General features: G+C 43.3%; 168 protein-coding genes and 1 pseudogene (2 of these 169 only partly in view). 46 read left to right on the forward strand and 123 right to left on the reverse strand.

Annotated elements, in window-relative coordinates:
• Positions 1-419 carry the final stretch of a hypothetical protein gene (locus MTO98_RS21925; RefSeq protein WP_243481117.1) on the forward strand. 511 nt of this gene lie to the left of the window's left edge, so only the last 419 of its 930 coding nucleotides appear in the window; its start codon lies beyond the left edge, outside the window; its stop codon occupies positions 417-419.
• A gap of 127 nt (positions 420-546) precedes the next feature.
• Here MTO98_RS21925 and MTO98_RS21930 read toward each other — a convergent pair whose 3' ends face one another.
• Positions 547-981, reverse strand: coding sequence for a CBS domain-containing protein (locus MTO98_RS21930; RefSeq protein ID WP_243481118.1), 435 nt, complete (start codon positions 979-981; stop codon positions 547-549).
• 216 nt (positions 982-1,197) lie between these two features.
• On the opposite strand from MTO98_RS21930, the gene MTO98_RS21935 reads away from it, so the two are divergent.
• On the forward strand, positions 1,198-2,295 hold the full coding sequence (locus MTO98_RS21935; protein WP_243481119.1) for a TlpA disulfide reductase family protein: 1,098 nt from the start codon (positions 1,198-1,200) through the stop codon (positions 2,293-2,295).
• Between the two features lie 67 nt (positions 2,296-2,362).
• On the opposite strand, the gene MTO98_RS21940 is transcribed toward MTO98_RS21935, so the two are convergent.
• The 5 genes from MTO98_RS21940 to MTO98_RS21960 form a co-directional block, all read right to left on the reverse strand.
• On the reverse strand, positions 2,363-3,844 hold the full coding sequence (locus MTO98_RS21940; protein WP_243481120.1) for an arabinan endo-1,5-alpha-L-arabinosidase: 1,482 nt from the start codon (positions 3,842-3,844) through the stop codon (positions 2,363-2,365).
• 171 nt (positions 3,845-4,015) lie between these two features.
• Positions 4,016-5,572, reverse strand: a complete 1,557-nt coding sequence (locus tag MTO98_RS21945; RefSeq protein WP_243481121.1) for a RagB/SusD family nutrient uptake outer membrane protein — start codon at positions 5,570-5,572, stop codon at positions 4,016-4,018.
• A gap of 30 nt (positions 5,573-5,602) precedes the next feature.
• The gene (locus MTO98_RS21950) at positions 5,603-8,947 is read right to left on the reverse strand and encodes a TonB-dependent receptor (protein WP_243481122.1); all 3,345 of its coding nucleotides are present in this window, start codon (positions 8,945-8,947) and stop codon (positions 5,603-5,605) included.
• 159 nt (positions 8,948-9,106) lie between these two features.
• Positions 9,107-10,189, reverse strand: a complete 1,083-nt coding sequence (locus MTO98_RS21955; RefSeq protein WP_243481123.1) for a FecR family protein — start codon at positions 10,187-10,189, stop codon at positions 9,107-9,109.
• A 55-nt stretch (positions 10,190-10,244) separates the two neighbouring features.
• Positions 10,245-10,838, reverse strand: a complete 594-nt coding sequence (locus MTO98_RS21960; protein ID WP_243481124.1) for an RNA polymerase sigma-70 factor — start codon at positions 10,836-10,838, stop codon at positions 10,245-10,247.
• Between the two features lie 500 nt (positions 10,839-11,338).
• Here MTO98_RS21960 and MTO98_RS21965 point away from each other — a divergent pair, with 500 nt between their 5' ends.
• Positions 11,339-13,852, forward strand: coding sequence for a phosphocholine-specific phospholipase C (locus MTO98_RS21965; protein ID WP_243481125.1), 2,514 nt, complete (start codon positions 11,339-11,341; stop codon positions 13,850-13,852).
• Between the two features lie 79 nt (positions 13,853-13,931).
• Here the strand turns inward: MTO98_RS21965 and mgrA are convergent, their stop codons facing one another.
• Entirely contained in the window at positions 13,932-14,927 is a 996-nt protein-coding gene (gene mgrA, locus MTO98_RS21970; RefSeq protein WP_243481126.1) for an L-glyceraldehyde 3-phosphate reductase, read from the reverse strand.
• Positions 14,928-15,060: 133 nt separating this feature from the next.
• Between mgrA and MTO98_RS21975 the strand changes: the two genes are divergently transcribed.
• Positions 15,061-15,639 carry a Crp/Fnr family transcriptional regulator gene (locus MTO98_RS21975; protein ID WP_243481127.1) on the forward strand — a complete coding sequence of 193 codons (579 nt, stop codon included), beginning with the start codon at positions 15,061-15,063 and terminating at the stop codon, positions 15,637-15,639.
• Between the two features lie 171 nt (positions 15,640-15,810).
• Here MTO98_RS21975 and MTO98_RS21980 read toward each other — a convergent pair whose 3' ends face one another.
• The 5 genes from MTO98_RS21980 to MTO98_RS22000 all read right to left on the reverse strand — a co-directional run bounded on the left by MTO98_RS21980 (position 15,811) and on the right by MTO98_RS22000 (position 21,380).
• Positions 15,811-16,659, reverse strand: coding sequence for a hypothetical protein (locus tag MTO98_RS21980; RefSeq protein WP_243481128.1), 849 nt, complete (start codon positions 16,657-16,659; stop codon positions 15,811-15,813).
• A 57-nt stretch (positions 16,660-16,716) separates the two neighbouring features.
• Entirely contained in the window at positions 16,717-18,249 is a 1,533-nt protein-coding gene (locus tag MTO98_RS21985) for a serine hydrolase domain-containing protein (RefSeq protein ID WP_243481129.1), read from the reverse strand.
• A 155-nt stretch (positions 18,250-18,404) separates the two neighbouring features.
• The gene (locus MTO98_RS21990; protein WP_243481130.1) at positions 18,405-20,024 is read right to left on the reverse strand and encodes a M56 family metallopeptidase; all 1,620 of its coding nucleotides are present in this window, start codon (positions 20,022-20,024) and stop codon (positions 18,405-18,407) included.
• 15 nt (positions 20,025-20,039) lie between these two features.
• Complete coding sequence (locus MTO98_RS21995) at positions 20,040-20,441, reverse strand: BlaI/MecI/CopY family transcriptional regulator (RefSeq protein ID WP_243481131.1); 402 nt, start codon at positions 20,439-20,441, stop codon at positions 20,040-20,042.
• A gap of 132 nt (positions 20,442-20,573) precedes the next feature.
• On the reverse strand, positions 20,574-21,380 hold the full coding sequence (locus tag MTO98_RS22000; RefSeq protein ID WP_243481132.1) for a phosphatase PAP2 family protein: 807 nt from the start codon (positions 21,378-21,380) through the stop codon (positions 20,574-20,576).
• A 262-nt stretch (positions 21,381-21,642) separates the two neighbouring features.
• Between MTO98_RS22000 and MTO98_RS22005 the strand changes: the two genes are divergently transcribed.
• Positions 21,643-23,319, forward strand: a complete 1,677-nt coding sequence (locus MTO98_RS22005) for a beta-xylosidase (protein WP_243481133.1) — start codon at positions 21,643-21,645, stop codon at positions 23,317-23,319.
• A gap of 6 nt (positions 23,320-23,325) precedes the next feature.
• On the opposite strand, the gene MTO98_RS22010 is transcribed toward MTO98_RS22005, so the two are convergent.
• The 8 genes from MTO98_RS22010 to MTO98_RS22045 all read right to left on the reverse strand — a co-directional run bounded on the left by MTO98_RS22010 (position 23,326) and on the right by MTO98_RS22045 (position 32,936).
• Positions 23,326-23,595 carry a hypothetical protein gene (locus MTO98_RS22010; RefSeq protein WP_243481134.1) on the reverse strand — a complete coding sequence of 90 codons (270 nt, stop codon included), beginning with the start codon at positions 23,593-23,595 and terminating at the stop codon, positions 23,326-23,328.
• Between the two features lie 151 nt (positions 23,596-23,746).
• A complete protein-coding gene (locus MTO98_RS22015) occupies positions 23,747-24,889 on the reverse strand; it encodes a VWA domain-containing protein (protein WP_243481135.1) in 1,143 nt (380 codons plus the stop codon).
• On the reverse strand, positions 24,879-27,143 hold the full coding sequence (locus MTO98_RS22020; protein ID WP_243481136.1) for a DUF5682 family protein: 2,265 nt from the start codon (positions 27,141-27,143) through the stop codon (positions 24,879-24,881). Before MTO98_RS22020 ends, MTO98_RS22015 begins: the two co-directional genes overlap by 11 nt.
• A gap of 18 nt (positions 27,144-27,161) precedes the next feature.
• Positions 27,162-28,238, reverse strand: coding sequence for an AAA family ATPase (locus MTO98_RS22025; protein WP_243481137.1), 1,077 nt, complete (start codon positions 28,236-28,238; stop codon positions 27,162-27,164).
• 10 nt (positions 28,239-28,248) lie between these two features.
• On the reverse strand, positions 28,249-29,730 hold the full coding sequence (locus MTO98_RS22030; RefSeq protein WP_243481138.1) for a DUF5691 domain-containing protein: 1,482 nt from the start codon (positions 29,728-29,730) through the stop codon (positions 28,249-28,251).
• Entirely contained in the window at positions 29,730-31,052 is a 1,323-nt protein-coding gene (locus MTO98_RS22035) for an SWIM zinc finger domain-containing protein (RefSeq protein ID WP_243481139.1), read from the reverse strand. The genes MTO98_RS22030 and MTO98_RS22035 overlap by 1 nt, the downstream gene beginning before the upstream one ends.
• 161 nt (positions 31,053-31,213) lie before the next feature.
• Positions 31,214-31,750 (reverse strand): hypothetical protein, encoded by a 537-nt coding sequence (locus MTO98_RS22040; RefSeq protein ID WP_243481140.1) that lies wholly within the window; start codon positions 31,748-31,750, stop codon positions 31,214-31,216.
• Between the two features lie 142 nt (positions 31,751-31,892).
• Positions 31,893-32,936 (reverse strand): NAD(P)-dependent alcohol dehydrogenase, encoded by a 1,044-nt coding sequence (locus tag MTO98_RS22045; RefSeq protein ID WP_243481141.1) that lies wholly within the window; start codon positions 32,934-32,936, stop codon positions 31,893-31,895.
• A 187-nt stretch (positions 32,937-33,123) separates the two neighbouring features.
• Here MTO98_RS22045 and MTO98_RS22050 point away from each other — a divergent pair, with 187 nt between their 5' ends.
• Both MTO98_RS22050 and MTO98_RS22055 read left to right on the forward strand, forming a co-directional pair.
• A complete protein-coding gene (locus MTO98_RS22050) occupies positions 33,124-33,915 on the forward strand; it encodes a carbon-nitrogen hydrolase family protein (RefSeq protein ID WP_243481142.1) in 792 nt (263 codons plus the stop codon).
• A 106-nt stretch (positions 33,916-34,021) separates the two neighbouring features.
• Positions 34,022-34,786: an SDR family NAD(P)-dependent oxidoreductase gene (locus tag MTO98_RS22055; RefSeq protein ID WP_243481143.1), complete on the forward strand. Its 765-nt coding sequence runs from the start codon at positions 34,022-34,024 to the stop codon at positions 34,784-34,786.
• A 101-nt stretch (positions 34,787-34,887) separates the two neighbouring features.
• Here the strand turns inward: MTO98_RS22055 and MTO98_RS22060 are convergent, their stop codons facing one another.
• From MTO98_RS22060 to MTO98_RS22070, 3 genes are read right to left on the reverse strand one after another with little or no spacing between them, the layout of a single operon-like run.
• Positions 34,888-35,589, reverse strand: a complete 702-nt coding sequence (locus MTO98_RS22060) for a hypothetical protein (RefSeq protein ID WP_243481144.1) — start codon at positions 35,587-35,589, stop codon at positions 34,888-34,890.
• 1 nt (position 35,590) lies between these two features.
• A complete protein-coding gene (locus tag MTO98_RS22065) occupies positions 35,591-36,115 on the reverse strand; it encodes a hypothetical protein (RefSeq protein ID WP_243481145.1) in 525 nt (174 codons plus the stop codon).
• A gap of 1 nt (position 36,116) precedes the next feature.
• Positions 36,117-36,857, reverse strand: a complete 741-nt coding sequence (locus MTO98_RS22070; RefSeq protein WP_243481146.1) for an intradiol ring-cleavage dioxygenase — start codon at positions 36,855-36,857, stop codon at positions 36,117-36,119.
• A gap of 221 nt (positions 36,858-37,078) precedes the next feature.
• Here MTO98_RS22070 and MTO98_RS22075 point away from each other — a divergent pair, with 221 nt between their 5' ends.
• Both MTO98_RS22075 and MTO98_RS22080 read left to right on the forward strand, forming a co-directional pair.
• Positions 37,079-38,077 carry a beta-ketoacyl-ACP synthase III gene (locus MTO98_RS22075; protein WP_243481147.1) on the forward strand — a complete coding sequence of 333 codons (999 nt, stop codon included), beginning with the start codon at positions 37,079-37,081 and terminating at the stop codon, positions 38,075-38,077.
• Positions 38,078-38,158: 81 nt separating this feature from the next.
• Positions 38,159-38,542 carry an acyl-CoA thioesterase gene (locus MTO98_RS22080; protein WP_243481148.1) on the forward strand — a complete coding sequence of 128 codons (384 nt, stop codon included), beginning with the start codon at positions 38,159-38,161 and terminating at the stop codon, positions 38,540-38,542.
• 68 nt (positions 38,543-38,610) lie between these two features.
• On the opposite strand, the gene MTO98_RS22085 is transcribed toward MTO98_RS22080, so the two are convergent.
• The 6 genes from MTO98_RS22085 to MTO98_RS22110 form a co-directional block, all read right to left on the reverse strand.
• On the reverse strand, positions 38,611-39,471 hold the full coding sequence (locus MTO98_RS22085) for a YitT family protein (protein ID WP_243481149.1): 861 nt from the start codon (positions 39,469-39,471) through the stop codon (positions 38,611-38,613).
• Between the two features lie 108 nt (positions 39,472-39,579).
• The gene (locus MTO98_RS22090) at positions 39,580-40,032 is read right to left on the reverse strand and encodes a DUF6756 family protein (RefSeq protein WP_243481150.1); all 453 of its coding nucleotides are present in this window, start codon (positions 40,030-40,032) and stop codon (positions 39,580-39,582) included.
• Positions 40,033-40,043: 11 nt separating this feature from the next.
• Complete coding sequence (locus MTO98_RS22095) at positions 40,044-41,300, reverse strand: aspartate kinase (RefSeq protein ID WP_243481151.1); 1,257 nt, start codon at positions 41,298-41,300, stop codon at positions 40,044-40,046.
• Positions 41,301-42,098 (reverse strand): DUF3298 and DUF4163 domain-containing protein, encoded by a 798-nt coding sequence (locus MTO98_RS22100; RefSeq protein ID WP_243481152.1) that lies wholly within the window; start codon positions 42,096-42,098, stop codon positions 41,301-41,303.
• A gap of 11 nt (positions 42,099-42,109) precedes the next feature.
• Positions 42,110-42,613, reverse strand: a complete 504-nt coding sequence (locus MTO98_RS22105) for a GNAT family N-acetyltransferase (protein WP_243481153.1) — start codon at positions 42,611-42,613, stop codon at positions 42,110-42,112.
• A gap of 691 nt (positions 42,614-43,304) precedes the next feature.
• Complete coding sequence (locus tag MTO98_RS22110; protein WP_243481154.1) at positions 43,305-43,994, reverse strand: YggS family pyridoxal phosphate-dependent enzyme; 690 nt, start codon at positions 43,992-43,994, stop codon at positions 43,305-43,307.
• Between the two features lie 43 nt (positions 43,995-44,037).
• Between MTO98_RS22110 and MTO98_RS22115 the strand changes: the two genes are divergently transcribed.
• From MTO98_RS22115 to MTO98_RS22130, 4 genes are all read left to right on the forward strand, one after another.
• Positions 44,038-44,607 (forward strand): DUF4296 domain-containing protein, encoded by a 570-nt coding sequence (locus MTO98_RS22115; protein WP_243481155.1) that lies wholly within the window; start codon positions 44,038-44,040, stop codon positions 44,605-44,607.
• A gap of 4 nt (positions 44,608-44,611) precedes the next feature.
• Positions 44,612-46,975, forward strand: a complete 2,364-nt coding sequence (locus tag MTO98_RS22120) for an endonuclease MutS2 (RefSeq protein WP_243481156.1) — start codon at positions 44,612-44,614, stop codon at positions 46,973-46,975.
• A gap of 175 nt (positions 46,976-47,150) precedes the next feature.
• Positions 47,151-47,513 (forward strand): VOC family protein, encoded by a 363-nt coding sequence (locus tag MTO98_RS22125; protein ID WP_208864777.1) that lies wholly within the window; start codon positions 47,151-47,153, stop codon positions 47,511-47,513.
• A gap of 203 nt (positions 47,514-47,716) precedes the next feature.
• Positions 47,717-48,802 (forward strand): SGNH/GDSL hydrolase family protein, encoded by a 1,086-nt coding sequence (locus tag MTO98_RS22130; RefSeq protein WP_243481157.1) that lies wholly within the window; start codon positions 47,717-47,719, stop codon positions 48,800-48,802.
• A 240-nt stretch (positions 48,803-49,042) separates the two neighbouring features.
• Here MTO98_RS22130 and MTO98_RS22135 read toward each other — a convergent pair whose 3' ends face one another.
• Positions 49,043-49,600, reverse strand: coding sequence for a hypothetical protein (locus MTO98_RS22135; protein WP_243481158.1), 558 nt, complete (start codon positions 49,598-49,600; stop codon positions 49,043-49,045).
• A 283-nt stretch (positions 49,601-49,883) separates the two neighbouring features.
• On the opposite strand from MTO98_RS22135, the gene MTO98_RS22140 reads away from it, so the two are divergent.
• From MTO98_RS22140 to MTO98_RS22150, 3 genes are read left to right on the forward strand one after another with little or no spacing between them, the layout of a single operon-like run.
• Entirely contained in the window at positions 49,884-50,573 is a 690-nt protein-coding gene (locus tag MTO98_RS22140; protein WP_243481159.1) for a CoA transferase subunit A, read from the forward strand.
• 44 nt (positions 50,574-50,617) lie between these two features.
• On the forward strand, positions 50,618-50,965 hold the full coding sequence (locus MTO98_RS22145) for a four helix bundle protein (protein WP_243481160.1): 348 nt from the start codon (positions 50,618-50,620) through the stop codon (positions 50,963-50,965).
• 59 nt (positions 50,966-51,024) lie between these two features.
• Positions 51,025-51,681, forward strand: coding sequence for a 3-oxoacid CoA-transferase subunit B (locus MTO98_RS22150; RefSeq protein WP_243481161.1), 657 nt, complete (start codon positions 51,025-51,027; stop codon positions 51,679-51,681).
• 523 nt (positions 51,682-52,204) lie between these two features.
• On the opposite strand, the gene MTO98_RS22155 is transcribed toward MTO98_RS22150, so the two are convergent.
• Genes MTO98_RS22155 through MTO98_RS22165 form a run of 3 tightly spaced genes read right to left on the reverse strand, consistent with a single transcriptional unit; the run spans position 52,205 to position 54,656 of the window.
• The gene (locus tag MTO98_RS22155) at positions 52,205-52,837 is read right to left on the reverse strand and encodes a uridine kinase (protein ID WP_243481162.1); all 633 of its coding nucleotides are present in this window, start codon (positions 52,835-52,837) and stop codon (positions 52,205-52,207) included.
• The gene (locus MTO98_RS22160) at positions 52,830-53,849 is read right to left on the reverse strand and encodes a LysM peptidoglycan-binding domain-containing protein (protein ID WP_243481163.1); all 1,020 of its coding nucleotides are present in this window, start codon (positions 53,847-53,849) and stop codon (positions 52,830-52,832) included. Before MTO98_RS22160 ends, MTO98_RS22155 begins: the two co-directional genes overlap by 8 nt.
• Before the next feature lie 21 nt (positions 53,850-53,870).
• Entirely contained in the window at positions 53,871-54,656 is a 786-nt protein-coding gene (locus MTO98_RS22165; protein ID WP_243481164.1) for a DUF4905 domain-containing protein, read from the reverse strand.
• A gap of 75 nt (positions 54,657-54,731) precedes the next feature.
• Between MTO98_RS22165 and MTO98_RS22170 the strand changes: the two genes are divergently transcribed.
• The gene (locus MTO98_RS22170) at positions 54,732-55,211 is read left to right on the forward strand and encodes a Dps family protein (RefSeq protein ID WP_243481165.1); all 480 of its coding nucleotides are present in this window, start codon (positions 54,732-54,734) and stop codon (positions 55,209-55,211) included.
• Positions 55,212-55,495: 284 nt separating this feature from the next.
• On the opposite strand, the gene MTO98_RS22175 is transcribed toward MTO98_RS22170, so the two are convergent.
• The 10 genes and pseudogenes from MTO98_RS22175 to MTO98_RS22220 form a co-directional block, all read right to left on the reverse strand.
• Positions 55,496-56,407, reverse strand: a complete 912-nt coding sequence (locus MTO98_RS22175) for an SDR family oxidoreductase (RefSeq protein WP_371825433.1) — start codon at positions 56,405-56,407, stop codon at positions 55,496-55,498.
• A gap of 6 nt (positions 56,408-56,413) precedes the next feature.
• Positions 56,414-57,190, reverse strand: coding sequence for an enoyl-CoA hydratase/isomerase family protein (locus MTO98_RS22180; protein ID WP_243481166.1), 777 nt, complete (start codon positions 57,188-57,190; stop codon positions 56,414-56,416).
• An 8-nt stretch (positions 57,191-57,198) separates the two neighbouring features.
• Positions 57,199-59,013: a long-chain fatty acid--CoA ligase gene (locus MTO98_RS22185; RefSeq protein WP_243481167.1), complete on the reverse strand. Its 1,815-nt coding sequence runs from the start codon at positions 59,011-59,013 to the stop codon at positions 57,199-57,201.
• A gap of 33 nt (positions 59,014-59,046) precedes the next feature.
• Complete coding sequence (locus tag MTO98_RS22190; protein ID WP_091214681.1) at positions 59,047-60,222, reverse strand: acetyl-CoA C-acyltransferase; 1,176 nt, start codon at positions 60,220-60,222, stop codon at positions 59,047-59,049.
• Positions 60,223-60,250: 28 nt separating this feature from the next.
• Positions 60,251-62,632 (reverse strand): 3-hydroxyacyl-CoA dehydrogenase/enoyl-CoA hydratase family protein, encoded by a 2,382-nt coding sequence (locus tag MTO98_RS22195; RefSeq protein WP_243481168.1) that lies wholly within the window; start codon positions 62,630-62,632, stop codon positions 60,251-60,253.
• Positions 62,633-62,663: 31 nt separating this feature from the next.
• Positions 62,664-63,115, reverse strand: a pseudogene (locus MTO98_RS22200) (DUF2147 domain-containing protein).
• A gap of 252 nt (positions 63,116-63,367) precedes the next feature.
• The gene (locus MTO98_RS22205; protein ID WP_243481169.1) at positions 63,368-63,511 is read right to left on the reverse strand and encodes a hypothetical protein; all 144 of its coding nucleotides are present in this window, start codon (positions 63,509-63,511) and stop codon (positions 63,368-63,370) included.
• Between the two features lie 253 nt (positions 63,512-63,764).
• Positions 63,765-64,244, reverse strand: coding sequence for a thioesterase family protein (locus MTO98_RS22210; protein ID WP_243481170.1), 480 nt, complete (start codon positions 64,242-64,244; stop codon positions 63,765-63,767).
• 208 nt (positions 64,245-64,452) lie between these two features.
• Positions 64,453-66,246, reverse strand: coding sequence for an acyl-CoA dehydrogenase family protein (locus MTO98_RS22215; protein WP_243481171.1), 1,794 nt, complete (start codon positions 66,244-66,246; stop codon positions 64,453-64,455).
• Positions 66,247-66,887: 641 nt separating this feature from the next.
• Positions 66,888-67,775, reverse strand: a complete 888-nt coding sequence (locus MTO98_RS22220; RefSeq protein ID WP_243481172.1) for an AraC family transcriptional regulator — start codon at positions 67,773-67,775, stop codon at positions 66,888-66,890.
• 219 nt (positions 67,776-67,994) lie between these two features.
• Between MTO98_RS22220 and MTO98_RS22225 the strand changes: the two genes are divergently transcribed.
• A complete protein-coding gene (locus MTO98_RS22225; RefSeq protein ID WP_243481173.1) occupies positions 67,995-69,218 on the forward strand; it encodes an OmpP1/FadL family transporter in 1,224 nt (407 codons plus the stop codon).
• Between the two features lie 19 nt (positions 69,219-69,237).
• Positions 69,238-70,557 carry an SGNH/GDSL hydrolase family protein gene (locus tag MTO98_RS22230; protein WP_243481174.1) on the forward strand — a complete coding sequence of 440 codons (1,320 nt, stop codon included), beginning with the start codon at positions 69,238-69,240 and terminating at the stop codon, positions 70,555-70,557.
• 77 nt (positions 70,558-70,634) lie between these two features.
• Here MTO98_RS22230 and MTO98_RS22235 read toward each other — a convergent pair whose 3' ends face one another.
• Positions 70,635-71,045: a VOC family protein gene (locus MTO98_RS22235; RefSeq protein WP_243481175.1), complete on the reverse strand. Its 411-nt coding sequence runs from the start codon at positions 71,043-71,045 to the stop codon at positions 70,635-70,637.
• A gap of 83 nt (positions 71,046-71,128) precedes the next feature.
• Positions 71,129-71,938: a patatin-like phospholipase family protein gene (locus MTO98_RS22240; RefSeq protein WP_243481176.1), complete on the reverse strand. Its 810-nt coding sequence runs from the start codon at positions 71,936-71,938 to the stop codon at positions 71,129-71,131.
• A gap of 335 nt (positions 71,939-72,273) precedes the next feature.
• Here MTO98_RS22240 and MTO98_RS22245 point away from each other — a divergent pair, with 335 nt between their 5' ends.
• Positions 72,274-73,683 carry a hypothetical protein gene (locus MTO98_RS22245; RefSeq protein WP_243481177.1) on the forward strand — a complete coding sequence of 470 codons (1,410 nt, stop codon included), beginning with the start codon at positions 72,274-72,276 and terminating at the stop codon, positions 73,681-73,683.
• Between the two features lie 2 nt (positions 73,684-73,685).
• Here MTO98_RS22245 and MTO98_RS22250 read toward each other — a convergent pair whose 3' ends face one another.
• The 5 genes from MTO98_RS22250 to MTO98_RS22270 all read right to left on the reverse strand — a co-directional run bounded on the left by MTO98_RS22250 (position 73,686) and on the right by MTO98_RS22270 (position 78,235).
• Entirely contained in the window at positions 73,686-74,342 is a 657-nt protein-coding gene (locus tag MTO98_RS22250; RefSeq protein ID WP_243481178.1) for a phosphatase PAP2 family protein, read from the reverse strand.
• 128 nt (positions 74,343-74,470) lie between these two features.
• Complete coding sequence (locus tag MTO98_RS22255; RefSeq protein WP_243481179.1) at positions 74,471-75,796, reverse strand: IPT/TIG domain-containing protein; 1,326 nt, start codon at positions 75,794-75,796, stop codon at positions 74,471-74,473.
• A 135-nt stretch (positions 75,797-75,931) separates the two neighbouring features.
• Positions 75,932-76,492 (reverse strand): isochorismatase family protein, encoded by a 561-nt coding sequence (locus tag MTO98_RS22260; protein ID WP_243481180.1) that lies wholly within the window; start codon positions 76,490-76,492, stop codon positions 75,932-75,934.
• A 21-nt stretch (positions 76,493-76,513) separates the two neighbouring features.
• Positions 76,514-77,776 carry an MFS transporter gene (locus tag MTO98_RS22265; protein ID WP_243481181.1) on the reverse strand — a complete coding sequence of 421 codons (1,263 nt, stop codon included), beginning with the start codon at positions 77,774-77,776 and terminating at the stop codon, positions 76,514-76,516.
• A 21-nt stretch (positions 77,777-77,797) separates the two neighbouring features.
• Complete coding sequence (locus MTO98_RS22270; RefSeq protein ID WP_243481182.1) at positions 77,798-78,235, reverse strand: MarR family winged helix-turn-helix transcriptional regulator; 438 nt, start codon at positions 78,233-78,235, stop codon at positions 77,798-77,800.
• 256 nt (positions 78,236-78,491) lie between these two features.
• On the opposite strand from MTO98_RS22270, the gene MTO98_RS22275 reads away from it, so the two are divergent.
• Together MTO98_RS22275 and MTO98_RS22280 are read left to right on the forward strand one after the other, a co-directional pair.
• A complete protein-coding gene (locus MTO98_RS22275) occupies positions 78,492-79,367 on the forward strand; it encodes a glycoside hydrolase family 25 protein (RefSeq protein WP_243481183.1) in 876 nt (291 codons plus the stop codon).
• A gap of 363 nt (positions 79,368-79,730) precedes the next feature.
• The gene (locus MTO98_RS22280) at positions 79,731-79,940 is read left to right on the forward strand and encodes a hypothetical protein (RefSeq protein ID WP_243481184.1); all 210 of its coding nucleotides are present in this window, start codon (positions 79,731-79,733) and stop codon (positions 79,938-79,940) included.
• A gap of 26 nt (positions 79,941-79,966) precedes the next feature.
• Here MTO98_RS22280 and MTO98_RS22285 read toward each other — a convergent pair whose 3' ends face one another.
• On the reverse strand, positions 79,967-80,335 hold the full coding sequence (locus MTO98_RS22285) for a DoxX family protein (RefSeq protein WP_243481185.1): 369 nt from the start codon (positions 80,333-80,335) through the stop codon (positions 79,967-79,969).
• A gap of 95 nt (positions 80,336-80,430) precedes the next feature.
• On the opposite strand from MTO98_RS22285, the gene MTO98_RS22290 reads away from it, so the two are divergent.
• Positions 80,431-80,826: a helix-turn-helix domain-containing protein gene (locus MTO98_RS22290; protein WP_243481186.1), complete on the forward strand. Its 396-nt coding sequence runs from the start codon at positions 80,431-80,433 to the stop codon at positions 80,824-80,826.
• Positions 80,827-80,904: 78 nt separating this feature from the next.
• Here the strand turns inward: MTO98_RS22290 and MTO98_RS22295 are convergent, their stop codons facing one another.
• The 3 genes from MTO98_RS22295 to MTO98_RS22305 all read right to left on the reverse strand — a co-directional run bounded on the left by MTO98_RS22295 (position 80,905) and on the right by MTO98_RS22305 (position 82,468).
• A complete protein-coding gene (locus MTO98_RS22295; protein WP_176623380.1) occupies positions 80,905-81,087 on the reverse strand; it encodes a hypothetical protein in 183 nt (60 codons plus the stop codon).
• 79 nt (positions 81,088-81,166) lie between these two features.
• Positions 81,167-81,670, reverse strand: a complete 504-nt coding sequence (locus MTO98_RS22300; RefSeq protein WP_243481187.1) for an inorganic diphosphatase — start codon at positions 81,668-81,670, stop codon at positions 81,167-81,169.
• A 12-nt stretch (positions 81,671-81,682) separates the two neighbouring features.
• A complete protein-coding gene (locus tag MTO98_RS22305; RefSeq protein ID WP_243481188.1) occupies positions 81,683-82,468 on the reverse strand; it encodes a mechanosensitive ion channel family protein in 786 nt (261 codons plus the stop codon).
• 172 nt (positions 82,469-82,640) lie between these two features.
• Between MTO98_RS22305 and MTO98_RS22310 the strand changes: the two genes are divergently transcribed.
• Positions 82,641-85,700 carry a DUF2723 domain-containing protein gene (locus tag MTO98_RS22310; RefSeq protein WP_243481189.1) on the forward strand — a complete coding sequence of 1,020 codons (3,060 nt, stop codon included), beginning with the start codon at positions 82,641-82,643 and terminating at the stop codon, positions 85,698-85,700.
• A gap of 60 nt (positions 85,701-85,760) precedes the next feature.
• On the opposite strand, the gene MTO98_RS22315 is transcribed toward MTO98_RS22310, so the two are convergent.
• The 3 genes from MTO98_RS22315 to MTO98_RS22325 form a co-directional block, all read right to left on the reverse strand.
• Complete coding sequence (locus MTO98_RS22315) at positions 85,761-86,663, reverse strand: metallophosphoesterase (protein ID WP_243481190.1); 903 nt, start codon at positions 86,661-86,663, stop codon at positions 85,761-85,763.
• 226 nt (positions 86,664-86,889) lie between these two features.
• Positions 86,890-89,976 (reverse strand): lantibiotic dehydratase, encoded by a 3,087-nt coding sequence (locus MTO98_RS22320; RefSeq protein ID WP_243481191.1) that lies wholly within the window; start codon positions 89,974-89,976, stop codon positions 86,890-86,892.
• 61 nt (positions 89,977-90,037) lie between these two features.
• The gene (locus MTO98_RS22325; RefSeq protein ID WP_243481192.1) at positions 90,038-90,184 is read right to left on the reverse strand and encodes a hypothetical protein; all 147 of its coding nucleotides are present in this window, start codon (positions 90,182-90,184) and stop codon (positions 90,038-90,040) included.
• 147 nt (positions 90,185-90,331) lie between these two features.
• Here MTO98_RS22325 and MTO98_RS22330 point away from each other — a divergent pair, with 147 nt between their 5' ends.
• Together MTO98_RS22330 and MTO98_RS22335 are read left to right on the forward strand one after the other, a co-directional pair.
• Entirely contained in the window at positions 90,332-91,402 is a 1,071-nt protein-coding gene (locus tag MTO98_RS22330) for a sensor histidine kinase (protein WP_243481193.1), read from the forward strand.
• Positions 91,389-92,126, forward strand: a complete 738-nt coding sequence (locus tag MTO98_RS22335; RefSeq protein ID WP_243481194.1) for a LytTR family DNA-binding domain-containing protein — start codon at positions 91,389-91,391, stop codon at positions 92,124-92,126. Before MTO98_RS22330 ends, MTO98_RS22335 begins: the two co-directional genes overlap by 14 nt.
• Before the next feature lies 1 nt (position 92,127).
• On the opposite strand, the gene MTO98_RS22340 is transcribed toward MTO98_RS22335, so the two are convergent.
• The 6 genes from MTO98_RS22340 to MTO98_RS22365 form a co-directional block, all read right to left on the reverse strand.
• A complete protein-coding gene (locus MTO98_RS22340; protein ID WP_243481195.1) occupies positions 92,128-95,112 on the reverse strand; it encodes a lantibiotic dehydratase in 2,985 nt (994 codons plus the stop codon).
• Positions 95,113-95,327: 215 nt separating this feature from the next.
• A complete protein-coding gene (locus MTO98_RS22345) occupies positions 95,328-96,623 on the reverse strand; it encodes an NAD(P)/FAD-dependent oxidoreductase (protein WP_243481196.1) in 1,296 nt (431 codons plus the stop codon).
• 399 nt (positions 96,624-97,022) lie between these two features.
• Complete coding sequence (locus MTO98_RS22350; protein ID WP_243481197.1) at positions 97,023-98,162, reverse strand: XdhC family protein; 1,140 nt, start codon at positions 98,160-98,162, stop codon at positions 97,023-97,025.
• Positions 98,163-98,177: 15 nt separating this feature from the next.
• Positions 98,178-100,310 carry a xanthine dehydrogenase family protein molybdopterin-binding subunit gene (locus tag MTO98_RS22355; RefSeq protein WP_243481198.1) on the reverse strand — a complete coding sequence of 711 codons (2,133 nt, stop codon included), beginning with the start codon at positions 100,308-100,310 and terminating at the stop codon, positions 98,178-98,180.
• A 41-nt stretch (positions 100,311-100,351) separates the two neighbouring features.
• The gene (locus MTO98_RS22360) at positions 100,352-101,344 is read right to left on the reverse strand and encodes a xanthine dehydrogenase family protein subunit M (protein ID WP_243481199.1); all 993 of its coding nucleotides are present in this window, start codon (positions 101,342-101,344) and stop codon (positions 100,352-100,354) included.
• Positions 101,341-101,979, reverse strand: a complete 639-nt coding sequence (locus tag MTO98_RS22365; RefSeq protein WP_243481200.1) for a (2Fe-2S)-binding protein — start codon at positions 101,977-101,979, stop codon at positions 101,341-101,343. Before MTO98_RS22365 ends, MTO98_RS22360 begins: the two co-directional genes overlap by 4 nt.
• A gap of 155 nt (positions 101,980-102,134) precedes the next feature.
• On the opposite strand from MTO98_RS22365, the gene MTO98_RS22370 reads away from it, so the two are divergent.
• Positions 102,135-102,509, forward strand: a complete 375-nt coding sequence (locus MTO98_RS22370) for a VOC family protein (protein ID WP_243481201.1) — start codon at positions 102,135-102,137, stop codon at positions 102,507-102,509.
• 3 nt (positions 102,510-102,512) lie between these two features.
• Here MTO98_RS22370 and MTO98_RS22375 read toward each other — a convergent pair whose 3' ends face one another.
• Positions 102,513-104,273 carry an alpha-L-rhamnosidase C-terminal domain-containing protein gene (locus tag MTO98_RS22375; RefSeq protein WP_243481202.1) on the reverse strand — a complete coding sequence of 587 codons (1,761 nt, stop codon included), beginning with the start codon at positions 104,271-104,273 and terminating at the stop codon, positions 102,513-102,515.
• Between the two features lie 283 nt (positions 104,274-104,556).
• The gene (locus tag MTO98_RS22380; RefSeq protein WP_243481203.1) at positions 104,557-107,802 is read right to left on the reverse strand and encodes a glycosyl hydrolase; all 3,246 of its coding nucleotides are present in this window, start codon (positions 107,800-107,802) and stop codon (positions 104,557-104,559) included.
• A gap of 264 nt (positions 107,803-108,066) precedes the next feature.
• Here MTO98_RS22380 and MTO98_RS22385 point away from each other — a divergent pair, with 264 nt between their 5' ends.
• Positions 108,067-109,326 carry a Na+/H+ antiporter gene (locus MTO98_RS22385; RefSeq protein WP_243481204.1) on the forward strand — a complete coding sequence of 420 codons (1,260 nt, stop codon included), beginning with the start codon at positions 108,067-108,069 and terminating at the stop codon, positions 109,324-109,326.
• A 14-nt stretch (positions 109,327-109,340) separates the two neighbouring features.
• Here MTO98_RS22385 and MTO98_RS22390 read toward each other — a convergent pair whose 3' ends face one another.
• From MTO98_RS22390 to MTO98_RS22420, 7 genes are all read right to left on the reverse strand, one after another.
• Positions 109,341-110,534 carry a cell wall metabolism sensor histidine kinase WalK gene (locus MTO98_RS22390; RefSeq protein WP_243481205.1) on the reverse strand — a complete coding sequence of 398 codons (1,194 nt, stop codon included), beginning with the start codon at positions 110,532-110,534 and terminating at the stop codon, positions 109,341-109,343.
• A 653-nt stretch (positions 110,535-111,187) separates the two neighbouring features.
• Positions 111,188-113,395 (reverse strand): ATP-binding protein, encoded by a 2,208-nt coding sequence (locus MTO98_RS22395; protein ID WP_243481206.1) that lies wholly within the window; start codon positions 113,393-113,395, stop codon positions 111,188-111,190.
• 97 nt (positions 113,396-113,492) lie between these two features.
• Positions 113,493-114,188 (reverse strand): LytTR family DNA-binding domain-containing protein, encoded by a 696-nt coding sequence (locus MTO98_RS22400; protein ID WP_243481207.1) that lies wholly within the window; start codon positions 114,186-114,188, stop codon positions 113,493-113,495.
• A gap of 110 nt (positions 114,189-114,298) precedes the next feature.
• Positions 114,299-114,772 carry a Dps family protein gene (locus MTO98_RS22405; RefSeq protein ID WP_243481208.1) on the reverse strand — a complete coding sequence of 158 codons (474 nt, stop codon included), beginning with the start codon at positions 114,770-114,772 and terminating at the stop codon, positions 114,299-114,301.
• 43 nt (positions 114,773-114,815) lie between these two features.
• Positions 114,816-115,184 carry a DUF2892 domain-containing protein gene (locus tag MTO98_RS22410; protein WP_243481209.1) on the reverse strand — a complete coding sequence of 123 codons (369 nt, stop codon included), beginning with the start codon at positions 115,182-115,184 and terminating at the stop codon, positions 114,816-114,818.
• Positions 115,185-115,310: 126 nt separating this feature from the next.
• The gene (locus tag MTO98_RS22415; RefSeq protein ID WP_243481210.1) at positions 115,311-115,760 is read right to left on the reverse strand and encodes a GNAT family N-acetyltransferase; all 450 of its coding nucleotides are present in this window, start codon (positions 115,758-115,760) and stop codon (positions 115,311-115,313) included.
• A gap of 9 nt (positions 115,761-115,769) precedes the next feature.
• Positions 115,770-115,922 carry a hypothetical protein gene (locus MTO98_RS22420; RefSeq protein WP_243481211.1) on the reverse strand — a complete coding sequence of 51 codons (153 nt, stop codon included), beginning with the start codon at positions 115,920-115,922 and terminating at the stop codon, positions 115,770-115,772.
• A gap of 332 nt (positions 115,923-116,254) precedes the next feature.
• Between MTO98_RS22420 and MTO98_RS22425 the strand changes: the two genes are divergently transcribed.
• Positions 116,255-116,521, forward strand: a complete 267-nt coding sequence (locus MTO98_RS22425; RefSeq protein ID WP_243481212.1) for a CHC2 zinc finger domain-containing protein — start codon at positions 116,255-116,257, stop codon at positions 116,519-116,521.
• Between the two features lie 60 nt (positions 116,522-116,581).
• On the opposite strand, the gene MTO98_RS22430 is transcribed toward MTO98_RS22425, so the two are convergent.
• Positions 116,582-118,987, reverse strand: coding sequence for a TonB-dependent receptor (locus MTO98_RS22430; RefSeq protein ID WP_243481213.1), 2,406 nt, complete (start codon positions 118,985-118,987; stop codon positions 116,582-116,584).
• 94 nt (positions 118,988-119,081) lie between these two features.
• Between MTO98_RS22430 and MTO98_RS34315 the strand changes: the two genes are divergently transcribed.
• Complete coding sequence (locus MTO98_RS34315) at positions 119,082-119,207, forward strand: hypothetical protein (RefSeq protein ID WP_256464312.1); 126 nt, start codon at positions 119,082-119,084, stop codon at positions 119,205-119,207.
• Positions 119,208-119,219: 12 nt separating this feature from the next.
• Here the strand turns inward: MTO98_RS34315 and MTO98_RS22435 are convergent, their stop codons facing one another.
• From MTO98_RS22435 to MTO98_RS22535, 21 genes are all read right to left on the reverse strand, one after another.
• Positions 119,220-120,386 (reverse strand): PepSY domain-containing protein, encoded by a 1,167-nt coding sequence (locus MTO98_RS22435; RefSeq protein WP_243481214.1) that lies wholly within the window; start codon positions 120,384-120,386, stop codon positions 119,220-119,222.
• A 336-nt stretch (positions 120,387-120,722) separates the two neighbouring features.
• Positions 120,723-121,478: an SGNH/GDSL hydrolase family protein gene (locus MTO98_RS22440; protein WP_243481215.1), complete on the reverse strand. Its 756-nt coding sequence runs from the start codon at positions 121,476-121,478 to the stop codon at positions 120,723-120,725.
• Positions 121,475-123,949 carry a glycoside hydrolase N-terminal domain-containing protein gene (locus tag MTO98_RS22445; RefSeq protein ID WP_243481216.1) on the reverse strand — a complete coding sequence of 825 codons (2,475 nt, stop codon included), beginning with the start codon at positions 123,947-123,949 and terminating at the stop codon, positions 121,475-121,477. The genes MTO98_RS22440 and MTO98_RS22445 overlap by 4 nt, the downstream gene beginning before the upstream one ends.
• Positions 123,950-124,101: 152 nt before the next feature.
• Positions 124,102-125,502, reverse strand: a complete 1,401-nt coding sequence (locus MTO98_RS22450; RefSeq protein WP_243481217.1) for an alpha-L-fucosidase — start codon at positions 125,500-125,502, stop codon at positions 124,102-124,104.
• Between the two features lie 269 nt (positions 125,503-125,771).
• A complete protein-coding gene (locus tag MTO98_RS22455; protein ID WP_243481218.1) occupies positions 125,772-126,605 on the reverse strand; it encodes a glycerophosphodiester phosphodiesterase in 834 nt (277 codons plus the stop codon).
• Positions 126,606-126,666: 61 nt separating this feature from the next.
• Entirely contained in the window at positions 126,667-128,082 is a 1,416-nt protein-coding gene (locus MTO98_RS22460) for a calcineurin-like phosphoesterase family protein (RefSeq protein WP_243481219.1), read from the reverse strand.
• A gap of 189 nt (positions 128,083-128,271) precedes the next feature.
• Positions 128,272-129,774: a DUF5689 domain-containing protein gene (locus tag MTO98_RS22465; RefSeq protein WP_243481220.1), complete on the reverse strand. Its 1,503-nt coding sequence runs from the start codon at positions 129,772-129,774 to the stop codon at positions 128,272-128,274.
• A gap of 31 nt (positions 129,775-129,805) precedes the next feature.
• On the reverse strand, positions 129,806-131,296 hold the full coding sequence (locus tag MTO98_RS22470) for a SusD/RagB family nutrient-binding outer membrane lipoprotein (RefSeq protein WP_243481221.1): 1,491 nt from the start codon (positions 131,294-131,296) through the stop codon (positions 129,806-129,808).
• Between the two features lie 11 nt (positions 131,297-131,307).
• A complete protein-coding gene (locus MTO98_RS22475; RefSeq protein WP_243481222.1) occupies positions 131,308-134,760 on the reverse strand; it encodes a SusC/RagA family TonB-linked outer membrane protein in 3,453 nt (1,150 codons plus the stop codon).
• A gap of 109 nt (positions 134,761-134,869) precedes the next feature.
• The gene (locus MTO98_RS22480; protein ID WP_243481223.1) at positions 134,870-135,886 is read right to left on the reverse strand and encodes a FecR family protein; all 1,017 of its coding nucleotides are present in this window, start codon (positions 135,884-135,886) and stop codon (positions 134,870-134,872) included.
• An 80-nt stretch (positions 135,887-135,966) separates the two neighbouring features.
• Entirely contained in the window at positions 135,967-136,533 is a 567-nt protein-coding gene (locus tag MTO98_RS22485) for an RNA polymerase sigma factor (RefSeq protein WP_243481224.1), read from the reverse strand.
• A 103-nt stretch (positions 136,534-136,636) separates the two neighbouring features.
• Positions 136,637-138,076, reverse strand: coding sequence for an alpha/beta fold hydrolase (locus MTO98_RS22490; RefSeq protein WP_243481225.1), 1,440 nt, complete (start codon positions 138,074-138,076; stop codon positions 136,637-136,639).
• A 64-nt stretch (positions 138,077-138,140) separates the two neighbouring features.
• Complete coding sequence (locus MTO98_RS22495; RefSeq protein WP_243481226.1) at positions 138,141-138,950, reverse strand: AraC family transcriptional regulator; 810 nt, start codon at positions 138,948-138,950, stop codon at positions 138,141-138,143.
• A 301-nt stretch (positions 138,951-139,251) separates the two neighbouring features.
• Positions 139,252-139,566: an L-rhamnose mutarotase gene (gene rhaM / locus MTO98_RS22500; protein ID WP_243481227.1), complete on the reverse strand. Its 315-nt coding sequence runs from the start codon at positions 139,564-139,566 to the stop codon at positions 139,252-139,254.
• Positions 139,567-139,831: 265 nt separating this feature from the next.
• Positions 139,832-141,664, reverse strand: a complete 1,833-nt coding sequence (locus tag MTO98_RS22505) for a beta-galactosidase family protein (RefSeq protein WP_243481228.1) — start codon at positions 141,662-141,664, stop codon at positions 139,832-139,834.
• Between the two features lie 50 nt (positions 141,665-141,714).
• Positions 141,715-142,821 carry a glycoside hydrolase family 43 protein gene (locus tag MTO98_RS22510; RefSeq protein ID WP_243481229.1) on the reverse strand — a complete coding sequence of 369 codons (1,107 nt, stop codon included), beginning with the start codon at positions 142,819-142,821 and terminating at the stop codon, positions 141,715-141,717.
• Between the two features lie 15 nt (positions 142,822-142,836).
• Positions 142,837-144,072 (reverse strand): DUF2264 domain-containing protein, encoded by a 1,236-nt coding sequence (locus MTO98_RS22515; protein ID WP_243481230.1) that lies wholly within the window; start codon positions 144,070-144,072, stop codon positions 142,837-142,839.
• A 258-nt stretch (positions 144,073-144,330) separates the two neighbouring features.
• Positions 144,331-145,665: a BNR repeat-containing protein gene (locus MTO98_RS22520; RefSeq protein WP_243481231.1), complete on the reverse strand. Its 1,335-nt coding sequence runs from the start codon at positions 145,663-145,665 to the stop codon at positions 144,331-144,333.
• Between the two features lie 55 nt (positions 145,666-145,720).
• On the reverse strand, positions 145,721-147,343 hold the full coding sequence (locus MTO98_RS22525) for a RagB/SusD family nutrient uptake outer membrane protein (protein ID WP_243481232.1): 1,623 nt from the start codon (positions 147,341-147,343) through the stop codon (positions 145,721-145,723).
• Positions 147,344-147,359: 16 nt separating this feature from the next.
• On the reverse strand, positions 147,360-150,377 hold the full coding sequence (locus tag MTO98_RS22530; protein WP_243481233.1) for a TonB-dependent receptor: 3,018 nt from the start codon (positions 150,375-150,377) through the stop codon (positions 147,360-147,362).
• 376 nt (positions 150,378-150,753) lie between these two features.
• Positions 150,754-154,773 (reverse strand): two-component regulator propeller domain-containing protein, encoded by a 4,020-nt coding sequence (locus tag MTO98_RS22535; RefSeq protein WP_243481234.1) that lies wholly within the window; start codon positions 154,771-154,773, stop codon positions 150,754-150,756.
• Between the two features lie 378 nt (positions 154,774-155,151).
• Here MTO98_RS22535 and MTO98_RS22540 point away from each other — a divergent pair, with 378 nt between their 5' ends.
• The 11 genes from MTO98_RS22540 (at position 155,152) to MTO98_RS22590 (ending at position 170,681) form a co-directional block, all read left to right on the forward strand.
• Positions 155,152-157,044 carry a 7TM diverse intracellular signaling domain-containing protein gene (locus MTO98_RS22540; protein ID WP_243481235.1) on the forward strand — a complete coding sequence of 631 codons (1,893 nt, stop codon included), beginning with the start codon at positions 155,152-155,154 and terminating at the stop codon, positions 157,042-157,044.
• 946 nt (positions 157,045-157,990) lie between these two features.
• The gene (locus MTO98_RS22545; protein ID WP_243481236.1) at positions 157,991-161,158 is read left to right on the forward strand and encodes a SusC/RagA family TonB-linked outer membrane protein; all 3,168 of its coding nucleotides are present in this window, start codon (positions 157,991-157,993) and stop codon (positions 161,156-161,158) included.
• A 17-nt stretch (positions 161,159-161,175) separates the two neighbouring features.
• Positions 161,176-163,050, forward strand: coding sequence for a RagB/SusD family nutrient uptake outer membrane protein (locus tag MTO98_RS22550; RefSeq protein WP_243481237.1), 1,875 nt, complete (start codon positions 161,176-161,178; stop codon positions 163,048-163,050).
• A 162-nt stretch (positions 163,051-163,212) separates the two neighbouring features.
• The gene (locus MTO98_RS22555) at positions 163,213-164,328 is read left to right on the forward strand and encodes an SPFH domain-containing protein (RefSeq protein WP_243481238.1); all 1,116 of its coding nucleotides are present in this window, start codon (positions 163,213-163,215) and stop codon (positions 164,326-164,328) included.
• A gap of 32 nt (positions 164,329-164,360) precedes the next feature.
• On the forward strand, positions 164,361-165,491 hold the full coding sequence (locus MTO98_RS22560; RefSeq protein ID WP_243481239.1) for a hypothetical protein: 1,131 nt from the start codon (positions 164,361-164,363) through the stop codon (positions 165,489-165,491).
• A gap of 204 nt (positions 165,492-165,695) precedes the next feature.
• Entirely contained in the window at positions 165,696-166,145 is a 450-nt protein-coding gene (locus MTO98_RS22565) for an SRPBCC domain-containing protein (protein WP_243481240.1), read from the forward strand.
• A complete protein-coding gene (locus MTO98_RS22570; protein ID WP_243481241.1) occupies positions 166,126-166,452 on the forward strand; it encodes a helix-turn-helix transcriptional regulator in 327 nt (108 codons plus the stop codon). The genes MTO98_RS22565 and MTO98_RS22570 overlap by 20 nt, the downstream gene beginning before the upstream one ends.
• On the forward strand, positions 166,449-166,898 hold the full coding sequence (locus tag MTO98_RS22575; protein ID WP_243481242.1) for an SRPBCC domain-containing protein: 450 nt from the start codon (positions 166,449-166,451) through the stop codon (positions 166,896-166,898). Before MTO98_RS22570 ends, MTO98_RS22575 begins: the two co-directional genes overlap by 4 nt.
• A 156-nt stretch (positions 166,899-167,054) precedes the next feature.
• Positions 167,055-167,831 carry an SDR family oxidoreductase gene (locus MTO98_RS22580; protein WP_243481243.1) on the forward strand — a complete coding sequence of 259 codons (777 nt, stop codon included), beginning with the start codon at positions 167,055-167,057 and terminating at the stop codon, positions 167,829-167,831.
• A 264-nt stretch (positions 167,832-168,095) separates the two neighbouring features.
• Positions 168,096-169,451 carry a Gfo/Idh/MocA family protein gene (locus MTO98_RS22585; protein WP_243481244.1) on the forward strand — a complete coding sequence of 452 codons (1,356 nt, stop codon included), beginning with the start codon at positions 168,096-168,098 and terminating at the stop codon, positions 169,449-169,451.
• A gap of 183 nt (positions 169,452-169,634) precedes the next feature.
• The gene (locus MTO98_RS22590; protein WP_243481245.1) at positions 169,635-170,681 is read left to right on the forward strand and encodes a PmoA family protein; all 1,047 of its coding nucleotides are present in this window, start codon (positions 169,635-169,637) and stop codon (positions 170,679-170,681) included.
• 41 nt (positions 170,682-170,722) lie between these two features.
• On the opposite strand, the gene MTO98_RS22595 is transcribed toward MTO98_RS22590, so the two are convergent.
• The 3 genes from MTO98_RS22595 to MTO98_RS22605 form a co-directional block, all read right to left on the reverse strand.
• Positions 170,723-171,754: a hypothetical protein gene (locus MTO98_RS22595; protein WP_243481246.1), complete on the reverse strand. Its 1,032-nt coding sequence runs from the start codon at positions 171,752-171,754 to the stop codon at positions 170,723-170,725.
• Positions 171,755-172,036: 282 nt separating this feature from the next.
• On the reverse strand, positions 172,037-172,729 hold the full coding sequence (locus tag MTO98_RS22600; protein ID WP_243481247.1) for a type 1 glutamine amidotransferase domain-containing protein: 693 nt from the start codon (positions 172,727-172,729) through the stop codon (positions 172,037-172,039).
• Between the two features lie 94 nt (positions 172,730-172,823).
• Positions 172,824-174,107 (reverse strand): epoxide hydrolase family protein, encoded by a 1,284-nt coding sequence (locus tag MTO98_RS22605; RefSeq protein ID WP_243481248.1) that lies wholly within the window; start codon positions 174,105-174,107, stop codon positions 172,824-172,826.
• Positions 174,108-174,490: 383 nt separating this feature from the next.
• Between MTO98_RS22605 and MTO98_RS22610 the strand changes: the two genes are divergently transcribed.
• Positions 174,491-176,923 carry an alpha-L-arabinofuranosidase C-terminal domain-containing protein gene (locus MTO98_RS22610; RefSeq protein ID WP_243481249.1) on the forward strand — a complete coding sequence of 811 codons (2,433 nt, stop codon included), beginning with the start codon at positions 174,491-174,493 and terminating at the stop codon, positions 176,921-176,923.
• A 116-nt stretch (positions 176,924-177,039) separates the two neighbouring features.
• Here the strand turns inward: MTO98_RS22610 and MTO98_RS22615 are convergent, their stop codons facing one another.
• The 11 genes from MTO98_RS22615 to MTO98_RS22665 form a co-directional block, all read right to left on the reverse strand.
• Positions 177,040-181,161 carry a two-component regulator propeller domain-containing protein gene (locus tag MTO98_RS22615; RefSeq protein ID WP_243481250.1) on the reverse strand — a complete coding sequence of 1,374 codons (4,122 nt, stop codon included), beginning with the start codon at positions 181,159-181,161 and terminating at the stop codon, positions 177,040-177,042.
• 201 nt (positions 181,162-181,362) lie between these two features.
• Complete coding sequence (locus tag MTO98_RS22620; protein ID WP_243481251.1) at positions 181,363-182,256, reverse strand: AraC family transcriptional regulator; 894 nt, start codon at positions 182,254-182,256, stop codon at positions 181,363-181,365.
• Complete coding sequence (locus tag MTO98_RS22625; RefSeq protein WP_243481252.1) at positions 182,240-183,919, reverse strand: DUF5060 domain-containing protein; 1,680 nt, start codon at positions 183,917-183,919, stop codon at positions 182,240-182,242. The genes MTO98_RS22620 and MTO98_RS22625 overlap by 17 nt, the downstream gene beginning before the upstream one ends.
• 13 nt (positions 183,920-183,932) lie before the next feature.
• Complete coding sequence (locus MTO98_RS22630; protein WP_243481253.1) at positions 183,933-184,994, reverse strand: glycoside hydrolase family 26 protein; 1,062 nt, start codon at positions 184,992-184,994, stop codon at positions 183,933-183,935.
• 250 nt (positions 184,995-185,244) lie between these two features.
• Positions 185,245-186,165 carry a hypothetical protein gene (locus MTO98_RS22635; RefSeq protein ID WP_243481254.1) on the reverse strand — a complete coding sequence of 307 codons (921 nt, stop codon included), beginning with the start codon at positions 186,163-186,165 and terminating at the stop codon, positions 185,245-185,247.
• Positions 186,166-186,182: 17 nt separating this feature from the next.
• The gene (locus tag MTO98_RS22640; protein ID WP_243481255.1) at positions 186,183-187,691 is read right to left on the reverse strand and encodes a RagB/SusD family nutrient uptake outer membrane protein; all 1,509 of its coding nucleotides are present in this window, start codon (positions 187,689-187,691) and stop codon (positions 186,183-186,185) included.
• Positions 187,692-187,710: 19 nt separating this feature from the next.
• Entirely contained in the window at positions 187,711-190,737 is a 3,027-nt protein-coding gene (locus tag MTO98_RS22645; protein ID WP_243481256.1) for a TonB-dependent receptor, read from the reverse strand.
• A gap of 227 nt (positions 190,738-190,964) precedes the next feature.
• Positions 190,965-191,462 (reverse strand): hypothetical protein, encoded by a 498-nt coding sequence (locus tag MTO98_RS22650; RefSeq protein WP_243481257.1) that lies wholly within the window; start codon positions 191,460-191,462, stop codon positions 190,965-190,967.
• An 852-nt stretch (positions 191,463-192,314) separates the two neighbouring features.
• Positions 192,315-193,835: a RagB/SusD family nutrient uptake outer membrane protein gene (locus MTO98_RS22655; RefSeq protein WP_243481258.1), complete on the reverse strand. Its 1,521-nt coding sequence runs from the start codon at positions 193,833-193,835 to the stop codon at positions 192,315-192,317.
• An 8-nt stretch (positions 193,836-193,843) separates the two neighbouring features.
• Complete coding sequence (locus MTO98_RS22660; RefSeq protein ID WP_243481259.1) at positions 193,844-197,266, reverse strand: TonB-dependent receptor; 3,423 nt, start codon at positions 197,264-197,266, stop codon at positions 193,844-193,846.
• A 138-nt stretch (positions 197,267-197,404) separates the two neighbouring features.
• Entirely contained in the window at positions 197,405-198,568 is a 1,164-nt protein-coding gene (locus tag MTO98_RS22665; RefSeq protein WP_243481260.1) for a FecR family protein, read from the reverse strand.
• Between the two features lie 139 nt (positions 198,569-198,707).
• On the opposite strand from MTO98_RS22665, the gene MTO98_RS22670 reads away from it, so the two are divergent.
• The 3 genes from MTO98_RS22670 (at position 198,708) to MTO98_RS22680 (ending at position 202,009) form a co-directional block, all read left to right on the forward strand.
• Positions 198,708-199,298 carry an RNA polymerase sigma factor gene (locus MTO98_RS22670; RefSeq protein ID WP_243481261.1) on the forward strand — a complete coding sequence of 197 codons (591 nt, stop codon included), beginning with the start codon at positions 198,708-198,710 and terminating at the stop codon, positions 199,296-199,298.
• A gap of 164 nt (positions 199,299-199,462) precedes the next feature.
• On the forward strand, positions 199,463-200,170 hold the full coding sequence (locus tag MTO98_RS22675; protein WP_243481262.1) for a hypothetical protein: 708 nt from the start codon (positions 199,463-199,465) through the stop codon (positions 200,168-200,170).
• Positions 200,171-200,179: 9 nt separating this feature from the next.
• The gene (locus MTO98_RS22680; RefSeq protein ID WP_243481263.1) at positions 200,180-202,009 is read left to right on the forward strand and encodes a hypothetical protein; all 1,830 of its coding nucleotides are present in this window, start codon (positions 200,180-200,182) and stop codon (positions 202,007-202,009) included.
• A 256-nt stretch (positions 202,010-202,265) separates the two neighbouring features.
• On the opposite strand, the gene MTO98_RS22685 is transcribed toward MTO98_RS22680, so the two are convergent.
• The 5 genes from MTO98_RS22685 to MTO98_RS22705 all read right to left on the reverse strand — a co-directional run bounded on the left by MTO98_RS22685 (position 202,266) and on the right by MTO98_RS22705 (position 212,700).
• A complete protein-coding gene (locus tag MTO98_RS22685; protein WP_243481264.1) occupies positions 202,266-203,186 on the reverse strand; it encodes an AraC family transcriptional regulator in 921 nt (306 codons plus the stop codon).
• Positions 203,187-203,210: 24 nt separating this feature from the next.
• Positions 203,211-206,156: a discoidin domain-containing protein gene (locus MTO98_RS22690; protein ID WP_243481265.1), complete on the reverse strand. Its 2,946-nt coding sequence runs from the start codon at positions 206,154-206,156 to the stop codon at positions 203,211-203,213.
• A gap of 396 nt (positions 206,157-206,552) precedes the next feature.
• On the reverse strand, positions 206,553-208,016 hold the full coding sequence (locus tag MTO98_RS22695; protein ID WP_243481266.1) for a RagB/SusD family nutrient uptake outer membrane protein: 1,464 nt from the start codon (positions 208,014-208,016) through the stop codon (positions 206,553-206,555).
• Between the two features lie 27 nt (positions 208,017-208,043).
• Positions 208,044-211,403: a TonB-dependent receptor gene (locus MTO98_RS22700; protein WP_243481267.1), complete on the reverse strand. Its 3,360-nt coding sequence runs from the start codon at positions 211,401-211,403 to the stop codon at positions 208,044-208,046.
• 139 nt (positions 211,404-211,542) lie between these two features.
• Positions 211,543-212,700 carry a FecR family protein gene (locus tag MTO98_RS22705; RefSeq protein ID WP_243481268.1) on the reverse strand — a complete coding sequence of 386 codons (1,158 nt, stop codon included), beginning with the start codon at positions 212,698-212,700 and terminating at the stop codon, positions 211,543-211,545.
• Between the two features lie 150 nt (positions 212,701-212,850).
• Here MTO98_RS22705 and MTO98_RS22710 point away from each other — a divergent pair, with 150 nt between their 5' ends.
• A complete protein-coding gene (locus tag MTO98_RS22710; RefSeq protein ID WP_243481269.1) occupies positions 212,851-213,438 on the forward strand; it encodes an RNA polymerase sigma-70 factor in 588 nt (195 codons plus the stop codon).
• Positions 213,439-213,542: 104 nt separating this feature from the next.
• Here the strand turns inward: MTO98_RS22710 and MTO98_RS22715 are convergent, their stop codons facing one another.
• The 10 genes from MTO98_RS22715 to MTO98_RS22760 form a co-directional block, all read right to left on the reverse strand.
• Positions 213,543-214,772 carry a DUF4998 domain-containing protein gene (locus tag MTO98_RS22715; RefSeq protein ID WP_243481270.1) on the reverse strand — a complete coding sequence of 410 codons (1,230 nt, stop codon included), beginning with the start codon at positions 214,770-214,772 and terminating at the stop codon, positions 213,543-213,545.
• Positions 214,773-214,790: 18 nt separating this feature from the next.
• The gene (locus MTO98_RS22720) at positions 214,791-216,023 is read right to left on the reverse strand and encodes a DUF4959 domain-containing protein (protein WP_243481271.1); all 1,233 of its coding nucleotides are present in this window, start codon (positions 216,021-216,023) and stop codon (positions 214,791-214,793) included.
• 47 nt (positions 216,024-216,070) lie between these two features.
• Positions 216,071-217,984, reverse strand: coding sequence for a RagB/SusD family nutrient uptake outer membrane protein (locus tag MTO98_RS22725; protein WP_243481272.1), 1,914 nt, complete (start codon positions 217,982-217,984; stop codon positions 216,071-216,073).
• A 16-nt stretch (positions 217,985-218,000) separates the two neighbouring features.
• Entirely contained in the window at positions 218,001-221,519 is a 3,519-nt protein-coding gene (locus MTO98_RS22730) for a TonB-dependent receptor (RefSeq protein WP_243481273.1), read from the reverse strand.
• A 188-nt stretch (positions 221,520-221,707) separates the two neighbouring features.
• On the reverse strand, positions 221,708-222,856 hold the full coding sequence (locus MTO98_RS22735; RefSeq protein ID WP_243481274.1) for a FecR family protein: 1,149 nt from the start codon (positions 222,854-222,856) through the stop codon (positions 221,708-221,710).
• A 285-nt stretch (positions 222,857-223,141) separates the two neighbouring features.
• A complete protein-coding gene (locus MTO98_RS22740; protein ID WP_243481275.1) occupies positions 223,142-223,732 on the reverse strand; it encodes an RNA polymerase sigma-70 factor in 591 nt (196 codons plus the stop codon).
• Between the two features lie 384 nt (positions 223,733-224,116).
• Positions 224,117-225,763 (reverse strand): hypothetical protein, encoded by a 1,647-nt coding sequence (locus tag MTO98_RS22745; RefSeq protein WP_243481276.1) that lies wholly within the window; start codon positions 225,761-225,763, stop codon positions 224,117-224,119.
• Between the two features lie 105 nt (positions 225,764-225,868).
• The gene (locus MTO98_RS22750) at positions 225,869-227,215 is read right to left on the reverse strand and encodes a DUF3863 domain-containing protein (RefSeq protein ID WP_243481277.1); all 1,347 of its coding nucleotides are present in this window, start codon (positions 227,213-227,215) and stop codon (positions 225,869-225,871) included.
• 141 nt (positions 227,216-227,356) lie between these two features.
• The gene (locus tag MTO98_RS22755) at positions 227,357-229,054 is read right to left on the reverse strand and encodes a RagB/SusD family nutrient uptake outer membrane protein (protein ID WP_243481278.1); all 1,698 of its coding nucleotides are present in this window, start codon (positions 229,052-229,054) and stop codon (positions 227,357-227,359) included.
• An 11-nt stretch (positions 229,055-229,065) separates the two neighbouring features.
• On the reverse strand, positions 229,066-230,686 hold the 3' portion of the coding sequence (locus tag MTO98_RS22760) for a TonB-dependent receptor (protein ID WP_243481279.1). It continues 1,766 nt past the right edge of the window; 1,621 of the gene's 3,387 nt are visible here — the last part of the coding sequence; its start codon lies off the right edge, out of view — the gene reads right to left on this strand; the stop codon is at positions 229,066-229,068.

Genomic DNA, 230,686 nt, shown 5'->3' on the forward strand with positions numbered 1-230,686 from the left:
TTGTAGTTTGTAAACCAACGGCAGCAGGCTACAGCAAACCCGAAAGCCTGCCCGAAGATGTTAACACAAAATACGATGAGTTTAATGCATTTATTGATCCCGACGAGCAATTCATTATATTCAGCTGTTATGGCCGCGCAGATGACCTGGGGCATGGCGATCTTTATCTAAGCCGTAAAGATAAATCGGGCAAATGGCTGCCAGCCAAACATCTGCCTGTACCCATTAACAGCACGGCCCTTGATTACTGCCCTTTTGTAAGTGCCGACAAAAATTACCTGATCTTTACCAGTAACCGCATCAACAACCAGCTAAACAATGGCCAAACCAAAACATACCGGCAATTACAAACGCTGCTTAACAGCCCCGGCAATGGCTGGGATGATATTTATTGGGTAAAGTTTAACGAAAACTGGTAAGTAAAGCTCAATAGTATCCAGACTTACGAAGTTTTAAAAACTTCGTAAGTCTTCGCCTTGCTATTCCCTTTCAAAGCCCGCGATAGCTTTTTTATATACTATTTTTCAAGCGGTTTTAAAATAGCTTCTATGTTGATTGAATATAGCTGTGCAGCTGCTCAATGGTTTCCCTTTGCGAATGGATGGTTTCATAAACCACATCGCTCATAGAAATGATACCACACAACTGATCGGTCACATCAAACACCGGTAAATACCTGATATTATTTTCGCTCATGATCAGCATACATTCATCAACAGATGACTCGGGGGTGATCCTCGGGAAATTGGTACTTATGATCTCGCCTGCGGTGGTTTCATCGGAGTGCTTGCCCACCAGGATGATTTTACGGGAGTAATCCCTCTCGGTCATCAGGCCCATATATTTCCCATTGTCTGTCACCACTACCGAACCGATATTTTTATCGGCCATTAATTTCAACACATTAAACACGGTAGTTTCGGCAGGTACGGCAGTAACGTTGCTCCCCTTGCGGGCCAGGATATGCTTTACACTTTTCATAAGTACTCAGGTTAATTTGGTAATTTCAAGTTACGAATAAGTAGCAGAAAAACAATGGATTATTTTTTAAAACTACAACTTCGGGCATAATTCAATAACCGGGTGCGCAACATGATCATATTATCCATCTAATTAATTGTTGGCTCCATTGTTTGATTAAAGCATCACCTTAACTTAGCTATTACTTAACCTGTAATTTTTACCTGAACCTTAATTATGAAAAACCTCCTGCTACTCCTGCTTAGCTTATTTACCGTAATTGATTTAAATGCCCAACAGAAAAAACAAGCTTCCATCACCATATCTGTTGAGATAAAAGGCTTAAAAGAAAATGATAAATATTATTTAAATGGCCCCAGTATAGTGGGACTGGACTCATGTATAGTTCAAAATGGCCGGCTTCATTTTAAATATACAGGTGAACCCGACCAGGTATCAATAGGTAAAACTAAAGACTCAGGTGGTATTGGTGATGATCTTTTAGTTGGATTTTGGACTGATAAACAGGATATCAAAATTACCGGAGACAAGACAAATCGCAAAGGTATGACCATTTCAGGTTCAAATTTGTGGGATAGCTTTACAAAGCTACATGAAATAACCGGCCCAATTGAAGATAAACGGGATGAGATAGTTATCAGTTCTCCTTATCACAATCAGGATAGTGTTAAACGCCGCCTGGATAGTATTGCTGAGGTGAAGAAAACTGCGATGACAGATTATATTCAATCGAACCTGCATTCATACGCAGGTATTATCCTGCTTTACTATAACAAAATTGATAAAACCTTTACCGTTGAAGAAACCAACGGGTTACTAAAAAAATTTGACCCCGAAATTCAAAACTCAAAATACGGTTACCTTATACAACAATTGAATAAAAGTTACAATCAAGTAAAAATCGGGGAAATAGCACCTGATTTTGAACAGGTAAACCAGCACGGAAAACCTATCAGGCTATCTGCCTTTAGAGGTAAATATATTTTGTTGGAGTTTTCATCATCATGGTGTGGGCCCTGCCGCACCATGAACCCACAATTGGTGAAACTCTATGATAAATTTAAAGGTAAAGACTTTGAGATCATCAGCGTATCCACTGATGTTAACAGGCAAACCTGGCTAAAAACCATTAAAGACGATGGGCTGAGCTGGCCGCAACTATCTGATTTAAAAGGCCAGCAAAACGAGGTTGCTATACTGTACAATATCAATTCTATACCTCACAATTTTCTGATAGACAAGCAAGGCAAGATCATTGAAGACAATATTTATCCCGATCAGCTCACCGAAAAACTGAACACACTTTTAAAGTAAAATATGCAACAAAAAAGCCCTTCAGTAATTAAACCAAAGGGCTACCAACCTATATAAAACAAACCTATTATTTTCTCTTTCCCCAAACGGCAGTGCCATGGTTATCTAACCCGGTAAATATCAGGGTTGATGTTATTTTATTCTCCCAGTCGCGCTCACGCTCAACCTTTAGTTTGTAGGTATCGCCGTTATTGTATTTAAGCTCAAGCCATGGAGCAGTAAATGTCCATTTATCAGTCGCATTGCCATCAATGATACCTGTGGCATCCAGCTTAAAGGTTGTTGACACCTGGAAATCCGGATTGGTTTGTTCTGTACCATAGCCCGGTACAACATGATAATTCAGCGTGATCTTTTCGTATGTTCCTGCAACATCAGTTGATGCTATAGTTGTTTGGGCAACGTTGGCATAACGCTCCGGCGATACTATTGGCCAGCCATCAGGTGTCCATGATATTTTGCGAACATGCAGGTCCATAAAGTAGGAGTTGATCCCCGGCCTGCCCTGGTGCGCCATAAAATACTGCCCGCTGCCATTGTCAAACACCGCGCAATGGCCCGTACCCTGCCAGCCGCTGTGATTGGTAAACTGGTACGGTGCAAGGATCATCGGCCCATGATCTTCATCAGTATTAACATCGTGACCATTGTAATCATAAAACGGCCCGGTTGGGCTATCAGCCCTCCCTACCCTTACGTTGTATTTAGTTTGCAGCCAATCATAACTGATAAACAGGAAATACTTTTTAAGATCGGGGTTATAGATCACCTCTGCTCCCTCAATGTTACCGTTGTATTTACCACCGGTAAAACCACGGTTGGCTATGCGTTTGCCTTTATCGCCCGAACTGGCCGCCAATCCTGTCGAAGGATCAAGCTTCAGAATATAGATCCCATCCCAGGCCGAACCATAGTACATATACTGTTCGCCGGCCGTTGTGGTAATTACTGTTGGGTCGATGGCGTTGGTTTGGATACTGGCATCATTAGCCGATGTAACTACCAAGCCTTTCTCCGTCCAGGGTCCATCAGGCGATGAAGCTGTTGCCATACCAACCACACTTAAACGGGCTACTGCAGATGAAAGTGAATAATACAACCTGTATTCCGAACCTACCTTCATTACATAGGGTGCCCATAAGGCATTGTATGGCGTACCACCCTTACCTGTAATATAGGCAGAGCCCTGCGCAGGCAACGATGAAAACACCCAACCCACATACTCCCACTGCACCAAATCCTTCGACCGGCGAATTTGCAGGCCCGACCTCACATCGGTACCAAAAGCTACATCGGTACTATAGCAATAATAATAATCTCCAAACTTTTTGATGGATGGATCATGCACATTATACACCGTCCATTTAGGATAGTAGGCAAAGGCAGCGATATCGGCATAAGTATCACTGATACTATTGATATCAAATGCGGTTGTTACCGGTGTAGTGGTAGTATCCGTTTTGGCTGGCGCAGGTGTTTCCTTTTTTGAACAGGAAAACATTGCTGTTGCCAGTGCCGCTATTAAGTATAGATTTTTCGTCTTCGTCATCGTCTTGGTCATCTCTTTCACTTGATTTCTTAGTTCCCTCCCCTGGGAGGGGTGTGATGGACAGTGAAGTGGCAGGGAGGGGTATCTTAAAGCGATCAGTGTGTCTGGCTTCATAAACCCCTTCCTCCTCCTTCCCCAGGGAAGGAATCGCACCTCCCCCCGCTCTCTTATTTAATATCCCGCGTTCTGCACCAAACCAACGTTGGTTTGTACCTCTGTAAGTGGTATTGGCAGGTACTCTTTACCTGCAGTGTAAGTGTTAAACTCCGGATCGCGGGCTTTTAGCCAGGCCAGTTTGGTTGGGTCCTGTAACCAGCCCCAGCGACGGATATCATCAAAACGGTGACCTTCCAGCGAAAACTCCAGGAAACGCTCGTGACCTATTTGCTCACGCATATCGGCCTGGCTCATGCCTGGCTTTACAGTGGCCAGGTTTGGCAAACCAACACGGCTACGTACCATCTGTATGTATTGATAAGCATCATTCGTCTGCCCCTGTTCATTCAAACATTCGGCGTACATCAGCAGTACATCGGCATAACGCATCAACCTTTCATTGATCCCCGATCTCCAGTCGTACTCATCGGCCTGGCCGCTATCGCCATTTTCATACTTATGGCAAAACAGCGCATTTAATGAGGAACTGCCTGCATAACGGGTGGCAAAATCCTGGTTATATAATTTTTCGCCGGGTTTGTTGTAGTACATGGTTACGTCCAAACGAGGGTCAACACCGCCGCTGGTTGTTTTTTCCTGCAGATATTCGTTATACAATACCGGGGTTGGCTGCACATCGGTAAAGCCGAAACTTGCCGCACCGAAAGTAACGGCGCGGGCAGATGTACGCCCCCATCCTGACGATGGATCACCGCCCCAGCCCAGATCGGTACCTCCGGCTTCCCTTGAAAACTGAACCTCAAAAATTGATTCGGAATTATTCTCGTTGTTTGCAAAAAAGTTATCGTAATAATTAGGGGTCAAACTGTAAGTCCCCATATCTATTACTGCCTTAAACTCAGCTGCAGCCTCAGCATATTTTTTAGTGAACAGGTAAGTTTTACCCAGATAAGCGGCTGCAGCACCTTTTGTAGCCCGGCCAATTTGTCCATCGGGCGATAGGTTGGTGTAAGTTACCGGCAGCATACTTTCGGCTGCTTTAAAATCGCTGATAACCTGTGCCCAAACTACATCCTGCGGTTGCTGTTTTTGGAAATAATCGGCACTTGAAGCAGCAGGCACCAGTGGCATAGGCACGTTTTTGTAAAAATCAGCCAGGTGAAAGTAGTACAGGCCGCGCAGGAAGTAAGCTTGCCCTAATACACGTTTCTTTAATTCGGCATCCATATTGATATCAGGTACATATTTCAGCACCTCATTGGCACGTAAAATGCCCTGGTAGTAGGCAGTCCATGAAAACAGTACGCCATCGCCGGTGCTTTGCATGTTAAACTTACCCATATTATAGATCTGGTCCCAAGGGCTATAGCTTGTAGCATCATCGCCCCTTGTATTTTCAACTATCGGCGAAAAACGCATGTATGAGCCGTCAATAATTAAGCTGCCGTACACTGCGTTTATTCCCTTTACAGCGTCGCTGGCATTTTGCCAAAATGTTTGGGTGGTTTGTGCATTAGGGTTTACCGTTGTTAAATCGCCTTTTTTGCACCCCATGGCAAATACAGCTACCAACAATAGCGTAAATACTGCCTTTGTATATATCGTTTTCATTATAAATAATGTTAAATCGTTAATCAATTTTTAAAGCCCTACCTGTAAGCCAACTAATAAAGTGCGCGGGTTAGGGAACGAACCATAATCAAAACCGCGGTTAATAGTACCATCATTAATAAAATCCGGGTCGAAGCCTTTGTATTTAGTAATGGTGTACAGATTTTGGCCCGACAGGTAGATCCTTACGCTCCTGAACACATGAGTACGGTTTAATAAACCTGTTGGCAAAGTGTAACCCAGCTGTGCAGTTTGCAAGCGGGCATATGAGCCGCTTTGAATAAACCTGTCGGAGTTGCGGTTATTGGCATTAGGATCGCCGATGATTGGGCGTGGTACATTTGTATTAGTATTATTTGGTGTCCAGTAGTTCAGCTCATCGGTGCTGGCATTGGTATACTGGCCGGTCATTAACGATTGATAAACACCATTGGCTATTTTACTGCCATAATTGCCCTGAATAAATATTGAAGCATCAAGATTTTTGTAGCTGGCGCTGAAGTTAAAACCATAGTATAATTTAGGAATAGCAGAACCCAAGTAAACACGGTCGTTATCATTGATAATGCCGTTATGATCGGTATCAACAAATTTAACATCGCCGGGGGCGGCACCAGTTTGAGTAGCATGGGCAGCTACATCGGCCGCATCCTTAAAAATACCTTCAGTTTTGAAAGCGAACAATTCACCCACTTCGCCGCCTACGGCTGTTTTACTGTAAGCGCCATAAATTGGGTTGCCGCCGTTACCTAATGATAACACCTTGTTTTTAACTGTTGAAGCGTTTGCGCTAATGGTGTAGTTAAATGGCCCGGTATCCCTGCTGCGATAAGTAACCGTAAACTCAATACCTTTATTGGTAAACGAGGCAGCATTCACCAGCGGCGTATTAATAGCGCCTACCGAAACCGGGATTGGCACCGGCAGCAGGATGCCTATGATCTTATTCACATAATACTCTGACGAAAAGCTCAGCTGATCGTGGAACAGGCTTAAATCCAAACCGATATTGGTAGTACGTTTTTGCTCCCATTTGTTGGTTTGGTCAAAAACCTGGGTTTGCGTAGCACCCGATGCCAGTGTACTACCAAATACATAACTGGCATTGGCATTTACCACAGCCTGGTACGGATAAAATGCAAGCGCGTTCACGTTACCTAATGTACCATAGCCCGCTTTTAATTTTAATTGACTAATAGTTTCGGGGAGATGCAGGAATTTCTCTTTGTTGATATTCCAGCCTACAGATACACCGGCAAAATTACCAAAACGGTTATAAGCAGGCAGCTGCGATGTGCCATCACGCCTGTAATTTGCAGTTAACAGGTAACGGTCATCATAATTGTAGTTTACACGGCCGAATATCGGCGAGTAAAATTTACGCTCATTACTGTTGCCGAATACGGTTTTATCGGTAGTGTTGCTTACATTATCAAACGCAAACAGGTATGGCTGGGGCAAATTATAGGCTATGCCGGTAAGATTATCATTTTTATCTTTTTGATAAGCCGTACCAGCTAATAATTCTACATGATGCTTGCTGATATCAAACTTATAGCTTAAAGTATTTTCAACAAGGGCGGTGTAATAGTTGCCACGTGCGTCGCTGTAATAGGCGGTTGTGTTTGGATAAAACCAGCCAAGGTCATAAATCGGATCGAAATAGGTGTTCTTAAAATCGTTACGATCGTAGCTTGCACTAAGACGATATTTCAGGTTTTTGATAATTTCTACCTCCATCCAGGCCGATGCCACCATGCGGTTACGCTGCCCGGTGCTGTTCAATAAATTATTTACACCAATGATATTAAGGGAGATAGCCCTTTGCGTGTTCTGATCAACGCCACCATAGCCTCCAACACGGTTGGGATCATAAATAGGCATAGTTGGGATAGCAGTAATCAGGTCGACTATCTGGTTGCCTGTTCCGTGTAAATGCGGATAAGCAAGGTTATTATAATCGCCTTCGGTATAGGCAAACTTGGTACCGAACGATACGACACCTTTTTTACCCTGGATATTGCCGCTCAGGTTATAACGGGTATATGAGGGCCCGGATACGGTTGTACCGGTTTGGTTAAAATAATCTAAAGCAACATTGTAGCTCATGTTTTCATTGCCGCCCGATAAACCAAGATCATGGCTTTGGGTGTGTCCTGTCTGAAAACCTGATTTTTGCCAGTCGGTATTTACATTGCTGATAAATTTACTTGACGAAGGATCATTACCCGGTGCCAGTGATAAACCGGCATTGGTTTCGGCAGCGTTTGCAATTTGCTGATAGCCTACTCTATCTGTAACTGATAAGGTTTTTGGATTTTTCTGGAAGCCGGCGTAACCATTATAGTTAATTTTCATGGCCCCGCTTTTGCCTTTTTTAGTAGTGATGATGATCACACCATTAGCACCGCGAAAACCATAAATAGCACCTGCCGAAGCATCTTTGATCACCTGCAGGCTTTCAATATCCGAAGGTGGGAAATCAAAAGGCTCCATAGTTGGCACACCGTCAATGATATAAAGCGGGTTGTTATTAATTAAGGAGCTTACACCACGGATACGGATAGAAACGCCTTCGCCCGGCACACCTGATCCGTTTACCTGAACACCTGCTACCTGGCCCTGCAATGCCCTTGCAACATCAGGCGTAGTACGTTTGGTAGCATCCTTAAGGTTTACCACAGTAACCGAGCCGGTTAAGTTTTCCTTTTTCTGCGTGCCGTAACCTACAACAATAACCTCGTTTAATGAGTTAGAGGCAGCCTTTAATTGGATATTCAGCGATGTGCTGCCGCTTACAGGAATTTCCTGGGCATTGTAGCCTATAAAAGTAAATACAAGTACCGCGTTAGCAGCATTGGCATCCGGCACGTTGATCATATAGCGGCCCTGAACATCAGTCTGCGTGCTTACCTCTGTACCTTTTAACTTTACAGTTACTCCGGGCATGGGCAGGCCTGTTTCATCAGTTACTTTACCGGTTACCGCATTGGCAGCAAATTCTTTTCCTTTTTCGGTAAGGATAACCAGGTTATTATCGCTCAGCGAATAACTCAGGTTGGTATTGCTAAGTACGGTTTTCATCACCTCTTCAAGGGATGCATCTTTTGTATTTAAACTGGCCTGCACGTCGTTTTTAAGCAACATGTCGTCATTGTACAAAAAGCGATAGTCAGATTTTTTTTCAATCTCCTTAAGCGCCTTCTTCAGGGGCACGTTCTGGAAGTTTACGTTGATCTTTGTCTGACCATATCCTTTTGAAAACGCCTGCAACGAGGAGACGAGGACCAGGATAAGGATAAATTTACACATAAGAAGTACTTTCAAAAATTGGTTCAGCCGCAATGGGTTAATGCGGTGTGCATTTTTTTTCATAATTTAGCATTAAGGTTATTTAACTATTGGGTTTATAGAAGGACTGGTAGTTAACTTGTACCACATTATAATGGGGGGATGCGGGAACATCTTCCCATTTTTTTATGGCAAGGTTTGATACTTATTTACGCATAGGCTTTTTTAATAAAGGTTTAATAATTAATAAATTACAACTTGGTTAGTGTCAATTTTATAACGGAATGCTACCGTTTTCTGCAAGCTTAATAAAGCCTTGTTAATCGATTCTTTTTCAAACTTGCCTGTGAAGCGCAGCTTTTTTACATCCTCATTTTCAAAAACGATATTCACATTATAACGGCGCTCCATTTTTTGAGCGATGTTTTCAAAGTCCTCGGCGTCAAAGGCCAGTTTATTTTCAAGCCACAAAGCTTCGGATGGCAAAGTATCCTTTTTGGCCTGGTGGATACGGCTCAATGCAATAAGCGGCGTTTCTTCGGCCACCCTATTGGTTGGAATATTGCTTTTAAGCTGCGGTTCCTGGTTGTTGATCACTGTAAGCTTTTCCGACGGATTGAGAATGATCTTTTTTTCGGGGTTTTTTAAAACGGTAAGCTCAATTTTACCGCGAATAAGTGCAGCTTCGGATGTTTTATCATTATTATATGAGCGCACATTGAATTTAGTACCTAATACCCTGATACTGATGGTTGGTGTAGTAACTACAAAAGGACGCCGCGAATCCTTAACAACATCAAAAAAAGCCTCACCAACAAGATTTACTTTTCTTTGATCAGCCCCAAAATCATTGCTGTAGGTAAGCTTACTACCCATATTGAGCCAAACACGGCTGCCATCGGGCAATTGAATTTTGCTGATCCCGTTTTTAGGGGCAGTTATTTCATTGGGCTTTCCCGGAGCAATAGTTTCTTTGCGGGTGAACCAAAAAACGCCCAGCAATAAACAGGCAGCAGCTAATAATGACCCCAGTTTAATGATCCTGATCCTTTTTCGTTTGGCTTGAATGGCAATGACCTGCGCGGTTTCTTCAGCTTCCTTCTCTTCGATGGCTTCAAGCCCGGCTTCAAAAGCATCCCATTTGCTCAGCAGTTTTTCATCCTGCGCAGTTTGCTGATCATTTTTCCAGATCTCCTCCAGCTCATCCATTGTGTACATACCGGCATTGCCCTGTTGCTGCAACAGTTGCTCAAGTTCAAGTAACTCCTCAGGCGAGGCTTCACCATTTAACTTTTTACCAATAAGTATCCAAATGTTGTTGATCATTATTTACGACTCTATATATAAAGACTGTAAATAATCAGGATACCCCAGTGAAGAATTAATTATTTTTTGAAATATTTTCCGGATTAGCCATGGCAGGCATTTTTTGAGCGTCTTTTAGCCCCTGCGCAAGGGTTTTCAGCGCGTTGCCCATGTGGTATTCAACAGTTTTAATGGAAATATCGAGCAGATCGGCTACTTCACGATATTTTAAGCCATCCTCTTTTACCAATTTAAAAACAAGGCGGCATTGATCGGATAGTTTGCTTAAAGTAATGTTGATGAGTTTGGCAAGATCCTCGCAAACCAATTTATCTTCGCCTGTTGCGCTTGAATCGGCAACTTCTGCGTTCACATCATCAATATTTACGCTTTTGAGCTGATTTTTGGATAAACAGGTAAGCGACTTATTTTTAACCGATGTATAACAGTAATAAGTAAAGTTATTGATCTCGGCCAGCGAAGCCCGGCGGGCCCAAAGATTCATGAAAACATCGTTGGTGATCTCTTCGGCCAGTTCATCCTGTTTCACCAATGATTTTGCCAGGCTAAACAATTTGCCATAATAAAATAAGTACAACCTCTTAAAGGAAGCCCTGCTGCTATTTAAAGCAATGTCATTAAGCAAATACTTAATTTCGGTATCCAACATTCCTCTATCGGTTATAATTACTTTTATCAAAAACCGGAGAGCGGTTCTTGAATGGTTCAAATTAATATAATTGGTAATTGGCCTCCATCAAAGCGAAGCAGTCGCTCTAACAAAAATCTAAGGTATAATATTTTATTTTAATTGTTCAAAAAACAATTAAAATATTTTTTCGGTACAAACACATCTATTGCCGATACATTCTGCTAAATTGTTTTAATAGCATTTAAACACAAAAAATAGATAAATCTGCCCATTACAATCAATGAGCTTTTAGATTAAGCCATCGGCCCGATTTTCACCAAACTTCAATAATTGAATTTAATTGTCATTTAAACAATAATTAAAATAGACCTGAATCTAATTCCCTACATATTTGTTACATGTAAAAAAGCCGCCAATAGCATCAGTTAAAATAAATTTAACATTGACGGTTTAGCTTTGCCTTTACCACATTACGTGCTTTTTCATTAAAGCATCTACACTTGTTAACTTTTAAAAAAATGGATTCACGCAGGGATTTTCTAAAAAAAGCGGCTTTACTATCGGGCAGCGCGGCTATGTTTAATATGTTGCCGCCGGTTATTCAAAAAGCATTAGCCATTAACCCAGAACCTGGCAGTACTTTTTATGATGCCGAACATATCGTTTTCCTGATGCAGGAAAACCGCTCTTTCGATCACCAGTTGGGTACCCTAAAAGGAGTACGGGGCTTCAACGATCCCCGCGCCATTAACCTGCCAAATAAAAACAAAGTATGGCTGCAAACCGATAAAAATGGCGATACCTACAGTCCTTTCCATTTAAATGTGAAAGACACTAAAGTTGCCTGGATGGGCTCGTTACCGCACGGCTGGAGCGACCAAACCGACGCCATGAACGGCGGAAAATATGACCGCTGGCTGGAAGTGAAGCAAACCCGCAATAAAAACTTTGCCGGTATGCCCTTAACCATGGGTTACTGCAACCGTGCCGATTTCCCTTTTTACTATTCGCTTGCTGATGCCTTTACGGTGTGCGACCAGAATTTTTGTTCGAGTATAACCGGTACCCACTCCAATCGCCATTACTGGATGACCGGCACTGTGCGTGAAAAGAACCAACCCGAAGGTATAGCACATTTATGGAACGTTAGCAACTATGATTATCCTGAACTTGACTGGACCACCTACCCCGAACGACTGGAAGAAAACGGTATATCATGGAAAGTTTATCAAAACGAACTTACTATGGGTTACGGCCTTAAAAGTGAAGAAAGCAACTGGTTAAGCAATTTTGGAACCAACGTGCTCGAGTACTTTAAACAATACAATGTGAGGCTGCACGCCGGTGGCATTGCCAACCTGCAAACCAAAAAAGAAAACATTACAAAACAAATTGCAGATCTTGAACAACAACCTGCAGATGATAAACGCAATTTAAAGCTGGCCGCTGCCAAAAAAGTACTTGCCAGCATTGAAACCGCTTTAAATAAATATACCAACGAAAATTTCGACAAGCTTTCGAAACAAGACCAAGCCCTTAACACCAAAGCATTCAGCATCAATAGCAATGACCCGTTTTTCCATGAAATAACCCCGCTAAAGTATAATGATAACGGTACCGAACGGGAACTGAATGTACCTAAAGGCGACGTATTTCATCAATTTAGGGAGGATGTAAACAATGGCACATTACCTACAGTATCATGGATCATGCCGCCTGCGCATTTTTCAGATCATCCCGGCGAGCCATGGTTTGGCCCATGGTACGTAAGTGAGGCCATGGAGATCCTGCTTAAAAACCCCGAGGTTTGGAAAAAGACCATCTTCATTATCACCTATGATGAAAACGATGGTTATTTTGACCATATTCCACCTTATACAGTTCCAAATCCTTATAAAACAGGTACCGGTAAAGTTTCAAATGGAATAGACCCCAAACTTGACTTTGTTACCCGTGATCAGCAAACCAATCCATCAGCTACAGATAGTAATATCCGCGAAGCTTCTGTCGGACTCGGTTATCGTGTGCCTATGATCATCGCATCGCCGTGGTCGCGCGGGGGGTATGTAAATTCTGAGCTTTTTGATCATACTTCTTCATTGCAATTTTTGGAGACCTTTCTGCAAAAGAAAACCGGTAAAAAAGTGATCGGCGAAAACATCACCCAATGGCGTCGTACCATTTGCGGTGACCTGACATCGGTATTTCGCCCATATAACGGCGAAAAAATAGAAGGCCCGGTATTTTTGGATAAGAATCAGTTTATTGAAGATATTCACCAGGCAAAATTTAAAGATGTCCCGGCAAACTTCAAAAAGCTCTCGGCCGATGACATTGCACAAATCAATACAGATCATAACACATCACCCTACTTCCCTCAACAGGAAAAAGGCATTAAACCTGCATGTGCCCTCCCCTATGAGTTATATACGGAGAGCCACTTAAATAAAACCACCGGCAAGTTAGAGCTGAGCTTTAAAGCAGGCAATACCGTATTTGGCAGCAAAGCAGCAGGCTCACCTTTCAGGGTATATGCGATGAACCCATACCAAAATGAAACCCTGCGTTCATGGGATTACAGCGCAGCAGCAGGCGATACATTAAAAGACGAATGGCAATTAGGCGATTTTGAAAATGGCCTGTACCATTTGCGCGTATATGCCCCTAACGGCTTCTACCGCGAGTTTACAGGCGATAACAACAATCCCCTGCTGCAGGTAAAATGCGATTATGAAAAAAGCAGGCTTAACCCAGCTAAACTAACCGGTAACATAGTATTGCATATTGCTAATAACGATCATAAGCCCCATACCCTTATAATTGCGGATAAGGTATACAAAACAGGCAACGTTACCAAAACCTTAGCAGCAGGCACCAGCACGAGCGTAGTACTGGATCTGTCCAAATCACATAACTGGTACGATTTCGGAATTAAAGTTAGCGGCAACGCCACTTTTGAAGAGCGCTTCGCAGGCCGTGTTGAAACCGGTGCAACTACGCAAACCGATCCGTTGATGGGTGGCTTGGTATAATTTACATTTTTTAAAGAGGCCACAATTATTTCGTATAATGTGGCCTCTTTATTTTTTAATGGTAATCGCTTTACAGATGTTATGCTAATATACTATTGATCAGCTTCAGCTCTTCATCTGTAAACGAAGTATTGGCCAAACAACCGATGGAATCGGTAACCTGTTCCGGTTTACTTGCACCGATCAGTACCGAAGTAATCCGCTTGTCCTTCAAAATCCATGATAATGCCATCTGGGCCAGGTTTTGACCTCGCTGTAAGGCAAGTTCATTCAACTTTGCAGCTTTGGCTATGTTTTGTTCAGTTATCGCGTCTTCGTCAATAGCGCCATTACCACGATGGGCGGCGGCCCTTGAACCTTCGGGGATACCTTTCAGGTATTTATTGGTTAATAAGCCTTGCGCTAATGGAGAGAACGGGATACAGCCAACGCCCTTATCTTCCAGCACATCAAGCAAACCACCTTCAACCCACCTGTCGAACATGGAGTATTTAGGCTGATGGATCAGGCATGGAGAACCAAGTTCTTTCAATACAGCAACCGCTTTTTCGGTTTCAGAGGCGCTGTAACTTGAGATACCAACATACAAAGCTTTACCCTGGCGTACTATCAGGTCTAATGCGCCCATGGTTTCCTCTATAGGGGTTTCCGGATCCGGGCGGTGATGATAGAAAATATCCACATAATCAAGTCCCATACGTTTCAGGCTTTGATCCAGGCTGGCTACCAGGTATTTTTTTGAACCCCAGTCACCATAAGGGCCTGGCCACATACCCCAACCGGCTTTGCTTGAAATGATCAGTTCATCGCGATAGCTTTTGAAATCATCTTTAAAAATGTGGCCAAAAGTTTCTTCTGCTGATCCCGCCGGTGGACCGTAGTTATTGGCAAGGTCAAAATGGGTAATGCCTTTGTCAAAGGCCAAACGTAAAATATTACGGGCATTCTCCAGGCTGTCGATACCACCGAAGTTATGCCACAGGCCAAGCGATACCGCAGGCAGCTTTAAACCGCTGTTACCGCAACGGCGGTATTCCATATCCTGGTAACGGTTTTGATTGGGTAGATAGGTCATATTTGATCAATAAAATTATGTGCTGTAAAATTGCCTTATCTATCCTGAAAATCCATTGAACTGGAACAAGAAATGAAATTATTTACAGACCGATATTTGCTGGTATGGCTATAGCCTGACTTATATTTGAACCATGTTTCAAAATATCAATAATTACGCAGCACGATCAGTTAGTTTAACTGCTGAGGAAACGGCGTTGTTTAATAAGATTTTGGAATACCGTAAAGTACCCAAAAAGACCCGTTTACTTGCAGCAGGCGATATCTGCAACTTTGAAGCTTACGTAAACAAAGGCTGTATCCGCGAATATATTATTGATGAGAACGGCGTGGAAGTAACCCTTCAATTTGCCGTTGAAGACTGGTGGGTAAGCGACCTGGCCAGTTTCCAGGACCAAAGCCCCTGCACCATGTACATTGAAACCCTGGAAGATTGCGAACTGCTCATCCTCACCCGCGATTCAAAAGAGCGCTTGCTAACCGAAGTACCCAAACTGGAGCGTATGTTCAGGCTTATGCTGCAAAGGCATTTAACTGTGGTTCAAAAACGTTTATTCAAAACCATCTCCACCACAGCCATGGAAAAATACCTGGAGTTTATTAATCGTTATCCCAGTATTCCGCAAAGGGTGCCGCAGCATTATATAGCCTCTTATCTGGGCATCTCGCCTGAGTTTTTGAGTAAGCTAAGGGCCAGGAATTTCAAGAAGTAAGGAAGTCGGTGCACTCTTCGTAAATACTTTAATAAAGCATGTAATAAAAAGCGTCATTGCGAGGTACGAAGCAATCCCAAACTATACAGAGCGAACCTGCTAATCGGAGATTGCTTCGTACCTACAGCAATGACGGCGTAGTTCACGGCATTGGCTATAACCTATACAATTTTAATTCCGATGAATATGCAACCCATTAAACTGCCTTTTGCCGTTTTCATAGGATGTGTTGCCTTTAGCAAAGCGGGGATATTTTTCGCTGTATTTTTTAAATACGTTATCGGGCTGTTTTTTGCCGTTTACGATTAACTCTTCGCCGTTAAATGAAAGTTCATGCAATGCATCTTCATTGGGAATAATATGATCTGCAACCAAATCGTTGGTCATCTGTTTTAATACCCGCTGATCTTCGGCAGCACGTTCCTGATCTTTTTTAGCCTGGATCTGATCTAAACGGGCTTGTTCCTGATCACGTTTGGCTTGTTCCTGATCGCGTGAAGCCTGCTCCTGGTCGCGTTTGGCTTGCTGCTGATCTTTGGCAGCCTGTTCCTGATCTCTCTTAGCCTGTTGCTGGTCGCGTTCGGCTTCATCCTGTTCAACTTTTGCATGCTGCTGATCACGGGCTGCCTGTTCCTGATCGCGTTTGGCTTGCTGCTGATCTCTGCCGGCCTGCTCCTGATCACGTTTGGCTTGTGCCTGATCTTTTTTTGCCTGGATCCTGTCTTTCCTGATCTGCTCACGGATAGCTGCTATAGCCGCGCTGTATTCGTTCCATTTGGTTGACGGGATAATTTCACCGTCAACTGCCAGGGCCACAAGCTTGTTGTTCATCAGCTCCATTTGGTAAGTTTTACCTTTCCAGTTAGTTTGGATACGCTCGCGCCCCTTACCATCAAAAGTATCGTAATTGTTATAAGAGTTGAAGGCCGTTTTTTTTCCCGGTTTCTGCGCATTTGCCACAGTTGTTAATGCCGTTGCTGCTATCAGCAACAGGGCGCTTCTTAAATAATTGGTTTTCATTTTTCTGTTGGTTTAAAAGTTGTCAAAGGCTTTAGGCCTTATATCTGTTGATCTCTGTTATTTTTCTTTTAGTTTTTCCAATGCCTTTATTCCACCCTCGTTTTGCGGATTAAGAGCAATTGACTTTTGGTACATTTTTATGGCATCTTCCTTTTTACCTGCACCGGCAAGTGCTTCGGCATAGCTATCATAAGTATTAAAACTTGCCGGAAATAAGAGTGTATTGAGTTTAAAGACCTCCAAAGCCTGGCTGAGCAAGCCATCACTCATCATGTCGTAACCGAGCCGATTTAATTCCCTTTCGTCCATGAAATAATGAGCGGTATCTGTTTTAGTCTCGTTGAAAAGCACAGTTGCGGCGTCGGCACCTTTCTGATACAGGGTTATTACATAATCTTTAGCCAGCGAACGCTTGCCCCGGTAGATATTGTTCCCGTTATTTAAAATATAAAAGGCATTGAGTCCTTCGGGATGAAGGCCGCGATGCGTTACATTATCAAGTAAAACAACAGTTTGCTTCCGGGTTATATTGCGAAGAAATACTGTAACCACACCCGATGAACCGCCCGAATGCCATACAACTTTGCCATAAGTTGTATCCCGTAGTATCTCCCAGCCAAGACCATAATATGATTTCGTATTTGCCCAGCCAGCACTTGCTTTACTTCCGTCATTAAGTAAGGTTGGAACAAAGGCTTCTTCAAGCACTTTCTGTTGCAGTAATTTGCCGCCGTATAAAGCTTCATCAAACTTTAGCAGATCGCCGGTGGTACTCACAACTGCAGTCGGCCCAATTATAGCGCCTAATATTACCGACTCGATATGATCGCCTTTTACCGAATCGACACGTTTCAACTGCCCCGGCGAATAGCTGACAAATTCATAACGCTGAGCCCGGTTTTTGTCGGCTACAGGTAGCAGAGGTGTTTCAATGTACGTATGGGCCATCCCGGCAGGCTTAAAAACATACTTAGTCAAATAGTTCTGGAATTTCATCCCGCTCAGCTTTTCAACTAACAGCGCAAGCAATCCGAAACCTGTATTTGAATAGCTGTACCTTTCGCCCGTTTTGAATAATAAACCTCGACTGTCTTTTTTCAACGCCGGGATCAGGTCATCCAATGCGTAGATCTTTTCGGGGTTTTCGCCGTAAGGCTTTTCAAAAATCTGGTAATCGGGCAAGCCGGAAGTATGTGATAAGAGATGCCGTAAGGTGATCTGCTTCCAGGGAAACTCAGGAAAATACTTGATGAAGGGATCATCCAGTTTAAGCTTGCCATTTTGCTTAAGCTGTAAAATAGCTACCGCCGTAAATGTTTTTGAAACCGAAGCCAGGTTAAAAGCAGTTTGGTCGGCATTCAACAGTTTCGACGCAACATCGGCATAACCAAACGAACGCTGATAAACAACTTTTCCTTTTTCGGCAACCAGCACGTTGCCGTTAAACTCGTGCTGATGATACAATGTTGTAAACAAGCTATCCAGGCGCTGTTGCTTGTCCTGTGCCAGTAAAACGCTTGTTGCCCCGTTAAAAAGTATAAGCAACAGGCATGCAATCACCATACCTTTCGGTAAATAATGTTCTTTCATTTCCAATTAAATTTTTGTTAGTAAAAGGGCAATAGAATGCCACCCAGTTCAAAGCTGGTTCTTAAAATCCCGGTTTTCCTGAATTAAAAATATAAAAGCTCTGCTTACAGGCGGCGCTGCCCGCAATAAAAAAGCCCGTTGTGTTGTTATTTGATTTACTCTACGCTTACGGTGTTTTTTGGTTTAGCTGGTTTTGGTGCTATTGGTTGTTTTACTTGCAATTGATCACGCTGCGCCTGCTCCTGATCGCGCTTAGCTTGTACCAAGTCTCTTTCGGCCTGTTCCTGGTCAATTTTAGCCTGCGCCTGATCACGCATGGCTTGCTCTTGGTCGCGGCGGGCCTGCTCCTGGTCGCGACGTGCCTGATCCTGATCTGCTTTGGCATGTTGCTGATCACGTGTAGCCTGTTCCTGGTCACGGCGGGCTTGTTCCTGTTCGGGGTTGGGCTTTGTGTTATTGGCTACTGTCTGCTGATTTTCCTGTTCGGCCCACCGCTTTGCGGCTAATGCGTAGCGCTCCAGTTGCTCCCGTGGAGACAAAGGTTCGGCGTTAGCCATAACCACATTTTCAATAGGACGAACGGGCTTCTGTACATCAGCAATGTATCTGCGTTTTGAACGTTTGGGCCTGTCAGTTTGCTTAGCAATTACTACTACTTGCGTACCCTCAGGTTGCACAACCCGTTGTTCCTGCTTATATACATGAGCACTGCCACTTTCCGGGTAATTAACTTTCCTGATCTGGGCAATAGCGGCAGTAGCTATAATTACCGAAAGGACAATAACCCCACCTATTAAAAATGCCCGCTCGCCCGAAGTTACCGTTTTGTTTTTATTGCCGAGGATACGGCTTACCCTTTGCAGCAATTGGTTCTTTTTACCGGGAAAAGCAACAGCATAATTTGCGCCATAAAGTGAATATTCTTTAAAACTGATGAGGGCATCTATAAACTCCCGCTTATTTTTTGTTTGGGCGAGGGCGATATCATCACAGCAGTTTTCCCGCTCATCGCGCAGCAGGGCCGAGATCCATAATAAACCGGGATTAAAGAAAAACACCGTTTCTGCAATGGTTTGTAAAAAGTTAACCATGTAATCGTGCCTGCGGATATGGGCAAGTTCATGCAGCAATACAGCCTCAACCTGCTCAGGCGGCAACCCGGCCAACAGACCTATCGGGATCAGGATAACCGGTTTAAGATGACCAATAACCATAGGCATTTTTACATAACCCGATTCCAACAGCCTCACAGCCCGCTTTAATTGCAGCTTTTTGCAAAGCAGTTCAACCCTGTTTTTCCAATAATCACTCGGCTCCGATACCTGCCTGTATTTAGCAGTGTGGATAAACATGAGCCCGCGCATCATCCGCACCGAGCGGAACAGGAAAAACACAAGCCACAACAATACAACCATAGGAGCATTGGCAGTAAAATATCCAACACAAGTATTGGCGAAAGCCCGGACCCCATCGGCATTAAAGCTGAATAAAGCCGATGCCCTTCCACCAATGGCGTTACCAAACTGTACCATACTTTGCTGCGGCGGTTTGTTCCACTCCCAGGCGAAAGTGAGCGCGCAGACCCCAATAAATAATAAAAACTGTACAAGTACCAGGTTGTACCTTACTGCCGCACTTGTTTTTTTGGTAAGGAGCATTACCATTGCGCTGATAACTGCCAGCAACATCCCCTGCCATAATGAATGGATCAGCATCCAGCTAAAAGCCTGTATCAGGCTATGGGAAATGGTGTTGGTGTTAAGGAGCAGGTACATATCTGTAAGGTTTAATTATTTATCATCCATGTTTTTGAGCAGCTCTTTTATTTTTTTGAGTTCTTCGGCCGATGTTTTATCGTTACCCAACAGGGCCACCATTAAATCACTCGGCGAACCATTGTACATCGAATCAACAAAGCGCCCGAGCATATTCCCCTTCACCTTGCTTTCTTCAACCACAGCGCTGTAAATGTGCTTCATATTGGTTTCGTCGCGTTCAAGCATCCCCTTCTCCTTCATTACCTGCATCAGCTTAAGGGTACTGGTATAAATTACCGCCTCCTTTTGCTCGTTAAGCTTATCGTGCACAAATCTCACCGTCGACGGCCCGTACTGCCACAGCACCTGCAAAACATCCATTTCGGTTTTGGTGGGCGTTAAATCAGCAGTAGTATCCTTTTTAAACAAACTCATAAACCAAAGGTATGTATTAAAAACGTACGTTGCAATAGCTAAGTTATTTTTATTGAAAAAATTTTCGCCTGTAACAAAGCAACCACCCTAATATTAAGGTGGTTGCACATTATAAATAATAAGATCAGTGTTTTAAAAACTCTTCGCAAAAGTCAATCCTACCCTTCCATCCTGGTAGGTGGGCAGCAATAAGGAGTTATTGTTTTTGCCATTTTCGTTGCCTCCGCGAAACAGACTGTTGCGGATAAGCGGGTACAAATAGTATGCAGCCTTGGTAGACAGGATACCAAAACCTGCTCCTGCTATGATATCGCTAAACCAGTGTTTGTTGTTGTATACACGAAGTATAGCCGTAGTAGTTGCGAAAGCATATCCCACGCCTCCATACACAGGCGAACGGTCACCGTATTCCTGGGCCATAAATTCGGCAGAAACAAAGGCGTTACCGGTATGCCCTGACGGAAACGACATGTTATTTGACCCATCGGGACGCATACGGTGGGTGATTCGTTTCAAGCCAAAAGTAGTCCCGCTGAATATGGCTTCGGATAAAGCAAGCAACAGCGTACGGTCAATAAACGTGTTTTTACCGTGTACGCCTACTGCATTCAAGCCGTAAACCGAAATGATTGGCGCGTATTGCAGGTAATTATCAATACTGGTATGAAAACCGGGATGATCTTTCATCATATCATTCCTCACGTCATAATCAATATTACGGATAAACTTTACCTTAAGCGATAATAAACCGTAAGTAATAAAAGCCGCCGGCGGTATGTACGACGGGATTTTACTTTGCAAATGCTTAACAGTATCCGGTAAAGTCAGGATATTCCTGGCAGAATCTTTTTGCAAAGAATCTTTCTTTACCGCATCTTTTTGTAATGTATCCTTAACCTGGGCATGAACAGGCAGCCAGAACGAGACTGCCAATAGCATCGAAATAAAATAAAACCTGAAATTTTGCAAAGAATCCCCCTTATTAAGCGCTGATAAACACAATTATACAATTCAATTCTGTAGAATTCCTGAAGCGCGTAAACAATAAATTAACACGGTGTTAACGTAAATTATATCCTTTATGTTGTATTGGCTTTCAAATTGATATAAGTTGCTAATTTTCATTTTAATTGTCCTTTTAACAATAAATAAAATTACTTATGTTTGATTTTCCATTCCAATAAACCACCAAACTACCTGAATGAAGATCCTCAAACTTATTCCCTGTTTATTACTGTTTGTCAGTGCCCGTATTTTTGCCCAGGAACAGGCTCATATCAATATTAACCTGAATGACAAAGTTGGCGATATGTACCCCTTTTGGGCATGGTTTGGGCATGATGAACCCAACTACACCTATATGAAGGATGGCCGCAAACTTCTTTCAGAACTGGCTGCTTTAAGCCCCGTACCTGTTAGGATGCGGGTTCATAACCTGCTTACCAGCGGCGATGGTACCGCGGCCCTTAAATGGGGTTCAACCAATGCTTACACCGAAGATGCCAATGGCAATCCTGTTTACGACTGGCATTTAGTTGATAGTATTTTTGATTCTTATATTAAACGGGGAATGAAACCTTATCCTCAAATAGGTTTCATGCCCGAAGCTTTATCAACTCATCCCAAACCTTACCGCCATTATTGGAAACCCGGCGATAATTATGATGATGTTTATACCGGCTGGGCATATCCCCCTAAGGATTATAACAAATGGGAAGAACTTGTTTACCAGTGGGTGAAACATTGTGTGCAGCGTTACGGCCAGCCAGAAGTTGAAAGCTGGTATTGGGAAGTTTGGAACGAACCCAACATTGGCTATTGGAAAGGCACCAGGCAGGAGTTTTTTAAATTATATGACTACGCTGCCCAGGGCGTAAAACGGGCTTTACCTACGGCGCATGTAGGCGGACCGGAAGTTGCGGGCGGCTCAAGCCCGGGCGGAATGAAATTTTTAAATGCCTTTATCAAACATTGCATTGCTGATACCAACTACGCTACAGGCAAAATAGGTTCGCCGGTTGATGTGATCTCGTTTCATGCCAAAGGGCAGCCTACGCTGGTTAATGGTAAGGTACGTATGAATATGGCCCCGCAGATCCGTGATATCAGGGAAGGTTTTAAAATTGTGGCCTCATATCCCGAAACTAAAAATACGCCGATAGTTATAGGCGAGTCTGACCCGGAAGGTTGCGCGGCCTGCGGCATGGCTACCAACCCATCAAACGCTTACCGTAACGGCACCATGTATTCAAGTTATACTGCGGCTTCCATAGCACGCGAATACCAATTGGCCGATTCATTGGGCGTAAACTTTATGGGCTCGGTATCATGGTCGTTTGAGTTTGAAAACCAGCCCTGGTTTTATGGCTTCCGCGATTTAGCAACCAACGGCGTTGATAAACCGGTTCTTAATGTTTTCAGAATGCTGGGAATGATGAAAGGCAAACGCCTGAAAGTAAATGGCGACCAAATGTACCCGCTTAAAACCGTAGCCGATTCAAGCATCAGGGGTAATACAGATATCGGTGCGCTGGCTTCTGTTGATAAAAAGGAAATGACCGTACTGCTATGGAACTACCATGACGATGATCTGCATGACGCCGGAAAGACTGTAAACATCAGGATAGAACACCTGCCGCCTACTTTCATCAAACTAACCCAATATCGTATTGATGACGAGCATAGCAATGCATACGAGGTATGGAAAAAGATGGGATCGCCGCAAAATCCTACGGCTGCTCAAATTAAGACACTTGAAAAAGCCGGCCAATTGCAACAATTTGGAAAACCTGTTACGCTGATGGCAAAGTCAGGTTTATCCGGAGCTGTAGTATCATTGCCACGACAGGGGGTAGCTCTTTTAAAATTCAGCTGGTAACTTAAGTTACCAGCCACTTGTTAAATAAAAGTCGTTCCATCCTGCATAGCCACAATAAATGGCCAAAACATTGAGTGTGTAAGCAGATGGGTTGAATTTGCCCGGGATTATATCGAAAGCCCGATTAAGGGCGTAGGTACTAATTTCATGTCCTGTTTTTTTAACAATTATTTTTTTTAGCGTATCTGCATCAAACAACTCCTTGTTCAGGTTTGCATAGTTAAGCACACTGCTTTTGAGCATTTCAAAGCAGGCATCAGAAAATGGTTTAATCAATTTTAGTTAAAACTATATGTTAAATAAGGCGAAGAGAAATAAGTATCGGCACAAAACAATTTTAAGGTGTAAAAATCACAATTAATTTTCAAACCGGCAATATCGTGTGTCGATGAATCGGTAATTTGTATCGATAAGCTGGCCTTCTTACTTACTTTTTCAAAACAAGATCTTCCTTAGCCGCCCAAAGGCCCACGTCTTGCTTAGTAAGCGCCGCAGCCATAAGATCAGGAAACTTATCTGGGGTACAGGCAAAAACCGGCACGCCCATATCTGCCAAAAACTGGGCATTCCGATGATCATACGATGGCGAACCATCATCGTTCAGAGCCAACAGTACTATCAATTGCACACCTGCCGCAACCAGTTCAACAGCACGGCGGCGCATTTCGGTTACGTTACCACCTTCGTAAAGATCGGTGATGAGCACCAATACAGTATCAGTAGGCCGTGTAGCTATTTGCTGGCAATAGGTTAATGCCGCATTGATATCGGTGCCACCACCCAACTGCACGCCAAACAATAATTCAACCGGGTCGGTTAGTTCTTCAGTCAGATCCGCAACGGCTGTATCAAATACCACCATTTTAGTTTTGATGGCAGGGATAGATGCCATAACACTCCCAAAAATACCCGAATAAACCACCGACGAGCCCATGGAGCCGCTTTGATCCAAACACAGGATAACATCTTTTAACGAAGATCGTTTACGCCCATAGCCGATCCTTGTTTCGGGGATAATAGTTTGGTATTCGGGTTGATAATGTTTAAGGTTTTTGAGGATAGTTGCCCCCCAGTTTATTTCGTTATGGCGTGGCCTTGTGTTACGGATGCTACGGCTTAAGCTACCGGTAATGGCTTGCCGGGTAGGCTCTGCGAGTTTTTTGATCAGCTGATCAACCACCTTGCGTACTACCTGCCTGGCCGTATCCTTTGTTTTATCAGGAATAACGCGGCTCAGGGTCATTAACGTTGCCACCAGGTGAACATCGGGCTCAACGTTTTCCAGCATCTCCTTTTCAAACAACATCTGGGTTAGGTTAAGCCTTTTTAAGGCATCCTGCTGCATTACCTGCACCACGCTTGAAGGAAAAAACGTTCGGATATCGCCCAGCCAGCGGCTTACATTTGGCGATGAAGCACCAAGGCTGCCGGTGCGATCATTATCATACAATGCTTCAAGTGTACGGTCAACTTTCAGGTCTGCTTCATCAAGGCTAAATTCGGTGCCTTCATTTTGGTTGCCGCCCAGTATTAACCGCCATTTTCGCAGGTGTTCCGGTTCAATTTCCATTTGTTTCGATTGTATTTATGGTTAAACCCAATAATTGCATGATAACCGGTAGTCCTTGTTTGGCCCGCTCAGGGTCAAAATTTGCGCTGATGTTGGTATGCTGATGCCCCGTTCCTCCGCCCGAACGGGCCTTTTCGCCAAGCTTTCGTCTTTCGGGATTGGTAAAGTTGGCAAACGTACGGCGCAGTAAGGGTAACACCTGCATAAAAATATCATCGGCGAGGCCGGCTACCCAGTTGTCTATCACCTGCCAAAGGTCCTGATCAAGCAGCAGCAAGGTACCACTACCCTTCAAAAAGCCTTCGAGCCAGGCCGCGGCAATAACCGGTGCAGTAGCCGACGACATAGCGAAACTGAAATATTGCATCAGTTGATCGCCCTCCAGTTGCCTGGCATCGTGCAGCAAGCGGGTGCTGTACCCGCCAATCACCGGTGAGGTGCTTTTATTGGCTGCTATGGTTATTAATGTTTGCTGCCACATGGTAGTGATCTCCGCATCCTGCAAAAGATTAATACCGTCGTTCAATTTAAAAAACAGCTCCAGCAGTTTTTGTGAGGCATCTTCATCAATGGCTATGCAGGCATTTGGTAAACTGATACAAACCCGGGTAATAATGCTGTTGATAATGCTGAGCACCAGCTCGGCATCTGTTTTACGCACGTTACCATACCTCGCCACGGTTATCAAACCCGGTATCACCTCCATCAGTTCAATAACATCGGCAGATGCAGCAGCTAAATTATTAAGCCGGCTGATCAATGTCTCAATAGCGCCGGGCAGTTCGGCGGGGATAGTTTTTTCAAGCAGATCGCCTATCGCTTTCAGTTCTTTGGCTTCCGTTGCCTGGCTAATTACGCTGCTGGCGGCCGCCTCGGCTACTGTATTGCCTAAATTGCCGCGCTCAACAATCTCAACCGAATAACCGGGATCCCATTGCAACCGCCATTGTTCTTTAAACGTTCCCTTACCTGTAGTATATTGCTGCCTGCCCCAGTTGATGCCCAGCAATTGCAGGCGGTGCAGGAAAATGCTCCTGTCCAGGTCAGTATCTTTCCTAAGATCGAGCGTGTAATCTTTATAATCGGCCGTGGCGGGCAGTCTTAGCTTTTTTTGTTGTTTTTCAATATCGAGCTGTAGCGGCGGTTTGGGAATTTCAACAGGCACCTCCCCTATCTGGTGACCAACTATCAGTTCATCCTGTACCAGCTTCAGCAAAATACTTTCGCCATTACAAAGCACACTCAGCGTTGCCTCGTTTAGCTCTTCCAAACCTACTTTGGGCAATCCGCGTAATGATGCCAGTGCACCAGCCAGCCTTACCGCTTCAATGATATGGGCAACAGAAGTATCCACCTGCTGCTTGCGGAACAATTGCGCTACATTGGCCATCCATAAAGTACCATCATCATGCGGGTGGTGCCAAATATGGTTGTACCAGCCCGGCGAGTTGATCCCCGCACCATACCCGCTATAAAAACTCAACCGGCTAAATGTCCAGGGGATCCAGGTGCATTCCGTTTTTACTTTGGGTAGGCCTTTTAACAACTCGTTATCATCCTTTTGCGATGATTTGCCTTGCAACGCAGGTGCATGCCACGCACCGCAGATCACCGCTATGGTGTGAAACATTTCCTTTTCGGCCTGGCGGATGGTGCGGCGCATATAGGCCTCGCGCATCTGTTCAAGCTTTTTATCTTTTTGGGGAAGGCTCTCGCGTAGCGCCTGCATAGCTTCGGCTACGGCATCGAAAACCTCATCGTTATTGTTGCGGTATTCAAAAGTATGCTCCCACCATTTTTCATCATCGGCAAAACCGGCAGCATCAGAGAGATAACTTATCGGGCTTTTGTATAGTTGCTCAAGGCTTTGCCCCTCGTTATTGATATGATCGTTATCTGGTTCATCTTCCTGCTTAATAACCTTATGCTCCCTTTCAACCTGCATTTGGTTACCGGCAGGCAGATCCATAAAACGCACATGGATGTTTTGCCTGCGGGCATAAAGGATGGCCTGCCATTCGGGCGAGAAATCAGCAAAAGGATAAAACACCGAGCGTTGCGGATCATCGGGCTGATAGCAAAGCAAAGCTACAGGCGGCTTCAACCCTTCGTTGCTTACCCACTGTAGCATGGCATCAGCCTCCGGCGGACCTTCAACCAAAACAATATCGGGCTTAACCGTTTCCAGGAAAGCTTTCACATTACGCGCCGAACCCGGCCCGTGATGCCTTATGCCTAAAATATGTACTGCCATTGGCTTAAGGTTGTTTGATTATAGATCGCGGCAGGCGCGGTAAATGTCGGCCCAATCGGTACGGGTTTTTACTACAGTTTCCAGATATTCCTGCCAAACCAATTTATCCTGTACCGGATCCTTAATTACCGAACCAATGATCCCCGCAGCAAGGTCAGCCGCTTTTAACTGTCCGTCTCCAAAATAGGCAGCCATGGATAAACCACTGTTCACAACCGAAATAGCTTCAGCAGTACTTAAGGTACCCGATGGAACTTTGATCTTTGTTTTGCCATCCAATGTAACACCTGCACGGAGCTCGCGGAAAATAGTCACTATCCTGCGGATCTCCTGCAATGCGGGTGGCTCGGCAGGCAGTTCCATTACTTTTTCAAAGCTCTCCACGCGACGGCGAACGATATCGATCTCTTCTTCAACCGAGTCGGGCAGGGGTAGTATCACTGTATTGAAACGACGTTTTAGCGCGCTTGATAATTCATTTACGCCTTTATCGCGGTTATTAGCCGTAGCTATGATATTAAAACCTTTAACCGCTTGTACTTCGATATTCAGTTCCGGCACAGGCAGCATTTTTTCGGAAAGGATGGTGATCAGCGTATCCTGCACATCCGCACCGATCCGGGTAAGTTCCTCCAGCCTTACAATCTTACCATCTTTCATGCCGCGCATTACCGGTGTTTCCACCAGTGCATCGGGCGATGGGCCTTGTGCTATTAAACGGGCATAGTTCCAACCATAACGAATTGCTTCTTCGCTGGTACCTGCCGTACCCTGGATGATCATGGTTGAATCGCCGCTTACAGCCGCTGCCAAATGTTCACTTACCCAGCTTTTTGCAGTGCCCGGTAAACCGTATAAAAGCAAGGCCCTATCTGTAGTAAGTGTAGCTACTGCTATTTCCATTAGCCTGCGGTTACCTATATATTTTGGCGAAACCTCAAAACCGTTTTTCAGCTTACCGCCCATCAGGTAGGTTACTACCGATTGAGGGGAAAGCACCCAGTTGGCAGGGCGCTTATCGCCGTCCTGCTTTTTTAGTTCTTCCAGTTCGTGTGCAAATAATTGCTCTGCATGTTGCCGTAATATCTGTGACATGTTAAAGTTTTTATGCGTTAAAGGCTTTAAGCGTTTGCTGTTTTAAGCTGAGTAAATTGATCAGGTGATTTCGGGTTTTATCCCATGTTGGCTGAAGATTAACCTGCTGCGATGTTATATTTTCGATATGGTTTAAAGCCCCAACGGGGATCAGGCCGATATATCTTGTAAAAAAACCCCGATTGTATTCGTAAGGCCAGTTAGCCATTTTGAGCAACGCTGCAATGGCAAACTCTGTACCCCATTCAGCATTGATGCGAATAGCATGAGCAATTGTATTTTGAGGATCGTTGCTCAGTGCTTTTAGCAAGTATTTTTCCTGCTCACGGCCGCTCAACATCTCTACAAAATCGGGATAGAACATACTTTGGCCCAGGAAAAATGGCACCCAGTTTTTTTGCCCGAACTTTGCGACCGCGTTTGCCAAAGCCGGTACCATAGCAGGTGCATACTTTTCAAAATACTCAACTACCTGCACAGGCGTTGCCTCAAACCGCTTTTCCCAAAACGCGGGCGGTACGCTGCTGATAAGCTGATAGATAACATAATTTTCGTCTGTAACCGTACTTTTTGGCCCTGATAGTTTTTCGATACCTGATTTGTAGATACTTTCATCAACAACCGGAGGCAGTTTTAGCTGGATGGAAGTTTTGGTAGTTAAACCAAGCAAGGCTTTTTCTTTTTTTAGTGATACCGACTGCTGCAACAGCTCTTCATATTGTTTAATAACCGATGAACCAGGAATGCTTTTAAGCAGCGCTAAAGCTTCGTCTTTAATCTTTTGTCCTTTTTCATTTAATAAGCCCTCCAACCATGGCAAATCATCGGGATTACTATTAACCTTCATCGCCTTAAGCAGTTCTAATTTACCTGCTGCATTTTCCTGCTCCCAGGTTTGCTGTAACCATTTCAATGCCTCGGCTGACTCATTCAGTCTTAAACGCTTCAATATTTCTGTACGCTGGGCAGGAGTTCCTGTTTGCCACAACTCCTCATCAGGCACAGTGGTAAACCAGTTCCATACCGGGTTCATTTTACTGAGCCAAACTCCCCTGTTACCACCGCAGTCAATAACAATATTGCGTAATGAAACATCTTTCTGAGCTTTTTCAAGTACTGCAGGCAAGGCTTCTGGTAACAATAAATACCCGGCCTTGCTGCATTGGTTTAACCAAAGCTGTAATAACTGATCGCTCTCCTCATCCAATATGGTGTTCAAAACCCCCGCTGCTTCTGCTGAGCAATAAGGCTTTGTTTCTTCGGCAGCCTTATTATCCGGCAAATCATTTTTCTGAAAGGGAACGAAGCCCGACTGCCTGTAATTGTAGATCACGGTTGCTTTTTGCAAATACCGTTCTTCCTTATCTAATGTAGCTAAGGCATCTATCGCGTTAGCAATTACTGCTACCTCTTCCGGCAGATCAGCAATAGCCGGAGTAGGTTTATCGGTGCCCAGCATGGCGGTATTTATGATACTTTCCCAGGCCCTCATCAGATACTTTTATAATTATTTTGACGCCACACACCAAGCGGGCGATATTCATTTTCTTTACCAATTACGGTCAGGGTTACCGGGTTGCCGCCGCTTACAGCTACGAGCTGCCAGATGTTGGCGTAAGCAGCTGATATTTTGCAGAGATAACCTTCACTATCCTGCAGCCACCATTGTTTTTGATAGTAAACAGGTTTTAACGATGCAACCACAACCGGCATTTCATTCCGGAAAGGTAAACGGCTATTTAATACGGTTTCATATCCGGCTACTTGTTGCCAGCCTGTAAATGTTTTTACAGTAGCAGTATCTGTTTGCTTTATTATGTTGTAATCTTTCACTATGGCGCGATACGGCAATGCCGATGGAAAATACACCAGCGTTGCATCCAGATACATCCCCGGCGAAAAATTAAGCAGCGGGAATTGTCCTTTAACGGTAAACTGAAGCACCAGGGCATAACTATTGGTCTTTAAACCGTAAAGCCAATTTTGCTCAATGGTTAACTGCTGCTCGTCCCGGGCTTCCTTACCAATTACCATCCAGGTATCCCTTACTCCTGTTTGTGCCCTCAGTTCATCCTGATTGGTGGTAAAACCTATTGTAGTACGCAAGTCATGCTGTAAATCGGGACCTACATTTTGGATGTTATTGTATCCCTCTGCAACCAAATATAACTGGAGTAGCTTATCCATAAAACCACTTTGCCAGCCCTCATTCCAGAAATTGGTGGCAGCAAGATTCCTGACCATACCTGCCAACCCTGATGCCTGCGCATCAACCATGCGGCGGGCCATGTTATCCCAGTAAGCAGGCGTTTTTTCGGGAATGGTTAAGATACCACCGCGTACAATATCCTTGATCCAAACCACCAGTTCGGTTATCCCGGCACTTACTTTTTGTTCACGCGCCTGCTGACGTTTAGCCTGTGCATTTTCGTCTACAGGTTTTTCAGCTGTTTTTTCAACCTTCTTTTCTTCTTTTTCGGCACGCTTATTTATCCAGTCGCTAACCCAGGCCGGCATAGCCGATGTGGAAAATAAACCGGGCTGCCGGGCACATAAAAGCATGAGCCCTAAACCATGTTTACAAGGAAACTTACGACTGGGGCATGAACATTTAAAAGCGATAGCACTAAGATCAACCTGCGTTTGGTAAGGTTTGCTGCCGCTGCCCTGGCATTCGCCCCAAAGGGCCTGCTCATTGATACCCTTACTTACCCATTTGGCCGGATTAGCCAAATCACGACCTGCTTTTTTTGAAGCTTCATCGGGGGCGAGGGCGTATATCTGATCTTCCGTTAGCTGCAAAACTTGTGACATGTAATATAAAAACGGATTAGGTTTCTCAACCCTAAAATCAGGATAAAATAATTACGCGTCAAGCCGGAAAGCAAATAAAAACCCTCCTCCGGCAAAAGCCGAAAGAGGGTCAGTCAACCTAACATAACCTGGTGAGCTGGGCCTGTTAGTTAATAGTTAAATTATAAAGCAAATCCGTAAGCTAAACGCAGGCCAAGCATACCGAAATGGTCTTGATTAGCCCCGGAAAAATTTTCGTAACGGAAACTTACGTCCCAGTTCTTGTTAGCCCAACCTATACCAGGCGAAAGATCAAGCCTGTGCGGCCCCCAGCCTTCTTCCAGTTTTTCGTAGGCTATACCAACCTCGCCGGCAACGTATACACTTGGTATAAAAAATTCCTTAAAACCAAACTTGATAGGAATTTCGCCGAAGCTACCATAGCGTTTATCTGTTCCGGGGATTTTTTTAGGGAAGAAATGGTAACCGCCCATAGTATAGGTAAGCGCAAAACTATCGCTTATACCATATTGCAAACGGGCTGTACCACCTAATGTAAAGGTACTGCCTAAACGTGCAGGGCCGGTGGGTACGCCTGTTTCAATTCCTAAACCTAAACGGAACGCATTTGCAGGAGTGGTTTGCGCTTTTACCGTATTTGTAAAAAACAGGGCTCCTATCACAAGGGCTGCTGCTGTTAACTTTGATAGTAATTTCATGTAGTGATATTTTGTGTACATAATGATTACTATCATTTTAAGACAGGCGTTGCCTCCAACTGAAGATTTTTTATAGCAGCAATGATTATAATTAAAAAGGCCATGCTTTCGCACGGCCTTTTCTTAACAAATAATACCTTACCTACAAAGTAGCCATATCAATTACAAACCGGTAACGCACATCGCCTTTTTCCATCCGGTCATAAGCGGTGTGGATATCCTTGATATCAATCATTTCAATGTCCGAAACAATATTATTTTCGGCACAGAAATCAAGCATTTCCTGGGTTTCTTTAATACCGCCAATTCCTGATCCGGCTAAGCTTTTACGGCCGCCCAGCAAACTAAAAGCAGCAATCTCGGCTGGTTTTGGTGGTACGCCAACGCAAATATGAACACCATCGGTACGTAATAAAGACAGGTACATGTTAAAATCATGCTCGGCCGATACCGTATCTAAAATAAAGTCGAACGAATTTTTAGCCGCTTCAACCTGTTTAGGATCTGTAGTAACCACAAAATGGTGAGCACCTAATTTTTTGGCGTCTTCTTCTTTTTTGGGTGATGTACTTAATACGGTAACATCGGCACCAAAGGCTACCCCAAATTTAACCGCCATGTGTCCTAAACCGCCTAAGCCAAGCACAGCCAGTTTATGGCCTTTGCCTACTTTCCAATGCCTTAACGGCGAGTACGTGGTGATACCGGCGCACAACAATGGCGCAACTGCTGCCAAATCAACACCTTCTTTAAGCTGCAGTACAAAATCCTTATTAACAACAATGGTGTTTGAATAACCGCCGTAAGTAGGGGTTTTATGATCCTGCTCAAGACCATTATAGGTTTGTGAGCTGCCATTGAGGCAATATTGTTCCAGGTCGCGTTTACAATTTTCACATACACGGCATGAATCAACCATACAACCGGTAGCAGCTAAATCGCCAACTTTAAAGCTTGTTACATTTTCGCCAACTTTAACTACACGGCCAACAATTTCGTGGCCCGGAACCATTGGGAAAATACCCGGGAACCAGTCGTTTTTTATCTGGTGCAAATCTGAGTGGCAAACGCCGCAATACAATATATCAAACTGCACATCATTTGGGCCAACTTCGCGCCTTTCAAAAGTCCATGGTGCAAGCGGCGTGTTTTCATCTTGCGCGGCATACGCTTTTGTTTCAATCATAGTAGTAAATGTTAAGTAGTGTGAATGATGATTTATGAATCAAGGAGAGGATCTCCATAACAAATGTACAAGGATATTTTTATAAATATTAGCCCGCTGTGGCGTTGAAATAAAAAAGTGACACTTGAGCGGAATGTTAACCACAGGTAAATGCAAATATTTATTTTAGCATATAGATTAACACCGCATGAAAATAGCGATAGCCACTCCCCCTTTTCCAAAATCAATTAACGATGGTTTACTGCAGGCCCGGAAATTCATTAAGGATGCTGCAGCGCAACAGGCAGCTATTATTTGCTTCCCCGAATCATATATACCAGGATATCCGGGCATGGTTACCGCCCCGGAGCCCATATCAAACGTGACACTGCAATCGGCTTTGGATGAAGTAAGCAAGATGGCTGCCGAAAACAACATTGCGGTGATCATGCCTATGGATTGGTATGGGGAAGACGGTCTGTTAAACCTCGCGCACGTAATATCCAATACCGGCGAGGTGCTTGGATACCAAACTAAAAACCAATTGGACCCATCAGAAGATGCGATGTGGGTGGCGGGTACGCAAAGAAGTATCTTTGAGGTTAATGGTTTAAAATTTGGCATTAGTATCTGCCATGAAGGTTTCCGCTATCCAGAATCGGTAAGATGGGCAGCGCGTAACGGTGCTCACATTGTTTTTCACCCGCATTTCTCGGGCAGCAATACAGACGGTGTGCTACTTACCGAATGGGGCAGTATGGCAAACCCTTATTATGAAAAGGCCATGATGATGCGCGCTTTGGAAAACACTATCTATTTTGCCAGTTCAAATTACGGCTCACTTTACCCCGAATCGGCGAGTTCTGTTATTGCGCCCGACGGCACGTGCTTGGCATACCAGGCTTATGGAACAACGGGCATAATTATAGCTGATATTGATTTAGAAAAAGCTACCGGCTATCTGGCCAAAAGGTTTAAACCGCAATTGTACGATTATTAAATTCACCCGTTTTTTAACCATTATTTGAATTTTGTAAATAATGGATTGATTTATTCAAACACTTCGATTCCAATCCGTTTTACTTTTGTATCATAAACAAAAGAAAATGGAAGACAGAAATAAAATTGCGGTAATAACCGGCGGCAGCCGTGGTTTAGGCAGAGACATGGCCTTGAGGCTTGCCGAAAAAGGAATAGACGTTATCATAACTTACAATACCAATGCAGAAGAAGCAGCAAAGGTTGTTAATCAGGTAGAACAAAATGGTGTAAAGGCAGCAGCACTACAATTAAATACTGGGATAATTAAAAGCTTTGATGCGTTTACTGAAAAACTTGGAGAAGTTTTGACAGATAAATTCGATACCGATCATATTGATTTTTTAGTTAACAATGCAGGACAGGGCGGCTACAGTGCCATAAGCGATGTTACTGAGGAGTTTTTTGATGACCTGCTGAATGTACACTTTAAAGGGGTTTACTTTTTAAGCCAAAAGCTTATACCACTCATGGCCGACGGCGGCGGTATTGTGAATATATCATCGGGATTGACACGCGTATCAGTTCCACGTTCTTCGGCCTATGCTTCAATGAAAGGCGCAGTTGAAATTTTTACCCGCTACCTGGCTAAAGAACTTGGAGTACGAGGTATTCGTGCAAACGTGGTTGCCCCTGGTGCTATCATGACCGATTTTGGCGGTGGTCATTTGCGCAACAGCGAAGAAACGCAAAAGATGGTTAGCAGCGTAACGGCATTAGGCCGGCCAGGTGTTGCCGAGGATATCGGCGGTGTTGTAGCCTTTCTTTGCACTGAGGATGCCCGCTGGGTTAATGGTCAGCGGATAGAAGCCTCGGGCGGAATGGCCATTTAATCAAAATCAGCCTGATAAAGAGAGTATCCCATCAATTACCGGGAGATACTCTCTTTACAAATCCCCCATAATTACAGGCCTTTAAATCAGGTATTCCTAAATCACCATAACATTTCCAATATCACAATCACCGCATTATTACTTAGCGCTTCCAAATCCGCTTCATCCAATTGCCATAGCGCCAAGCCATCACGCTCATGCATTAACCGGCCCTGCAGTTCAAAAGCTCCTGCGAGCACAAATGCATAAAATAACGAGTTTTTATTTTGAACCCGATAAAGAGCATCTGCCCTTCCGCCAAATAGCCCAAAGTGCAGTCGAAAGGGATATCTGCCGCTGTATGGAACCAGATCAATCAATTCATTTTGCCTGCCCGTAAAATCAAACTTAAAAATCTCATCGTACGGTACACTGACGTCGCCATTTTCTTTTAGCTGTATATAAACGTAATTGATCCAGTCGCTTTTATAAAGATTAATCAGTTTAAGCGCCTCACCGGCAACTGCATAACCTACAAATACTTCTCCGGCATCAATCAGTCTCGTATCTCCGTTTGGTCGTTTTAGCAATACTTCTCCGGTTACCGGCATTAAAACAAACCAGCATGAGCTTTTAATAATAACACTGGTTGAACTGCCGCCTGCCAGCATTTCATCATTCCAAACCTCCAGCCTGCCAAAGGGCTTACGATGTTCATTAAAATAGTCGCCGTAGTTAAAACTGCTGAAACGCCGCAGGACTTGCGTTTTCGTAAAACCCCGTTGGTCGGCCAAATGTATTTGCCCCTGCAAAATCTTTTCCATTTTAATTGAAATATTGTAATGAACTAATATTTACGTAAGGCTGTAACTGCATAAGATTGACAGGTATACTGTTATTTTCGGCATGTAATTGATTTTCGGTAAAATGAGCAGAAATCAGCAAATAATTGTCTATCGTATCATGCCAAATCAACGGATTGGAATAAAAGTTAATGGCAACCTGGTGTTTACCCCTATCATTAATATCTGAATTGATAAGCTCAAATTGAAACTTACAAAATGTAAGAAACCTCCGGCCAACATTATTTAAAATATCGGGCATAACGTTGTCAAGCTGCTGAATATATCCTGTAACCGATGGCGTAATCATGCCGGTTAAACGGTGGGCATTGGGCACATTCCTTGTTAATTCGGCATAAGAGGTAAATACTGTTCCCTGGTTTAAATTCTGGGCCTGAATTTTAAACTCCAGGTAAGTACTTTCAAACACCAGCTTATCCCACTGTTTAACCGATCTGTTATCGATGATCTTACGGTAACACAAAACTATCACACGCTTTTGCATCATGTTAAGCAGGCACACTGAAATTGATACTTAATACAAAACCCTCAGTAGTGCTGCCGGTAACCGTTGCCAGTTCTAACGAATAACCATCACTAAATACATTATCGGCAGCATTATAAGTATATCCACTCATACCTTTATCATATCCGTTCACTGCTGCCAGCGCTGTACCTGTACCTTCGGGGAATGCGATCTGTGTTACCTTTAATGATGTACCCGACGAGTTATATACATGCACATGGATATGCGTGGCCCTACCGGTATACCAGCCAGGAAATATAGAAGTAAAGGTTACCAGACCGTTTGAATCAGTAGTTTGCCTGCCGCGTAAAAAATGTACCGATGTATAATTTGTTGATTGCGAACCGCTCCCACCATACTCAGAGTAATTACCCCCGGCATCGCAGTGCCAGATATCAACCAACGCCGATGAAAGTGCAGCGCAGCTATTGTTACTGTTATTGATTGTAATTTTCACCGTAAGTTTATATCCGGTACGGCCGTCAGTAATATCGCTTCGTACATAAGATGCCGGCGAATGTGTTGGATAAGGTCCTTCTGTTTCTGTAGGCACAACACTGCATGCTCCTGAATCTGTTGATCCGGAAGTACTGCCCGAAGATGAGCTTCCTGAGGCAGCGGTGTTGGTTGTACCGGTATCGGTATCTTTTTTACACGCTTCAACCAATGCCGAGGAAGACACTGCGCCAATTACCAGGCTTTTTAAAAAATTCTTTCGTTCCATTGCTTGCTCTCCTTTTAAGTTTAATCTAATCTGTTGATTCAAAAGTAGAAGCAGCACTGCCGATATCAGAAAATCTGTCGCTTAGTTGCCTTTTTGTGTCGACAAACAGTAAATTATTATTGCAAAAAGCGGTCTGATTGCATAAACATACAGTTGCATGACAAGCGTAAACCGGCAAATTTCCGTATCTTTGCATGTTTTTTCGAGAATATATAATACTTATGGCATTAAAAAGTAGCGCAGTTATTACCGGTGTAGGCGGCTATGTTCCTGACAACATTTTAACTAACAGCGATTTAGAAAAAATGGTTGAAACTAACAGCGATTGGATAGTTTCACGTACAGGGATAAAAGAAAGAAGGATTCTTGCCGACAGGTCAATGGCTACTTCGGATATGGCGGCCTTTGCGGTAAAAAATTTACTTGAAAATGCCAAAGTTGAACCGTCAGAAATTGATTGTGTAATCGTAGCTACTTCTACCCCTGATTACCTCCTTATTTCTACAGCCAGTATTGTTTGTGACAAATGTGGATTAAGCAATGCATGGGCATCTGACGTTAACGCAGCCTGCAGTGGTTTCTTATACGCATTTACACTTGGCTCAAGCCTGGTTGAAAGCAACCGTTATAAAAAAGTGATAGTTATAGGGGCCGATCAAAACAGCGCCATTGTGAACTACGCCGACCGTAACACCTGTATCCTTTTTGGTGATGGCGCCGGTGCGGTATTGCTTGAACCTTCTACCGATGATATTGGCGTTATCGACAGCGTATTTAAAACCGATGGACATGGCAGAGAGCATTTATATGTACCCGGCGGCGGTTCTATGAACCCAGCCTCTGAAGAAACACTCGACGGTAAACTGCACTACATACGCCAGGACGGCCGCGTGGTTTTTAAAGCTGCTATCAAAGGCATGACCGAGAGCTGTACATCTATATTGCAACGCAACAACCTTACTATAGATGATATTAACTGGCTGATCCCTCACCAGGCTAACTATCGCATTATCCACGCTGTAGGTGATGCCTTGGGTTTGCCCGAAAGCCGTGTTAAGATCAACATCGACCGCTATGGCAATACAACCGCTGCCACCATTCCATTGGCACTGTGGGATTATAAAGAAGATTTTAAAGAGAACGACAACGTGCTCCTGACAGCATTTGGTGCAGGTTTTTCATGGGGTGCCACTTATTTAAAGTGGGGTAAATTGAGATAATTACTTCCTGATAAAAGATACAAAGGCTTTCCTTTATTACAGGAAAGCCTTATTTGTTAATATACAAACCACTATATGGTTATGACAACCGAAGAACGAATTAAAGAAGCAGAATCGCGAATATTCAAAACCGTGTTCCCAAGCGACACCAATCATTACGATACGCTTTTTGGAGGTTCGGCAATGGCCATGATGGATGAAGTAGCTTTTATTACGGCAACCCGTTTTACCCGTAAAAGAATGGTCACCGTATCTTCAGACAGGATCGACTTTAAACGCCCTATTCCCGCAGGTACCATTATTGAATTAGTTGGCAGCATAGCCCACATTGGCAATACCAGCCTCAAAGTTTCTGTTGAGATTTATATCGAAGAAATGTATTCCTTTGTACGCGAAAAAGCCATCACCGGCACTTTTACTTTTGTTGCCATCGATGAGCATAAGCACCCGGTAAGCGTTTTGTAGAGCCTAAAGCTGAAAGCTTAAGGCCGAAAGCTTATCCTTATCTCACTTTAAAAAAAGCTTTCAGCTTATTAATGTAGTTTCTTCCGTTTTAACAAGCCACCGGTAGTATCATCAATGCTTTGCTGTACAATAAAAGCTTTGGGATCAATACGAAGAATAGTTTGCTTTAGCGATGGGATTTCCAAACGAGTGGCCACAGTAAAAACAATATCGCGGGGATCGTTCACATGCCCATCTTTACCATAACCGCTTTTGCCCTGGTAAATGGTAACCCCGCGACCAAGGGTAACCGTTATTGCACGCCTTATAGCATCGCTTTTGGTTGAGATGACAGTAACGCCAGAGTATTGTTCAATACCATTCAATAAGAAATCGATCATTTTGGCGGCGGCCATATAAGTCAATATCGAATACATGGCAGGTTCAACACCCAATACCGATGCTGCTACCCCAAATATCAAAACGTTGAGTAGTAAAATAAAATCACTCACTTTAAGTAATTGGGTCTTTTTACTTACCAATACTGCGGCTATTTCTGTTCCATCAAGCACCGCCCCACCGCGCATGGCCAGACCACTTCCGGTGCCTATAAACACACCGCCAAATACAGCTGTGAGCAATTTATCATGAGTAACATCAGGAAAGCTAACAAACGCTAGGCAAAGAGCTAATAAAGCTATAGCAATTGTACTTTTTATCGCAAACCAAAGACCAAGCTTCCGGTAACCGATCCACAGGAAAGGAACATTGATCACGAAAATTAATATGGAGATAGGTATGGAGGTGATATCAAATATCAGCATGGATACCCCGGTGGCACCGCCATCAATAAAATGGCTTGATAACAGAAAACCTTTAAGGCCAAAAGCTGCTGATAAAATTCCAAGTCCGATATTTGCTGAATCCTTGATGGTGTTAATTGCCTTCATGCCCAAATATAACTTTTTGAGGCTAAAGGCGGGCATGAAAGGGCTAAATAGCGTAGATAGATCTACTTAATAAGATATTAAATTAAGGCTGACAATTGTAGTTGTGATTTAAACTAACAAAGATAAATTGTGCTCCTTTAAAATATCCCCTACACCAAAAAGACTGTCATGGTGGTTTTCACACAATAGCCACTTGTAGTCTTTGTCAATGATATAATATTCAAAGCCAAAGCATTCGTTTAATATATCACGAATGTAATTAGGGTCAACATCATAAATGGGATAAAAATCATCCTGAACATCTTCAATCATTAACCACACCTTTCGAGTGAGATCGGGAATAATCTCACTGAAGTGATCGGGAGGATAATCAAACATTTTAAACTCAAACGAAGATTTAAATGCTTCCCACCACCATCGACGATCTTCACCATTTACAAAAAAGGCAAGGAGTTCGTAATAGAGTATACCATTGTATTGAGCATCGATTTTCGAGATGATGCTTTTATCCAATTTTAAAGTAGCTATTGCTTCCTCTACCTCCTTTGTAACTTCGCCCATATTAAATTTGATTACCTCACCACCACCTGTATCGTATTCCTGCTGATCTGTTCCAATAAAATAGTTTTGCCTTCGGTTAATTCTTTGATTGTGTTCACCCCATCATGTCGTACAGTGATAAGTGTCAAGCCCTCATTATACTTCACCTTAAAATCCTGCTTAAGACCGTTTAGCAGCTTTTCAAAACGTTCCTCATTCAAATCAAAGCAAACTGAAAAACTTAATGCGGAGGTTTGCATTACGTTGATCTTAACATTATTCTGGGCAAACAGGCGAAACACATCGCTCAAGTGGTCTTCGGTGATAAATGAATAATCCTTGCCTGATACCGACAGCAATACCTGGTTTTGCTTCAAAATGATCACGGGTTTAACAAACTTGTTATGACCATCCTCTTTAATTACAGTACCGGAAGCCGATGGATCTGTAAAAGGCTTTACCAGCAATGGGATCCGGGCATTCTGTAGGGGTTTAATGGTTTTGGGGTGGATGACACTGGCTCCGTAATAGGTCATTTCGATAGCTTCGGTATAGGAAAGTTCGTCAAATTTAACGGTATCCGTAAAGTATCGCGGATCAGCATTCAGGATGCCGGGTACATCCTTCCAGGCAGTTACCGATTCTGCACCCAAACAGGCTGCAAATATGGAAGCAGTATAATCCGATCCCTCACGACCAAGTGTGGTGGTAAAATTTTCGGATGTGCCGCCGAGGAATCCCTGGGTTACAACGATGCCCTTATCAAGTAAAGCCGGAAGGTCCTTGCTGATGCTTGCCCTGGTTTTATCCCACTCAACAACACCTTCACGGTAAGTATTATCAGTATGCACATACCCGCGCACATCAAGCCATTTACTCTTAAGGCCTTCCTTGTTCAGGTAAGCGCTGACAATGCGCGTTGATACCAGTTCGCCTATGGAAACGATCTGATCGTACACAAAATCGTAACTATCGTGCGGCTCATCTTCAATAGCCCAATCAATTTCGACAAAGGTATTGGCCACTTCATCAAATACCGGGTGCCCTGTTTCAAACAATCCGCTCAGGATATTATAATGATACTCCTTGATCTCGTTAAAGATGTCATGTATATCATCGGCTTGGTCCATGTAGGCTTTGGTAAGCTTTTCAAGCGCGTTGGTGGTTTTACCCATGGCCGATACCACTATGAGCAGTTGATGATCTGTATATTGTTTTACGACATTAGCAAGGTTGGCTACCCCCGCAGCATCCTTAACCGATGCCCCTCCAAATTTAAAAACAAGCATTTATTTGATGAATTGACTTACAACCGAACCCGGTTGTACTAATGATTTGATTTGTGTGTAAGGAATGAACAAACCGGTAATACCGGCTGCATAAGGCTTGATCTCGTATTGATTATACAGGAACTTAATGCCAAGCGGCGTAATGGAAAAGTTTTCATTAAGCGCAAATTTATCATCCTTAAAAAAGTAGTTATCTTTCAGCGATGCTGTATCACTCAGCTTTTCATTCTTCCTGAAGATCTTTTCGGCAACGGCAGTTAGTTTGTCGTGATAACCGCTGATAAAAACATCATCAAGCTTGAGGTTTTTACCGACTTTTGTGTCCCAGTTAATAAACCCGGTAAAAGATCCTCCGTGAGCCCCACCCTGGTAACTATAACCGCTAACCTGTAGTGTGGTAAGGCTCGAATCCTGGTGGATCACCTTAACGGAATCATCCAGCGTAAAAAACATTCCCGACCGCGAATCATCCTTTTTGAAATCGTCATATGATTTCAGGAACTTTTTGGTCATCAGTTCCAGGCTACTGTCTGCTTTCCCATCCATAGCAAACATCAGGGTAAGCTTTTGAACTATACTATCATTTAAAGCTTTAGCACCATCGAAAACCGGGTAGTTGATTTTCACCACAGTACAGGCGCTATCAGCTTTAGTACCACAATCTGCCGCCCGCGCTTTTATTACTTTATAAGTATAGTGCAAGGTATCAATTGATTTTTCGGCAACCTTGTTAGGAACACCCCATTGACAGGATGACAGCCCTAACGCAATAAAACACAACAGCGACAGATTTTTCATAGGTATGGTATTTAGTATTTTAACAACTGCTCCCTCGAAAGTGAAGCATTTAGCCAGCCTGCCTCAATATTCGCGCCGTACTTGTTGTAAAAGTTAATAGCGGGCTCATTCCAGTCGAGCACCTGCCAAACCATCCCGCTAAAATCACGCTCCTTAGCTTCCCGGATCAACCTGTCGAACAGTAGTTTGCCGATCTTTTTGCCGCGCATATCTTCGGTCACTATAAGGTCTTCCAGATACATTCGGCTGCCTTTCCAGGTTGAGTAACGGATGTAGTATACTGCAAAGCCTACAACCAGGCCGCCTACTTCGGCAACAAAGGCTTTCCAAACGGGATTGGGACCAAAACCGGTCTCTTCAAAATGCTGTAAGGTAACGGTAACCTCCTCGGGTGCTTTTTCATATATGGCCAGCTCGTGCACCAGTTCCATCAAACGCGGGCAATCAGTTTGAATAGCTTCCCTGATAACTACTTTTGATGCTTCCTGTTCAGTTTTATTTTCTGTATTATTCATTTTATTGTTTCGCAATTACCAAAAAACTCGGGGATAGTGCGATTCCCTCCTTTGGGAGGGTGTAGAGAGGGGTTTCTCCGCCAAACTAATTTACTTTAATGCCGCAAAACCCCTCCCTGCCAATACACATCCCAACGCCCCCCTCCCAAGGGAGGGAATTAAAAAAATATTCCGAACAGCTGTGGTGTTGTCACCAACAACTTCCTATCTATTTAACAGGTGTTCAACTTTTTAAAGTGTAAACACTTGTAGTTTTTTCAAAAATAAAACTAACTGATAATCAGCTATTTAGCTTTACAGTTCATTACCCTTTCAAACAAACTGAACACACATCTACTGACAATCAACCACCTAAGTTTTCTCCATTTTAAAAGCTGAACACCCGTTTTTAAAAAACTGAACACTTAAATTTCGATTCAAAAAACATGTTGCTGGTGACAATACCAACAACGGGCGAAGTATGTCATCGCGAGCGTAGCGCGGCAATCTCGTAGCCAATACATGTCCGCCCTGTATAACTATGGGATTGCCGCGTCGCCCAAGTTCTTTTGCCCATACCGCTCCTCGCAATGACATGGCTTTTCAACCAGCATTTCAACCTAACTTCATCTTCCGAACACCTATGGCAACAACACCAACAACGGGTGGGCAACCGCGCGATTGCCGCGCTGCGCTCGCAATGACATATTTTTTAATTATTTTTCCAATGCTTGATCACCCTGCCGCCAAATATGGTGCTGCCCAGCCTCACCATATTACTGCCCTGCTCAATAGCCAGCTTATAATCTGACGACATACCCATCGACAGGATATCAAAGCTTTCTTCCTTTCTGAAATAGCTAACTTTTATGCCTTCAAAAAAAGTATTCAGTTCGTAGTATTCTTCTTTTATTTGTTTCTCGTTATCAGTGTTTGTAGCAATCCCCATCAATCCGCGGATGCGAACGTTTTTCATAGTAGCAAACTCTTCCGATCGGAGCAGCTCTATCGCTTCATCAAAGCCCAGTCCGTATTTAGTTTCTTCGTCGGCAATGTAGATCTGCAGCAGGCAGTCAATTACCCTTTCTGCTTTTTCAGCATGCTTATTAATTTCCTGCAAAAGCTTCAGGCTATCAACAGACTGGATCATACTTACAAAAGGTGCAATATATTTAACCTTATTGGTTTGCAAATGCCCGATCAGATGCCATTCAATATCTTTAGGCAGTTGTTCATACTTTTCAACCATTTCCTGCACTATATTTTCGCCAAAAAGTCGCTGCCCTGCATCGTAAGCTTCCTGCACATCGCTGGCAGGTTTTGTTTTTGATACCGCCAATAATATTACCTTATCTGCTTCCGTTTCCTTTTTTAAGCTTTTGATGTTATCTGCAATGCTCATTTATCCGTAAATTTGCTTAATTAATCAGCCGCTAAATTACTGAATGCATAAATATATAACCTTGTTTTTTTCAGCAGCACTTATTTTATGTGCCTGCAACAGCAAAAGTATTCCCGGCGATGTACTTAAGCCCGATGCTATGGCCGGCGTTTTAACCGAAATGCACATCATTGACGGCAGCCTGTACAATGTTATGCAGGCTCCGGATAGTTTGTATAAATATGGTGCCGGCAAATATGTTGCTATGTTTCAGCGCCTTCATACCGATACCGCCCATTTCAATAAAAGTATGCGATATTACGCTACGCAGCCTGATAAATTGCTGGCCATTTATGACCAGGTGGATATCAGCATAAAAAACAAAACCGATTCGGTGAATAAAGTGCAGCTTGAACAAAGCAAAGCTGCCCACAAAGCCGATTCGTTAAAAAACCTGAATATTAAAACTAAAGCAGATTCGGCCAAGAAGGTTGTTCCTCATGAAAATGCAGCAGCCCGCAAAGCCGACTCATTAGACAATTTAAAAACTAAAGCGTATTTGGAAAAGAAACTCCATCGTCATAAAAACAAGAAGAGTAAGAAAGCCAAACCGTTAACTAATCCCAATATATAACCTGATGCTTTACCCCCAAAATAGTGTTGATAAGCTGGGTTTTACCGAGATAAAAGAACTGATAAAAGCGCATTGCCTGAGTGAAATGGGTCAACAAATGGTTGACAAGATCCAGGTAATGAGCAATTACGACCAGATACATAAGTTCCTGAACCAGGCAAATGAGTTTAAGAATATCCTGGTTAATGATGAGGCACTGCCCATCCAGCATTTTTTCGATATAAAGTCCCTTGCCAATAAAGCCCGTATAGAGGGCGTTTTTTTAAGCGAAGAAGAATTTTACCAGGTACAGGCTTCACTCAATACCGTGTTTGCCGTTATCGCATACTTTAACGAACGTGAAGGCTTGTACCCAAACCTTGAAGCCCTTTTTGAGCACTTGCCTATTGAAAAGGCTATCCTTAAAAAGATAGATGCCGTAATTGATCAAAAAGGAAAGATCAGACCCAATGCCTCGCGCGAGCTCATGGACATTACCAGTGGCATTGCCAAAGCCGAGCAGGAAGCCCGAAAAAAAATTGACATGGTATTTAAAAATGCCACATCAAACGGTTGGGCTGCCGATGGTTCCTTAACTGTACGCGATGGCAGGCTGGTGATCCCCCTGCTGGCCGAAAATAAACGTAAGCTCAAAGGCTTTGTGCATGATGAATCAGCATCGGGCCAAACGGTATACATTGAGCCCGAAGAGGTTTTTGTGCTTAATAACCGCATCCGCGATCTGGAGTTTGAACGCCGTCGCGAGATAGTAAAGATCCTGACCGCTTTAACTAACGAATTAAGGCCTTACGTACCTTTACTGCTCTCCTATCATGGTTTATTAACCAAGCTTGATTTTGTTCGCGCTAAAGCCTTATTTGCTATTGATATTGAGGCCGAAATGCCGCAGGTAATAAACGAAGCCAGGGTTAAGCTGTATAATGCACGTCACCCGCTGTTGTTCCTGAATTTTAAGGCCGAGAAAAAAACGGTTGTTCCGCTTAATATGCAGATAGATGAGGGTACCCGCATTATCGTGGTATCCGGGCCCAACGCAGGCGGTAAATCTGTTTGTATGAAAACCGTTGGCCTGTTGCAAATGATGGTACAGGCCGGTTTGCTGATCCCTGCAGATGAGGCCAGTGTTGTGGGTGTATTTAAACAGCTTTTTGTTGACATAGGCGATGACCAATCGATAGAGAGCGATTTGAGTACGTATAGCGCCCACCTGTCTAAAATGAAAAATTTTGTGGAGCAGGCCAATGGTAAAACCCTTATCCTGATAGATGAGTTTGGTACCGGTACCGACCCCCAATTTGGCGGGCCGATTGCCGAAGCAGTACTGGAATCACTCAATCAAAAAAAGGTTAAGGGCATGGTAACCACCCACTACTCCAACCTTAAAATATTTGCCAGCAATACCGAAGGTATTGAAAATGCATCGATGCTGTTCAATAACGTTGAAATGCGGCCGCTTTACCAGTTAGAGATCGGCAAGCCCGGCAGCTCGTATGCTTTTGAAATAGCTCAAAAAATCGGTTTGCCAGCCAACGTACTTAACCTCGCCAAAAACAAAATAAGCGAAGGGCAAAAAAAGGTTGATACGCTGTTGGTTGATCTGGAGCGCGAAAAACGTTCGATTTTTGAAACCAAACAAAAGCTGGACAAGCAGCAACGAAAAGTAAATGAACTGCTGGCCGAAAACGAGAAACTGAAAAGCTATCTCGAAGAAAATCAACGCTCTCTTATCAGGGAAGCAAAGGATCAGGCCAAGAACATTATCCTGAACGCCAACAAACTGGTAGAAAACACCATTTCTGAAATCAAAAGCAGCAATGCTGATAAGGAGAAAACTAAACAGCTGCGCGAAAACCTGAACGTTGAACTTAAAAAGAACACAGTTAAGGTTGAAACACCGAAAGCAACCGCGGCTGCCGATGAGGAATTAAAACCGGGCGACTGGGTAAAGCTCACCGATTCGGAAACAACGGGCCAGGTGATAGAGATCATTAAAGAAAACGTAGTGATTGCCATTGGCGATCTGCGTACCGTTGCCAAAAAGAAGCGGGTGATCAAAGTTTCCAAATCATCGGTACCTAAAGAGATCAGGCGGAGTTTCAGCTCGCAAACCAATGACATGGCAAGTTTTAGTCCGGAAATTGATGTGCGCGGTCAGCGTACTGAAGACGCGCTGCACGCCATTGAAAAACTGTTTGACCGTGCGCTGATGATGGGCTTCAACAACCTCAAGATCATTCATGGCAAAGGCGACGGCATTTTGCGCAAAATGATCAGGCAATACCTCAAAAAATACGAACAGGTTGACCGTATGGAAGACGAACATGCCGACCGTGGCGGAGATGGAATAACTTATGTATATTTGAAGTAAACGGAAGGTTAAAATAAACAATTAACAACCAACCAAACGTCATTGCGAGGAACGAAGCAATCCCAAACTTTACAGGGTGGATTTGCATATTCGCTCTGCCATTCGGGGATTGCTTCGTTCCTCGCAATGACGTAATTTTTTGATCCCATTTCAACCCTAACTTATTTCAACATATATGTCCTTAAAATCCATTGCCCCCATGTTATACACCCGGCAGGTACGGGAAAGTGTCGATTTTTATATAAACAATCTCGGGTTTACCTGTGTAGGTTATGACGAGGATTGGGGATGGGCAACGGTAAGCCGCGATGATATTGAGATCATGCTGGCCTTGCCTGTTGATAATACATCATTCACGGTACCTAAATTTACCGGCTCTTTCTATATCCGTACCGATAAAGTTGATTTTTTATGGAGCGAACTGAAGGATAGGGCTGTAATTTGTTATCCCATTGAAGATTTCAATTACGGTATGCGCGAGTTTGGCGTTTTTGATTACAACGGTTATTTGTTGCAATTCGGGATGCCGATTGAATAATTACCAGATAAAAAAGGCGGGACTGGAGCGATTCCCCTCTTGAGAGGGGCGGAGGGGTGTGTTTCTACGCTTTGCTTATCGATTACAGAAACACACCCCTGCTACTGCTCTTTCCTACGCGCCCCCTCTCAAGAGGGGATTTTTTTTGCTGCATTAATTTTAGTTTAAGTTTCCTATTTTTAGGGCAGCCAAACCCTGAAAAAATGCGCAAACTATATTTACTTGTACTTTTCATTGCATTTACCGGCTCCATAAATAGCTGTACTGCTCAAAGCGTTATACTTAAAAGCAAAGATCAGCGCATCCGTTACACTGGCAGGATCAATCAAACCGATGAAGCAGCTGAATTATATTGGACGGGTTCGTCATTAAAGATCGACTTTAACGGAACCGGTGTTTCGGCCCTGATGCAGGATGAGCGCGGCGAAAATTACTACACCATTATAGTTGATGATAAGGTGCTTAATACCATTCACCTGGACAATACCAAACAAGCTTATACCCTTGCAGAAAACCTACCTCCCGGGAAACATACTCTTGAGTTATTTAAACGTACAGAGTGGGACAAAGGCAAAACTTTTTTTTACCAGTTTACCTTAGCTAAAGAAGCCACCGCCCTCCCTATACCAGAGGCTAAAAAACGTAAGATCGAATTTTTCGGCAATTCCATCACTTGCGGTTATGCCGATGAAGACACCACCGGACAGGACCGCGGCAGCGCCCCTTACGAAAACGGGTATCTGAGCTATGCCGCCCTAACGGCCCGTCATTTTGATGCTCAATATGTTTGTACCTCAAAAAGCGGTATTGGCATTACCGTAAGCTGGTTCCCGCTCATCATGCCCGAAATGTATAACCGCCTTGATCCAACAGACCCTACAAGTATTTCGGATTTCAAAAAGTACACGCCGGATGTAGTGGTGATCAACCTGTTTCAGAATGATTCGTGGATAGTAAACCAACCCAATAATCCGCAGTTTAAAGAACGTTTCGGTAGCAAAGCACCGGAGCCCGACCAGATCATTAAAGCCTACAAAGATTTTGTAAAAAGCATCCGCAAGGTTTATCCCAAGGCACAGATCGTTTGCGCATTGGGCAGTATGGATGCAACCAAAGCAGGCTCGCCATGGCCGGGCTATATCGAAAAAGCAGTTGCTGCGCTTAACGACAAGCAGATTTATACCCATTTTATTCCATATAAAAACACTCCCGGGCACCCAAGTATAAAAGAGCAGCAGGCTATGGCCGATGACCTGATCTCTTTTTTGGAAAAGACGGTTAAGTGGTAGGTAAAATCATTTCATTATAACTTGCGCTCGTTTGTAACGAGCGCTTAATTTGGTTAGGCGATTGCATCGCCAGTCGCGTTATAAACGCTAACCCATGTTAAGCACTCGTTGCAAACGAGCGCAAGAAAAAAGAAAAACCATGTCATTGAGCGTAGCGTGGCAATCGCACGGAAGCAAAGCCGCTCTGTATAGCGTGCGATTGCTTCGTCGTCCCTCCTCGCAATGACATAAAGTTTAAGCTTATTCCCCTACCTTCTGTTGATCAGGCACTTCATTGGGGCCCGGAATATTGGTTTGTTGTTTACTTTCGCTATCTCCGTCATCATCCGCAGTTCCTTCCTCGTATTGCTGCTGGGCATTGGGTTTCTTATCATTGGTTTCCGTTTGCCCTTCACTTTCATCCGAGCGGCCGTTTTGTGATACATTGATCACATTACCGTAATTGGCATTGCCTGCCTGGTTGGGATCTTTGAAATTGCTGTTTTCAGGATGTTCTTCGGCAGGTTGGGTACGGTTAAAGTACTCGTTATTATTGCCCGCCATTTGCGACGGGTTATCTTTGTCATTACCTGCCGGGGTAATGTTATTTTGGCCAAAATTATGGCCGCCCATGCCTTTTCCTTCCATCCCCTCATCATCTGGACTTTTCATTTCCGAATTACCAAACAGAAAGCTCCTTTTCAGGTCTTTTTCTTCCTCGTTATTGTCATCGTCCACCCGGTATGCATTGGGTTTGTTTTCTTCATTTTCGGGGCGGTTAAGCTCATCGCTCCTTAACTCATCATCTCTTAATTCCATAGGTTTTGATATTTGATGTATTAATTATTAATAAAATAATTTTCCAATTGTTTTATATAATCATAAATCATCATTTTTATCGCTCTTCCTGGCGCAAGTATTGTGTTTGGGGTTGTGCGGAGCTGACTTGTGCCTGCAATTACCCTTTGCCACAACGCAAACATGGAACTAAATCAAATAATATCCCCTACATTCATAAAACACAAATCCATCCTAATAAGTTATCTACATAGCAAAGCTTCAGGCTTATTTTACTTATTTTTATAGCAACCAATTATAATATATGAATAAAGTAGTTAGTGGTGCCGATGAGGCCATCCGCGACATTACCGACGGCATGACCCTCATGTTAGGCGGCTTTGGGTTATGCGGATTGCCCGAAAATTGTATTGCCGCACTGGTAAAAAAGGGGGTTAAACAACTCACCTGTATCTCCAACAATGCCGGGGTTGATGACTTTGGCATCGGCCTGATGCTGAAACAGCGCCAGGTAAAAAAAATGATCTCATCGTACGTTGGTGAAAACGCCGAGTTTGAACGCCAGTTGCTAAGCGGCGAACTTGAAGTTGAGCTTATCCCTCAGGGCACTTTAGCCACACGCTGCATGGCAGCCGGTTATGGTATGCCCGCCATATTCACTCCCGCAGGTATTGGTACAGAAGTGGCCGAGGGCAAGGAAGTACGCAATTTTAATGGTAAGGATTATTTAATGGAAATGGCCTTTGATGCCGATTTTGCCATTGTAAAAGCCTGGAAAGGTGATACCATGGGTAACTTGGTTTATCGCTCAACTGCACGCAATTTCAACCCGGTTATGGCCATGGCTGGTAAAATAACCATTGCCGAAGTAGAAGAGCTTGTTCAACCCGGCGAACTTGACCCGGATCATATTCATACTCCCGGTATTTATGTGCACCGGATTTTTAAGGGGACCGATTATGAAAAAAGGATAGAGCACAGAACAGTAAGATAATTTGAAAATGTGTTGATTTGAAAATTTGAAAATGAATTAAAATAATGAGAAACGACAAAGAAAACCTAATAGTAAAACTAACCTTTGAATTTGCGCTTGATATAATTGCATTTTCTGAAGAATTAGAAGAAAAAAGAAAATTTGTAATCGCACGACAAATCCTCAAATCAGGAACCTCGATAGGCGCAAATGTTCGGGAAGCCCAAAACGCAGAAAGCAAAAATGATTTTATTCACAAACTTAAAATCGCTGCCAAAGAGGCTGATGAAACAGAATATTTTTTACTGCTTTGTAAGTTTTCAAAGACCTATCCGTTCAACGAAACTCTTCTTGAAAAATCAAGTGTAATTATTAAGATACTTTCGAAAATCATCGCAAGTTCCAAATCTTAACGTTCTTGCAATAAGCACATTTTCAAATTTTCAAATCAACACATTTTCAAATTGAATGTATGTTAGATAAACAAGGCATCGCAAAGCGAATTGCAAAAGAAATAAAAGACGGTTACTATGTTAACCTCGGCATAGGCATCCCTACGCTGGTAGCCAACTACATCCCGGATACCATGGATGTAGTGCTACAATCAGAAAATGGATTATTAGGCATGGGCCCTTTTCCGTTTGAAGGCGAGGAGGACGCCGACATCATTAATGCCGGTAAACAAACTATCACCATGCTGCCCGGCTCGGCCATATTTGATTCGGCTATGAGCTTTGGGATGATCAGGGCTAAAAAGGTAAACCTTACCATTTTAGGTGCCATGGAAGTATCCGAAAACGGCGACATTGCCAACTGGAAAATCCCCGGTAAAATGGTAAAAGGTATGGGTGGCGCTATGGACCTGGTAGCATCGGCCGAAAATATCATCGTAGCTATGCAGCAGGTGAACAAAGCGGGAGAATCAAAGTTGCTCCCCCAATGTACCCTACCCCTAACCGGTGTACATTGCGTTAAAAAAATTGTGACCGAACTGGGTGTATATGATGTTTTGCCCAACGGCGGTTTCAGGCTCATAGAGCGTGCGCCAGGTGTAAGTGTTGAGGAGATAAAACAGGCTACCGCTGGTAAGCTTATTGTGGAGGGGGAAATTCCGGAGATAGCTGTTTAATACTTAAATCCCATGTCATTGCGAGGAGCGGCATGGGCAAAAGCACCGGTGCGACACGGCAATCTCTTAGCTATGCATATCACATATGTATTGGCTACGAGATTGCCACGCTATCGCTCGCAATGACGTGATTGTAAATTATTGACATCAATGTTATTTTTTATACGTCATCACAATTTTTTAGCCTGTGGTCGGTGTTTTCACCGCACCACTTTTGCCTTACAACCCGGCCGTAAACTTCCGATATTCGCAGTCATTAGATTGAACAATCGACCAGTAAATCATATGGTGCGGTGAAAACACCGACCACAAGCTAAATCTCGTAGCAAATGCAGATCCGCCCTGTATAGCTAAGAGATTGCCGCATCGCTCCTTAACTGAGGCCTACGCCGCTCCTTATAATGACGTGAATTTAAGTTATTGATTATCAATGGTAACTTTTTTACACGTCATCGCGATTTTTTCCAGGGATTCCCTGGTGGTTACTCGCAATGACATGGTTTTTTATCAAAAACCCATCAAATCAAAAAAGCTTCTTCCTCAAATCGGCCGAGATCTCTTCAGTTATTACCATAATATCTTCGGCAACATGGGTGTTGTTGGTGATCACGCGATCGCATTCGTCTTTGTAAGGAAGCAGGTATTCTTTGTAGGCCGGCACCACGTGGTTGATCCACTTGTACATCACGTCATCGTGCGAATAGCCGCGCTCCATCAAATCCCGTTTCAGGCGGCGCTGCAGGGCTATATCTTCATCAGCATCAATAAAAACCTTCAGGTCGAGCAGTTCGGAAATATCTTTAAAATGCAGAATAAACAAGCCCTCCACTATTAAAATAGGTGCGGGTTTGATCTCTATCATTTTAGGGATAGCGTCGGGATTGTTAAAAGTATATTCCTGTTTCAGGATAGCTTCCTTATTTAAAAGTTTGCTGATATCCTGCTGAAAATGCTCGTGATCAATAGTTGCGGGGAGATCAAAGTTGTATTCTTTGTTCTCCTCTTTGGTCATGTTATGCGCTACAGGGATGTAATAATCATCCTGCGATACGAGGCTTACCTCGTCGGCAGTAAAATGTTCTAAAAAGCACTTTAAGAAAAAGGTTTTGCCTGAGCCGCTTCCGCCGGCAATTCCAATAATATAAGGTTTATTCATTCGGGCTACCGTAGCTGATATTTACCTGGAAACGTTTGTCTAAAGCACCTAAAGCATCGGCTGTATTTTTGGTCATGATGATCAGCACATTTTTGTTGGTTTCGTTATCAGTAAAACGGCCAACAACCTTTGCAAAGGTGGTATGATTGTTCATTGGGTTAGTAATTTTAATAATGGTACCAATCGGCGCTGTGCGGTGCAGTACCAGTTCTTTTTTAGGGTCCAGGCTGGCGTCATCCATCCAGGTGGCTACACCTTTTTCAATTTTTTCGTACAAGCCAAAACGATTGGCTTTGCCGTGGTCGCCGCCAGTTGTATCCTGCTGTGCAGCAACCGAAGTTGAATCGCGCTGCATTACAGGTTCTTTAGCCTCTTCAGGTGGCAAACCAGTGCGCACATTTATTACCTGGTTAGGTGCCAAAGAATCAGAACTTAATTTATTAAGCGATTTAATGTCATCTACCGAAGTATTGAAACGCTTTGCGATAGAAAACAAAGTTTCACCTGCTGATACTTTATACTGCTGCACGTTAAGCATGCTCACTTTTTTAACAGTATCGGCGGGCGCTTGCTGTGGCCTGGCTACAGCCGTTTGCGCTACAGGGGCAGGTGAGCTAACTGGCGACTGAACCTGCTGCTTATTTTGCTGAACAGCTGCCTGAGTAACTATTTTATTTTGTGGTTGTTGTACTGCCGGTGTAGTAGCTACCTGTTTTGCAGATTGTACTGCCGGGGCAGTAGCTGTTTCGCCCGAAAAAGGAAGCTCTGTAGGTACTTTTACTATACCGCCAATTTTAAGAGGTGCGTTATTATTAAACTGTATAATGGCTTTAGGGCTAATGTTATAACGGCGGCCTATAGAGTAGTAATTATCTTTGGGATCGAGCTTGTGAACGATCACTTTTTTGCCGTTTAAGTTTTCGACACCAATTGAATCAACAACAGGATTTGCAAAAAGTGATATGGAGAATGAGAGTAAAGGAGTGACCAATAATAAAATCTTAAATTTCATGATATTTATAAATACAGTAAATTACAAGTTCAACACTATTAAGCCCGATCTGTTTTTTAAATAGATAAGCTGATTATTATGTAGTACAAACGCCTCGGGCTGCATTTTTTGTATAGCGTTGTGTAACAAATCGTGATACAAAAGGGTACCCTCCTCGTTAAATACAAACAAGTGCTGTTCAAGATGCTCCTGCAAAAGCGTGTGCAAAGATACAATTCTGAAATTATTGTAGCTGATATAATGAACCGCATTTGCATGTACAGCAAACGGTAAATGTAAATTATTTATCGCGGTTGCAGGTATCAGTTCCGGGCTGATGATCTGATTATCCAGGGGCTGATCAATCACCGGTTCGTACGCCCTGACTGCACCGCCTGTTTTAGCATCAATCAAAAATAATTTCTTGGGCTGCAACTGGGCATTATATACTACGGGGCCATTAGCCGAAATATGATCAAACGCCAGGGTAAAATTGCTCCACAGTTCTTTACCTGATACTGCTTCAATAGCAGTAATACCTTTATGCACAGGGCCATTGGCCGATTGATAATTATGCAGCAGCAACACGCCGTTATACGCTGCTTCAATACCGGTAAGCCAGCGCTCGGGGGTAGTTAAACCCTCAAAATAAACATCACCGTTTTGCAGGCTCAGGGCCGAAAAACTAACCTGTTTATCGGCATGGTCCCTGATCTCGAGGAACAGTGTTTGGCTGCTTTCGTCAATTTCCATACGCCAAACCGGGGCCTGGTAAATTTTGCTGATGAAGGGTAAAAGCGAGGTCATAAAGTTTGCAAATATGCTCATTAAAATCAAAACTGTTTATCTTTACCAAACATTGCCCGCAAAGGCATGTTACACTTAAAACATCACTATTTATTTATGAACGCTAAAGAAATAAGCCTCGAAGAAGTTAAAGTAAAACCGGTAGTTGACCACCTGAACGACCTGCTTGCCAACTACCATATCCACTATCAAAAACTGCGCGGCTGCCATTGGAATGTTAAAGGCACAAGCTTTTTTACCCTGCACCTTAAATTTGAAGAATTATATACCGCAGCGCTTGTAACTATTGATGAGCTTGCCGAAAGGATCCTGAGCCTTGGCAAACCTCCTATCAGCACGTTTAAAGATTATATCGAAACATCAAGCATTAAAGAGATCCAAACTATTGGCTTAAAAGATACCCTGATGGTGAAAGCCGTTATTGAAGACCTGGCTGCACTGATAAAAATGGAACGTGAAATATTGAATATCACTGCCGATGCCGGTGACGACGGTACCAACGACATGATCAACCGTTTCATGCAGTTCAACGAAAAAAACACCTGGATGCTGCGCTCCTTCGTGAACGAGGACTAATCCGCAGATAATCCTACTGTAAAAAAGCCGTAATCAGTTCATCTGGTTACGGCTTTTTTAAAAACAGGCTTTACATCAATTTGCATATTTAGTATATTTGCAGCGAATAAAGCACCGCATTTTTTCGGCGCAGATGTTCTGTTATTTTCCTATGGTGTAATGGTATCACGTCAGATTCTGGTTCTGAAGATTGAGGTTCGAGCCCTTGTGGGAAAACATATTTTGGAAAGCCTTCCGTTATCGGGAGGCTTTTTTTATTTAGCTGTCATGATATTAATTTTCCCCTACGCCGACCGTGTAGCCTTCTCAATACTATCCCACATTTCATCCGGTATCATTTCAAGCCCGCTGAACTGACCGGCACCTTGCAGCCACTCTCCCCCATCAATGGTGATCACTTCGCCATTGATATACCCTGAAAAATCAGACACTAAAAAGGCGGCCAGGTTGGCAAGCTCCTGGTGTTCTCCTACCCGCTTAAGCGGCACCCTGTTTTTGAAGTCAAACTTCTGGGCCATATCTCCCGGCAACAACCTTTCCCAGGCACCTTTAGTGGGAAACGGTCCCGGCGCAATGGCATTGGCACGTATACCATGCCTGCCCCACTCCACTGCTAAAGACCTGGTCATGGCCAGCACACCGCCCTTCGCGCAGGCCGAGGGCACGACGTAAGCCGAACCTGTAAAGGCATAGGTGGTAATGATATTCAATATGTTACCGGGCATTTTTTCTTTGATCCAATATTTACCCAAAGCCAGTGAACAATTGGCCGAACCTTTTAAAACGATATCAATGATAGCCGAGAACGCATTTGCCGATAAGCGCTCAGTAGGTGAAATAAAATTCCCCGCCGCGTTATTTAACAATACATCAACCTGTCCAAATGCTTCTATGACTTCTTGTAGCATCGCTTCAACTTCATCATATTTCCGAACGTCGCAGGCTATTGGCAATACCTTTCCTCCGGTCATGGATTGCATTTCGGCAGCAGTTTGCTGTAGCACATCAAGTTTACGGCTGGTGATCACCAGGTTAGCGCCTAATTGTAAAAAGTAAGTGCCCATTGCCTTGCCCAAACCTGTCCCGCCACCGGTTACAATGATGGTTTTTCCCTTCAAAGCATCATCTCTTAACATTCCACCGGCAGTTGCGGCGTTTGGGGTTACAGAACTATTTGGAATTTCAGGGTCTGTCATCATCAGTTAATTTACAGGGGTATTTTTTGATTTTAAATTTTGGATCATCATTTGCAGACCTTGCCTGGTTTCGGGTGCCCACCATTGTTTCAGCATTTTATTCAGGGTCTCTTTTTGATCGGCCTTCAGTTTACCTGTCAGTTCCTTACGCAGGTTTAATTTACTCTCGCTCCAGGTAACCGGGTTTAGTTTCATGTAAGCTGTTACTTTTTCTGTGGCGGCGTTCATTAACTTATCAGGAGAGGTAATTTCATCGATCAGTCCGGCTTCCAGTGCTTCATCCACTTTAAGGAGCTTTCCCTCCATTAAATATTGATAAGCCTTACGCTGACCAAGCCAAAATGAATACAGATTAAAAACACTATCAGGAACAATAATACCTACCGGCACTTCATTTAACCCGATGATAAATGTCCCCGCTGCCATTACCCGGTAATCGCAGCAGATAGCTAATATGCAGCCGCCGGCGGGGCTATGACCACTTATGGCCGCTATCAATGGTTTCCTGAAAGCTGCCAAGGTATTCTGCAGAGCTAAAAAGTCGATCCAAAACTGGCGGCTTTGCTCTTCGTTATAATCATAAGCCTCAATCAGGTCGATCCCCGACGAGAAAAAACCTTCTTTCCCGGTTAAAATAACCCCACCTACACTATCATCATTCTCCAGTGTTTTTATACAGGCGTCCAACTCTTTAACCATTTCGTGATTGATGGCGTTTGACCGGCCCCGGTTTAACGAAATTGTAACCAGCCTGCCTTGTATTGTTGTTTGAAATGTATTCATCCGGTTAATCAGTTTACAAGCGTGGGATCCTCGCTCACCTCGCAGGGATACATTTTATCTATTTCGGCCTTGTATTTCCCAGCAATTACCTTCCGTTTCATTTTCCCGGTTGGTGTAAGCTCACCACTATCAATCGACCATTCGTCGGGAAGCAGGGTAATTTTCTTCACCTGTTCAACGTGGTTAAATTCGGGATTATAGGTATTGATAATTGATTGATAAAGCTCAATCACCCTCCCATCTTTAACCAATTCACTGTTGGATGAAAAAGTGATGCCATTTTCCTTACACCAGGGTTTTAAATGCGTGTAAGATGGTACAATCAGCGCCGCAACAAATTTCTTTTCTGACCCGACAACCATCATCTGCTCAATAAAATAATTTTCCTTCATCTTATTTTCTATAGGCAGCGGAGCCACATATTTACCGCCCGAGGTTTTGAAGATCTCTTTTTTACGGTCGGTAATTTTCAGGAAGCCATCCAGATCAAGTTCACCTATATCCCCGGTGTGGAACCATCCGTCTTCCAGTACCTCTGCCGTAAGCTCAGGATTTTTATAATATCCCAGCATAACATTAGGACCTTTGCAAAGGATCTCTCCATCGGGCGCAATCTTAACCTGCACACCGCTCAACAAGCGACCTACAGTTCCAAATTTCCGGTCGCTTTTCTGATAACAGTTAACAGCTATTACTGGCGACGTTTCGGTAAGCCCGTAACCTTCCATAATAACAATATTGGCAGCGGTGAAAATTCTTTCCAATTTAAGGGGACAGGCCGAACTGCCTACTACTATAGCCGTTATATTTCCGCCTATGGCATCACGCCATTTGCTGTAAACCAGTTTATCGGCAATAGCCAGTTTGATCTTATACCACAGGCTGGTGTTATGGATTTCATACGCTTCGGCCACTTTTACCGACCAGAAAAAAATCTTCCTTTTAATACCGGTTAATTTCTGCCCCTGCACCATAATTTTCTCAAACACTTTTTCGAGCAAACGGGGCACTGCTGTAAAAAGAGAAGGTTTTACCTCTTTCATATTTGCCCCTATGGTATCCATACTTTCGGCATAGTAAATAGAAAAACCGTAGTAGAGATAAACGTATGTACACATCTTTTCAAAAATGTGGTTCATGGGCAAAAAGCTCAAAACACGCTTCTCTTTGAGAGGGATCCGGTTAAGGATATCGCCGGATGCCATTGCATTGGTCATGATGTTTTTATGCGTAAGCATTACGCCTTTAGGCCGGCCGGTAGTACCCGAGGTATAAATGATAGTCGCCACATCATTTTCGGTGATCTGACCAGTTATTTGCTGTATTTTTTGCAGATCGCCTTCCTTTAAAGGCTTAAGCAATGTTAACCAATGATTACATCCGTCGATACTATCAAAAGTAAAAATGGCTTTTAATGAGGGGATATTTATCTGTACCTCTTTAACCTTATCGCATAAGTCATTAGTGCTTACAAATACGTATTTAACTTCAGCTTCATTTAAGATCTGCTCAATTTCTTTAGTGCCCGTGTTGGGATATAGCGGAACCAGTATGGCGCCCGTTTGCTGCACCGCCAGGTCGGTTATTACCCATTCGGGGCGGCCGTTGCTTATCAGGCCTATTTTATCGCGGCCTTCGGTAGTGCCATCACCACCCGAAACTCCAAGGTCCAACAAGGCCGCAGATAGCTGGTTGATCATGGTATGCACTTGTTCGGTGCTGTATGATCTCCAGGAACCATTCTCCTTTGCATTCAAAAAATCTGCCCTCGGCGCTTTGGCCTGGGTAGCTATGCAATCAAACAATCTTGTCGCTTTTTCCATGTTTGCAGCAATTAGTTAGATAATGGTAATTTCCTATAACAGTTCAAATACACCCGCCGCACCTTGCCCGGTGCCCACGCACATGGTAACCATGCCGTACTTTTTTTCCCGCCGCTTCAATTCGTTAAAAAGCTGAACGGAAAGTTTAGCCCCCGTGCAGCCAAGCGGATGTCCAAGCGAGATAGCGCCGCCGTTAACATTTACAATGTCGGGATTAAGCTCCAGCCCTTTTATTATGGCCAGTGATTGCGAAGCAAAGGCCTCGTTCAACTCTATCAGCTCAATATCCTGCTGCTTCATCCCTGCCATTTTCAACACTTTGGGGATTGCTACCAGCGGACCAATCCCCATAATGCGGGGAGGCACACCTGCAACGGCATAATTAACCAGCCGGGCAATGGGCTTAAGGTTATTCTCTTTCAGAAAGCGTTCGCTAACCACCATCACAAAGGCCGCCCCATCACTGGTTTGCGACGAGTTACCTGCAGTCACCACACCCTTTGCATCAAATACAGGCTTAAGTTTAGCTAATGCATCGATTGAGGTATCACTGCGCGGACCTTCATCTGTATCTACCTTAAACTCTCTTTTCTTTTTCTTGCCGCTTTCATCTACATAGGTCTCCACAATGTTTACCGGTGCTATTTCATCTTTAAACTTGCCCTCCTTGATAGCGCTGATAGCTTTTTGATGCGAGTTATAAGCAAACTGATCCTGCTCTTCACGGCTGATATGATACTCCCTGGCAACAGCTTCGGCAGTGAGGCCCATTCCCCAATAATAATCGGGGTGTGCAAGGGCAATATCGGCGTTGGGAACAATGCGCCAGCCCCCCATCGGGATCAGGCTCATACTTTCCACACCGCCTGCAATAATACAATCGGCAATGCCACTATGTATTTTTGCTGATGCTATGGCAATTGTTTCCAGGCCCGATGAACAATAGCGGTTTACCGTCATGCCGGGGACCTTATCGGTATCAAGCGCCATTAACGAAATCAGCCTCGCGACATTCAATCCCTGTTCGGCTTCCGGTGTGGCATTGCCTACAATCACATCGTCTATCTGCTCTTTATCAACGTTGGGCACTGATGCCAGCAGATGCCTGATAACATCCGCTGCAAGCGTATCCGGACGGGTAAACCTGAACCCGCCCCGGGTAGCTTTTCCAACAGCGCTGCGGCTGGCTGCCACTATATATGCGTTCATTTTATTGAGATTTTATACTTATTAAAATTTAGTTCCTTAACACTTTTCCGCCTGTTAAAATAGACTGGATCCGCTCAAGCGTTTTCTTCTCGGTGCAAAGCGAAACAAAGGCTTCACGCTCAAGCCCCAGCAAATATTCTTCGCTCACCATCGAAGGCTGGGACAAGTCACCACCCGAAAGCACATAAGCCAGTTTTTGTGAGATCTTCACATCGTGCTCGCTGATGTAATTGCCGCTGTACATGGTATTGGCACCCACGTAGCCTAAACCAAGGGCCTGTTTGCCTAACACCCTGATATCACCGCGCGGAATAGGCTGTATGTACCCTTCATTTGCCATCTGCAGGCATTGCCGCTTTGCTTCGGCAAGCAGCCTGTCACGCGATACCACGACTACGTCCCTTCCTTTTTTAAGATAACCAAACTCAAAAGCCTCATATGCCGACGTGGAAACTTTTGCCTGTCCAATAGTTAAAAAACGATCGCGGAAATTATTGAGTTCGACATCACCATCCTGGAGTTCGTCTGAAAGGCGAAGAGCAAATTCCTTTGTGCCGCCACCGCCCGGTATCAAACCAACACCAAACTCAACCAAACCCATATACAGTTCGGCATGCGCTACAACCTTATCGGCATGCAGGCACATTTCGCAGCCACCACCCAGGGCCATTTGATGAGGTGCTATTACCACCGGAATGGATGAATAGCGGATCCGCATCATCGTATTCTGGAAAGCCTTTATTACCATATTCAACTCATCAAACTCCTGCTCAACGGCCATCATGAATATCATACCTACGTTGGCCCCGGCGCTGAAATTGGCACCCTCATTTGATATAACCAGCCCCCGGTAGCCTGTTTCAGCAAGGGTAATGGCTTTATTAATACCTTCAATTACCTCGCCGCCTATCGTATTCATTTTAGTATGAAATTCAAGGTTCAGGATGCCATCGCCAATATCGGTAATGGTAGTACCGCTGTTTTTCCAAACGGTGTTGGTTTCGCGGAGATTATTAAGCAAAATAAGCCCTTCCGTACCCGGAATTATCTTGTAGCTTTTTGATGGAATATCATAGAACAGGCGTTTGCCATCCTCTACTTTATAAAAGCTTTTTGCTCCCGCCGCAAGCATATCGTAAACCCATTGAGCGGGTTTGTTCCCCGCAGCTTCCATAGCTTTTACCGTATCTTCAACACCAAGCGCATCCCATTTTTCAAAAGGGCCCAGTTCCCAGCCAAAACCGGCATTAGTGGCAGCATCTATTTTATAAAGCTCGTCGGCTATTTCGGGGATGCGGTTACTGGCATAAGCAAATAACTGGTAAAAGGTGCTCCGGTAAAAATCACCAGCTTTGTCTTTTGCGGCAACCAGGATTTTAAGTCTGTCCCGCAGATTATCAACCGCTTTTGTAGTTTCAAGCGAGCCAAATTTTACTTTTTGGGAAGGCTTGTACTCCAACGTTTTCAGGTCGAGCGCGTAAAACTGGTTTGCACCGTCACCTTTTTCTTTTTTATAGAACCCCTGACCTGTTTTACTGCCCAGCCAGTTGTTTTTCACCATTCCATCCACAAATGCGGGGACCTTGAATAATTCCCTGGCCTCATCGTCCGGCGCGTTTTGGTAAAGGCCATTGGCAACGTGCACCATCGTATCCAAACCCACCACATCATTAGTACGGAAAGTGGCCGATTTAGGGTGACCTATTACCGGCCCGGTCAGCTTATCAACCTCTTCAACGGTCATACCGGTTTGCTCCACGTAGTGCAACACGCTCATGATGCTGAAAACCCCGATACGGTTGCCGATAAATGCAGGGGTATCTTTGGCCAATACCGTTGTTTTCCCGAGATATTTTGCGCCATACTCCATCAAAAAGTCAACAATGTTTGCCAGCGTGTCTTTTGTTGGGATGATCTCCAATAGTTTTAAATACCGTGGCGGGTTAAAGAAATGGCTGCCGCAAAAATGTTTTTTAAAATCATCGCTCCTGCCTTCGGCCATTAAATGGATCGGGATGCCCGATGTGTTTGAAGTGATCAGCGTTCCGGGTCTCCGGTACTTTTCTACCGTTTCAAACACCTGCTGTTTAATGTCCAGCCGTTCCACTACTACTTCTATCACCCAGTCGCAATCAGCAATTTTGGGCATATCATCCTCGAAATTGCCGGTTGTAATACGTTTTGCGAATGATTTGAGGTAAATGGGCGAAGGGTTTGATTTTAAAGCAAAATCCAGCGCGTCGTTCACAATTTTGTTCCGCGCTTTCTTATCTCCCGGTGGGGCATCCTTAGGTACAATATCAAGTAACAGTACCTGTACGCCGACATTTGCAAAATGACAGGCTATACGACTGCCCATTACTCCCGACCCCAATACTGCAACTTTTTTTATAATTCGTTTAGCATCCATTAGTATCTGCTTGTTTTATTAATACTTTAATTTATTCAGCGCGCGACCAGGTTGTTGTACGCCCGAAAAGTGAAATACCGATGTATCCGCGGATATCCAGGGTTTCACCTTTGCAGGTCATTTTGCAGGAATATGTTTACCATTATTAGGATCATAAATTGTTCCGCCTGTATATTTGTTATCACCATCTTTTACAAAATCGGCCAATACAGGTAAGCCTAACCTCGGTCTTGAGCGCAGCTTTTCATCGGTATTCATTTCGTCAACCTTGGGCTTCCCGTTTTTTAAGGGCTCCTTAAGCCATACCACCTTACCATAAAACTTGCCGTTGCTTTCTTTAGTGATCTGGATTTTGGCACTTTTTACATCATTGTACCATAAGCCTTCAATTTTATCGGCTTGCGCTTTTGCGTTGATGCTTACAGCTACAACCGTTAGCAGGATCATTGCAAAACGGATAATATGTTTTTTTGATGCTGACATTGCCTTAAGTGTTTTTAGTAATTAAAAGCAGTTCCGTTTAAGAGTATAGTATGCGCTTTTCAGATCTCACCAAATAGTAATATAGCCGGCATCAGAAGCCATTTAAAAAAGAGACTGGGCAGAATTATAAAATGGTTTAATAATGTTAGTCCCGGTAATTACAGGGTTGGTTTATAATAACAAATATCTATTTCTGCGGCGCTTTACATAGGTCTAAACGACGGAAACATTTGTCAATATTTCGGAATTAAGCTAATTGGTTTTATATGATAATTGCGCTGCAGATTCAACACTATATAAACGGTACAGGCACAATAATATTTCGTTACCAGGCTTTGAAGGCAATTCTTTACTCTCTTTAACTGCCTTTTCAAAAGCATCATTCAGGTCGGTCATAGATAAACTATATAAGAGCTTAAAGCGGAAGGCATAAAGTTTAAAGCTGATTATTAGTTTCGGTTAATTGTTATATTAAATCATTTCAGGCTGGATTTCACCTCTTCAACATAGCTTAGCCGTTAACTTAAGCAATTAATTGTATAAAGATTTTAAATTCCCCTCTTGAGAGGGGGCGCGGAGACACGAGTGATGGCAGGGGTGTGTTTCTGCTACAGGTATATCAAAGCAGAAACACACCCCTCCACCCCTCTCAAGAGGGGAATCGCGCAATCCCGCGCTTTTTTCCCCTTAAGTTAACGGCCTCTTCAACATAATCGCTGCTCCGGGGTGCCTTCATAAACATCTCACTAAGTTGTGCCGGTAATATGGCGAGTTTACGTTTTTCCATATCAATCCATGAGCCTTCGGCATTTATTATCGCAGCTTTAACGCCATCGCCCCGGTACAGCTCGTGCCTGATTGCCCAGCGCGAACCATCAGGTCTCGATTTGATAAGTTCGCAGGTTACCCTGATCTGTTCATTGATCCCTATTTCACGCAGGTAGATCAGCTCTTCCCTGAATAATACAGGTCCTATTTTGTATTCATAAAGTGTGGGTAGTTTTAAACCAAGGCTTTCCAGCATAATTATGCGTGCCTGTGCAGCAAAATCGGCATAAGCAGAGTGCCGCATGTGCTGGTTCGAATCTATCTGTGACCATAGCACCTGTCCTTCATAAAAAAACTCCATAGCCCGGGTTATCTATTGATGATCTTCTTAAAAGTTGTTAATGCAGTTACCGCGATAATCCTTTCTCAAATTATCGGCGACCTCACAATTAATTATTAAAAAAGGTGTTATGCTAAAAGGTGTCTAAATTTGATTGCTTTTAATGCACGCGGCATACGCATGTGATGCGTATGCTACAACAAACTTTCCATTCGTTTTTAAACAGCTTCTAAAAGCAATATTTATTTTCAGAAATCAATTTTGCAGCAATATTTCTGCGTGCCTGGGTGGTATTGATATCCTCGGTTTTGGTGAAGCGCTTAAGTCCCATCAGCATCATTCGTCTTTCATCGCCTTCGGCAAATGAGTTCAGTGCTTCTTTGCCAGATTTGGCTATATGCTCAGCGGCATCATTGATGTATACCCGCATCATATCCAACTGCTCTTTGCAGGCGTCCTCTCCCCTTAAACCAACCAGTTTTTCAACTCTTAATTGCAGCGACTCGCTCACATAAAGCTCAATAAGCATATCTGCCAGGTTCATTAATACTTCCTGCTCTTTTGCCAACTGTGTCATTAATTTTTGCACTGCAGCACCCGCTACCAGTAATACGGCCTTTTTAAAATTGGCTATGTATTTTTTTTCTTTGATAAACAAACCATCCTCTTCGGTGCCAAAATCGGGGATACTCATCAGTTCACCGGCCACTTTCTGAGCAGGCCCCATCAGGTCGAGCTCACCCTTCATGGCGCGTTTAAGCATCATATCAACAGTTAACAGCCGGTTTATTTCATTGGTACCCTCAAAGATCCTGTTAATCCTCGAGTCTCGGTATGACCTATCCATTGGCGCATCGGCGCTGTAGCCCATGCCGCCATAAATTTGTACGCCTTCATCGGTCACATAGTCTAACACTTCAGATGCATGAACTTTAAGGATTGCTGCTTCAATGGCAAATTGTTCTGTCCCTTTCAATTTGGCTTTGGTTTCATCAAGTCCGGATGCAATTAACATTTCCGTAGCCTCTTCCATATTTTGGCTGGCCCTGTACACTGCAGATTCGGCAGCGTAAGTGCGGATTACCTGTTCGGCCAGTTTATATTTTATCGCCCCGTATTTGGAAATGGCACGCCCAAATTGCTCCCTTTCATTAGCATAACGTACCGACGTGGTGATCACATCCTTACTTGCCCCCACAGTGCCACCCCCTAATTTTATACGCCCGAGGTTCAAGATATTAACTGCAATCTTAAAACCATTCTGCCGTTCGGAAAGGAGGTTTTCAACAGGCACTTTGCAATCATTAAAAAACACCTGGCGGGTTGAGCTCCCTTTGATACCCATTTTATGTTCTTCGGTATTGAGCGAAAGGCCCTCAAAATCTTTTTCGACTATAAATGCACTCAGGTTTTCATCGTCATCTATCTTGGCAAAAACGGTAAACACATCTGCGAACCCGGCATTGGTGATCCACATTTTTTGCCCGGTGATGAGATAATACTTACCATCAGCAGAAAGTTTTGCCTTTGTTTTCCCCGAATTTGCATCAGAACCCGCGGCAGGTTCAGTAAGACAATAGGCCCCTTTCCATTCTCCGCTTGCCAGCCTGGGGATATATTTTTGTTTTTGATTGTCGTTACCATAATACAAAATAGGCATGGTGCCTATCCCTGTATGTGCAGAAAAAGCTACAGAAAATGAATGCCCGGCCCCTAATTTTTCGGTAACCAGCATGGCTGTTTTAAAATCCTTACCGAAACCGCCGTATTCTTCGGGTACGGATATACCTAACAATCCCAATGCACCGGCCTCGTCCATTAAGTGACGCATTAACCCTTCCTCTTGCTCATCAATGCGCTGCAGGTTGGGTGTAACCTGTTGTGCAAGGAAATTGGTACACGTTTCGGCAATCATCAACTGCTCTTCATTCCATTCTTCGGGAATAAAAATGCTATCCGCGGAAGTTTCCCTGATCAAAAACTCGCCCCCTTTTATGGCTTTCATAGGTTCTGTGGCATTCATAAAGCTTTTCTGGTTTATAATCAGGAGTAAAATTAGAAGCATTATAAAGCCAAAGAAAGGGCAGCAATGCGGAGATATTAGTCAAAAAGTCGGAAATGATGAGGTGAAGGATGGGGAATAATGGCAGAGGTGTTTTGGGGAAATTAAAAAGAGCGGGGGAAAATATGCAATTCCCTCCTTTGGGAGGGTGTAAGGAGGGGTTGTTCGCTTGAAACATTGCATAAACCCCTCCCCGCTACTACACAATCCCAACGCGCCCCTCCCCAAGGTTTAAGTTTACCCACAAATTCACCAACCTAAATTTCAACACGAGGCACCTACGGAGCCAGGAATATACCCCTTTAGCGCTATAAACACGTGGCCTCTCTGAGGCCGGTAATATTTATAACATAATGAATATTTGCTGACTTGCCAAGCGGCCTCAGAGAGGCCACGTGTTTATAGACAAAACTTAAACAGATATTGGACTCCAGCGGAGTCTCGTGATCGTAAACGTGCTTTCAAACAACTGTTTAGCACACATTTAGATTCTGCGGGTAAACTTAAACCCCAAGGAGGGAATTAATATTCTTTTGTACGCTTATAGTGATTAAACAGACCACGGGATGAACTTCTTAACGATCAACTCAATAACTACCAGATCAATGCGCAGATTCTGCCCTGTAATCAGATGGCGACATACCGGTGTGCTTTTTAAAATACTTGCCAAATGACGATTGGTCGGGGAAGTGAATATTCTCGGCTGCCCTTGCAATACTTATTTCATGGTTCCTTAGCAATACTTTGGCTTCAAGGATCACGGCATCGTCTATCCATTCGCCAGCTGTGCGTCCGGTTACTTCCTTGATAGTTTCGGTTAAGTGTTTTGGAGATACATAAAGCGCATCGGCATAATATTGCACATTGCGATGTTCTTTATAATGGCGAAAAACAAGGGCCTGAAAAAGTACATTAAGTTCTTGTTTCCTGGTTTGCTTTCCTTTTATTATGGTGTGTTGTTTTTCATAGATAGCCTGGATCTCATAAAGCAGTGTCATCAAAATGCTCCTGGATATTTCAATATGATAAGGATGCCCTTCGCGGGTTAACTTTTGCCGGATCAACAGGTAGATTTCCAGTATCATTTTTGCATCTGTATTATCCGGATATATCACAGGGATAGACGCACTGTTGAAATAACTGAATGATTCAAGAAAATGGCTGTTAACACTATTTTCGACCAGAAAAGCTTTACTAAAAACAACAAACCGGCATAAAAAATCGGCACTGCTATTGTAAATTCTCAAAACATGAAAGGGGGTGGCCAGTAGCATAGCGTCCGGCCGGGCATCATAAACCTGCAGGTTTACCTCTACCTTGGCGGTGCCCCGTGTGCAGATCCCTATAATATAACCATCCGAACGATAGGGATATTCGCTCAAACTCAATAACTGTTTTTCGTCAACAACAAAAAAATCGGCACCGGCCAGCTTATCTGCGTAAAGATCTGCAAATTTCGACAGGCTTAATTGTCCAACCTTATTACTCATATAGTGTTATCTATTATTATTCAGCTACTGCATTTTCAAAAAAATCGCATGTAAAGCAGTTTTTCTTATCTGGTACTAAAAATAAGCTTTATCCGACTTTTTGACTAATATCTCCGCATTATAGCCCTTTTTTTCTTTTCAATCCAAACTAATTTTATCCCTTATAGTTACAAGCTGTAACCTAAAGGCAATTTTTTGTCGCGAACCAATTATATTCTTATGAAAACAATTCTATTATTGGTGCTCGCCATGGCACCGCTATTAGCTTTTTCCCAAGGTTTTCAGGTTAACCTGGAAGGGCAAAAGCAAATAGGTATGGGTCATACGGGTACCGGGATCGTGCAGGATGGTGCTTCCGTATTTTTTAATCCAGGCGCAGTTGCCATGCTGCCCGAAAATTATATACAGGGGGGAATAAGCCCTTTATTATTCAAATCTGTTTTCAACCCAACCGGAACATCGATACAGAACCACACTTCCAATAAAGTAGCGACACCGTTCCAGGCTTATGCTGTATGGGGCCCTAAATCATCCTTTTGGAAGCTGGGGATTGGCGTTTATACCCCTTTTGGCGGTTTAACCGACTGGGGCAATAACTGGCAGGGCAAATATGTATTGGAAAGCCTGAATCTCAAAGCCATTTACATTCAGCCTACCCTTAGTGTAAAGCTGGCCGATTGGGTAAGCATTGGCGGAGGATTTGTTTACAACCATGGCAGTGTTGATTTGACCCGGGCTATTCCCCTGGTAAACAGCAATGGCGAACCGGGGCAAGCCCGGTTAAAAGGCGGCGGCAAAGGCTATGGTTGGAATGCAGGCGTATATTTTAAAACAGAGGCAGGTATAACCATTGGTATCAGCCACCGTTCGCAGGTAAACACTACAATTCCGGCAGGCGACGCAATTTTCAGTGTGCCCGCATCATTGCAAACCAGTTTCCCCCAACCCAATACTTTTAGGTCGACCATACCGCTACCGGCCACCAATTCCATCGGCTTAGGCTTTTATCCCGGTGATAAATGGATCCTGGCGCTGGATGTTAACCTGGTAAGCTGGGATAGTTACAAAACGCTATCATTTGACTATAAAACCAATACCGCGGCATTACAGGATACCTATTCTGCCCGCAATTACCAGCAGGCGTTTAGCTTGCGCGGAGGTGCCCAATACAAGGCAAGCGATAACCTTGCCCTGCGCTTTGGCGGCGGCTACGCCAGCACCGCTGTTTTGGATGGTTATGTAACTCCCGAGGCCCCCGATGCCAACCGGGTTTATGGTACACTGGGTTTAGGCTATACTGTGGCCAAACATCTCGATATAGATATCTCTTTTGAATACGAATACCTGATGAAGCGCACTCAAACCAACATCGAATCGCAACTGTCAGGAACATTTAAGACCAATGTTTACATACCCGGCATCTCGTTAGCTTATCATTGGTAATTTTTAAAGAAACTGATATATGAAAACAATTAAACAACATATTTATATCATTGCAGGGTTACTGTTATTAGTTGCCTGCAAGCCCGAGGTCCATACGCCAAAACCGTCTGCCGGCTCCGTCGATTTTTCAAGATATATTGCATTGGGCAATTCGCTTACAGCAGGATATGCCGATGGCGGCTTATACCTTGCAGGGCAGCAGGTATCGTATCCAGGCATCATAGGTAAACAAATGCAATCCGTTGGCGGAGGTACATTTTCACAGCCGTTATTCAGTACAGAACAGGCAAACGGATCGGGGTATTTATCCCTCACCGGGTTTAATGCCGATGGAACCCCAATTACCACCCCGGTAACTACCAACCTTGCAATACGCGGAAAACTAACTGTACCCGGCTTTGGAGATGTTACCCTATTTACCAAATACACCGGCGATATTAATAACTACGGCGTACCCGGCATTAAACTAATGCACATCACCTATGCGCCTTATGGTAACCTAAACGGCTATTTTGAGCGTTTACTACCCGGCAATGCACCAACAAACTCTACCTCTTATCTTGATTTTGTTATGGCTAAGCCATTCACCTTTTTCTCAAACTGGCTTGGTAACAACGATGCTTTGAGCTACGCCACATCAGGAGGGACAGGCGACGTGCTTACCGATAAAAATACTTTTGCTGCCCTGTATAATTTATTGATAAACACCCTTACCGCCAAAGGACAGAAAGGTGTGGTTGCCACATTGCCTGATGTAACTTCGATACCCTATTTTAATACGGTTACCGTTGCTGCGATATTGGCCGGTGTGCAAAAAGCCAATCCGGCTGCAAAAGCGCTCTTTGTAAATGCACTGGTTTCGGGCAATACCTATGCGCCACGTGCGGCCACAACTAAGGATCTCATCATATTGACCTTCCCTACAAGTAAAATAGGCCAGCCGGTTTCAACGCCTGTTGGCAACCTGCCTTATGGTTTAACGCCATATACGCCTATCGACAATCAGTATGTGCTTGACGAAAAAGAGGCCACCCTTGCCGAAGATTACGTTAACTCTTACAACAACACCATAAAATCTGTAGCGGCAGCAAAAGGTTTGGCGATATTTGACGCCTACACTTTTTTGCAAAATATAAAACTAAACGGGTTGGTAGTAAACGGGGTAAATATCAATTCTAACTACATCAGCGGAGGCCTGTTTTCGCTGGATGGGGTACACCTCACTCCTCGCGGGTACGCTATTGTGGCCAATGAATTTATCAAGGCCATCAATGATAAATATGGTTCATCAATACCTCAGGTAAATATATCAGATTATAACGGGATCAAGTTTCCTTGATTTGTTAAGTCTTAAGTTCTAAGTCAAAAAGAACGGATCCAACTTATGACTGAAAACTTAAGACTTTCTACTTATGACTAAAGCTCCCCCGCTGCCTTATCCGGCTCTGATTCATCAGCTGGTTCCCAAAGCTCAATAACATTCCCTTCCGGATCCAGCACATGCACAAATTTGCCATAGTCGTATTCGGCAATCTCATCGATAATGGTTACGTTTTCTTTTTTCAGCTCATCAACCAGTGCAGCAAGGTTTTCAACCCGGTAGTTAATCATAAATGGTTTATCCGACGGATTAAAATATTTAGTATCCTGCGGAAATGTGCACCAGGACGTAGACCCAATTTTTGAGGGATCATCGACATGCCGCCATTCAAACGTTGTTCCGTATTCGCCGGCAGGTAATCCAAGGTTTTTGGTATACCATTCGTTCATACCCTTCGGGTTTTCGCATTTAAAAAACACGCCTCCAAGGCCCGTTACTTTTTTCATAATTAACTGTATTGAATGATTAAAAGGTGATATAAATATGGAAGAAATAGCTGTATATCAATTGCAATATTACCGTCCGGCTTTTATTTTTTTTGTACCGCGATAACTTCCTTCAATTTTTCGTTGTTTTTGATGGCTTTTAAACCTTCCTCATAACCTATCATGTAAATCTCTTCGGCGGCATCGGTATCAAAAATACCATAGCCACCTAAACCATGCGGTTCGATAACTATATCGCACAGCATTTTATGTGAGTTAAGGCCCGAATTGATTGCTATCATGGCAGCCCTGTCAACCAGGTTGCCAAAAGATTTTATTGTTGTAACTACCGGTAAGTGATTACAGCACGAGCCTATGATCAGGTCGCAATTGCCTACCAGTGGTTCAACCGGAAAATTATTGAGGATACCGCCATCAACAAACATATGATTGTTAATTATTATAGGCCTGAAAATGCCGGGCAAACAGCAAGAGGCTAAAATTGCAATATCCAGTTCGCCATCGGTAAAATAAACCAGCCTGGCTTCGCCAAGGTTAACAGCCGGAATGGTAACACGCGTTTTGAGGTTTTGAAAAGAGTTGTGCGGAATATACTTATTAATTAAAGTCCTGGTGTGCATTATAGAGAGCAAACCGTTGCTGCCAAATGCCGGACGCAATAATTTAAGCAGGCTATTGTCTTTGATGATCTGCAAAATTTCTTTAGGCGCATAACCTTCAGCAAAAAAGGCCGCTGCAATTGCCCCCGCACTTGTGCCTGATATATGTGAAAACTTAATACCATGATCGGTCAGGGCCTGCATGATCCCCAGGTGAGATACTCCCCTTACGCCGCCCCCCGACAGTACCAATCCTATCTTTTTAGAGCCATTTCCGTCAATACTTGTATTCATTTTATATATGTTATCATCACCGCTAAGTTTGCCAGGCCATCTTAACGTTGAGGTCAATATATTATTTTTTTAACTCAATTAAGGTTAATTTTTTTTAACCATTCATACTTATTCCGGTCTTTTTTTCTTCCGGCACCTTTGACATTATTTCTATACACCTGTTGTAGCAAACCTGGCGATCAGCCTGCTTAAATGATGAATTTGATGATGATCATGACAGAAATAAACATGTACATATTTTATATCCCGAAGCAAAACCCTGTTTGTTAAAGATTTAACGGAAAATTAATGTCCAAAACAACTTTTTTGGTACAGTTTTTTCGGTTCATGATGCAATGAAAAAAAACCTTTTCCTCTTCCTGTGCCTGTTTATCTTAAAAACGTTTTCCGTAAACGCACAATCACCAACACTTAACGGCGTATATGTTGGTGCCGAACTATATAACACGCCTTTTAACGGCATGCAGATCAACAATATCGTGATTAGTTTCCGGCCCGATGGTACATTCAATAACCAATTGAACCAGGCAGATTGGAAAACAAAATCAAGTGGCTCCTACACTTTAAAAAACAGTGTTGTACAGCTTGTATTTAAAAACGGAGATGAAAGCAAAAAATATAAGCTGGCCGCCAATGGTAACCTCGAAAGTACGGCAGGTATAAAACATACCCTGCATAAGGTAAAAAAAGTGAGCACCATACCTGAGGGTGTATATGAAAAAAGAAGCGCTTCCACCAGTGGGGGAACGGGTACGGGGATGCCGGCGGTGGGCGCTTTTTCTTCCGACCTGATATACTTTGATGGCAAAGGAAATTTTTCAACAGACCGATCAAGTGTTGTTGGCGTTAGCGGGGACGCGGCCGGCGGCACTGTAGGCGGCAAATTTGAAAAAAACGGTAAAACCAGCGGCTCCTATAAACTGGGCGACGGGGAAATAACATTAACATTTGGCAACGGTAATATAACGAGGCAAAGCTTTTTTTATAGTCCGCCAAGTGAAGAAGATCTTGTTTTAATAAACGGCGAATTCTATTTCAGAAAAGAAGATGAAAAGGAAAAGCCCGTCGCAACGCAAAGACCCGCTAACAATGCTAAGTCAAATTCCAACAATTCTCCTGCAACGGGTTTACCTGCGCCATCCGGTTTGCTTGCCAGGCTCAGGGCACAATACGGTGGCGAAAATATAGATAAATTAACCACAGTAAGAGAAACTGCTACATTAACAGGTAACATGCAGATGATTGCTTTAACCGACATAGCAAGAAGCAGGTTCCGCGCAGAAGTGAGACAGAACGGAAAGCTGCTATTGGTAAAACAACTTGACGGAAACGAAGGCTGGCAATGGTTAAACGGAACGAAGAAACCGCTAACACAAGATGAAAAAGACGAACTGAGCTTAAGCCAGTACCAGGGTATATTAGGTTTGCATAAAAAGCTAAGCAGCTATTTTCTTACCGGCACGGTATCGGCATCGGGCGACGATTACATAATCACTTTTTATAAGGGTAAAAACAAATTAGTTTACCTGATAGGAAATGATTACAGCATCAAGGGAAATGCCTGTTCTATCAATCCAGCATCTCCTAATATTTCTGTTTACAAGGATTTTACTAAAACCAGCGGTATTACCTATCCGTGCACAACCGAATCATCCGACGGAAAAAATAAACTGGTGTCGAACACAACCTCTATAGAGTTCAATCCTGTTTTTACAGATGATAACTGGAAAACGCCTGGAAGTTAATCCTACTTCTTCAAAAACGACATGGCGGCCGCACTGCCAACACCTAAAGTTAACCCGGCTGCCACGTCGGTTGGGTAATGAACACCGAGGTACATTCTTGAATAACTGGTTGCCCCCGCCCAGAAAAACGATGGCGCAATCACGTACCATTTAGGATAGGCTGCTGATAGCGCTGTAGCCGTGGCAAAACTTGATGACGTATGCCCTGATGGGAACGATGTACCGCTTGCCCTGTAAACAGGCGTAATATTGATATTTTGAATAAATGGCCGCGGACGTTTAACCAAATGTTTGATCAGCAACATAAAACCATATGATATTGCTGTACTGCTGGCCACATAACCCGCATTTTGACGCATTTCTTTATTATTACTCACAATACCTCCTACCAACAAGCCTGCCGGGATGCCAATATCGCCATATAAAACATTTTCACTCAGGAACATGAAAAAACCGGTTTGACCAGGCGTACGCTGATTTTGCAGATTGATCATAACACGATCATCCCAACGCTGAACAGCAGGTGGAATAAATGCCGGGCTATTCACGGTGACTTTCGCTGAATCGGCCTGGGCAAAAACTTTACCTGTAAAGCCTATGGCTAAAACCTGCAAATGAATTAAAACTACCAAGAATTTTAGCGGGGAGATTTTTTTCATAGGCAATTGATAAGCTTTGATTGAAGCATGGCTACAAAGCACGCTACTATTGTAATCTTGAATAGCCTTTTTTGTTTTTAAACAGTTACTTAAATTTACAAAATAACCAAACTCACCAATAAAACTGATTATTGAAATGCAATCTTCCGAATTTGATTATTTTTAGTATCAGCAACATAAACGCTTCCTTCTTGATCTGTTACAATTCCTATCAAATAATTAAAACTCGATATATTAGCGGGGCCGTTAACCACCCCGGACGCCTGCAATCCTGCAAAAACCGTTACATTAATATCTTTGTCTATTTTTCTGACTTGATTACCATCAGTGACATAAAAATTATTGTTTTTATCAATTGTTAACATATATGGTGCGTAAAACCCTGCCTTATCTCCCTTTCCGTTAACGATACCTTGCAAACCATTGCCAGCAAAGATTGATATTACGCCTGAGGGCGTTATTTTTTTTATGTTATAATTAACAACTACATAAATATTATTACTTTGATCAATAGTTAGGCCCGCAGGAAAGTAAAAACCGTGTGAATGATCTTCAACTCCAGGGATCAAACTTTTTGAGAATGTGCTAACTACTCCGCCCTTAGAAATTTTCCTGATGGCTTCATTAACATAATCAGCTACAAATACATCTCCTGTACTGCTAAGCACTAAATCCGTCGGTCCAGTAAATGTAGCATGCAAAGCACTTCCATTATCAAAACCTATTTCTCCTGTACCCGCCAGAGTTGTTACATTTCCAGATGCGTCAATTTTGCGGATAAGGTTATTTGCATAATCCGCTATATACAAGTTACCATCATTGTCAGCCCTTATACCAGCCGGGTGATAAAAAGTAGCAGCCGATCCTTTACCATTTGCCGCACCTGTATTTCCGTTACCAGCAATAGTTGTTACTTTACCATCGGGTGTTATTTTCCGTACAGCGTTATTACCCTCCTCTGTTACATATAAATTGCTTTTTCCATCAATGGTAACACCCACAGGTTGATTCAAAGTCGCGCCGGTGCCATCGCCGTCGGTAAATCCGGCTACACCGCTTCCGGCAAAAGTGCTAACAATCCATGATTGTTTATAGTTAAACACAGGGCCATTTACCTCAGTTTCGTCATTTACTTTCACACTTACTTTCCCTATGCCTGCGGCCAAAGGCACCAACACCGTTAATTGCGTTGCAGTGGCCGCTGTTATAGTTGCCACTTTGCCATTAAAAAATACTTTATCGTTCGCTACAGTTTTGTCAAAACCCGTACCTGTTATGGTGACAGAAGCATTATAAACACCAGAATCTGCATTGAGAGATGTTATAGCAATCTTAGGCGCTGTATCAACTTTGGGTGGTGGTGGACTATCTTTTTTCGAGCATGCGTAAAAAGATAAAATTGCAGAAAGAAAGAAAAAACAAATAATAATGTGCTTTGTCGGTGTAGCGTTCATTTTGTGAAAAGGTTAAGTTTATTGGTTAACAAGTTTAGTAAAAATAATACTTATAACTTTCTTTTCACAAAAACCAACTGTCTTTTATCAGTTTAATTACAGAATGCCCTTCATCCAGGCACTCTGTAATTGGCACTATCCCAGTTTCTCAATAATTTCGGCAGTGGTGCCTACCTCACCTATCCTCGGGAAGATATGCTTTAAACTGTGTTCGTGCGCTTCGGCAAACATATCGGTCATGGCGTCGCTGGCAAAAGCAATATTATAAGCATAGTCATTAGCCGAACGGGCGGTACCTTCAACACCTATACTTGTAGCAACCCCTGCCAGTACAATTTGCGTAACACCTCTTTTTTGCAGTTCTTCGTGCAAGCCTGTGTTATAAAAAGCGCCCCAGGTTGTTTTGGTGGTAAAAATATCTGTCGGTTCAGTTTTTATCTCAGGTGTTATTTCGCTCCAGTCGGCAGGCAGCTCGGTCATGCTGTTGCCTTTACTGTCGCGCCTTGTTTTAAAGGCACCACCGGTTGGCTCTACATGAACAATAACTATAGGTTTACCGGCTTTGCGGAAAGCTTCAACCAGCTGGGCCGATTTTTCAAGGATGCCGGCCATAGGGTGGGCACATTGTAACTGTACAATATATTTTTGCAAGTCTATCAGTACAAGTGCTGTGTTTTGATCAATTGTAGTTATCATGGTAATTTGATTTGTTTAATATTAAGAAATAACGCCGGCGGGTTGCTGCTGCATGGCTGCCATAGCTTTCTTTTTAAGTTTGCTGCGCCTTAAAAAACTAAAATGTATGATACCTAAAAGCAGCGCTACCATACCTTCGGCCATAACAGTATCGGGCACGCCTATTTTTTGTGAAACCGCACCAATCAGCAAACCACCAAGCGGCTGCATCCCAAAAAAGGACATTGCGTAATAGCTTATAACCCGGCCGCGCATTTCGGGACTGGCGGTGGTTTGAATAATGGTGTTGCCTATGGTTACCTGCGACATCATGCCAAAACCAATAATGGCCGAAAACACCAGTGCAACGGGATAATTGTGCATATGCGAAAACGCTATCAACCCTATGCCAAATACCAGGGTATTGATAGCAAGGATTTTTTTCAGATCGGTACCGGCATTTAATGAAGCCAGGAAAATTCCACCGCCAAAAGCGCCGAGACCAATCACGCTGTCTATTACCCCAAAGGTTGACGCCGTTCCTTTAAATATATCCTTGGCGTAAACCGGTATCAATGTGCTAAAAGGCAGTACAAGCAAACTGATAGAGGCAAGCATCAGCAGCATAAATTTTATAGCAGGCGTATTTTGAATGTATACAAAGCCATCTTTCAGATCGGCAAATACATTTTTACCGTGGGGCTTGGGAGCAAATTCAGGTAACCGCATCATGAGCAATGAGCCAATTACGGCGATAAAACTCACAGCATTAGCGCCAAAACAAACCGAATCGCCAAATTTTTCAATAATCAATCCGGCTATCCCGGGGCCTATTAACCGCGACAGGTTTACCATTGATGAGTTAAGTGCAAGCGCATTAGGCAAATCGGATTTATCATTAACCATTTCATAAACCAGCGATTGCCTTGCGGGTACATCAAAAGCATTGATCAGGCCTAAAACGGCTGTCAAGGCCATAATTGCCCACACAGAATAATTACCAAAAAACACCAGCGTAGTAAGCAAAATAGCCTGTACCATTGATGCCACCTGGGTAAATAACAACACTTTGAAACGATTGTACCTATCAGAAACCACGCCGCCCAAAAACGAAAATAAGAATGAGGGAAACAGGCTCGCAAACAAAGTTAACCCAAGCATAAACTTGGAGTGTGTTTGCGAATAGATCACCCAGCTTACGGCAGTTTTCTGCATCCAGGTACCCAACAAGGAAACAGACTGCCCGGCAAAATACAACCGGTAGTTGCGGCTTTTAAAAGCGTTGAATGTACTTATTTTACTCATCTGTTTCTGCTGTCAGTTTTATCAATCAAAATTCACCAATTTAGCCAGCGGAACCAACCCTTTTTTTAATATCTCCTGCTCTTCGGCAGTGCAGGTAGCTTCAAGGGCCCGGTTAAGCCATTCATCTTTTTCGCTTCTTGATTTATGAATGAGATCTGTACCCTCTTCTGAAAGGGAAATGATCACTTTGCGTTTATCCAGTTCAGAAATGCGCCGTTTTATGAGTCCGAGATTAAGCAGGTTACTCAGTATTTGCGACATGGATTGTGTAGTGATCTTTTCCATGGCAGCCAACTCGTTAGGCAATATCTCATCATGCTGAAATATCAGGGCCATGGTTGACCGTTCAGTCAGGGAAAGTCTTTCGGCAGTAGCCGAAGTCCTCCTGATCTTTTTACCAAGCCGGCCTATAATAAACCGTAATTCGGAAGCCAGCTGAACCTCTTTTTCGTCGCTCATATAATTAATCAGTTAAACTTATAAGTTTACCTTACAAATATAGAAATTGTTTTGTTAAGGGAATGTAAAACCTGACCGCTGATTTTTTTGATTTCGCTGATTACGTTGATTTTGATTGGCTTACTTACTATATATCCTCCAAGGTTATTGACAATAACGTTAACCACGACATTGGCGTTAGCCATGATCATCAAAAAAATCAGCGCAATCAACGTAATCATCCCTAATCAACGGTTCGTTTTCGTAATTTTACCCCGTGCCTGCTCCTGAAAAGAAAACACCTGTAAAAAAGAAAGCGCCTGTTCGTAAAAAGCCGGTGGTAAAAGCAAAACAACAGGGGGGCTTTTCCACACAGTGGATAGTGGTCATAGGCGCATTACTGCTTATCCTGCTCTCGCCTTTTTATTACGGCTACATCTTAAAATTCGGCAGTGCCACCTGGCGATGGATAGCTGATGCCGGCGAGGATACCCGTTATCGTAAATATAAAGACTTTGCAATCCATATTCCTGATGGTTATTCGGTATATGGCATAGATGTGTCCTCATACCAGGGGCGGATCAACTGGAAACAGGTAAAAGCCATGCGCGAGGGAGATGTTCATGTAAGCTTTGCGTTTATTAAAGCTACAGAAGGCGTATTAAGCGTGGACCCATATTTTCAGCGTAACTGGCGCGAAGCTCCTAAAGCGGGGATCATGTGCGGTGCTTATCACTTTTTTCTTCCGCAAAAAAGCGGCGTATGGCAGGCTAAATTTTTCCTGCAAACGGTAAAGACAGAGAAGGGTGATTTGCCCATGGTGGTTGACATAGAGAGGTTATATCGTACCAGCCCCGAAAAAATGCGGGAACAATTAGAAAGTTTTATCAAAACTATTGAAACACGTACGGGAATCAAACCCATCATCTATACCAACCTTAAATTTTACCAGGATTACCTGGAGGGTTATTTTGACGGGTACACTCTTTGGATTGCGCATTACTATCAACCCAAGCTGCTGGTATCAAATAAAACTAACTGGAAATTCTGGCAGCACTCGGATAAAGCCCACGTTAACGGCATTAACCATGTTGTGGATTTTAATGTTTTTAAAGGAGATAGCACGGAGTTTGAGAAATTGCTGGTGCCGTAAGAAAATAAACTTATTTAGTTGATTACCGCTTATCGATTTTGGCTAAAGCCGATTGTCTGTTTGTACTTTAACAGTCGGTTAAAACCGACGGCAATGAAATTTGCAAATCTTCAAAAAACATTTACCTGGATAAGTATTACTTTACCTTAAGATGTAAATACGGACCATTTTAATAATTAGATATATAGTAAAATTGCTACAAAATAAAGGCTTCATTGCCGTCGGTTTTAACCAACGGATGTATTTAGAAACCAGAGGGGGCTTTAGCCAAAATCGCCCCGGCTTAAGCAGCAAATCAATCGGTAAAGGTCCTTTTCTAACTCAATAAACCTTTATATTGAGTTTCCTCATAAAGAAACATTAATGACGCATAAAAGAAAAATAGCTTTATCATTTCGCCATGTTCTTAAAGAAGATGAAGATCATCCTGATGTAGAATTTTGGCTAAGTAAAAGTCCTTCGGAACGACTGGCGGAAGTAGTCCGTTTGAGGTGGTTATATTTCACTTCATCTGGTAAAACCTTTCCGTGCAAAATTGAAAAAGTTATTTTTAGAAGAAAGCTATTCTCTTAAAATCGCTTCTATCCAGTCCAATGATGCTATTTACCCGACCCTGTTCTTTTATAGTATAAAAAATACGATCCTCCCAAAACAGCCAAAAACACCAACGGCATAACACGGTTAGCTATCGGGTCGCCGGATACGGTATGCGCTATGAAAGCCGATACAAAAACTATGGCAAATCCCGCATAGGCCCATTCTTTTAGTCTCGCGCCTGCAGGTGCCAACAATACTATGGCTCCAATAAGTTTGGCTATTGCCAGTTCAATCCTGAAGTAATCGGGAAAGCCCAAATGATGAAAGGCAGCAGCCATTTCGGGTTTTGTTAAGTATGAATAGCATGAAAAAGCCATCATTAATGCTACAATGGCTGTCAATACCCAGTAAAAAATCTTAGTAGTTTTCATTTGTTATTATTTGTTTTGCCCCAAACTTAGCTACCTTTGCTATCAAAAAGATACTACTATCCTAAAGGATACCGGTATCGTTAAGGATAGCGAGTATGAACAACGGACAAATCATCCACAATAAAGAGGCCTGCAATGCAGCGGTAAACGCAGTACGCGATACGCTTTATGTAGTAAACGGTAAATGGAAATTATTGATGCTGGTAAGCCTGATGACCGGCCCTAAAAGATTTAAAGAACTCCAGCGCGATATGGAGAGCATTACTCCCAAAGTACTCTCCAAAGAGTTAAGGGATTTGGAATTAAATGGTTTTATTAAAAGGACTGTTTACGATACCACCCCGGTAACTGTCATTTACGAACGCACCGAATACGCCAATTCTTTAAGTAATGTTATTAACGAGATGCGCGAATGGGGTATAAAACACAGGGAACATATTAAACAAATGAGCCGGGATGAGGCGGAAGCCAGAAAGGCCTTGGTGGTTTAAGTTATTTAGCCCGCAAGGCTGTTCAATACAAAGCGCCTTTACCTGGTAAGTAAAGGCGCTTTGTATTGAATACCAATATTACGCTTTTTTCCTTTCGGGATGATGAGCACTGTCCCGGCTTGATGTTTGATCAGAACGTTGCCCGCCCGCATTACTGATGCCCTTTTGTTTTTGAGCATCATTGTGGTTAGTAAAGGCACGGTCGGCAGTTGGTTTACCTTGCGCGTTAGCGTTATTCTTAAAATCCTGTTGACCTTTCATAATGGTATGTTTAAATTCAACAATGGTTATTTAATAAATACAAGCAACAGGCAATTGAGTTTTATAAAATCCTTTTAAACTACCCGGCTTCTGTGGTAGCGTTAACAACAAGCTCCATAGCCCCCTCGGCACCAAGGCGTTCTATCAGCTTAAACTCTTTAGATTCGAGGCGGCTGTAATTGGTGAAAAATGCCTCTATCTGATCTACCAAACTGGGCGGCAACTGCGCGGCATCATGCAAACCGGTAAAAATTTTTGACACCTCCGGCACCGCCAAAAATCTGTCGTTCCGGTAAGGATGCCCGTCATGATCATCTTGTTCTACCTTAAACGTCCCTATTAACCGGCAGTCTATCACGCATCCCGGAAAAGTACCTATCTCAGATATTACAAGCACATCCAGCGGGTCGCCGTCACCACCAAGAGTATTGGGTATAAAACCAAAATCAAACGGGAAAACCATTCCCGCCGGCAGCAGTTTTTTAAGCCTGAACTGGTTTGTAGCAGCATCGTAATTATACTTATGCCCGCTGCCCCTTGGCGTTTCAACAATTACCGTGACCCTGTTTTCTAAACCTTCCATATTGTATATGTTTTATAAGCCGGGAATTTTTATTCCTGCCGTTTTTATATCCTGCAAAATATTTTCCTGAACAGCCAGCTTTGTATCCTGAAAACCATGTGCATGAACCCAAACGTTTACCCCTACCCGGTAGCCGTCCGGATCTAACCCGGCAACGCCTATCCTGCGGTTCGGTGATTCTAATATATTTTTTGATTTATCAATAGCTGCATTAATAACCGATTTCACCTGATTAAAATCAATATTATTGGCAAACTTCAATTCAATGTCCAGCCGGCGGGTACCCTCCCTGCTAATGTTAATGATCACTTCGTTTGATAGTTTACTGTTTGGTATAATAACTATCCTGTTATCAAATGTTTTAACAACGGTATAAAAGATCTGGATGGCGGTAACCGTTCCTTCAAGGCCCTGCGCTATAATGTTATCGCCAACAACAAAGGGTTTGAGCAAAAGAATGAGCACACCGCTGGCAAAGTTTTGCAATGTACCCGAAAGTGCCAGACCGGCCGCCACACCAAAAGCACCTACAAGCGCTGTAAATAAGGTAATAGGCACGCCCATGATCTGCACAACCCCTAATATCAGCAGCACACGTAGTACAACTCCTACAAGGCTTTGCAAAAATGGCTTTATTGTAGGATCTATTTCTTTTTTTTGCATATGGCCCTGCCACCATTTCAGCAGCAAATTAATAAGCCATAAACCAATAAATAAAACCACCAGGCCTATTAAAAAACTGGGAGCATAGCGTATTACCCATATATAAACCTGGTCATAAAACTTCTCTATCTTCATAACATAAACGTTAAGCTTCCGAATAAAAAACAACTAAAGCTTAACGTATATTTAAGGGAAGGGTTTGTTTTAACATCCATTTAACACTTCGCCTCTCCAAGTGTTAACAAATGTTAAAAGTGTTAAATTTCAACACGTTACCACTTTCAAGCCTTAATTTAGTGTTAACTATTTGAAAAAACTTTTACACTTTATCATGAGCTACAACAAGATCAACAACCTTTTAGGCTGGCTTTGTTTTACCCTTGCATCCTTAACTTACATACTTACTTTAGAGCCATCTGTAAGTTTTTGGGATTGCGGCGAATTTATTTCCTGCGCCTATAAACTCCAGGTATCTCATCAACCCGGCTATCCGCTTTTTGCCATGATAGGCAAAGCTTTCTCCCTGCTTTCTATGGGCGATAGCACAAAAGTTGCCTACTTCACTAACCTTGGCTCGGCATTGGCCAGCGGTGCTACAATCATGTTTTTATTTTGGAGCATAACCGCCCTTGCCAAAAAATTGCTTGCTATAAAACATACCCCTGTTAACAAAACCCAAACCTTACAAATAATGGGTGCCGGTTTAACCGGCGCCCTCGCATTTACCTTTACCGATACGTTTTGGTTTTCGGCAGTTGAAACTATCGTTTTTGCATGGTCATCATTGTGTACCGCTTTGGTATTCTGGGCCATTTTAAAATGGGATGCCGTTGCCGATGAACCTCGCGCCGACAGGTGGCTGGTTTTTATAGCTTATGTAATAGGCCTCTCTATTGGTATTCACCTGCTTAATTTATTAACCATACCGGCTTTGGTAATGGTTTATTATTTCCGCAGGCACAAAAACATCAATGTTAAAAGCGGCCTTTTAGCATTCGCCATCAGCATTTTGATTTTGGCTTTTGTACAGTTTGGAATCAGGGGGTACACTATAGGGCTCGCCGCCCGGTTTGATCTGTATTTTGTGAACAGCCTCGGCCTTGGCTTTGGCAGCGGCGCGTTGTTCTTTTTCTTGCTGATCATCGGCTTACTTATTGCCGGTATCCGCTACAGCATCCGCAAGCAGAAACACTTTTTAAATGTAAGCTTGCTTTGCATTGTATTTGTTTACTTTGGTTACAGTTCCTTTGTTTATATCCCTATCAGGGCATCGGCAGGCACCAACCTCAACAACTCGCACCCAAGCGATGCCTTTACCATGTATGAATATCTTAACCGCACCCAGTACGGCGAAACACCTTTGCTTAAAGGCCCCTTATTTGATGCCAAAATAACCGACGTTACCGACGGCACACCACTTTACCGCAAAGGCAAAAAGCAGTATGAGGTAGCCTACAACAAGCCTAATTATATTTATGACCACACCAGCATTTTACCCCGCATGTGGTCGACAGAAGAGAATACTACCTATGCCCAGGACGCTCAGTTTTACCGCGATTGGCTTCAAATGAGCGACAATGCAGCCCCTACCTTTTCGGATAATTTAAGGTGGATGTTCAGCTGGCAAATGTACCAGATGTACTGGCGCTATTTTATGTGGAACTTTGTTGGCCGCTACAGCGACGACGATATGGAAGGGCAAACCAACATGAACGGTATTGGCGGCAACTGGACATCGGGTTTGTTCAACAATACTGCTAATACACCAAAATTCATATTAAACAACGTTACTTATACGCCGCTTTACGCCCTGCCTTTAGTTGTTGGTTTACTGGGAATGCTTTACCATTTCAAGAAAAGGAAAAAGGACGCTTTAGTGATCACACTGCTATTCTTTTTTACCGGCCTGGCAATTGTTTTATATGTTAATCAGCCATCAGTGCAACCGCGCGAACGTGATTATTCCTATGTCGGTTCGTTTTATGCCTTCGCCATTTGGATTGGGTTGGGGTTAATCGCACTGATTGACCTGATACCCAAAAAGATCAACCCGCGGTTTGCAACAATTGGTGCCTTTGTTATCTGCACCATTATTGGCCCTGTTTTGCTGGCCAGTAAAGAGTGGAAAAACCACGACCGCTCAACCAAAATGGCGGCGCATGATATGGCTTACAACTACCTGATGTCCTGCCCTAAAAATGCCATTTTATTTGATTTGGGAGATAATGACACGTACTCGCTATGGTATGATCAGGAAGTTGAAAACATTCGCCCCGATGTGCGCATTGTGAACCTGAGCCTGCTAAGTGCCGACTGGTCGGTAAGGCAAATGCAGCGCAAAATAAACCAGGCCGATGCCCTGCCCATAACCATGAACTTTGATAAATACAAATTGGGTACCCGCGACGTGATCAGGTATAATGATGCTAAAATACCCGGCTATACAGATGTGAAGGATATATTTGATTTTATTACCTCAGATGATAAACGCACACACGTTGAATACACCAACGGAACTACCGAAAACTATTTACCAACTAAAAACTTCAAACTGGCAGTTAATGCAAACGATGTGATGAAAAACAAGGTCATCACGCCCGAACAAAAAGGCTTGCTTACGGATACCATAAAATGGAAGTTTCCACCGGCGTATATCACCAAAGAAAACCTTGCAATGATCGATATATTAGCCCACAACGATTGGAAACGCCCTATTTGCTTTACAACCTCTATCAGTCCGTCAAGCATGATAGGTTTGCAGCCTTATTTGTACCAGGAAGGTTTTGCCTACCGTTTACTGCCTTTCAAAACTGATTCATCCCTGGCCGACCAGCTTTCAAAAACAAACAGCCTGGTGATGTACAGCAACGTAATGAACAAATTTAAGTTCGGCAATTTTAAAACAGCCAGATATCTCGATCAGCAGTCAACCCAGGTATTTTATCCGCAGTTGGTATCAACTTTTTCCGATCTGTCGGCAGGGTTGTTAAAAGATGGCCATCCAAAGCTTGCCCTTAACGCGCTGCATAAATATGAAGAGGTGATGCCCGATATTAACCCTAACTTCATGGCAGTACAAAGCAAAATAACCATGGCTGATACTTCCTATAAGCTTGATTATCCTAAACTGGGCGATAAGCTCATCAAAAGTGTTAACGGCTATCTGACCGATAAGCTTGATTACAATTATCACCAATTGCAAAAGGATACAGGCAGATTAAGCCCGCGCGACGTACAGATCAGCATGTCGTTGTTGAATAACATGGTTGCCGTTACACATAACAGTAATCAAAAGGAGTTAAGCGGCAGGTTACTTGCACAGCTTAACGATTACGCCGATAAGTTTAAAAGTATTCTCCAGCTCTAAACAACCAACATATATATGCTATGGGGCGGGCTACTTGATTTAGTCCGCCCCTTTTTTATTTTAATAGTTTACGTATTTCTCTTCGAAGGTACCATCGGCATACAGATCAATTAAACCATAGCCTGGTGCTGTTTCGCGGCGGTTGCCCTCCCACCATGCTCCGGAAACAGCGCCATTGCACAAATAGGTAACATTGTTATAAACTACCTTATCGCGCATGTGCAAGTGCCCGCTCAGGCATAGTTTTACGTTGGGGTGTTGGTAAAACAGGTTGATGATCTTAGCGGTATCGGTATGCATATCGCCGCCAAGCATTGTCCACTTGTTTACAATATCATCCTCTATCATCAATAAAGCAGTAAGTATTGGTATGTGCGACATAACCATTACCGGCATATTGGCATCAGTAGCTTTTAACTCGTCACTAAGCCAGTTAAGTTGCTCATCGCCAAGCTTACCTATGTACCAGGTATTATCAATATCTAAATGCACGCTGTCAAGCGCTATGATCTTCCAGCCATTTTTAACCATGCTGTAATAGGGCTTTACAAGCTGCAGCTTATCAAGGGCGTATTTTTTTCCGTAGATGGCCTGTCCCTTGTCATCTTCATACCACCAGATATCATGGTTACCTAAACAATAATGCACAGGCAGGCTGCATTCATTTTTCATAATGTTTTGCACCAGCTTCCATTGGTCATTAATGGTGCCAATGTTTTCCTTGTTCATGTCAAAAACAATATCCCCCCCGTTTAACACCATATCAACTTTGGGTGACTGCTGCTGCAGGTGGTGCAGGCACCGGGTAAACCTGGCCGGCGCATCAAACTTATCTTTTAGGTGTACATCGGTAATATGGGCTATCCGCAGCGATGGCTTTGCTGGTACAGTTGTTTTGCCAAGGGCCAGTGAGGGTGCCAATAGCAGGCCGCCTATATTTTTTAATGCTGATCTTCTTTCCATATTATAAAATTTGCCAGTAAAATCCGGGGCAATTGCAGCATCAAAAATACATTTATAATATTGTCGGGATAACCGAATTTCTGTTAAACTTTTATTAAGAATAACTAATGCAAATCTTCAGAAAAACAAAAAGCTTTCTATTAAAAGAAAGCTTAATGCGATTTGTGTAGGGAAGGTTAAGTATTGTTAAGTTATTTATTATTTGCAGCTATGGCCTGCTTGCTATTTATTCACCTGCAGCTCCGGCAACATATTTGGTTGCATAGTCCGCTTCCTTATTTTGCAATACAGATTTATAATAAAGCAGCAGAAAATCATATACACCTAATTCGTGAACCTGCTGCCTGATCTTAAACAGGCGGTTCATACTCATTTGCACAAGGCTTACCAAAAGCAGGTACAGATCCAGCGGTACAGTGCCTGATGAAACAAGTTCAGCAATCAGTAAGGTTGCCGGCCTGTTATTTAAACTCCGGTACCGCAGCAAATCGTCGCCTATGATTACAGCGCCTTCGGCAAAAAGCCCTTCAACTTTGTTACGGTAATGCCTGTACTTAAATGTGAGTTGTTTAGAAAACAGGTTTTCATCATTAATATCTGTATGTGACGATGCCGCAAGCAATTCCATAAACTCCACTTTTTGCGTAAGATGGAAGTCAAAATCATTCAAAAGCCTGTCAATTGACAATAGGCCCCAAAGCCACCTTGCCTCTTCAAAATTTTCGGTCATATCGGCTCTTGATATGAGGCTGGCTATAGCAAGGCTATCGTTAAAAAACAATTGCTCAACAAGCTCAATTGATGCTTCTCCATACCGCTCCAGCTCGCGCTCGTAGGTATCAAACTGTACTTTCCAAATCTGTTTAGATTTAATGAGAGCCGAAAATGTATTATTAATACTTTGAATTACCCTGCCCAGTGCAAATACCGAAGCCAGGTGCACCCTAAAACGTACATGAGGCTCAGGGTCGGCATACCGTATATAAAACCACTGGTCTATCAGGTCTTCATGATAAAGCTTTTTGCTTAGCTGTATCAGCTCATTTCCAATTATTTGCTCGGCAGTATTAACGCCGCAATATAGTTTCACATACAGCCATTCATCGCCCGGAAAAAACTGGCGTTTGGCCGCATTTGTACTAAGCGGCACCATGCCCGCATATGTACCGGGGGCTTTTTCACCCCGCTTTAAAACAGCAACAAACTGGTTACCGATAAGCTTTTCATCCTTCTTTTTAAGAACAATATTATTGCGTTCGCCTATATATTCCTTTAAAATAATCTCCTTCTTTTTTTTGCAGGATGATAGCCAGGCAGCAACCTCAAGCCTGCTGGCGGTGTGTACTACCAATTCATTGTCGGTATCTGTAAAAACAAATGCTTCGGGTAAATCCCAATATTTAACAAAACGGCCCCATGCCTCATCATAATCAACAGCCAGCTCTTTTAACAGTTGTTGTAAATTGGCATTGGTCATGTACCATGTTTTTAAAGCTAATATTACGCCTTCGTACACAACCCTCGGGGTTTTAGTCACTCCAAGTTCGGGTAAAATATCCAGGTTAAAACCAAGTTGATATTTTGAATCCTGGCATTGCAAATCGGCCAGAAACTGGTATGCAGTTAAGGCTGTCATGCCATAATTATATGCAGTATTTAAACGGGGGATGATCCGTTTGCCCAGTTTGGCAGAGCGCAGTATAACGTTGTTCCCTTTAACAGACACCAGTAAATCTGTTAAATTAACTTCCTGGCCGGCCCCATTTGCCAGTGTTTGCAACTGGTGGTTTCTGTAGGGACCAGAAGTAAAGTTCCCCAGGCAATCATCCGGAGTGTGTACAATTTCGGCAACTATTGCCGGTTCATACACACGTGCTTCAGTTTCTGAAATCTCATTCAGGATTTGGCCAAAATTACTTTCATTACTGGCCAACCGGCCAAGCATCACAGTACCCGCAGGCCAACCGCAATGTTCAAGATAAAGTAAAGGGTCATTATGGCCCGAAACGCGGAAAACTACCGAAAAACTCGGCGGCAATTCGTCGTCATTGATCTTAATATTGTCAAACTGCGACTTTTCTATATTAATGATATCCTGTCCCGGATTATTGACAATCTGCCCGATAAGCCATTTTACAGCACTGGTATATTGCGGATCCTTATCATCTGTTTTAGAACCAGCCGGCTCCGAATAACGCTTTACCGGGTAGCCAATGCCTTTTTCAGGATCAAGCACATCCTTTAGCGGGATTTCCTGCTCATGATAGCGGTCGCTGAAACGCTTTATAAAGGTTTTTAAATTTTCGCTTTGATACCTGGGGCTGATCCGGTTAAGCATATCAATTGCATCAAGCAATTTATCAGCATATGCTTTATCAAGCGTAGCTGAAGCTCCCTGTCTAAAATAATCAACCTGCAACAGCGTCCCCTGTGAGGCCTCACCTGTCAAATCTTTCAAAATCATAGCAACCTTGTTATTTTTTATAATTACACTATCAGTGCTGCTCAGCACCTGCTTAATGGCATTTAGTTTTGATAAATAGCTTTGCGCTGTTATGCTCTTATTTGCTAACCGGGCAAAAATCCCAATGGTATGGTCAAGGTATTCTTCGCCATCGGCACGGGGTTCAAGCTCGCTCCACAAAATCCTGTCTTCAATAAGTTTGTTCAAAAAAATGGCAGCATCTTCCTCTTTTTTTCCAAGGGCTTGCACTATAAATGAACTTATTGAACTATATGGCCTGCTACTTTCGCAAAACCTGATAACCTCCCGCAGCTCGTCAGATGTCCTTACCGGCGATGCTTTATATTTACCATGATTTAAAGCCTGATGATCAATTTTGCGATAGGCCCCGTTAAAAGCATACAGCGTTTTACTAACACTAAAGCTTAACATGTTGCGTATAGCCCCATCATTTGTTAAATGACGGTTTATATTAATTGCTGCCGCCACATTGAGCCTTACATACAGGTATTCAATACCAAGCTGCAAATCTGTAGTATCGCCCCAGCTAACGGGAGCGCAACCGGCAAATAACCCCAATGGGCTTGTGCCGGTTGCGCTTCTGTTGATAAATTTGGCAAGGGTTATTTCAAGCTTCTCCCTTTTCTTTGCTTCGCTAATGTCATCTATATGCAAAACCGCATCGTATAAATCCTTAGACGTGAGCCAAAGTGCCTGCATAAACAGTTCATCTTTAGCAAACTGCTTAATAACTTCCTTATCAATTGGCTTTACACAATTAAAAGAAGGAAACCTGAGCACCAGGCCCGACGAAAATTTATACTGCCCGGAAAGCTTTGCTGTTTTCATTATAATTGCTGTTAGCTATAACTATTAATGCACATACATTACATTCCCGCAACTAAACAGATTAAAAGCCCGTTGTAGTGGCCATTGTATCTGTAGTTGGATATGTAGGAGTAACATTTTTAACAGATTGGTTATTTACTGCCCTGTTTAAAACCTGTACTTGTTTAATTTGAATTTTTGGTAGCGAGGCTTTGTTATGATTTTTCATAATTTTAATTTTTATTGGTTACTAAATGGATGTTGATTAGCCGTTAATTGAAATAAATGTGGCTAATGCACGTCTGGAGAGGAAAATTTTAGTACCAATGCCCCGTTCTGAATGACCAAAACCGCTATACGCAGGGACAAAAAAATTATGAGTTTAAGTTTTACGTTAAATAATACCCGGTTAAAAACAGTAAGCTGGCATGTGCTTTTCTGGCTTATTTATATACTTTATGAAGAGGCGTTGGTTCTTTACGCCAGGCAGCCCCCAGAAATTTTGGGCACCGTCTACTCGTTCATCATCAACGCGCTGGTATTTTATAACTTTTGGCGGTGTATCAGGTATTTAACAAAAAGGATAAAGAACATCTTTGTGATGGTATTGGCAATATTAGTTGCCGCCTCAGTTATTGTTGCGATAACTGTTTTTGTTAAGATCCTGGGCGATGCTATCATTTTAAATGTCAGTTTTAAGGCGCATGCAACCCCTTATCGCAGGATGGCCCTGGTTGTACGGACATTTTATTTTGGGGGGATGGGCGCAGCTTATGGTTTTGCCAAAGAAGTGATTCAAAAAGAACGGGAAGCGGCCCATATGGTTGAGCAGCAACAAATACTTGAGAAAAAAGCGCTTCAGGCCGAATTGAATGTTATTAAATCGCAAATCAACCCTCATTTCGTGTTTAATACCCTCGGGTTTTTATATGCCGAAACCTATAAAAAACTCCCCGAAGTTGGACAGTCGATCATTACGCTGTCGAACATTATGAGGTATGCCTTAACAAAAAATGAGGATGGTTTCAGCAGTCTTGAAAATGAACTGGCCTACATTAAAGATTTTATAAAAATTCATGAAAGCCGCAGCAAGGCTTTTTTTATGACGATAAGTATCGAAACCGGTAACATTTCGTATAAGGTTGTGTCGTTGGTTTTAATTACCCTCATCGAAAACATGTTTAAGCATGGTATTTTTAATCAAAGCACAAAAGAAGCAACTTTGAGTATTGCTGTTAAAGACGGGAAACTGCACTTTTATTCGCTTAATTATAAAAACAATAACAGCGTTAACAAAGTACAATCCAACGGGATAGGGTTAAATTACATTCGCGAAAGGTTAACAGATGAGTATGGCGCGGATGGGTATGAACTATTAATAGATGAAACGCATAACAGTTATGAATGTAAACTTACTATGCCTTTAAAATATCATGAAAGTAATTAATTGTATTATAGTTGAGGATGAGCCTTATGCCATTGATATTCTAAGCGATTTTATATCAAAAGTGCCCTTTATTAATCTTACCGAAACGTTTACAAATCCTATTGAGGCTTTATTATATTTAAAAGAATCGGCAACCGATCTTATTTTTCTTGATATAAATATGCCCGAACTTTCTGGTATCGATCTGATAAAAATGCTCCCCAAAAGTACTGAGATCATCATAACCTCTGCCTTTAGTGAATTTGCGCTGGCTGGGTTTGAGAACAACGTGCTTGACTATCTGCTTAAACCCTTCGCCTTCGACAGGTTTTTACAGGCTTCACAAAAAGCCCTTGATAAACTCATACTGCTTTCGGTAAACAAGCCTGCGCCGGTAATTGACCTGCAGCCTAAGCCCGACTCATTTTATTTAAAAACCGACCACGGCAAAATTGTACGCATTAATTTTGAGGATATCATTTATATAGAAGGACTTAAAAACTACTGTTCGGTTTTTACAGAAACTGAAAGGCATATCTCGCTGGTAAGCATGAAAACCCTGGTTGATACCCTGCCCCAGGAAAATTTTGCACGAACCCATAAATCATATATTATTGCTTTAAAACGCATTAAAGCCATTGATGGCAATATGGTGATCTTTGATAAGATCAAAGAAAAAATACCCATAGGGGTTACTTACCGCGACAGTTTTTTTGCCTTGCTTAATAATAAAATGTTTAAATAAGTTATGCTTTGCCTTTGCGGGCTTTTTCTGATTTAAGGAATTTTAGCAGCAAACCGTACAGGATATATTCATGCAGGCGCTGCCGGTTACTGAAATAGCGGTTAACTGCCATGTGGATCACACTGCTCAAAAACTTCGCATTCCAGTTGATACTGTATCTTTGCAATAGCAGTTGTACCTGTTTTCTTTTTTGCTGAAGCAAATCATCATATGCCAAAAGCAGGCTATTTAAACTGCCATGATATTTTCGGTATAATTGATCAATCTGTATTTTAACTGCCTTATCATCAAATTCGGCAAAAAAGTAAGCTTGCTGTCTTTCAACAAATTGCAGCTGATCATTTATATCTGTACTCATCATGTTTAAGTAATCTTTGATCAGCCAAAATATCAGGAGCCAGTCTTCAGTATCGTAGCGGTTACTTTCAAGCAACCTGAATACATTACAGCAAAACGAGGTTTCAATACAGAAAAGGCCTTCGGCCTGTTCAATCTGTTGGCCATAGCGTTCAAGCTCCCTCACATAGGTATCAAGTTGTACCACATGAACCTGCCCGCTTATCAAAAATGGCGACAATACTTCGCGTACAGCCATGTAAACGTCCTGAAAATCAATCTCACTAAGCAAGTTAATCCTAACCCGGATATGATTATCGGGATCATTGTACCTGATAAAAAACCATTGCTTTATTTTAACAGCTCCCGAATAGTTTAACAGCTCATCAAGCTTTAACAGTACTTCATTAGCAATATTACTGCTTAAGTATAGCTTTATAAACAACCATTCACTGCCCGGGAAAAAATTACGCTGAAGAGTATTCTCAATATATTGAAAATACTGGGGCCTCAAAGGCCGGTCGAAATGAAAGGGTGCAACAAACTGGTGCATGTAAGGAGCGCCGTCCGCATCCTTTACAATGGCCTCATGCTCAAAGTGAATACATTCAGACAAGGTCAAAACTGGCAGCTGCCTTGCAATTTCCTTTGCAAGCACCTGTATACTAATTTCATTTGCTGTATCTATCAGTAATTCGTTATCGCCTTTTATAATATAAAACTTATCCGGCAGCAACCACTCAATCCTGAAACTGCTAAACAAATCGCCAAATTTATCGATAGATTTTTCGGCTTTACAAAGCTCGGCTAATATAGCAGGCGTAAATTTCCATGTTGCCCTGTGCAGGATAACGCCAAAGCTGGTTTCAACACGCGGAAAAAATACAAAATCGGTTGATAAGGCCCCCCAGTTAAAACTTAAACCGCCATTGCCCCGCTGGTGCTGGATATCGCACAAAAAAGTGTAAATAGGATGTTGTGACCTGTTATAGTTATAAGCACTGCTTAACCGCGGAATCACCTCCCGCTGGTGTTTTTTTGAAAACAATTTAAACACACCTTGCTCAAGCTTTATATAAATATCATCAAGCTTCAAAACCGAACTGCCCTTGGCATCATCAATATAAGCCAGTTCATGAGGCCAGAACGTTGGATGCATCATAACATTCAGCATCCTTTCTTCGGGCATGTGAATTACTTCGGCAAACATGGCTTCGGGGCAATTGGCCGTTTCCTTTGCAGCTATCGCCAAACCTGTTTCATATATTTCGGTATCACCCGCTGCAAACCGCGCAATCATGGTTAATGCACCCGGGCCTGTTACCTTTTCAAGATATAACACATCATTTTCAAAAAGCTGAAAAAGCGCGCACATGGAAAACGGCAAATTATCGGTACTGCGCTCCTTTATGAAATTATCGGGCAAAACCACCTTGTATTGCTTTTCAATTTTAGCATGGTTTAACAGGTTGAGCATCTTAAAATCTATCTCAGTGTAATCTACCAGTGAAGGCGCGGCTTCGCTGGTGCTATACAGGCCTTCCGTAAAAAGGGTTTCATGCTCAAACCATTGCCCATACTCAATGCCTGTATCAGTATCAAATGCCTCCAGCAGCGGCACGCTTTGTTCTTCATACCTTTTTCTGAACCTGCCTTTAAACTGCTCAATCCTTTTATTAGATATTGGGGTACAAAGGTTATTAAGTAAAATAATACTTTTAGTTATTTTTAATTGTAAGGCCTGGTTAAGTTGCCGGTCTTCCAGTTGGTTAAACCTGGTTATGTGTACCTGATCTTTTAGTTCCCTGCCGGTTATATAATTGGCAATTTGCTCAATAGCAGCATAAAAGGAAAACCAATTTGAATTTTCGGCACCATCAGCATTAATTTCAGTAAGCAAACCAATTAATTGGTTTACAGTATCGCTTAAATCTGCATCATCTGTTTTTTGCAAAAACAGCGGAAAGTCATATCCTATTGCCGGTTCAAATGCAGGTTTAAATAACTGCCCCTCAATAAGGTCATCAATAAAAGAAAGAAAATCATCTGTTTCAAAATCCGGAAATTCTTCAAGTAACTGAAGTTTATTCCAAACTTTTTCGCCGGCAACAGCAATCACATCATCAAGCACTTCATTACAGGCAATAGCACTAACCTGATAAACCCGCTGATCATCAACTGTTTGATAGGTAATAAAACGCCAATCGCCGCCAACTTTATAAAGCGTATTATTAAGCTTATATCCTGCCGATAATTGATTGGCATTTTCAATTTGCCGGGCAAGCGAAAAACTCACCACAGCATCGGGCACCGCATATTTCCTGAATTTTGCCGATAGCTTTACTTTGTTAGCCTGGCCCCAGTAAACTGATGAACAACCTGCAAACAAACCAAACGGTGTAGCCCGGTTTGTCATACGGGCCATATATTTATAAAAGCTTGAAATTAATTGGGTTTCTTTAGCATGCGCTTGCTGATCATTTGAAAACAGCGCGTCGAGCTCATTATAAAGCGACTTGCTTGCTATATAAATACTTTCCTTTATTAACCTGTTATTCCATAATATAAGCAAGTTATTTTTACTGAGCTTTTGTTTGTATGACAAAGCAGCCGAGCGTAAAATCAAACCGTTAATAAAAACAACTTTCATGTATATAAAAGGCAAGGTTCCGTATATAAACAGCAAACTTAAGTTACTGCTATTTTAGTTAGCAGGCAAACAACTATAATTTAGTATCACACATAATTTCGCCCAACAAAAAGGGCAGTAACCTGTACAAGGCCCTGCCCCCTTTCCGGAAACAAATGTAATAAGCAAACCGGGTTTTAATACCTAACAATAAATATTATTATTAAATAAAATAATTAATAATCCATCCGGTTTTCTCCACCTCTGAATATCATCCTTAGCGCCTGATCTCTTGTTAAAAAGGCCACGGCCCAGTTATACAACGTTTTAACTTTATTATTATAATTCACCAATGATATCAGGTGAATAAATAACCATACAAATAAAGCAGCAAAGCCGCTCAAATGTACCTTATGTTTAAACAGGTCAACAACAGCATTGTGCCTGCCAACAATAGCCATATCGCCCCTGTCAAAGTATTTAAATGGCTTTATAGCCTTGCCTTTGGCCATGGCCATGAAGTTTTTAGCGGTATTGCGCCCCATTTGTATAGCAACCTGCGCCAATTGCGGGTGGCCCTGAGGGTATACCGGATCGGTTATTTGAACACTAATATCGCCTATGGCATATATATCTTCAAGGTCTTTAACCCGGTTGTACTCATCGGTTATCATACGGCGGCCAATGCCTAAACTACTTGCAGGGATACCTTCAAAGGTGTTTGCTATGATACCGGCAGCCCAAATGAGGGTTTTGGCTTCAAGTGTTTCGCCATTGGCAAAAGTTACCACGCCATTGCTGAAATCACTTACACGCGCGTTTAATTTCACTTCAACCCCTAACTCAATCAGTGCCTGGCGGGTTTCCTTATGGGTTTTATCACTCATTGGAGCAAGCAAATTGGGGCCGCCGTCAACTATATAAATTTTGCCTCTGGCATTCATTAGCTCAGGGTAATCTCTTTTCAGGATATAGTTCTTCATTTCGGCAAGCATGCCTGCTACTTCAACGCCGGTTGGCCCGCCACCAGCAACTACTATGGTTAAAAGTTTTTGACGTTCAACCGAATCGGTAGTAATTGCAGCCTTTTCAATTGTTTTGATCAGGCTGTTACGCATATAAAGCGCATCATCAATTTCTTTAAGGGAAATTGCATTTTGTTTGATGCTTTCAATACCGTAAAAGTTTGTACTGGCACCGGCGGCAAAAATGAGGTAATCATAGGATAGTTCACCGTCATTTAAGTAAACGATCTTTGCAACAGGATCAACCTTGGTAACGGCCGCCATACGAAAACTCAACCCTTTGTTTCTGAAAAGCTTACGGAACGGGTAGCTGATACTTGATGGCTCAAGGAAACTGGTTGCTACCTGGTAAAGCAGCGGTGTAAAATAATTATAGTTATTTTTATCAACCAGGGTCACTTCATAATACTTATTTTTATAGAGCTGCTGTGCAATGTTGAGCCCGGCAAAACCGCCACCAACTATTACTATCTTTTTTTTGCCGCTGCTGGGTGTTATACTTGTCATGATGTTTAATGTTTATAACCATTTTTCGGCAGTTAAAGCAGGGTCAGGCTCGATCTGAAAGAAATTACTCCGGCTTTATTTGCCTCTCTTTCTACCATAAATATAGCGGTATTTATGTAAAATACGCTCATCTTAGTGTAATTAATACACACTTAAAAAAAGAGCAATTTAAAGATACTTTACCGCGCTTTTGCAACACAAAACTGCAAAGTATAACCGGTTAAAAAGGATTAAAAAACCTGATGTTTGAGTTGATTTTTACGGTGGGGATAATTAATGATTTCGGTATGACAAATACCAAATTTAAATGACGGTTTCAGCTAAATACCTAAAGCAAATGCAAGCACCTTGCAAAAAAAAGCAAATTATGCAGCTAACAAATGTTGCTAAACCAAATTGCTATTTAGCCAGATACTTAAGATGAGATGTATGAATAGGTACCGGCTTATATTTCAACGAATAACCCTGACGTGCTGATAACACAGCTTTAACTTCAGATACTATAGATAAAGCTATCTCTTCGGCTCCTTCAGCGCCTATATCTAACCCCACAGGGCCATAAATGTTGTTCAGTAGCTCTTCGTTTATTGCTATACCTGTATCTTCAATTTCTGCCAGCATACGCTCCAGCTTCTTTTTAGGGCCGAGTACGCCTATATAAGGCAATGAAATTGGCAATAATTCTTTAAGCAGGGCTATTTCATAATTATAATTATGGGTCATCATAACAATGGCCGTGCGGTCATCAAACTGGATATGCGTTAATACCTCGGCAGCTTTGGCGGTTATAACATTTTGAGCAAATGGAAAACGCTGTTTAACGGCATAGTTAGGCCTGCCATCTATTACCGTAATATTCCAGCCTAAAACCGCCGCTAACCGCGTTAACGGAATGGCATCATTCCCGGCACCTACAATTACCAGTGAAATTACAGGTTTAATATATTCTACAAATACAGTGTATTGAACATTGGCCTGATAAACCATTATTTCTGATCGCTGCTGCTCCAGTACCCTTTCGGCGTCGGTTATTAAAGCAGTTTGGTGTTGCAGGTACTCAGGACAATTTACTGTAAGTTTATCCTCAGTCAGGCACAGGCAAGTACCAGGCTGGGGTGCTTTTTTGTCATTAAGAGAAAAAACGGTAGCAAGTACAGCATGCCGGCCGCTGTCGATGATATTTTTTAACAGGCTAACGGGATTATTAGCATCGTTGGTTATGGGTTCAATAAGGATATGGATAATGCCGTTACAGCCCAGCCCTACCCCAAGTTTCGCATCGTCATCATCGGTGGTATCATAGGTAACCAGCGTGGGCTGTTGCTGCAGGATCACCAAACGTGCTTTGCGCAGGGCATCGCCTTCCAAACATCCGCCGCTGATGGCACCGGTTAGTTGCCCGTCTTCAGTAATGAGCATCCGCGCACCAGCCCGGCGATAGGCAGAGCCCTCTACCAGCACAACGGTAGCCAAGGCTGTTTTTTTACCCAACGCATTTGCCTCGTCAAAAGCGGCAACTATATCTATAATCTCTTTCATCAGCAACAGTACAGTTTATATCAGTTTATCCGGCGTTATAGGCAGCTCCCTTATCCTTTTACCTGTGGCGTTATAAATAGCATTTGCAAGGGCAGGGGCTACTCCTATTAACGAGATCTCACCGATACCCTTAGTGCCTACAGGATTTAAAACCGGGTCGGGCTTATCGATAAATATAGCTTCGATCTGCTGGATATCGGCATTAACAGGTACGTGATAATCAGCAAAGTTACCATTAATGTACCGGCCATACCGATCATCGAAAATAGCTTCTTCGGTCATGGCCATGCCCACGCCGCCAACTGCACCGCCAATCATCTGGCTGCTGGCGGTTTTATGGTTCACTATTTTACCGGCATCAACACAGGCTACGATCTTTTTAATCCTTACCTGACCGGTAAGCGGGTGTACATGAACCTTAGCAAAATGAGCCGAAAAGGAATACATGGAATATTTTTGCGCTTCGGGATTACCTTTTGATTCCTGGGTAAGCTCAACCGAGGGAACATTGCTTTGTTTCAATACGGCCACATAGTCGATAGGATCGGTGCTATCAGCAGCTTTACCGGCCATGGTGTACAACTTTTGCTTTAATGCCACGCACACATCATGTACCGCCGAACCAACAGATGATACCGTTGCCGAGCCTCCCTGTGTTGGCGCATTAGGAAATGCCGAATTGCCCAGCTCAAAAGTAACTTTATCAGCAGGGATACCCAATGTATCGGCAGCTATCAGCACCATTGACGTTCCGGTACCCGGACCAATATCGCTGGTAGCGCTTTGAATGTTCACGTTGCCATCGGCAGTTAACTTTATTTTGGCCATAGCATTACCGCGGTATGCACCAAAAGCGCCGCAGCCTATCCCATAGCCAACCAGCCATTCGCCGTCTTTATTTGTGCCCGGCTGTGCTTTTCTATCAAACCAGCCAATTGCCTCCGCCCCTTTCTGGTAACATTCTTTCAGGTATTTGCTGGACCATGGCTTGTTGCGTTCAGGATCGGTTTCGGTATAATTTCTCAGTCTTAATTCAATCGGATCGAGATTAAGTTTATAAGATAACTCATCCAACGCCGATTCAAGCGCAAAAGAACCGGTAGCCTCTCCCGGACCGCGCATAGGTGCAGGCACGCCCACATTTAAAGGCACAACCTTGTAAAGCGTATTAACGTTAGGGCTATTGTATAAAAACTGCGATACATTTACTGCACCTTCGGTAAACTCTTCATAAACGGCAGTTTGCGAGTGCGATTCATGGGTAATACCAATCAGTTTACCATCGGCAGTGGCACCTAAACCTATTTTTTGGATAGTTAAAGGGCGATAACCTACCTGTGTGAACATTTGTTCGCGGGTAAGTGTAAGTTTAACCGGGCGCTTTACCAGTTTAGCAGCCTGTGCAGCTGCAATCTCATGCGGCCAGGTGCGCAACGACGAGCCAAAAGCACCTCCAACAAACCTTGAGTTGATCTGCACATTATCGGGGTTAAGCCCGAATGCCGCAGCAACAGACCGCTGTGAGCCTTTTACCCCCTGCGATTTGGTGTACAGTGTAACCTTATCATCACCTTCCCAATAGGCAGTGGTAACATGAAGTTCCATAGGATTATGCATTTCGGAAGGAAGCATATACTCCTCCTCAACCATTACCGGGGCATTCTTGTAAGCATTGACTTCGCCACGCACATAATCTTTATAATTTCCTTTTTGCGGGGTTACCCCCTTATCTATATTTTTATGAAAATCAGTTTCAAAAGGCTCTGCATTGTAAGTTGCTTTAACCAAACTGGCTGCATAGGTGGCCCGTTCAAAGGTATCGGCAACTACAAGCGCTATCGGTTGTGCATTAAAGTAGATCTTATTATCATTAAATAACTTCAGCCCCCGCACGGGCCGCTCGGCATTTGCCTGGTAACCGGGGACCGGGGGTGCATTAAATGGCGTAATCACTGCCAGTACACCCGGCGCGCGCTCGGCAGCCCTGGTATCAAGCGCAGTTACTGTACCGGATGCTATGGTTGCAGAAACCAATACCCCGTAAGTAAGATTAGGCACTTTATATTCGCCGCTGTATTTAGCCTTGCCGGTTACTTTTAACCGGCCATCTACACGGCTTAACGGATCGCCAATTGCGTCTTTTTTCATGAAGATCAGTGTTTAATATCTATCAGCTAAATAATTGTTAATTATGATACCAGGCCTGTAGCCATTTTTAACGACTGCACAATGGCATTAGGTGCAAGCTTTAATTTAAACTTATTATATTCATAGGCTTTAGCCCCCTGCATGGCAATTTGTGCGGCTTGTTTAAAATTATCCTCATTAACAGCCTTACCTTTCAAAAATGCTTCGGCAGTTGCTAAACGCCACGGCTTATGGGCAACACCACCCATGGCCATTCGTGCGCCAACTATGGTATTATTTTCGATATGCAAGGCAGCAGCCACCGAAACCAGGGCAAACGCATATGATGTGCGGTCGCGGATTTTTAAATAGTAAACATGCTTGTTATAAGCAGATGACGCAACAGGCAGCTCAACCGAAGTTATCAGTTCACCTTTATGCAGCGTATTGTCACGTTCGGGATGATCGCCTGGTAAGCGATGAAAATCAGCGATCTTAATAGTGCGCATGCCTTTTGCTCCGGTTACATGGATGGTGGCATCCAAAGCAGCCAGCCCTACGTTCATATCGCTGGGGTTAACTGCTATACATTTATCGCTTGCGCCAAAAAGGGCGTGCATCCGGTTAATACCATCCATGGCACCACAACCACTTCCGGGCGTGCGTTTGTTACAGGGCATTGCCGTATCAAAAAAGTAAGGGCAACGCGTGCGTTGCATCAGGTTGCCGCCAACAGTGGCCATATTGCGCAATTGCGGCGAAGCACCTGCGTTAATAGCCAGCGCCAGCAGCGGGTACTGCGTTTTGATATAATCATGTTCGGCAACTTCGCTATTGGTTGCTAATGCACCTATATGTATGCCTGCAGCAGCTTTTTCTATCTTTTTAAGCGGGAGCCGGTTTATATCGATCAGCTTATCAGGCACCACCAACCCCATCTTCATCATATCGATCAAATTGGTTCCCCCCGCCAAAAAATGACTATTGGGCTCTTTACTTAATAACTTAACGGCCGCAGTTGTTTCGGCTGGCCTGGTATATTGAAACTGGTTCATACTGTACCTCCCTTAACTTCCTGAATAGCTTTAACAATATTAGGATAAGCCCCGCAACGGCAAATGTTACCGCTCATAAACTCCCTGATCTCCGTTTCAGAACCAGCATGCCCCTCCTTCAGTAAAGCTACCGCCGACATGATCTGTCCGGATGTGCAATACCCGCATTGAAAACCATCATGGTTAATAAAAGCTTCCTGCATGGGATGCAGCTCGTCGCCTTTGGCGAGGCCTTCAATGGTGGTTATCTTTTTACCATCATTGGTTAAAGCCAGGCTCAGGCATGAATTGATCCTTACACCGTTTACATGCACCGTACAGGCACCGCACTGGCCACGGTCGCACCCTTTTTTGGTACCTGTCAAATCCAGGTTTTCGCGCAATACATCCAGTAGTGTTACCCGCGGCTCAACGGCAAGTTCATGTTTTACTCCATTTACCTCCAGGTGCAGTGTTTGTTTTTCAAAAACACCGGCAAGTTTCTCGTCCCATTGCTGTTCTGCAGCTTTAACTACTGTGCCCGGCGCTAAAGCAATAGCCGTTAACAACGATGTCTGCTTAAGGAAATCACGTCGTGTTCCGTTAGTAATATCTTCGCCCTCGCCGGTGGGAGTGCATGGCTTTTTTACTGACATAGATATAGCAGTTTATAATTACACCAAGATAGTGCTTTAATAATAATAGCGGGGTAACAAATTTGTTTGGCAACAATGAAAAATCCAATCGTGTTAAGGATCAGCATTCAATATTTCAGCTGATTAAATTTACAGCTACCTTTAAAAAAATATCAATGATGAAAATGATCCCGCTTTTTAAATGCCGGAACTTGCTGCAGGCCGTTGGTTTTTACACCAACGTACTTGATTTCAAGCTTAAATACCCCGAGGCCACGGCTGATGACGGCGTAGTTGACCTGGTAAGTGAATTTGGCGAGTTACAACTCACCATGTTTGAAAACGACCGCCTGTTCGGATCTGTGGTAAATGTTTGGGTTGATGATGTGGACAGCCGGTTTAAATATTATGTTTCACGCGGATTAGATGTGTCCGGAAAAGAAAATTCACCCGTTCACCAGGGGCCTACCGACCAAAGCTGGGGAACGCGCGAATTTTATATAACCGATACAGATGGTAACACTTTACGGTTTTGCCAGCCACAACGGTAAAGCTTACTGAATCACTTTAACTCCGGCAGGCGCATTAATTGTCGATTTAATTTTTCCGTTAGCCTGTTTAATATGTTTGATTTTCACAATACCATACGGGGTTGGATACGTGCCCTCAACAAAACTAAGGTCACCCAAATGAGGCTCAATCTTAATTACTTTGCAGCCTGGAACAATCACTTTCACGCCTAATACATACTCGGTAAGCCATGGCGTTGGCCCCGATGCCCAGCCATGCGACAGGCTATGCCTGAAACCTTTATAACAGTAAGCACCATAATCGCCATGGATATCTTTTTTCCCACCGGGTACTAACTCATCTATCCGCGAAGCGTTGGGTAACCAGTCAATATTAAAATCTTCCCAAAAAGTAGTGGCACCCAGGTTTAGCATCGGCCCCCAAAAGTTCCGGATAGCGTCAATGCTTCCCTGGTAATCGCCGGCCTTAGCTTTGGCCAGCAGCATATAGTACCCAAAAAAAGTGGAGTAATCATGTACCCCTCCTGCCGAAAGGATGTCATTTGCCTTTTGAGCAGGTAACAAGCCCGATAAGCCCAATAAAGCGGCGGCTTGTTTTGAACCGTTAGCGTCCGGTACATTGGTTTTAAGTTTGGCAATGGCGGCTTCACATTTCCGGGCTGTTACAGGATCGCCAAGTATTTTGCTAAGTTCGGCACCTGCATTCAGGGTCATTACCAGCATGGCTTGCAAGCCAGCATGAATTGCAGGCTTATTTTCGCTTGATGGCCAGTCTAAAAACCTGCCCGCACCATCCAGCTTTTCGCTGCCGTTTGCATCAACCTGTACAGCATACTGATTTAACAGTTTTATTAAATAAGGCTTTTGCTGCTGCAGATATTCTAAGTTACCGGTGTGCATATACCAATCGCGCTGAATCAGGATCCACCACATGGAATAAGATACCATACCGTTCATATATCCGGGCAGCGGCGTAATGTTGCGGGCCAGGTCAAGGCTTTTTGTTACCACCGGGTTATCGCCAAATACAGCAGCTATTGTTGATGTTTCGGGATGCATATCCCCTACCCAAACCAGCCTGTCGCGTTTGATGCCATCCCAAAGGTAATCCTGCATGTTGAGGTGCACCGTATAAGCTCCTGTAAGCCAGATTTTATTGAGCAGGGTATCGCTGCATTTAAATGAGCCCAGATACGGAATATCGCGGTAAATGAAAATGGCGCGTGCTTCTTTCAGTTTTAACTGGCTATTATCGTCCACCAGGTCTATCCGCACGAAACGAAAACCTGTATTGCCAATTTCCAGCTTGCCCAACCATGGCAGGGAAACTATCATATCACGCATGGCGTGGTCATTTGTTGCGCCTTTTATAGTATCTATGTTCGACATGGCCTCGCTGGCCGATTCACCAAAACGGATACGCACCCTAACCGGTTTCCCCCCTCTTGACTGATCGGTTACCAATTGCAAACCGCCATGAAGCTCTTTGCCAAAATCAAGCAGTAAACCAGGTTTGCCTTTCTCATTACTTTGCATAATGCACAAATCATTCCCAGAAAGATCTGCTTGTCCTGTACCTTGCTTCAGCAATTTTTCGGCGTTGATAATATTCGTTGCTGCATCAGGCGATTTCCAAAGTACGCGCACCGGTGACAGATATTTACGTACTGTTTCCGTTGATTGCGCTTCGGCAGATCGTTTGGCATCAAAAACAGGCGGAAGTTTCTGAGCACGGCTTACAAAACCGATGGCGGTTAGGATGATTAAGGGTAATATTTTCTTCATGAGCAAATTCCTTTTTCAATATTTTAAAGTTCCTCTCCAAAAAGAGGGCCGTTGCATTCTAATGTATAGTGGCAAGTTCAGGCGTCTTTCGCCATAGCCGTTAACTTAAAGTAAAAAGCTCCTCAAAAGCGTGGGATTGTGCGATTCCCCTCTTGAGAGGGGGTAGAGGGGTGTGTTATTCTACGTGCGGCTTATCGCTTGTATAACACACCCCTGCTCCCGCTTCTTCCTCCGCGCCCCCTCTCGAGAGGGGATTTTAAAAGACTTGCGCCAAACTATTTTTTTAATAAACCACCGATTTAATAGTCACTGGCCCTGTAAGCCCCGAAGCTTCAAGTGCGCTGTTTGGCTTGTAGGGGTTAACAGTAGTCGATGTATGGCGTTCGCCGGGCTGCAGCCTGCTGTCGCCAATTAAACGGTTAACCCAGGTATTTACAACTTCAACGTCTACAGTGTTACGGCCTTGCTTAATCGCTTTGGTTATGTCAAGCTGATATGGTGCTGTCCATACGCCACCCACCGCCACGCCGTTAACCTTTACTTTGGCCATAGCTTTTACCTGGCCGAGATCAAGTAAAAGGTGTTTCCCTTTTTCAATCCGGGTTATATTAAATGTATTGTGATAAATTGCAGGGCCTGAATAGTATTTGATATCATCTTCGGGCCGCAGCGTCCAATCAATAAGTTTATCAAAAATAACCGGATTTGCAGGCCCCCATTTTTTAGCATCAAAGGTAACCTGCCATGGGGTATTTAAATCTGCCAAAACTTGCTGATCCGGGAAGTTTTCGCCCTTAGCCGGGCTGGCAGCAGCTGATTTTCTGAAAACCACAAAAGCACTTTGATAAGCGGCAAGTTTCAACGGCACTGTTGTAATGCCACCTTCCTGCTTATAATCGGGCAAATCGCGACTACTGCCGGTTGTTCCATCCCACAGTTCAGGTGTTTTTCCCTGAACCCTGAAAGCGGCGTTAATATCTATGTCCTGCCCTGTTTGATTGGATACAAAATACATATCACCATCGCTCAATCTACGATGAATAAATAATGCCTGGCCAACAGTATTAAACTTGCAATCGGGGGCAACTTTAAGCAGATCAAGCGCCTGCTGTGTATCCATTCCGTTAATTACCACCCCCCTACCATACCGATGCGTTTTTACCGAAACACTATCAATATCACCCCAAAGTGCAGAAGCCATTTTTTTAATCTCGGTATCGGCAGTACCATAGTTTTGCAAACTTGGAGAGCGCTCCGGTTTAGGACCTAACACGGCTAAACCATCATTTACCAATTTTGTAATGGTTTTCAACAATGCAGGCCTCATGGTAGCCAGTTTAGGCAGTACCAACAGCTTGTAACTCATACCGCCCGGCAGTACCAGTTTGCCATTAACAACTTTTGCCCGGCCATTAAGCACTTCGGCATTAATATAATCAAATGAATAACCCTGCGGCAACTCCGGATCACGTACTCCGGTCATTTTGGGGGCATCTTCACCAATAAAATAAGCAACATCGGCTACATAGTTACCCTGCCTGAGCATGTAATTACAACGCTTAATGTAGTTAATGAATAGGTCCATATCGTAAAACCAGGTATTGTTGCGGTTAAACTCGTTTCCGAACCAGGCATTTGCCCCTGGCAGCCTGCTGTCTGCGGGCTGCGTTACGTAAACGTGCAGCAGCGTGTTATTAATACCCTCGGTAAAGAAGCGGTCGCCCCGCTGTTTCATCATAGCGGGATAGCGCGAAAACGGACCTCCGGCACAGGTAAATGATTCGGCAGAAACCCTGGTTTTACCGTAAATATGCGCGGATGACGAAGCTGCGCGGTTTTCGATATTGCCCAAATCACCTTCGCTCCAAAACTCTCCTCCAATTTCGTCCGACTGCCCGCCATATTGCAAAAACTCGCCCGGGAAGCCCCAGTGCCCGTAGTTTTCGAGCCACGTGGTAAGCCCGTGTTTGTGGCTTGCATCGCGCAGCCCGCCAACATACTCGTAAGCAACTTTATCGGCAATAAAACGGCGTAAGTCCCACAAAAACCGGTCGCTTTGATCCTGGCTGCCTACTACGGCACCGCTTAACACGGGCAGGTACGGCAAGGCATCATAGCCATATTTTGCATTAAAGTTTTTGAGCATGTCATCTGTCCAGTTTTGGCTGCCCGTTTCATAGCTATCTTCAACAGCTACTTTAAAGCTTTTGCGGTCGGCTTCAGGAATACGTTTCAGGATCTGGCCAAGGAAAGCATCAAAATGTTCGCCAATATGCTTTTTGCTCATTTTATCAATCTCAAGCCCGCGGCCTTCGGGTGGTGCGGGGGCGTTGGTGACCTGAGTAGGTGTCATCCCTGTACGCATAATTATCCAGTTACCTGCAGGTACATCCCATTTCAGGGTACCATCTGCCTGCATATATTTTGAGATATCGATAACCTTTTGAGGGTTGATCACATATTGCTGATCATCAACCACAGGTTGCGGCCGCCATTGGTATTCTTTCCAGTACGGCAGTGGTGTCTGGAACATTTTTGCCAGCGTTTTTTCGGCATAGCTCTCCACATTAGGCGATGCCGAAATTTTAAGCTCTGCTATATCACTGCCCTGCGACCCATTGGTAAATACGATCCTGAAGCTTTGACTTGTAGTTGTGGGGATAGATACTGCCGCAGGTGAATAAGGGTTAAACCCAACGTTTAAATTGGTATTGCTCCTATCTACCACAAAGTGTTTAATAGTTTGGTAATCACCGGAAGCATCGCGGGCCTGGATATCGCCCTCAAACCGTAGCTCCTTGTGCGCGGGGTAAAAAACAAAGCTGCGCGCGGTGTATGGCGAAGCAGCATCAATAGTAACCGTGGGCTTAGGATCATTGGGGATGGTGTATACTGTATTTTCGTCGCCATCTGTCAAATTGCTCACGTGTGGGTTGGCAGGCAAAGAACTAATGACAGAACTTGACATTCTTTCTTCATAACCTACGGGCGCAGGAAAAGCGATCACCCTTACATCCTGAAATTGCTTTTGCGGCTGATCTAATTTTTTATTAAGGCTGACAGGGCCTTTTATCGTTAACGACGAAGAGGTAAGATACCTCATAGACTGTTCGGGTTTTACCCAGGGGCCACCAGACTGGCTCCATCCGGGACCATTGAAAATACCAATATCTATCTTAAGACGGGTTGCAGTTTTGAGTGCGGTGTGCATAATATCCCACCATTCATCCGTAAACATTTTTACTTTGCCATAAGGGATCTCATCTAAACCAACGTTACCGATAAATGCACGGTTAATGCCAACCTTCTTCATTGATTCAAGATCTTTAACCACACCTTCTTTAGATACGTTACCGGAGATCCAATACCAATAAACACTGGTTTGAACAGAATCAGGCGTGGTTTTAAAGCCACTATAAAGCGCATCCTTTTTTTGAGGTGGCCTTACCTGGCCAAAACTTTTTGTTCCTAAACCAATTGTATTTATCGCCAGTAGTGTTACGAAGGCTTTTTTGTAGATATTTTGCATCAGGACAGATATTTTGTTTTATAAGCTTTATAACTCCAACCTGCTGTGGTTAGATCAATACGTTTGTACCCGAAAAAGCTCTTAAGTTTATAATAAAACAATACTAAAACTTTCGATATGATTTGGCATCCTGTACAATCTTGTCTTAAAAATATATGATGTTATCGAACCAAAATAACATCTTTACAAACAAACAGCCACTTTGTATGATTCAAAAGAGTGTATCCTGTTAACCCTGCCAATTTTACTACGGCGTAGCTGCATATGGAAAACTATACTATAGTGATATTTATACTTGCTGTGATGATCGGTCTATCGGCTTTGGCCGATAAAATAAAACTGCCTTATCCTATTTTGCTGATCGTAGCGGGCATAGCGGTTGGTTTTGTTCCGGCAATCCCTGATATCGAGCTCAATCCTGAAATTGTTTTTCTGATATTTTTACCACCATTGCTGTATGATGCAGCTTTTAATATCTCGTTCCAAACGTTTAAAACCAACATTAACACTATAGGTACGCTGGCTATTTCGCTGGTATTTATTACGGCTTCGGGCATAGCAGTACTTGCTCATTATATTATACCGGGCATGACCTGGCCACTGGCCTTTGTATTGGGCGCTATTCTTTCGGCTACCGATGCAGTGGCGGCCATGAGCATTACCAAAGGCCTTGGATTATCACATAATACTAATACCATTTTAGAGGGCGAAAGTCTTGTTAATGATGCATCGGCACTGGTAGCCTATCGTTTTGCAGTAGCATCTGTTACAGGTGCCGCCTTTATATTCTGGAAAGCAACACTGGATTTTTTTGTGCTGATGGCTGGTGGCTTCCTGGTGGGTTTGATAATGGGGAAAATACTGGCATTTATTATCAAACGCGTACATCAAAACAACCTGGTAACTATAAGTTTTATGCTGCTGATGCCTTTTGTAACCTATCTCGTAGCCGAGCACTTTCATGTATCGGGCGTAATAGCAGTAGTTATATTAGGCCTGAGCATAGCCCGGTTTAGCGCAAAGGTTTTTCCCGAAAAGCTGAAACAGCAATCTAAATCCATCTGGGATATCATTATTTTCTTGCTTAACGGGCTGATCTTTATTTTTATTGGCCTACAGTTTCCTTTCGTGATCAAAAACATTCCGCAGGCACAGGTATGGCCTTATGTTGGATATTCCTTCCTGATCACTGTTGTTGCGCTGGCTTTACGGATGTTGCGCGTGTTTCTTCAAAAAGTAAACCTGCAGGAAGCGTTTAAGAAAGGCAAACATAAAATAACTGAAGATGCCCTGCTCGATTTCAAGAACAGCCTGATCATCAGCTGGTCGGGCATGAGGGGCATTGTATCACTGGCTATTGCTATCGGTTTGCCGGCTACCTTAGCCGATGGCAGCCCTTTTCCGCAACGTAACGCCATTATATTTATTTCGGTAGTAGTAGTGCTGTTTACACTGATTGGTCAGGGGCTAACTTTGCCATGGTTGGTAAAACGGCTCACTGATGAGCAGCCGGTACAGCAATAACAGACCAATTGCTATTATAAAGGAAGCTTAAAATAAAACACCGAACCTTTGCCATATTCGCTGTTTACGCCTACTTCTCCGCCGTGGCTTTCAACTATCTCGCGAGAAAGGTACAAACCCAAACCATAGCCTTTTGTGCCTGCAGCCCTTTCGTGGTAAATACGGGAATAACGACAAAACAGCAATTTTTGATCGGCTGGCTTAATACCACGCCCCTTATCCTGCACGGATATAATGGCTTTATTGCCGGCAACTTCGCAGGTTAGTGTAATTATACTTTTTACAGATGAAAATTTCACCGCGTTGTTAACGTAATTCACAAGCACCTGCATCAGCTTATCATAATCGGCGGTAATCCAGGCTGCTTTCAACACCTTCAACTTAAACTTCCGGTCGGGATAAAGTACCATCATGTCTGCAGTTACGTGTTCTACCAGTTCGGCAAGATCAAAGCGGCTTTGCTGTAAGGTGAGTTTAGCATCCTGAACCTGCGATAGCGTCAAAAAGTTATTGATCAGTTGGGCCATGCTTACGGTTTGCTGATCGGCTTTGAGCATTTTGTCTTCCAATAGTTTATTATTCTCTATGCGGGCAACGCGGGCAGTGTTTTGAATATAGAGTTTAATAGTACTTAAGGGGGTGCGCAATTCATGGTTCAAAAAAGCCATCATATCGTTTTTACGAAGCTCTTCCTGCTTGGCAGCGGTTATATCAGTTAGGGTGCCCATCATTTTCATGGCCAAACCATCGCTGCAGTAAAGTTTTCCGGTTATTTTAAGCCAGCGGCCATAGCAGCCATCTGCAGTATTGATATGTAATTCTGTTTCAAATTCCTGCTGACTGCTGCAAGCAGATTTAGCGGTTTCCAAAACGTGCCTCTGGTTCCATTGCAACAACTTTTGCATCAATACAACCAAACTAAAAGAACTACTGCCCTTCATGCCTAAAAAACTGCTGGCAACAGGGCATAAATGAAACTTTTTACTGTACACGCCATAACTCCACATTCCTATCCCTGCGGTAGCCAATACATTGGTTATAGCCATTTCGCGGGTATGCGCCCGTTCAGATATATCAACTAAAAAGGCATAAGGGTTTAGTACCTTACCCGGAAATGCTGGCTCAATAAAATTATCAGAATTGCCAAACGCTGCGATTTGCCCGTTAGCATTAATTAATTGTTGTGGGGTTGCGGTTAATGTTGCCATGAGCTTGGGGTGATAATTTTTGTTATCATAAAACTAAGGCTACTTTAAAGGCTTTGGCTTTGGGATTCGTTGAATGGGCAAAAACTATCGGTGAAGGGCTGATGGCTTTAGGCACATGCGTTTCCTGCCATAACAGTTACACAAGGAATAAAAATCAGGGATCGTGCGATTCCCTTCTTGAGAGCAGGACTGTTACATTCTAATGTATAGCCGCAAGTTCAAGCGTCTTTCGCCATAGCCGTTAACTAAGAGAGTAATTTGGAGTAGGCCATTTAAAATCCCCTCTCGAGAGGGGGGAGCGATGGAAGAAGCGGGTGGAGGGGTGTGTTATACAAGCGATAAACCGCGCGCAGACTAACACACCCCTCCACCCCTCTCGAGAGGGGAATCGCACATTCCCACGCTTTTGAATAGTCTTAACCCCTTCAGTTAACGGCTATGGCGTCTTTCGCTTGAATTATTGCTCAGGTAAGCAAACACTGGTCGAAGTTTAGCGTAACTTCGTCCTAAAATAGCTGAAGCATCCTGCTTCAGCATTAAATGAATAGCAAATAAAACCAAAGCAATTGTATCAACTCAAGCTGAAAGCTCGCCTTGTTTTGGGTCAAAGTTACGCTGTCGCACACCTACGACCAGTGTATGGTATAGAAAACCTACACTAACGTACCGTAAAAATGCTTGGCATCATCAATGGCATTAAGGCATACCCCGGTAATATCATTGATAAGCCGCAAAGTTTCAGTGTCGGCAGTTGTGGCTTGTTCCAGCTCATCCAGATCGGCTTCCAAAGCGGGCAATAATCCCATGATGGCAACCGTAGTTTTCATGTTATGGGCTGTGCTTTTCAAACCTGCAAAATCTTCGGCACTAAACATATTTTTCAACGTATTTACATCAGCTAATGTAAGCTCGATAAACTGCGAGGTTACCAACTTTTCATAAGCCGCATTTCCCTTGCTGATATCCTTCATATAGTTCAGATCAATATACTGGTACGTATATTCATTGATTGCAGCAGGCTGTTCCGGTCGTGATGCGCCGGGTACAAACTTCAGGATCAGCTTAAACAGGTCATCATCATTAACAGGTTTTGCTATATATTCATTCATGCCGTGGCTCAAACATTTTTCACGTTCGCCGGCCATGGCGTGGGCGGTCATGGCAATAACCGGTATATCCAGCTCCAGATCATTACGAATGTGGTATGTTGCCGTATAGCCATCCATTTTAGGCATCTGGATGTCCATCAACACAACATTATACACTTCGGATTGTAGTTTATTGATAGCCTCTTCGCCATTTGATACCACATCAAACCCAACATCCCATTGTGTGAGCATATGTTTCATCAAACTTTGGTTCATGATATTATCATCAACTACCAAAATATTTAAATCGTGACTTACCTTTGGTTTTAAATCAATAACATCATCATTAACGTGCCCGGTAAGCTGTTCATCAGCAATAGTATAAGGGATATAGAAATTAAACTCGGTACCTTTTCCCGGCTCACTGGAAACTTCTATTTCGCCAAGCTGCAAAACCACCAGGTCTTTAACTATCGAAAGCCCCAGCCCTGTGCCGCCATAACTGCGGGTAATGGAATCTTCGGCCTGGTTAAATCGCTCAAATATAGAAGCCAGCTTATCCTTCTGAATACCTATGCCATCGTCGGCCACGCGGATACCCAGCTTTATGGTTTTATCTGTTACTTGTTTATTATAAACCTCAACCCTGATACAGCCATACTCGCTAAATTTCATGGCGTTACCAATCAGGTTTACCAGGATTTGTGTTAAACGTGTGGCATCACCAATAAGTGTATCAGGCACATCAGAAGCTATATTACTGTTAAAAGCAAGGCCCTTTTCCTTTATCCGTTCGTTAAACAAAGTTTCGATCGAATCTATCAATCCCCGTACACTGAAAGGTGAATGTACGATCCGCATCATACCGGCTTCAATTTTTGAAAGATCAAGAATATCATTAATAATAGCCATCAGGTTTTCCCCTGCCTTTTGAATAGAACCAACAAACTCATCGGCATCGACATCAATTTTACGGCGTTTGAGCAAATTGGTAAAACCGAGTATAGCATTAAGCGGCGTACGGATCTCATGGCTCATATTGGCCAAAAAGTTTTCTTTGATAAGTAATGCCTCACGTGCTGTTTTTTCCGACTCGTTAAGCCTGTTGATGAGCCTGTTTTGCTGCCTGAACTGGTTAACAATAAACCAGCATAAAGTGCCACCGCTTAAAAACATAAATACCATGAGGATATTGCCATACATCCGCGCTTTGCTACTATTATCAATAACGGCCACGCTCAATTCATCCATCATTTTTTGACGGTTATCATAAATTTTATGGGTAACGTCTGTAATTTCGTTAGAGATGCGGCGGGCACGGGGATTAGCAATAAAACTGGTATCATTCATATTGCCGGTTTTATGATAATGGTTCAGCAATTCGTTTTTGATCCGCACCTTTTCATCGGCCAAAATATTAAGCCGTTCAAGGTATTGTTTAACTTTTGCATTATGGTTTCTTCCGCGAAGCGAATCAAGATAATCTTTAACAGCTTTAATTTTGGCATCAACACCTTCCAGGTGTGAAGTATCATCGGTGGCAATGGCGGCCCGTATGCGGGCTTCAACACCCAGCAGGTCGCGGTCAATTTCGCGGAGGTGGTTACTGGTATGTAGTTCGCGCAGCAGGCTTTCATTCCCTTTGCGCATTGACTGCATGTTTTGTGAAAAATTATATTGGATAACCAGCAACAAAATTGTACCTGCAACAAATGATGCCAGAATTAGGTAAGCAAACTTTTTATTAGCCATTACTGATGACGCTGAACGCATTGGTGATAAGTAAATATGCAGGTGTTAAATTTATTTTAATTGCAAAAATCGTTCAACAAGGCAAAACTATCGTTAAACCGCCCGGCGCTGTCGATGGCTAAAAAACGTTCATACGGCTATTTAATGTTTTACGGTAAGCATCGGCTACAGGTAAAAATTTACCCGCAATTACCAAACCGCCATCCTGAAGGGTATCAATTTTGTCAAGGGCAATAATGTATGAACGGTGCACCCTGATAAACTTAGACGAAGGCAGTTTTTCTTCGGCCGATTTTAAAGTGCCATGTATGGCGTATTCTTTTTTGAGGGTATAAAACTTAACGTAATCGCCCATGGCTTCGGCATACAAAATATCATCAAGCATCAGTTTGCGGGTGATATTTGAATCGCGTACAAAAATGAACTCATCGCTTTTTTGAGGCATTTCTTCTTTTCGGCCACTCAATACCTCACGGGCTTTGCCCACAGCCTGTAAAAACCTGCCGGGTGTAACTGGCTTAACCAGATAATCAGCTACGCTTAGTTCAAACGCTTCAACGGCGTATTCTTTTTTTGAAGTAGTAAAAATCACTACTATATCCTTGTTTTTAAGGTTACGGGTAAGCTCCAGGCCGTCCATACCGGGCATTTCAATATCAAGAAAAAGGAGATCGACGTTTTGGTTTTGGAGATGATTATAAGCCTCCATTGCGGTACAGTATTCGCAAATAACATCCAGGTCATTAACCTGGCTGGCCAGGTGGCTCAACGTAGCGCGGGCTATTGGATTATCATCAACAATTAAACTGGTCATGAGCTGGCTTGAATAATATTGCTAAGATAATCATTTTACTTTTTGCTCATGGCCTTCCGTTTGCATCCGGAAGACCAATTGAGCCAAAAGCGGTTATTTAACAGGGGATATTATCTGAAATGTGACCTCAGCATCCATGCCATGCCTTCGTGGGTTTCCATCAAGCCAGTAATAAAATCGCTGGTACCGGCATCTTTGTATTTACTAACAAAAGGGTCGATATTGCCACGGATAAACTCAATGATACTTTCATGGTCTTCAAGCAGTTCTTTCAAAAAGCCAAGGCTATCGTTTTTATGATCAAGCTTTTCGGTTAAATGGGTAAGTTGTAATAGCTGGGTTAAAGTAGCAGGCGCGTAATGACCTATTTTACGGATGCGCTCGGCTACGCTATCCATTATTTCGTCAAGTTCGTTGTACTGCTGTTCAAAAAATACGTGCATAGAGTGAAAGTCAGGGCCTTCAATGTTCCAGTGTGCATTACGTGTTTTGGTGTACAATACAAATTCGTCAGCAAGTAATTTAGCTAACTGGTCTGAAACAGCCTGACGGTCTGCTTCATTAATTCCGATGTTTGCTTTCATGATATTCTGTTTTTGTGTGGTTGATATATTTTTATCTCGTAACTCACTCATATTTTGAAGGATGGGTGTAATTACTAAACATTTTTTTCACAGGACAATATAGCGTAAATGCTGTTACCTCAAGGTAAAAAATCACGGGTGCAATGATAATCATGGCATGGGTATGATAATTCCAGTCAATAGATGACAGTATGGGCATGGTAAACACCATCGCTCCTCGTATCACAGCCTCGGTAGTGCTTAAATTTTCGGGAGAATCGTCTGGAAAATAACGCTTCAGAAAATTATCTAAAACCGGTTTCGGCTGTTTAACCTCCTGCCGTACGGGTGCTTTATCTAACTCAATATCTACTTTCTGCCTCCTGCTTTTAGCAAGATCTCTTGGATCGGGTGGTAACTGCAATATCTTCATGGCATAGCTTTTAAGGTTATGACATAAAATTAACGCCCCGGCACTTAACACATTTACCAAATTCGTTGAACGGGCAAAAACCATCGTTAAAAACCCATTTTTAAACAAGTGGTGTTTAAATTTCTATCAGGCCCTGATCATCTCAATATGGTCGATACCATCTTCGTCATAAATCACGCCTTCCATTTTAAAGCCCAATTGCTCGTAGAATTTAACAGCGTAATACTGCGCACCTATGCGGATAGGCACATCGCCATAGAGCTTTTTAGCAGTATCAATAGCCGCCTGTGTTAATATTTTACCAACGCCCGTGCCCCGTACTTTTTTGCTGCTTACAATACGCCCTATTGATGCTTCGGTATATGATTTACCTGCCGGAACTATGCGGGCATAAGCCACCAACTCGTGCTCATTATCAAATAAAAGCAGGTGATGACAGGCGTAGTCCTTATCATCGGCATCTAAAAACACGCAATTTTGCTCAACCACAAATACCTCGCTCCGGAGCTTTAACAGCTGATAAAGTTCTGTAACCGTTAAATCGTTGAAGGCTTTGCAAACTTGCGTGTAATTCATGGTGCTTATTTAATTGCGTTTATCTGTTAACTGTTTGGCGACCGGGCCCGCCCCATCTTTGCTGCCCTGGTTAGGGTAAAATGATTCTTCGCTTTGTAAAATAAATACTTCGGATGAATAAAAACAAAAAGCCCAACCTGCTTTAAACAGTTTTGGCATCATTACAAGCGTTTTATCTGTTTATTTTTTATAAACGGTCTTATAAACAGAGCCCGTCACATCATCACTTATATAAAGTGAACCATCGGGGCGTTTTGTCAATATACCGGAACGTGTGCGGCTTTTTCAAGCTAAGTTTCTGAGCCTGCACCGGCAAATAGCTGCTTCGTAATTTCAGGTTTTCAATTAATTACGAAAGCTTGCGATTTAACGCTACAAAACCATGAAATAGCCCTGAATGTAGTTTCTGAAGCCTTTTTTTCCACAAAAGTTATTTCAATTTCCGGCAATAATTTATTTTCGCAACCTGATAATTAATTACGCTATAACCCAACATGTCTGCATCTCATTCCCTGTCGCCGGTACAGGCCGATCTTGTACGAATTGTTTCAAAATATGTGCTGCTTGAAGAAAGCCGGAGAAATTTAAAAGGCCGCTGTCCTTTTCATAAAGACCAGGCCACATCTCTGATGGTATCGCCCGAAAAAAATATATTTCAATGCTTTGGCTGCGGTAAGGGCGGCGGCCCAATTGATTTTGTGATGGCCATTGAACACAAAACCCGCGAAGAAGCTATTCAGATGATTGCAGGAAGCCATTAAATAATAAAGGCGGACCAGTTTTACCCGGTCCGCCTGTTATGTGATAATGGTTTATATTTATTAAAACTTGAATGCAAAGCTTGTGGTAAAGTTTACCGGACGCTGCGGATTAACTGACCAATAGCCTATATAATATTTTTTATTAGTGATATTATTGGCGTTAAACGTGAAGCGAAAACGATCTGAATTGTAAAACACGCTTGCGTTAACTAACGTGTAGCTTGGCAATTCAAACACGCCCACCACACTGTTATCAATAACTTTATAAACACCTGCGTAGTTACCGCCAACACCGAAGCCAAAATCCTTTAAATTCCCTTTTGTAAATTTGTAGGTAGCCCAAAGGTTGGCCTGATCCTGCGGGCCCTGGCCTCCCGGTGCACGGCCTGCTTCATTGTAAAAGTCAGTTCCGTCGCCTTCGGCAACTTTGGTACTGTTGTGGCTATAGCCGGCTATCAGGTTAAAACCAGGTGCAGGGTTAGCATTCACATCAATCTCAAACCCTTTACTGTGTACCTTTCCACGCTGATCATAATCATTTATATTACCAACTACCGGCGTTACACGATTAGCTACTTTGATATCATAGTATGAAACAGTGGCGTTTAATTTATCAGAAAAAAGGTTTGTTTTTACACCGAACTCATACTGGTTGGCATGCTCCGGCTTGAATGATTTTACACGTGGGTTATTACCCTCGGCATCAGTTACCTGCATAGGTGAAACATTAAGGAAGCCGTTCATGTAATTACCAAAAACAGATACTTTATTAAGCACAGGCTGATAAACCAAGCCAAACTTTGGCGACAGCGCAGTCTGGTTAAAATCATCCGAAGGATCGGCTTTTTCACCTTTTGACACAAAATGGTCAACCCTTAAGCTCGCCATAGCAGATAAAGCTTCGGTAATGTTCAGCACATCCGATGCGTAAGCGCTGTATGTACTGTTGCTGATATTGCTTTTGCTGGCACCACTGCCCGCCAAAAGGCTATCTACAGAGTTTTGAGTAGCATAAACCGGGTGCGCAGGGTCGGCGTAGCTAATAGCGCCCTGCGGTGTTACATAACGCATAAAGGCATAGCCTGTACCGTTATCAACTACATTCTGGTTAAAATAATCAAGCCCTACCAGCAAACGGTTCCTGAGGTTACCAATTTTAAAATCGCCGTTAAAATTTTGCTGGATATCGGTGGTATTCATGGTTTGGTTTTCCTTGTGAATGTATTGCTCAAACTCGTTGCTACCCTCGGCATTGCCAAAAATATAACCGTAATAGCCCAACGATTTTGCCGTTCCGCGAGAAATAGCCGTTTGCGACGACCATTGATCAGAGATCTTATAGGTCATCTGGCCCTGCATATTAAACCTTGGATTTTTAATAGGCAGATCATTGCTGGTGAACGACTGGTTATTATCAAGGTTAAGCTCTTTAATATTTTTGAAAGTAAGCGGATCGGTACGGTTAGAGTGAAAAAATACTGGCGCAACAGCGCGTTCTTCCTGGAAAATCTCGGCCAAAAAGTTAAAGCTAAGTTTATCGTTTACGTGGTAAGTAAGTGCAGGGGCAACAAAAAATGTTTTCTTGTAACCGGCATCCTGAAAACTGTTTTCGGTATGGTAAGATGTGTTAACCCTTAACGCTACCTGTTCGGTTTTACTTAAAGGCGTGTTTACGTCGGCAGTAATCCTGTTTAAGCCAAAGCTACCTGCTGTATAAGTAACCTCACCACCTGTAGTAAAGTAAGGTTTTTTAGTAATAGTGTTGATGATACCGCCATAACCCACAAAGTTTGCGCCGAACAAGGTAGCTGAAGGGCCCTTTAAAACTTGTATCTCCTCTATGTCGGCAGGGTCAAGATCGCCGTTGGTAAAGCCTGGTAAGCCATTATATAATGAAGGTTGCGCTTCAAAACCACGTAGGGCAAAATAAGAAGCACCATCCCCGGCCCTTCCGGTTGACTCCCAGGTACGGGAAATACCGGGAACATTGCGCAGGATGTCATCAAAATTAGTAATACCCTGCAGTTTAATGGTTTCGAGCGAAACGACATTATACACCTGCGGATTTTCAAGGTTCTTCAGCGGCATTTTTGCTACTGAGTTATTTAACTTATTACCGTTACGGGCAGATATCGTAACCTCATTTAATTTAGCGGAGTTTTCTCTGAGAATGAAGTTGAGTACCAGTTTATCGCCGGGCTTAAGGGTAATGGTTTGCTCTTGTTTTTCAAGCCCAATCAGCGAAGCTGTTATTTCATAAGTACCGGGTTTGATATTTTTGATGTGATAGCTTCCGCCTTCATCTGTCGATGCACCTTTATTTGTGCCTTTTAAGCTCACGCTTACAGCTTCGGCTGCATTTCCATCGCTTGTTTTAACGGTACCGGTTATAGAGGCATTTTGCGCAAATGCCAGACTTGTGAAAAATAAGAACAGGAGTGTAAGTTGGGTTATTTTTTTACTCATAGTACGAATTGTTGGGGTTAGCAGAATATGTTATTTGTGTTTGGGCGAAGGAGTTTTTTGCCACCATATTTTAAGGCAAATAATAAAAATGGGAATGATCATCGAAATCCAGGACAGTCCGTACCAAATCCCGGTACCTAAAAGTGCCGCGAGTAAACCAAACAACGTAATGAGCGCAAGCACCAGCGGTGCAGCCCATACTTTTTTAAAGGATTGGTGATTCATAGTGTAGTTATGCAGTTACAGCCCCGGCTGTTTCTTCTGTTTCGATGCGTTTAAAGTAATCTTCATAAAACTTGCGGCGTACTACCCACAGGTAAACCCCGCTTATCAGCACCACTATGGCTATGATATCAAACACCGCCCAGATAACTTTAAGCGGAGTACCACCGTAATCGCCAAAATGTAGTGGACGCGATACTTCAAGTGCTCTTAAATAAAATGGCATTTTTACCACAGCTTCGAGTTTTCCGGTACGCGCATCAACCAATACCGGGCTAAACAACCTTGAAGTGAATGGTTCATTGCCTTTTGCCCACAGCAAATAATGGTAAGGACTGCCAAAGGCATTACCCGGGTAAACAACGCTAACTACCGTCATTCCCGGCACGGCCTTTTTGGCTGTATCAAAAGCATCCTGTGCAGAGCTCAGGTATTGCTGTTCGGGCACTTTATGCCCTTTAAATTTATCAAGCATGGCCTTAACGTCGGTAATTTGCCAAATGCCAAAAAGCGGAGTGGAAAGCTCATTCATTACACCTGTAAGGCCTACAACAAACAGCCATATAGCAGTGGCTATGCCAAGCAGGTTATGCAGGTCAAGCCATTTAAGGCGTTTTGACCGTTCGGTACGGACGGTGCCAAAATCAAGCTTTTTCATGAAGGGGCCATAAAGTACCACACCCGAAATAATAGAGATCACAAAGAGCAGCCCCATAAAGCCGAGAAACAATTCGCCCGGCAGGTCCATAAACAGATCGATATGAAGAGAAAGCATCAACCCGATAAATGTTTGCTGCTGCTGGTCAAACGGCGGATCATCACGAAGCAACTTACCTGTACGGCTGTCAAACTGCATGGAATGGGCCAGTTTATCAGTTGGGGCCATGGTTGGTGCCATGCTTACCACTACCTGAGGCTCATCATCGTCAATAAAAAAAGAAGTAAGCAGTTGTTTAGGATAGCGTTGTTTGGCTTGCGTGATCATGCCATCGAGATTTGCCATCGGAGTGTTGGCCGGCATTTCGGCATAATGGGTTGGGTTTAGCCAGCCATCAATTTCGTCGGCAAAAATGAGTGGTAAGCCTGTGATGCAAAGCAGCAATAAAAACAGGGTACAGATAAGGCTTGTCCACCGGTGCCACCAAAACCATCTTTTGATACTTTTTAATTGTGCCATAGTTTAGCTGAATGCAGGCAAGGAAACCTGTAGATTGAACAATGGCACAAAGAAAAGCTTTATTTAAATTAAATCCAAATAAGAATAACAAACATATAAAATTGTCAATCAACAGATTACCGATGAAAAAATAAATTTAAGTAGACGAAACAGAGCTGATTAGGAAAAATAAAATACAGATGCCTACGATTCTACAAATAGCATAATATAATAAAACGTCATTGCGAAGTATGAAGCAATACCAAACTATACAGAGCCCTTCTGCTAATCGGGGATTGCTTCATACTTCGCAATGACGCTTTTTAAACGAGTTTTATGTGTTGAAAATAACGAATTCTAATACAACTTTTTAACTGCCTTCATCCACTCCCGGGCAATAAGCTCATGGCCCGCAGGCATCGGATGAACGCCATCCCAGATCCAGTGATCGGCTTTGGCTTTTTGCAGCGCCTTATTAAAAACATCCTGCAAAGGCACATAAATTGCATTAAACTTTAGGGCAAGCGTCCTGACCACTACCTGCCGTTTTTTTACTTCAGCTGCCCATAATTCGGCGTTTTTGTTCACCATACCTACGGGTAAGATGAATGGCTCTAATAAAATCAGTTTAACGTTAGGCAGGGCAGCAGTAGTTTCAACTAACAGCTGATCATAGACTTTACCAAAATCTTCATCTGTTGATTTGTCTCCTTGCATTACAACCCTGTGCACATCGTTTATACCTATCAATATGCTCAGCACATCAGGTTTAATGTCAAGCGTATCTTTTTGCCAGCGTGCAGCCAGATCATTGATCGTGTTACCGCTTATGCCCCGGTTAAAAAACCGGTAATCCCTGCCGGGATAATCAAAATTGATACGGGCGGTTATCAGGTAAGCATAACCCTGCCCGTAAACATGGTTCCAGTCTTTATCAAAGCTGCGGCCACCATCGGTTATCGAATCGCCCTGAAACAGGAATGTTTTTCCCGCGCCATCATCAGGCAAATAGGGATCATCTTTTGTTGATGCCAATACTAATCCCGGCGCAGCCATTGCCGCTGCGCCAGCCAATGAGGCTTTCTTTAAAAAATCCCTTCTGCTGTTACTCATAAGCTGCTCACTAATTGGTATGACTTGCCCTCTTGAGTATTTATTGTCAACTCGTACCCGTCTTTTACTTTAACCGGTGCGGTAGTTAAACCTTTAACAGTAAGTTTTGATTTGGAGATGATACGGCACGTACCGCCTGTTTTTGATAGCACATTGGCCGTTATAACTTTTCCTGCAGCCCATTTCATGTTCACTACAAAAGCCCCTCTTGCAACAAGGCCTTTTACTTCGCCATTGGCCCAGGCATCAGGCAGCGCAGGCAGTAAACGCACGTTGCCGTCCTGACTTTGCAGCAGCATTTCGGCCAAACCGGACGTACCCCCAAAATTCCCGTCTATCTGAAACGGTGGGTGTGCGTCAAACATATTTGGATAAAGCCCACCACCCTCGCTGTAGTTGTAGCCACTTTCGCCGGTTAAGCGCAGCAGGTCGCGATATAACTTATAGGCGTGGTTGCCGTCCCTAAGCCGTGCCCAAAGGTTTACTTTCCAGGCCAGGCTCCAGCCGGTGCTTTCATCACCACGTAATTCTAAGGTACGTTTTGCCGCTGCCGCCAGTTCAGGGTTTGCAGCTACAGAAATTTCGTTGGCCGGATATACAGAATACAAGTGCGATACGTGACGATGATGCGGATCTGGCGATTCCTGGTCTTTATACCATTCCTGCAACTGACCTTTACTTCCTATCTGGTACGGGATCAGTTTTGCCTTTTTAGCAATAAGTGAATCCCTGAAGGCGGCGTCCACATCCAACACCTTAGTTGCGGCTATCAGGTTGTCAAACAAATCGCGGATGATACCCATATCCATAGTAGTAGAAACGGAAACATCCGACTTTTTACCTTCGGCATAAATAAACTCATTTTCGGGCGACATTGAAGGTGCAGTCACCAAATGCCCCTTACCATCGGGCACGAGCCAATCAAATGTAAATTCGGCAGCACCTTTCATTAAGGGGTAGGCTGTATTTTTCAAAAATTCTTTATCCCCGGTATACAGATAGTGCTCCCACAGGTGGCGTGTAAGCCAGTCGCCTCCCATTGGCCAGTTGGCCCAGGCCGGATCACCGTGACCAAGATCGCCAACAGGGTTGGCCAATGCCCAGATATCAGTGTTATGATGTGTTACCCAACCTTTGGCATGGTAAAAATCTTTGGCAACTTCGGTCCCGGTTTCAGATAGCCCCTTGATCAAATCAAATAATGGCTGATGCATTTCGGACAGGTTACAATCCTCTGCCATCCAGTAATTCATTTGCACATTGATGTTGCTGGTATAATTGGAACTCCACGGTGCGCGTAACTCCTTGTTCCAGATGCCCTGCAGGTTTGCAGGTACAGCCGGTGTGCGTGAACTGCTTATCAACAGGTAACGGCCGTACTGAAAATACAAAGCTTCAATGCCGGGATCGGCACCCTGGTTTTTATTGTAAAGCGCAAGTCGCTTGTCGGTAGGCAGCTCTGCATGGCTGCCTTTGTTATCATTAAATTTAAGGCTTACCCGGTTAAAGTAATGATGATAATCGGCAAGGTGAGCAGCAAGCAGCTGGGCATAAGGTTTTGCAGCAGCTTTATCGAGATTTTTCTCAGCCACTTTCTCGTCTCCATCCGGGCATTGGTTATATGCTTTAAAACTGGTGGCAGCGGTAACATATAGCGTTAAACTTGATGCACCTTTCACCGTGATACCGCTTGTATCGGCTGTTACTTTGCCATCATCACTTACAGCCTTTGCCAGCACCTCGTAACGCATGCCCCGGCATTTGTCATCATCGGCGTAAACTATCGGATTATTTGAGTCTACATAACTTGGCTCAACATGGGCCGGCGCTTTGCCGCTTAGCTGCAATACATTTTTATTGAGTACATCTTTCTGAAAACGGAGCTGGCTGTTTGTATTTATTTTAAGGTTTAACTGTTTGGCCTTATCAGCTGTAAACCGGATCACGATCACCTTGTCAGGTGCCGAAGCAAAGATCTCACGTTTATAGTTTACACCATTAACAGCATACTTGGTTGTAGCTACCGCATTACCGATATTAAGATCACGATAATAGCTGCCGGTTTTGCCACCATTGTAAGATTGTTTAATATGCAGATCGGCCATGGGCAGGAAGCTTTCAGAATATATACCCTGCATTTTTTTGGTAAGGTCGCGCGCGGTTTGGTAATCGCCTTTAAATAGCGCCTCCCTTACCTGAGCCAGGTATTGGAATGCTTCGGGATTTACATTTTGCTTTACCGGCCCACCCGACCATAAAGTAGATTCATTAAGCTGGAGTAACTCATCATTAACGCCCCCAAAAATCATGGCACCCAAACGGCCATTGCCTATTGGCAAAGCTTCCGTCCATGTTTTGGCGGGTTGCTTATACCATAGCGTATTATTTTGTGCGCTCGCGTTAAACGCAATCAATTGCGTACATAGCGGTAAAACTACAGACAGGAGTGTTGCTTTCAGACCTTGGTTCATAAAGGAGGTTACAATTGTTTTTACAAGTATAATAATGTGCCGGCTATAAAAAATAATGCTTATTGGCATTTTTATATCCAAAACAGTTAATAGAAAATAAAAAACCCGCCTTTCGGGCGGGCCTTCCTTAGTAAGTAGTCAGTTATAGTGTATTATCTTCTTTCGTTATAAACCTGAAACTCGGCTATCGATGCCTGATGATCAGCTTTATCTATCGAGATACGAACTTTACCGGCCCATACCCTGTCGAAACGGTGTACTTTGATTTTATTGGCATTTTCACCATCAAACAATGGTTTCCAGCTTCCGTTAAGGTAATACTCCAGGCGGTAATGTGAAATATTCGGTTTTTCTTCGGCAATAACAATGGTATTCAATGCCTGATCTTTCTTAAAGTCGATCTCGTACCATGGGTTTTTAACCGTTGGGTTTGATACCCATGAACTATGAAAATCGTCATCATTGGCAAAATCCATAATGGCCGAATCATCGCTCCAGCTGGCACTTGCAGGTTGATTTTTAGCAATGTTTGATGAAATGACCGGCGCATCCAGTTTAGAAAGTTTAGCAACAGGGCCTTCGTTTTTCCAAAGCTTGCCGATCTCTTTAAGCGCGGCAAGGGCGTTATCATCAAATAAACCATCACGATTTGGCGCTACATTCAGGATAAAGTTACAGTCAACATTATTCAATGGTTTCAGGATGTCGTTAACCAGTTTAGCAGGTTCTTTAACCGGGGTTGTGGGGTGGCTTGTTTCCCAAAACCAGTTAGCCTGCAGTGGTAAACAGGCAATGGCCGGCATACGGTTATCTTTGGTTGATACACGCTGGCCTGCACCCATTTCGTAAGTTTTGATATCTGTATAGTACATACCTTCGGCGGGATATTTGGCACCGTTAAGGTCCATCACCAAACAGTTTGGCTGTAATGATTTTACCAATGTGTAGATCTCTTCAAAGGGTACATCATCATATGAGATCCTTGACCATGGTGCATCCCAACCGTCAATGATCAGGGCCGAGATCTCACCGTATTTGGTCATCAGCTCGGTGATCTGCGCTTTAACCATATCAATATGTTTAGGCGTGATCATGTTTGGCCTTAACCTGTGGTGGGTATCCAATATAGAATAATACAGGAAAACCTTTAAGCCATTAGCCCGGAAAGCATCGGCATATTCTTTAACAACGTCCTTTTTCAGCGGACTGTTCATCACATTATAATCGGTGGTTTTGGTATCCCAGATACAAAAACCGCTGTGGTGTTTGGTGGTGATACAGCCATAGGTCATATTAGCCGATTTTGCCGCCTTTGCCCACTGGTCGCAATTCAGTTTTTTGGGATTGAAAATGGTTGGCAAGGCATCAGGATCTGCCCAGTCCTGATCCATGTAGGTTGGGATGTTAAAGTGGATGAACATACCAAAGCGCAGATCCACAAATTCCTGCTGAAGCTGGGCAAGCGGTTTTACAGGCTGCTGGGCATTTTGTGCTTTTAGTGAGAGTGAAGCCGCACAAAGGGCTATAAAGCATATAGCTTTTAATTTAAACATGATTGGGTTGTTGGTTAAATTGATAAAACGTTTTAACAACGGCAATATCACATTTAAATTTAATGTTTAGATTATCGTAAATTGACATTACATTCAGCTTATTTGGCGTGGGGAAGGCTCGGCACAACAATAAAAACATGTCATTGCGAGGAGCGAAACGGGAATGAGCACAGGTGCGACGTGGCAATCGCATACAATACAGGGCGGATTTGCTTCCGTGCGATTGCCGCGCTGCGCTCGCAATGACATATTTTTATGTATATCGGCCACTAAAACAAATCCGGGTAATCCGTAATTACACCATCAACACCTAAACTTTTCAGCTGCTCAATCTCGGCTTTGGTATTTACTGTCCATGGCAATACTTTGATCTTTGCATCGTGGCATTTCTTTACCAGGTCGGCGTTAACCAGTTTATAGTCAGGACTGTAGATAAAGGGGATAAAACCCAAATCGGCCATATTATCTTCAAATGTTTTTTTGTTTTCTATAAGATAAGAGGTACGCACATCGGGGTATTTTTTGTGGATGATCTGTAGCGTACGTCTATCAAACGATTGGATCACTACATAGGGCAGGATCTTCTTTTTTATCAGGACAGCCATCAGTTTCTCCACAAACTCGTCCGGAGCCGGATTATAAATACCATCCCCGTCGGGCGAGCATTTGGTTTCGATGTTATAGAATACCGGCTTTTTGTGATTTACCTTGATGTAATTCTGTACCGAATCAATCAATTCGGACAATAGCGGCATATAGGTTTTGATCTTTTGCTGACGCGGAAATTTGCTGTATGGTTTTGAGCCTACATCATATTTCTTCAAGTCCTCATATGTCATTTTGTAGAGGATCAGGTTTTTCGCTTCTTCCTTGCTGATCTCCTTACCATCAGGCGTGAGCGAGAACAACGGATTGATGTACTCATCGTGCGATAATACCACCTGCCCGTCGGCGGTAATGTGGGTATCCATCTCCAATGTTGTAACAACGCCAAGGTCGATGGCATTTTTCATAGCCGGAATGGTATTTTCAGGCCTCAACCCCCTGCCGCCGCGGTGTGCTTCGGCACTGAATGAAGGAAAATCTGCATTTTTGAATTCCATGTTTTTAACAACCGTAAAGCCTGATAACAAGATAAGGCTTATTCCGGCAACAATGTTTAATTTATTTTGCATCTAATTCGCTTGAATATTTATTTCCGAAACGATCTGTAGCTTCAACTCTTACTTTCTTTACAGATGGTTCAAAATGGGCTACAAACAGGTGACCGGTTTCATGGGGCTCTACAAAATGACGGCCCGCCGGTAACTGATCGCCTTTATACAAACTTACCGATAAGGGATCATATCCCTTCTCTTTTGATAAAGCTCCCATTGGTTTGTCATCTAAATAATACACTACCTTCCATTGCGGATCATAATTCCAAACATTGGCAATCAGGCGCATTTGGTCAGTTAATTTCTCGGCATAAACGCTGATCTGATTTTCGGCCGGTAAGCCGGTAGATTTATAATACCATTTTAGTTCGGTACCGTTAACGGAGTACACGCCGTAACCGCGCGGGGTACCGTCAACACAGATTGGGCCCGTCCACCAACCGCCGCACACGGTGCCGTGGTTGTGCTCAAAGACACCGTTGGTAATATTGTTATCATGATAATGCGTATGGCCCGACATGATGTGTACATTACTGAATCCCTCCAGCACTTTATAAAAATCCTGGTTGTTTTTTACCTGGCTATATACGGGGATATGCAGGTTGATAACAAGCAATTGATCTTTTTTAACATATTTCAGATCCTTTGCCAGCCAGTTTAACTGATCTTCGGTGATATAGCCATCGTATTCACGTTCAACACCGAGGTAACGAACGTTGTCCAATACCACGTAATGCGCTTTACCACGATTAAATGAATAATACGTTGGCCCATAAATTTGTTTAAAAGTAACATCCGATGTTTCGTCACCACCTTGGCGATAATCCATATCATGGTTGCCTATCGCCTGGAAAAACGGAATGCCCATTTGAGCAACCGCCTCATTATAATCCGGAAAAAGCTCGTGATTGTCCCAAACGATGTCACCTACGCAAATGCCGTGTACCAACGCATTCTTCCCCAATGATTTTATGGTATTAATAGTATCAGGGACCGAGGTATCCATCATTTGTTTAACGTCCTTTTTATTTTTCACCTGCGGATCGGCCCAGATGATAAAGTGATGATTGTTGTCATCAACTTTTAACGGCTCCAGCTTGAAATCAAAATGTGAGCCGCCGCCTATGTTTTCATAGTGTTTAGCAACATTATAGTCTGTTTTAAACTCGTAGCCCGATGGGGTGCTCATGAAAATACTCTTAGCCTTTTCATTAGGTTTTAGCTCGTAGTTGCCCTTGTCATCGGTAAGCACTACCGAAAAACCATCGGATATCACAACATCTTTAATCCCTTTTTTGCCCGCTGTAACACGGCCTTTTACGGTATCGGCTGTTAGTAGTTGGGTAAGCCCATTTGCACGGAGCGAGATGAATGCGCCGCCGGTTATAAGGCCTACACCTTGTAAAAATGATCTTCTGTTCATTGGGTTATGTTTTCAAAGCTCAACATCTGTTGAGCTTTGGTAAATGTGGATGGGAAATTTTAAATTCCCCTCTTGAGAGGGGGCGCGAAAGAAATGCGTGATGGAAGGGGTGTGTTTTGCGATATGCCTATCAAAGCAGAAACACACCCCTCCCCCTCTCAAGAGGGGAATCGCGCAACCCGACGCTTTCTAATTTTGAATTGTTGTAAAACCGGTAGCTGTTTCTATCGCAGTTATCGGAGATGTAAGCGTAAGCGGAACACTGGTCACTGTTCGGCCGGTTATCCACCTTCCGGTAAGGGCATCATAAACACCACCCAACTGGCTGAATAAGCCGTCAGTTGGCAGCGGGAGCTTTGAGGTATTTGAGCCGCCGCCATAAAAACCCTGCTCTAAACGGGTTACCGGGTTAATAGTGCTATAATAATCGGTATTGGTAATGCGATAACCAATTTCAGGAGGGCCGGGCGAGTAAACAGTGCCACTACCACCATACATGATCACATCAAGCGGAACAGTTGAAGCATTAACAGTAGTACCGGCAAAAACCGCAATACCTGCAACGTTACCGCTGTTAGCCAGCAGATTTGCAGTTACGTTACCAAAATCGGCACCCGGAACTTCTGCGTACATGGTGCTGTTGATCCAGTTTGATGAACTGATATCGGTAGAACCCTTGCCCCAGATATTTTTATTACCGCCCACATAAAAGAACTCGCCTTTTTTTACCGAACCCGATGTTAAGTTAAATTTATAGGTTTTTGCCAGTCCCTGCGCCCAGCCGTTTGCTGGAGCCGGGTTAGTACCCGCGTTATTACAGGTTACTACAGCATAATTGGTTACCGAAAAGTCAATATCCTTAGTTGCTTTAAACTGGATATATTCATAATCACCATCACCGCCCGAAGGGTTTGTAAGATAACCGGTTATAATAATTGGCGACGGCTTGGTTGCCGCAAGGGTAAACACATCATCGATAGTACGAGGCCAAAGCTGCATTTTGGTATCGGTACCCGATGTTACAGCGAACGGAATGCCGGTAAAATTGGCACTGAATGGCAATTCGGTAGTTGCAAAAGCTGCATTGGCTTCCGTATGCATGGTTATTTTGCCAAAGCCGTCATTGATGGTTTTATCACCTGCGTAAGTTTCTCCCTGCTGTGGTTCCGGATCGGCAACAGCTTTGGCTATGGTAACCAATGTACCTTCGTAAACATCGGGCGAAGCCAGTAATGTGGCCGATGGGACCGACTGTACTTTGATAGGCCTGTTATCGGCAACTTTACTTACCGATGCCTCTGTTAAACCTTTAACACGCAGGCTGCCGTTCACTTTGGTGAGTGTAGCACCATCCACCTGCACCACTACCGAATCGCCGGGAACATAATTTGCTGCTGCGTTGCCTATTTCAAGAGCAATACCCCTTACTGCGCTGCGACGGTTGTTTTGAACAACAAGTACCCCAGCCGGGCAATTGCCTGCCGCCGCGTTTGAAATTACTACACCTACAATTTCCTTAGCCCCGCCCATATTGTTACTGTTCAGCGCTACATCTGTGCCTTTGTAAATTCCGCGAAGGTCAACAACAGCTATGATGGGGCTTAATGTCCCTTCGGCATAGTTATTCTTTTTACATGAATTAATACTGACAGCAGCCGTGGCAAGCACCAGTAATAAATATATCTTTTTCATTTTATGGATATCTTAGTTTAAAACCGGTTTATTATTGTTTTTGCCACCATACCTGTGTGTTGATCTCATCAGCCCCCTGTGCTGCAACTGCGGCCTTATAGCTATCAGGATTGGCCGATTGCACATAAACCGGATACTGCAGCCTGGCAGGCATAATACCGTTATTTCTTAAGCCATTACCTTTTGGCAATACAGGGTGACCGGTACGGCGATACTCAAACCACTGCTCAAAATCGGTATAAAACATCGAGTAGTATTTTTGCACATGGATCATCTCCATCTTTTCATCAAGCGGGCCGGCATTATCCCAGTTGATATCGGCAGCTGCCAAATAAGCATCAATCGAATCAGTATAAGTTGGGATCCAGAAAGTGATACCTGCTTGCACACCATTTTTATAATAAGTTGCAGCATCGCCTGCTATCCAGCCTTTGGCAGCAGCTTCCGCAAGGATAAACTGCAGTTCCGAGTAGTTCATGATATTACCCATCAGCGGGTCATTCATTAAAGTTGTAGTCGATGTGGTTGACAGAAAATAGGATTTGATACCGATGTTTTCTCCAGGTGCATAACCGCTCGGGATGCCCTGGATACCACCCTGGTAGCTTGAAATTGACCAGCGGTTGTTAGTAAGCCTCGGGTCGGCCCATTTAGCCAGATTGTTAACAAAAAACTCGCAAACGCCGGGTTGCCGCCAGTCCTGCTCACGTACGCCCCCTATAAACGGTGATGTTAAGGAGCCGGAGCCCGTCCAGCGTAACACCGCCGAATCATCGTTACTACCCATAATAGGATAAGCATCGGGATTAGTGTCAACTATCTGTTTGATCTTAGCTATTACATCAGCCGAAACATCGGCCTTTCCCGACACCCTTAATAACAACCTTAAATAAAGCGAGTTACCAAACTTGCGCCATTTTAAAGCATTGCCGTTAAATACAGGGTCGCTGCCGGCCACTACGTTTGGAGAGGCATTTAACAAGGTATCTGCCGCTTCCAGGTTCTTGAAAATATCCAGGTAAATATCTTTTTGCTTATCAAACTTAGGCGTGAAGTTTCCGTCTTTGCCTTTATTGGAGTCAAAGTAAGGCACATCGCCATAAGTATCGGTAAGCAGGGAATACAACCATGCCTGGCATATCAGCGAAATACCCATATATGTTTTGTTATAGGTAACCTCTTTGCTGGCGATGGTGTAAATATCCTTAAAGTTGGTTAACTGGGTATACCAGCCGTTCCAGGTAACATCGGCCCAGGTACGTTTTATATCATATCTGAACACCCTGCCCTCCGAGTCGCCTGCATCTACCGTAACCTGCATCAGCTCGTTATTAAAATTACGGGCGCGAAGCATATTGGTGCCCAAGGTATTTACAAGCGCAGGGGCCAGCAATTGCTGCGGCAATGCATTAGGCGTACCGTTTGGATCGGTATTAAGCCCAATAAAATCTTTTTTACATGATGACATTATGCTAACGAACAACATCATCATTGATATAAGTATATATCCGTTCTTTTTCATATTGTTAATTATTAAATGCCAATAACTATGTTAAAACCAAATGTGCGTGTTGATGGAAACTGCGCTACCTCAAACCCCTGCACTATATCGGTGCCCGAAAGGGTACCAAATTCAGGATCGAAGATTGGCCACTTGGTCCAGATGTAAAGGTCGCGGCCATATACACCTACCGTGGCGCGCTGCAAGCCAAGGCGTTTAACCAGGCGGGGGCTCAATGAATAATCGAACCTTGCTTCACGGAATTTCAGAAAGTTGGTTGAAAACGTATTGCCTTCGGCATTGTCAATACCGTAATGCGAGCGGTAATAACCGTCAATATCAGTAGCAATAACATCGTTTGGCTTGTAGCTGCCATCCGGGTTTTGAATAACACCTTTGCCAATGATACCATTGTACCTTCCCGGTAAAGTAAGCGTTGTTTTACCCTGCTCGGCCAGTTTATAGTTTGAAAGCGAGTACGATACACCGCCAACCTGTGCATCAAACAACAGGTGTAGGTTAAATTGTTTATACCTGAAATCGTGCCCCATACTTGCCTTCCATTTAGGTATGGTGTTGCCTAAGTAAACCAGGTCATCTGATAGTTTGGCAAAACCCGTAGCCGCATCATATACGATCTGCCCATCAGGTGAGCGCAAGTAACCGCGGCCATACATATCACCCATGCTGCCACCCACGCGTGCCACGATCTGACCGCCGCCGGTTGGGCCGTTGCGCAACACAACCGCGCTATCTGCAAGTTGCTCTATGGTATTTTTATTGGCGCTAAATGTTGCAGTAACATTCCAGCTAAAAACATTGGCCTTGCGGATGGGCGTACCATTCAATGAAATTTCAATGCCTTTATTGTTTACTTTACCTACGTTAATCACAGCCTGATTGTAGCCGGATGACTGATCGACAGTACGGCTCAGGATCTGGTTTTTTGTATTGCCTGTGTATAAAGCTATATCGAAACCAAACCGGTTATTGAACATCCTCGTTTCGGCACCTACCTCAAGCGTTGTAGTGCGTAAAGGTTTCAAATCTGGATTTGACAGCGTACGCGGGTTTTGCAAACCTCCTGCGTAGGTGCTGCCTGCCGATACATAGTTAAATGAGGTTTGGTAAGGGTTTGTTGTACCACTGCCCACACCTGCAAGCGATGCCCTTACTTTTACATAGTCAATAAATTTAGGCAGCTTAAACGCTTCAGAGGGCAAGAAGCTCATGCTTGCCGATGGATAAAAGAAACCAACCTGATCGGTACGGTTTGCGGTAGCCAGTGTGCTGATCCAGTCCTGACGGGCTGTTAAATCAACATACAGATAATCTTTAAACGATGTTGATAACAAGCCATAAAAGCTATTGATAGCATATTTTGATTTATATGGCAGCGTAACCAGCGGACCGGCATTGTTGGCCATTGAATACACACCAGGATATACCAGCGAGTCGGCACGTACCTCATCCCGATTATAATTATTGCGCAGCATACTACCGCCAGCAGTGGCCGAGATGTTAACATCATGTGTTATTTTCTTGTTGTATCTCAACAGGAAATCGGCACCTTGTTCTTCTGAATAAATATTTTGCGTACGGTATGAGCCTTTAGGGTATTTGGTACCAGCGTCATAAGGGCGCTGCTGCGCACGTTGCTCATAACCCATATCTAAAGTAGCACGGACCTGTATGCTAAACTCCTTTGTAACACTGTAAAGCGCTTCAACGTTGCCGGTAACCGAGTTACGGTTTGACCTGTTGATAAACTCGTACGATACCGCATAAGGGTTTTCCGGAAACGAGCTGAAAGGATAAAAAATGGCCTTACCCTCCTGTCCGTTTTTCCAGTAATTTTTTAACCAGTTTAAATCGGCGTTGGGCTGCCAGAAAATAAACCAGTACATCAGCGACTGGTTACCATAACCTGCGCCGGGCAGGTTATCACTATTCTTATTATTGTAATTTACTTTTGCGTTGATGGTTAACTTATCATTGATTTTGGAGTTAACCGATAAAGCTATACTGTTACGGGTATAACCTGTGTTAGGTGTTATCCAGTGATTGGTAACATTAGTTGCCGAAAAACGCGCAGTTGTTTTGTCGCTGCCGCCGTCAACACTTACCGAGTTGGTAAACGTTTGGCCTACATCAAAAAAATCGCGGATCTGGTTTTTGTATGGCACCCATGGTGTACGCACGGTGCTTTGCTTTTGGGTAACCGGATCAAGCTGGTAAAAAAGCTGACCGTCAAACTTTGGCCCGTGGGCCGAGCTTGTTGCGCTGGTGCTTGCGCCATCAGGCCCTGCTCCAAATGAGTAATAACGTGAGCCAGCCGTACCCTGCCCGTATTCATACTGCAGATCGGGCCAGCGGTTCACGCTTTCAAGACTGGCGTTTGAGTTAAATGTAATGCCTAAGCCACTATGCTTTTTACCCGATTTGGTGGTAATGATAATGGCACCGTTGGCACCGCGCTGCCCGTAAAGTGCTGCTGCACCCGGGCCTTTCAACACGGTTACCGTCTCAATATCTTCCGGATTGATATCATTCAGGTTGCTGCCATAATCGGCAGGCATGTTATCGCTGCTGGTACCGTAGGCAGATTCGCCGGCATTGCTTGTACGCCTGCCGCTACCCTGGTTAATTACCACACCATCAACAACTATTAAAGCTTCATTATCGCCGGTAAGGTTATTTTCACCACGGAGGATAATTTTGTTTGATCCGGCCGGGCCACTGTTTGAACGGATCAGGTTCAAACCCGCTACCTTGCCCGATAATGCATCGGTCCAGTTACCCGAAAGGGCGTTAGTTAATTGATCACCTTTAATAACCGGTGCCGAATAACCCAAACTTTTATCTTCCCTTTTGATACCAAGCGCTGTTACCACAACCTCATTTAATTTATTATCGGCAGGACTAAGCGTAATGTTTAAAACGGTATTTGCATTTGAGCTAACGCTTACATTCTGGATCCGCTTAGTTTCGTAGGATATAAAGCTTGCTTCAACTGTGTAATTACCGGGTACCACACTTAATGTGTATGAGCCATCAATGCCACTTATAGTGGTTGCACCTGCTCCCGGAATTTTCACAGTAGCACGGGGAAGCGGCTCTGATTTTTCGTCAACCACTTTGCCTTTAATGCTTCCCCTATCCTGCGTTTTTGCAATGATGAGTATATTTCGTTCGCCTGCTGCTTTGTAGGTGCAGGTAGTTCCTTTTAAAAGCAAGTCAAGCGTTTCACCTAAGGAGCGCTCTGCTTTTGCTATGTTTACTTTGCGTTTATCATCAAGCAGGCTATTGTTATAGCTGATTGATATGTCGCCTAATTTTTCAATTTGCTGAAAGGCGTCCTTTAGTGTAGTACCTTCGGTACCAAACGTGATCCTTTTGTTTATTACTGTTTGAGCCTTAGCGTTTATGCCGCCAAAAGGCAATTGTAAAAAGAACAGCATGGTTAATAACCATAACTTTTTCATATATTTACTTTAATTTATACTTGTCTAACCGTGAGTTTAAATTGTCAAAACTTGAAGCCTGGGGTTGTTACCAGCAACGTCCAGGCTTTTACCAATAGCCGGGTAAATACTATTTCATGATGCTTCCTCCTTTTTGATTATTGTTTGAAATAAATAGCTGATCGCCTTTTTGCGTGTAGCCCAATCCTGATAGCGCACTAAGGGTTTCCATGGCATCAGTCAATGTCATCCCCCTTAATTTTGCCGTAAGCCTCACATTGCCAAGGTCTGGTTCTGTAAACCTGATCTTAACGCCGTAATGATGCTCAAGCGAAGCGGCTATTTCACTGTATGTTGTATTGTAGAAAACAAATTCATTATTGATCCATGAGCTAACTGCTGATGCATCGGTATTATTGAATGTATAGATGCCGTTTTGGGTATTGATGCTGATCTCTTCGTTCTTTACCAGGTATTTAACCATTTGAGGCTGTCCGTGCACATTGGCCATTACGCCAACCTTACCGCTTTGCACGGTTACTGCCACCTTATGTTCGGCCAGGTAGGCTTTGATGTTAAATGAGGTACCCAGCACTACGGTGGTGATATCGCCGCTTTTTACTACAAATGGTTTGGCTTTATGCACTACGTCAAAAAAAGCTTCGCCATCAAGCACAACATCACGTTTTTCGCCGCCGAAGTTTTTAACGTATTTGAGTTTACTGCCACCGCCGAGATAAACTACCGAACTATCGGGGAGCATTATTTTGGAATGCTTACCATCGGCATTGCTGATCTCCTCATAAACCAAAGTTGATGACTGTTTAAAATACCTGTATCCAAACCAACCCGAGGTACAGATAAGCAGGCAGGCCGCAGCGTAGGCTATCCAGTTTAATTTAGGAGCGTGTTTCTTTGCAGATATTTGAGGTTGGGTTATATGCGCGTTGATCTTAGCCCAGCTATTTTCAACATGTTCAGGCTGTTTAAAGTAAGCTTTGGATGCCTCCAGGATCTGGATGGTTTCACTGAACTGGGCAAGGTTTTCAGGGCTTTCCTCAATCCACTCCTGTAATTGCGTTAAGCCATCATCACTGATGGTTTTCTCAAAATATTCAACTATTAAGCGGTAGCTATTATCTTCCATTAAATCTGTCTCTAAACTTAAAGACCGATTTTACGTAGCCGATACGTAGCGAAATGAGTTAAGTTTACATTAAGAAATCATTAACCCTCAGAGGTGAAATTGTGCTGCCCTTTTAGCAACTGACGAAGTTTTTTGATAGACTGATAAAGTGTGGTTTCAACCGTGCGCACCGAAATCCCCAACACCTTGGCTATTTCATTTTTATCAAGGTTATCAATGCGGCTCATGAGCAGCACCTGCCTTTGACTGGTGGGCAGGCTATCGATAAGGCTCAGTATTTTATTGTACGATTCGCGGCCCGAAAGGATTTTGAAGGGTGTATCCCTGTCTTTCAATACATATCCTTTCAGGTCGATATCTTCGATAGAATGTACCGGATCTTTCTTTTTTTGGATGTGATTTAAGGAAAGGTTTTTGGCAGCGACAAACAGGTAACTCTTTACGTTAAGAATGGCAGTATCGCGGTTATCCCACAATTTAATGAAAAGGTTTGCAGTGATCTCTTCGGCAACGGTATAATCTTTAGTGTACACTGTGCACAGCTGGCATAAAGTTTTGTAATAACGGTTAAAAAGTGTTTCAAGGGCAACGGGATCGCTTTGTTGCAAAAGCCCCATCAACGCTTCATCAGTAAGTGCAGGATACATGCCAAAGAGTTGTTTTGGCTCAAATGTAAGGTTGCTATATTAGGCTAATGTTAAGAAACCAGAAAACCTTTATTCATCGTAAAACCAATCGAAAAGTTTTCGCCTATTCTATGATCAGATTTTTTGATTGAGATGTGAGTTTCCTATACGGATTTTCAAAAAAAAGTTTCACATAATCAGTCCCGTCTACACTAAAACCCGGTGCATGTCCCCTGTTATGGATGATCAGCAATTGACTATTGGGCATATATCTCTTGATTAACTTGTTATAAAACGGCCTGCAATCAGGGTCTACGTCGCCCGCCGAGATCATCGCAGGCACTGTTGAGTAAACCGGTTGTTTTGCAACTACGGGTTCAGCCTTTACCTGCCAGCAACTGCATATAACATGGTTTACGTTATTAAACGGATATCCGGCCAGCCATGGAAGCACCGGGTGCTGCTGCGCTTCTAAAGCAGGATCGGAATAGGCTATCTGTTCTGAGCAATAAACAGAATACCTCATGCCAAGAGAAACATTTGAATCGCCATTAAAATAGCCATCAAACACTTCCTTTACGTACTTGTCCTGGCGGCCTTCAATTAAATCGATCATAACACCCGGCACAGTGCTCACCTGCCGCGAGTTCATCCTATCCACTATGGCGTCAAGCAACTCATTTTTTGTATAAATGAGGTTGGCAGTTTTATCACTTCCTTTTTCCTGGTAAGCTATGTTAAACTTCTTCCCGGTGATAGCGCTGAAGTATTGATGGAACCTCGCTCTGAGATCTTTATATTTCGTGGCCGAGGAATCCGCTTCGCAGTTATGAAAAACCTGCTCAAGCGCTTCATTGATATTAAACAAAGCGTGTTCCTCAAAATTAACGTAACCGGGGAGGGGTGAATTCAAAAGCAACGCGCGAACGCTTTCCGGATGGTTTCGCACCACAGTGAGCATCAAACCACCACTATAGGATATACCAACCAGGTTAAGCGAATCAATATTTAAGGCTAACCTTAAGTCATTTATATCTTCAGCGCTTTCGATGGTATTATAGGCTGATAAGTCGACACCCTGTTTTGTAAACCGGTTTCGGCATTGTGTAACGGCTTGTGACACCAGACTATCTTTATTTTTTCCCTCCCTGTAGCTGCGTTTAATAGCTTCTGCTACTTCCATACAATCAAGGCATGGCTGCGCCCGCTTTGTTCCGCGTTGATCAAAAGCAATAAAACCGCCATAGGCCAGCCAGCCAGAGTTATAGCTTATGCTATCGATATTAAGCGTGGTGCTATAGCCCGGTCCGCCGGTAGTGTAAAGCGTGATATTTTTGCGCGGGTCCTGATCCGGCCGGCGTACAAATAAAAACGGGACCTTCACTTTGCGGCCTGCCGGTTTATTTCTATTTTCCGGTACAACGAGGTAACCTGTTTTTAAAATAAGCCTTGGGTCTGCCTTAACCAGCCCCGGGTAAGGTTCTAATACCGGTTTATATTTCTGGCTGTATAGTTTTTGAATAAAAATAGTGACACAAAGTAAGATGACAAGGAGCTTTTTCATAACCGTTATTTAGCCTACAAAGAAAAGGATTGGCTTTACCCGCTAAAAGTAAAAAACGGACAAATTAAAATTGATGCTTCGTTATCCTTTGGCCTGTAAGGTTCATAACATCTTTATGAAAATGGCTCAAATCATAATATCCATAATCGATAGGAACAAAGTTTTCCCTGTCATTTACAAATGCCGTTAACGCATTTCTGCCCCGCATAATTGAAAAATAATTTTTAGGCGGAGTGCCAATCACCCTGTTGAAATAACGATTGATGGTTTTAGAAGTAATGAACAGCCTCTCAGCAACTTTTGATGTGTTTAATTGCATGCCGGTAGCCTGATATTCGCCAATGCTGTCGTTTACAATTTTAACATAGTGATCCTGGCTTGTCTGTTTAATGAGTTTATCTAACAGAAATGATTCAACAATGATCACACGCTCCTCAAAACTAACGGGCTGCTTTACTTTTTGAAGCAGTTCCCAGGGCAAAATCTCATTAAGGTCAATGATCTTATCAATAACCGGGACTTGATTTAAACCTAAAATGGCTTCTAAACCACCCGGATTGAATTTAACCGTGAATATATTATCGGCAGGTAGTTTGTGCCGGGTAACATCCTCATTTCTCAATATCAAAACATCTTGCTGCTCCCGTATATGATACCTCGTATTCTTCAAATCAATATAATAAGGCGAACCAAGGTTGATATAAAAAGTAGGTGTCCAGCTGGGGAACATCTTCACCGTCGAAAATTCATTCTTTATCTGCTGGATCGCTGGATCTAAAACCGACTGCGAGTAAAATTCGATATAGTTAGCTAATTCTTCGCAAGGTGCGCTGAACCTGTATATTTTACGGATATTCTGAAATATCTCAACCATACTTACTGAGGTGAACTATATCTGTAAAAATAAATTTTTTAATTAAAATATGGCACATTCAGCAAGGTAAAAGCCGGCAGATGCTATTACTGTAGAAAACAAAAATTGCTGTTATAAAGATGCTTACTTGAGTATGCTCTTTGTAACAGCAATTTCAGAAGCTGTTTAAATTTGCAAAAGCTTCATTGCCGTTGGTTTTGGTGACTGTTGCACAACATTAAAGTCAACAGCAATGAAATTCGATCTACCTGTAAACGATTTTATCATTTTAAACAGCCTCTAAGAAGCGCCATTGCCATATCTATGGCAAAAAAAACACCTCTTTTAAGGGCATGCTCACCGGCGATTGATCGGCATTAGTATCCATAATATCAGCCATGTATGCCCACCATTTTTTCATAATTGGAGCGTCTGGCAAATGATCAAGGGCTTCCTGATCTTCAACCTCCATTACACCAAAAAGCCAGTTCGTATCCTCATCTAAGAAAATAGAATAATTACTGATCCCAACATCCTTAAGCAAACTGCTCAATTCGGGCCAGATGGCATCATGCCGGGCCTTGTATTCGGCTGTCTTGCCTTCATAAAGCTTCATCTTAAATGCTACTCTTGCCATTATAAATGATATTTAAAGTCTGTTATCAAAGAGCTCAAGGCAAAAAGTTCAAAGTTATCAGAAGCTGTTTAAAAACCAATCGAAAGTTTTTTGTAGAGACGCATCACATGCGTCTCCCGGCGGACAAGCCGATTCAAAAGGCTTCTAATCCCGTCGGAAATTGCACGCGGGAGACGCATGTGATGCGTCTCTACATTTAAAAACAATCGTTTTTAAACAGCCTCTTAGTAGATTATTTACCCAATATACATAAAAAGCTTTAAGCTTATTTAACGTTTACTACATCTAATATAGGTTTATCCAATCCTGATAACTGGTCTTGTTCAGGTTTTAACAGTTCAAGTACCTCAACATCATTATAGCCTTTCTTTAACCATTCAACCGGCAAGTATAAGGTTTGCTGCGGACCAATTCCCCAGTATCTGCCCAGGTTATGCCCGTTTACCCATACCACACCTTTTCCCCAATTGCTCATATCAAGATAGGTATCTCCTACTTTATCCAGGTTAAAACCACCTTTCCTGATCACTGGCGACTCCCCATTTGGCTTTGCTGCAGAGAATTTAACTGCGTTTAAATCATGAAACGGCAATGAATACATTTTCCAGTGTTGTAATTCTGTCCCGTTTAAAAGCACCTTTTCGGTGATCCCTTTTTTATTCTGCAAAAGATATTTGCCAAAATTGATGCGGCCAAGGTTTTCAACCAAAATATCAAGCGTTACTTTTCCGGCAGGCAATTTCAAGTACAAACTATCCTGGTTAAGCCTGCGGTCAATCGTTCCCGCTTTTTTACCATTGATCATGATCACTGCGTAGTCCCTCAGTTCTTTAAGCTTTAGCTGTCCGCTTTTGCTTCCGTTTAAAACGGTGCGGTACAACACGAAACCGTAATCCTGGTGCAGATCTTCAAAAGTGAGCGGGGTGATATTTTCCTTAGCCTCAGGTAAAGTATTTAATAAGCTTACCGATTGCGTTAGTTTAAAAGCAGGTATGGTAATAGCCGGTTTGGCCGCCGGTACATCAGGCAATTGTACACCGGCAGGTAAATGCTTTTGGATCACCTGTCTGAACTGCATAAACTTTGGTGTAGCATTCCCGGCCTCATCTAAAGGCGCATCATAATCATAGCTGCTTGTTTGCGGCTCATAAGGTGAGGTATCTTTAAAGTTAGCACCATTCATGAATGCACGGGTTGTACCGCCGTGAAACATATACATATTAATAGAGATTCCGGCGGCTAATACAGAATCAAGCCTTTTGGTATAGCGTCCGGCCGGAACGGTGTGATGAGCTGTGCCCCACCAGTCAAACCAGGCCGGGTACCACTCGGCTATATAATAAGGGCCTTTCCCATCATGATTTTCATTGATGATCTTTTTCACTTTTGCAGGATCATCAATGCCATTAACAGCAGGCAGCAATCCGGGCAAATGACCGTTTACCAAATCAGGGGCAGGGTCGCAGGTATACAGTAATCCGTCAAAACCGGCTTCTTTAAATAGTTTCTGATTAATGCCCAAATACTCCTTATCACTGCCATATGAGCCGTATTCGTTCTCGATCTGCACCATCAGGATATTGCCGCCATGATTGATCTGCAACGGGGCTAATTGCCTGCCCACCTCTTTGATGTAGGTTTGGTACTCTTTAAGATATTGCGCTTCTTTACTGCGTACCTCCAGCCCTTTTTCGTTTTGCAGCCAGTAAGGGTATCCGCCAAACTCCCATTCGGCACACACATACGGGCTTGGGCGAAGGATTACCCAAAGGCCCTCCTGCTGTGCTATACGCACAAATTCGGCCACATCGTTATTCCCGGTAAAATCAAACTTGCCTTTTTGGGGTTCGTGCAGGTTCCAGAACACATAAGTGCCTATGGTATTTAAACCCATGGCCTTAGCCATTTTCATTCGCGCCCGCCAGGCTTCGCGCGGCACCCGCGGATAATGCATCTCGCCCGAGATCATCTGGAAAGGTTTCCCATCAAGCAGGAAAGCTTCATCGCCCAGTGCAAAAGTATGTTTGGGCGCTTGGCAAAAGGCCGTGACACCCATAGCCACAAATAATGTTAAAAAAGATATAATATTTTTTTTCATGGTCTTCCTATCGCTTCCGCGTTTTTGCTGTTGTAATAGTTTTGATGAGCTTATTTTTTAAATACATCCAGGTTCCATTTGTCTACCCAGTTTATTTCAATATCATCACCTTTAAAATTGATAGGAAGCCACAGATAACGACCATCGATAGCATCTTTGGGCGTCCATTTATCAGCTATAAATATAAAAGCATCCTTTTTACCGGCTACCGGCAGCACGTGCGTACTTTGACCGCCATAAGTTATCTTGCTATCCGGTCCCTGGCAAGGATTACCGTGGTAGGTCCACGGCCCCCAGATTGATTTGGCACTAAACCAACGGGCAGCATTAGGCGCCCAGCCTGTACAACCCGAACCGATCATGTAATAAATTCCATTGCGTTTAAATAAAGCGGGTGCCTCGGTTTGATGGCCTATATATATGCGGATAAATTTTCCTGTATGACCTGTATAGTCGGGCGTTAGCTCAGCGAGGTCAAGCGTGAAGTTTTCTTCGGATGAAAAAACATGGTAAGCCTTGCCGTCATCGTCAACAAACACGGTCATATCGCGGGCCATTTGGCCTCCCGGTAAATCGCGGCAAAAAAAGCCATCGCTTTTATTAGCAGGCGCAGCACAGTTTACTTTATCGCCTTCGGGAGTGAGTGCCGGATAAAACGGCATCTGCCCCGGATTTGGGCGATAGCTTTTAATGAATTTATACGGGCCCGTTACCTTGTCGCTTACAGCAACCCCGGCGCGGGCCGCGCTGTAGCCTTTGCCCAATAGCTCAAGGTGAAACCACATTACATACTTTTTTGTCTTTTTATTATAAATAACCTTTGGCCGCTCCAAAATGCAACCTTTTGCAATGTCGTTTGCCGTATCGGGCGAAACACTCAGGGAAATCCCTTCATCCTTCCAGTTATACAGGTCTTTTGACGAATAACAATGAACCCCCACCATTGCCCTGTTACCCGCATCGCCGGCAATTTTGTGTTCACCAAACCAGTAATAAACTCCGTTATTATAAAGGATGCCACCCCCATGGGCGTTGATATGTACCCCTTTATCATCGGGCCAGATAGCACCGGGGGTAAAACTGGTTAATTTAGTTTGTGCCTTGCCAATGATGCTGAAAAGCAAAAATGCCGGCAATAAAAATCGATAGTATTTCATATAAAGATGTTTATGTTATTTCCTGATATCAAGTGCATGATCGGCCGGCGCATCTTGTCCGTTCCAGATTTTTACGGCCGTCCATGGTTCGGCAGCGTCTGACCAAAACGGATCTGTTTCGGGTAAGCCTAATGGTACAAAGACATTGGCACAGAAATAAAGACTGCCTGTTGTAATATAAAAATCGGCCAGCCCCGGTTGCTTGCCATATAACCCCATATTAAGCCAGCCATCCGCAGTAAAAGTTTGCGGTGCACCAAGCGTTTTTTTGATCATGGCTGTTAACGCACACCTTACCTGCGCAGGTTTCAGGCTTGCAGGCAATTGTTTTTTGTAGGCGATATTGGCCAGGTGATGAAAAGCACCGCCACGATAAACTATTGAGCGGCCAATAACCGGATAGCTTCCATCGGCATTAATGAGACGCTCGAGCACTTCGGCGTAACGCTGGCCAACGGCAAGCTCCCGCTGTTCTTCACGTGCATAAGTTTTCTTTTTAGCATTAACCTCCTCCAATATGGTGCTTAGGTTAGGGTGGATCACGATACTATTGTAATAGTCAAGATGAAAGCTCATCCCATCCGAATACATGCCATCGCCAACATACCAGTGTTCGGTAAATTCGCGGATGCCGTATTCAACTCTTACCGGGTCATAACCCAGATCATATTTGCAAAAAAACGCTTCAATCATTCCCGAAAACAGGATCCAGTTGGAGTAAACCGGAACAGTTGCGCGAGTTGTCTTCATTACTTCAACCACTTGTTTTTTGGTAGTTTCATCAAGATGCTCCCATAACCAGGGGCTTCTTACCAATGCAAAAGCCACAAACGATGCATCAACCAATGGCTGCCCCCCGTTCCATTGCAGGTAATCTTTGGCCTGCGGATTAACTGCATTAGCGATAGCCTTTAAAGACCAAGCCCTGTATTGCTCACGAAGTTTTACTTCAACAGGATCACCGCCCTCCAATTGCAGCCATGGCGCTATGCCGCTTAATGTGCGGCCAAAAGCTTCCAGATACCCCACCTTGGCCCGACTTTCCTTATTGTCGGCCCTGTCAGATAACTCCATGGGCATTTTTTCCTTAAGCTGATCGGCTGCGAGGTTGCTGATAACCGGGCGGGCTACCTTATCCATGTAGGTTAACCACAATTTTCTGTCGGGCACTTGCGCAGTATTTTTTTTGCTTTGGGCCGATGCGCAAAATGGCGTACTTATTAATATAAAGTAAAATATGAGCTTTTTCATCCTGGCTATTTGTTTATCTGTTACGTTTTAATGAGGTATAACTTAGTAATCAGGAAAATCTCTTTTAAAATCAATAATAGACACGAGGCACCTAACGGAGCCTCAAAGCTTCCATTTTTGTTTCCTATAAACACGATACTCCTCCGGAGTGTCTTATCAATTGCTTTAAACTCCGTAGGAGTATCGTGTTTATAGCCATTTTAATCCAATATATTGGCTCCGTCAGGTGCCCCGTGTTTTAAAAGTGATTTCCTTTACTCAGTAATTAATTATTAAGGGTGTCCACTCCAACACCTGTACATCAGTAGGCGGAATACTGGCTTTCCCTTCACCATCAACCTGGGTTACTTTTTGTACAAATAGGCTCAGCACCTTTTTATCTTTCCATAACTCGGTGTCATAAGTCGGTTCCCACTCTCCTACTGATTCAGAACTTAAATCACTAACATGCCAGCTTCCATGCTGCAAATTGCTATTTACAGCTACTGAAACTTTATCGCCTCGTTCTGCGTCTCTGAAAATAATTGCAGCTGATTGTTTGCCATCCTTACTCCAGGCTATAATTTGCGGGCGTGATATCGGGATACGTTTAGTACCGGTTCCGCCAAGACTGAATGCCGTTTTTCTGAAACCAAGATCAACTGACTGCCAATTATTCCCGGTTTTAAATACAATATGATATTGCGGTACTGCCGTACTGCTGTCGCGCCAATAAGTTGCGATAAACGGATTACCTTTATCATTGGCAAACATGGATGTTTGATTGATCAGTTCGCTGTTCTGCGGTATTTTACAAGCATACTCAGCATTAGCTGCATTAATTGGAAGCATATATTTTTCGCCTGTAGATTTTTCCCAGGTTAAACCGCCATCGTTTGAGCGGGCATAACACATATCGTGATTACTTGCCACATCCGGCGTTTCGCGCCATACCCACGAAATATGGATAGTTCCTTTTTGATCAATACACATTTGCCAGTAAGCATTGCGTTTACCCTCCCCATCTATAAGATTTTGTTGGATATTAATCCATTTTTGAGAGGCAATACTATATCTGTTCATTACCAGGTTACCGTTCCCCGAGCCACCATCGCGATATACAAATAGCAGATCGCCGCCAGGTAAACGATAAAACTCAGGGTAACTTACCTTGTTTTCATGAATCCCGGTCATGCTTTTTGGCTCCGACAAAATAAGACTACCAGGCTTAATGCTTTTAGCATAATTCAATGCCTGGTTATGATGCCCCCAGGCAACGTGCAAATACCCGGCACCATCAACCATTATGCTGATATCCTTATGGGCGTCGGCGGCATCAGCTTTGTATTGTGTAGTAACAGTATCCCATTTAACCGCCCCGCTTTTTCTTTTCGCTAATACCAATACCTGGTAGTTATTATAAAAAGCGGCATATTGTTCGCCCTTAAAAGTAACAAGCGAATTTTTCCGGAATACAACCGTATTAACCGAGTTATTTGCCCAACCCGCACCTATAGTACTGGCGGTTACTTTACCAGATTGTGCTGCTGCCCGCACGGCGCTGCAAAGCACAATACATAATAAAAGTTGATATTTTAAACGGTATAGCTTCATAAAAAGTAAAAGTAAGGGCAATAAATATTGCCCTTACTTTTTATTTGTGTTTTAATTAATAACCTGGATTTTGCTCTAACACTGCATCCTTGTTCAACTGTATTTCAGATAGCGGGATAGGCAGTAACAGATTTTTTGCCGAGATACCCGTTGTGGGGTGAACGGCATCATTACTGTTTAACCTTGTAGCCCTGTCAACCAGCGTGCCTGTACGCATCAGCGTTTGCCGACGGTTTTCCTCGCCTACCAGTTCCCTGGCGCGCTCATCAAGCACAAAATCAAGCGTTATTTGTGCAGCTGTTACCTGTGGTGCATTGGCCCTTGTTCTTAAAACATTAATGGAAGCTGCTGCCTCAGCAGTTTTACCCTGTTTAAACTGTGCTTCGGCAAGGAGCAGATAGGTTTCACCAAGGCGCATCATAATAAAATCCTTGATCATAGCGTAACCAAATGTATCGTTGGGATCAAAAGCCCCCCATTTAGTTGTACTTGGACAAATCCTGAAAGCGGTATCTGCGCCTGCAAAAGGCACTTTTTTACCCAGTAATGCAGGGAAGGCCGGATCATTATAATAGTACTGTCTTTTAATACTGTTTTCTGAATTACGAAGATCACCCTGCGGATACAGGCCGTAAAGCACCCAGTTGCTCAATCTCAACCTGGCAATACCACGACCGCCCAGCGAGTCGCACGGTAACATGCCCGGGATAGCATAATAAGCCGCACCCCACACCCGGCGTTGCTGGGCGTTATCTACGTTGCCGCCAACTACTACCGATGGGTTTTCCTGCTCAAGTACCCAGATAGCTTCTGTATTTCCCTGCGCGCGGCGCTCGTTACCATACACAAACATGTCTGAATAGTAATCGCCTGCACCGGCTGCCCTTACACCATAGCGGGCTTTGATCAGGCTAAATTTGCCGCTGTTAATAACAGCCTGGGCCTGTTGCTCGGCAAGGTCGTTTTTACCCATACGCAGGTAAGCTTCGGCCAATAACTGCATGGCCATATATTTATTGGCCCTGCCCACAGGCTTACCCTGGGAGTTGGTTTTAGAGGTACCTGCAGTCAGATCAGACAGGTTAGTACTTGCATAGTTAAGGTCGCTTAAAATAAGCGCATTTAAATCATCAAGCGATGCGCGGGTAAAATTCGTTTTTGGAACAGTTAAAGCATGATCGGTAAGCGGAACCCGCCCAAATAACGTAACCAGGTTATTGTAGGCATAAGCCCTGAAAAACTTAGCCTCGGCCTCAACCTGCTTTTTACCTACTGGCCCTAATAATGTATTTGATGGGTTTTCGGCATTATCAATTATAATATTAGCGTTATTGATAAGGGCGTAGTATTTGCCCCAGATATAATTGGCGGCAGCATCCTGTGATGTTAATACACTATAATTGTAGTAAGGCACCTCAATACCTTCTTGCTGTATTGTAGCATTCGCCACATCGGTACCTACCTGCCAAACACTTGGCCAGCCCTGCCGGCTTGAATAGGTTAGGATACCGGTTTCAAGATTGTATAAACCTATTGCTGATGCCTCCATACCCAACGAATCGGTAACAGTAAGGGGGGTATATGACGAATATGGCTTTTCGTCGAGATATGATTTTTTGCAAGATGCAAACGCTGTTAACACCCCTGCAAAGAGTAATATTGCTGAATAATTTTTCATGTCTTTTACGGGTTCTTTATTTTAAAGAAATATTAGCACCTAAAATGATTGTACGGGTTTGAGGATAATTATTTGTCCAGTCGCCCGATCCTCTGGTTGAGTAACTGGCCTCAGGGTCCCATCCTATCCAGTTGGTAAAAGTTTTCAGGTTACGGCCGCTCAAATAAAAGGTTAAACCGCTTATGCCTGCTTTATCAAGCAGTCTTTGAGGAACTACGTAGCTAAAGGTCACATCTTTAATGCGGGTATAGCTGGCATTACGCGGATAACCATAACCACGTGTATTGGTATAAGTTAATGACTGAAATTCGTTACTGTTGTTGGTTGGCGTCCAGTAACCAACCTCTGCAGGTGTATTTCTTCTGCCCGATTCGTCGGCATAATTTAAATCGGCATTGTTTTTTAGCATGCCCTGTGCCGTTTGAACAAAAATGCTCAGGTTAAAATTCTTATAATGAAAAGTATTGGTTAAACCACCGGTCCATTTAGGATCTTGCTGGCCCAATACAACCCTGTCACCATCGGCAGTAATTTTACCATCGCCGTTGATATCGGCAAATTTCAAATCGCCGGGCTTAGCAACCGGATCCTGTTTAGAAGGATCTTCGCCCGTTTGCCAAACACCTGTCATTTTGTAATCATATATCACATTGATGGGTTTGCCGATAAACCATTTGTTACCGATATCATCTTTGCCATCGCCATAAAGTGCAACAATTTTATTTTTGTTTGATGCAAACACGATAGTACTTTCCCATCTAAAATCCCTGCCGTCGATATTGCGGGTATTTAAGGTTACCTCAATACCTTTATTAGCCACTTTACCAATGTTATCAACTACCACATTATAACCGGTTATCAATGGTAACGCGCGGTTAAGCAACAACCCGGTTGTTCTTGAATCATAATACTCAACGGTACCGTTAATGCGGCTTTTCAACACAGAAAAATCTGCTGCGATATTGGCCTGGTTAGTACTTTCCCAATGCAGGTTACCATTACCAAGGTTACTGGCCTGTATACCTACCGAACTTACCCCATTAAACGGAAACCTTACGGTACCATCAGAGGTGATGGTTCTGTATACACTAACAGCTTCGTTACCGGTTTTACCGTATGATGCCCTAAGCTTTAAGTTGTTGATCAACTTTGAGTTTTTTAGAAAATCTTCATTAGATGCATTCCAGCCGAGTGCTGCTACAGGGAACCAGCCATATTTTGATGTATTAGCACCAAACACAGATGATCCATCGCGCCGTACAGTGATAGTTGCTAAATAACGGCTGTCATACGAGTAATTTAACCGCGCCATTTGCGAATTAAGCGCATACCTGTCTGAATAGGTACCCGAAAATGAATTATTTACCGTTGCACCTGATACCGTTGCACCAATACCAACCTGGTTAAATGACAGCTCATCATTGATATAACCTGTACCGGCTATACCCGAGGTGAAGTATTTACGCTGCTGGGCACTGTACAATCCGGTAAAATCAATCCGGTGCTTGCCAAAATCGCGGGTGTAAAGCAAAAGGTTATCAAGCGTGTAGCTATTAGTTTCTGAACTTAATGCAGCGGCCGAGCCTAAAGGCGTATTTGCCAAACGACCGCTGTAACTGTCAACGCGGGTAGGTAAATATGTGTAGCCGGCATTCAGGCGATATTTTAAACCTTTAAGCACACCACCAAACTTCACTTCGGCATAACCGTTGCCACTGATGTTTACGCTTCGGTTTATCTGATCGGTAGTTAAGCCGAGCAGTGGGTTGGTGTATAATTGCTCCGGTGCCATTGGGTAAATAGTGTAAGTACCATCGGCATTGTACACGTTACCATAAGGGCTCATGGCTGTGGCATTAAGTAAGTTTGCCCTGCCGCCGTCATAGTTGTTATTAGCAAAATACAAATTGGCACCTACGCTCAGGAAACTGGTTACGTTTACATCTAAGTTTGAACGTACGCTTGCACGGTTATATTGGTAGCCTTTTATTACACCTTTTTGTTTCAGGTAATCACCTGATAAAAAGTATTTAACATCTGGTGAGCCACCTGTTACACTCAGGTTATGATCTTGCATAAAACCTTGCTGGGTAACTTCCTTCACCCAATCAATGGTGCGCCCTGCCGCGTAATTTGCCCTTTCAGTGTTATTATATACCGGCTCCGGAAATTGCTGGGTAAGGTGATTTTGCGACTCGTAATCAAGAAACTTTTGTGTAAACGAAGCCGGGTCGCGCGGTTCAAGAATATGACTAAGGTTTTCATAACCCGCGTAACCATTGTAGCGGATAACCGGCTTACCGGTAGTACCACGTTTTGTAGTGATCAGGATAACACCCTGCGAACCGTTAGCACCATAAATAGCCACGGCCGATGCATCCTTCAGGATCTCCATAGATGCTATATCGTTTGGATTAATATCATTAAGTGAACCGCCGCTTTTGGTGAGCGGTATTCCATCAACCACCACAAAAGGGCCCGAAGCAGCGGAGATTGAATTTTGCCCCCTTACAGTAACAGATGGCTGGCGGCCTGGTATAGAAGACGAAGTTGTTACAGTAACACCCGCAACTGCTCCTTCAACGGCCTGCAGCACATTGGTAACAGGTAATTGCGATAAGCGGGTTTTAGGTACCGTTGTAACAGAACCTGTAACATCCGATCTTTTCTGAGTACCGTAACCTACTACCACTACTTCATTAAGCTGCTTGTTGTTATCTTCAAGTACTATGTTTAATGTGGCGGTGTTTTTAGTAACTACTATGGTTTTGGGAACCATGCTTACAAACGAGATCCTTAATGTTGAGCCTTCGGCTACTTCAATTTTAAAAGCACCGTTAGTATCAGTTGTAGTTGCCTGGGTGGTACCCTGAATGTTTACAGTTGCCCCCGGCAGTACACTACCTGTGGCATCTTTTACAACGCCTTTTACATTGATTTTTGTTTGTGCGCTGGCCACCTGCGTAATGCCTGTCAGCATTATCATCAAAAGCCATACGGAAAAACTGTTTAAGAGAGTAAATCTATATTTCATAATTTAATTGGGTTTATTGGGTTCATTTGATTTAGGAATTCGGGTAATAAGCCGAGCTTATCCCGGGCGGTTTAACACCACAACAGGAGTTATCCAATTGTGCATTTTTGAAATTCTCATAGCATTTGTTTTCGTTTATAATTTGCCGGCAATAAAAAACAGGTGCTGATCATTGCCTGTCGGTTGAAACGAAATAAGCGGAATTTGGCATTACGAGAGAGGGGTAAAACTATAAATTGCCGGGGTCAAAATATACAAAAACACGCCTGTTTGATAGTTTTTGTAGAATACGCGAGAAAATAAGTGTCAAATTCACTCTTATTTTTTTTCAAACATACTTTTCCCATAATGATTCATCTGCCAGATGAAGGCAGGATTATTTAGAAGAGTTTTTTTCAAACTCGTTCATCCGGTACGAAATTTGAAAACTGGCGCGGTGTTTTTTGATAAAATCAGAAGGGTTGCTGCCGTATTGCTTAAAGAATTGCTCGCGAAAATATTTCACATCGCTGAAGCCAACCTGAAACGCGGCCTCGTTAACATTACAATTGGTTTGGATCAATAATTCGGCAGCTTTACGCAGGCGCACAAACCGGATAAAATTATTGACCGATTGCCCCGTGATACTTTTAAGCCGCTTAAATAACGTAGCATAGCTTATGCCTATCTCTTTTGCCAGCACATCTACATCAAACTGATCATCAGTAAAACGGTGCTCAATCACCGAAATACAATTATTCAGAAAATCTTTGTTTTGCTGAGATATACTCCGACCGCTACTTCTTTTGGTTACCTCTTTATAAAAATAGTTTTGAAGTTCGGTTTTATTGCGCAGCACACTTTTTACGCGTGCAATAAGCAATTCTTTATCAAAAGGCTTCCGTAAAAAATCAATAGCGCCTTCTTCCATACTTTTCAGCATGATATCGGGCGTTGTATCACCTGTTAAAAGAATAACAGGGATGTGGTTAATGGCCTGATCTTCCTTTACAATCCGGCACAGATCAAGCCCGCTGATACCATCCATTACAATATCGCTTATAATTACATCAGGGATGTGCTTTTTAATAAGTTCAAGGCCCGTTGCTCCATTTTGAGCCTCAATTACATTGTACCCGGGGGTAAAAATCTTTTTGATATATGCACGGATCTGATCATTGTCATCAATTACGATAAGGGTATGCCTGGCCGAACTAAATAATTCTGATGCTATCAAACCTTCTTCTTCGGGGATGACATCTTTGTTGTTGTCATCAATAAGCTCATTTACGTAGGTATAATCCGGCACAAGGTCTTCAGTTATGATATCGCCGGAAAAATGGGCCTTCCCCTTTGGCAAAGCAAGCACAAATGTGGTACCACCATCCGGATTGTTAAAGTAACTGATGTTGCCTTTATGACTTTCAATAAAAACCTTAACCAGGTATAAGCCAATACCAAAACCCTTGCGGAAATAGTTTTTATCCTTGCCCTGGTAAAATTTATCGAATAGCCTGTCCCCGGCCTCTGCATTTATGCCTACGCCATTATCAATCACCCTAAAATACACGTGAACATCGTCCTGCTCAATTATAATACGGATAGAACCATGGTCGGGAGTAAATTTTACAGCGTTCGAAATAAGGTTAAACAGCGCTATTTCTATCTTTTCCAGATCACAGTATACCTCAATGTTTTCAGCCCCGCGCTCAAGAGTATAAGTAAGGTGCTTAATTTTAGCCTGCTGAATAAAGCATGAATAAACCTCGTTACACAGGCTCACAAAGTTTAGTTTGCTCACTTTCAGCTGCGCGTTTTCACTTTCCGTTTTTCTGAAAAGGAGTAAATGATCAACCAAACCAAGCAGGCGGCGCGCATTGCGGTAAATTGTGCTCAGCTCTTCAGTATTACCTTTACTTTGATTAAGGAGGTCTTTTATCGGGTTAATAATAAGCGTTAACGGCGTCCTGAACTCGTGCGACACATTGGTAAAGAAAGTCAGTTTCTTTTCATTAAGTTCCTTTTCCTTTTCAACCTGCAGGTTGGCCAGCTTTACTTTAAACCTGAGGCGGGCCTGATTTAACCTGTACCTGTAAAATGCGTAACCTATAGCTATTATTAATGACAGATACACCAAAAAGGCCCACCATGTGCGGTACCAGGGAGGTAAAACAATTATCTTAATAGCAATAGGCGCAGCTGTCCACTGTCCTTCTGTATTTGTAGCCCTTATCTTAAGGATATAAGTACCCTCGTTAAGGCGGGAAAAATAAGCCGACTTTAGTTTACCCACGTAATTCCAGTCATGATCCCAGCCTTCGAGATAGTAAGCGTAAGATATTTTTTCAGGAAAAGAGTATTCAAGTGCCGTATAGCTAACGTTTAGTGTAGCCTGGCTAAACGGGATGGTCACTTTTTTTAATTCATTTAACGGCTGCCCCTGCTCATACGCACTGTCGAGCTCAATTGATACGTTGTTTATTTTAAAATCAGAGAGCATGAGCCTGGGCTGGTGTGCATATGGGGCAATGCTATCGGGCGAGAAAAGGTTAAACCCTTTTATACCGCCGAAAAGCATTTTACCGGATGCCAGTTTCAGCGCCGCATTATAATTAAACTGGTTGCTTTGCAATCCGTCGGATGCATTGTAATTGGTGATCTTTTTTGTTGTTACGTTAAAATTAGAAAGACCGTTATAAGTACTGCACCATAAATTGCCTTTGTTATCCACCAATATGTTCAGGATAGTATTGCTGGGTAATCCTGCCGATTCGGTGTATCTTTTATATTGATGGCTGTTGATATCATATTGCAGTAAGCCCCCGCCTTCGGTACCAACCCAAAAATTGTGTTTATTATCTTCGGTAATGGCCCTGATAGCTTGCCCAATAAAATAAACCTGGTGTTTTTTATGCTGAACATCAATTTTAACGAGACTGGTATAATTTCCGGCCCATAAATTACCAGCATGATCCTCAAAAAGCGCATGGATATTTACAAGGCTGTTATCAAAAAGTTCAAACTGATCTTTAGCGCGATTGTATAAAAACAAAGCGCCACCCCAGGTACTCCCGGCCCACAACCGGTGACTGGAATCTTCGTACAGTTTCCAAAAATTCCGTTCCTCTTTTTTATCTACCGGGTTATAGCAGTTATAATGTTTAAACTGCCCGGTTGCATTATCAAATGCATCAATGCCCCCGTTAAAGGTTGCTACCCATATTTTGCTGGTATAATCGTTTAAAATACTTACAACAAAATTGCTGCTTATGGTTCCCGGAGTATTTTGATGTGTATAAGCTTTAAATGTATTGGTGTGGGTGTTCCAGTAATTTAATCCGCCGCCATCGGTACCAACCCAAACATTGTGTTGCTTATCTTCACAAAACGACAGGATAAAATTATTGATGACGCTATTTTTATTAAAGGCATCATGTGCAAATAAATGAAATGATGCCGGCTTGCGGTCAATAATGTTTACTCCGCCCCTTAAGGTAGCTACCCAAATGCGGGATTCATCGTCCTCATAAACAGCGTCGACCGCACCGCTGCGTAAACTATTGGGCGTTTCGCCGGCAGTGATATAAGTAATGTTGTTAGTAGCAGGATTCCAAACCTTAATGCCCCCGCCATTTGTGGTAACCCAGATATCGCCGTTTTTTGTGGTAGCCAGGTTAAAAATGCTATTACCTGATAAATTATTAATTCCTATATCAAGCTTCGTTGTTTTCAGGGTGATGGGATCATACATAAACAATTCGTTGCCCAGGCCGGCAATTACCTTCCCTTTTCCATCAATAGTTATACAACCAGCATTTGCCAGTTCGGGCGCTACTATTTTTATCTTGTCGGTAGCCGCATCGTACCTGCCAAGTCCGGCTCCGCTAACCAGCACCCAAACCGTACCCCGGCTATCCATCCGGGTGGCAAGCGTGTTAAACCGCGGTTTACTAACATCATAAAATATCTCTTTGCCAATAGTATCAGTTTTACCAAATTTCAGGAATCCGTATGTACCGTTAGTAGCGAAGATATTCCCTGCCCGGTCGGCAACTATTTCGTTGATGTTAAACTTAATTTTAACCGTCTGATGTTTTTCATTGTAACAATAAAGTGCGTGAAAGCGGGAATCAGCATAATCAAAATACATCAGTCCTTTTTCAGTCCCTACATATATTCTTCCGCCGCAGGCGTTGATGGATTTGATGTGATTATTGACAAGAGAATTTTTATCATCCCAGATGTTCCGGAAAACTTTAAAAGCGTAGCCGTCATAACGGTTAAGCCCGTCATAAGTCCCCATCCATATAAAGCCATATTTATCCTGCGTTATGCAGGTTACAGCATTATTTGAAAGGCCATCTTCAATACCTAAATATTTAACCGGAAACTCAGGGCCTTTTGCAAAGGTTGCCAAACACAAGCACAAAAAAGAAATAAGCAAAAAGGCCTTTAATCGCTGAAACATTAGCCGTATAATCAATAACTGGTTGCTTTCAAAGGTATCAAAATGTAACAGGCTTTCATTCGCAAATTTTATCTTGTTTTTGTGCGGCGGCTATAACTACGTAGCAAAAGCCAATTAAAAGCACGAAGAAATAACGCAGCCATTAACGACATATAATTAACAATTAATTATATTTGGGAGATTATAAACCGGTTCTTAATAAACATTTGTTGTACGCACCCATCACCCAAAAAGTGGACACGCAATTATCATTCATAATTAAATGATTGCATAACTACGGCGGGTGATGCTATTTATTAAAAACATTTGATTAAACATTTACCTGCATTGACTAAGTATTTATTTGTTTTTTATTTGTGCCTGTGGGGCCTCACTTCACGTGCGCAAAATGTACTCAGGATTGATAAAAATATTCAGCAACACAAGTTTACCCTCAACGAGGTAAAATACCTGCAGGATAGTACCGGGCAGCTCACATTTCAGGATATACAGAAAATGAGTTCGGCCTTTACCGAAAACAGCTCATATTATCCCAGTAATCATCATAAAAACTCTACATACTGGTTCCAGGTGCGGATGTATTTCAGCGAGCCGCTAAACAACAACAGCATCATTGAGCTATTTGATCAAACCACCGACGAGGTAACGGCTTACATGCCCAACACAGCGGGTGATTACATCAAAAGTGAATCGGGTGCTAATCTTGACTTTAGCAGCAGGCTTTTTCATCATAAAAACTTTGAATTTTTAATTGGCGATACCCAACCCGGCTATCATACCTATTATTTCAAGATAAAATCACACAATGCGGTTAACGTTATTATAGTTTATCGTACCATTAATTACTTCATCCATTATGCACTTAATGAGTATTTAACTTACGGCCTGTTTTATGGCATGATCCTTATTTTTTGTTTCCATAACCTGCTCATGTTCCTGGCGGTTAAAAAGAAACAATACCTGTACTACGTATTTTACATATTAAGTGTGGGCCTTTATGAAATGAGTGCCGATGGCATTGCATTTCAGTATTTATGGCCGGGAACCCCGGGCTTAAACCACTACGGAAACGGCATTTCCCTATATTTTATAAGCATTTGCGCACTGGTATTCAGCAAGGAGCTACTACAGGTTAAAGACAAAGCTGCGCAATTTAACAGGGCGATCAATTATGTGATATTGCTGCGCACTGTTTACTTTTTATATTGCCTTATCTTCAACAAATCGTTGTTTGTATACAAGTTTGTTGAGGTAATTCCGTTGTCGCTGGCCTTTGCTACCGGTCTTTATATTTATAAAAATGGCTATAAAGCAGCCCGTTTCTTTGTTTTGGCTTATTCGGTGCTGTTTGTAGGTTTTATAGTTAAAGCGCTTACCGCCCTTGGCTATACCTATTTTTTACCGGCTCCAATAAGTTACTACAGCCTCAGTTTTTGCTTTATTATTGAGATGGTACTATTATCCTTTGCCATTGGCGACCAGGTAAGGGTTTTACGAAAAGAAAAGGATGCGGCCCATGAGGAAACCATACGACAGATGCAGCTGAACAGTCAGCTACAGGATTCGATCAATGAAGAGCTGGAACGGCAGGTGCGGGTTCGCACGCGTGAATTGGTCGAAAAATCGAACGAGGTAAGGCAACAAAGCCAGATCATCGAAAACCAAAACACGGAGCTATTGAAGGCCAACCTGCAATTGGAAAAACAAGCCGGCGAAATATTAAGGATGAATGTTTTACTTGAAAAAGACAACGTTCAGCTAAAAACTAATATTGAAAAAGTTACCGAATCGCGCGCGTTATCTACCGAGCTGGGCTATGAGGAATTCAGTGCCAAATACCCCGACCAGGAAACCTGCTTTAAATTCCTGTCGGCTTTAAAATGGAAGGATGGCTTTATTTGCACCCGGTGTTCAAATACAACCCATTGTGCCGGACGACTGCCTCACAGCCGTCGGTGTACCAAATGCAGTTATGAAGAATCGGCACTGCATAATACCATATTTCAAAATAGCCGAATTCCCATCAACAAGGCATTTTATCTTACATATCTGATTTACAGCACCAACGGTACTATCTCATCGCACCAGCTTTCCGAAAAGCTCGATATCAGGCAAAGCACCTGCTGGACCTATGCCATCCGCATAAAAAAGGTACTGCAGGAAAAGAAAAAATCGCGCAAGAAGAATGATCAGCAGGGCTGGACAGTGCTGGTGATGTGATTATTGTGCATTACAAAGACTTTCAACAGACACATTTGGCGTGTTTCGACACTAATATTTATGTCCCCTCAGGGTTTTTCATGGATTTAGGTTAACCCACGAAATTGTTTTTTTGTGTAATCAGCAAAGCGACTTGTTTTGCCCCTCTGGGGCAAAGGATATTACCATAATTTTACACGCTACAAACCTTTTATACCTCTGGTGCACCTGTCCTTAAGCATATCTCAATTAATACATGTTTATCAAACTATAAAAATCCCCCAGAGGGGGAAAAGGTTTGTAGAAAAAAACATCCATCCCTTACCCGAGCCCCAGAGGGGCTCAACTCACGCTTTTTACCCAATTTGACTATCGATTTTGTAGGTTAACTTAAATCGGCAAGAGACCCTGAGCTGACAGCTCCCTTTGCATTATCAATAATTTCATTGACTAATTCCCTTGTAAGGAACGTATTGGCTTTTCAGTAGCGATTTCCATCCTTTAACAAGACAGTCGCTCCCCCATTTCTATCCCCAAAACCTTATTTCTGTTGCAACAGGGCTGGTTTTATCCTCCTCACAATCCCCTCAATTGTCATTTTTCAAATTATTTTCACTTTTTTTTCTTGTTCATAAAGCGTATCAGCTGCAAAAATCAACAGGGTGTAACCTGCTGTAAATACGCCACTTCAACGTTTGAGTTTCTCGTTATCAAAACGTATCAAAATTGATTTAAATATCTTAAAATCAATAACTTACAAATCTTCACCTATTGTTTTTTTAGTTTATTCCACGTTAACTTTACCCCACCAATTACCAATTAGTAATACGCTTAACCAACAAATCGCTTAATGATGAAGTAAAGATCGCGCCGCAGCACTTACCTGTACCGCTATTGTGTAAACCAGGTTTGCCAATAGCCCTTTCCGGCAGCCACGGCTGCTTAACCAACTAAACAGCAATTAATTATGAAGAAAAAAATTACGCTAATTTTTGTTTTACTTATCACAATACTAACGAGGTCCTTTGCGCAGGATATTACGGTAAAAGGTATTGTTAAAGACAGCCAGGGTCTGCCAATACCTGGTGCCACTGTAAAAAATAAATCAACAAATGCCGTAACCGTTACGGATATTAAAGGCAGCTATTCAATTACCGCAAATAGTAATGCTACCCTGGTATTCAGCTTTGTAGGCTCAGCCACGCAGGAGCAACAAGTTAAAGGCCGTACTACAATTGATGTAACACTGGCCGATGCCAATAAACAACTGGAAGAAGTTGTTGTAATAGGCTACGGTACACGTGCAGTAAAAGATGTTACGGGTGCCATTAGCAGTATTAAAGCCGAAAAGTTGGAGAACGAACACCCTGCAAGCGCTACTGATATTATCAGGGGTAATATCCCCGGTATTTCGGTTGCCCTGAACACCTCAGCTAAAGGCGGCGGTACAGGCGATTTGCAGATCAGGGGCAAAGCCTCTCTTTCGGGCAACGTTCAGCCTGTTATCGTGTTAGACGGTGTTATTTATCCCGGTCAGTTAGCTGATATCAACCCTAACGATATTGACCGTGTTGACGTACTCCGCGACCCAAGCGCGCTTGCAGTATACGGTGCGCAATCAGCAGGTGGTGTAGTGGCCATCACTACCAAAAAAGGCAAAAAAGGCGGCACACAGATCACCTTAAATGCCAACTTTGGTATCGCTCAATTATTACAAAATCAAAAATATTACACAGGCGACGGCTTTCTTAACTGGCGTGCCGACGGAGCCCGCAGTTCCAATACTTCAAACCCCTATTATTACTACAGCAACCCCAGCAATTTGCCGGATGGCGTTACGCTTGCCCAGTTTCTTAACGGAGCTACAGGCGATCCTGCCACCATCTGGCTGCAGCGTTTAGGATTATTCCCTAACGAAATTGCTAACTACCAGGCCGGTAAAATGACCGACTGGTCGAAACTGATATTCCGTAATGGTTTCCGCCAGGATTATACCGGCAGCTTTTCAGGAAGTTCAGAAACTGTTAAATACTACGTATCAGGCAACTATACTAAAAACCAGAACCTGATACAGGGCGGCCAGTATACCGACGGGCGTTTCCGCGTAAACCTGGAGGGCAAAGCAGCTAAATTTTTAACATTGGGCGTAAATGCGCAGTTTGCAAGCCGCGATGAAGGTGCAGCCAGCACATCGCTAAGCGGTCAGGCTATTGACAATACAGAAGCCGACTGGACCCAGATCATTAATTCATCTCCTTACGGCGACATGTACAACGCCGACGGCTCATTGCGCCGTATCGATACCGACGACAGTGGTTTAAATCAGCGTAACCCTTTCCTGGGTAATCGCTATAATCAAAACGTGGCTATTCAAAACACTTTGTTCTCAGTGCTTTTTGCACGACTGGATCTTCCGTTCGGCATTAAGTATACTGTGAATTATGCGCCAACTATCGAATCGTACAGAAACGCCTTTTTCCGTCCGGTAGCCAACCCTAATGAGCTTTCGGGTGGTACCGCTATCCGCACACAGGAAAACCGTTACAGGTACAACCTTGATAATATATTGAGCTGGAACAAAAGCTTCGGTATCCACAGCTTTGACGCTACCTTCCTGCTTAACAAAGAAAAATACTCAACATGGTATACCAATGCATCAAATACGCAATTAACCCCAACCGACATTTTGGGTTACCACAACATTGGTGCAGGTACTTTGCCTGTTGAAAGCAGTGACGACCGCATTTATAACGCCGACGCTATCATGGGCCGTATCAATTATACCCTTTTAGGTCGCTATACTTTAACTGCAACTGTACGCCGGGACGGCTTTTCGGCCTTTGGTTTACAGCACCCCCGCCAGGTATACCCATCTGCTGCTGTGGCATGGACGTTTACCGACGAAAGCTTCATGAAAGGCGACGCATTTAAATGGCTTGACTATGGTAAATTACGTTTCAGCTATGGTGCCAACGGTAACCGTACTTCAACAACCACTGCCGATCCATCAATTTCATTAGCTGTTTTAGGCGGTATTAAATATCCAACTGCAAACAATTCGGGCACCGTTACCAATAACAGCGGTATTTATGTAAGCACTTTACAAAATGCCCAGTTAAAATGGGAACGTACTGTGGGCCCGAACATCGGTCTTGATTTCACCATATTGCACAACAGGCTCAGCGGTTCGATAGATGTTTACGACCGTAAAACTACCGACCTGCTGGTAAAACGCAGTATTCTTGACGTTCAGGGCTATAATTCATCTGGCGATCTGGTTGGTGGTGCTAACAATTCCAACCCGTATACCAACATAGGCCAGGTTAACAATAAAGGCTTTGAAATTTCATTGGATGGCAAGATCCTGAAAAGTGAAAACTTTAACTGGAATGCCAGTGGTACTTTCTTCCTTAACCGCAATAAGATCGTTCACCTGTACGGCGCATTCCCGGTTACTGATGCCAATGGCGTTACCACCAATGTCGAAAAAGATGATATAGGTAACGGCTGGTTTATTGGTCATGATATCAACGCCGTTTGGGACTACAAAATTCAGGGCGTATGGAAAACTACCGAAGCCGACGAGGCTGCCAAATACGGAGCCAAGCCCGGCGACTTTAAACTACAGGATGTAAATGGCGACTTTAAGTTCACTAACGATGATAAGCAATTTCTGGGTTCGCAAAACCCAAGCTTCAGCTGGTCGTTACGTAACGATTTCAATTTCCTCAAACACTTTGATTTATCGTTCCTGCTGGTATCAAGCATTGGCCAGTTAAGGCAATATAACCAGGCTTTGAATAATCCGGGCAGCGTAGGCTTTGCACGTATGAACTCATATGTGTTACCTTACTGGACACCCGATAACCAGATTGATGATTACGCCCGCTTAAACTCAGGTTCATCAGGCACTACTATCAACGTTTGGCGCAAAGCTTCGTTTGTAAGGTTACAAACCGCTTCTATCGGCTATACTTTCAGCCCGCAACTAATCAAACGTGTAGGCATATCAAGCGCCAAAATTTTCGTGAACGCAAGCAATGCCGCTGTGTTTTCAAGCTGGCCGCTTTGGGACCCCCAAAATGGCGGCCCTACTCCAAGATATTTATCAGCCGGGTTTAACGTAGTTTTTTAAAGAAGGGATTTTAATACATGAATAAGATAAACAAAAACATCATGGCTGCGGCTTTAACAGCGGCAACTATATTTATAACCGGAGGATGTACCAAGCGGGCTGACCTATATCCGCAGGCACCTTCAAAATTTACACCCGACGTAACTTACACCTCGCCCGCTGCATTTAAAGCTGCTTTGGCAACGCTAAACGTAAGCGTTAGGTTTGAATACTTCGGCGATTCGGCACCATTGCTTACCGAATCAATTTTTACAGATGCCGCCGTTGAGGGCACTACGGATAAAACGACACCAGCGCAAGACCTTAACGCGCGTATCACCCCTACCGCCAACCTAAACAGCGACGACTATAATAAAATAGGCCGCTACTGGAGCGCGTGGTACCAGGGCATCCACGACTGTAACGTTATTTTATCGAGGATAGATAACATCAAGTGGCCGTCAGATGCAGATAAAAACCTGGTGAAGGCTACGGCATTATTTCACCGGGCTTACCGTTACTATCGTTTGGTACATGAGTTTGGCGATGTGCCCCTGCTGCTTAAAGAAGAAACCGCTGTAAATACAGGTTACTTTAGTACGCAACGTATTGTTATCCTCAAGCAAATGAAAACCGACCTGGAGTTTGCGGTAGCTAACCTTACCGATGCAAACGCCAAAGGCGACATTTCAAAAGGTGGTGCTGCCCACCTTTTAGCCAAGGTTGATCTTGCGCTTGGTTTATTTGACGATGCTATAGCAGCATGTAACGTTGCTATTAACGGCCCATACCACCTCATGACCAATCGCTTTGGTATCGTAGCAGGCGATGCTTCAAAAAACATCATCTGGGACCTTCACCGTCCTGAAAACAAAGCGTTAGGAACCAATGCCGAAGCTTTGTATGTAGTACTTGACCGCGAAACACTTGACGGTGCTACACCAAACGGATCGCAGGTGATGAGAAACTGCGTACCGATGTGGCATAATGGTACTATCCTTACTCCCGGCGCGCTTAAACCGGGTATTTCAGATAAGGTTACCGAAGAGTTTCCGCTTACGCTTTGGTATGGTCGTGGCATCGGCCGTTTACGCGGCACCCCATATGCCACCAAATACATCTGGACAGATAATACCGATTTGAGGCACGCTCCCGGAAACTGGATGAACATGACCGATTTGGTTTACAACAGTCCGGCTATTAAAACATCTGATCCTGCGTGGTATGGTAAGCACCTTGAACAATATACTGATGCTAACGTAAACCAGCGTTTCCTGAATGGGGCCAAAGATACCATCCGCGCATGGTTTGGCTGGCCGCACTACAAGGTATTCATTGGTTCGGGCCCTATTGCGCTTGATAAATGGTGGAGCCCGCCGCGCGGTACCAATACCGACTGGTATGTATTCCGTTTAGCCGAAACCTATTTGCTGCGAGCCGAAGCCTATGTATGGAAAGGTCAAACCGGCCTTGCTATGGATGACATCAACAAAGTAAGGGCACGCGCTAATGCACAATTATTAACCGATGCAGGCAGTGTGAACATAGGCACCATTCTTGACGAACGCCAAAGGGAACTGTACTGGGAAGAGCCCCGTAAAACCGAGCTTACCCGTATTGCTTACATCTTTGCACAAACAGGGATTCCTGCATACAACGGAAAAAGCTACAACGTGGCCAATTTTTCAACAAACAACTTTTTTTATGACAGGATCATGGAGAAGAACGATTTTTACAAAAACCCTAACGTTGTAACCAACTCGGGTAATCACTTCACCATTTCGCCATACCACGTGTTATGGCCTATCCCGCAAAGCGAGATCGACCTGAATGTAAATGGGCATATTAACCAAAGCAAAGGTTATTCTGGTTCTGAAACCAATATACCTGCACTTGATAAGATAGTACCATAATTTAGTTGAATTTGTAACATTTGAGCCGGGCATTAGTCAATTGATTAGTGCCCGTTTTTTGTTTTATGCAAAATTGAAAGGATAAAATAATTAACCGGAACCACATTTAACTATCTGTTTTTTTTACATATTTAATCATTATTTAAAACCTTATATCAAAATATGGGCCTGTTCAATATCCTTCGTAATGAATTTATAGATGTAATAGAGTGGGTTGATACCACACAAAATACACTTGTATGGAAATTTCCACGCCATGATAATGCCATTAAAATGGGAGCTAAACTCATTGTACGCGAATCGCAGGCAGCAGTTTTCATGAACGAGGGGCGCATTGCCGACGTGTATGCTCCCGGTACCTATGAGCTTCAAACTCAAAACATGCCACTGCTAACAACTTTAATGAGCTGGAAATACGGCTTTGAAAGCCCGTTTAAGGTTGATGTGTTTTTTGTGAGCCTGCGCCAGTTCACCAATCAAAAATGGGGTACCAAAAATCCGGTCATGATCCGCGACGCCGAGTTTGGCCCTGTGAGGCTGAGGGCATTCGGCTCGTTCAATTTTAAGGTTCAGGAGCCAAAAAAATTCATTGCCGAAATATCCGCTACCAACCCCGACTTTGTTATTGAAGATATCAATGAACAGTTGCGCAACACCGTTGTATCCCGAGGGATGGATGCCGTAGCCGAATCAAAAATTAACGTGCTTGACCTGGCGGCCAACTACAATGAAATGGGGAAATTCATAACTGAATCTATCCAGCCCGATTTTGCCGAACTTGGCCTGAACCTTACCAAATTACTGGTTGAAAACATCTCCCTTCCACCCGAAGTTGAGCAGGTGCTTGACAAACGCAGCGAAATGGGCATACTGGGCAACCTGGGTGCTTATGCGCAATTCCAGGCGGCCAATGCCATTGAAAAATCTGCCGAAAACACTATCGGAGGGAATTTAGGGGCAGCAGGTATGGGCCTGGGTGTTGGCGCCGCTATGATGGGGCAGGTTGGCAATATCTTTCAGCAAAACCAGGTTACACCTAATAATACTGGTGCTGATACACCGCCGCCGCCACCCGCTGCCGGCGTTCAATACCATATTGTAAAAGACGGAAAATCTGACGGGCCACACTCAATCAACGATATCAATGCCATGGTTAGCAGCGGAGCATTAAGCAGGGAGAGCATGATCTGGAAAAAAGGTATGGCTGCATGGGCCGCTGCCTCATCAGTTGAAGAAGTAGCTGAACTGTTCAATAACGTTCCGCCACCGATAGCCTGACCTGTAACTATTCCTAAATCTATATTTCTGAAATGAACAACCCGGTTAATCCATCGGCCATAAACAATTCATTAAACTGTTCGGGCTGCGGAGCGCTACTGCACTTTAATCCCGGCACTCATAATTTACTGTGTGATTATTGCGGAGTAAGCAATGTTATTGAAAGCGCCCCCGATAGTCGCGACATTTCACCTTATGATTATGAGGAGTTTGTTGCCGGTATCGATAACACCAAGCAAAGCGCCGATCTGAAGGTAGTAAATTGCAAAAACTGTGGCTCACAAACTATTCTCGATCAGTTTGTAACCTCTGATAAATGCCCGTTCTGTACGGCTCCCTTAGTGTTGGATCTGGAAAGCGGTCAGCAATATGTACCGCCCCATTATATTTTGCCCTTTGCCGTCACCCAGCAGCAGGGTGTTGAGTTTTTCAAAAAATGGCTTAAAAGCTTGTGGTGGGCTCCAAATGATCTGGCTAAAAAAGTAAGCGATAGTTCATCAGCGTTAAAAGGTGTTTATCTGCCTCACTGGACCTACGACACTTACACTGTAACCGATTACAGCGGCGAGCGCGGAGACTACTATTACACTACCGAAACCTATACTGAAACGGTAGACGGTAAAACACAAACCAGGACCAGGGAAGTACGCCACACCAGTTGGTCGTATGCGTCGGGAACGGTAGAATGTTATTTCCGCGACCTGATGGTACCCGCCAGTAACTCGCTGCCCGAGAAAACACTTAATAAACTTGGCCCCTGGAATTTTGATATGCTGGTTAAGTTTGATGAACGATACATGAGCGGTTTCCGTTCCGAAACCTATCAGTTAGATCCTGAACAGGGCTTTGTTAAAGCAGCAGAACAAACCGTTGGAGAAATAAATTCGGCCATAAGAGATGATATTGGTGGCGATGAGCAAAGGATAGACAGCACAGATACCCAATACCTTGACAAAGCGATCAAGTACCTGATGCTCCCTGTTTGGGTAAGTGCCTATAACTACAACAACAAGATATATCAGTTTACAGTGAACGCAAGCACTGGTGAGGTTATTGGCCAGCGCCCGGTAAGTGTTATTAAAATAATCCTTGCTGTACTATTGATAATTGCATTGGTAATAGCAGGAGTAATCCTGTATCAAAATGCCCACCCTAACGCGTAACAGCGGTAATGCTATTTATAGATATTAAATAAAAAGGCAAAGCGCTGAGAACACGATCTCAGCGCTTTGCCTTTTATAAAACGCTTCCGAAGGGCTAAACAAATACTTTATATAACATCCCGCCGTCCGGTTAAAAAAAATGAAAATAAATTTGCGTAACTCACAAGTTACATATAAATTTGAGTAACCTTAAAGTTACCTATTATGGCAAAAATCATTCAACACCAATTATTTTATCCTCACCCACCAGAGGTGGTTTGGGAGTATTTAACCGATCAGGAACTCGTATCTCAATGGTTGATGCCCGGTGATCTGAAACCTATACCGGGCCACGAATTCCAGCTGAAGGCCAAACCCATGCCTGAAATGGATTTCGACGGGATTTTTTATTGTAAGATCCTGGAGGTTATCCCATTTAAAAAGCTTTCCTATTCATGGAAGTTCGGACCGGGCAACGGCGAATTGAGCGACTCGACAGTGAACTGGCTGCTAACAGAGAAAGATAATGGTACCGAGCTGCTGCTGGAACACCGCGATTTTACGGGCCCGGAAAACTTGTTGATGTTTGCTTCAATGAAAGAAGGCTGGTTGGTACTTATCAATAAAATGCTGCAGGTTATAAACGCAGGAAAACATGGAACAAAACAGGCTTGACGTATTCCAGGTGATTGCCGACCCAAGCAGGAGGCAGATCCTGCACCTGCTTTCAAAAGACAGCCGGACAATTAATTCGCTCGCCGAAAATTTCGATATGAGCAGGCCGGCCGTTTCCAAGCATATTAAAGTGCTTTACAACGCAGGCTTCATCGCTATACAGGATATTGGCCGGGAAAGGCATTGTATATTAAAACAGGACGGCTTTAAAGAGTTAAAAGCATGGTTAGCCTACTATGATAAGTTCTGGGGCGACAAGCTGGACAAACTGGGGGCCTTAATGAACGATAAAGTAAATAAAAAATGAAAGATCAGGATTTAACTATCACCATTTCAGTAAATCAAACGCCGAAAGAGGCCTTTGATGCCATCAACAATGTTCGTGGATGGTGGTCGGAAGAAGTTAAGGGCGGCACAGAAAAACTAAACGATGAGTTTACTTATAAAGCCCGCCACCTTCACCGCTGTACCATGAAACTAACGGAAGTTATCCCCTACCAAAAAGTGGTTTGGCTTGTACTGGATAACTATTTCAGTTTTACCCAGGATCAAACCGAATGGCAAAACACCAAAATTGTATTTGAAATTTCTGAAAAAGATGGCAAAACGCAGGTACGTTTTACGCACCAGGGCCTGGTTCCGCAGCATGAATGTTATGAAGTTTGTTCAAACGCGTGGACAGGTTACATCACCGGCAGTTTATACAACCTAATAACAACGGGCAAGGGAGAGCCTAATCCCAAAGAAAGTTAGCTATTCGTTTTTACCCAGGATCTTGTGCGGCAGCCGGACTATGCTTCAGAAACTTAAGTCTGGCTGCCGCCTTGCTATTCCTTTACCTGTTTATCGAATTTTATCACTGCTTGATATCCAAAAATTCAGGAGATTTACATTTAAGAAAATTTACTTATGAATTTAGGATTAGAACAAAAAGTAGCCGTTGTACTGGCGGCAAGTAAAGGATTGGGGAAGGCTTCTGCCCTCGCCTTATCTGCAGAAGGTGCAAAAGTCATTATTGGCTCACGCAATATAACCGAATTGAATGCCACAGCAGATGAAATCCGCTCTAAAACCGGAAATGAGGTAACCTGCTTTCCGGTGGATGTTACTGACAGCGAACAATTGGCTTCCTTTATTAACCAGGCAGGCGGCGTTTACGGCCAGATAGATATATTAGTTAATAACGCCGGCGGGCCTCCGTTTGGAAAATTTGAAAGTTTTGATGATACGCAATGGCAACAAGCCTATGAGCAAAACATGCTTAGTTTTGTCCGGACATCCAGGTTGGTTTTACCTTTTATGAAACCAGTCGGCAGCGGCCGCATTATCAATATCATCAGTGGTTCGGTAAAGTCTGTACTGGCCAATTCGGTGCTCTCTACTGCAATGCGCATGGGGGTGGTTGGTATGGCAAAAATGCTGGCTGATGAACTGGGACCTTTTGCTATTACGGTAAATAATATTGCTCCAGGCCTTATTTTAACCGACCGCATTAAACACACCCTACCCCAGCACATAGATCCAGAAGAAGCAATTAAAGAAAAGACAAAAAACATCCCGCTCGGGCGCATTGGCAAGCCCGAAGAATTTGCAGCCATGGTGGCATTTCTTTCATCAGCCCAGGCCTCCTATATCAGCGGAACAACCATCCAGGTAGACGGCGGGGCAAACCGCGCTATTATGTAAACATGACGCTGTTAAACATCAATTTAATAGCTTTTGGATTTGCGCGTACCGCTTTTAGTTTCCCTCAACGCAGTATTATTGTTACATTAACAGTTAAAAACACTATTGCTTTTTAATTCAATTCGTCGATATTTGGTTTAGCCGTGCATAAGTACAGGCATTTAACCAGTTTACCTTTTAATTAACAAAAAGCACGGATGGCTGCCTTTTGGCAGCACCCTAACTTTTGAAGAAAAATAACCTGCAAACCAAATTATCTACCATATGGAAAAATCACGCCGTACCTTTATCAGGCAGGCCGCGTTGGCCGGCGCCGGGATCATGCTTGCCCCAAAAAGCTGGAGCGCCCAAAGTTATAAACGTATCATTGGAGCTAACGACAGGGTTAGGGTTGGCGTAATAGGCTTTTCAGACAGGCATAAAAGCTCGCACGTGCCCAGCTTCATGAACCATTATAAAGAACTCAACTTTGAGGTGGTTGCTGTATCTGATATCTGGAATAAACGGCGTGAAGAAGGTGCGGCCCTCTGGAAAGAAAAAATGCAGCACGACGTAAAGGCTTACCGCAATAACGAAGAATTGTATGACAGCAAAACGGTTGATGCCGTTTTCGTGAGCACGGCAGATTTTCAGCACGCGCGGCATACCATTGAAGCGGTAAAGGCTGGCTGCGATGCTTATGTAGAAAAACCTTTTGCCGAAACCATGGAAGATAACCGGGCTGCTTTAAAAGCGGTAAAGGAATCGGGTAAAATTGTGCAAATTGGTTCGCAACGCAGAAGCGGCGCTAATTATCATGCCGCCAATGAATTTATAAGTTCAGGCAAATTTGGCCCTATCACTATGGTTGAACTAACCTGGAATGTAAACCAACCGGGCCGCTGGCGCAGACCGGAACTATTAGGCCAGTTGAAAGAGCAGGATACCGATTGGAAACGCTTTATCATGAACCGGCCATATGAAGATTTTGACCCTCGTAAATACCTCGAATTCCGCTTATTCTGGCCCTATTCCTCTGGTTTGGCCGGCCAATGGATGAGCCATCAGATTGATACCGTACACTGGTTTACCGGTTTGAAACATCCGCGCAGTGTAGTTGCCAATGGCGGTATTTATATGTGGAAGGATGGACGCCGCAACTGGGATACCATACTGGCTGCATTTGATTACGGCCCGCTTGATGATCCGTCTACCGGATTCCAGGTTACTTTTGGGTCAAGGATGCACAATGGAGATGAGCATCCGGCCGAGATCTACTACTCAAACGGCGGCGAACTTAACCTTATCACCAACACAGTATCGCCAACTGGGGGGCTTACCCAAAAAATGGCCGATGCCATGCATATGAAAGCAAACCTGCTGCCCGAGCTTAGCCTGGCCAATACCGAAAAGGTAGTGGCTTCAGCCAATACCGGCGGTGATATACTGACGTCAAACCATGTACGCAACTGGATGGAATGCGTACGGAGCCGTAAGCAGCCAAACGCGCCGGTTGAGGCCGGTTACAGCCATTCGATAGCCAATATCATGACCAACGCCGCCGTACACACCGGCTACAAAGCCACTTTTAATGAGGCTACCCAGGAAGTAATGGCTAATGGAAAGGTGTTTAAATATTAAGGTATAACATATAAAATCCCCTCTTGAGAGGGGGCGCGGGGGAATGAGTGGTAGCAGGGGTGTGTTATGCAAGCGGTAGGCAAACAGCAAAAACACACCCCTCCCCCCTCTCAACAGGGGAATCGCACATTCCCCCACTCTATGAAGTATAATTTTATACACTAATTACGAACCCCACTATCTATGAAAATATTAAAAAACTGGGCCCTTATTTTTGCCACAAACACCCTATTTGCAATGACAGTACAAGCTCAAAAAGCAGAGCCGGTAAAATTGGTAAAAGCAACAAATAATAAAATAGATATCCTGATAGGTGGCAAACCCTTTACAAGTTTCCTGTATCCGGATACTTTAGAAAAACCAGTACTTTATCCCCTGTACTCGGCAAACGGCCTGCTGGTGACCCGGGGGTTTCCATTAGCTCCGCGCCCGGGCGACCCTACCGATCACCCGCATCACATCGGTTTGTGGTTTAATTTTGAAAATCTGAACGGGCTCGATTTCTGGAATAACTCATATGCCATACCTGCCGACAAAAAAAGCGGTTACGGCTGGATCCATACCGACAAGATCCTGGAAACAAAAGACGGGGCAAAAGGCATACTGGCCTACCACGCAAACTGGACCAATCAACAAAAGCAGGTGATACTGGAAGAGCAAACCCGTTTTGAATTTAGCGGCAACGAACAGGAACGGACCATTGATCGTGTAACTACGTTAACTGCCGATATGGACGCATTTTTCAAGGATGCCAAAGATGGGATGCTTGGCCTGCGCCTGGCCCATGAGCTACAGATCCCGGATCCTGCCGACCAGAAATTCACCGATGATAAAGGCAATGTAACCATAGTTAAAGGCGGTACCGACAAGGTAGCCAACGGCACCTACCTTACCAGCGAAGGTAAAACAGGCAACGATGCATGGAGCACCCGTGGTGTATGGTGCAAGGTATATGGCAAAATAGGAGCCGATTCTGTTAGTGTTGCTATTATTGATCATCCTCAAAACCCCAATTACCCTACTTTTTGGCATGCCCGTGGTTATGGTCTGTTTGCAGCTAATCCGCTGGGCGAAAAGATTTTCACCAACGGTAAATCTGAGAAGAACCTTACCTTAAAGAAAGGCGAATCGGTAACATTCAGGTATCGGATCATTATACACAATGGTCAGCAAACCAATAGCACAGCCCAGCTAAACCAGGCAGCAGCAGCTTTTAAGTCATTTAAATAATATCAAATACCAAACAAACCGGTCCGGGATATTTATCAGGATTACTTTTTATCCTTTTTAAATATCCCGGCAGGCATGTCGTTTCCAGCCGAACCGGGGGCAAGGTTCAGATAATTATGAGGCTGCTGCTTTTCTGTCTTAATCTCCACTAAAAGCACCTTTCCTGTCTTTTGAATATTTTTCTCGGTCAGCTTACTTTCTGTTGCCGGGATCAGATCGTTAGCGATATAGCCCATATAACCATCATTTTCTGTAATAAGCGAATTGCTGAATGTATAAGCCGGTTGTGATTTATCGGGCCTTACCCAAAAAAAGTTGCAATGGGTAATGATATTATGGTCAAACACAAAAGGGGCATCAGAAAGTCCATACCAAATAGCCGATTCATAAGCGCCGTAAATAATGGAATTGGTAAGTGCAAAATCCTTTATCCCCTTGATCAGCACCATCGCATTGCGGCAATTATAAAATATACAATGGTCAACATGGATCCCGGCGCCATGTGCCCAAAGCCCGCTTTGCAAACGTGTGGAATTTTTTTCGCCGATAAAATAGCATTGAGAAACCTCAAGCCCGTTCAGGTTTTCATCTTCCCGGGTTATAGGATAATAATAAGCCACATCCGGATGCGGATTACCAACAAACTTTAACCCTTTAAAGCTCACATTATTTTTAGCTACCAGGAAACTTACGCTATGGGTAAACTGTACGTTTGAATTGTTTGAGGACACCGATTGAATAACCGGCATTTTCTCGGGCTGCCAATCAGGATCATCGGGCATGGTCATGGCCTCAATGGTAAACCTCGACTGGTCATTAGCAGTCTTTGCAGTTTTGATGATCATCTCATGAGCCACTATATATAAGCCAGGGGCAAGTTTGATATTAACGGGCTCGTCACCGGTAAACGAGCCAGCCAGCGTCACTGCTTTTTCAATACTTAACAGCGGATCGGCTGCTGTTCCGGCAGCTTCCTCTCTGCCTTTAACAGCATCTACATATACAGTTTGGGCATGCAGGTGCAAAACCGCGATAACAGGATACAACAAGAATAAAAATCTTAGCTTTTTCATTGGTCATAATTTAATTGATACAGGTTGGAACAGGTAAAACCGCTTTGTTCAATTAAATTTACAGGAGATGCCTTTTGTATCAAATTCATTTCCAGTTCAAATTCATTCAAGTTTATTCAAATCAAATAATGCCAATTGTCACTCCATAAAAAACCCTGTTTGCAATATCGCATCCTCTATTGAGCGGGTTTGGTATATACTAAACAGGGATTTTTTGGTTTGTATAGCTAAATTATCCTGAGCTAAGCAGTAATTTTCATTAATACCGAACAGGGTAAATAGCTACATCCTTTCTGCATAATCAAGTAAGGTATCTACAGCCAAAACAGATGAGGCCGGATTTTGCCCGGTAATCAAATGATCTTCGCGGGTTACAAATGGCTTCCAGTCTTCGCCTTTTTGGAAATTGGCACCACGTTCTTTAAGCATATCCTCTAAAAGAAAAGGCACTACCGTTGTTAACTGTGCAGCCTCCTCTTCGGTATTGGTAAATGCTGCCACCCTTTTTCCTTTAATAAGGTATTCGCCTTCAGGGGTCTTAACTTCTTTTAAGGCTACCGGCGCATGGCATACAAGGGTTACGATTTTGCCATTTTGGTAAAAAGACTCGATAAGCTTTGCCGAATCCTTGTCGTTGGCCAGGTCCCACATTGGCCCATGACCGCCCGGATAAAAAATGGTATCAAAGTCCTTTTCAGAAACACTGTTTAACATTACGGTATTGCTCAGCTTATCCTGCGTTTCTTTATCGTTATAATACCTGATAGTAGCTGGAGTCCTGTTTTCGGGCAAATCACTTTTAGGGTCGATGGGGGCTTGCCCGCCTTTTGGTGAGGCAATTACAATTTGCTTGCCCATGTCATGAAACTTATAATAAGGCGCTGCAAATTCTTCAATCCATAAACCGGTTTTCTTGCCTGTGTTGCCCAATTCATCATGTGATGTAACAACGAACAGAATTTTATTGATTTCCATAGTTTTACTTTTTAAAAACTTGATTCTTAAATTAGATTTATAAGAGGTTCATTCAAGATAATTGCAAACATCAGGGGCTCTCCCTTTGATATAATTATCGCAGTGATTTAAATGAGGCGCGAAGTTCTTCGGTTAGCGCCTTAGGTTGCTCCCATGCCGCGAAGTGCCCACCTTTTTCGAGCTTATTAAAATGGATCAGATTGGCATATGCCTTTTTTGTCCAGCTTTCCGGCGCAGCGTAGATCTCATCAGGAAATACACTTACTGCTACAGGGATTTTGATACCCTTAGGGTCAAAGAAAACAAGCTTATTTTCCCAATAAAGCCTGGCCGACGAAATTGCAGTTTTAGTTAACCAGTAAAGAGTGATATTATCAACAATATCCTCTTTTGTAAGCCCTTCGGTCTGGCCGTTGAAAACACGGGCAATTAAGGCCTGGCTTGCGGCATCATGGTCAAGCATCCACGCGGCAAGCCCAACCGGCGAATCTTCCAATGCATAAAGGGTTTGCGGACGGTTAGCCATTTCAATAGCGTAGCCTAAACCGTGCGCGTAGAAAAAGCTCAATTGATCATAAGCACGTGATTCATCTGCCGAAAGATCTGCAGGCTTCGGATCACCGAACTTAAGTGCTTTTGCAATATCAGCCGGAACCGTAGCAGGCATGTTAACATGGATACCGAGTAATTCGGGCGGGGCTATCAATGCCATTTGCTCCGAAACAGCGTCGCCCCAGTCACCGCCCTGGGCTACATATTTGGTATATCCCAGCCTTTTCATCAAAGTAATCCAGGCATGCGCTACCCGAACCGGGTCCCAACCTGTGCCTGTGGGCTTTCCTGAAAAACCGTGACCTGGTAATGAAGGTATAACCACATCAAAAGCATCCTCCGCCTTGCCGCCAAAGGAAGTAGGATCGGTAAGCGGGCCTATTATTTTTAATTGTTCAATAACTGATCCTGGCCAGCCGTGTGTGACAATAATGGGCAAGGCATTTTTCTGTTTTGAACGCACGTGAATAAAGTGTATATCTACCCCATCAATATTAGTGACAAACATGGGCAAGGCATTTAGCTTTGCTTCTACCTTACGCCAATCATAATCTTTTGCCCAATAATCGGCAAGTTTATGCATGGTTAATAATTGCACACCCTGCGTTTCGTCGGTTACTGTTTCCTTATCGGGCCACCTTGTAGCTTTGATACGCTGCTTAAGGTCTGCCAGGTCCGCATCAGGAAAGTTCACATGAAACGGGCGAATTGCCTCGGAACCCTGCGCAGCTGCCGTGGCAGCGCTTTGAGCAGAAACAGGTGCGGCAAATAATACCATTGCTGCAATAATGATGGTACCGGCGGTTAGTTCTTTTTTCTTTTCCATGGTGTGTTTTTTTAATTATTTGATTACTGGTGCGTTACGCAGAGGAGATATTCAATTAGTGCCCAGCATTTTACTACAGCAACATGCTGAACTGCAGACAAGTGGGGTAATTACCATGCCACGAAATCAAATAACTGATTATCAAATAATTAAAAACAACCTACAGGAGTAAAATCACGAAATATCGTATTTTTATAAAAAGTCACGACCAATTATTCCGCCTAAATGCAAGGTTCAGCGATATATTGAAAAATTTCCGGGGAGGGCGTATGAATTTATCAATACGGTGCTATAACCCGGTAATGCAGTGTAAGATAATTGTCGCATTATGCTCCATTTTTACGCTATATTATCAATAAACATAACCATTATCTACGTCCCGTATGTTTTTGAAAACTTCAACTGCAAGGTTTTGCTTCTGTGTTTTGTTTGCCCTGCCTATTGTTGCGTTTGCCCAGCAGGCCCAAATAACTATCAACGCTTCACAAACACTTAACCGGATCCCTTCCAATCTTTATGGTGCCTGTATCGAAGACGTTAATCATGAGATTTACGGCGGCCTTTACGATCAGCGCATTTTTGGTGAAAGTTTTGAAGAACCTTCTGCTTCACCGGTTATTGCCGGTTGGAAAAATTATGGAGGCTATTGGCAACCCGGTAAAAACAGCATAAGCGTAAACGCGGGCGAAGGCTTTAAACTGGTAAAACAACAGTCGCCGGGCGCTTCCTATACTGCGGAAGTTTTGATGAAGTTTGGCCGACAAAATGATAATGCAGGTATACTGGTTAACGTGAGTAATGCCAGTAGGGGAGCCGACAGTTTTAATGGTTATGAAATCAGTCTCGATCCGAATAAAAAGGTGCTGGTATTTGGCAAACACCGTAACAACTGGACCCCGCTAAGCGAAACTAAACTTTCTGTTGATTTTAAAAACTGGATAAAGCTTAAGATAGAGAATAGTGGCAATTCATTTAAGGTTTATCTCAACGATGATAAATCAGCAGTTGCTACCTTAACAGACAATAAAGCCCCCCTGCCCCCGGGAAACTTTGGGCTCAGAACATATAACGCCGATGTGGCATACAAAGATCTTACCATCACAGTTAACGGAAAAACAACGACAGAAAGTTTTCATGCCGAACCTGCCCTGAAAGTAAGTGGTGCCTGGGATGCAATAAACGTTAATAGCACCGGCTCTTTTTTAATAGATACAAACAATGCTTATAATGGCAGGCAATCGCAGGTGATTATGCATAACGGCAATAAAGGAATAGCCGGGGTTGCCAACAGCGGCTTAAACCGCTGGGGGATAGCGTTGCGCAAAGGAAACTTTTACTCGGGCTCGTTATTTATGAAAGGCCAGGGTTTAAAAGGCGATGTAACCATATCACTGCAAAGCGCCGATGGCAAAAAACTTTACGGAACCCAGGTAATTAAAAATATCACACCGGAATGGAAACCATACACATTTGCTATAAAAGCGTTGCAAAGTGATGTAAAAGCCCGGTTTGTTATCAGTATAAACAACAAGGGAAAGCTGTGGGCCGACCAGGTAACGCTGCTATGTAAACAGGAGCAGTTTAAAGGCCTGCCGCTCCGTTCGGATATCGCAACCGCTATGCAGCATGAAGGCCTTAACTTTTTGCGATATGGGGGCACCATGGTTAACGCCCCTGGTTACCGTTTTAAAAATATGATAGGCCCCCGCGATAAGCGTCCGCCATATACGGGTCACTGGTACCCTCACACTACCAACGGCTTCGGAATTGAAGAATTTATTCAGTTATGCGAAGCAGCAGGTTTTGAAGCAGCATTTGCCATCAACATTGAAGAAACGCCTCAGGATTTATCCGATATGATAGAATACCTGAAAGGGGATATACATACCAAATGGGGCAGGCAACGTGCTAATAATGGCCATCCGGCCCCCTATAAAGTAAAATATATTGAGATAGGGAACGAAGAAGTGATATTTCACGGAGATGTAAGATCAGAATATGAGCACTATGCCGAACGTTTTAACCTTTTACAAAATGCCATGCATAAAAAAGACCCTGCCTTAAAGTTTATCTGTTCGGCATGGTGGCGTCCTGGGTCGCCTAATATGAAATTGGTTTTTGAAGCTATAGATGGCAAGGCCGACTACTGGGACCTGCATACCGATGCTGATAATCCCGACGCCGGGGCTAAGGTAGATAGTTCCCTTACATTAATGAAGGCTATGTTCACCGGGTGGAACCCCGGTACACGTCTGAAATGCACCATCTTTGAAGAAAATGGTGGTCGTCATGATGTGTCAAGGGCACTTGGCCATGCCAGTACATTGAATGCAGTGTGCAGGCATGCCGATTTTGTACTTACATCATGTGCGGCAAACGCATTGCAGCCATTAGGGCAAAATGACAACGGCTGGGACCAGGGGCAAGTTTTTTTTACGCCAGCCCAGGTTTGGGGTATGCCGCCTTTTTACGCCCAGCAAATGGCATCGGCAAATCACTTGCCTTTAAACATTGCAAGTATGACCACCGGCCCGGTTGATGTCAGCGCTACCCTTAGTGAAGATGGCAAACAGTTGGTATTGCATATTGTAAATCCGGCAGAAAAGTCTGTACCAGTTAATATCAAATTGAATGGTTTTGAAAAACGTAATGCCAATGCCTCGATAGTGCAACTTGCCGGGGATTTAAAAGATGTTAATACCCCAGCACAGCCAAAGCTGATCAGCCCAAAATCAACACGGGTATCCTGGCCCGATGATAAAATTAATTATACTTTGCCTGCGGCTTCTTACACCATAATACGCTTTAGCCGGTAAATATCATTTTTACTCGCTTGGCAATAATAATAAAGCAAGTTGCCAGGGGTAGACAGATCAGGTTAGGCCTATCAGCATGAAGGTAATACCTCTATACTGATACAACAGTTACGATACTAATTTAAATCAGGCAGCCTATGTTTTGTTCGATAGGCATTTGGCGAACAATTATACACCCGCTTAAACTCCCTGAAAAAATAGGTTTTGTTATTAAAGCCTGTCCGGTAAAAAATCTCGGATACCGTGAGGTCGGAAGTTGTTAGCAGCACTGCACTTTTTTGCAGCCTCACGTGCCTGATCAGCTCCGTAGGGCTCATATTGGAGAGCGTTTTTATTTTCCTGTACAGCTGGATCTTACTCAGGTTTAATGCATTTTCTAAAAAAGCGCCGTCAAGTTCCTCCAACAGATTATCTTCTATTATACCAACCACCTTTTCTATAAAATATTTATCGCTGTCCTTAATGTCATTAACATCCAGTTGATCGGCAAGCTTGCTATTATTAAAAAACAGGTGCAGTTTTTCCCTGTATTCAAGCAGTTTTTGAAGCCTCACCAGCAAATGTTCTGTTTGGAAAGGTTTGGGGATATAGGCATCGGCCCCCAACTCGTAGCCTTCGGTCTGTTGCTCAATGGTTCCCCTTGCCGATAGGATCACGAATGGAATATGACAGGATTCGGGTGTACTTTTAATTACCCGGCAAAGCTGTAAACCATCAAAATCAGGCATCATGATATCGCTAATGATCAGATCGGGCGTAATACGCCTGATAACACTAAGGGCCTCTTTGCCGGTTGCAGCTTCATACACTATATATTGTTCCTGTAAAATATCTTTAATCAAGTAACGGATACGTTGCTCATCCTCAACCACCAGGATCATTTTCTTATCTTCCTGCTCAAAGCTTTTCACAAGCGCTTTCTTATTATTTTCGGCTACTGTAACCTGCTTTTCATTTGCTTGTCCCGGAGTTATCGATTGAAAGATATACGATGGCTTTTCAATTTTATCCCCCGCTTCGGCTACCAGCTCATGCTTACCGGGTATAAAGCTTAAAGGCAAATATACCTTAAAAGCTATCCAGCCGTTATTGCATTGCGCATCAATAGTACCATTGAGTAATGACACCAACTGCCTGGTAAAGGCAAGCCCTACCCCCGAACTGATCTTGCTTTGCTGGCTTCCGTCGGCTACAAAAAACCTGTCGAAAAGGCGTTGCATTTCATCTCCGGTTAAGGTACAGCCAGAATTGGCCACCACCATTTCCAGCTGATCAGATCCGGCAAGCCTGTTTACAGAAAATATCACCGACTGGCCATCACTGGTATGCTTAAACGCGTTAGACAGCAGGTTGAAAATAATTTTCTCCAGTTTATCCTTATCAATCCACAAACTGATGTCAGGCTCTATATAGCATGAAAAATCGAGCTTTTTGGGTTCAGAAAGCGGCTCGAACAATTTGGCAATATTGGTGAGTAAGCCTGATATATTGAGATAGGAAAAATGATTCTTCAAAAAGCCGGATTCGGCTTTGCGAAACTCCAGCAATTGCAACACCAGGTAATGTAACCGCGATGCTTCCTGTTTTACAACCGATAAAAAATAGTTATTCTGCGCCGGTTCATCCTGTTTGCTTTTATAAAGGTATCTTTCCAACGACCCTAAAATAAGTGTTAGCGGTGTTTGTAGCTCGTGGGCTATATTGGTAAAAAAGTTGAGCTGTTCCTGGTGCAATTTCTCGTCCTTTTGATGCAGCATATGCTCCATACGGAGTTGCTGCGTCATCATGAATTTGTTTTTGCGGTACCTGAAATACAGGTAGCCGGAACCTGCAAGCACAAGTGCATATAACAGGTAAGCCCAGGTAGTTAGCCAAAAATATTGCTTTACAGTAATACTAAAAGCAGGGATCCCCTCGGTCCAGATGCCTTCACCGTTTGTCCATTTAATCAATAGCCTGTAGCTCCCTGCCGAAATATTATTGTAAATGATCTTTTCATTATTCCCCATATAATGCCATTCCTTATCACTTCCCTCCAAAAAATAAGCGTACTGACATTTTTGCGGGTGCAGGTAGGTTACAGGTTGAATATTCAGCTCAAAATAATTATCCTGAGGTGCCAGTTCATAATGCCGGTTCACGGCCGAACCATTTTTGGTTAATACATTTAAACCACGTTCGGTTGCAAATTTACCTGCAAACTGTAATTCGGAAAGCAGCAGGTGCGGTTGCTCGTTGTTAATAACAATACCTTCGGGCAAAAAATAGTTAAACCCATAAATCCCCCCAAAAAACAACATCCCGGCAGGATCTTTCCAAACAGCGTTATCGCTAAACTCATCGCTCTGCAACCCGTCCGATTCTTTAAACTGTACAATCTTTAAACTTTGCGGATTGATCCGGGCCAGTCCTTTGTTGGTACTAATCCAGATATTACCGACGTTGTCTTCATTAATAGCATGAACAGTGTTGTTGGGGAGGCCGTCATCAACATATAGTTTATTAAATACCGGCTTTACCTGCCTTGCTGCCACCTCTTCATCAACCCAGTTTAAACCAAAACTGGTACCTATCCAAAGTTTTTTACGGCTATCCATGTAAAGCGAAAGTGCATCATTGTTTGACAGGCTCTTATCATATGAGAATGCTTTTATTGTTTTAAATTTCCGGAGCTTTTTATCAAACATGCTCAAACCTCCATAACGGCACCCTATCCAGATCCGGCCGTTATTACCTTCGGCAAGGCTGTAAATCACATAACTGCCTGGCCCGGCATTAGTACCATCATAAATATATTTTTCAAGGTACTTTAGCGATATCCTACCCCATTTGTCAATTTCCAGTTTAAGATGTACCAATCCCCCTTCGTTCAGGCCAAGCCATGCCGAACCGTCCTGATCATGCAGTACACAATGCACTGAGCCAAAAGAAGGATATTTCTCGCTGCCCCTGATCTCTTCCCATTTGATAAATTTCTTCAAACGCTGATCATACAGTGTTATGCCCGGCGCGTCGGAGCCGATATAAACCATACCGGTTTTATCCCTGGTAATAGAATACACACAATTATCCAGCAGATCGACATTGGTATGAAAAGACTTGATTGTAGAAAACGACACATCGCTTTTACCAAAATTTTTAATAGTGACAATCCCGTTGCCCTTGGTTCCAACCCATAATTCATTATCAACCGAACAAAAAGCCCGCACAGGAATATGGAATGATTGCCCGTTACTTTGTTTTTGGATAATGCCGAAATAGTTTTCTTTAGGCATTACTTTAAGGATCCCGTTGCCATCAGTACCTATCCATAGCAAATTTGCGCCGGCATCCTGCAGCGATGTAATCCGTATGTTTTGTAATACCGGTATTTCGGCAGATAAAAAAGCTGATGGTTTAAAATCCGGGGTATACTCGCCAACACCCTTTGATGCCCATGCAAAAACATAATGCTGACGATAATAGCTCATGGAACGTACCTCATGGGGCAGCTTCAATATTTTCTGAGCGGCGAAATTATCCTCCACACCAAATAAATCGCCGTTTTTGGATGTATAGAATACCTTTCCGTTAACAAAAAACACATTATCGATATTATTTACCGATGGAAATGCTGTTTGTTTTACAAAGCCGGCAGCGGTTCTTTTAAAAACCTCAAGGATACCATCGTCTTTCAGGAGCCATAGGTTGTTATGAACATCAAAAAAGATCTTTATTAATAAAAAGTTATTCAGCCCTTTAATATCAACCTTGCTGAACTTATCCAATTGCTGATCATACAGGTCAATTTCATTACCATTGCGGCGGGCGGTGTATACCAGGCCGTTATTGTCAACAGCAATAGTATACCCGTTTGATACCACTTTTTTACGGTTATAAAAATAATTGCTGAAATCGCCGGTGCTTTTATTGAATTTGGATATACCTTCAACCGTACCGATCCAGATGTTACGGCTATTATCACCGGTTACCTGATAAATAATATTACTGGCTATCGAATTTTTACCGGGCCTGGTACGTTCATAATTAAATACATGGATATTTTTGCCGTCATAAAAATTCAGGCCGTCCCAGGTGCCAAACCAAATAAGCTGCTCGCTATCCTGGTAAATGGTATTGATACAGCTGTTAGACAAACCGCTGCTATTATCAATTTGCTGATATAAATATTGGGCCTTACCGGTCAGGGCAAATAAAACACAATACCCAAACACTAAAAAAGAGTAAAGTTTCTTCATGCGCAAATACCTTCCTATTAAACTTTATTAAAAGAAAAACATATATCAATATTGCCGGTTTGGTAGTGGCAACTGTTATAACGGGTAAAACAAACTTAGTTATTACCCTCGTTTAGATGTAATACTATTTTAACATTAACAAGTGGCTTACAATGAATACCAGCCACAATCCTGTTACAGGGCGGCATTATCAAAAGCCACTTAATATACCATAACCTTATTTCCGTTATACTTATTTCTGAACTGCTTAGGGGTGCATTTTTTATTTAGCTTAAATATGCGGTTAAAATTTGCCAGGTTGCTAAAACCGCAGCGATAAGCAATTTCCCCAACCGAGTAGTTATTTTCAATCAGCAAACGTGATACATGCCCAAGCCTGATTTGAGCAAGACATTCTCTGAAGGTTAAACCTGTACTTCTTTTTAGCATCCTGCTTAAAAGTTCACCGGGCACTTTAACGGCCATAGCTATTTCATCAAGGCTGAGCGGTTGTTGATAATTAGCATTCATGAAAGAAAAAGCTATTTCAATAAAATCTTTGTCCCGCAGCTTTTCTACAGGCAAAACCACCGCATCTGCATCATGATCAAGCAGGCATTCATAGGGAGACATGGAAAGCTCATGAAGAATTTTCAGCAAAGCAATTACCGAATCGAACCCGCTTTTACCGGACAGTGCAGAAATCATAGGGGCGAGTTTATTAACCGTCTCCGCGCCGAAAACTATGCCCTTTGCCGAAGCGTTGAACATAGTTTTTAACATTTGCATCTGTTCCCGGTCAAACATTCCACCGCTTAAAATATCATGCTGAAACTGTATGGTTATCTCCCGGATGTTTTCGCCTCTGCAATTGTGGTTTAGCCAGCCATGCTCCAGTTTAGGCCCAAGCAATACCAACTCGGTATTAGTAATTTCTGCCGAATGATTGCCAACAACGCGTTTGGCACCGCCAGCGTTTAAGATCAGATTAAGTTCCATTTCATGGTGCCGGTGCACCGGAAAGTCAAACCGCTTTTTATTCCTATCGAAAAGCAGGAAACAATCGCCCGGGGTAAGCGGGGTTATTTCCCTGAAAACTTCATTTGCTTTCATCATTTACGATTAAGATCCGAGCTTCTTTTGATTGCAATCCCAAAGTGCTGATCGTTATGTTTTTGCCTGATGACCTGCCGCCGCCTTCTGTTCTGTACTTCCCTGTTTCGGGTAAAAATGACCGGACTGAGAACTTATTAAGTGACGCCGGGATAATCACCTGTGTTGAAATTAGCTGATCCGTATTATTGAGCAGGTAAATGAAATATTTATTACCACATTTCATCCCGTAAGCTTCGGCCTTGCGGGCGATAACAGGGATTTGTACAAATGAGCCATCACCTGCATTAAGCATGGCATCACTTATCTCCCGTACGCCTTTGAAATAATAGGCCATTTTCTCATCATCAAATAACTCCCACCACCAACTCATGGGCAGTAAGGGCGTTTCGCTGAATAAACCATACCATAGGCCGCGTTTGAAATCAAAATCGGCCTCTTTTGCATATTTAGGATCAGCATCCTCCCAACGGTATCCGAACTCCCCAACTACATAGGGCTTACCATAGGTTTGAATATAAGACGGATATATTGCAGGGATTTTTTCGGTATGCTTATAAATGTGCTTCTGGTTAAAATCAAGATAAGCTAAGGAATTAAGTCCCTGAATATCCCGGTGCGAAATACTTGTTGTAACCATATGATGATAAGGATCAATATCTTTCAGATAGCGGCTCATATCATCATGCCATTGCGTAATGTATTGATGCGGGATCAAAATACTATCCTCTTTATTGAACGCCGCATTATCAACCTCATTAAAAAACTCAAAGGCAGCAATATTGGTGCTGTATCCCCAACGGGCAATTATATAACGAAGCTTATTTTTATATTTTTCTTTAGCTTTTTGAAGACTAAAGAACTCTGCCGGAGTTTTTGCCGGGCCACCGTTTATAGTGTTATAAGGACTGTTTTTCCAGCCTCCGGCTTCCATCAAATGGCCATGCCAATCCAGTGTGAGCATAAAATACAAGCCTAAAGAATCGGTCATCTGTACCAGTTCGTCCATGCGTTTAAGGGCACCTGGATTAAAGTACTCATTGGTACTGCGGTAACGTTTGGTTGAAGAAACCTTTTTCCACTCCAGCGGCAGGTTCCAGTAGCACATCCAGGTACGGAAAAAGTTAGCCCCGTTTTTTGAAAGCGTAGGTAACAAATGATCATAGGTCCATTTATCGTTTTCAAACTTTCTTGATTCCCAGGCTACATTTTCACCAATTCCCCTAAACAACCTGCCATTGTCAAACTTAAAGGTCCAGGTATTATTTTTATGCAGGAATCCGGGCTTCGCGGCCGCCTGCACATCGAAACGCCCCTCATTTGATTTTGATTCGCCAGCCTTACTTCTGAGGTTAAAATGGTAAGTGTATTCACCTGTTTCCTGCGCGGCGAAGCGGGCTTTCCAGTTCGACCGCGTACTATCGCCCTTTTCAAAATAGCACGGCAGCACAACAGGCCTTCCTGACGGGCTAACCATTTCCAGATCAACACTAATATCCTGCTGATCGTAAGGGTTTACAAAAGGAGCAGATAAGCTAATATCCCACTCCGTTTTTTCAAACTCAATAACCTTAGTATTCAGCAAATGATACTGTATTTGCTGCGCCTGGGCGGCGCAAGCAAAAAACAACAGCAAGGGGGTTAATATTTTATAATGTAGTTTCATTTATAACATGGGCTTATTTCCAGCCTGGCATTTTATCAAGGGTGATCACATTGGGCGCAGTATGCAGTTTTTTGATATCGGCATCGCTGTTGTTGCTAAATTCCAGTTCGCTCCAGCCCATAAAAAATGTCCATTTAGGCTGAGCAGTCAGCTGAGCTGCGGTAGGCAATTTCTGGCATTCGCCAATAGCAATGAGTTTCCCCGCTGCTACGGTTACCATAGTGTTGTATTTAGCCTGGGTATAACCGCTGCCATCATAAACATCAAGCGCGGCAACGTCATAATAATCGGCACCGGGATTGTAGGCATTTACATCATCGTTAAGGCTGCCAAAATCCTGTACATCCCAAACCCAGATGAGGTTGGTGAGCCCTTTGGTTTTTACCATATAGTCATGCAGCATCTGGTAAAGTTTGCGGGTGCCGGTTGGGCCGGGTCTTCCTGCCCACCAAAAGCTGCCCTGGTTCATTTCATGCATGGGCCGCCAAAGCACTTCCACGTTTTTGTCTTTTAACTGTTGTAGGTAAAAGCAAACCTCATCAACCAAAGCTTTCCATTTATTATTCATGGCTGAGCCATCGGTGGTGAGTTCTGTCCACTGGTCGTTAGTGAGTTTGCTGAGTACACCATTGGCGTCAAAACCGCAGGGCTCGGCAAGGGCCGGATTACAGGAATGCCACATGATGTTGACCAGCGCTCCTTTGTTCCACTGGTTAATAGCTTCGTTGATCATGGTTTGCCTGTCGTTGATATTATCCTGTTGAAACAGGAAATCACCGCTCCAAAGGCCGGGATACTTACCGGTTACACTGTAAACTTTCTCAGTCCACACGGCGGGGGTAGCATTTGGCTCGCGGTTGTGGATGCCGGCTACGGTTTTGGTACCCGATATTTTATACAGGTAATTAAGCGATTTAAATGGCGTGGCGGGAATGGTAACCACGGGCGTATCAACCGGTGGTTTTGTGCCGCCGTTGTCACCACCAGGACCAGCATCAGATTTTTTTCCACCGCAGGCAAAGAAAACAGCCGTAGCAGCAGTGATCAATATTAAAGGTATTTGCATTTTTTTCATAAGGGTTCATATTCAACGTCACATTTCAATAGTTACCGCCTGGCTTCGATCCATAAGTATTAGAAAGACAAAAACTATGTCATTGCGAGGAGGAACGACGAAGCAATCGCATACAATACGGGGCGAATATGCTTCCGTACGATTGCAGCGCTACGCTCGCAATGACATGTCTTTATTTACTCATCGACTTTTATCTTTCCGACACTTGCCAGCCGGAGCCGGGCGGCGTGTTTTTAGTTGCCCGGGCGACTTACTGCTTCTTCACATCAATCCAGAAAACCCTCGGGCGTTTCACAAACTTGTCGTAATCCGAATAAATGTTATTCCAGTCGTCAACGCCATTTAAAGTAAACTTGAACGCATTATCGGTAATGGTTTTACTTAAGCCGTTACCCAAACTGGTTGTGCCGGCACTTTCAAATGTTCCGGTTGAGGTACTACCATCCGCAAAAGTGAACGTGATGGTATTATCCGAATAATTATGCAGCCAGGTGCCCTCACCTTTCGGGATTTTGCGGTAAAAACTGTTTACATCAGTAACCGGGTTTTGTATGTATTGAAAATTGGCATACTTACCATCTGCACCGGCATCGTTCACTATTTTGCCATAGGTATTACCATCGGCAGTTACACCAGTATAGGTGAGGGTAAGCGAGTTATCCAGCTCTGCCGAAGGACCATCAGTGGCGGGCCAATCCCATGGTTTATCATCAAGCTTTAAAACCGCGCCGCCACCATACTCAGGGCCGGTACCGCCATAAACTACCAGGCCGTTTATTTTAAAAATGCCCAGTAAAGCTTCGGAAAAAGGCTGTAGGATCACTTTCCATTCCTTCTTTTCGCCGGTTTCTGAGGTTACGGTATATGTAGCAGTGTTACCGCTCCCCGAAAAATCAACCTGCGCTCCGGATGAAGGCTGCAGGTTTGATTTATAGGATGAGATTACCGTTGGTTTTACCTTACTGAAATCATTGGTTGGTTGTACTAATACACGCACGGTTACCGTCGACGCATCGCGATCTATAACTGCAGGGCCTATTTGTACCAGCCCTGCCCCTACGCTGAATGATTCTATTGCCCGCTCATGGCTTTTGATGCCATCCATCGGGTCTTTTTGGCAGGATGTTGCAAAAAACACCGCCAGTAAAATGATATATGTTAGTTTTTTCATTTTCGATAATTATTTGATCACTTACCTAAATTGGGGTTCTTATTTACCTCGGCCTGCGGAATTGGGAAATAGTACGGATCGCCGGTGATGGTTTTACCATAGGTATCCTTCAACACTGATTCCATTTTGTGACTACGGCGAAGATCAAACAGACGGTTTCCCTCAAAACAAAGCTCCCATTTGCGTTCCTGGATCACTGCGTCCCTAAATTGTGCTACCGACAACCCCGGCGGCAGATTACCCAGGCCTGCCCGGGTACGGATCCGGTTTACGGCAGCATACCCCTCAGCAGTTGGGCCGCATGCTTCAGCATAGATCAGTAACACATCCGAAAAGCGAAGAATAGGCGTATTGGCACTGGTTTGCTGACCGGTTTGCCAGCCAGAGTCATTGAACTTGTTGCTGAACGGACGGTAATATGAATCGGTAATGCTAAGATTTTGGGTTGGGCCTTTATTACCACCGGCATCGCCCACATCATAAATGGTGGAGATGATCAGCTGGCTTTTGCGTTTATCATTGGCATCAAAGCTGTCATAAATACCACTCTCGGTCAGGAACTCGTTAAAGCCACCGGGTACATAGGTTCCGTTGGGTAAACGGAAGTTGAGGTTAGGCATAAAAAACAGCGGCAGTTTAGAGTACTGGCCTTCATCGGCACCGCTCCTGTCAACCGAGGCATCAAACAAATGCTCGGGCCCAAGTTTCTTGTTTACATCGTAAATAGCCACAAGATCAGGATCAAGGCTGTAAACCGATTGCCCCGTAACCACTTTTGCAGCCCAGGTTTTGGCGTTGCTGTACATATCATCGGCATTGCTTACAAAATCATAGCCCGGCGAACTGCTCGCTTTGGCAGATGCCAGTGTAAGATAAACTTTGGCTAAAATACCCTCTGCCCCTACCTGGTTTACGCGGCCAAGCCTTACGGTCTGATCCATCATTCCGGTGGCTTTTGTTAAGTCGGCAATGATCAGATCATAAATATCTTTCATGCTTGATTTGGGCAGGTTGGTTTGGCTGATATCATCAACCGGATCGGTATGCAAAGGCACAGCACCAAACAAACGTACCAGGTTAAAGTAATGCAAGGCCCTGAGCGTATAAGCCTCGCCAAGGATCTCATTTTTTGCCGCATCGGTTATACCGGTAATAGCAGGCACGTATTTGATAACCAGGTTAGCACGATTGATCCCCACATATGGAAACTGGTAAGCTGGGGCCAGTACACCATTGGTTGGTGTAACAGTTAATTGATCAAGCAGCATTTCATCAGCACTTTTACCGCTGGCAGCGGCAACGTCCTCAGTAGGCAGCTCTGTTAACACAATAAAATTACGCGAATAATAACCCAGATCGGGCAAGATAGAATAAGCGTAAATAAGCGCCGAATTAGCATCCGACTCAGTTTTGTAAAAGTTGGTGGTGGATAAAAACCCATAAGGCTTTTCTTCCAGCTGCTTTTTGCACGACAACGCCATGGTTGTTGCAGCTAAAGCTATAATGGTGTATTTAAATTTATTCATGTTGATGATGGCTGTTTAATTAAAAACTAACATTTAAGCCCAGCGAATACTGGCGCGGCTTGCGGTAATTACCACCAAACTGTCCGTTTTCGCCAACTTCAGGATCAAAGCTTGGGCTGAAATTGGTAAACGTGTACAGGTTGGTACCTGAAAAGTAAACCCGCAGATTAGAGATGCCTTTAATTAAATTGGGTTTAAGCGTGTAACCCAGGTTAACGTTTTGCAGGCGCAGGTAGGTTCCCTTTTGTACATACCAGTTTGAAGCATAGTACACACGGGTAGCATTTACGCTTGGATACAGGTTGGTATGGTTATCAGGTGTCCAGGCTTGCAGCTGCGCACTTGGTGTAAAAGTTTGAAAATTGAATATGTCGTTACCGCTTACGCCGTAAAACTGTGCATACAAATCAAACTGACCATATTTTAACGAGGTATTAAAGCCGTAATAAAACTTAGGGTTAGGGTTGCCGATAATGTACTCGCCCTGCCCTACCGCAATTGGCCCGCCCGCTAAGTATTTGATATCGCCTACGGTTGCTGCCGTACCATCAACCGGGTTAGTGCCGCCTGCTGTTTGTACAATGCCATCAAATTTATAGCCCAAAAAAACATTGGCGGGTTGCCCGTTAATGTAGTAGTTTAATGGTGCGCGAATGGCTTCAATATCCTGCCCGTTAGCTTCTATCTGGTTGCCGCCGCCAATGGCAATTACTTTATTCCTGTTCAGCGCAAAGTTGCCGCCTACGCTCCACGAAAACTTATTTCCCTGGAAGATCTGCGCATTGGCTGATAGCTCCACGCCGCGGTTGTCAATAGTACCGTCATTTACTTCAATCACCGAAAAACCTGATGATAAGGCAACCTGGTTTTGGCGAAGCAGATCGGTAGTATGCTTATAGTAATAATCGGCAGTTAAGGTAAAGCGCTGGTTAAACAAGCCTAAATCCAAACCAATATCCAATTGGCGGGTGGTTTCCCATTTCAAACTTTTGTTTTGCAGGCCGTTAAATACCTTACTGTTGGTGTTTGACCCATCGTTATAGTACGGCGGGCCGTAACCTGTTTGGAAACCGCCATCGGTAAAATACTTGTAGCTGCCCAGCGTAGCCAGCGACTGGTACGGGCTGATACCCTGGTTACCGGTTAAACCGTAGCTGGCGCGGATCTTCAACTCTGAGATTTGGCTGATATTTTTGATAAAGGCCTCTTCATTAGCCCTCCAGGCTATAGCTCCCGAAGGAAAAAATGCCCATTTATGGTTTTCACCGAATACCGATGAACCATCTGCCCTGCCCGTAAACGTAAACAGGTATCTATCCATAAATGTATAATTTGCCCTGCCAATAAATGATTGTAAGGCAGTTTTAGTAAGCCCGTTGCTAATGAATTGCGTAGTAGCCGATTTCAGGTTTTCGTTTTCCAGTACATCGTTCACAAAACCGTGGCCCTGCAAATCAGATGTGCGTACAGTATTGGTTTCCTGCGTATAACCGGTTACAACGTTAATGTGATGCTGCTTACCGATGTTCCTGTCATAAGTTAAATAGTTTTCGTTGATAAGGTGATCGCCGTTATAGTTGTTGATGTCTCCATAACCTTGAAACAGGTAACCTGTTGAGGTAGCATCTCTTGGCTGGTAATTATCATTAACAGCGTTACCATGCGTATAGCTAAACTGTGTTTTTACATTAAGCCCTTTAATGATTTCCCAATTAATGTAGGCTGTACCTAACAGATCGATAGTTTTGCTTTTGTTGAGTACCTCGTTGGCAATTTGCAGCGGGTTACCAAAGTCGTTGCTGCCGATGTGAAAATAGGTACCATCCGGATTAAACGCCGGAAAAACAATGCTCCTGTCTACAGATAAGCCTTGCCCGTAATTTTGGGTTGAAGTAACAATAAGGTTAGTACCCAACGTAACTGTAGGTTTAAGCTTTTGCTCCAGGTTTACACGACCGGTGTATTTTTTATACCCGTTCTGGATAGCCAGGCCTTGCTCGTTATAATAATTGCCGGATATCGAATACCTCGTTTTGTCGTTCCCGCCATCGGCAGAGAGGGTGTAGTTTTGTGATACCGGGTTACGGTAAACCAGTTTGGCCCAATCAGTATTATATGCCCATTGGGATTTATTAGGATCAATACCTCTGAGCTCGGCCAATGAAGGATAATATGTACCACCGTAAACCTGCCCTATAAACAGCGGTGCAATACCGGCGTTAATGCGGGCCTGGTTATCAATAGTAGCGGCTTCAACAGGGTCATGAAAAACATCAAGTTTGTTGCCAAGAGTTGATACGGTAGTAAGCGTACTTAAGGTGATATGTGCCTGGCCGGTTTTGCCTCTTTTGGTAGTAACCAGGATAACACCATTAGCTCCTCTTGAGCCATAGATAGCTGCCGAAGAGGCATCCTTCAATACATCAATTGATTCGATATCATCCGGGTTAATTTGTTTCAGGTTACCGGCATCGCCCAAAGGTAAACCATCAACTACAACCAGCGGGTTAGCATCGGCCCTTGACCCCAGTCCCCGGATACGGATGGTTGAACCCGAGCCCGGTTGCCCCGATGTTGTTAATACCTGTAAGCCGGGTACCTTGCCCTGCAATAACGCGTCAACTGATGCCGCGGGGGTTTTAATCAGGTCACTTCCTTTTAATGATCCTACCGAACCTGTAACATCACGCTTTTTAGCTGTGCCGTATCCTACAACAACAACTTCGTTCAAATCGCGGCGGGCATTAAGCAGGCTTACATTGATTTTGCTTTGCCTTGCTTCAACTTTTACCTCCTGGGTTTGCATCCCCAGAAATTTAAACACCAGGATATTTCCGTTACCGGATATACTGATCTTAAAGCTACCCTTTGCATCAGTAGCGGTTTGCGCAGCGCCGCCTTTAACAGCCACTGAAACACCGGGCAGGGTAAAGCCCTCCTGATCGGTGACTATACCTGTAACTTCTCTTTGCTGTGCCATGGCCGTGAAGGCGCTAAGCAAAACCATGAGTATACAGGCAAATTTTGTGTAAATAATTTTCCTCATAAAATTTCAATTGGTTTATGAGGACAATGTTAGTTCACGGCACTTTTTAAGCGGTACAGTATTGTTTCATTGTAGTACACTATTGATTTAATGATGAAATAAGGCTGATTTCATGGAAAACTAAAAGCAGAACGCAGAAAGTTAAAAGCCGTTTTAAACTGATGTACGGCCTCATTCGGAAGGGCAATAACAATCCCGATCATCCAGGTGTCGCTTTTAATGCAACCTTAAACTGATTTTTGGTTATAGCACCTCAACACCCTGATCCGGTTAAACTGTTGTAATAAAATAGGAAAAACATTATAAACAACATTGCTTATCATAATAAGCAATGCAACTGCATAGTGTCCCTGAATTATAGCTACAATATTTGTGAGCAGGAAAAAGATAAAACAGATAAAATGATACCGTTCATACATCATAATGGTACTGAGATATTTTTCGGGATCTGCAGCCCGTTGTATGGTTGAGTTTTTTCCTGCTATCCTGTTTGCCAAATCGCCGTGCTGAACAAATTTACGGATGAACCTTACCCCTAAACGCTCGTAAAATTTTGTTTCGCGGCTTAACTGTATCCTGTAAAAAAAGTTTCGGGAAAGAAACGCGGAAATAAAACTTAAGCAGATAAAAACATAAAACCAGGCAGACAAACCCACCGAGAACCAATAATGGAATACTGCAGCAAAACCGAGTACAGTCCAGAAAAAATTGATGAATTGGTTCATAACTTCAGTTAGCGATTACTCCAATATCGCTATTTTAAACCTTAATTTAAATGGCTAACCGTAGCAGTTGTCGTGTTCACCGTCTAAATTATCCTACGATATCGTTTTATAACAAAGTCGTTACCAATTTCCATCGTTTTTATTGATCACTCCGAATGTTGAAGGGTATATTTGTAACACCTGAATTGGAGAACATTAATACCCCTACGGACCCTATGTCTGCCAAAGCCTATCATCGATGGGCTTTTGTATTTTTTATATTACAATTTATTTTTTTGCACAGATCAATATATATTTGATACATAAGTTATTTTAATAGGGGTATTAAATAACTAACATTCGGCCATGCTTTGTAAAAAGCATGGCTTTTTTTATTAAGGCACACCCTAAATTGCGTCAAGCTGTTTTTTAAAACTTCAAGATGTATCCTAATATTTTAGCAGAGATCACTATTGTATTTCAGAAGCCAGCCTGGGCAGCGCCTGCAGTTATTAGATTATACCCCTATCGTTTCCGTATTATTTTCAGTAGCAATAGCATTGTGTTTAAAAAACAAAAGCCCCAAACGCTCGCCGCCGGGACTTTTTCCTAAACCTTATCACAACGAGACTTGGGAAGCCTCATCATATGCGCAAATATGCAGATTTAATCATTAATTAAGCAGTTTTTAATTAAAAAGCCGGATAAAACTATGGACAGCATAGCTTGCTATAAATTACACTACTCGCAGTTAACACTTTAACAAAAATAAGCCACCCTACTGGGGCGGCTTATTTTTGTTTTTATTGCATGCAGATCAATTTCAGTAATTTCGAAATCACCTATCGATTTTGCATGTAATTTATCCTGATATTATTTATAATCAGGGTTTTGAATTAATATCCCTCCACTCTTATCAATTTCTGTTTGCGGAAGCGGCCAGTGGTAAAACTTATCCTCAAAATGATAATTGATAAGGGATGATACCACAGCGTTAAGTACAGGACCCGCAATGTGCCATCTTAACAAATCATAATGACGTAACCCTTCAAAAGCAAGCTCAACACGGCGTTCGTGCCTGATGCGTTGGCGCATCTGATCTTTGGTATATCCCGCCGGGTAGGCAGGCATATTTACACGTGCACGTAAATCGGCCATGGCTTTATAAACCGTTGCATCAGGGCCCGCAATTTCATTTTGGGCTTCTGCATACATCAGCATTACCTCGCCTAAACGCAGTATAACTGCATCCTGCTGGCTAAGCGTTGAAAAACCATAAGGCATGTTATTAGGTTCGAGGAATTTGATAACTCCATAGCCTGTGGGCCTGAGGTTTGAAGGATGATGAACTTTGCCCGGACCAAAATCAACAGAATCGGCATACACAGTTTTGCGCAAACGAGGGTCGCGGTTGTTGAACTGGTTTTTAGTATCGGTTAACGGCGAAGTACCATAAGGCTGTCCATCAGTACACTCATAAGCATCTACCATATTTTGCATTGGTGCGCAGGCATCCCAATCGCCATAATACATATCCCATGGGGCTGTATTGTTAGGAGCCAGGAAGTTAACAGAAAAAATAATTTCTGTATTGTTTTTCTGGGTAGCATCCCTAAAAATATCCTCAAAATTGGTACTCAATTTGTATTGGCTCATTAAATCAAGACAAAGGTCCCTTACCTGTGTTAGCATGGTTGCATCCGGTGTGCCGTTGCTACCAAACGCCGCAAACAATAAAGCCCTTGCCTTTAAAGCCTTTGCAGACGAAGCCGAGGCATGACCACCGTTGGCGTAATAAGCTGCGGTATTCAAATTGGCAATGCCATAATCCAAATCGGCAGTGATTTGAGCAAGTACTTGTGCGGCAGCAACTTTAGGCTGCTTTTGATTACTCAAATCAAGAGGTTGCACCACCAAAGGAACATCGCCATAAATACTATATAATTGAAAATAAAGAAAAGCACGGATAAACCTTACTTCGCCCTCGTACACTTTACGCTGACTATCAGAAATATCTGAACCTTTGTAATTACCTAAATTTTGCAGAAACAGGTTCACCCTTGCAATACCGGTATAGCTATCGTTATAAATAGCAGTTTCATAACCACCGGTAGTTGGGTTAAAGTTACCCTGAACAAAATCCTTGGCACTGCCCGAATTGAACTGGTTGTATCCGTTATCGGTAAAGCCATCCCTGAAACCCATGCCGTAAGAAAACTCTTCGGGCTGAAGGGAAGCGTAAACAGCTGCCAAAGCCGCGTCAAAATCAGCTTTCGTTTTATAGAAAGTTGAGGTGGCGATCTGGTCATTGGGGTTTAGATCAAGGGCCTTTTTACATGCGCCTAAAAACAGCGATGTAATTAATATAGTGGTTATTATAATTCGATTTTTCATGTGGCTAATTAAAAGGATACGTTCAAACCAAAAGAGTAGATTTTATTTTGCGGATACTGTACCTGGTCGCCGCTGCCATAGCGTTCAGGATCAAGGCCCTTGAATTTGGTTATGGTTAACAGATTATCGCCTGCGAAATAAACCCTTAAGCGGTTGATACCTACTTTTTTGGTAAGTTGTGAAGGCAGGGTATAACCAAATACCAGGTTTTTAAGCCTCAAATACGATGCATCCTGCAGGAAGTACGATGACCTGCGACCAATTTTATCCGGTGCGCTTTGTCCAAAATAAATACGCGGCATAGTGGTTGAAGGATGTTCAGGAGTCCAGGCGTTTAACCAATCTGTAGTTGGCGACGAACCTTGTACAAATGGTATAGTGCCCCAGCCCGATACGTATGATTTTACGCCGTATACGCCCTGCATCATGGCCGACAGATCAAAGCCTTTAAAGCTGGCCGACAAGTTAAATGAGTAATTTAGCTTGGGATAAACACCACCGATTACGGTTTTATCATTCTGATCAATTTTACCATCGCCGTTCACATCTCTATATTTCAGGTCGCCCGGTAAGGTAGAATCAGAGAACTGTTTAGGAGAATTAGCAACCTCTTGTGCCGATTGGAAGATGCCGACAACCTGCAGCATATAGAATGAATTCCATGGCAGCCCATTTTGGTTGATGGTATAATCTCCAATTTCGGTTTGACCAAATTTTACCAGTTTATTAGCGTTATGGTCAACGTTTGCGCCTACATTAAAAGCTAAGCCTCTTAAAGCACCGTCGGTTATTACGTTATTATATGATACGCCAAGTTCGATACCCCTGTTGTTCACCGATCCATCATTGATGGTAGGAGCACTTAAGCCCACAGCTGCAGTAACCTGCGCCTGCCTTAAAATATCCGATGTTGTTTTATTATACCAATCGGCGGTTAAATTGAAGTTTTTGAAAACAGTAACATCCAAGCCAATATCGGTCATGGTTGTAGTTTCCCATTTAATGACAGGATTGTTCAGATTTTGCTGGGCTACACCAGTTACCAGTGTCGAGTTATCGAAAGAATAGTTTCCGGTGAAATTCAACAAGGCCTGGTATGGATAATTGGCTCCGTAACCATTAATTACTATATTTTGATTACCCAGCTGTCCCCATGAACCTCTTAATTTGAAATTATCCAGCCAGGTTAAATTCAGGGCTTTTATAAAAGGCTCTTCTGTAACCCGCCATCCTGCAGAAAATGATGGGAATACACCCCATTTATTTTTACCGTCAAATTTTGAGCTTCCGTCGTCACGAATATTGCCTTCCAAAAGGTAACGGCCCTTATAATCATAATTTAAACGACCGAAGTAGGACATCAAAGCCCATTGATTACTGGTTCCACCGGCATTTTGGATATCAGAACCACCTGCGTTCAGCTCCTGCAGATCCAGATCCGGGAAGTTTTTGCGGTATCCCTGCAGGTACTGATACTTACTTTGTTCAATGCTGTAACCAAATTGTGCCTTAAGGTTGTGCCCATGAAAATTATGAGCGTAATTTAAGTAGCTAAACAGGTTGGTATATACGGTTTGCTCGTCCTGTTCGGTTAAGCCCTTACCAAGGTCAAGCGATGTTGCCAACTGATTAGTCTGGAAGTTATATTCATCAAGGGTGGCTTTAAAATCCTTGTATTTATCCATATTAAAGTTCACCGCACCCTTGGTATACCAGGAAATGTCTTTAGTAAACTGAACCTCAAACCAGCCCTGTGCATTTACTGCATAATCATTAGTGATCCTCCTGAAGTTTTGATCAAGTACCGCTATCGGGTTTTTATTGTTATACTCAAAATCATATGCCTTGAAGGTATACCTGCCACTGCCATCAGCTAAATAAGGGCCATAAGTTGGCGCTTGTGACATAGCCGAAAGGAAAAGGTCCATCGATGAACCGTCCCACTGGGTTGGTGACGATGGATTGCCGGCTACAGCACCTCTTGTGCCTGATTTTAATAATACGTTGGTACCAAATTTTATATGATCGTTAATTTTTGAAGTTAAATTGATGCGTGCATTATAACGCTTGTAGTCAAATCCTCTTTCAATACCATCCTGGTTAATATATCCTAATGATACGTTGTAAGTGGTTTTTTCGCTGCCGCCTGTAAATGTCAGGTTATGGTTTTGAGTAGGGGCAGTTCTGAATATCAGGCTTAACCAATCGGTATTAGGATAACGCACCCTATCTGTAGCGTTACGGTATAACTCGATCTGATCTTGCGGGTAAAGCGATCCGGCATCAGTTGTACCACTGTTAATACGGGCCTGATTAAACATCTCCATATACTGGGCCGAGTTAGTTACCAGTTTAAACATTTTGGTAGGACTGCTGTAACCCAAATTACCATCATAAGTAACAGACATTTGCCCGGCTTTACCTTGTTTGGTTGTTACCAGCACCACGCCATTGGCGGCCCTTGAACCATAGATGGATGCGGAAGCCGCATCTTTCAAAATTGATACATTGTCGATATCAGTCGGGTTGACATCGCTGAAGCTCCCAGGCACACCATCAATCAACACCAATGGGTCTGAACCCGCTCCGCTAAACGTACTGTTGCCGCGGATCCGGATAGATACGGCCTCATTTCCCGGCTCACCAGAACCCGTGTTTACCTGTACACCCGGGGCAAGGCCCTCAAGCATAGACGCCGGGTTAACAACAGGGCGTTTATTCAGTGTTTCGCCTGATACCGACGATACAGCACCGGTAAGATTCGCTTTCTTTTGGGTACCGTAACCAACCACCACAATTTCGTTAAGTGCCGATGTTTGCTCTTTAAGCACTATATCAATTTTGGTTTGATTGCCAACGGTTACTTCCTGGTTAACAAAGCCTATAAATGAGTAAACCAATACAGCATTATTATCATTTACGGTGATGGTGTAATTACCATCTATATTGGTTTGCGCTCCTGTATTGGTACCTTTAACTTTTATGGTTACCCCCGGTAGTGGTGCGCCTTTCTGATCTTTTACTGAGCCCGTAATGGTAATTACCTGTACCGGTCTATTTTCGGCCGGTTTGGGTGTAACTACAATAGTTGTATTGTTAATTACATAGCTGAAGGGCTGATCGCGAAAACATTCGCGCAGGGCCTCTTCAAGAGCAGCATTTTTCAAATCAACGCTTACAGGTAAGGCCCTTTTTAGCATTTTTGAGTTATAGAGCACGCTATAACCGCTTTGCTTATGAATGTCTTTAAGTGTTTCGACAAGCGAAGCATTGCTTTTACTTAGGCTTATCCTTTGTGCAAATGTGGTTGAGGCACTTACCTGAAGTATCGAAACCACACACAAAAAGAACGACAATTTCATGATCAGAAATATTTTTGATACAGCACAGGGTATCTCCCCGCGCTTTAATGCAGTAGAATTTTTGTACATTTGAATGTTAGGTTAAATAATTGGTTGTGAGAAAAATGATCGTTAACTGACCTGATTGCTACCCGTAGCATTGAGCCAGGGGCGGTGCGAACGCTCCTGGTTACTTTCTTTTTGGGATAGCATTATATAAGTATGAGGTTACTTCATAATGATAACCCTCCTTCCTTCAATTTTATAGTGAATACTACCTGTAAGCTTAATATTATCAAGCAATTCTTTAATGTCCTTATATTTTGATATAGTACCGCCAAATTCATTTTCCTGAACCTGGGCATCCTGATATTCAACATCCACATCATACCAGCGGCTTACCTGCTTCATGATATTTATAATGCTTTGATCATGAAATATAAAAAAGCCGTTTATCCAGGCCATATTGGCTTCAACATCTGCCTTTTGTACTTTTATTGATGAGCCATTTTGGTTTACAGTCCCCTGTTGGCCCGGTAAAAGCATTACCGCAGCCGTGCCTTTACTCATTTTAACCGAGCCCTCCAGTAATGTGGTGGTTATATCATCGTTATCACTATAAGCGTTAATGTTGAAATGAGTACCCAACACCTGTACCTGCGTACCATTGGCTTTAACAATAAATGGATGGGCCTTATCTTTCGCCACCTCAAAATAAGCCTCTCCGTTCAATTCAATTTCGCGGTTAGCCCCGTTAAAAAACTCCGGAAATTTGATAGATGATGCCGCATTAAGCTGTACTTTGGTACCATCTTCCAATACCACCTGGTATTGACCGCCGCGCGGCGTTGTGATCGTATTAATTTGGGGCATGGCCGTTCCATCCTGCTGATCTGGCCTCCTGTCAAATTTATAAACTACTACTCCATTGGCTGCTTTGCTCACTTTTACGCCAGTTCCGGCAGTAAGCTGACCGTTTTTGGCATCATCAAGTACTATTTTGGTTCCGTTTGCCAAAGTGAGGTAAGCCTTGTTACTTCCGGGCAATATCGCTGTCTCTGTTTTTTTGGCTAAAATATCAGCCAGGGGGTTCTTTTTAACAGGCATAAACAATAATCCCGCAAGTACGCCAACAATAAGCAGTGAAGCGGCGGCCCATAACCACCTGTAGCTGATATGCTTCGGCGTCATTACAATGGCTTCCTGCCTGCTCTCGCTCAGCTTTTGCCAAATCCGCGCACGAACCTCCATCGGATCGGTATCTTCTGCCCAGGCGTCATCAGGCAAATGCATATCATCGCTATATGCAGCCAGCAATTCCTTCTCGGCAGGAGAACATCTGCCATCGAGATACTTTTGATATAACACCAAAAATTCTTCTTTATTAATCATCGAATATTACGATCTGAGGTTTATAGAAAGTAAGTGTAGATTAACACATGGCACACACATACTTTTTTGATCTTTTTTTCACTTTACCGATAATTTTAAAAATTAGCGTTGCTTTTTATACATTTACCTACCCAATTATATGCTTTACACTTCGCTAACAGATCACGAGTTGTGGAATGCCGTACGTCAAAACGACGAGCTGGCTTTTACTGCCCTGTTTGACCGGTACTGGGTAAGATTGTACAAGCTGGCTAAAAGCTACCTCAAAAACCAGGAAATAAGCGAAGAACTGGTACACGACATTTTTCTGAACATCTGGAACAGGCGCCAAACGCTTGAAATAGATTCGTTCCAAACATTTATGCTTACAGCTGCGCGCTACCAGGTATATAACCGTATGCGGGCTGCAAAACCGCCCAGATTAATTTTAGGCGATACCCACCCTGTAAATGAACCTTTTCAAAATAACGAAGGCGAAGACCATCTTATTGAGCAGGAATTGCAATTGCAACTACAGCAATATCTTGTGCAACTCCCCAAGCGCTGCCAGGAGATATTTTATCTGAGCAGGGTAAAAAACCTTTCGAACCAGGAAATAGCCGACAGCTTTGGTGTTTCAAAGCGTACTGTGGAAAATCAAATTACGCTGGCGTTAAAACATTTGAGAAGTTGCATGAAATACACAACAACGGCCGCTATTTTTTTCCGGTTGCTGCTTTTCCGCCATTAAACATGCCTCCTTTAATATTTTCCAGGAAACAGGGTTGAAAAATATCCGGGCGTATTATGCCCAAATCAAACATCTACCCTAAAGATTTCTGTTTAATTATGACAGATAATATTTTTTCTTATTTTTAGAAATACATTCAATTCCAAACCGCTAAACCTTTCACAGTGAAAAAAATAATACCGATTTGCATTATACTGTTTATTTTATTTACCGGTTGCAGAAAAGAGCAGTCGGCATCACCTACTCCCCCGCAGCTCATAGGCGTATCATTACGTCCTAATGTTTATGTTCCACCGCCAAATAGTAGCTGGCAACACATTTTAGGCGGTTTGGCAGCATTAAGGTTAACTCCTCAAAACAGTGATACTGTAACATTGTCATCAATATCAGCCATAGTAAACTTAAAAAATGCCACTTCATACAAGCAGCAGGTTATAGCCGGTACATATAATATTACACTTAATACCCAAAGTACAGCAGTTGCCGATACTTTTATAAGGTTTACGTCAAGGGTCAACGGCGTTGCTATTAATAAAGATGAAACAGTAGATCTGGCTGCAACTACTACTGACGCCGTAATTACAATTAGCACTAAACTAATTGACAGCACGGTAACCCCCACATTTAAATCGGGCAATCAAACCACATATAACTTTGGAAAAGTAAACGGGTATTATTTTTTATATGCAAAAGACGCTACAAGCGGTACAATAGCTTTTAGCTTAAGCAATGGTTACCAATATATGAAAGATCTTACCTTAAGGGCAATGAACCAGTACGATCTTATACCGCTACCGAATTCGTACGGTAATTTATCCATAACATCACACGCTTTCAACTTCACAGCTTCAACCAAAACCCGCATTAATTAGCATTATCACATGAAAAAACATTTACTTACAATATTTGCCGGGGTATTGCTGATCCTGAACAGTTGTAAAAAAGACCCCGGTAACGGCCAAACCGTTGATATCGTACCCCAACTCTCTATCCAAAGTGTTAATACCCCTCCATTTGCCAACAGCACATGGGTTAACGTTTTTGGCGGAAAAGGTTTATTACAATTTGATCTTCTGAATTCAAATAATACCGTTGCTTCAACTACCAAAGACAGCACAGATTTAACTAAAATAACCACTTACACCAAAGACTTAGCAAAGGGCACTTATAATATCTACTTATCGTCAAAAAACCAAACAAGCGTTGCCGATACTTTCATACGCTTTAATGCCCAGATTAACGGATTAAAGCTTACCCAAAAACAGGGCACTTCATTAACCGGCACTACCAATGATGCGCTGATCACCATCAGTCAAAACCTGGTTGCAGCCAATAGCACACCCACATTTAAGGCAGATTCTGTAAAGTTGCCTTTCAAGTTTGGGCTTATCAATGGATATTATTACTTATATGTTAAAGGTGGTACCGCCGGTGCAATTAGCTTTAACGATAATGCAACCGGGCAAACAGTAACAAAAAGGCTGTCGGCAGTTACTTTAAACCAGTATAATATTGGGGTGCAACACAATAATGGCACATTGCAGGTAACTTTTATACCATTTGCCTATAACAGTGTTAACGCAAGTTCAAGTACGCTTTTAACATTAAATATTAACACCAATGACTACTATTTTATAAACAGTAACGTTTACTTCATAGCTACCGACCAAAATGGCAAAGTGCTCAATGCAGTAAAATATATAAATGGCACCTCTACGTTTAAATTATCGTCACTGACTCCGTTTGAACAGGATAGGTTCAACTTGTTTATCGTGCTTGATCCGATAGTTAGTGGTTTTAACCCAAGCATAACAGGATATCTACAGGTTAAAAAAGGCAGCGTATATACCAACATTGCTCAAGGGCTCCCCCAAAAGCCATTTACACCTCTCAAACCTCATTTAAAAAACACTCAGGGGTTTGATAATATATCCATGAGTACAGCAGCAATTGATCGTTACATAAACAAGCTTTCGGACAGTACATATCTTCAGGAGCTTGTATACCAGGAAGGGAGTAAACTATGGGTTCAAATGTTAAGCAACAACCAGTACTCCTATAACTTTTTCACTATACCTAAAGGCACTGTTGATTTGGATGTAGACCTGCACCAACTAACAGAAACGCCGCTTGTAAAACATGTTACTGCACCCGGAAATAACTTTTATTACAGCGTTAATGCCAAACCCGATACTAATTACGCACAAGGCTACAGGTTTGGGACCTTAAGCGTAACTGCCAACAACGGCGACGTTTATTATCCGAGAGAAACATTTCCGGAATATGATATTTATACCGGGTACTCGCTGGGGCAATATCAGTATTCTTTTATTTTAACCGGACAAACCATTCCTGATCAGGCCCCCGGCTTTGATGCATCATTTAACGTAAATGGTACTAATCTCACAAATTTTTCGACAGTTTGCTCGGGGAGGTTTGATTACTATCACGCCAGTTTCTTAAATGTACAAGCCGGTAGTAATTTAAATGTTGAACTTTACTCACCATCGGCAGCTAACTGCAACAGCTTTGTACTGCCGGATTTTTCTAAATATCTGAATACCTTCAACCCGGCCGCTGAAAAGTTAGTTCGTTTTGAGCTTGAACAATACGGTGGGTTTAATGAGCAAAACTTCACCTACAAAAATGTGAACCAGATTTTCAGCTTTCATAACTTTAATTGTAAATCGGTTTCAAAAATTTTCAATTAAAAATGAGGCAATTGCGGCCGCACAAGGCCATCAAATACAACAATTAAGGAGATAGCCAAATAAGCTATCTCCTTAACTAAATCAGCCTAAGCAAACTTACATCACATTATTAACCTAATGAGGAAATATTAACAGGCTGTTTAAAAACGATAGTTTTTAAATGTAGAGACGCATAATTGCGTCTCACGCTTGCAATTTACGGCAGCCGAGCCGCTCTTGAACCGGCTTGTCCTTCGGGAGACGCAATTATGCGTCTCTACAAAATATTTTCAATCGTTTTTAAACAGCTTCTAACAGGCCTGCGAAATTTCTGCCTGTATTTTGAAGGAGATAAACCGTTAATTTGGGTAAACAACCGCGAAAAATAATACTGATCATCAAAACCCAGATCGGCACAGATACTTTTAATGTTACGATTATCAAAACGCAGGTATCCTGCGGCCTTTTGAATCTTGAGCGTATTAAAATACTTTATAGGGGCCAGGCCCGTTTCCTTTTTAAACCTGGCCGAATAATAAGCCGGTGGCAAACCCTGCTGCATGGCTAACTCTTTTATCTCATATTTTTGGCCTATGTTGTTTTTCATAAATGCGATAGACTGACTGATGGCATCGGCATTGCGCTCGGGGTGTTCCTTTTTTTCATGGTATATGAGTGAGGTAATGAAATGCAGCAGGTAAAAATTCATCTTCTCCGTTTCACGCTGATCATACCCGAGCTCAGAGATACGGCAGATCTCATCAAAAACCCTGATGCGATGCTCATCATAAGGTACCCAGTGAACCATCTGCCGGCCGTTTAGAAGCGACCGGTTATAAAGTCCGGCCGCCAGGTCCCCTTTAAAATTTACCCAATATATACTCCAGGGATCCGCCGCCGAGCTTTCATAACGATACGATGTTTTAGCCGGTATGATCACAAAGTCATTTGACCGTAACTCATGGCCCACACCCTTAAGGTTAATGGTCCCTGCCCCTTCCGTACAATATATCAACGTATAATCACTATTGCCAAACCTCCGTTGACGCGGGCTGTTAACTGCCTTCGGAAAATATCCGGCGGCGGTTAACAGCATATTCCGGCTCATCGGGTTTTTGGCCACCTGTTGTTTCACATGGGCCGGTAATACTACCAGCCTGTGTTCTTTCGCCTTTCTTTCTTTCGCTGCAGTTGCCATACTTCAACGGGTTAACAGTTTCAACTATTGAGGATTGTTATAAGGCTCAGCTTTTAGCTTAATATTATCGCTACCCAACACATCTGCGCTAAATTCAATTTTCACCGTTTTGGTTTCGCCTTTTAACAGGGTGAAATAGTTATCGCTCATGATTGCAGGTAAAATCTGCTCGCCGCTTGAAGCCCTTATTGCCTGTACCCGTACTCCAAAGGCTACAGCTTTTGACGATGAGGGATTAGTTACCTGCGCGGTGATATAATATTTGCCATCGGCCTTCATTGTTTTGTAAGAAGTTTTCAGGTCAACTTTCGGCAGGGTATTTAACGCCGTATAATCCTTACGTTTGTTACCTCTCCAATAAAAATTATCTGATACCAGTTTACCTGCATTATCAGTAAGCTTTAGTTTAATAAAATGCACATCCGAAAGGCCTTCGCTGGCTACATCGCCTTGATAAACTTCAAAATTGTAAAGCGAATACCCCCAGTAGGTAGCGCGTTCAACACCCTGCATTTTAACATAGCGGGCGGTTACTTCCGGAAACGTGATCTTTTGCTCGCCTTGACGGCCATCGTCAGTACTGTAAACGTCATGCCAGTGGCTGGCATCGGTTGATACCTGGATTTTGAAAGCTTTAGCATATGCATCTTCCCAGCTAAGGCCAACCCCGTTCACCACTTCCTCTTTACCCAGGTCAATATAAACCCACTCGCCATCGCTGTAACGGCTTGCCCAGCGCGTACCGGGGTTACCATCATTTATAGCAGATGCATCGCCATTGGTTGATGATGAGCTTATTACTTTTTTGTTTTTTGCCAGATCGGCCTTGTACTGGTTAAACTTCAGATCGAATACGGTCCCCGAGCTGTTGGCCGGCGCATCAACCGTTTTTGACAAGCTGTATTGCTTTACCAGCGTACCATCCAGATTATAAACATCTGCCGAAGCTGTTAAACCATCGGCATCCCTGCGTGTGGTATTAATTACCTTGATGGCATTGGTTACAGGGTTCCACTGGATGTGCAGGGGCTCACAAGCTTTTTTTACGCCCCAGTACGCTCCTGTCAGGTCATAATAATAGTCATACGTTTGCCAAACCATTGACGGGTAAGCCGACTGGCTCATCCAGGTCATGATACCTGAAGCATCCTCACCCATGGCATCCTGCCAGCCTTCGTACATTGCCTTGTTACTTTCAAGACTTACAAACTGGGCTTTGCGGCAAAAATCTTCAATACCTTTTGGTGCGCCGTAACCATTGGTGATACTTGCTTCATAACTATCAGGCCCGGCGTTAAATGCCCGCGGACCGAAAAAATGCTGATCCCACATCTCATTGCGGGGCCACCAGTTTTCTTTCGGCATAAACTTTTTGAAGCTTTCAAAATTTACAAATACCGCTGTACCCAATTCGGTACGTAAACCCCAGCCTTTGTTGCCGCCTAAACCGGTTGGATAAGCGGTAAAATAATAGCGCGGGTCTTTTGCATCCCAGGGGCCGCTGCCGGTAAGGTTTTCGGCGTGCGAGTTAGGCTGATACCAGCGGTCGCCGCCATCAAAAGTAGCAAGGTCTTCTTTCAGCCAGGCGCTCAAAGGCTGCTCGGGCCATCCCTCGTTATCCGCACACCAAACGGCAATAGCCGGATGGTTTCTGAATCGTTTTACTTTCTCAATCGCGTTAGCATTAAATGTGGTAATATCTGCAGGCAAGTTAGGATTGGCGTTGAGCCAGAAATCGTCCCAAACCATGATACCGTATTTATCGCAGGCGTCATAAAACTCCTCATCGGTAGTTGAACCTATCCAGTTGCGGATCATGTTAAAGTTCATCTCTTTATGCAGCTTCACCTTATAATCGTACTCGGCTCCGCGGCAGCGCAACAGGTACTCGCTCATGCCCCAATCGCCGCCTTTTATAAATACCCTGGTGCCATTGATAGCTAAATGCAACACATGGCCTATGGTATCATAGCTATATCTTTTAATACCAAATTTGATATTCTGTACATCAGATACTTCGTCGCCAACGCTAACACTCAACTTACAGTTATACAAGTTTGGTTCGCCATAACCGTTAGGCCACCAAAGTTTCGGACTGTTGATCATCAGTTGTTCAAAGTCGCGTTTGTTCAGCTTTACATCCGTAGTACCGTTAGCATCAACATAAACCTTTTTCTGAAACTCTATATTACCCGGCATGATAACCCCTTTGATGATGGCCGCCTGCGAGCTCGCTGCAGTATTTTTAACCTCCAGAGCTATTGAAAGATCGGCACGGGCGTTAGTAGGGAGGTTAGCGCGGATCCATGGATCTTTAATTGTTACATCACCCGTATTGCTCAGGTAAACATTATCGGTAATGCCCGAGTTAAGTCCCGGTACGTAAGGCATCCAGTCCCAGCCTGCACTTGATACGTAGTTAGGGCTGCCCACATTGGCCAGGGGCTGCTTTGGGATATAAACCAGCGCGGTAAGTACATTTTTACCGTTGCGGTTCATTAAAGCACTGATATCAAAATGCCCCCGCTGCATAAAACCATCGAGCGAGCCTAACAGCGTGCCATTAAGGTAGATATCTGCTTTACGGTTTACACCCCGAAAATTTAGCCAGGTTGTTTTTTTAGTGTAGTTTGCAGGTATACTAAACTCGGTGCGGTACCAAAAACTGCGGTCGTATTTAGCCTTGTCAACCTTATAAATATTATCGCCAAAATTGGGATCTTTTTCCAAACCGGCTGCAACATATGAGGCAAATGTAGTGCCGGGCACAACGGCGGCAACCCAATCGGCAGTGTTATAGCCGGCATCTTTAATTCTTGATGCATCTGCAATATCGGCCTGGGGCTTAACTTTCCATTGCTGCCCTGCCGAGCTGTTGAGCGATACCTCGTTGCTTTGTGCACCGGCAGCAGAATAGAAACATGTAAGAATGACAATTAAAAGTCTTGATAGTGTGATGCGTTTGATCATTAAGTTTTTTATTAATTTAGGTTGAACTCCGCGCCTGAACCAGGTATGGTAAAATTCAGCAGGCACATTCATTGAAGGCCTTTGGTTACAAGCATGTTTAAGCAATAATTTTGTTATCGCCTATATGTACATTGAATTGGGCCTTACCCTATATTGAAAGAAAATAATTTCGGTTGCGGTGAGTAATCTGTCTGTTTAAATACGATGTCATTTAGAACGTGCCGTGCAGAAAAACGCAGGGCGAGGGGAAAAATCTTCTTCCCCCTTCATGATCGAAAGCTTGCTTTTTGAAGATCACTCCTCACCTCACACGCTTAATCCATGCCTCGGTCCGTTCTAAATGGCATCGTATAATTTGGTGTGATGAGCATTACTCCACATCACACCAAACCACGTTTAATAACCTGGATTTTGTGTCAACACTCCGCCACTTAACTGGATCTCAGTTAACGGGATAGGTACATGCTCGTTGATACCTACTTTGAAACCCGGAAGCAAAGCTGCAGCCCTGCCTGTTCTTACCAATTCATAAAAACGGCGATGCTCGCCCAGCGCAGTTTCAACACGCATTTCGTGGTAAATATTAGCTAAAGTTGCTGTTGCGTAGGCTGGTAAAATAGAGGTATCTGTGTTACCGCCGCTTTTCCTGGCCCTTGCCCTGATCTGGTTAACCAGATCGGTGGCGTGAGCTGTGCTGCCGTTTTGGAAAGCAGCCTCAGCAGTCCAGAGCATTACCTGTGCCAGGCCGTAAACACGATCATTAGTTGGGCCGTCACCTGCACCACCACCGTTATTGGTTGGAATTTCATTAGTAGCCAGCCAGTATTTCCTGTTCCAGTAGCCTGTTTCGCTGGTTGAAGCATTTGCTACTGTACCGTCGGGCATTGTCTCATTATTAAATATCACCGTAGCTTTTAAACGCGGGTCGCCGGTTTCAAATTCTTTAACAAGTGACTCAGACGGAACGGTGAAGCCATAGCCCCAGGTATTTCGCGGGGCATCAAACAGGTTTAATAAATTACCTACACCTTTACCGGGGATATTTTCGTTGTTTACCTCAAATATTGATTCCGGGCCAAATTCACCTGCCAGGGTCCAGATCTGGGTTACATCCGGAGCCAATGTATACTGGCCCGAAGTAATGATCTGATCACCCAATTGCTGCGCCTGCGACCATTTCTTTTCCCACATATAGGTTTCCAGCAGCAATGCCTGGGCGGCACCTTTAGTTGCCCGGCCACGGTCGCTTGCTGCCTGATCTGTTTTATTAGGCAATGCGGCTATTGCGGCATTGGCATCAGCTTCAATCTGCGCAAATATCTGTTCGGCTGTTGATTGCTTTACGTCAAATTCGCCATTTTCTAAAGGTGTAGTAACCAATGGCACCCTTCCAAACAGCCTCACCAATTGCAGGTAAAAGTATCCGCGTAAAAACTGCGCTTCGCCCAACACCTGTGCCTTTAGTTTATCATCCATTGAAATAGCCGGCACCTTTTGCAATACAAGATTTGACAGGTATATTCCTTTAAAATTATCTCTCCAGGCATTGTAAACATATCCGTTATCAGCCTTGGCGGTAAATATCTTAAGCTGCTGTATCAGGCCCTGATCGGATGCGCCGCCGCCGCCTTTATTGGCATCATCTGACATAATATCGCCGAAAGATGAGGGAGAATAGCCACCGTAAGCCTGGTCTTTTAACATTCTGTATGCATCGGTCACAGCCCTTACAGCGTCATCGCTGGTTTGATAAAAGCTTGAGGTTGACTGGTGCGCGGTTGGTGTTTCGTTCAAAAATTTCTTACATCCTGCAAGGCCGGTTAACAATGCAGCCCCCAGGATCATATATTTAGATTTCATGATAATAACGTTTAAATTGTACATCGGTTAAAAAGATAGATTAGCACCCAGCGAAAGCGTACGGCTTTGCGGATAGTTACCGTTATCAATACCCATATCCAGGTTGCCACCGGCTCCGCTGTATTGCTGCCCTATCTCCGGATCATACCCGGTATACTTGGTGAAAGTGAGCAGGTTTTGAGCGGAGAAATAAAATCTTAACGACTTGATCTTTGAGCGCTCTAAAAACTTTTGTGGAAGTGTGTAACCGAAAGTCAGGTTTTGTAAACGTAAATACGACCCACTTTGCAGGTAAAAACTTGATATACGCGAGTTATTATTTGGATCGCTTGCGGTTAAACGCGGCAATGTATTGCTTGTTCCCGGGCCAGTCCACCTGCCCAATGCTTCCTTCTCCATGTTATAGTTGGAAATGAAGAAACCATCAGTGTAGTATTTATAAGCGGCAAGCAGCTTATTTCCATAAACACCTGAAAAAGCCAGGTTTAAGTCGAACCCTTTATAGCTTGCACCAAAGTTAAAGCCGTAAGTTAATTTAGGAATGGGTGAACCCAGGAAGGTTTGATCATTTTGATCTACCACACCATCGCCGTTAAGGTCTTTGAACCTGATATCGCCGGGAGCTGTTCCGGTTTCCTGTTTAGCATGATTAGTCACATCTGCCGGAGTTTGGAATATACCATCGGCCACATAGCCGTAAAACGAAGCTATAGGATGACCAACCTCGGTTAGCTCTGTTTGTCCCGGTTTGATGTTACCGCTATAGATTTTTTCGCCGGTTTGTTCAAGGCTTAATACATTGTTTTTAACCGTAGCAAAATGGAAACCGGCATTAAAATGCAGGTCTTTGGTTATTTCAGTATTATAATCTGCCGAAAACTCAAAACCTGAGTTTTTCATTGAGCCGGCATTTTCACGCGGACTTTGGGTAAAACCGGATATTGAAGGGATGTTGAGCACCAGCAACATATCTTCGGCAGTTTTTTCGTAGTAATCAAAAGAGCCGGTGATTTTGCCGTTGAATAACTGGTAATCGAAACCTGCGTTCCACTGTTTGGTTTGCTCCCAGCGGATATCCGGATTTGGCAAGCCATTAGGGCCTGCTGTTGGTTGTGCCGATGCCGGCAAACCGATAGCATAATAGCCGGTATTGATGTTAGCTGCATAATCGTAGTAACCCAATACCGATTGATTACCCAGTTTGCCCCAGCTTCCGCGAAGCTTTAAATAGCTAAGCGCATTGTTTTTCGGGAAGAAGGATTCATTGGTTAAATTCCAACCTAAAGCTACCGATGGGAAGTTACCAAACTGGTTATTGGCACCAAACTTAGATGACCCGTCACGACGCAGCGTAGCTGTAAGGTAATACTTGTTTTGGAAATTGTAGTTGATACGACCGATGTATGATAGCAGGTCCCACTGTTGCTGGCTGCCACCGGTTACCGGGTTGCTGATACCCGCATCAAGGTATTGCAGAAACGGATCATTGCCCGGCTGCCCCTGGTTTTGTCCGTACACATTATTATAAGTAAACCTTTCTTCAGATACGCCTGCCAGTACGTCAAAGTGGTGGTCTTTACCCAAAGTAAAATCATAGGTAGCTGTATTATCCCAGGTCCAGTGATTGGTTTGATCTTTTTGCTGATAAAGCGATGGATTGGGGTTCCTGAAGTTAGGTGCTACATCATACGTTGGTGTAAACTGTTTGTTATCAGTAAACTTAAGATCGATACTGTATGACGATTTCAGCGTTAAACCTTTAATAGGCTTGTATTGCAAATAAGTATTGCCTAACAACCCCCATTGGTTATATGGGCGATTGGCATATAAATAATGAACTTTAGCCAGCGGGTTTACAATATCCGAATATTTAGTAGCGCTGTAACTTCCATCCGGGTTTTTAACAGGTATGGTAGGGTCTTCGGCAAAGGCATCGTTAATTAAGTTGCCATTGTAATCGGTTTGTACGTTATGGGTTAACGATTTATTCAGGGCAAAGCTTTCGCCAAACTCCAGGTTTGATTTTGGTGTAAATACCAGATTGTTTGACAGGTTTAATCTGTTATAATCCGAACCAACAATGGTACCCTGCTGCTTTAAATAACCACCGCTAACACGATAAGTAACGTTTTGGCTGCCACCGCTTAACGCCACATTATAATTTTGCATATAAGCAGTTCTGAACAAAGCTTTCTGCCAGTCGGTAGTTGGCGATGATGCTGTCAGGTCGGTTGGCAATTGCAGGTTTTGGCCTGCGTTTCTGTAAGCCTCATTATTAAGCATTGCATAATCCGAAGCACTTAACATATCCAGCGTTTTGCGCACCTGCGACATGCCCTGGTAAGTATCAAAAGAGATAACCGAATTATCCTTTTTACCTTTTTTGGTTTTGATGAGCACAACACCGTTGGCACCACGTGAACCATAAATGGCCTGTGCCGAAGCATCTTTCAAAATGTCGATAGATTCGATATTGCTCGGATCGATGATATTAATATCATTTGAAGCCAGCGGGATACCATCAACTACATATAAGGGATCTGAATTGCTTAAAGAAGTTAACCCACGGATGCGTACCTGTGCCGTTGCACCTGGTGATCCGGAGTTCTGGATGATCTGTACGCCGGATGTTTTGCCTTCTAAAGCGCCCTGCAGGTTGGTTACCGGTTGATCTTTTAATTTGCTTGCACTAACCGATGAGATAGCACCGTTTACATCAGCCCTTTTCTGGGTACCGTAACCAACCACTACTACTTCGTTTAATGCCGACTGTGTTTCCTTCAAAGTAACATCCAGTTGTGTACGACCGGCCACCGCTATTTCCTGCGTGGCGTAACCTATAAAGGTAAATACCAGGGTTTCATTGCCTGCAGGCAGCTTAACAGTATAGTTACCTGATGCATCGGTTACGGCACCGGTATTGGTTCCTTTTATTTTAACGCTTACACCGGGTACGGGCAAGCCTTTCTCATCAACTACCTTACCCTTTACGGTAACATCCTGCACGGCATCAGTAACAGGCTCCGGACGGAGCCTTACTATAACCGTATTTTGATTAATTACGTAAGTTAACGGCTGTCCGGCAAAACACGCTTTAAGCACATCATCCAGCGTGGCGTGGCTCAGGTTTAAACTTACCGGACGGGCATTGTCAAGCATATCGCTGTCATACAAAAAATTGTACCCGCTCTGCTTTCTCAGTTTTTTAAAAACCTGCTGTAATGACGTCCCTTTAACGTTGATACTGATCTGCTGTGCATAGGTAGCTGCGCTAACCTGTAAAATGGAAGCAGTCAATAATATGATGATGAGTTTCATGATCAGCAGCGGTTTAAAAAGTGCGCGGGAATGCCGCATGCATAGAAATGCATTAATAATTTTATACATTTGATTTGAGGTTAATGAATAATTGGTTGTTGCTAACGATTGGTTATGTTACCTCAAAAAGCCATTTGGCATACTGACCGGGGGCGCTCGACTTCCCCTGGTTAGTTTTTTAAGATAACATGATGAATAAAAAATGTAATTATGGCATCACTGTTATCCTCCTTCCTTCTGTTTTGAAATGAACCGAACCGGTAAGTTCCAAAGAATGTAAAACTTCCGAAACATCTTTAAACCGGGACACTGTTCCTCCAAAGTTCTTTCTTTTGAATTTTTCAGAGAATACGACATCTACATCATACCACCTCGAAATCCGTTTCATTATAGTTTGAATATCTTCATTATTGAAGGCAAAAAAGCCGTTTTTCCAGGCTACAGCATCGTCAACATCTACATCGCTAACACTAAAGGCAGGTTGCTGGCTATTAAAGGCCCCCTGCTGTCCTGGCTTTAACAAAGCCTCCTGATTATTACTGCTCAGCTTTACCGCCCCCTCCAGCAATGTAGTTTTTACAACTTTCTCATCGCTGTAAGCCATTACATTGAAGTGGGTACCCAAAACCTGAACGCTCATACCGTTGACACTCACGATAAAGGGTTTAGTACGATCTTTTGCCACCTCAAAATAGGCTTCGCCCGAAAGTTCAACTTTGCGGTTGTTACCAGTAAAAGCAGCCGGATATTTTAAAGCAGAAGCAGAGTTTAACCAAACTTTAGTACCGTCTGATAACTCGAGCTGATACTGCCCACCCCTCGGAATGCTGATGGTGTTGTAAGCCAGCTCCTGCGCACCATCTTTACCGTTGTCCTGCTTGTTATATGACAACACGCCGTCTTTAACTTTATTGATCTTTACGCCGGTTTGTGTACCCAGCGTTCCGTTTTTGAGCCCGTTGAGCGTAATTATTTTACCGTTAGCCATAGTTAGATAGGCCTTATTACCGCCAGGCAGGATTTTTTGAGGTGATAACGCTACTGTATCGGATTGCCTCGGAACAGCAGGTAATTGTGCTCTCCAGATTAAAACGCCAATGCTTAAAAGAATAATTACAGCGGCAGCCACTCTTAACCATACATAACGGGCTGATAAGCTTTGAGATCCCTTTTCGGGGATACTTTCGGCCAGCTTTGCTTTAAGTATGCTATGAAGCCGTTTCTTTTCGCCCAAATCGGTTTCCCAGTTATCATCGGGCATTACAATATCGTCCTGGTATGATTCCAATAGCTGCTTTTCTTCCGGCGTGCATTCTCCCGCCAGGTTCTTTTTATACAGAATAAGAAACTCTTCTTTGGTGATCATTATGGTTAGTATATAGTTTTAGTAATGGCCCTGTACTTATATAGTATACATTACGGCAACCAACACCCATAGCATTGTAAAAGAATTATTGTTTTTTTAATGTTTGGGAGACATATAATTACTTTTCTCTACTTTTATCAAACCAATTGTATGTTTAAGGCCTTAAAGAGCGATTCTGATTTGTGGGACGACATTCGTAATGACGACGGTGCGGCGTTCGATATACTCTTTAACCGTTATTGGGCCAGAATGTACAAGATCGCTTTCCGTCAGCTCAATGATGAAGAAAGTAGCCTGGAAATTGTTCACGATGTTTTCCTGAGTATCTGGAACCGGCGCAAAGATTTGGAGATAAATAAATTCTCTAGTTTTTTGCTAACAGCAATGCGCTATCAATTATATAGCCGTGCCAAAACCGCAAAACTCTCTCTTGTTTATAAAGCCGAGTTATCAGAAAGTGACCATTTGTCGGAATCAAATACCGGTGAGCTCCGGCTACAGGATTCCGAATTAAAAAACGAACTGGATAAATATCTGAACCAACTGCCCGAACGCTGCCATGAAATCTTTAATTTAAGCCGTATTGAACATTTATCCAACCAGGATATTGCAGACCGCCTGGGCATCTCAAAAAAAACCGTTGAAAACCAACTTACAATTGCATTAAAACATTTGCGGCTGGCATTTAAAAATATCGCATCGGTAATGATGGTAGCTTTATCACTTTTATTGCGATAAGAAATTACGATATCTATCAGCAGATGCAGCCAGTTAATCTGCATGGCATAAAAAATGCCTCCCGGTTTAACGGGAAGCATTCATAAAATAAACAATTACAATTATTATAAACTTCTTAGCTTAACACCTTTAAACTGCAGATAAGTATATGATTGTGTATTCACCACCCAGCCGAAAGTAATAGTTGTTGTTGCCGCAAGCGTGAAACTAAGCGTGTGCGTGCCGCCAATATTATTTTGATCGCCTTTGTAAATGGCCAGTGGGCTACCCAAATTAGTAATATCCGGCAGTGAATTGCCAACGGCCACTACTTCGTTTGCGCTAAGGGTACCGCCATATCCTGCAGTTTCAATATCAAGGGCATAACTACCGGCAGGCAGTGTAATGGTTTGATAAACCTTACCGTTGCTCACACCATCGCCACTCCAGTCTTTTGCCTCAAAATGGATACAACCACCATTATCTGTAGACCAGCCTCCGCCCTTGCCGCCGTCCTGGTTCAGCACGTTACTATTGTATTGCCAGTCTTTAGGTAGCCCCCATTTACCGGTTCCGTTATCGCTGCGGTAAAAAGGGTAGCCCGGGTTTTTGATGTAAAGCGATGTAATATCGCCTATGCGCCTCACCCTCGGAAAAAGTGTAGGCGCAGCTACCGTAAAAGTATCAATGGCGCCCCTGAAAGGCAGATAACTTGATTGATAAGTTACATCGGTGCCAAACTTAAAATCGTTGATGGTCACAATAGAATCGGTTGGTTTGAGCAGCGTTGTTTGTGTTTTACCTGAATTATCAATGTAGGTTACAACAGTTTTGGTATTCACGGTTACCGAATCAAGCGTGATCTGGTTAAAGTTCAGCTTAACAACACCCGTCGAAATATCAACAGTAAAAGGGTTATCGGCGTTGTAGCCACGGTTAAAAATACCGCCTGCATAAACAGCCCCATAAACCCTCACCCCGTTAATGGTTTTAGCAATAGAGATATGTCCGTCGCTATCAACAGAATTGACTATGAAGTTGTAAGTACCTTCGGTAAGGTTTGTTACCAGTACTTTTACCGTATCAAGCGGGTTATGGCTTGCTGCATTAACAGTTAACGAATCCTGCTTATTGTTCCAATAAATCTTATACTTAACAATTTTGGGGTCGGGACTTGGGTTCCACACCAGTTGCGTGCGTAACTTCCCTGCCTGGTAACTGGCATTGGCAATTACACCAGGGTAGTAAATTTCGCCGCCTTTTATCAGCTCTTTATAATTCTCGTTCTTTTTTGAGCAGCCCCACACGGCCAGCAGTAATAACAGCCATGCTATATTTTTTATATTGATCTTCATTTGTTTGTCGCTTAAAAATTATTGAGGGATTCCGTAAAAAGACATTTCTTCGATGTAGGTATAATCTAATCCAAACCAGGTTTCACTTACTACAACTCTCAGGTATTTTACCGCGGGGCTATCAAACGGAACGTCAAAGTTTACACCTGCCTCAACAAAAGCCTGATCGGCGGCATTGGTTTGCCCCTGCGGCAGGCCCGACGGCGGATCTGGAAAGCGATAAGTACCCACTACTACCCAATCGCCGCTTACAGTACCCACAGGCTTGCCGCCGGGAGTAACAGCATCAGCAGGATTATCTTTATTTGAGCCCCAAATGCTAAACACTTTGGGGTTTGCGTAACCGTATCCCCTTGGCCACATCAAAAAGTGGCTTAGCTTATAGCTGCGTCCAACTCCGAACGTACCCTGCACCAGCTTTTGTACCGAACCGATAGTTGTTTGCCATGGTGCAGCACCGCCAACTTCCTTGGTAAAACCATCCCATAAATAAGGCAGTATGCCGCCATAACCTATGAAAGCATCACTTGGGCTATTGGTTGGAAAAAATTTGCTTTTATCCAGCAGCTCTTCATACAGCGGGGTAAGGGTAACCAATAAGGTATCAGATGTATTTCCAAACTGGTCGGTTACAAAAGCACCAAATTTTGCCGGTGTTGTACTAAAGCCCCTTACGGCATAACTTATGGTATCTGTACTGGTGAAATGCCTGTCCTTAATATTAAATTTATTATCGGCAGGGTCAATGGCAATTAAATTTACACCAACGGGCCGTTTATCTTTATTAATGGTTGATAAATGGACACCGCCAAAGTCGGCCGCCAGCGTAAGATTTTTCCGGATTAGCTGGTAGTAAGGTGTATCCGGATGAACCGTTACCGTAACCGGGTCCGATTCCACATTGGCCCGGGTTACCGCGTGCAGGGTTATCGTATAATCCTTACTGCTTTGAAAACCATCAACCCTAATAGTGTCCAGAAAATAGCTGGACTTGGTTTGCCTTGTTGTTTTGCCATTGATATTATAATCGGCAACTACATAAAGCAGGTTTTGTGATGATGGCAAAGTATAAGTTAAAACCGCGCCGCCATTAAAGTTGCGCACCTTAACATTGGTTACTACTGCCGGTTTTGTTTTATCGGTACTCTCCGGCAGTTTATAGTTATCGCTTTTTGAGCATGAAAACAAACATGCTGTTAAAAGCGCCAGTACACATATAAAATGTACAGGCTTTATATGATTATAGCTCATAATATCTCTTAGTTAATTATTTATCCAATTAAAAAACCATTAAAATCCTACCAGTAAGGGTTTTGAACAAGGTTATCGTTCACCACGATGGAGTTGTTCCAGATTGGCCACAGGTAATCCCTGGTGTTAAATACAGGGATCTCCACGTTGCGGGCACGGTAGTAGTTAATAGCCTGCTCTTCGTAAATACTCCAGCCGGTTAACGGGGTACTTAATACTCCCTGCAACTCTTTCCAGCGGCGAAGGTCCCAACCGCTTTGCCCTTCAAAACAAAGCTCTATCCTGCGCTCCTGGTGAATGATAGCCCTTAAACCTTCTTTAGTAGTTGGTTTAGATGGATTTTTTGAATAAGCTGCCCATGAATCAACAACGCCACTCAAACCTGCACGTGCCCTGATCTTATCTACATAAGATATTGCTTCGGCAGTTGGGCCATTTACTTCATTTAAAGCTTCGGCGTATAACAGGTATAAACCAGCCATACGCATAACCGGCATGGAAAAATCAGTCCAGTTAAACCCATCGTCATATACGGTAAGGTAGTTGGCCAGCTTCTTAGGCCAATAACCGGTGATGTTTGATTTTTGCAGTGTTTTAGGGCCTGCAAGTGAGGTTACACCACGGGCAGGTACATAATGCGCCATTTTTGCATCCAAAATACCATCGCCAAACCAAATACCGCCATCAAAGCCTATGCTGCCATAAAAACGGGGCTCGCGGTCAAAGTGGGCCTTAACGGTTTGATAACCTTGTTTTATGTAAAAAAAATTTGCGGCATCTCCGGTACGTAACTGGTTGCGGTCGGCATAATCCCAGGTCTTATCCTCATCAATCGGTACGCCTTTATTGGTATAAAACAGCTCGGTAGTTGAAATAGGAACTGCATAGTAAGCCGGGTTTTGGTTATCATTTTGATTGGCCTTTTGTGTTAACCTTGGTATGCAATACTCCTGACCATGCCAGATATTGCTCAGCGACCAAATTAGTTCGGGGTTGGTATCCCATTTTTGAGTAAGCGCATTTTGGCAGGTTAACACCTGTTTCAATGAGTCGGGCAGGTTTGAAACGCCCGGCGCAGGTACAAAATTGGTGTTTAAATGCAAACCGGCAGCCTCGCAAAGATCAATTGCTGCTTTACACGCAGTAGCGGCCTTTTGCCATTTGGCAGCATCAAAGGATGTTGGGAAAAGGTTTTTACCGCTTTTATCTTTAAAGTTTGCGTAATCGGGGTTACCGTTGAATAAGGGGCTTGCGGCTGTCATCAATACCTCGGCTTTGATGGCCGCTGCTGCAGGGCCGGTTATCCTGCCCAGCTCCTTGGCAGGGTTATCAATTGTAGCGGGCAGATCGGGAATTGCCTGATCAAGCAGCCCAACAATATAATTAACCACATCATCAACCGGTTGACGTTTCACTTTCACCTCGGCCGTTGAGGCTTCAACAGGTAAGTTTACATCGATAATAGGTATCGGACCGTACATCCGCATCAGGTAATAATGATAGTAAGCCTTCAGGAATTTGGTTTCGGCTATCCATCGTTTTTTTTCAACAGCGGTTAAATCGGCTGGTTTATCGATATTTTCGAGCATGGTATTGCAACGCCTTATGGCAACAAACATAGCTGTACCGTTTGCCCTGCCATCCCAGAAGTTTAAACCCGGTTCACCAACATTTTGGGTGCCTGTAATGAGGGTATAACCTGTAATATCCAAAGGATTGTTAGCCAGGTTAAGCGGAAAAATAATTTCCCCCGAGGTTGTAAAACCGGCACTCCTGTTTAAATCATTTAATTGCTGAACAGATGAATAACAAGTAAACAAGTAGTTTTCAGCTTCGTTCTTACTTCTGAATGCGTAGTCAATTGTTCCCACATCGGGCGGAACAACGTCAAGATATTTTTTACATGAGCCGCTTAATACCATTAAAAATAATAAGCAAATATGTTTATAGTTAAATTTCATGATACTCTTCATCTCCTTATAAATTAACATTCAAGCCAATATTGTACACCTTTTGGATCGGGTAGTTAAATCCATTGCTTCCCAGTTCCGGATCCCACAGTTTAAATGAGCTCCAGGTAATAAGGTTGAGGCCATTAACGTATAACCTCAAGCTGCGTAAGCCCAGTCTTTTTGATACCGATGCCGGCAGTGTATACCCAAACTCGGCCGACTTAAGCCGCATGAACGCGCCATTGCGTAACCACCAGGTACTTGGCTGCAGGTTGTTTTCGATAATGTTGCGGGTTGTTCCTAAACGCGGGTAAGTAGCGTACAGGTCCTGGTGCTCTTCGCTCCAGTGGCTGTCTGCAAATTGCTGTAGTAATTGAGTATTGCCATAAATGTAGTCCTCTGTACTTTGCACAAAAGGGCTAACCTGGTTAGGATCGATAAAAAATGAAACCCTTGCCTGCCCCTGGAAAAATGCCGAGAGGTCAAAGTTTTTGTACTGAGCAGATACGCCGTAGCCGTAAACAATTTCGGGCACCTGCGGGTATCCCAAAAAGGTTTGGTCGCGGTTGTCGATAACACCGTCTCCGTTCAGGTCGCGGTATTTAATATCGCCGCCCCTCGGTGCTTTGCCTGTAGTTGAAAAGATCTGTGTTGGCGATGCAGCAGCTTCAGCATCATCAACAAATAACCTGTCGGCAATATACCCGTACCCAATACGGATGGGTTGGCCAACAAAATGGCGATATGCCTCTGGGTAGTTAGGCTCCTCGTAATAAGTATATTTATCTGTTGCCAGGGTAAAGTTACCACGTCCGGAAATAAGCCAGGAACTTCCGATGCTTTGTTTATAGTCAAATGAAAGATCGATACCTTTTGAGTTGGCTTTACCTAAATTGGCATAGATATCGGCCTCAAGCCCCGACGTACTTGGAATGTATGACCGTTTTTGCAGGATGTTGTACCTGTTATAATTATAAAACTCGGCAGTGATATTCAACTTTTTGAACAAGGTCATTTCCAATGCCAGATTTGCCTGTTTTGAGGTTTCCCATGTTACATTGGGGTCGGGATAGTTAAGGATGGTAGCACCATTATGCGCATAGCCCGCGTTGGTACCAAAGGCGGCAGAAGCACCACCGTTAAGGTTTACGTTTGATGCATAAAAGAAACGCCTGTCGCTGATGGCATCATTACCCACCAAACCATAACTGCCGCGCACTTTTACCCTGGTGAAAATATCTGCCAGCGGTTCAAAGAATTTTTCGCCCGAAACAAGCCAGCCGCCGCCGATGGTTGGGAAAAAGCCGTAGCGGTGCTCGGTAGAGAACCTTTCGGAGCCATTGTAGCCAAAGTTAAACTCCAAAAAATACTTGCTCTTGTAATTATACCCTGCCCTGCCCGCAACACCAAGGTTACGATGAGGTAAGGCATATTGCAGATCTGGTTGCTTTGTTACCGGGTTAATTGCGTTTGAATAAACCGTTTGCTGCCGGGTTAGCACCATGGTTGCCGACAGATTATGATCGCCAAACTGCCTGCTGTAATCAAAGTTGCCCTGCAGGTAGATCTGGTTGCTGATAACAGGCGTGCCGGGGAAATATGACAGGTACTCCTTTGCATCATTAGGGTCCTGATTGAGCCATACCAGCGAATAGGTATTGTTTACTTTATCATAGCTGCCAACATTGTAATAGAATGGATTATACCCATAATTGGCATCAAAGTAAGAATACCTGTTGGTGCTGAAGATACCATGGAAGTTTAAGCCTTTGGTAATAAAATCAAAACCCTGGTTCAGCTCAATTTGTGCCAGCACCCGCGACTCTGATGAGGTTTTATGCCCTCTTAGCAACAACGCATAAGGGTTGTTGTAAGGCACGCCCTTCTCTGCCGGGGCCCCGAACAAAATGTGTTTGGTGTCGCGGTTAGCTGAATCGGCGGGAAAATAGGCTGGAAATAGCACCGGGCTGGTATGCAGCGCAATTTTGTAAACATCCGAGTTAAACGATCCATCGGTTGTAAGCGGCCCTGCATACTCACTAAACGTACCCGAAAACCGCAGGATCAATTCTGTAGTTTTGGTAAGGTTGAGGTTAACGTTTGAACGTAACTGGTAATTTTGGAATTTAATGTTATTACTGTTGTTATTGGCAGGGTCCTCAACCAGGTTACCATGGTCAAGGTTATATGAGCCGGCAACATAATAGCGGGCAAACGGTGTACCGCCGCTGATACTTAAATTGCCCCTTTGGGTTGATGTACGCTTTTTTAACAGCATACCAAGCCAATCCACCGCAGGGTATACGTACGGATTATAGCCCGGTCCTTTAGCCAAAGTATTTTGGGTATTGATGATCTTATCCGGATCAAAAGGCGTTGGCTGATACGGATCACGTGATAAAGTAGCCTCATTAAAGAGGTTCATGTAAGTGATAGGATCAGCTATTTTAAGCGACTGCGTATTTTGTGATATTGAATTTTCTGCACGGAAACTGATCTGCGGCTTGCCTATTTTACCTTGTTTGGTAGCCACCAAAATTACGCCGTTAGCACCGCGTGCGCCGTACAAGGCTGTGGCACTTGCATCTTTCAGGATAGAGAAACTGGCAATATCATCAACCTGCAAGCGGGCAAGGTCATTGGTGGTAAGCTCAATGTTATCTATCAGGATCAGCGGATCAACTTTATAACCAAATGTGGTTACCCCCCTGATAAAGAACTGGGCGTTATCCTGCCCCGGCTGTCCCGTTCCCTGGAAGGCGATGATACCAGCTGCCTGGCCTGCAAGGGCTGTGGTCAGGTTACTTGCCGGGATCTTTAACTCGGCCGGCTTTATGGTAGTTACCGAGCCTACAATGGCTTCCTTACGTTCCTTTTTTCCGTAAGCGGTAATTACAACCTCTTCGGCCTGCCTTACATCCTCAACCAAAACAACATTAAACAGTTTATTGTCGGGGCTTACGGTAAAGGTTTGCGTAACAAAACCTATAAATGATACCCGGATCACCGAGCCGTTTTTTACATCGAGGATGAATTTACCGTTGTTATCCGTTACCGTACCACGCCTGGCATCATTTACAACGGTAATACTCACGCCGGGCAGTGTTATCCCTTTTGAATCGCGCACGGTACCGGTTACGGTAATATCAGCTATATTTTCGGCTTGATTGCTATTTTTTGATCCGTCAGCTTCTTTAATGATGACCGATTTTCCATCAATAGTATAGGTTAAAGCTGAGTTTTTAAGGCAGGTTTTCAGCGCTTCTTCAAGCGGGGTATCCTGGAAATTCACATCCAGCGGAGGCACATTTTTTATACTCCTGGCCGACCAAAAAAGGTTGTAGCCTGTTTGCTTATTTATTTCATTGAATATTTGTTTAAGCGTTGCATCATTCTGTTTATAAGTGATTTTTTGTGAAAAAACCGCTGCACTTGCCTGCATGAATGCCAGGAAGAGTATAAACGTCGTTATCTTCATGATGAGCAGAAATTTCTTAGGGTAGCACGAAGGCGTACAAATGTTTGTAGTAAAAATTTTATACATTTGTTAAAGGCTGTTTTAAGTTGAAATGTTACGACAATTACATTCAGGTTTTAAAAAGCTGATTGGAGCAGGGGCATCGGAAGTGCCTCTGTTCTGCTTTTTATAAACCGCTGATCTGCTTTAAGCTATGGGTAGGTATTGGTTTTTCTCATACTTTTTTGTTTAGTTTAAATTGGTTATTGGGGCGTTTATTTTTTCTTGCTTATAGTTATGGTATTACCCTGTATGCTAAACCTGGCATCGCCGGTTTGCTCCATCATTTTTAACAGGGTTGTGATGCTGGCAAAGCGGGTGGTAACAGCACCAAAGGTTTCTTTTTTCAATTCCTGATCTTCAAAAACTACATCTACATTGTACCAGCGGGATACACTGCGCATAATGTTTTCAAGCTTTTCATCGTCAAAATTGAAATATCCATTTTTCCAGGCTACAGCCTCGGTTGTATTTGCTTCACTTACATCAAGTGTATTGGTTAGTTTGGCCTGCTGACCCGGAATTAATACGGCGCTCTTGCTGGCGGCAGTTACCCGTACCGATCCTTGTAATAATGTTGTTTTGGTAACGGCATCGTCGGTATAGGCGTTTACGTTAAAGTGGGTACCCAATACTTCAACCGTTTGGCGGTTGGTTACTACCCTAAAAGGTAACTCCTTATTATGGCTAACCTCAAAATAAGCCTCGCCCGCTAATTCAACCCTGCGCTCATTTCGATTGGTAAAGCTTACTGGAAATTTCAATGATGAATAAGCGTTAAGCCAAACCTTCGAACCATCGGGTAATATAACCTGGTACTGGCCGCCTTTGGGTGTTTCGATGATGTTAAACGCATCAAGATCGGTACTTGATGATGCCCCCGACAGATTTTCCCGTCCGGATATAGTGTATACTAACTGACCATTGGCCGCTTTGGTTACTTTAATGCCGTTTTGGTTAGCAATTTGCCCGTTACCCGCATCGGTAAGGGAAATCTTACTTCCGTTTGCCAAGGTTAATATGGCTTTGTTACCACCCGGATGGATATTTGATTGAGCAACACGACGAGGAAAGTGCTCACGATCTGTAGTAAGCATCCTGGTAATGAACAAACCGGCTACACCCAATATCAATACAGCAGAAGCTGCCGCCACCCACCTAAAGATGGGTTTGGTTTTAACAGGTTGGGTTTCGCGGTTAAGGCGGGCAAGCATAGCCTCTCCTACCGATTCCTCATCTTCTGGAAATTCGGTATCCTGGTATGCGTTTTCCCGGTACCATTGCAGCAATTGTTCACGCTCGGCAATAGTGGCGGTACCGTCTTTATACTTTTTTATTAGGCTGTAAATGTGTTCCTGGTCCAATTGGTTTGGGTGCTTTTATATGTGGGTACATTGAAAAACACATTACCCTATATGGATTTAAACTTTTTCCTGTTTTTTTTGTGAAAATCCATCACATGATTTTGCTGTGAGGCCGATACGGATGAGTTTGGAAAGCGAAAAGTGTTTATATTTCGGAATAAGAAACAGGTGAACAGTTTCTACGCCATGTAAAGCGGCAGTACATTCTTTAAGCAACGCAGGCAAGGTTTCTCATTCACATTCAATCCCCCGTGCTTTGTCAACACCGCAAAAAGCAGGTTGTAGTTATTTTCGAAACGACATAATGGTATGCAATATTACTACGATACTCCAACCGTAATTCTTCAATTCCCCACGAATAATTTTTAACGCACGGGTAAGGTTTGCCTCCACTCCTTTCTCGCTGATCTCGATCTTTTCGGCGATCTCGGCATTCTTCAAACCCAGATCGCGGCTGTAACGGAACACCAGTTTGCATTTTTCGGGCATTTCCTCCACTATTCCATCAATATATTCCTGCAGAAAAAGCGCGTCAAGCTTATGCTCGTCATGGGTGATATCGGCAAACTCATAGTTTTCTCTGGCCAGATCGGCGCGGTGTTTTTCGCGCTGGTAATGCTTAAACACACTGAATTTTACCGCGGTAGCAAGGAAAGCAGCAATGCTTTGTATTTCGACGGAACGGCGACGCTCCCACAGTGATAAAAAAACCTCATGTACAAGATCTTTGGCAATAGCAGTGTCCTTGCTGTGGTTCCATGCAACCGCCAGCATCTTTTTCCAATAACGCTGGTAAATTTCGGTAAAGGCATCATGATCGTCTGCCTGCAGCAAAGCGGTTAGTTCCTGGTCTGTATATGTACTGCACTTTGACATTTGCCCCGTTCAGGAGATCACTTAATGGTTTGTAAAATAGTTATCGCTTGCAGGTTAAACACGTTATCATTGCGCAAAACCATTTTCACTGTTTAAATTGGTTACCGGCTTAGGCCACAGTGGGTACTGCCCCAAAATCCGGCTACAAATATGCAATATAATTTCAATCAAAAAACTATTTTAGCATTAATCAGTAAATCAGACGCATACAGAGACAATGCGAATGAGATACTGATTAATTTTTTCACAACCATTATGTTAAAAAAGTAAACGACCACCTGTTGCGGGGCATTTTGAACCTGATCAACAATATTCGGGCAACTTTTATTTAAAAAATCAGTGTTTTACTATAAAAATGTTGCAGATCCAATACCGGCAAATCACCTATTGATCTGCCAGCATTAATACAATACGCTGACCTTCCGGTTTGATGCGGTACAAACTGCCGTTAGTAGTTTCTGTTATTGTACCTTGTTTTGTTTTGATCCGGTAAGCGCGTCCATCAAATTCATATTGGGCGCTATTTTCTTTTACATTCTGAAATGCCGTTTTAGCCCCCGGGGCAACATGCAGGTCCAGAAACCAATCGGTGGCAGGATTATTCTTTGCCGTAATGATCAGGGAGTTCTCGTTCATTTCGATCTCGAAAGTACCTGTCCCTACCGGCCAGGATGCAAGTGCTGTAGTTTTGTTTATATCCTTAAAAGCCGGATCGCCACCCTGAACAGGAATTTCGCGACCGTCCTGGTTCATCATTAAACGCAGGCCTTCGGGATTACCGCGTTTGCCCCATTGAAAACCATCAACCACTGGTAGGGTATAAAAAAAACTTTGATTAATAGTGGTTACATCATTCAGGTATTTATCGGGAATACCCTCATTAAACAGGTGAATATCAGTTATACGCAAATTGCCGTTTTCCCAAAGCAGGTTAGTGCGGTAAAAGCGGCTGTTATACCAAATAGTTTTTTTATTGCTTTCACCCAAATCCTTACTTACGGCAAACGTTGTAGCCGGCGTTACTTTGTAGGTTTTCTTAAACCATTCGCCCGACTGTGTCATTGTCTCCACCCTAACTTTACCCTCATCACGAAGACGGGCAATAACAGGCATTTGTAATTCAAGGCCTTTTTTCATGGCATCCCAGGTAAATGAATTTTCCTGTCCTGCCTGTGTGTAATTATAACCCAGCGATGGGTCGTTGGCAAATGTTTGGAAAAACCAGTTGATCCATTGCTCATTACCGCCCGCATGAGGATAAACCGGCTCAAGCGTGGTAACCGACCGGCCATCAGCATACTGCCTTATGGGGTCGCTGCCCAGCATCCTGAATACCGGTACAGGTAGCTGTTGACCGGCATGTTGTGCCGGCATATATGCGTTTACGCGGCTTGGGTAATATGCCTGGTTCCAGTAACCTCCCCAAAGGGTAAAGCCATCGGTGCCAACCTGGTCCTTACAGTTTGCCGATGCAACAATCTTATATTTATCATACATATAATTGAGGGAGTGGGCGTCAATTACCCACGAAGCGATAGACCTTGGATAATACCCGAATATCTGCTTAAAATCAGCAAAGTAAACGTCAATGATCTTTTCCCGCTCGGCAGGCGTGTAGCCAACTGAGAAACCTACATTTGAGTGCCAATCCCATGCATATTTTCCACGCCATTTTATACCGGCCTTTTCAATGAGCGGTTGCGGCAGTTCCCACCAGCCGCCTATTTCAAATTCGTCTTTAGGAAGGCTTTTCAGCAAGTCCTGGTAACGCTTGTCTATCAAAGCATCGTACTGTAATAAAAAAGTCCCGCCAAGATGATATTGCTTCATGAGCTTTATCTGGTTCACAACAGTTTGATAGAGTACATCTTTAGTGATATTCGGGTCGCGCGGCTCAATATCCCGTATAAAATTTACTATGTTGATGATCTTGGGTCCGCTCACCGATCCGGCTTTTTGACCGAACGAGCAAAAGGTTATAAATGACAACGCTGCCGTTGCGGTAGTAATTACAAAAGCCTTTAATTTCATATAGTGGTACTTTGATCTTTATTTCTTTTAGCCTGTGAATTTAAAAGTAAAGTGCAGCCATCCCAACAGGCTATTAAAATCAGGATAAACTACGAAACTGCATTGTTATTTAAGCAGATCCTTATATCTGGCAGTGATGATCCCACGCGCTTGTTTTGATAGCGAATCAACAGGAACCGGTTTATCTTGCGGGCGTGATTGTTTTTGATTGATGGCACCTAACAAGCTCCATTTCCGGGTCATCTCTTTAGGTTCGGTAACATGAAGATCATAACGCGTAAAATCTATTACCTTTTCGGACGTGTTGCTCTTCCAGTCTCTTAGCAACGCCAGGCGAAAGTCTTTATTCATAAACCATTTGATCTCGTTGTTGGCATCCGAGCCGCCGATGCCGGAGCCCCGTTCTACAAACCGGTAGTCAAAACTATTGGTTTTATAATGTTTTCGCCATAATAACCCAAACTCGCCCTGGGTAATCAATTTAGTATCAGGCCAGCGTTTTCTGATGGCGGCTAACCAGTTTTTTAATGATGATGGATCATATGGCAAACTCAACTCCCAGCAATTGGTAACCCAACCAAAACCATTAAGCTCAAAACCTTTATCAAAATGGATAGCTGTTGTATGCATCATTTCCTTCAATCCTGTTTCGTTACCATACTTACCTATAGTTTCAATCGGCCCTACGCCCATGCGGCTATTAAAGCCATCCTTAAAACCTTCGCGCCTGGCCGCAAGGAAATCAACCGACCAGCCATCTAAGTTTACGCAGTCAATAAAATCGCTTTTGTTTTGTGCGGGCTTGCAAAAATGTTCCTTTGATGGATAAAAAGGATAAACTACGGCTCCATCACCATCCTGGTTATCAATGCTGAACTGGCTCCATATATTTCCCTGACATACGTGGATCCCCTCTGTTTCCGCGAGATATTGCTGGTTTTTTGCCGACATAAACCCTGCAACTATACTTAGCGGGCGATAGCCCTTGCCCACCATTTTTTCAATAATTTTCAGGGCATCGTGCACATCCTTATTCACCTGTTCGGTAGGGTTATAAGCATTGGCAAAATAAGCGCCCGGGATAAATGTAATATCATCGCCGTATTTGTAATGATACCCCACCGCCAGTTTTCTGATTTCGCGGTAGTTTGCGGTAGTATCATTGAGCGCAAGCCAACTGAAGGACCAGGTTATTTTCCCGCCCGGAAAACCTTCTGCTATAGCATTTCTGAAAGCAATAACCCGCGCCGGTGTGTGCAGGGCACGTTCGTCTTCACCAACATTGCGGTTTCTTGAAACCTCTATCTGGTTAACCCTGATCACCGTGTTAAAGGTGAGAAAACGGTTACCCATCAACTCTGTTACTTTTTTTGACTGGTTACGCTGAGCTTCCGCATCCGGTAATAAGAACATCAGCAAAAACGCCAGGGGCAGTATGGTCTTAAAATTCATAATATAAATGTTATCGACAGCGCAATGCTGTTGTATTTAAAAATCGAGTACACCTTTTCGACATAAAATTAATGGTAAATTACCTGTAATAATTATTAAACCACATAGCGGGCCAGGTGCCGGCCCGCTATGTTTAAATGCTTACCAACCCGGATTTTGTTTCAATTCCTTGCCACTGGCAGCATAAAATGCTACTTCCTTTGTAGGCAGGGGTTGCAAATAATCTTTAGCAGGGTCAAATTTTCTGTTACGCTCCGCAATTAAAAAACCATTGGCATCAACTTTGGTTAAATAACTCGGATCACTGTAGGGAGCACGGCTGGCCCAGTCGGTGCCGGTAATTTTTATACCTTTTACGTCTTGGGGCAGTTCGGTTTCTGCTGTTTTCCATCTTCTCAGGTCATCATACCTGAAACCTTCGAGGCAAAGTTCAACTGTACGCTCACGCCTGATCTCGGTACGCATATCCAACCCATGAGCGCCAACAAAAGCGTTAGTGAGATGCGGCATAGAAACCCTGTCGCGCAATTGGTTTATCGTGATATTAAGATCATTATCACTAATATTACCATTTTTTTCGTACAGGGCTTCGGCATAGTTTAACAAAACTTCGGCATAGCGGATCAGGTGCCTGTCAAAATCAAATAAACTGGCACTTCCGTTCCTGCCCGAGTTGTTAGCCAGCGGATCTTCAGACATGTATTTATACAAAATATAACCGGTATTGAAATTTCGCTGCGGCTTATCGGGCCAGTTCTCCACTTTGGTAACCGGGTAAAACACACGGTTGGTTAGCGTACCCGGAATGATCATGGTCATGGTCATACGCGGATCACGTTCCTGGTACTCGGAAGTGAAGGTGCTGTAGCCGTGAAATACCGTTCCGGAAGCCGTGATAGGCAAACCATTTTTGTCAAGGTATAAGTCCACCATTTTACGGGTAGGGTTATAACCGTCCTGATCATACATATAAGGTGCATCCTGGCCATAAATATTACGGGCATAGCGTCTGTCCAGTATCGATTCTTTGGAGTCATCGCCTGCTTCAATAAACAGGTAGCGATAGCTCTGCGCGCCGCTCCCTTTATATAAACTGTAAACACCGCTATTAATTACCTGTTGTGCAGTACTCACGGCAACATCAAGATATTTAGCAGCGCTGGCATCGCCACGGTATTTTTCCCAGGTACCTTCAAACAGTGCCACCCTTGATGCCAGCGACTGAGCCGCTCCTTTGGTTATCCTGCCAATATCAGGGGCAGAAAGATCGGCCTGAACAGGCAAATCGCTTACTGCGTCATCCAGGTCTTTTAATATCTGGTCGGCGGTAGCCGTGCGGGTTGCTCTTGGGGCAAACAGCTCCGGATCACCCGTTTGCAACACTTTTGTAATTAGCGGCACACCTCCGTAAATACGCAGCAAGCGCCAGTAATACCATGCCCTGAAAAACTTTGCTTCGGCCACATAGCGTTTAATATCGGCATCGCTGTTCCCTGCCCCTTTTTCAAGTATATTATTAGCCGAACGGATGTATTTGTAATCGTTTGTCCACTCATCAGAGTTTTCGGTTGGCTGCAGGTTACCATTACTAACGGTATTGGGTGTATTGAAGGCGATATCTGATTCGGTATCCTCTTCGCCAAAACCATTAAGACCGTTATACAAATTGTTGGCAGCAAGCTTAAAATCGCTTCCGGTTTTCCAGAAGGTGGCATCCGTTATAGTATCCTGAGATACCAGGTTAAGATCCTTTTTGCAGCCTGCTAAGGCCAGACTTGCAATCACAAAAACGGCAAGTGTTATTTTTATCGTATGATTATTGATATGTTTTCTTTTCATGATGATCTTATTTAGAAACTTACATTCAGCCCCAGGGAATACACCCTGTTAAATGGATAAGTACCTTCGTTGCGATAACCGTCTTCAGGGTCAAAGTTGCCGCCCAGGGTTCCTTTAGAAATGGTGAAAAGGTCCTGCCCGCTCAGGTAAATTCGTGCCGAGCGCATTTTTAATTTGTTAGCTACCGACGATGGCAGGTTATAACCAAGGGTGATCACCTTAAACCTGAGGTAAGCTACATTTTGCAAGGTCATGGCCGAGGCGTGATAATTGTAACTATTGATATCATCATAGCCCAGGTTACCGGGAATATATCGCGGGTACGGCGCATCCGGGCGTTGCGGGCTCCATGTTTTATTGTAGTAATATGACAGCGTTGGCCAGAAGAAAGTATTTGGCCTGCTGATGTTTCCTTCATAAATAACATCGCGCTTACCTATGCCCTGTAAAAACACAGCAAGATCAAATTGCTTGTAACCCACATTAATATTTGATGAAAAGGTGTAACGAGGTGTTAAATTTCCCAAATAAACCATATCGCCCGATAGCCCTTTTGTTTTATCGCCGAAAGCGGTCAGTTTACCGTCGCCGTCAACATCCTTATACATTACATCGCCTATACCTATCCGGGAAGGTACGCCCTGAAGCTGTTTATAGGCATCAAGCTGCTGCTGGGTTTTAATGATACCGTCATATACATACCCGAAGTACGAGTAGATCGGATACCCCTGGCGCACAAAGTTGAGGCCCTCGGTATAATTATCTGAGTTTTTAAGCTGCACCAACTTGTTTTTGCTATCGCTGATCTGCAAGGCAATACTGTACCTGAAATCACTGATCTGATCTTTCCAGGTAGCTGTGGCTTCAAATCCTTTGGTTACCAGTTTACCCTGGTTAATGGACGGAGGTGTTGCGCCGTAAGTTACCGGCACTGCCACATTCACCAGCATGTCATCGTTTGTCTTATTAAAATAATCGAAAGAAAATGATAAGCGCGAATGCAGCAGGGACACATCTACACCTACGTTTTTATTTTCGATTGTTTCCCAGGTACGGTCGGTAGAAGCCGGACTTGCATTGGCTCCGGTAAGCCCGGCATTGGGCGAACCCAGCGGATAAACGCCGCCGATGGTTACCAATGGTATATAGTCATACAAGCCAAGTGAGGTAATTTCCTGGTTACCCATTTTGCCCCACGATACACGTGCTTTTAATAAATCAAACACATCCATCGATTTGATAAACTTCTCTTCAGAAAGATTATAAGCTAAAGCTGCAGACGGGAAAACAGCGCTCCAGCGTTTGCCCGGCGCAAATTTCGAGCTACCATCGGCCCTTGCCGTAACATCCAGGATCAGTTTGTTTTTGAATGAATAACTGGCCCTGCCAAAGTATGATCCAAGCGCCTGGTTATTGATAAGACCAGTAAAGTTAGCGTATGCTGTCTTAGTACGGTCGGCAAGGTTAAGCGTAAAAATGTCATTGCTTGCAAAATTGTAACCATATACTGTTTGGCCTTCGTTCCTGGTTTGTTCAAGGGATGCGCCACCGGTTAAATTGATGCGATGATCTGCACCAAATTGTTTGGTATAATCAAAATAAGCCTGGTACAATTTATTAAGGCGTTTGCTG

It is taken from the genome of Mucilaginibacter sp. SMC90, assembly GCF_022811725.1.
Lineage (GTDB): Bacteria > Bacteroidota > Bacteroidia > Sphingobacteriales > Sphingobacteriaceae > Mucilaginibacter.

Coding starts and splice junctions, on each gene's coding strand:
- MTO98_RS21990 (WP_243481130.1), bottom strand. CDS start 20,024: ATGTACCTGCTCCTTAACACCAACACCATTTCCCATAGCCTGATACAG.
- MTO98_RS22440 (WP_243481215.1), bottom strand. CDS start 121,478: ATGAGTAACAGCAGAAGGGATTTTTTAAAGAAAGCCTCATTGGCTGGC.
- MTO98_RS22510 (WP_243481229.1), bottom strand. CDS start 142,821: ATGAAATACTATCGATTTTTATTGCCGGCATTTTTGCTTTTCAGCATC.
- MTO98_RS22715 (WP_243481270.1), bottom strand. CDS start 214,772: ATGAAGATCAATATAAAAAATATAGCATGGCTGTTATTACTGCTGGCC.
- MTO98_RS22655 (WP_243481258.1), bottom strand. CDS start 193,835: ATGAAAAATCGAATTATAATAACCACTATATTAATTACATCGCTGTTT.
- MTO98_RS22180 (WP_243481166.1), bottom strand. CDS start 57,190: ATGAATACATTTCAAACAACAATACAAGGCAGGCTGGTTACAATTTCG.
- MTO98_RS22120 (WP_243481156.1), top strand. CDS start 44,612: ATGCTTTACCCCCAAAATAGTGTTGATAAGCTGGGTTTTACCGAGATA.
- MTO98_RS22465 (WP_243481220.1), bottom strand. CDS start 129,774: ATGAAAAAGATATATTTATTACTGGTGCTTGCCACGGCTGCTGTCAGT.
- MTO98_RS22660 (WP_243481259.1), bottom strand. CDS start 197,266: ATGTACAAAAATTCTACTGCATTAAAGCGCGGGGAGATACCCTGTGCT.
- MTO98_RS22470 (WP_243481221.1), bottom strand. CDS start 131,296: ATGAAAAAGAACGGATATATACTTATATCAATGATGATGTTGTTCGTT.
- MTO98_RS22160 (WP_243481163.1), bottom strand. CDS start 53,849: ATGAAATTTAAGATTTTATTATTGGTCACTCCTTTACTCTCATTCTCC.
- MTO98_RS22575 (WP_243481242.1), top strand. CDS start 166,449: ATGAAAGATCAGGATTTAACTATCACCATTTCAGTAAATCAAACGCCG.
- MTO98_RS22265 (WP_243481181.1), bottom strand. CDS start 77,776: ATGAGTAAAATAAGTACATTCAACGCTTTTAAAAGCCGCAACTACCGG.
- MTO98_RS22670 (WP_243481261.1), top strand. CDS start 198,708: ATGCTTTACACTTCGCTAACAGATCACGAGTTGTGGAATGCCGTACGT.
- MTO98_RS22025 (WP_243481137.1), bottom strand. CDS start 28,238: ATGTCACAGATATTACGGCAACATGCAGAGCAATTATTTGCACACGAA.
- MTO98_RS21935 (WP_243481119.1), top strand. CDS start 1,198: ATGAAAAACCTCCTGCTACTCCTGCTTAGCTTATTTACCGTAATTGAT.
- MTO98_RS22320 (WP_243481191.1), bottom strand. CDS start 89,976: ATGAAAACAGCAAAGCTTTCCGGGCAGTATAAATTTTCGTCGGGCCTG.
- MTO98_RS22285 (WP_243481185.1), bottom strand. CDS start 80,335: ATGAAAACTACTAAGATTTTTTACTGGGTATTGACAGCCATTGTAGCA.
- MTO98_RS21965 (WP_243481125.1), top strand. CDS start 11,339: ATGGATTCACGCAGGGATTTTCTAAAAAAAGCGGCTTTACTATCGGGC.
- MTO98_RS22390 (WP_243481205.1), bottom strand. CDS start 110,534: ATGGCAACATTAACCGCAACCCCACAACAATTAATTAATGCTAACGGG.
- MTO98_RS22145 (WP_243481160.1), top strand. CDS start 50,618: ATGAGAAACGACAAAGAAAACCTAATAGTAAAACTAACCTTTGAATTT.
- MTO98_RS22595 (WP_243481246.1), bottom strand. CDS start 171,754: ATGAAAAAGCTAAGATTTTTATTCTTGTTGTATCCTGTTATCGCGGTT.
- MTO98_RS21995 (WP_243481131.1), bottom strand. CDS start 20,441: ATGAGTTTGTTTAAAAAGGATACTACTGCTGATTTAACGCCCACCAAA.
- MTO98_RS22705 (WP_243481268.1), bottom strand. CDS start 212,700: ATGATCACCAAAGAAGAGTTTCTTATTCTGTATAAAAAGAACCTGGCG.
- MTO98_RS22270 (WP_243481182.1), bottom strand. CDS start 78,235: ATGAGCGACGAAAAAGAGGTTCAGCTGGCTTCCGAATTACGGTTTATT.
- MTO98_RS22580 (WP_243481243.1), top strand. CDS start 167,055: ATGAATTTAGGATTAGAACAAAAAGTAGCCGTTGTACTGGCGGCAAGT.
- MTO98_RS22385 (WP_243481204.1), top strand. CDS start 108,067: ATGGAAAACTATACTATAGTGATATTTATACTTGCTGTGATGATCGGT.
- MTO98_RS22380 (WP_243481203.1), bottom strand. CDS start 107,802: ATGCAAAATATCTACAAAAAAGCCTTCGTAACACTACTGGCGATAAAT.
- MTO98_RS34315 (WP_256464312.1), top strand. CDS start 119,082: ATGATCATCGAAATCCAGGACAGTCCGTACCAAATCCCGGTACCTAAA.
- MTO98_RS22520 (WP_243481231.1), bottom strand. CDS start 145,665: ATGAAGCTATACCGTTTAAAATATCAACTTTTATTATGTATTGTGCTT.
- MTO98_RS22040 (WP_243481140.1), bottom strand. CDS start 31,750: ATGAAATTACTATCAAAGTTAACAGCAGCAGCCCTTGTGATAGGAGCC.
- MTO98_RS22665 (WP_243481260.1), bottom strand. CDS start 198,568: ATGATTAATAAAGAAGAATTTTTGGTGTTATATCAAAAGTATCTCGAT.
- MTO98_RS22295 (WP_176623380.1), bottom strand. CDS start 81,087: ATGAAAGGTCAACAGGATTTTAAGAATAACGCTAACGCGCAAGGTAAA.
- MTO98_RS22055 (WP_243481143.1), top strand. CDS start 34,022: ATGGAAGACAGAAATAAAATTGCGGTAATAACCGGCGGCAGCCGTGGT.
- MTO98_RS22495 (WP_243481226.1), bottom strand. CDS start 138,950: ATGGTTGAGATATTTCAGAATATCCGTAAAATATACAGGTTCAGCGCA.
- MTO98_RS22515 (WP_243481230.1), bottom strand. CDS start 144,072: ATGAAAAAGCTCATATTTTACTTTATATTAATAAGTACGCCATTTTGC.
- MTO98_RS22680 (WP_243481263.1), top strand. CDS start 200,180: ATGAAAAAACATTTACTTACAATATTTGCCGGGGTATTGCTGATCCTG.
- MTO98_RS22065 (WP_243481145.1), bottom strand. CDS start 36,115: ATGATGCAAAAGCGTGTGATAGTTTTGTGTTACCGTAAGATCATCGAT.
- MTO98_RS22150 (WP_243481161.1), top strand. CDS start 51,025: ATGTTAGATAAACAAGGCATCGCAAAGCGAATTGCAAAAGAAATAAAA.
- mgrA (WP_243481126.1), bottom strand. CDS start 14,927: ATGACCTATCTACCCAATCAAAACCGTTACCAGGATATGGAATACCGC.
- MTO98_RS22280 (WP_243481184.1), top strand. CDS start 79,731: ATGACGCATAAAAGAAAAATAGCTTTATCATTTCGCCATGTTCTTAAA.
- MTO98_RS22070 (WP_243481146.1), bottom strand. CDS start 36,857: ATGGAACGAAAGAATTTTTTAAAAAGCCTGGTAATTGGCGCAGTGTCT.
- MTO98_RS22080 (WP_243481148.1), top strand. CDS start 38,159: ATGACAACCGAAGAACGAATTAAAGAAGCAGAATCGCGAATATTCAAA.
- MTO98_RS22300 (WP_243481187.1), bottom strand. CDS start 81,670: ATGGAAGGTTTAGAAAACAGGGTCACGGTAATTGTTGAAACGCCAAGG.
- MTO98_RS22325 (WP_243481192.1), bottom strand. CDS start 90,184: ATGAAAAATCATAACAAAGCCTCGCTACCAAAAATTCAAATTAAACAA.
- MTO98_RS22545 (WP_243481236.1), top strand. CDS start 157,991: ATGAAGAAAAAAATTACGCTAATTTTTGTTTTACTTATCACAATACTA.
- MTO98_RS22630 (WP_243481253.1), bottom strand. CDS start 184,994: ATGAAAAAAATGCAAATACCTTTAATATTGATCACTGCTGCTACGGCT.
- MTO98_RS22610 (WP_243481249.1), top strand. CDS start 174,491: ATGTTTTTGAAAACTTCAACTGCAAGGTTTTGCTTCTGTGTTTTGTTT.
- MTO98_RS22685 (WP_243481264.1), bottom strand. CDS start 203,186: ATGGCAACTGCAGCGAAAGAAAGAAAGGCGAAAGAACACAGGCTGGTA.
- MTO98_RS22475 (WP_243481222.1), bottom strand. CDS start 134,760: ATGAAAAAGTTATGGTTATTAACCATGCTGTTCTTTTTACAATTGCCT.
- MTO98_RS22620 (WP_243481251.1), bottom strand. CDS start 182,256: ATGATGAAAGCAAATGAAGTTTTCAGGGAAATAACCCCGCTTACCCCG.
- MTO98_RS22335 (WP_243481194.1), top strand. CDS start 91,389: ATGAAAGTAATTAATTGTATTATAGTTGAGGATGAGCCTTATGCCATT.
- MTO98_RS22410 (WP_243481209.1), bottom strand. CDS start 115,184: ATGAAGATATTGCAGTTACCACCCGATCCAAGAGATCTTGCTAAAAGC.
- MTO98_RS22525 (WP_243481232.1), bottom strand. CDS start 147,343: ATGAAAAATTATTCAGCAATATTACTCTTTGCAGGGGTGTTAACAGCG.
- MTO98_RS22560 (WP_243481239.1), top strand. CDS start 164,361: ATGAACAACCCGGTTAATCCATCGGCCATAAACAATTCATTAAACTGT.
- MTO98_RS21950 (WP_243481122.1), bottom strand. CDS start 8,947: ATGAAAAAAAATGCACACCGCATTAACCCATTGCGGCTGAACCAATTT.
- MTO98_RS22750 (WP_243481277.1), bottom strand. CDS start 227,215: ATGAATTTTAAGACCATACTGCCCCTGGCGTTTTTGCTGATGTTCTTA.
- MTO98_RS22090 (WP_243481150.1), bottom strand. CDS start 40,032: ATGGGCGAAGTTACAAAGGAGGTAGAGGAAGCAATAGCTACTTTAAAA.
- MTO98_RS22435 (WP_243481214.1), bottom strand. CDS start 120,386: ATGGCACAATTAAAAAGTATCAAAAGATGGTTTTGGTGGCACCGGTGG.
- MTO98_RS22345 (WP_243481196.1), bottom strand. CDS start 96,623: ATGACAAGTATAACACCCAGCAGCGGCAAAAAAAAGATAGTAATAGTT.
- MTO98_RS21975 (WP_243481127.1), top strand. CDS start 15,061: ATGTTTCAAAATATCAATAATTACGCAGCACGATCAGTTAGTTTAACT.
- MTO98_RS22375 (WP_243481202.1), bottom strand. CDS start 104,273: ATGAAGAAAATATTACCCTTAATCATCCTAACCGCCATCGGTTTTGTA.
- MTO98_RS22095 (WP_243481151.1), bottom strand. CDS start 41,300: ATGCTTGTTTTTAAATTTGGAGGGGCATCGGTTAAGGATGCTGCGGGG.
- MTO98_RS22425 (WP_243481212.1), top strand. CDS start 116,255: ATGTCTGCATCTCATTCCCTGTCGCCGGTACAGGCCGATCTTGTACGA.
- MTO98_RS22190 (WP_091214681.1), bottom strand. CDS start 60,222: ATGAACGCATATATAGTGGCAGCCAGCCGCAGCGCTGTTGGAAAAGCT.
- MTO98_RS22155 (WP_243481162.1), bottom strand. CDS start 52,837: ATGAATAAACCTTATATTATTGGAATTGCCGGCGGAAGCGGCTCAGGC.
- MTO98_RS22105 (WP_243481153.1), bottom strand. CDS start 42,613: ATGAATAATACAGAAAATAAAACTGAACAGGAAGCATCAAAAGTAGTT.
- MTO98_RS22330 (WP_243481193.1), top strand. CDS start 90,332: ATGAGTTTAAGTTTTACGTTAAATAATACCCGGTTAAAAACAGTAAGC.
- MTO98_RS22355 (WP_243481198.1), bottom strand. CDS start 100,310: ATGAAAAAAGACGCAATTGGCGATCCGTTAAGCCGTGTAGATGGCCGG.
- MTO98_RS22690 (WP_243481265.1), bottom strand. CDS start 206,156: ATGATCAAACGCATCACACTATCAAGACTTTTAATTGTCATTCTTACA.
- MTO98_RS22720 (WP_243481271.1), bottom strand. CDS start 216,023: ATGAGCTATAATCATATAAAGCCTGTACATTTTATATGTGTACTGGCG.
- MTO98_RS22140 (WP_243481159.1), top strand. CDS start 49,884: ATGAATAAAGTAGTTAGTGGTGCCGATGAGGCCATCCGCGACATTACC.
- MTO98_RS22085 (WP_243481149.1), bottom strand. CDS start 39,471: ATGAAGGCAATTAACACCATCAAGGATTCAGCAAATATCGGACTTGGA.
- MTO98_RS22530 (WP_243481233.1), bottom strand. CDS start 150,377: ATGAAATATAGATTTACTCTCTTAAACAGTTTTTCCGTATGGCTTTTG.
- MTO98_RS22255 (WP_243481179.1), bottom strand. CDS start 75,796: ATGAACGCTACACCGACAAAGCACATTATTATTTGTTTTTTCTTTCTT.
- MTO98_RS22700 (WP_243481267.1), bottom strand. CDS start 211,403: ATGTATAAAATTATTAATGCATTTCTATGCATGCGGCATTCCCGCGCA.
- MTO98_RS22225 (WP_243481173.1), top strand. CDS start 67,995: ATGAAAACAATTCTATTATTGGTGCTCGCCATGGCACCGCTATTAGCT.
- MTO98_RS22350 (WP_243481197.1), bottom strand. CDS start 98,162: ATGAAAGAGATTATAGATATAGTTGCCGCTTTTGACGAGGCAAATGCG.
- MTO98_RS22405 (WP_243481208.1), bottom strand. CDS start 114,772: ATGAAAGCAAACATCGGAATTAATGAAGCAGACCGTCAGGCTGTTTCA.
- MTO98_RS22640 (WP_243481255.1), bottom strand. CDS start 187,691: ATGAATAAATTTAAATACACCATTATAGCTTTAGCTGCAACAACCATG.
- MTO98_RS22695 (WP_243481266.1), bottom strand. CDS start 208,016: ATGAAATCTAAATATATGATCCTGGGGGCTGCATTGTTAACCGGCCTT.
- MTO98_RS21980 (WP_243481128.1), bottom strand. CDS start 16,659: ATGAAAACCAATTATTTAAGAAGCGCCCTGTTGCTGATAGCAGCAACG.
- MTO98_RS21945 (WP_243481121.1), bottom strand. CDS start 5,572: ATGAAAACGATATATACAAAGGCAGTATTTACGCTATTGTTGGTAGCT.
- MTO98_RS22730 (WP_243481273.1), bottom strand. CDS start 221,519: ATGTATAAAATTTTTACTACAAACATTTGTACGCCTTCGTGCTACCCT.
- MTO98_RS22185 (WP_243481167.1), bottom strand. CDS start 59,013: ATGGAAAAAGCGACAAGATTGTTTGATTGCATAGCTACCCAGGCCAAA.
- MTO98_RS22460 (WP_243481219.1), bottom strand. CDS start 128,082: ATGAACAGAAGATCATTTTTACAAGGTGTAGGCCTTATAACCGGCGGC.
- MTO98_RS22645 (WP_243481256.1), bottom strand. CDS start 190,737: ATGAGGAAAATTATTTACACAAAATTTGCCTGTATACTCATGGTTTTG.
- MTO98_RS22395 (WP_243481206.1), bottom strand. CDS start 113,395: ATGCGTTCAGCGTCATCAGTAATGGCTAATAAAAAGTTTGCTTACCTA.
- MTO98_RS22250 (WP_243481178.1), bottom strand. CDS start 74,342: ATGAAAAAAATCTCCCCGCTAAAATTCTTGGTAGTTTTAATTCATTTG.
- MTO98_RS22130 (WP_243481157.1), top strand. CDS start 47,717: ATGCGCAAACTATATTTACTTGTACTTTTCATTGCATTTACCGGCTCC.
- MTO98_RS22175 (WP_371825433.1), bottom strand. CDS start 56,407: ATGACAGACCCTGAAATTCCAAATAGTTCTGTAACCCCAAACGCCGCA.
- MTO98_RS22505 (WP_243481228.1), bottom strand. CDS start 141,664: ATGAAAAAAAATATTATATCTTTTTTAACATTATTTGTGGCTATGGGT.
- MTO98_RS22340 (WP_243481195.1), bottom strand. CDS start 95,112: ATGAAAGTTGTTTTTATTAACGGTTTGATTTTACGCTCGGCTGCTTTG.
- MTO98_RS22305 (WP_243481188.1), bottom strand. CDS start 82,468: ATGAAGATAGAGAAGTTTTATGACCAGGTTTATATATGGGTAATACGC.
- MTO98_RS22555 (WP_243481238.1), top strand. CDS start 163,213: ATGGGCCTGTTCAATATCCTTCGTAATGAATTTATAGATGTAATAGAG.
- MTO98_RS22740 (WP_243481275.1), bottom strand. CDS start 223,732: ATGTCAAAGTGCAGTACATATACAGACCAGGAACTAACCGCTTTGCTG.
- MTO98_RS22480 (WP_243481223.1), bottom strand. CDS start 135,886: ATGGAAGATAATAGCTACCGCTTAATAGTTGAATATTTTGAGAAAACC.
- MTO98_RS21955 (WP_243481123.1), bottom strand. CDS start 10,189: ATGATCAACAACATTTGGATACTTATTGGTAAAAAGTTAAATGGTGAA.
- MTO98_RS22245 (WP_243481177.1), top strand. CDS start 72,274: ATGAAAAAAAACCTTTTCCTCTTCCTGTGCCTGTTTATCTTAAAAACG.
- MTO98_RS22635 (WP_243481254.1), bottom strand. CDS start 186,165: ATGAAAAAACTAACATATATCATTTTACTGGCGGTGTTTTTTGCAACA.
- MTO98_RS22710 (WP_243481269.1), top strand. CDS start 212,851: ATGTTTAAGGCCTTAAAGAGCGATTCTGATTTGTGGGACGACATTCGT.
- MTO98_RS22585 (WP_243481244.1), top strand. CDS start 168,096: ATGGAAAAATCACGCCGTACCTTTATCAGGCAGGCCGCGTTGGCCGGC.
- MTO98_RS22455 (WP_243481218.1), bottom strand. CDS start 126,605: ATGGAATTCAAAAATGCAGATTTTCCTTCATTCAGTGCCGAAGCACAC.
- MTO98_RS22100 (WP_243481152.1), bottom strand. CDS start 42,098: ATGAAAAATCTGTCGCTGTTGTGTTTTATTGCGTTAGGGCTGTCATCC.
- MTO98_RS21985 (WP_243481129.1), bottom strand. CDS start 18,249: ATGAAAGAACATTATTTACCGAAAGGTATGGTGATTGCATGCCTGTTG.
- rhaM (WP_243481227.1), bottom strand. CDS start 139,566: ATGGCAAGAGTAGCATTTAAGATGAAGCTTTATGAAGGCAAGACAGCC.
- MTO98_RS22485 (WP_243481224.1), bottom strand. CDS start 136,533: ATGTATCCTGCACTTACTGATGAAGCGTTGATGGGGCTTTTGCAACAA.
- MTO98_RS22605 (WP_243481248.1), bottom strand. CDS start 174,107: ATGGAAAAGAAAAAAGAACTAACCGCCGGTACCATCATTATTGCAGCA.
- MTO98_RS22115 (WP_243481155.1), top strand. CDS start 44,038: ATGCATAAATATATAACCTTGTTTTTTTCAGCAGCACTTATTTTATGT.
- MTO98_RS21940 (WP_243481120.1), bottom strand. CDS start 3,844: ATGACGAAGACGAAAAATCTATACTTAATAGCGGCACTGGCAACAGCA.
- MTO98_RS22125 (WP_208864777.1), top strand. CDS start 47,151: ATGTCCTTAAAATCCATTGCCCCCATGTTATACACCCGGCAGGTACGG.
- MTO98_RS22110 (WP_243481154.1), bottom strand. CDS start 43,994: ATGAGCATTGCAGATAACATCAAAAGCTTAAAAAAGGAAACGGAAGCA.
- MTO98_RS22570 (WP_243481241.1), top strand. CDS start 166,126: ATGGAACAAAACAGGCTTGACGTATTCCAGGTGATTGCCGACCCAAGC.
- MTO98_RS22260 (WP_243481180.1), bottom strand. CDS start 76,492: ATGATAACTACAATTGATCAAAACACAGCACTTGTACTGATAGACTTG.
- MTO98_RS22210 (WP_243481170.1), bottom strand. CDS start 64,244: ATGGAGTTTTTTTATGAAGGACAGGTGCTATGGTCACAGATAGATTCG.
- MTO98_RS22490 (WP_243481225.1), bottom strand. CDS start 138,076: ATGAAAAAGCTCCTTGTCATCTTACTTTGTGTCACTATTTTTATTCAA.
- MTO98_RS22035 (WP_243481139.1), bottom strand. CDS start 31,052: ATGTCACAAGTTTTGCAGCTAACGGAAGATCAGATATACGCCCTCGCC.
- MTO98_RS21930 (WP_243481118.1), bottom strand. CDS start 981: ATGAAAAGTGTAAAGCATATCCTGGCCCGCAAGGGGAGCAACGTTACT.
- MTO98_RS22060 (WP_243481144.1), bottom strand. CDS start 35,589: ATGGAAAAGATTTTGCAGGGGCAAATACATTTGGCCGACCAACGGGGT.
- MTO98_RS22015 (WP_243481135.1), bottom strand. CDS start 24,889: ATGGAAATTGAACCGGAACACCTGCGAAAATGGCGGTTAATACTGGGC.
- MTO98_RS22005 (WP_243481133.1), top strand. CDS start 21,643: ATGAAGATCCTCAAACTTATTCCCTGTTTATTACTGTTTGTCAGTGCC.
- MTO98_RS22360 (WP_243481199.1), bottom strand. CDS start 101,344: ATGAACCAGTTTCAATATACCAGGCCAGCCGAAACAACTGCGGCCGTT.
- MTO98_RS22625 (WP_243481252.1), bottom strand. CDS start 183,919: ATGAAACTACATTATAAAATATTAACCCCCTTGCTGTTGTTTTTTGCT.
- MTO98_RS22195 (WP_243481168.1), bottom strand. CDS start 62,632: ATGGATGCTAAACGAATTATAAAAAAAGTTGCAGTATTGGGGTCGGGA.
- MTO98_RS22420 (WP_243481211.1), bottom strand. CDS start 115,922: ATGATGCCAAAACTGTTTAAAGCAGGTTGGGCTTTTTGTTTTTATTCA.
- MTO98_RS22600 (WP_243481247.1), bottom strand. CDS start 172,729: ATGGAAATCAATAAAATTCTGTTCGTTGTTACATCACATGATGAATTG.
- MTO98_RS22315 (WP_243481190.1), bottom strand. CDS start 86,663: ATGGAAAGAAGATCAGCATTAAAAAATATAGGCGGCCTGCTATTGGCA.
- MTO98_RS22615 (WP_243481250.1), bottom strand. CDS start 181,161: ATGAAGAAACTTTACTCTTTTTTAGTGTTTGGGTATTGTGTTTTATTT.
- MTO98_RS22565 (WP_243481240.1), top strand. CDS start 165,696: ATGGCAAAAATCATTCAACACCAATTATTTTATCCTCACCCACCAGAG.
- MTO98_RS22135 (WP_243481158.1), bottom strand. CDS start 49,600: ATGGAATTAAGAGATGATGAGTTAAGGAGCGATGAGCTTAACCGCCCC.
- MTO98_RS22165 (WP_243481164.1), bottom strand. CDS start 54,656: ATGAGCATATTTGCAAACTTTATGACCTCGCTTTTACCCTTCATCAGC.
- MTO98_RS22045 (WP_243481141.1), bottom strand. CDS start 32,936: ATGATTGAAACAAAAGCGTATGCCGCGCAAGATGAAAACACGCCGCTT.
- MTO98_RS22000 (WP_243481132.1), bottom strand. CDS start 21,380: ATGCTATTGGCAGTCTCGTTCTGGCTGCCTGTTCATGCCCAGGTTAAG.
- MTO98_RS22290 (WP_243481186.1), top strand. CDS start 80,431: ATGAACAACGGACAAATCATCCACAATAAAGAGGCCTGCAATGCAGCG.
- MTO98_RS22370 (WP_243481201.1), top strand. CDS start 102,135: ATGATGAAAATGATCCCGCTTTTTAAATGCCGGAACTTGCTGCAGGCC.
- MTO98_RS22170 (WP_243481165.1), top strand. CDS start 54,732: ATGAACGCTAAAGAAATAAGCCTCGAAGAAGTTAAAGTAAAACCGGTA.
- MTO98_RS22745 (WP_243481276.1), bottom strand. CDS start 225,763: ATGAAATTAAAGGCTTTTGTAATTACTACCGCAACGGCAGCGTTGTCA.
- MTO98_RS22205 (WP_243481169.1), bottom strand. CDS start 63,511: ATGACCGACCTGAATGATGCTTTTGAAAAGGCAGTTAAAGAGAGTAAA.
- MTO98_RS21960 (WP_243481124.1), bottom strand. CDS start 10,838: ATGTTGGATACCGAAATTAAGTATTTGCTTAATGACATTGCTTTAAAT.
- MTO98_RS22235 (WP_243481175.1), bottom strand. CDS start 71,045: ATGAAAAAAGTAACGGGCCTTGGAGGCGTGTTTTTTAAATGCGAAAAC.
- MTO98_RS22590 (WP_243481245.1), top strand. CDS start 169,635: ATGAAAATATTAAAAAACTGGGCCCTTATTTTTGCCACAAACACCCTA.
- MTO98_RS22050 (WP_243481142.1), top strand. CDS start 33,124: ATGAAAATAGCGATAGCCACTCCCCCTTTTCCAAAATCAATTAACGAT.
- MTO98_RS22365 (WP_243481200.1), bottom strand. CDS start 101,979: ATGTCAGTAAAAAAGCCATGCACTCCCACCGGCGAGGGCGAAGATATT.
- MTO98_RS22020 (WP_243481136.1), bottom strand. CDS start 27,143: ATGGCAGTACATATTTTAGGCATAAGGCATCACGGGCCGGGTTCGGCG.
- MTO98_RS22240 (WP_243481176.1), bottom strand. CDS start 71,938: ATGAATACAAGTATTGACGGAAATGGCTCTAAAAAGATAGGATTGGTA.
- MTO98_RS22725 (WP_243481272.1), bottom strand. CDS start 217,984: ATGAAATTTAACTATAAACATATTTGCTTATTATTTTTAATGGTATTA.
- MTO98_RS22215 (WP_243481171.1), bottom strand. CDS start 66,246: ATGAATGCCACAGAACCTATGAAAGCCATAAAAGGGGGCGAGTTTTTG.
- MTO98_RS22075 (WP_243481147.1), top strand. CDS start 37,079: ATGGCATTAAAAAGTAGCGCAGTTATTACCGGTGTAGGCGGCTATGTT.
- MTO98_RS22030 (WP_243481138.1), bottom strand. CDS start 29,730: ATGAGGGCCTGGGAAAGTATCATAAATACCGCCATGCTGGGCACCGAT.
- MTO98_RS22450 (WP_243481217.1), bottom strand. CDS start 125,502: ATGTTTAAATTAAAAGCTATATGCTTTATAGCCCTTTGTGCGGCTTCA.
- MTO98_RS22415 (WP_243481210.1), bottom strand. CDS start 115,760: ATGAATTACACGCAAGTTTGCAAAGCCTTCAACGATTTAACGGTTACA.
- MTO98_RS22230 (WP_243481174.1), top strand. CDS start 69,238: ATGAAAACAATTAAACAACATATTTATATCATTGCAGGGTTACTGTTA.
- MTO98_RS22220 (WP_243481172.1), bottom strand. CDS start 67,775: ATGAGTAATAAGGTTGGACAATTAAGCCTGTCGAAATTTGCAGATCTT.
- MTO98_RS22430 (WP_243481213.1), bottom strand. CDS start 118,987: ATGAGTAAAAAAATAACCCAACTTACACTCCTGTTCTTATTTTTCACA.
- MTO98_RS22400 (WP_243481207.1), bottom strand. CDS start 114,188: ATGACCAGTTTAATTGTTGATGATAATCCAATAGCCCGCGCTACGTTG.
- MTO98_RS22650 (WP_243481257.1), bottom strand. CDS start 191,462: ATGAACCAATTCATCAATTTTTTCTGGACTGTACTCGGTTTTGCTGCA.
- MTO98_RS22445 (WP_243481216.1), bottom strand. CDS start 123,949: ATGAACCAAGGTCTGAAAGCAACACTCCTGTCTGTAGTTTTACCGCTA.
- MTO98_RS22550 (WP_243481237.1), top strand. CDS start 161,176: ATGAATAAGATAAACAAAAACATCATGGCTGCGGCTTTAACAGCGGCA.
- MTO98_RS22755 (WP_243481278.1), bottom strand. CDS start 229,054: ATGAAAAGAAAACATATCAATAATCATACGATAAAAATAACACTTGCC.